Origin of the sequence: Pseudochryseolinea flava (assembly GCF_003286915.1) — a bacterium.
Lineage (GTDB): Bacteria > Bacteroidota > Bacteroidia > Cytophagales > Cyclobacteriaceae > Ohtaekwangia > Ohtaekwangia flava.
The window spans coordinates 346,028-576,713 of the sequence record NZ_QMFY01000002.1; the positions used below are offsets into that span (position 1 = coordinate 346,028).

Sequence of the window (230,686 nt, forward strand, 5' to 3'; positions counted from 1 at the left end):
CTACGCGATTCGACAAATCTATAGTCCTGTAAAAATATCGATGAAGTCTATACCCGATAATTTCAATGGACAAATTCAACTCGAAAATAGATTCCATTTTACATCGCTAGACCAATGCTCGTTTAAATGGTCACTACTCAAATTCAGCAAGCCGTTTCAAACAACGAAAGTCGACACGATCAATACAGGTGCATTACGTGGGCCGTCCATTCTCCCGCTTCATTCTGGTCAATTAAATATTTCGCTGCCCTTAACATGGAAAGACGCTGACGCATTGCGCTTGGTTGCTTATGATGACACAGGAACAAGTATCTGCGAATGGACTTGGACTGTTTCGAGGGAGCAAAAGATTGTCGATAAAATTATCAACAAAGATTCCGTCTCATCTATTGCGATTACCGAAAGTGATTCAACACTTGCACTTAAAGCAAATGGTATCACGATCGTGTTAAGTAAACGCAATGGACAACTTATACAACTTGAGAATGACTTTAGCGCTAAGCTATCATTCGCGAATGGCCCAATTTTAACGACCGGGATCAATACACTTAAACATTTCAAACACTATTCAACACATGGCGCTCACGTTGCGGAAGCTTCATTCGATGGTAATCTTAAATATTGTCGCTGGAAGATGACTACCTCGGGTTGGGTAGAATTGGAATATGAATATCATCTCCAAGGAACGTACCCTTTTGCAGGCATTTCTTTTAATTATCCAGAAAACTTCATCCTTGGTGTGAAGTGGTTGGGCAAAGGACCTTATCGTGTTTGGAAAAATAGAATGCACGGCACATTAGGTATATGGGAAAAGCGTAACAACGGAACACATACAGGAAGCGCGCCGTGGTTATATCCGGAATTCAAAGGATATCATGCGGATGTGCAATGGATGGAATTCAATACCGTTGAAGGGAAATTCCTTGTCGTCGCGAAAGAGAAAAATCTAACGGTACGGCTATTCGATTTCTATGCGCTGTCCGGTAAACGAATGCACCCGGCGCTTCCTCCAGGCGACATTTCATTTTTAGACTACATTCCTCCAACAGGAACGAAGCTCGCCTTAAACATTAATACCAACACCAAAAACCTTGGACCAAACAGTGAACAAAATGTAATCGACGCACCGATAAAAAGAAGCTTATATTTCTTTTTTGGACTACCAAAATCGAATGACAGCGAAAAGCAGTTTACGATGCCAAGTGTAAATGTGCTTACTGACTAGCGCGAACGTAACCCAACGCTGTGCTAAACTTTCTCTGCAATGCCAATGACATAACCGTTGATATCACGGAGATAAAACTCTCTCATACCATACCAGGCATTCTTAATTTCAGTGATGGTCACTTGATGTTTCTTAATCCGATTGTAAAAATCATCGACACCAGAAACTTCCATGTAGAACGAAACCGTCGCGCCGATAGACTTCTGGTCGACGAGTGTTACATCGTGATGAAAAGTATCACTGCGTTGAAACATTAGTTCGATTCCATCTTTGGCGACAAGTGCGTATACATATTGCTTATTGGCGGCGATGGTGTCCTCAATTCCATCCTGACTCTCGGGTACAGCCATAATGAGACTGAAGCCCAACACATCCTGATAAAATTTGACCGTTTCATTAATGCTCGATACTGAAAAATTAGGCGTAAGCTTTTCGACTTTCATGCTAGATCGTTTATTTGATGATGCAGCAATATTAATCGGGCTTGATTGTACTTAATTGTAAAAATCGGTCGTTTTTAAATTTGTGTAATTCGTGAGGCGTTACACCTGTATACTTTTTAATTTCTTTCACGAAATGAGATTGATCAAAATATTTCGGCGTAGGGTGGAGATTTCCTTTGGCGATCTCACGGTACGTTCCATGCGCGCGAATGATGCTGAGAAATGTTTTTAACGGAAATCCAAAACGATCTTGAAAATAACGATTGATTTGTCGACTATTCCAATGTACCTCGTCTGCAACAGCGCCCACACTTTGCACCTCTCCACTGTAACTTGCTTCGAACAGTTTCAGCTTTCTTGTATCTATATTCTGAAATTGTTTCAGCGCAAGGTTTAGTCTGCTGGACATCGTACTCACAGCAAAATCGAAATCATCGAACTGCATTTGATCAATTCCCCAAAAGTCGAATGGAAGTGAAACCGATGTATTAAGAATTGGTTTGATGTTATAGCGTAATAGGTAATCGGCGGCCAATAACTTGAATCGTAGTGCGAACATTTTGGTTTGCGGCAAGATGGTAATGTCTACCGGTTGCGTCCACACACCTGTCAGTTTAACCTTCGTCAATTGGTCTTGCTGAAATTCAATGATCAGATCGAAGCAACCATCAGGTATGATTGTATATGGAATAGGTTGCCCGCCGTTGTAAGCATATTTCCAGAAGCATTTTACAAAATGCGATAAAAATCCCTGTGTTTTAACCTGGTGATACATGCGTTGCAATTACAACTAACAAGTCCATCAGCGCAAGTCGTCGATACTTTTTATAACCATTTCAAGGCAAAAGGCACATCATCCAAGCACCTAGGTCATGCTGGGCGATACAGGCATAGGCCGACAAATTCGTATTGTGATTCAAATCGAAACACCGAAACAAACGTTAGCATCGCGCAAAAAGCGGATTTCAAAATGATTTTCTGGCATAAGTCAACATTGTAGACAAAATCACGTTTGACGATTCTATAATATGTTCGTAGCTTTGTTCACCAAATGACGACTAACCCGCTGTAGTAACAGCGACCTCTCATGAAAGCAACACTTAGTCATAGACTAGTTTTAATTCTTTGCTTTTTCTTCGTTTTCGTCACTGCCGATTCAAAAACAAATGAGTCTGCAGCAGTAAAAACCACGTCATTTCAAGGACAAGAAAAGTCGGTCCAACAACCGACGCATCGATTCCAACTACCAGTCAAATCACTTCCTGCCCTACCCGGCGCCGAGTTACCTGATACTAACGAAGCCGAAGAAGAGCCTAGCTTTGATGACGAGACTAGTGAATATTGGAGTCACGCTATTGCGCACCATCGCGATGGCAGTTTATCTGGGCGTTCCCGCCTTCCCTTTACAAGAATATTAGAAAATCGCCCTACTGTTTCGCTCTTCATTCTCCACCATTCCTGGAAGAGTTATCTACGCTAGTTTTTATCGATTGCTGATTATGCTGAACCTCTTCGCGTAATCACAGACGTGTTGTTAACAGGCTTACCATTCGCCACGACACATTTTTTCAATCCGATTTTTAAAAACTAGAATTTTTATGACTAGAAATTATATCCTCATCTTGGCGGCTTCACTATTATTTTTAGCCAGCTGCGGCCACGATGAACATGGGAAACACGAAGAAGCAAAGTACACGGTTACCACGCCGATAAAAAAAGATACGCTCGTTTTCCATGAGTACGTGTGTCAGATCCACGCGATCCAGCACATTGAACTTCGCGCCCTCGAAAAGGGCTACCTCCAAAATATTTATGTTGACGAAGGGCAACTTGTCAAAAAAGGCAAACTGATGTTTCAGATTATGCCGATGATTTATCAAGCCGAAACAGAAAGAGCTGAAGCCGAGGTAAAGTTCGCAGAAATAGAATATTTGAACACCAAAAGTCTTGCTGACAGCAACATCGTTTCAGCAAACGAACTTGCCCTAAACAAAGCGAGACTTGACAAAGCGAAAGCAGAAGTATCACTCGCCAAAGCGCATCTTGGGTTCACAAAAATTTCAGCACCATTCGACGGCATCATGGATCGTTTCCATGTACGCTTAGGAAGTCTAGTCGATGAAGGAGAACTGTTGACTACACTATCAGACAACAGTAAGATGTGGGTTTATTTCAACGTGCCAGAAGCAGAGTATCTTGACTATGTGATGCGCTCGAAGTCTGACACACCGCTGAAAGTAAAATTGCAAATGGCCAACAACCGCTTATTCCCTGAATCTGGAAAAGTGGAGACTATTGAAGCCGACTTCAACAATGAAACAGGTAACATCGCCTTCAGAGCAATCTTTAATAACCCTGACGGCATTTTGCGCCATGGAGAAACGGGAAACATCTTAATGCCTGTTACACTACATGATGCGTTGTTGATCCCACAAAAAGCTACATTCGAAATTCTCGACAAAAAATATGTATTTGTAGTAGATGATGCGGGCATTGTGAAGTCGCGCGAAATTAAGGTGGGCACAGAAATGCCACACTTATATGCCGTGACGCATGGGCTTCAAGAAAACGACAAGATACTCGTTGATGGACTGCGAAAAGTGAAAAACAATCAGCAGATCAAATATGGTTTTGTGAAACAGCAACAGATACTGGCTCAGCTTAATGACCTCCACGCTGAATAACGAACACACTAAAACCATTTTGACATGTTTAGTAAATTCATTCAACGGCCGGTTTTGGCGATCGCCATTTCTATTGCCATAATTTTCTTGGGCATACTAGCCATCAACACGAGGCCCGTATCACAGTTCCCGCAAATTGCACCACCACGCGTAAACATTTTTATTGCTTATCCTGGATCAAGTGCAAAAGTACTGGTAGAATCTACCTTGATTCCGCTCGAAAGAGCAATCAACGGTGTTCAAGGTATGCAGTACATCATCTCTGACGCCACCAGCGCTGGCGAAGCGACGATACAAATTGTCTTTGAACCAGGAACAGATCCGAACGCTGCAGTTGTAAACGTAAAGACCAGGGTTGACCAAGTGATGAACAACCTTCCTCCGTTAGTACAACGCGAAGGCGTAATTATCTCCCCGATTCAGCCGAGTATGTTGATGTATGTAAACTTATTCAGCACCGATAAAAATGCTGACGAAAAGTTTCTCTACAACTATGCCAACGTTCACATCTTGCCAGAGCTGCAACGCATCAGCGGTATGGGACGTGCTCAAATTCTCGGAAGTCGACAGTATGCGATGCGCATTTGGTTGAAACCGGATCGGATGCGCGCTTACAATGTGTCTACTGAAGAAGTGATGGAAGCCATGAACGAACAAAGCGTGATTGGTCGACCTGGACGACTCGGACAAGCCTCAGGAAAAACGGCGCAATCGCTCGAATATGTATTGACCTACAAAGGGCGCTTTAACAAACCAGAAGAATATGAGAATATCATTGTGCGTTCCAATGCCGATGGAGAAATACTCAAGCTGAAAGATATTGCTGAAGTTGAATTGGGTAGCGAATTTTTTGACATCTATTCCAACAAGGATGGCTACCCAGCAGCGTCCATCGTCTTGAAGCAAAATTTTGGAAGCAATGCTAGTAAAGTCATTGAGGGTGTAAAAGAAAAGTTGAAGGAACTCGAGTCAGACTTCCCACCTGGCATGAGCTACGAAATCAATTATGATGTTTCCAAATTCGTAAACGCATCAATCGATAAGGTACTTCATACATTGGTAGAAGCATTCATTCTTGTGGCGCTTGTCGTGTTCCTTTTCCTCGGCGATTGGCGATCGACGTTGATCCCCACGATTGCTGTGCCGGTCTCACTTATCGGCGCGTTTGTATTCATGCAGATGTTCGGCCTCACAATAAACCTGATTACACTATTTGCACTGGTACTCGCGATCGGCATTGTTGTTGACGATGCGATCGTTGTGGTGGAAGCCGTTCACGCAAAAATGGAAGAAGAACACTTGTCTCCATATCACGCCGTGAAAAAAGTACTGGGAGAAATCAGCGGCGCTATCATTGCCATCACGTTAATCATGACAGCGGTGTTCGTTCCGGTTGCGTTCATGACTGGCCCTGTGGGAATTTTTTATCGCCAATTCTCCATTACCATGGCGAGCGCTATTGTCCTATCCGGTGTAGTTGCCCTTACACTAACACCCGTGTTATGTGCAATGATCCTTAAAAATCCACATGGCAAGCCCCGCAGGAAAACACCCGTCGACAAATTCATCGATTGGTTCAACCGAAAATTTGAAAAGCTTACAGGGCGCTATACGGGTCTCTTGAATTTAATTGTGAATCGTAAAGTCGTGACGTATGGCATCCTGATTCTATTCGGCTTTGGAATTTTCGCAATCGACAAAACGCTACCTGCAGGATTCATCCCCAATGAAGATCAAGGAATGATCTATGCCATTATTCAAACACCTCCGGGAAGTACCTTGGAAAGAACGAACGATGTATCGAGACATCTTCAACAAATTGCAGAAGAAGTAGACGGTATTCAATCAGTTTCTTCTCTTGCAGGTTATGAAATTCTTACGGAGGGGCGCGGATCGAATGCCGGGACGTGCATCATCAACTTGAAGGATTGGTCTGAGCGACATCAATCTGTCACGGAGATTATCGAAGAGCTCGAAGAAAAAACAAAAGACCTTGGTGCTGTCGTCGAATTCTTTGAACCACCTGCGGTACCAGGTTATGGATCCTCCGATGGTTTCTCATTACGATTGCTCGATAAAAATAGTACGATCGACTATCAAGAGTTCGACAAGATCAATACGGATTTTATGCATGCGCTTGAACAACGTAAAGAATTAAGTGGTCTTTTCACATTCTTCGCTGCAAACTATCCACAATACGAACTTACCATCGACAATGAACTTGCCATGCAAAAAGGCGTGTCCATTGGTAAAGCCATGGAAAACTTAGACATCTTAATTGGTAGCACGTACGAACAAGGTTTCATCCGCTTTGGAAACTTCTTCAAGGTGTATACGCAATCGGCACCCGAGTACAGAAAGATGCCTTCGGACGTACTGGATTTATTCATTAAAAACAATCGTGATGAAATGGTTCCGTATTCATCATTCATGAAGATGACCAAAACACAAGGACCGAATGAGATCACGCGATTTAATTTGTACACATCATCGTCTATTCGGGGTGTTCCTGCGCCTGGATACACAAGTGGTGATGCCATCAAAGCCATTCAAGAAGTTGCCGCGCAGACGTTACCACAAGGTTATGGTATTGCGTGGGAAGGTCTCTCCTACGATGAAGCGAATAGAGGTAATGAAGCACTTTACATATTTGTGGTTGTACTCATCTTCGTGTACCTTGTGTTAGCAGGACAATATGAAAGTTTTATTATCCCCTTGGCTGTAATTCTATCATTACCTGCTGGCGTTTTTGGATCGTTCTTACTGCTAAAAGTAATGGGCCTTGCCAACAACATTTATGCGCAGATCGGCTTGATCATGCTTGTTGGATTACTTGGCAAGAACGCCGTATTGATTGTTGAGTTCGCCGTGCAAAAACATCAGCAAGGAGCAACCATACTTGAATCTGCAATCGAAGGTGCTAAGGTTAGATTCCGACCGATCTTAATGACATCGTTCGCATTTATTGCTGGTCTTATTCCGCTGGTCGTTGCAACCGGACCTGGCGCTACCGGTAATAGAACAATTGGTTCATCCGCGCTTGGTGGGATGCTTTTCGGAACAATCTTCGGTGTGATCATTGTGCCTGGACTGTACTACATCTTCGGAAAGCTTGCTGATGGCAGAAAGCTTATCCAAGACGAAGATCAAACACCACTTAGTGAAGAATATGTCGTGAGCAATTCAGAAGCATCGCTGCTCAAAAAATTACTAAAAAAAATCAGCCGCAAAAATGAAAAAGGTAACGCATAAACTCATGGCCGCAATATGTTTTGCAGCGCTATTGTGTGGCTGTATCACACCACGCGTTTCGGTGAAACAAGAAAATAGTACCGTTCCTACTCAGTTCGCGAGTGGATCGGACACTTCAAACATTGCCAAACTGAATTGGAAAGAATACTTCTCAGACGAAAACCTGATCGCGCTAATTGATACAGCACTTAAAAAGAATCAAGAGCTGAACATCACATTGCAGGAGATCGAAATTAGCCGCAACGAAGTGCGCGCAAGGAAAGGTGAGTATCTTCCTTTTGTCGGACTTCAAGCCGGTGCCGGTATCGAGAAGGCTGGACGATTTACGCGCAATGGTGCGGTTGATGAAAATCTTGAAATCAAACCAGGCACCAGATTTCCAGAACCACTCAACGATTACATGTTCGGCCTCACGGCTTCATGGGAAATTGACATCTGGAAAAAACTACGCAACGCGAAGAAGGCTGCTGTGGTAAGGTACCTTGCGAGCGTAGAAGGTAAAAATTTCATGGTCACCAATCTTATTGCCGAGATTGCCAACAGCTATTATGAGTTAGAAGCCCTTGACAACATGCTGGCGATTATCGAACAGAATATTGAAGTTCAAAGCAACGGTCTAGACGTTGTCAAACAACAAAAGCAGGCTGCGAAAGTGACACAACTTGCAGTCAACAGATTTCAAGCTCAGTTGTTGAACACCAAAAATCTGCAATTTGAAATTCGACAACGCATCGTTGAAACTGAAAATCGACTTCACTTCCTCACGGGTGTATTCAAGGGAAATATTCCACGAAGCTCGGCATCATTCAATGACATTGCTTTAGATTCAGCTTATGCGGGTATCCCCTCTCAACTTCTCAAGTACAGACCTGACATCCGGCAAGCGGAACTAAACCTCGCCGCAGCGAAGATCGATGTCAAAGTTGCACGAGCTAATTTCTATCCATCCTTTCGGATTGAAGGCGGGGCGGGATTTCAGGCATTCAATGCGGCCTATTTGATCAAACCAGAGTCGATGTTGTACAATATCGCGGGAGAACTCGTTGCGCCGTTAGTCAATAGAAATGCAATCGCCGCGGCATACAAAAGCGCAAATGCAAAACAGATCCAAGAGGTTTACAACTATGAGCGTACAATTTTAAATGCTTATCTGGAAGTCGTTAACCAACTATCAAGCGTCGATAATTTTGCTAAGAGTCATCAGACAAAAGCTGAAGAAGTGAATATCCTGATGCAATCCGTAACGATTTCAAACAGTCTTTTCAACTCTGCGCGCGCCGATTATTTGGAGGTGTTGTTGACACAACAAGAAGCACTTGAATCCAAAATGGAGCTCATTGAGATCAAAACTAAACAGCTGAATGCTAAAGTGAATATCTATAAGTCACTGGGTGGCGGTTGGAATTTCTGACCTAATACCCATCAGTTCTCTTACACAGTATTCCATCGTTTCAGCAGGAACGATGGAATTTCTGTTTTTAAATCCACCGTACAAGCCAATATCTAGTATGCATTTCGGACCCTTTTACGTGAATTTTATCATACACGATAAACACGGCGTTACCAGAATGGATCAGATTTATCATAAACCTTACGTTGTGTCCATTGGCTTTATAACAATTGCTATTTTTAGTTATGCAAAAGTTATTGGCTACTATTTTCATTTTTGCTTCGACGGTATTCTACAGTGAAGCACAACAACAGTTCTTCGGCACGACGAGCTCCGGCGGAGATCATTTTAATGGGTTCATCTTTAAGACCGATTCCATTGGAAACAATCTTGAAATCATCCATCATTTTAAATCAAATGTCGACGGCGAGAACATTAGCGCACTACTGCTCGCAAGCAATAACAAATTGTATGGACTTGCGAGCGCTGGCGGCCAAGGTGGGGGAACAAACGTATTCAACAGTGGAACATTTTTCGAATACGATTTAGACACAGATCGCTTTCGCGTGATCGAACATCTCGGCCCCCTTAGTACAAACCTGCCCAACATCTACACGCCCAGGGCAGAAGGTATGCCTGCGTTGACGGAAGTTTCACCGGGTTTGATTTATGGACTCGCTGCACAAGGTCGCTACGTGTTTTCATATAATTTTAACACCGGCGTGTTTGGGAAACCATTTACGGTACCTAATTATCAAGGCGGCCCTACGAATGGCACACTTCAAAACGTAATCTCTCAAGCATTTTATAAAGCGTCAAATGGCAACTTGTACGCAGCCACCACAACAAATTCCACATGCCCCATCGGAAACCCATACATGGGATCGATCTTCCGTGTAGTCCCCGCTACGAACACGCTTACCGTTACACACAAAAGCGCATGCTTAATAGAGTTTGGATTCACCTATAATGGACATTTTGCAGAGATCAATGGAAAGCTTTACGGAACAACGAATTTTGGAGGGACGTCAAACCAAGGTGTGATTTTTGAATACACGCTGGCAACGAATGCTTATGTAAAACGTCACGACTTTCACGGCGGTGTTCTCTCAAATAGCTTTTACCCAACGTCGTTGATCGCCGCTAACAATGGCAAGCTATATGGAACGACACATGGCGGCGGTGTTGTTGAACAAAATTTCCCAAGCGGTTGTGGTACGCTTTACGAATATGATTTGCAGACCAATACCTACACCACGAAGTATAATTTCTTGGGTGGTGTTGGATGGCTTGGCGATGTTGGCCCATTTCCTTCAGCGCTCGTAAAAGGTGCAAATGGAAAATTGTATGGCGTTACAGAGTTCGGCGTCTTTGAATTTAATACACAAAACGGAGAGCTTCGCATGGGCGGACGATTTTGGACGCGCGGTTTTGCGCCGTCGATTGTTCAAGTATGCAGAAAGCCGTCGTATCAATTTCAATCAATCACGACCTACGATATTTGTAAGGATGCTCCTTTTACGATTGATCTCGCAAGTCCAAACGCAACAACGGTTTCTTGGAAACACAATAATGAAACCGTTCTCACGCAAACTACACCGGCGTTGCATTTTGACTCCTTCTCTGCTAGCGACGAAGGGACATGGGTATGCACGATGACGAATGAATGCGGCACAACAACATCACAGAGTTTTACGCTGAACGTTGTTGCGCCTTCACAACCAACAATCACGGCATTGGGCTCCACTGAATTCTGCGCCGGGCAATCCATTAAACTTGTGGCCTCTGAGGGTTTCGACGACTACGCATGGTCAAACGGCGAAACAACACAAGAGATTACAACGACAGACGCGGGTACATACACGGTGCAAGTGAGCGAAGGCGAATGTGAAAGTCTACCTTCAGATCCACTTACCATTACTGTATTTGCGTTGCCATTACCACCAACATCGATAGAAGCCACCGGGAATAACAAGTTGAAAGCTATAGGAGACGCAGCGCGTTACGAATGGACATTGAACGATGTTCTTCTGGACATGCAGTCGGCAGAAATTACCGTAACAGAATCCGGTGTGTACAAAGCCCGCAGTATAAGTAACGATGGATGTCGCTCTGCAAATTTTGCATCAATAGACTTTATTGTTCTTGATGCTGAATCGGCTTCGGCGAATTTATTGCAAGTTTATCCCAATCCTACCAGGGGAGAATTATACTTGAACGCCTCAGAAAAATTATTAGGACCAATAGCCATATCGTTGCTGGATGCGAAAGGTCAATTGATAAACACACGCCGTGAAGAAATCTCAGCGAATAATCCTCCGATTTTGTTGCATGAGCAACTTGCACCTGGTGTATATCAACTCCTTTTACAAAAACAGGCTACGGTGTATTCCATTAAAATCGTCGTGCTTTGAGCGCCATCAAGTGTTGTGGATGCAAGCTTATTAAGACTATTCGTAAACCTTCATCGATTTAACTACGGCATCCATGGTCTCCTTAGGGCCAATCCATTTTTCAATATTTTGTCGAATCAATTCGATCATTTCACGAACAACCTCCTTACGGTAGCCAAACCGAATCGCAAATATTTCGCAAAGTCGTAGTTCTTCGATATGTACATTCTTGTCAACAGACATCATGTGCACAAGATCATACAGTTGATTGAATTTTTCTCTATCACCACGAGGCACCTCAAATTTTACCTTTGCTGTATTTGCTTGTATTGTTTTCAACTCATCTCTCGAAATGTTGTTGCGTAGTGCCGCATACTCAAGCAGGCGTTGTTCCTCCGTGCCAAGGTTTCCATCTGCCGCAGCAATCTCGATGAGGTTTCGCATATGGCTCTTCGCGGAAGCCTTGCCAAGTTTTACAAGGTCAATGATATCGGTAACATTCATAAGAGAGAATTTTATGCCCAGTAAGATAACGAGGCTGCGTGAATTCTGCTACCACGTTCCGACCAAAAGTAAAATTCATCCACAGAGCCAACCAACAATTGCTGGATTATCTACTTTGCTCCTGCTCCAAGATGATAAATGCCCAAATTTTGCCTAAAAAAGCGATAAACAAATCTATCAACTTTTATTTTCAAAGTACTTTCATAATTAATAATCAATACACTACCTTGCCGTCATATTGATCAAGTCACCGCAGCCTAGTCGCAAATAGGACTTGAACAAATCGTCACAAAAAAAATAAACATGCCATGACACAAGCACATGACTCAGCACAGCCCCAACCATTCTCACTCAGTAAACGCATGCTAATTGGTGCGGGAATCGGTCTACTCGCTATCCTCTTCTTCCTTGTACCAGGCGAAGCAAACCCTGAATGGAGTAAATTCTGGATGATCCGACCGCTCATTATTGTCCCGCTTGCCGGCGCTATGGGCGGAATGTGTAACTACTACATCCTCCAATTTCAAAAACTCGTGGGACTCAATAAAATTGTCGCCGTCGTCCTTAGCATCCTCGTGTTTATCGTCGGATTATGGATGGGCATTGTACTTGGACTCGATGGCACCATGTGGGACTAATATGATTGCACCTTGTAACAACGCTGTAAGTAGTCCGTTAATAGAGTCACATCATCTTGCATACTGCTATGGACATTCTGAGATTGCTTGCATACAACCATTGGGCTAATGGTTCGTTAACGAAACAAATTGAAAAACTTCCACCGACATTTTTCCTTCAAAACTTCGGTGGAAGCTTCGGTTCTATTCAAGCAACGCTGACGCACGTGTTCGAATCCGATTGGATTTGGCTCACTCGTTTTCAAGGCAGCCCCACGGATAATATCCCTACGTGGAGCTTTGCTGATGCTCACACGTTAATTGATCGGTGGAATACCATTCAACACGATATGCAAATGGTCGTCCGTAAACTAATAGCAGAATCGAAAGAAAGCATATCATTCAAAACACGTGCAGGACACCCACTGGTGATGCCGCTTTCGGAAATCATTACGCACATCTCGCATCATGGCAGCTATCACCGCGGACAAGTAGCGAATATGATTCGAATGGCGGGCGAAAAACCCGTGGGCACGGACTATTTTCTTTTCAGTATTCAAAACAAATAATCTTTCCTCACCCATGACCATCAAAGCGGCCGCAGCGCGCATAACCTTCAATAGAAACTATTTTTACATTGCCGCTCTCATATTCGTTGTGGAGTTACTTATTGCCTGCTTTGTTCGTGACAGAATAATCCGCCCTTACGTTGGCGATGTGTTGGTGGTTATCCTGGTCTATTGTTTCGTGAAATCTTTATTCAACCTTCCTGTTGTGCCTGTAGCCATTGGGGTTTGCATCTTCGCGTTCACGGTAGAGTATCTTCAATACATAAACATCGTTGAAAAATTAGGACTCCAAAAAAATGAGTTAGCACGGATCGCCATCGGAACGCTATTCGAATGGATTGATCTACTTGCTTACACATTTGGCACCCTGATCATCTTGATCGTTGAAACGTGGAACAAAAAAAATAAATAGCAGTCAAGTAAGTGGGAACAAAGCAATCACATCACAATAAAAAAACCGCGGCAAAATTCACCGCGGTCTTAAGAAATTTATGCTGTTTGTAGCTTACGTTCAGATAGTTTTTTCAATTCCTCCAATGCCGTCGGCCACCCATCGTCAAACATCTTTTTCCATTCCGGGTTGGTCTCAATTGTAACGACCACTGTAGTTTTACCATTCTCTTCAATGAAGTCGTATGCTTCGGTAATTCCAATCCACCCTTTCGCCATTTCGCTTGTTCTATCTTCTTTGCCGCCGTCTAATAGTATGGCGATGTGACGCGCCAACACTCTCTTATGCGGCTTTACCTCTACAAGCTCAGCAAGCGTACCCCCTCCGCCTGGTCCTGTGAACCGTATTTGTGTTCCCTCCTGCCACTTACCTTCATAAGAAGAATTAGGCCAACTTTTTGAAACCCATTGCTTATAGGTATCGGCATTCAACATTGTATCCCACACTTTTTTGGCAGGCGCATCAATCGTAGACTTATAAGTGATCGTTTCCATAAATGATAATTTAAGTTTTGATTCAACATTCATTAACTAACCATACAAAGGTGCACTATCACATCAACTTCAGTAGTTGCCAAAGACGACATTATCAGGGGTACATTGCGACAAATTGCTAGTAGGTCACTCGGTTACGTCACGTTGTTCTAATACTGTTACACCATCCGCTATGTAAATATCGCCGACATGAGCGACGAATTTAACAATGCCAACACCCCACACGACGAACACAACAATCAACACTTGCTTCATTTGTACGCGCTTGAATAGCATGGGCAATATAAAAGCTGCAATCAGCGAATTCCACATCAATGAAAATATCAAGATTCCAATCATGGCATTCGTTACGCCTTTATAAACAACTGATTCTCCCGGCTTATCTGGATTGACAAAAACAGTAATTACCTTCGCGCGATTGAGTTTATCGAACAACTCGTAGTAATGCTCAACGTTATTCATACCAACATTAAACGAAACCCTTTCACCCACATAAGATTCACCATGAACACCGTACTTATATTCCATCTGAATTTTGTACGATGTCGATTCGCTATCTTCGCTAGAGACCATCTCAATCGACAAAACTTCCGCGCGCACGGATTGCCAATTGTTTGCCTGCATTACTTGAAAGAATTGGTAGCATACGAGCCCCAACGTTCCGAGTCCCACCGCGACAAATGGCGTAAAAAAAAGCACGCCACACCCAATCGCCCACTTGCTCACAGGTTTCTTTTCCTGGCTCTCCTCTTCCACCAATTCAATTGGCGCAACACCTAGCGCACCAACATGCTCGTCGATGGTAATTGGAACATGCTTACTTTCAAATGAATTATGCCAAAGAAATTTCTTTAAGGCATCCTTCCGTTCCGCATTCTCTAAGTAAAAATTAAATTCGTACTTCACTTGGTTGGCATGAAACACAATTTTGTTCTCTGATCCATTTAGTCGCTTGGTATCTTCACCATCTTGTTTAGTTTCTCCATCATACGCATCCACCAACAGTTGAACCACCTCAATGTCATTCCATAAAAAATCCATACGATTACCGCCACTCAGAATACCTACACCTTGCAACCGAAACTCCACGAACGAATCTTTTTGTACCCAATTCTTAGGAGTAAACTTTCCTTTCTTAAAAAGATTAAATACGAAGAGTAAAAATACCCCGATAGGAAGACTTGCCAGCAGCGCCATATTACCGGTGCTTACACCAATAGCAAATGGCACGAACATAATCACAACTAACAATATACCGATCACTTTTTCTGACGTTGTCGGCTTCGGTATTAACGCAATGTTCGCACGAAAATTTTCCATAGATTTCACATGACTATTTCGATACATTTCAATTACATCCATCCGAGTTCGTGTAGTCTATCCGTAGCTTCATGCTCGGCCTTATCTGCAGATTTCATAAAATATGTTCTTGCCTTCGCGGTATCTCCCTGCTCTAACAAAAATTCAGCATAGTGAAACTCCAGCAAGTCGACCGACGAATGTTGACCAAACGATTTTTGAAAGAATTCTTCCGCTAGATCAAAAGCCTTTTTTCGTTGGTAATATAGCGCCAAGTTTCTAAATGTATACGCAATATCGCTATTACCAGAAGCGATGGCCTTGTCGAGATATACCTTCCCTTCTTCGAGATCGCCAGTAACAATCAATGCATAACCGAGGTTGTCATTCGCATAGCCAAACTCCGGCCCTAGCGCCAGCGCCTTTCTGAAATTAGAAATCCCCATGGCATAATTTTTCTTCCGCATGTAATAGTAGCCCATGTTATTAAACACATCCGCACGCATTACATCGTCGTTCGTGATGAAGAGTATTTTCTGCAGCGCTGCGATCGCTGCTTCAAGTTCATTATTATCAAAATGATCATTGGCTTCGTTAAACAATTCATTTGATTTCACCTCCATCGGATCATAAAGGTTGTTAGGATGTTCACGTAGGTATGAAATTGCATCGGCGAACATCTTCTGAAAATCCGGCGCGAGATCATCCTTCCACGCGGGATCATCCTCACCGGTGAGATTAGCATAAGTAGCAAGGCTAAATGCCATTACCGAAGTCGGCATGACCGCACCGTGATTCCATTTAATCTCCCAGTGATTTGTATTGACTTGCGGATGCAAAAGATTTCCCGCCAGGAGGACACCAAAACCATAATAAATTCCTGCGAGGTAGATGAACAATCCGGTGTCATCACCGCCAACGTCAAATTCTAGATCGCTTTCGGTAAGACGAATACGAATGAATTCATAAATGAGATTATAGGTCAACAGATCTCGGCTATTCAGCAACCCACGTGACACAAAAATTCGGTAGGCTCCCGGGGTTAGGTCAGCCTCGCACACGAATGATTTTCCTTCTACCTGATGTGGGACATCTTGCACGCTACGCAGGTCCGCGGTTACTTCACAATTTACCGTATCGCGAGATATACCGAACAACACGCATAGATCATCGACTACATCATCAGCATCAACAATCGGGCTTCCAAACGTAGCGGGAAAAAACTTTTCATTGAGTAATACTTGTTGCTCTAGCTTATTGGGATACCCAAAGACATCCTTGAGCCATCTAAAATTTTCTTCGACCCAAAGTCTGTCACCGTCTGTAATCTTAAACTGGTTGTTGGCTTTACCGTTGATATCAAAGATTTTCATTCACAAAGAGAATAATCAAACAAAGATAATCTTGAATCGCAAGAACTCACCAATCCTAGAAATGTTAATCGCCCGGATTCCATTTCGTCGATGCCCATTGTTGCCGTTGTGGCGTGGTGTGGTATGTCCAGGCGACAATCCTACTGGATTTGTTTCCCTGACTCATCGGTATAACTTTCACATCGGCAGCTTTATTACTTCGAATGGCGCGAACAGCAGCATCCAAGTTTGATTGCTTTGATATCAGCGTTGTAAACCACAGACACGTCTTGGCAAATCGCCGGCTCTCGCGTATAATATTTCCAACAAAACGTTCCTCTCCCCCGGTGCACCACAATTCATTCCCTTTACCACCGAAATTGAGTACTGCTTTCGATATAGGCCTGCGTTTTAAATTGCTGAGCTTTTTTAAACTACCCGCCTGAGCTTCTTCGGCCGAGGTGTGGAAGGGTGGATTACAAAATGTTACATCGAAGCCTTCATCGTCCTTCACTACATTTTGAAAAATGTGATCCGTTGACGGTTGCAACCTTAAGGCTATACGCCGCTGAAGAAATGGATTTCTCTCGATGATCTCACTGGCCGACGTGATCGCCGTGGCATCAGCATCAGTGCCCACAAACGTCCAACCATATTCCACAGCGCCAATGATCGGATAGATGCAGTTTGCACCAACGCCAATATCAACGCAAGAAATAACATTACCACGCGGCACGATTCCAGCATTGTCCGCCGACAACAAATCGGCGACGTAATGCACATAATCCGCTCTCCCAGGAATCGGTGGACATAAATACCCGGCTGGAATATCCCAGAATTCGACCTTATAAAAACATTTTAAAAGCGCCCTATTTAAATGCTTTACAGCTTCCGGATCAAAAAAATCAATCGACTCGTCGCCATACGCATTCACCTTCACGAAAGATTGCAGCGCGGGAAAGCTTTCAATAAGTTGTTTAAAGTCATAACGGCCTCGGTGCTTGTTACGCGCATGAAGGACTGTTTTCTCTTGGGGATGTACTTTTTTCTGAGACATTTGATAATCTATCTTTTACAGTTTGCGCCGCGCGAAATGCCTCAGGTGTAAGCCCGCTTTGTTTCCGAAACCACCGAATAAAGTAAGATGTTTCGCTAAAGTTAAGCATTGCAGCTACCTCGTTTACGTTGAGGTCAGAATATGCAAACAAACGTTTTGCCTCAAGTAACACCCGTGATTGTATGAGCTCCGTAAGCGTTTTCCCCACGTTCTCCTTGCAAATACTATTGAGGTACGCGGGAGCCAGCGCCATCTGCGACGCATAGTCACTGGGTTGTTTTAAGGTTTTAAAATTTTCTTCTATTAGCTGCTCAAGTTTTCGCAGTTTAAACGTACTGGCGTGCGTCCTAACGGTGCCCGTTCTTTTATAGTGCTTCGCCGCCTCAAGAAGCATTACATCCAAATAAGCTCTGAGTAATCGATGATCGGGTTTGCTCGATTGACTATACTCTTGCAGCATTCGTCGAAATACAAAATCTACAGTGTCGGCCGTGTCAAGCTTGATCACTGGCGAAGCATCTAGTGAATGAAAAAAAGGGAACTCCATCAGGTTGCTCGCAACATTTTGCATTTGATAAAATGCCCGGGTGAAGAATATGATAATTCCCTCCGTTGCCTGATCTAAGTTCCATGAATGGACTTGCCCTGGCGTCATCAAAAAAACGGAATTCGGGCGAACGGTATACTTTGTAAAGTCGATTGTATGCGTACCCTTCCCTTGAGCCACATACAGCACGAGGTAAAAATCATGTTTATGCGGATGTTGGATAAACTTGTGCGTCTTGATGTGGCTTTTTAAATCCTCAATATAAAAATCGGTCCACGACGCTTTTGGGCTGAAAGCATCAAGCTCAAATATTGGTGTCTCCTTCCGTGCAACCTTTTTAACCTTTTCCTTCATCGATCAAATCATCAAACTACCAAACTAGTATCGATACCGTTGACATGACTATCGCGCGATTACCACTCAGCCATTCATCACGCCTTCCATCCCGCCAATTTCATACTTCTGAGCAGCAATCCCTAAATTTGTATGATTTTATCAAGAAAGTTTTCCATTTCTGGTAGGGTAAATTAAGAATGGCTTGTACTCTTGGTAATTCGGCGCGTGAAAACCCGACAAACTAAAATGCACCTGTCACAATGACTTTGAAAATAAAAAATACGAATACGATATCGGTTATGCTGCTTACGCTTGCCGTCGTGTTAGCATCTTGCAAAAATGACGATCCTGCTCCCAGTAAGCGCCCCTTTCTCGTCGGAAAAACTTGGATTGTCGTTCAATATGCATTAAACGGAGAAGACCAGACGGAAGACCGCGACGAATGCGAATTCGACAATACAACGGCCTTTTTCAACGACGGAACGTACCGCGAGGATATTGGTGATATTGCATGCGAAGAATCGGAAAACAACGTAGAAGGAACTTGGTCGTTCAAAGCTAACGAAACGATTATTAGCTTCCGCCCTGCAAACGAAAATGCCTCAGATTGGAAGATTGAAGAACTTTCCGATGATTTCCTAAAGATCTCGCAATATGTACCTACAGTTAAGGCCGAAGTGCTTATTGTAATGGCGCCTTTGTAATGCCTGATATAAATTATTTCAACGCATGACGCAAGCAGATTTCAAGCTAGCATTCGATGAATACTATCGTCCGATAAAAAATTTCTTGTACTATAAGTTAAGTGATATCCATCTCGCGGAAGACATCACTCAGGAGGTATTTATTAAAACCTGGGATAAGCGCGACTCCGTGATGACCGAAACCATTAAGAGTTACCTTTATAAGATCGCCAACAACCTTGCTATTAATCACTTTAACAGTGGCAAGACGCGATTTGAATTGAAACTAAAAGACCATGACCGAACAATATCGGAATCACCGGAGTATGTGATGGAAAAGGATGAATTTGCGGCGCGGTTAAATCGGGCCATGGATAATCTACCGGAACAGCAGCGTGTGGTATTTTTAATGAACAGAATCGACGATCTTACTTATCGAGAAATTGCGGACCGACTTGAAATCAGTGTTAAGGCAGTAGAAAAACGCATGCAAAATGCACTTGAGAGTTTACGACATGTGACACAATCCAAGTTTTAACGATGGATAGCAATAACGACTTTATCAAAGATTGGCTCGAGGGAAAAATTTCCCAAGAAGAAATTCAATCAAAAAAACGCAACGAAGATCCCGTCGTGAAAGATTTTCATGAACTGATCACAAAAAGTGCACGGTTAAAAACACCAGAAACGGTCAAACAAGACGACGCTTGGAAAAAATTATCAGCGCATATCGAGTCGGATAAATCTACCGACACAAAAACGATCCAACTGAAGCGATGGATTCCGCTTAGCATTGCAGCAGCTATTTCGTTGTTCATTGTTGCGTTCTTATTTCTCAATCGAACCACTACCATTTCCACGCCATTGGCAGAAATAAAAACACATATTCTACCCGACGGATCTGAAGTTATCTTAAACGCAGGATCAGAAATTGAATTTAAAGCAGCGTCATGGAGCAGCAACCGAAAGGTCACATTAAAGGGTGAAGCATTCTTCCATGTCAAAAAAGGCAGTAGCTTCACCGTTGCAACAGCTTCGGGTAATGTCACCGTACTTGGCACAACCTTTAATGTAAATGCACGTTCATCAACTTTCGCGGTATCTTGTTATACCGGAAAAGTAAAAGTGGACCACGGAACCAGTAGCGTGACTTTAACAAAAGGTTTGGCGACTTCCTTGCACAAGGATGCATTATCGCCCGCTCAAGCATTTGATGATACCAAATCCACTTGGCGTGAAGGTGACTTCTATTTCAATGGAACACCACTACACATGGTACTCTCCGAACTTGAGCGACAGTTTAATGTAAACATCACCTTCCACGGAGATAGCACACGCTTGTACCACGGATATTTCAGTAATAAAGATCTCGACCAAGCCATGATTATGGTTCTTAAGCCAATGTCATTGCATTACGAACGCGATACGAATCAGGGCATTATTGTGAAGTGATCAGAAGGCTTTCCATACTCATACTTGCTTGCGCATCTTTGACGCTGAACGCACAAAATAATGGTGCTGACGAGATTCGTATTGATCTTTCTTTCACTAAACGATCACTGGCACAAGTTCTGAAAACGCTGCAAGAACAGTATGGCGTCAACATTGCGTATGATCACGCACTTGTTCAAAATGTAGTGGTGGCGCTACAAGTAAAAAATCTAACCATCTCCCAATGCCTTGAGCAAATCCTTGCAAACACACCCCTCACCTATGAAAAAGTTGGAAAAAATTATATCATCATCCAAAGACCAGTAACAATCGCGAATGCTGCCGAGGTAAATACGCCCATTACAATATCCGGAAAAATCGTTGACGAAAGTACCGATGAAACTTTGCCGCAAGCAACACTGTCAATCGCCGGTACGCACATTTCAGTATCAACCAATAACGACGGACACTTTACGATCTTTGATGTACCAAGTGACACGTGCACCATTCATGTTCGCTACCTTGGATACCTTTCCAAAGCGATTCGCATAAAAGACCTCCGCGCAAGTGATCATCATCGTATCGGAATGAAAAGCGACGCGACGATATTAAATGAAGTAGTTGTGTTCGATGAATACAATCAAGCTGTTCGTGTAGAGAATCAACCTGGTTCATTGGTCTTCAACCCGAAATCATTGCGTTCACTAACAGCGTTAGGCGAACAAGATATCAGTCGAACATTGCAGTTGTTGCCCGGAATAACGGCTACGGATGAGTCTTCCTCCGGCATGACCATCAGAGGCTCACACCCGAGCTACAACCTCACCTTATTGGACGGCATGACGATCTATCAACAGGATCATTTTTTCGGCGCGTTCAGTATCATCAACGCTGATGTCATTAAAGATGTTCACCTTTACAAGGGAATGTTCGACGCCAAATTTGGTGGACGCGCTTCCGGTGTGATTGACATCACGACTAAAAATGGCAACGCAATGCGTCCATCCTTTAATGCGAAGGTGAATTTAATCAATGCAAAGTTCACGGCGGAGGTTCCACTTTCTAAAAAATGGTCATGGTTCATTGGTGGCAGGAGATCGTACACAGATATGATCAAAAGCAAACTCTTCAAGGATCTTTTCGACATTGCGTACGAAACGAATGATCAAATAGAACTAATTCCTTTTCGTATCAAGAATGATATCAAGCCGAACTTTTATTTTTTTGACATCAATTCAAAATTGACCTATCGTCCTTCTTCACGCGACGTCATTTCATTTACACTTTACAACAGCCGGGACAGAATGTATTTTTCGGACAGTACCGCGCGCACTGATTTGTTGGGGACATATCCCATCAGCAGATCAGAAACTGTGCGATGGGGGAATAACGGCATGAGCCTCCGATGGTCGCGACAATGGAATGAGCGCCACTACACCACGATCAGATTCTCAGGCTCAAACTTCTTCCGCAGACATAGATATCAGCAGTCAATCTCCTTCGAAAACACAGAGAGCACTTTTGCATCGAACATCAGCAATCGCGTCGAAGATCTATCATACGCTTTTGATAATGAACTTAGTTTAAGCGACAAACTTTCAGTCGACTGGGGAGTACAAGGCAGTCGTCAGCGCACAGGCGCGCCAGGTGGCTATGAGCTAGTCACAACAGGTGATTTTCCAGATTATGAAAAAGAGGACTACGAATTTGATTCCGACAAGAGCTGGTTGAACAGCCTTTATGGCGCTGTTACCTTACCGGTCCTGAAAAAAATAAAAACGTACCTGGGTGCACGGCTTGCGCTGTATCACAACAGCACAACAATCGCGTATATTGAGCCACGTGCGAACGTTCAATATGCGCTGACTAACGCATTAACCCTCAAAGCCGGTTACACTAACAGCCATCAATTTATCACGCAGAATTTTTACCCATCTGAAATGGGAACAATATCAGGCGCGAATGAAAACTTGTGGACGCTGTCGAAACTTAACGATCCCGGTAACCCAGTGATTTCATCAAACCACTTCACGACCGGAGCAACGTTACGAAAACAACATTTTACATACGATATCGAAGCATTTTACAAAGCATGTGATGGCGTGATAATCGACGAAGATCGTAACTCGGGAACAACAACTGCATATGGGGTCGACGTCACCATTCAAAAAGTAAGCGGCATGCATCGTGGGTGGTTAGCATACACACTGTCACAGTCTACACAGCAACACCCGTTCATTCTCAACGGGCAAACCAAACCGTCGTGGCAAGACCAACGTCATGAAGTGAAGATCGTGAATATGTTGACGTTGGGAAATTGGAATTTTTCGTCTGCATTGATTTACGGATCAGGGAAGCCATATCCGAAATACCTTGTGAATTACACACGCGATGTCAATAACGTAATCACAGACTACGCCCTTCAATGGGATCACAGTAACAAATCACGCTTGCCTTCCTATTTTCGAATTGATTTCGCAGCTACCTATACATTTCAATTTAATCATACACAAGCGCTCGAAATCGGATTATCTATTCATAACGTGACTGACCACAGTAACATTAAGACCAGAGCGATTGACCGAAACGCACTGGACGAAGCGCTGTACACATTTAACGAAGCACCAGCTTCTTATAACGACGTGGCACTGCTCGGATTTTCTCCCTCCATATCAATGAGCTATTCATTTTAGTCCACGCCCGGAATCGAACCAAAATAGCATTGATCGAAGATTACTTTCCATCACCCAAAAAAAATAAAAATTCTGGTAGGGTAAACTGAGGGATGCTTGTAATCATATTGAAACACAATAAACATCAATATGAAAATGAAAACAGTTCACACCTTTTTTACAGCACTTTTACTTTTAACTACAACATTCCTCCTTTCTTCTTGCCAAGATGACGAAAAATCGCCCGCAGAAAGCGAAGCTGCCAAAAAAGCAAAAGTAGAAAAGGTATTGGCATTCCGTGAAGACCTTGATTTCATCAATAGATTTGTCAACGACAATGTAACGGATATCCCTGAGCCAGAAGGCCGCAAGTCATACACAAAAACGTTAACCGCGCGTATACAAGAAATCGTGCCATGTGCGGAAACACTCGAAGAAGAATTCCCTGATGGTACTGTAAAAGTAACGATGGATTTTGGTGACGGATGTGAAACAGAAGAAGGCGTAGTCGTAACAGGTTCAGTGGTGATGACCTTTAAGTTTGCTGAAAACATCATTAAATACGACCTAAAATTCACAAACTATGCGGAGCTAAACTCCGACGAACATGATGGCGAAGTTATTAATGGAACTGTAAAAGGCTCATTTAAACTGGATCTTGAAGCTTCAATTTTCATCCAAGAAATGGAACAAGATCTCAACATAACATATGACAACAACACCGAAGCAAGATATCGCGTCGCTCAAAGCTCTGAAATGACAAATGAAGGCCTACGTGTTACATCACTCACAACAAGTGGAAATTTCGCAGATGAGGGCGTCTTCACCATGACACTTACAAAAGCACTCGTTTACGACTTTGCATGTGATGGTGACTTCCCAGTGCAAGGTGAAGAAATACTAAACTTTCAAGGGAACACGATCAAAGTAAATTATGGAAATGGTACGTGTGACAAAACATACACGGCTCAATAGATAGATTCGCCAAATGAAAACATTAAAGCCTCGAAGATCACACTTCGAGGCTTTTTTATTTCGTAATTCTACATGCCCTTTAGAAATCCAACGCCATAGAAAACCTCGTATATACCAACGCAGGAGACTGTTTATTTTTTTTAATGTCCTTTTAATGCAGGTGCAGTATTATTCGAAAACAAAACGACGCTATATCGGTTTACAATGTAAGTATCCCAATAAAAAAAAGGCAAGACCAAATTGAGATAATAAAGGATGCGTAAACGATAGAAATCAATGATTTCAAACTTGGTTGCGTTTTTGAACTAATAAAATCGTCCTGGCACAAGCAAAGGGCACCCTAGAGAGATATGAGAAGAAGTTTGAGAATTGGAGCGGTGGCGATCATCCTTGTTGGTGCATTGGCTTGTGTCGGGATAATTTTTTGGCAAGAAGAGCTTCGCTATCAATTACCAACGTCCGTTCCAGATAACTATCGTGAAGTATTGATTGGAGAACATGTTACACTTCCTGCATCGTTCGATAGCACGCACGCACAATTTCTACACTTTTATAATCCCGATTGTCCTTGCTCACGCTTTAACGCGAAACACCTTCGAAGCTTGATTGGTGCGCATCGAGACAGCATTCGTATTACAATTGTTGTAGCATCTCAAGACGAAGTTGAGGCAGCAACATCTGAATTCGGTGAAGAGATTGACATTGTGATTGACAAACAACGTCGCATCACGAGCGCATGTGGTGTTTACTCCACACCTCAGGCTGCCATTGTGGATAGTAATGGTAACCTTTATTACCGCGGTAACTACAATGCATCAAGATATTGTACAGCACGCGCAACAAACTTTGCAGAGCTTGCCCTGCTTGCCCTCATCAATAATCAACGTCCACCTGAATTTGGTTTGCTCGCGACGCAATCCTATGGATGCGAATTGAAGAAGCAAAACGTACTCATAGCATATTAACAAAATCACTACAAACCTCTGTGTAGATATGGCGAAGAAAATACGATTTACGAAACAAGAGCGACAAAAAGCGTTCTTGCCCATTACCCAAAAATCAGACCGCATCATGGTTTATGTGTTGCTCCTCTATTTCGTTTTTGGGTTGGTATTGGCAACGTTCTACGACACATGGACAATTGCCATCGGTGTCGGCGGACTTTCTCTCCTCGCCTACTTCATCACCAAAACAGTTTTACCGGAGCACAACCTATACCAATATGTAATGAGTGGCGTATTTGCTGTATTCTCCGCGCAGTTCATTTACCAAATGCATGGCATGTTTGAAATGCATTTCTTCTTTTTCGTTGGCTCAACCTTGCTCATTACCTATCGGAATTGGAAGTTGATCCTTCCATTACTCGTGATCACGGTAATACATCACGCGTGGTTTGCATGGCTTCAATATAGCGGACTTAAAGAAATTTATTTCACACAACTTGAATACATGGACCTTCAAGCGTTCATCTTCCACGCATTACTGGCTGCCGTGATCATGGGAATTTGTGCCTATTGGTCATACGATCTTGGTAATACGACGCTGAGCGACGCCGCTAAAAATATAATTCTCGAAAAACAGGTTGATCAAGTAAAAAACAACATTGCCTTCGCAGAGTCAATCACCACAGGTGATCTTCAGAAAGAATTGCAAGTAGCCGATGAAACAGATGAATTAAGTAAATCACTTGTCAAGATGCGCGACAGTCTTCGCATCGCGCACATGCGGGAAGAAGAAGAAAAATTTCTTTCTGTGGGTCTTACAAAAGTCGGCGATATCATCCGACAGCACAACAGTGACCCAACAGTACTCGCGGAAGAATTCATAAAAACACTTGTGAAATATACCGGCATGAATCAAGGCGGAATATTTATGCATGAAGGTGATGGCGACAACGAACGCCTAACGCTTTTGGCGTGCTATGCTTACGACCGTAAAAAATTTCTGAACAAACAATTAAATATTGGCGAGGGAATGGTCGGTCAGTGTTTCTACGAACGCGCGCCAATCTACATGACGCAAGTTCCAAAAGAATATGTTAAGATCACATCTGGATTGGGTGAAGCAACACCACAATGTATCTTCTTAGTCCCTGTGATGACGAGTGACGATATCGTTGGTGTGATCGAACTAGCATCCTTCAGCCAACTCAAAACGTATCAACAGCAGTTTATAATTCGTGCTGCCGAAAACATTGCTTCGGCGATAATATCATCGCGAACAACGCATCAGATCAAAATGTTACTCGCAGATGCGGAACAACGGGCTGAGGAAATGCGAAGCCAAGAGGAAGAGATGCGCCAAAACATGGAAGAACTTCAGGCAACACAAGAAGAAATGTCACGCAAAGGTTTTGATACAGAGAACAGAATGCGTGCCATCAGTGAAAGCGGCATCGCGTCAATCGAATTTAATTTACGCGGACAAATTATTGATGCTAACGAAGCCTTCCTCAAATTAATGGGTTACACGTTAGATGAAATCCGCGGGAAACATCACCGCATATTTGTCGACGAACAAACCGCTGCGAGCTTTGAATATGAAAAATTCTGGGCGGACCTCGCCAATGGAATCGCACATCCAGGTCAATATAAGCGCGTAAACAAACAAGGTAAACCAGTCTTCATTCAAGGCAGCTACTGTATCCTAAATGACCAGCAAGGCAAACCCGCAAAGGTTCTAAAGCTTGCCACCGATGTTACTTCATTGGTACGCGACGGTATCAAGTGGAAGAATTTTCAATCTGCAGAAACATTAAACTAAAAAAAACATCCGTGCGTGGCGTAACGTTTCAAGCACGGATGTTATTTTAAGAACTTTCGTCTTTCAATGCAACACTAGTTTTCGCATGTTAAACACGGCGATCAACACAAATATCGCTGTAACGATAACCAATGGTAACAACGTTGATACCCAAGGGACAGATTGTACATGCTCGGTGTATTCTGGTGTAAACGAATCCCACGCATCTTTCGGTAACGGCTTGTTATCAAAAATATATGGATAAAAGTAAAGCCTCAATTTTTCATGAAATGCATTCGTTTGATCCAAAAACGTCAAATGATTTTCCAGACTTGAGCGTGAAAGTTCGTTAAACGACAAATGAGCATGCATCGTGGGAACAAACGAAGCCCACCATCGACTGGTGTATTCACGCTGTCTAATTTTCGAACGCATCGCCCAACTATCGTAACGTGCCTCGTCATCGCCCATTTGCTGCATCGCATAATACCATGTGTAACTAAACTCGTCATCAGGCGCTACGTACTTTCTAAACTGCGGATAGTGATTGTAAAACTTCTCCATCGTAACTCCTTTATCGACGTCCCATTTCTGATGATAGCCATCACGTTGTTTGATGAATGTACTTAGTGATTCAGGAACTGGAAATTTGTTCGAGACATAACTATTCACCGCGGCAGGCAATACAATGGCAAGAACCAGCCACAACGACAAGAGTGCCAAGGCGCTATAGTTCGAGCTTTTCTGAAGCGATGTGATCCAGAAACAAAGCGCGAACCAAAACGCCAAATACAAAACACTTACAATTACAAACGCCAACAATGCAGCATCCAGCGGAAGATTCAATACAACAATGGCAATGCCGAACAGGATGAACAGCATCGTATAAACTACTACCGCACGTGCAGAAAGCTTCACGAACAAATAGCGACGAAAAGATTGCGATTGAATTGAAACAAGTTTTGCTGTAGCATTTTCTTTTTCATCTGACAAAAGATTAAATATCAGTGCAATAATCACTAGTGGAAATAGGTAGACGACCACAAAACCGAAATCAAGATTACCGTACATCAGGCTCGCAGGGTTTTGTAAATCGGTATCATACTTTTGCGCTTCGAGATTTCGGATCGTCACACGCTGTACACTTGGATTTATATCACGTTGTCCGATCGAAAGACCAGCCAGCTCCGTGGGCTTGTTGATTAATGCAAAGCGCAGATAGTACAACAGCAATCCTACATTTTCGCCGTGATACTTTACATTCCGTTCAATATGATCATGCTGATGTTGCGTAACCTGTTCGATACTCCGTTGCTCGTGTTCGATAAATTGTCTACCGATAAAAATACTCACCACACCCATGATGAAAAGCAAACTCAACGTAACCACTACTGCGCGCGAGCGGATAAATTGCTTTATAATAAGCCTATACATTCTGAATCACTTTTACAGTTTTTGATACTTTAACAACTACAAAAAACACCACCACGCACCACAGCACCAGTGACGCAATAGACCATACTTGCGTGCCCGCGATATGAATGAACGGCTGGAACTTATATTTAAAATCCGGGAACGCCATCCAGTGCTCCTTACCGATCGCATGTGGCTTCTCCCCTTTTTTCTCTTTCTCATTTCCGATATATTTCATCTGGAGTTCGTTCATCGTTTGTGCGAGCTCGTACCTGTATGATTCTGCCTGTTGCTGGAAATGCTGATACGCAAAAAGATCGCTTCCAGAAAACGCCATCGACAAATTCCTGATCGCCATATACGGATTCAGTACCGCGATTATCTTTCCTACGTCATTCTGCCTTTCATAAATGCCAAGCAATTCCTTAAGATGACGCTGATAGGTTACTGCGCTTAAACGCTCGCCTTCGCGCATGATAAACCCACTGTAGTTAAACGGAAGATGTTGCACGGAATCAACGCCATGAGCATGAAGCAATGAATCCTTTATCGCCTTAAAGTGTGGATCATTCGGATCGTGACTATCACCCTGACGAATTACGTCTTCTTCAATGGCTGACTCAAAGGTTACTTTTGCGGGCGCAGGATAAAAATAACTTCCAACGGCCTGCGCCGTCCTTGGCAGTAACACAACAAATACAAGCCAAATGCCTAGTGATGTAATGAGCGCATCCTTCGACGACCGACTCAACGTTGAAATAACAATCGTTACTACGCTAACGATCACATAAAAGATAAAATAGAACAAAAAAATCGCACCATACCGTAGCATGATATCTGATTCCATTGAACCCTCAAACAGGAGTAAAAAGAAAATGACCACCACTGCCGGAATATAAAACAACGTCGTAATCATCATGAGTCCCGTTGATTTCCCAACAAGAAGTTCTTTCCAAGATGCCCCTTGAATAAGAATAACCTTTAATGTACCCATTTGTCGTTCCGCAGCAACAGATGAAAATCCCAAGAAGAACACAATCAACGGTATCACCACTTGTAATACCATCGCAACACTGATTTCTCCAAACCGAAGGAGTCCGGTAGAGAAGCTAGCCTCCGAAAAGTTGACAGAATTTTGTTTATGCGCTTCGAGAAACACTGCATTCCCCGTGTAACTCTCCATACCAAAATCAAACATACTTAATGCATGCTTGAGACGAAAAGCAAACGTCCCGTAGTGTGCCATGCGATGTGGATGTTTATCCGGATTGCTCTCCCAACTCTTTCGCGCCTCCTGTTGATAATGTGTTCGAATTTCATTTTGGACTGTATAACTATGCCAACCGCTGTAAGCCGCAAACATTAGCATCGCGATCACAATCAACAACAATGCATAAAACACGCTCGACTTAAACACTTGCATCATGAATTGACGAGCGATTAACACCACAATATTCTTTCTCATGCGCATTAGAAATTATAGGTTACAGATACCATGAAATTACGAGGCGCACCTGGGAAGAGTCGCAAATAGTTTTGTGCACCAATCCAGTATGTTTTATCGAAGACGTTATTCACCGTTAATGTTACTTGCATGTTTGCTTTTATAGGCGTGTAATAAAGTGCGACGTCGGCAATCGTATATTTTGGAACGTCGAAGCTTCGATTAAACCACGGCACTTTGTTTCCACTATGCTGAACCCCAATGCCAACACCAAAGTATCGCAACACCGAATTGTCAGAAAAATTATACCGTGTCCAAAGATTAAAACTGTTGGCAGGCGTGTTCTCTTTTCTTTTTCCCTTGATCGATGCATCGTCATCTTCCACAATGCGTGCATCGATATGACTGAAGGAAACATTGACTTGCCAAGTCGGTAAAATATATCCAACAACCTCGACTTCAACTCCGCGACTACGATCCTCACCACGTTGCACCAATGAATCAGGATAATCAGGTAAGTTGGCATTGATCAAAATATTCCGTTGCTGTATTTCATACAGGCCCACCGTTGCGTGAATACGTCCTTTAAAGAAGTCACCCTTCATGCCTACTTCCTTCAAATCACTGATGAGTGGTTTAAACCGCGCCGGTGATTTAGGATCCCAAAAGAATGCACCTGTACTCGGCATGAGTGTTACCGTGTTAGACTGTGGCTGATACCCCTCCAAATAGGTACTGTAGACATTCACATTCTTCGTCAACTCGAAGGTTAAGCCCACACGTGGAATCAGGGCAGTGTTTTCAAACGACGATTCACCGGGCGCTTGATAATTCGTAATATCTTCATACCACTCGTTACGCAAACTGAACAACGCAGAAAACTTGCCTATCTTCATTTGCTCTTGCCAGTAAATTGCATGCGTTGTCGTCAGCGCTGAAGGGATAGCTGTTCTTACGTTCATCACATAGTCATCAATGTTGCGTATTGTGTATGATGGATTATTCAACGCAAAATGCGGAACGTTCGGCTTGGGCAATGTGCGCCCATCCACGACGATTGTTTGATAGTTTGCAGCATTCGCCAGCACAAATGAATTTGCTACAGTACCATCATTTAATAAGAAGCCACGAGCAGAATTCTGACCGCCTCCTTTCTGTTTATTCCATCGGCTCATATCATAGCCGATCAACATCTTATTGCCGATACGCCCGATCGCAAAATCAAAATTAAAGTATGCATTGAGATTATCTGTATTCCAATATTGTTGTCGCTGAACGAATTGCATCCCAGCAAGACCATTTACGGGGCTGTTCTCGATGTCAACGGCAAACGCGTTAGTCGTTCGATGTTCTTGCAAGTTCTCCGTCCAAGTTTGTTTCATGTACGAAGCATTGAAGCTGAGGCTTTCTGTAAACTTGTGCGTCAGATTAATCATCATTAAAAATTCCTTCGACTTAAAAAAATCGTTCGCAGCACCTAAGTTCAAAGCTATCGGTGTACTGTTCAAATTCGTTTCCCCCGCAACGGCGCCAAAGATTGGCTGGCCACGATCAAGCGTACCGATGCTGTTACTGTAAATCATTTCGGCATTGATTGCTGTTTTATTGTCGGGGATATAACTGATCGAAGGTGAAATCAACAACGCATTATTTTTCACGAGGTCTCGATACGACTTGGCTTCCTGAAAACCACCGTTCACCCTGTACAAGAGCGTCTTCGATTCATTAATAGGTCCCGTAAAGTCAAGCGTTGCGCGCATGGTGCTGAAACTTCCCATACTCATGCTAACTTGCTTGCGTGCCGTTGATAATGGCTTTTTGGTGACCATGTTGATGCTTCCTCCTGGATCTACGCTTGAAAAGGTAATCGACGCAGGGCCTTTCAATACTTCTACGCGTTCGATATTAGATGTGATCGGTTGTAGAAAATAATATTGGCGTGTACGCATACCGTTGATAATCTGTCCCTCTTCATTCTGACTGATCCCTCTGATATTAAACTGATTGTAGAAACTTGACGGCGTAACACCACTGACGATCTTTATAGCATCCGCCAATTGGAAAGCTTGCCGATCCGCGATGAGCTCTTTTGTTACGGTCGATAGTGATTGTGGGAGTTCTTTGTTCTTGATGGCTGTCTTCGTTGCTGAAAACGAATACTCACTATTGTAGTCACGGTCCAATCGTCCTGTCACTTCCACGGTTTGTAACTCTTGCGTATACTCCGTAAGTACGATCACGCCAAGATCATAGCGTCTGTTTTCTGAAAGCGTAACACTGTGAATATACGGGTCTAACCCTACAAATCGAACTTCTATATTGTAAACACCAGGCTCAGGAATTGAAAGCGTAAAACTTCCGTCAGCAGAAGTGGTGGCGCCCACATTTTTATTACCCGCCGATAGCACAACCGTTGCGCCGGGAATTGGTTCTTTCGGCTGATTGATTACGCGACCGGAAACTTCAATCTGACCATAACCAACTTGATAAATCAATACAAATAATATGACAGCAAGAATATTTTTCATAGTCGGGAGTTAGATTGATTCGAGATAAAGTTGTTGAAGTTGAACTGCACTGAGGTTGGCAGTAGAAACCTCATGCACTAATACACCGCCCTTCATAATGCCAATTCGCGAGCCTACATTCACCGCGTTAAAAATATCGTGCGTTGCCATAAAGATGGTTTTGCCATTCGCAGCAAGCCTCTTACATATCGATGTGAATTCCGCGGTTGCCTTTGGATCAAGGCCAGACGTCGGTTCATCCATAAATATTACGTCCGCATTCTTAGCGATAGCGATGGCTATACCAACCTTCTGTCGCATGCCTTTTGAATATGACGACAGCCGATTTGAATGCACTTCTTCTTGCAGACCTGCCTGCGTGAGAAAGGAAACCAATTCTTTAGAACTATATCGAAATCCTGCAAGCCTGCTAAAAAAATCTAAGTTTTCAATACCCGAGAGATTTCCATATAACTGTACCACTTCCGGAATGTAGGCGAGCATCTCATTCGTCCTATGATCATTTGTGTTAACCTGAACGTTATTGATCAGTGCCTCACCACTCGAGGGAGAAATGAATCCTAGAAATACATTGATCGTGGTTGTTTTCCCTGCACCGTTTTGTCCCAACAAACAAAATATCTCACCGGATTTTACTTCAAAGTTTACACCGTTGAGTGCAGTCGTCGTGTTGTACGTCTTTATAAGGTCAATTGCCTTTATCATTTTTATTACTATTAAAGAATTGAATTGCATACGGAACTGCTACCGAAAAAATTCGAGCATGAAAAACCGAACGCATGAAATGAAGAAACAGATAGTGCATCCGTTGCATTGCCGATACGAGCGATCGGAAAACGGACGACTTATGAAACGGGATACGGAATGCTAGCGCGACGGAGGACCTCTAAAGCGCGCGGTAAGGAAGAATGAATTCGTAAATCCAAAAGCATACCCCGCAGTCGCAGGCGGAGAGACGAAAGCAGTTGTCTTCAGTGCCTCGCTTCCTGTACACACTTGCGGGAATTGCACAACGATATGATGACACTTGCACTTCTCTGGAGCGACGATGTGAGCCTTGTGCGCACAACCTGACGCCCGATCATGATGAACCAAAGCGCGATGACACGGATCGTTTTCCAGGGCCTGGGCATGAAACGCATTCTCTGTGTGATCGTGATCTACATGATGCAATATCTCAAAAGCAATCGTCGAAACGTAGGCAAACAAGGCAACCATCGCGATGACGGATGTCATATGCCTCTGCATTTTAAAAATATGACGACGAAACATTTTCACTTCTGGCCGCAAGCTACCGCTCACAAAACTTAAATGCAACATTGTTGCAATATTAATTAATCGCGATCGTTTTCGAGTTCTCTTATCATCTGAGCCGCATTGTAGTTTTGGGGATCCAAAACCAGTGACCTTCGATAGCTGACAAGCGCAAGTTGCTTATTCCCACTCTTTAAATACGCTTCTCCCAGACTATCATGCACGTTCCCTGAAGTTGGATACTCAAGGACATTGAGTCGAAAGATGTCGATAGCATCCTGCATTCGATTAGCACGCAATAGATAATAACCAAGTCGGTTGAGTTCCGACTCATTAAAAAGATATTCGGAAACGTGTGGTGAGGCTTTGATTTTTTCGTATGCGTTAATAGCATCGCTGATGCCTCGTTGCTGAATTTGTTGATACATCCACGACGACACCGAAATTTTTGGCAACGTAAAAGATTTATCATCTAAGATATTAACAAGCGCTGTCCACATCTCAAGGGATAAGTTGTGTCGCAAATTGCTGATGTGAATGATCGTATTTTTAGACGCCGGAAATCTTTCCAAGTAAGCGCGAAATCCACCGAATGCGCCATCATGAAAAAAAGATCGTTCTCCATGAAACTCTCCAATCCACCAACCAAAACCGTACGATTTGTCCCCGTAAACATCATCATGCAACACATGAGACGATGGCTCAAATGCGTCTTTCAACGTCGATGGCTTTACAAGTTTATCGTTGTAAAGCGCTTGATCCCATTTAAACAAATCGTCGGCAGTCGAAATGATCGATGCACTTCCCCCGATAAAGGTGTCGTAATTATTTTCCGTGCCATACACATCGTAACCGACAGCGCGAAACGTGTTGCGCTTTTGAATTTCATTGAGACTGGTTCGATTCATTTGCAGAGGCCGAAAAATGTAGTCTTGAAAAAACTCGTGTAAAGTACTAACCGACAATTTTGCAATCAGCATCCCCAACAACGTATAGCCGGCATTGCAATATTCAAATTTTTCTCCCGGCGTAAAGCGAAGCGTTTGCTGCTGACATAAAATTTTGAACACATCCTGCTCCGTCATATCAGGAAAATCATCGAAAACAGCGAGGCCCGAAGTATGATGTAGCAGGTGTAGAATTGTTATCGATTGTGTACACGGTGGCAAGTCTGGAAAATATTTCCGAATAGGCATGTCATATTCAAGCTTACCTTTATCTTTCAATATCATAATCGCCATAGCCGTAAACGATTTCGACAACGAGCCAATGTAAGACGGCGTACTGGTGAGAAATGTTCTTTGATTTTCGCGATCCGCCATACAAAAGGCATTTTGATAAATCACCTTACCGTGTTCGGCGACGAGAATACTACCCGTAAATTGTTGTCGCTTGTATAGTTCCAGCATGTACTGATGGACAGCGCGGGCCTTGCGCGACGAGTCCGTAAGATTCAAATAAATGCTTTCACCTTTGCAAGCAACAGGCGCGACGATTACTGTCATCACAATAGACAGCACTTTTAATGGCTTCATCTTCCAAGTGTTATCATTCCATTCTACTGGGAAACTTCACGATAAGCGGAAGGTTACACACATAGCCGCACTTTCATGAAGAATATCACGTTTACTTCTCGCCGTCTGCCTTACCACTTGCAGACGTCTTCGTTAAGCCACCTGGTCCACAACATGTTACTAAACTTATAATTACACCAGCAGCAACCGTTTTGCATCAGAAAACAATACCTTTGCGCTCTGATGAGAGGTGTTTCACTTGTGCTCATGTTTTATGCCACGTCCATGCTTTTTTATGGATCCGTGGAGATGGTGCACGACTTCCTTCACCAACTTGCAGCGCTAAACATATCGGCGCTCCACAGCCACGATCACCATGAGCATCATTCCATGCGTGACCATGAACATGGCCATAACCACGATCACCATCATCATCACGGAACTGTGTCGCACCACCATCATGAAAAGGACGACGCTCCCAGCAACATTCCTTTCGCCATCAATTTCTTCCTATTTGCCCAAAGTAATCAAGAATTTAAATTCCACAATCCATTATTACTGCGCGTGGTCGATGCGCAACATCTCGAGCATTTGAGCGCTAGACTGCTACCGCCTACGCCACCACCAGAAGTCCTCAGCAACATCAATACAATTTCTTAATGCGTCATTAATGACCATTAAATTGTCACGTCCAAGCGTGACCAGTCATTTTATTTTATAACATATTAACGATCAAAGAATAAATGAAATTTCTTTTATTTCAGGCGATGCTCATTTGCGTCGGCCTGAATGTAGCATTGGGGCAAGGTGTTGTTAGTGGAACAATTGTAGACTCCAAAAACCAACCTTTACCAGATGTTAGCATTTCGATACAATCACTCAACAAAGGGACAACATCCGACGGTCTTGGTAGATTCTCTTTACATAATATTCCACCCGGAACATACGATGTATCGGTCACATCGTTAGGTTATGGCGCACAACAAAAATCGGTAATCGTTACCGAAACGCCGGTGATCATCAAGATCAGTCTCGAGCAAGGCGAACTCATGCTTGCAGATGTTGTCATTACTGACCAATTGAACAAGCAAATCAACACGATTTCTCAAGTTGATATTAAACTCCGTCCTGTGAACACATCACAAGACATTTTGAGAATGGTGCCCGGTTTATTTATCGCGCAACACGCAGGTGGCGGAAAATCAGAGCAAATTTTTCTCCGTGGATTTGACATCGATCACGGCACGGATATTAATCTCGAGGTTGATGGTCTGCCTGTAAACATGGTTTCGCATGCACATGGTCAAGGTTATTCTGATCTTCACTTTCTCATTCCTGAGCTGATTGGCAAAGTCGATTTTAACAAAGGTCCATACACTGCTGATAAAGGTAATTTTACAACCGCTGGATATGCATCGTTCTATACAAAAAACGTATTGGATCAAAACATGGTAAAAGTTGAAGGCGGTAGATTTGGAACATTGAGGAATGTTAACGCAATTAATATCTTCAATAGTAGCGAAGGCGTTTGGCAGAAAAATCTTTATGTTGCTTCAGAGTATTTCAGAACCGATGGCTACTTCGAGGCCAATCAGAACTTTAATCGCTTAAACTTAAATGCGAAGTACAATGCGTATCGTGACGATAAAGAAGCATTGAGCATTGGGATATCCACATTCAACAGCAGATGGGATGCATCGGGGCAAGTTCCTGTGCGTGCAATTAAAGACGGTTCGATTGCACGTTTCGGTTCAATTGATCCTACAGAAGGCGGAGAGACTTCCCGTACAAATGCATGGATCAAATACACGAATACACAAGACAATGGCGGCGTATTTGAAAATCAGCTAAGCTTTTCAAAATACGATTTCTATCTCGTTTCTAATTTTACATTTTTCCTAAATGATCCAATCAATGGAGACCAGATAACACAAAGTGAATCTCGAAATATTTATAGTTATAGAGGGAGTTACACGAGAAGCACCAATCTTGGAAGCAAAATTCTCCAAAGTGAACTCGGTGCTGGATTCAGATACGATGACGTCAATGACATTCATCTATATCACACGAAATCACGCAAACAATTTCTTGATGACGTTGCCCGTGGTGATGTGGATGAAACCAATCTTTTCGCATACGTGAACGAAACCTTGACATTGAGTGATAAGTTGTCCCTCAACGCGGCGGTTCGTCTTGATCATTTCACGTTCAACTATGTAGATGCGCTGACGCCATTGTACAACAGACAAAGCGTGAGCAAAGCCGTAGTCAGTCCAAAACTTAACGTAAGCTACGATTTGTCACAAAGCGTTAATCTGTTCGCAAAAACCGGCATCGGATTTCATTCAAATGATACGCGCGTAGTAGTTGCGCAAAACGGAAACGAAATTCTTCCGAGCGCATTCGGCGCAGACATCGGCGCAAACTTTAAAGTTGGAAACAAGTTAGTGGTTAGCACCGCACTGTGGATGCTCGACTTAGAACAAGAGTTTGTTTACGTTGGCGACGAGGGAATTGTTGAGCCCAGCGGAGAAACACAACGTCGTGGCCTAGATGTTTCCATGCGATACCAAGCACTGCCGTGGCTGTATGTCGATACCGATGTAAACGTTACGAATCCGAAAGCAAAAGGAGCACCAGAGGGCGAAGATCACATTCCATTGGCACCGACATTCACAAGTATCGGTGGATTGTCAGTGAAATTTCAAAATGGATTTAGTGGAAGTCTTCGATATCGTTACCTAGGAGACCGCGCAGCAAACGAAGACAATAGCGTTGTTGCCGAAGGTTACTTCCTCATGGACGCCGTGCTTAAATACACACGAAAATCTTTCGAAGTAAGCTTTGCTGCAGAAAACATTCTCGATGAAGAATGGAATGAAGCTCAATTTGATACAGAATCAAGGCTTGAAAATGAAGTCGATCCTGTTTCTGAAATACATTTCACTCCAGGCACGCCGTTCTTCTTTAAAGCAGGCATTACTTTCTTCTTCTAATTCATCAGGAACGGTTGTTTCAAAAACGACTTTGAAGCAGCCGTTTCTTTCTCTCCAAAACAAACCGCACTACCTGGCGATCACAGTTCGTTTTCGGAAATACCCACGTGAGGAGTTGATCATCATCGTATATACGCCTGGCGGTACCGTTGTGACATCAATTCGCCAACGCGCATTTAATTCACAATTAAATGGCAATGTCCAACGTCGCCCAGAAACATCAATCATAGTACAAGTTATAGGTTCCGCTCCGTCCAATTCGAAAAACAAATACTTGTCACCTGGTACAGGATATATTTCGATGCCCGATTGCGCTCCGTAACTTTCAACACCCGTTACTGTCTCATCGAGCGTTAAAGCAAATACTAGCCCATATCCGCCCGTAGCATATACTACATCATCAACAGCATCCATGTCGTTGATTACATTATCACAAATGGGAAACACTTCTTTTTTCCATGTAGCACCGTTGTCATTCGAACGCCATATGGCACCAAAGGAAGCGCTATTGAGAATTTCCCAACCGTAAGCAAAGATTATATCTTTTACCTTGATAAAATCTTTCACCGAAGTTACCGAAGAAAAATTACCTACAAGCGACCATGTCTTTCCGCCATCGACCGTACGTTTCACAACACCCGAGCTAAAATAACCAAGAATGGTATCATCATCGATCACCATCATCGACTCCAGTGCGTCTTGCGAAAAATCGGAAACCACGTTCCATGACACACCTTTTCCACGACGAATGCCACTTGACGTACTCACATAGATGTATTTCTCTGAACGTTCAATTTGGGTTGGCATACTTGAGAGGTTGGGAATATCTATGGTCTCCCAACTTTCGCCTAAATCGCCGGAACGCAAGAATACATTTTTCATGGGGCTTCTCGTCATGCCCACGACGAACATCGAATCACCTTTCTGCATGGCTGCGCTAAGCGACAAAAAATTAACCGGCAACGTCAACCTTTCAATCACCGCAGCTTTCTGCCTCACCCCATAATACGAATTACGCCATCCAAAAAACATTCCCTGATCCGCCGATGCGAATGCCATGTCTAAAAAAGTTAAAGAATCGGAAGCTGGCGCAAACGACCAACTCGCACCGCCATTGTTCGTCTCGAAGAATCCGACGCCACTTGATGCAAATCCAACCTTCGCATCGACGACATCAAATGAAAAAAATGCAGGATAACCGGCGTTACTCACTTGCCATGTTTGTCCTGCATCTGTAGTTGTCAATACGCTTCCCCCCGCCCCCACTGCAAAACCAACCTGTTGCGTTTCGAAAACAATGTCTGTTATTGCAAAATCATCTTGTTGTGAAAAAATTGGCAATGCAATCCGCGTCCACGTTTCACCCAAGTCATCAGAACGAAAAAGCGCAGATTGATATTGGTGATCTTCTCCCCAAGCCAACACAACTCCGCTCGACAAACATTCCAACGTGCGCACAAGTCGCATCTCGGTTGGTGTACGCTCATCCCAATGTTGCCCATCATCTTCGGTAAAAAAGATTTGTTCTGTTGCCTGCGTCCTTGCGAGATGAACAAAATATTTATGCTCTCCTACGACTTGAGGTGTCACTACGCGAAAATCAAAGCCCGTTGTAATGAAGGATCTTTCCCAACGTGATTCACCTGCCACTGGTGACATTACGAATTCCTCAAAACCAAAATTCATCAAGATGTCGCTCACTTCATATCCGCCCACGTAGACATGACCATTTTCGTCGAAGGCAACATCGGTGTATGCGATAAACGGTGATGTTACGCCACTCCACGAAATTTCCTCCCAATGTTCTCCCCCATCTTGGGTGTGAAATATTTTTTCAAAGTCGCCGACGGCATATCCCTCACTTTCATTGGCAAAAGCAATTGCATGGAAGTATGCACTGTAAAGATATTTATCGTTACTGGGTTGAAGCGTAAGAACGGTATTCCAAGAATGTCCACCATCTGTTGTTTTAAAAATTGAGGATTGAAAAACAATGAAGCCGACATCATCGCTCACAAAGGTGACGTCGGTGTATTTCATATCCGGCTTAAAGACAAAAGGAAGATCGTGGGTGCTAACGTTCCAATGGCCACCTTTGTCATCGGAAATTGCGACATCATTTCCGAATGCCATCCAACGATTTCCAGTGCGTTGAATTTGCGCATGGTGAATAAACCGATTTAAGTCTGACAGAGGGTGCACGCGCTCCCATTGCGCATGTGCAAATGTAACGGTGAAGAATAGAACGACAACGAGTTTAAATTTCATGCATCCTTTGACACACTGAAATAAAAAAAGGTTGTAGACAATGTTTAAATTTTAAAAGATCACCAACGCGTTGGTCGCTATTTGCCTTGCAACTTATTCGACAAATCGATGGCGCGTGACAATAATTTTGGTGATTCAAATTTCGAAGCGAACGACTCAAACGCGGGAGTCGGACCACGCCACTGAAGCTCGTCGACGTCATCAAACAACAATGCATCCGTTCTCAGCGTGGCAAGTCGTTTGAACAGTACTGCGTGCTCTCTTTTTTCGCCGAGTACCTTCGACGGGAATTTTTCAATAGCCCCATATTGATTTAGAAGTTTGGCAGCACCTGTTTTTCCAATACCATCAATACCCGGATAGCCATCGGCACTATCGCCCACCAACGCAAGAAAATCCGGTATCAAATGTGGCGGAACACCAAACTTAGCATGTATTGCTTTCGCATCACGAATGACTTTTGCGCGTCTATCGATTTGAACAACACGATCATCTTGCACACATTGAGCAAGATCTTTGTCGGGCGTCCAAATACAAACCTTAGCAACGCGAGAATCTTCGTTTGCTATTTTTGCCGCCGAAGCCAAGGCATCATCGGCTTCTAATTCAACCATAGGCCAAGCCGTCACACCCATCGCTATCAGCGCTTCTTCTAGTGGATGAAATTGCTTCCACAACGCACGCTCAATACCCGCACCTGTTTTATAGCCAGGCCACAATTCATTTCGAAAAGATTCTATAATATGATCAGTAGCCACACCGATATGTGTTGCGCCTTCATCAATCATTTGTAAAATTCCATTTAGCACACCGACTAAGGCCCCGAATGGTGTGTCCTTTCCTTTGTTAAAACTACGCAACCCGTAAAAATGACGATACAACTCGTAGGTCCCGTCAACGAGATGAACGATAACTGTCGGCTCACTTTTTTTCTTTCGTTTTCCCATAACACCACTACTACATTGCTACATTTACGCTAAACAAGACCATCCGTGTGGATACGTCCAAAGATAACGAAACAATATAAGGAGAAGTTTATGGGCAACGTAACATGATGGGAGTACTAGGGTAAAAATCACATATCGAAGAAAGCATTATTACATTATATTTACACGTTGTTTGAAGCCACATTAACCTCAATGCCTCGTCTTCTCGTTCACATTCTCCTTTGGTGTCTGGTTAGCGCGACGCCCGTTGTTCTACACGCTCAAAAGGTTGACAAAATTAACCGCCTGATGTTGGAATTGCCGACTGTTAAATCAGACACAGCAGAGATTCGGATCCTTCTCGAATTAGCAATGGCTTATGAGGGTTTTCAAATGGATTCCGCGATGACATATGCCGTTAAGTCTTTAAACAAATCGGAAGCAGTCAAAAACAAAAAAGGCCAAGCCGACGCAACATTGCACATTGGCCGATTGAAGCGTGATCAAGATAACGCAGTAGAAGCATTGCAACACATGTTCGATGCTTTAGCGCTATATCGAGAAATTCGAGACAGCGTTCAAATAGCGCATTCACTCAATGATATCAGTATTGTGTATGCCAACTCAAACGATCCACAACAGTCACTTACTTATTTCAAACAAGCCCTGGAAATCTTTCAACAGATGGGCGATGAAAAGGGTGAATCATATGCGCTCAATAATATCGGTATTATCTATCAAGATCTGAACGACGATGCTACTGCAAAAATATACTACTTAAAGTCGCTTAAGATCAAGATAAAGAACAATGACCTTTATGGAATTTCACGCGGCTATTCCAACTTAGGCTCTATTGCACAAACGGAAAAGCAATGGAATGAAGCGATGACCTACTACAAAAAGGCAGATAGTATTTTTTTGTTGACAAACGACATGCAAGGTCGCGGGCAGACGTATCTCGCCATGGCGCGTGTAAGACAAAATCAGGGACAATTAGGAGAAGCGCGTAAACTTGCTGTGCAAGGGTTTGAGATTGCGAAAACAGTGAATGAACTTTCAACGATGTTACGATGCAGTAAATTCATTGCAGAATTTGATGAGAAGGCAAAAGATTATAAATCATCCCTTGCTTACCAAAAAATATACAACGACCTCGCCGATAGCATCGACAATCAAAATCATGAAGCTGCGGTAGAAGAACTAAAGACCAAATTCAATGTAGAAGAAAAAGAAAGAGAAATTACGCTTCTTAAAAAAGACAAAGAGCTGCATGAAGCCAATGCAAGAAACAGCACGTTGGTCAGCTATGTACTTACGGGGGGAATCCTTGTACTCCTAATTCTCTTAAGTGTAATCTTTTATGCCTATCGAACGACCAGAACAGCACGTGACCGACTAGCCAACAAAAACGCAGAAATTGAGCAACAGAAAAATGATCTCGACAGGCTTAACAAAGAAAAAGATCGTTTCTTTTCTATCCTCTCGCACGACCTGCGTTCACCACTAGGCGCCTTGAAAGGTCTCTCCTATTTACTGGTTCATCATGCCGATATTTTAACAAAAGAAGAAACAAAAGATATCAAAGAAAAAATTGACGTATCACTCGACAACCTAACAGCACTCATCAACAATATCCTGGATTGGTCTGTCACCACGTCAAAGAAACGTCAATGGACATTTGATAAACTCGACGTCACCGCGCTGATTGAGAAAAACATTGGACTCTACCAAGCTATTGCTGAAAATAAAAGTGTTAGGCTAATACATCCGATCGACAATCAAGTTGTTGGATATGCCGATTATCAAGCCATTGATACAGTGCTAAGAAATCTACTATCGAATAGTATCAAGTTTAGTCATCCCGATAGCGATGTCACGATTACGGCTTCAATTGACGGAAACCAGGTACTGATCTCTGTGCACGATCAAGGAATCGGAATACCGGAAGACTTACAGGAAAAGTTATTTACCATGAGCGGTGACGTTACGCAAGCAGGAACCAATAATGAAAAAGGCACGGGCATCGGTTTGCTTTTATGTAAAGAACTGATGCGCGAGAACAACGGTGACATTTCTGTAAAGAGTAAACCAGGAAAAGGAAGCGAATTTTTTGTTTCACTTCCCATCTACGAACACGTCTAGCCATCGGACTGGCTACTCAACATTTGAGACTATTTGATCGTACTGCGCTTCAACGCTTTCGTAATCGCCGTCTTCGACACCCTTCGTATCTCCCCACCGCTGCTAAAGTAAAAGTACTCGTCCTTTGAAATATAGGGACAGAAATCTCGTAACGATGTATTAACCTCAACGCCAAGATGAACAGGATCAAGCCAGCTTCCTTTCCGCTGCGAACAATACAGGTCTGCCTTACCCAAGGAATTATCCCTCCCACTACTGGCAAACACCAATTGGTCGCCGTCAGGGTTAACAAAAGGATCGTACTCCGAATGACGAGTATTCACCTTTTCACCTAAGTTCACAGGAACATCAAACACCCCATTTTTAAAGGGGGCCATGTAAAGATCTTCTTCACCGAAGCCACCTTGTCGCGACGACGAAAAATACGCGTCGCCTTTGGCAGTGAATGAAATGTAATATTCATCAAAGGGTGAATTGAGTGACGCAACGTTCACAATGGGTTCCCAACTCCCGTTGCCAAAAGAAGTCTTCCAGATATCATAGTCCTTCGTTGTATCGCGCGCATTGATTGGTCTGTTCGATATAAAATACAATTCTCCCAGGGGAGAAACTGCTGGATCGGCATACGAAAATCCGTCACTACAAAATGTAAGCATGACGGGTTTCGACCAATTACCATGAGACCGAACCGTGACAAACAATAACGTTCTCTTACTAACGGTTCGGGAGAAATAAAATGATTGTCCGTCGTTAGAAAAACATGCATTAAATTCATTGCTATCGGTGGACACTATTCCTGGCAAAAATATTTCCGGCGCGTCCAACTTTTCTTGTGCTTGTATTAAGAAACAGCACAAGCAGCAAATCAAAATTGAAAAGATCAAGATCAATCGTTCCATGCGTAATAATTGTGATCGTTGTCCATTTCAAATCCGAGGCGTTGATAAAGTCTGTTTGCAACAAGATTGGTTTTCGCTGTTTCTAGAACCAATCCGCAAGACTCTGTTTCGCGCGAAAAGTATTTTGCTGCATCCATTAATGCTACTGAAGTACCGGTACCCCTATGCGCGGGAACAACGAAGAGATCATTGAGTAACCAAAGCCTCCGCATACGTGTAGACGAAAATATCGGATACAATTGAACAAATCCCGTAAGCTCGCCTGTATTTGATCGTGCTAAGAAGATAATCGACTCATGATTTCGCATACGCTCGTGCAGGAACCGCCTGGCGCCATGAAGGTCGCCAGGCTTTCCGTAAAATACACGGTAATCGTTAAACAAGACACATAGTTCTGCTATATCATTTAATGTTCCTTGTGTAATCACCATACCTATTTAATTCGATGTGAAACGTTGGTTAGATTCATTTCCCAAGTTTTGCCATTGTCTTGAGAAAATGCTTGACTCCATACTGGATTGTTGGCGTCGGTTTTATCCCACTTGAACATTACTAAAATCGGCTTGCCTTCAAAAATATCTTTGCAGTAGAAGGTACCGACATTACCATCGAACGATCCCACTACTGGCGGATCCATGATACCGAGGTTGCTATCGACCCAATACAAACTCCACAGTTTTGTCTGCGGATTGAACAGTCGCAACGTGACACCTTCGTAGGGTGTGTTATCCACCTGATTGTAAGATGTCCTGTAGAAATCAAGATTCCCAAGTCCATTTAAAATCGGTCCCAAATTCTCGTCCGAAGATTTATACTCGATCCATTCCGTACAATTATTCAATCGACATTTCAACCGGCGGTTATCCATCGTCCATTTGCCTGTAAGAAAATCGAAGTCCGTTTTGGAAGATCCAGCCGATGCCGTGATAACAAGTTCACCATGTTGATCCACGCGAGCATTCACCATTTTAAAATCTTTGGGAATCTGAGCAATTGCCTCGAATGATACGGAGAGGAAGCATATTAAGCACAGTAGTAATAGATTTTTCATAACGTTTATCATATTATTTTGTTTGACATGCGTAAAACTACAATAGCTTTGCACCTAGTATTGGATGCATTTTTGATCATTTTAATGGGTGCAGATTTATGATACCAGTAATTCATCACGGCAAAAAATCGCGTTATCAGCAGGTCTACGAATTCTACCGAGAAGCCATCCTCTCGCAAAAATTACACGCTAACGAAAAGCTTCCGTCATACCGATGGCTTGCAGCGGAGTTGGGTGTTGCAAATAATACGATTATACAAGCCTACGAGCAACTCGTGGCTGAGGGTTATGTTCGGAACGAACAGCGCCGTGGCCTCTTCGTCAATAAGATCGCTATTAGAGATTGGCAATTGCACAGCATGACAGAAGCAACTGCAATACCGGCCGAATCGAAACGAAAGAAAAAGATTCCGTTTAGCGCTTCTGTGCATTTGGTTGACCAGGGAAACTTCCCTGTCAAGCAATGGCGAAAATGCAGTAACTGGGCACTAGATAATATCAGCTTTCAATATGAGGAGTATGAGAATGACGAATCGTTAAAAGAACAGCTCGTCAAATATTTATACAAATACCGTGGCGTCAAGACCACATCCGCGCAACTCATTATTGGATCTGGCGCAAGTTCACTTATGTTTTGGCTTGCGTTCGTTCTTCGCAAACAATGTAGAAGAATGCTCATGGAAGATCCGGGTTACGCCCGTATAAAAAATCTATTTCTTGAGTTTGACTATCAAGTAAAACCGATCACCGTACAAGACAACGGCATCGATATCATGGCGCTTAAGAAAACAAAAGCAGACTTGCTATACTTGACCCCATCCCATCAATACCCTACCGGTGCAGCAATTCCCGTGAACCATCGCCTTCAAATTCTCGATTGGGCCAAACGGAATAATGCATTCATAATTGAAGACGATTTCGATTGTGAGTTCCGCTACAAAACTAAGTTGATGCCATCTTTACAAGCGCTTGATGGCGCGAACAACGTCATCTATGTTGGCACGTTCTCGAGTGCATTAATGCCATCCTTACGCGTCGCCTACATCGTAATTCCACCGCAGCTGCTAACGGAAATCCAATCTTTTAAGCACCTTACGAACACTGTTCCCTTCTTTACACGCAAGACACTTGCGCTCTTTATGGAACACGGCTATTGGGAAAGTCACCTTCGTAAAATGGGAAAAGTCTATCGACTAAAATATGAAGCTTGCATCGCCAAACTAAAAACATTGCCCAAGCAACGCATCCGCTTTAACGATACACCGTCGGGCTTAAACATATTCTTAAAAATTTTCACCACCATCAGTGAATCCGAAGTAGTTCGTCGTGCTGCTGACCAAGGTATTCTCGTGACACCAGGAAGTCAGTTCTATCATGTTAGGCAAAAACTTAAACACGTCGAAATCCTTTTTGAATTTGGAAGCATCCCAACAGATGAAATCGAGCACGTCATCCAAAAATTATACAAAGCGTGTTTTCCTTAATCACGCATCGTTTGCCCCTGTTAATGACCTTTGGTTCCTAACAAGAAGACCTTCTCCAACCAGCGCTTTCGGAATTTTTCGGTCGAATCCTTAATAGGCGCAATGTATGTCACCTTCACAGGACCAACGCCACAAAGTTCTAGTGTACCTTTCTTGAATTGATTGAGCGTTGGACTTTTCATGATAAGCCAATCGTACCATCTTGGTGTATCGGCCGTAACAATGATGTGACCCGATTTTCCCTTCCATAATTTTTTTGGAAATGGATTTCCTTCTCGCGGTTGAAAGGCGATGCCCGGCAAAAACACGCGGTCAATGAAACCTTTCATGATTGCGGGACTTCCATACCACCACATCGGGAAAACCCAAACGAGGTGCTCTGCAGCTTCAATCTTTTCGATAGCCGTAACCAGGTCTGGCTCAAGCTCCGTTCTCTTACGGTAACCAAAGCCGAGGTTGGGATTAAATTGTAAGTCAACAATATTAATTTCAGACACCTGCGCTTCCGTTTTGCTCAACCCGCTCTTATAAGCGTCGAGGAGCGCGGCATTGTAACTCTGCTTATCTGGGTGTCCATTGATGATCAATACCTTTTTCATGTTTACTTTTTTGGGCAAAGAAATCATGACATGCACCGATTGGAAAGGACAAATGTCTAAATCGAAATAGACTTTCTGATTCTGCTGAGGTGTCGCTGCGTAATGCCTAGATAGGAAGCTAGGTAGTTCAAAGGGATCATCTGAAGATACTCCGGGTTCCGCTTGAGTAAATCTTTGTATTTCATTTCAGCCGTCTCCGTCAGCAAAGAAAAAATGCGTTGCTCCATCCGTATAAACTCTTGTTCAGCAATCATCTTCGCAAGCCGAAGCCAATTCACGCTGGATTGTTCAAGCCTCATGAATACGTCGCGAGGAATACAAATCACGTCTGCGTCTGCAATTGCATGAATATTCTCTACCGTTTTATGTTGCGCTATAAAAGACGAATACGCCGTCATAAAATAGTTGGAAAACGTAAAGCAGTACGTAACTTCATCGCCGAGGGCATTGTGATAGTACGATCGAAAGCATCCGGACTGAACAAATCCAACGGTATCGCATACCTGTCCTTCTCTGATAAAGAATCCACCTTTCTTAAAACTTCTCTTCTCACCAGATTTCTGAATCGACGCTATCTCCTCGTCCGTCAGAACACCGAATGAATTTAAGAATTGTTCCATGATAAGATGATTTTGAAAACCATCGCTAAAATTACATGAAACTTCCCTCGAATTTCAAAACTCTATAGGCTATTTAAATTGACTGAGTCGATAGGTGACCGTGAGAAGGTAATATCGTTGCAGTACATTAACCTGGCTATCCTCGATGTAGGTTTCAGTGATCTCGCGACGAATGCTATTATTCCGATTAAGAATATCGAACGCATTAAATTTAACCTCTAGCGCTTCGTTCTTTAAAAACTTATACCCGAGCCCCGCATTCCAATACCAAATACTCTGATCAAGGCCGGCAGATAATCCGAGATACGCATTATTGCTTACGTTCGTCGTAAAGACAAAACCTTTCCAAAACAACCAATTGAGCCGAGCGCTGGACACAAAGTTCCAATAGTTATTGTTCGCTTGACGTTGTAAGGAGTTTTTTACAATGGTATAATTGGCATTCGTCGATACCGTAAAATCGATACGCTCATTGATGTTACTGCTCAACACAACAGACTGATTAAGCGCATAATTCTTTGCTACGTTTCGCTGTTGGTTGATCAACGCCGGTTGATTATTGAAATTGATGCCACTGCTGACATTCATATTCGACTTCAAAACTTTCAACGGAAAGCCATATGTTACCAATCCACGCAAGCTATAGTAACCATCGACATTTACCGGATAGGACAATTGCGTTCCTCTTGCAAGCGGTATATCATTCACCGTTGTATCGTTACCGGCGATGATCGATGTATTTGTAATGTAGTCATTAACGAAATTCGCGTTGACAAGCATTAGTAAACTTGTAGACTTCTCGATATTGGAGCTACCATAGCGAACAGAAATATTTTGATTAAAATCTTGCGCTAGATTCGGATTTCCTGTGCGAAGAAAAAGAGGATTTCGATTATCAACTACATTTTGCAGCTGCGATATCGATGGTGCGTTTGACGAGGACCGATACTGCACGCGTATGTTTCTGGTGTTTGTAAATTTGTAATTCATAGAAAATTGAGGAACAACATTTGTAAAGCTCCGATCAACGGATGCTTCATAAGGAAATAATTGATCGCTCTTCAATTGAGCATGCTGAAAATTAACCGTTGAATTGAAGTTAAACTTCTTGACATTATATCGGTACCCGATTCCACCACGTTGATTGATGTACGTATTATCGAAGGTATTCGTCAGTAAAGAGTCGAGCGTTTGCGTGTTCGACTCCGGATCGTTGTTATAGGTCAATTTATCAGAATCACTTTTACGAAAAGAGGGCGAATAACTAATCTGAATCTGTCCCCGCTTGCCTACCGGTTCTGTGTAATCAATCGACGAAGATATCACGTAAGACTCCGATGTGTTATCAGAATTTTGATTAACAATCATCGTTGTATCCACTGAAACATCCGTCGAAGACAGTATTCCATTTCCATCCGACTGATTCATTTCCGTGGTAACATTAACAGACAAAGATCTTCCACGCTTGGCAAAGCGATGCCGAAAAAGAATGCTGTTAGCAAAGTTATAACCTTCATTCTCCGAACGATTTGCATTATCTAATGCACGTTCAAATGCGTCAGATTGAGATTCATAATTTCCGAAAAGTCGTGACCGCGCGTTATTATTTTGAAAACTAAAACGCGGCGTAAGGATGAGTGTGTTAACAGAATCAATTTGATATTCAAGTCGAAAATTCGCGCGATGATTAAAGTTTCTATTATTCGCACGGCTATCTTCCTGGTATACCAAGCCGCTATCACGCGACGTTATGTATTGCCTGTCTATAACAGAAAGTCTTTCATTAATTGTATTGTTAAAGAAATAGCTACCACTGACTTTGATTTTTTTACTCCATTCGTCGATGTAGTTCAAGCCCACCGCGTGTGTCGTCGAGATTCCACTTTGTTGCCCTATCGAAAAATTATTTCCACCACCGCCTCTACCGCCACGACCGCCACCGCGATTTCCTCCGCCAGATGAACCCATCACGCCAAGAAGGTCTTCGTTGCTAAAGTTCTGCTGATTCACATTATTGCTTTGACCGATCACTGAAAGTTTACGTGCGCCTTTAAAGGAATTTACATTTCCTCCCGTCGCGTATAACCCATCGTTACTTACACCCGCGTACAATCTCCCAAACACACCTTGATTACGTCCCTTTCTTGTAACAATGTTAATCGTCTTTTGCGTTTGTCCATCGTCAAAACCCGTTAACTGCGATTGCTCACTCATCCGATCGAACACTTCGACCTTCTCTATAATTTCCGCTGGAAGATTTTTCATGGCGAGTGTAGCGTCGTCGCCAAAGAACTCTTTGCCATCAACGAGTACCTTTTGTACTGCTTCACCTTGTGCTTTGATTCCAGTGTTATCAGACGTAATTCCCGGCATCTTGCCAATGAGATCTTCCGCAGTTGCATCACGTGTTACTTTAAAAGCATTCGCATTATATTGAATGGTATCACCCTTTTGTTCTACCTGAATGGAAGCACCTTGCACTACTACACCGTTCAACATTGTCGACGATTCACCTAACGAAATCGTTCCGAGATCAACAGAACCGTCATTCACTTCGAATTTGATTTCGCGTGATGTATAACCCACATAAGAGATCACAAGCGTATAATGCGTGGATCGCACGGGGCTGAAATTAAATTTCCCATCAGTATCTGTTACTGTACCACGTTGATTTAGACTATCTCTTGCTTGTAACAACCGAATAGAAACCCCAATGAGCGGTGACTTATTGGCACTATCGAGAACGATCCCGGAAATGCTGCGTTGTTGCGCCGTGGCTGATATAGAAATCAAGCAAAAGAAAAACACGGCGGTGGCGATACGTTTAAACACCTTCAAAGGAAGCAAAAAAAGAAAAAACGATCGATCCCGTTGGTAGAATAATAGGCGGAAGATGTCGAATGTTTAAAGGCTCGTTGTCACAACAGCGTTCAAGTGCGCTAGTCAAAAAAAGGGAATCGACACATATTCCTTACGTCTCAGGTCATTTGTGAAGTGAAAAATTTTGATAGTCATGCTGAAGGCTTATTTTAGTATGAACAAGAACCGTTTAAACAATGAAAACAAACTATCTACGTTACGCGCTCCTACTAACGTGTAGCGTCGCATTTATGCAATGCTCAGACGATGAACCGGAGAAAACGCCGATCTGTTATGTAACCAAGCTGCCTTTAGACGACGGTACACTACTTTTCACGTACAATGACGATCATCAAATTACAACTGCCAAATATGAGGATGATGACAACCCAGACGGAAAATACAGCCGTACCTACGAGTATGCTAGCGGTAAACTATCCAAGGTGAATTACCTCTACAACGACGTTGTTACCAATTATAGAACGTTCGGTCATGAAAGTGACAAAATAATCGAGAACGTTTTTTACAAAAATGGCGAGGGTGAATTCGTACTGGACACACGGTACTTTCACTACATCAAGAATAACCGCATCGTTAGTAGAACAACAGCTCAAAGCTCTCAAGATTTTGTTACGAGTGACTCTGCTGTATACACGTATGATAGCCAAGGGCAAGTGATTACAAAAATTGAATATTACGACAATAAAGGAGAGGTTCAGACAAAGACCGAAATCATGTATGATGGAAAAGTCAGTCCATACTACATTAGCGCTACGACCGACGGCGACAACTCTTACTTCGACAACACGAATCTGAGCACGCAAAATGCTACGAAGTTCACGTATTCAGGTCCGGGGTGGACAGAAAGTGAAACCTTCACCTATACTTATGATGCCGATGGCAAGACACTCTCACGTAAGGCTGAGTGGGAAGATACAGCCCGTGAAATAACCTGGGCCTGCGAATAGTATCCCCCAACCTCTATAACAAAAAAGAGACTCACCCAAAATATAGATGAGTCTCTTTTTTTTATAGTTACATTTCACACATATTACTTCAACTGAGCACCTACCAGCTCGGGCCGCATACCCAACTGACGAAGCAATCGCGCGTGACCTGCCAGTGCTGAAAGAAATGTTTTTGAAGTTTTATATGGCAATCCGAATTCGTGTGCCGTGGATTTTACAATAGATGCAATTTTCGAATAGTGCACATGGCAAATATTTGGAAACAAATGATGTTCAATTTGAAAATTCAAGCCACCCACATACCACGAAAACCATTTGCTGTTGTTGCCAAAATTTGTGGTCGTGAGGAGTTGATGTATCGCCCAATTGTTTTCAAGCGTTCTGTTATCGTCCGGGAGCGGAAACTCTGTTCCTTCGATAACATGGGCTGGTTGAAAGACAATGGCAAGGATGAATCCCGCGATATAATGCATGATCAAAATACCGATTACAATCTGCCACCAGACCAGCGATGTGAGCACAAGAGGAATCACAAATATATACCCTATGTAAATAATCTTAGTAGAAAAAAGAACGGCCCACTCTTTCACAATGTTTGCCTTTTGCGCTTTTATCATCCCATTTTTTTGATAACGGACAAGGCGCGTGAAATCGTTTATACACAACCAAACAATGGTAAGAAGTCCATATAAAAACCAGGCATAAATAAATTGATACTTGTGAACACGTTTCCAATTGGCATGCGGTGTTAGACGAAGCGCACCACGCGGCCGAATATCTTCGTCTTCTTCATGAACATTGGTATACGAATGATGCAAGACGTTGTGCTGTAACTTCCAGTTAAACGATGTTGTTCCAAGGAGATTAATGGAATACCCAATCAACGTGTTAATCCATTTCTTTTTCGAATACGCACCATGGTTCGCATCATGCATTACAGACAACCCAATACCAGCTTGTCCAAGTCCCATCAAGATGGCCATGGCCAACAGACCAACAACGCCCATGGAAGGATTGGACAATATCAGAACATAAGGAACAAAATAAAGCAAAAACATCACGATAGTTTTCACTACCATTTGATGATTACCATGCCTTGCAATATTGTTGTCTTTAAAATATTCATTCACACGCTTATTCAACGTGGCAACGAAATCACGATTCGTGGAGGCAAATTTCAGGGTCGGTTTTTCCATGGCGGTCTTTGGGTGTTTATAACTACAATCAATCTCACCTTCAATCATTCAACAGCATTTACAGCCAGCGCTACCCGAACAGGGCAGAAAACTTATCAAGGGAGTGGATCACGTACTAACGTGCGGCTCGTACATTTGGTATTGGCAAACGATGTTATTGTACGACACCGTCAAATTGCGGAACTAACAAATACTTTGTTACAAAACGAATTATTGATCTCTCCACAATTCAACGGATCGAAGGTACTACTTAATCTTCACAAATCCGAAGAACTCATTAGCGATCGACCGCAACGACAGATGTACTGAAGCGGCGCAGCACACATCATTATTGCTGCAGCATCTTCATTTCACGGATTAAATTACTATGAAAAAAGGCATGCAAACCTATTTTTACGCCACGTACGGGCCATTAGCATTTTAATTCTGCTTTATCAGAAAAATCATACGTTTAACAGAATCTTAATAGATCAACGGGTGCGTTCCATCGCTTCCACGCAACAAAAGCTGCGATAAAGCCAACGACAATATTGATACCGATTTCAGACCCTTCGCCACGTTGAATATGAAAAATACTTGCGCTGATCATCAATGCAACGATGCCGGCACCTGAGATCGCCATCGCATTAAACCGTCCAGCAAGTTGTAGCGGCAATACTATTCCGACTGCACCGAGCAGATCGACGCCTCCTATAAATCGTACAAACGCCGGAGGTACTTCGCCTGCCCATGCCCACATCTTAGATAGGTCTTCAATCGGCATCAATAACTTCATGGCTGCGCCACTTAATAGCAGTAGCGCCAATACAATTTGCAGTGACCAAAGTATGATCTGCGGTACGCGTCTTTTGTCAATTTTCGTTGTCATAATTCAGTTGTGTTTTATACAAACGTATCTATATTACTATCCATTGGAAAGCATTTAACCATCTGATAGTGCTATCCAACAGGATAGTATTGACCGATTAAACCGATAATTGATGTTAACACGCGAAGGATGCCCGAAAAATGTACTGGCGATAAAAGATGCGCTCGAGGCGCTTGAAGGAAAATGGAAGCTGCTTATCCTATTTTCATTGGCTTCTGAACCAAAGCGTTTTAAGCAGCTGACCAAAGAAGTGTACGGCATTACCGATAAAACATTGTCGAAAGAGCTGAAGAGCTTAGAGGCAAATAAACTTATTACGCGTGCCGTATTCGACAGCTTTCCCCCGACTGTCGAATATAGCATTACTGCGCATGGAAAATCCCTCGAGCGACTAATGGATGAACTTCATCGATGGGGACTCCTTCATCGAAAGAAAATATTTGGCAAATGATTGCGAGCGTCTTAAATCAATTGGAGGATGTGCGTATAGTCGGTGAACAAGTAGAAAAAATATGCATTGAGTACGATTGCATATAACCAAAACAAAAGCGTTTGCCTTGCTGTCAACAATTTAATCCTGATGAGCCAAGGAAAGAAAAAGTATGCAACAGCAAGCGCAAACAGCAATGACAACACCGGCCAGCGATATCTATCTTGTAGATAATTTTCGAGGTAGATTATCACCGCCACCACAGCCGCGGTGAACAACGCTAACGCAACCCAGTATCGAAGCGAGGCAAGTGTCTCTCCTTCTGCAAGATCGATCGCAATCAAGAGCAGTGTAACAACCAGTCCTGGCACAATCACTGCGAGACGCCATGCGTTATCAATGGAGAAGTTATTGATGCCCACATAAATGATGAGCAATGAGACAATGCCTTCGAGGACTGCTTTGCCCACAATTCGTGTACGTGAATGCGATAAGAAAAAAACATCCATTCCTAGTGACGCAATACCATAAATAGATACGAGTACAAAGAGTACCACGCCGACTTGTAGTGCCGAAAAAACAGCAGCAAGGCAATATAACCCTGCTGCTATAAACCAAACACCCAATGTTGACTTTTCAATTTGATTACGTCGTAAATTGAATACTGCTTCGAATCCGGTAACGGCTCCATAAAGTAATATGTACACGATAACAAGTATCCAAACAGATCGCGCTGGATTTAGATTCGGAGAAATGGCAAGCACAATCCAAAGCAAAGGGAGTTGACGGGCAACCAATATCGCAAACCGATTGCCCCACGATGCAACATTCATATTCGCTATGCCTCCACTTGTCTAAGTACCGGAACAAGCTTCTTAGATTTTGCTTTACCTACTAACGGTAACAGGTGCAAATACAAAGGCGTGCTGCTCTTTTCAGATTTCGGTTTGAACTTCCCCACCACCATCGGCACATACATTACACGTCTTCTGCTTTTTGCACCAAAGAACGGCGATGGTGCTACCCGATGCCATATGCGACCGTCGTGAATAACAAGGTCACCCGCTTTCGCTTCAACCAGAACTTCGTTTTCATCGGCATCTCTGTTCATATAATATTTCTTTTTGAAGAGTAAGCTGAAAAGATTTTGTTTATGCGTTTTCGGCAGTATTCTCAAACCACCCTGATCCGCACCGGAGTCGTCAAGGTATAAACCAATGTTAAGCATTGGTGACACTTTTTTGCCGTAGAAAATATCACGCGCACTGTCTGTGTGCCAGCCCATGTGAGAAAAATTAGATCCTTCCGTATTCACATAGTGGTTGAATACAACGCCATCATTTTCATTCAATCCAACGCGCGCACCTTCTGGCATTAAGACTTTCAGAGAATTGATGGAAGCACTATTGGCAAATTCATTGACTTCATGGCTATGTTGATTCGTAAACGCAAAACGTTGTACGATGGTATTTCCATTTTCATCCACACCATACTTGATGGGAATGCCGTTGATTTTATCAACACCATTTTGAATCCATTGACGCTGCACCGTTTCTGTTGATCTTATGATATTGTCAACGGTGTCTCGGTTTACAAAACCTTCAAAGTGTATAAACCCATTCTCTTGAAAGAATGCTATCTGTGTTTCATCTAGCGATCCTGTGAAAGTAAATTTTTTATAAGTAGACATGTTATTGCTGTTTAAGGGTAGACAATTTTTTCCCTGCACCATGCCTTTTTGACGCGGTGAAGAGCCGTTAAATAAATTTTATTAAGCCGTTATGCTTATGAGGTGGGCACTAACAACAACAGCAACACATTCGTGTGAGGAAGGCGGTAAAAGCGTGGGGTGTTTTTTCGCAGGCGTGATCGATTTTTGTTTTCATGTGACTTTAATTTATAGTTCCTGGTGCTCAGGTCAGGTCGTAGCACTTATTAATTCTTTAATGTTGCTAGAGGTTCTTCGAGCCTGTTCTCTCCCCTCTTCTTTATAAACATGATGCAAACATAAACAAAATTCCAATTAACACAACAATATCTATAGATTTTATAGAGATTAAGCAAAAAATTTTCATTCCTTGAAAAGAGCTTGTTGTTATTCACACTAAAAGGCGCTTCTTCTTCCTATGAGGCGATTTGATTCGCATTACATCGATCTGCTATTGCTTAATTCGATAGAGCCCCGCACCGTGCTGATTGATGATGGGAGCAAATTCGTGCGTGATTACGCCGAGTTCCTTGCCGGACCACAGGTCTTTGATTGTTGCAGGCTTCGAGATCCCCAACGATTTTAACGGTATGGCTATTGGTCGCGACACTGGGGGCATCGGTCCGGATGGATTTTCTGTGTAGACGGCAAACTTCATTGAAGCACCCGTATTTTGATCAGCCGCCGCCTTATCCACGCCAACGAAAGCTTTCAAGCGCGTGTATCCCGCGGGCACATCAAACTCGATAATTGAATTGGAGTGCGTCCCAATTCCATTCTCATAATGTGTTCCGTTTACAATCAACGGAACGTCCGATACACCACGATTGACTTTGGGTTTCGCCCAACCTGCTGTTGCTTTCACCCAAGAAAGCGTCGTCAACGCCAAGGAATCTTTCCCGTTATACAACGTCGGCGCTATCCAATCGGCATGATCCCAATCGATATTGTCACCCGCGTCTGTCACAACTAAATATAATTTTCTGGCACCCATCAAGTCGACATCAATCCTCAGTCCCTGACCTTTCGTGTTCCGATCGATTTTCGGTGTAACGAAAAGAGCCTTCCCCTCGATAACCTCGACTTGATCCATCGTATTAAACACCGCGAGATATTTGTCTCCTGTTTTCGGATCGTCAGCTACCCAGATCGCGTAGTCTTGGTTTCGAATGAGTTCCCGATTGTTCACACTGTATTTAAGAACATCTAACACATCTTTATTGGTAAGTAACGCGTTGGTGAAAGCGTCGTTGCTCGGAAGGTCACCCCCGAACATCAACGGCGATTTGAAAATCGACCAGAGCGTCATCATTGTATACTGTTCATCTTGAGAAAACGCTGTCATCCGATCATCACCACGTTCCCCACGAATGGAAAGTCTTCCCATTGGAAGCATGTCGCCATCGGGGTAAGCACCAGATACTCGGAATTTATTCCAGCGACTGAACACCTCGAAATGCTCTTTCAATTGTCGCCAACTATCCCAAAAATCTCCTACTGTGCGCCACATGTTTGCATGCTGCTGTACATGAGAAGCATGCGCAATCGGCGTTTCTCCTGGCGAAGTACTGAGTACTATTTTACGACCAGTCCTATCAATCGCACGTCGTATCATTTCTACTTCCTCGGCGAAATAAATGGGCGATGAAAGATCATCTACTTTTACGAAATCCAACCCCCATGATGCATACAACTCAAAGATCGAATTGTAATATTCTTGCGATCCGATTTTTCCAGGAACAATTGTATACATGTCGCGAAGCCACGTGCATTGATCTGCTTTAGAATAAATATCATTCGCAGTAACGGACGTGCCCTTAATCGGAAGCTTTCTATCAACAGCAATTGTCGGTATACCGCGCATGATGTGAATACCAAATTTCAAACCTAGACTATGAATGTAGTCCGCCAACGGTTTAAATCCTTTACCATTCGCAGAAGATGGGAAACGATTGACAGCCGGGATGAATCTTCCATACTCATCGATTGAATATTGTGGATCCGTTTGATTGTAACCGTGCGCTTTATCGTTCGCGACGTACCAACGAATATCAACGACAACATATTCCCAACCCGACGATTTCAGATGCTTTGCCATGTAGTCAGCATTCGCCTTTACTTCTGATTCAACAACTGTCGGACCGTAACAATCCCAACTATTCCAGCCCATCGGAGGTGTCGCTGCCCATTGATGAAAATCTGTAGATTTCTTTTGCCCAATCGTATCCACATGATGCAATACAATCACCCCCACCAATACTGCCTTCCAAATATATTTTGTCATATCACAATTTCTTTAAACGTATGCACGTGTGCTTTTTCATTTGTTTACCACAGATGTTCGGTATCGGATAACCGAAAGAGAGTACGGAGGAAAAGCGTAAACGCGATCACGTGACAGCCTGATATCTTTTTCCTGTGGCCTCAGATTCTTTTCCCCAGGTTCTCCTGTTAGCGTAATTAGTTTCGCCGGCACTTCTCCCATGAGAAGCTCGTTTAAATTGATTTTTAAATCGCATTGAACAGGAAGAAGGTTCACCACTTTAATAATTACGTCTCCCGTCTTTCGATCATACACCACCGATGTACCAATTCTCTTCATCACAGCATTATCGCGATGATCAATAACCGTATTGGAAGATATGTATTCATTACCGCCATGCACGCTGAACATTCTCTGCACTTCATATCCAGGCGTTGTGGTCACACTTTGATTATTAAAATAAATCATGTCCGGATTCCATTGCGTATGTCCTTCCTTTGCGAGCAGTGGTGCATAGGATGCCATGGTAACAACATCACCATTGCGCTCCAGTGCCGTAAGATAAATTGCCTCCGACAACGCTGTTTCCAAATTGTTAGGTCGTCCAGGCAGATGTGATGCATATTCGCCTAGATATACTTTTGATTTCGATCGGTCATAACGATCATAAAAATCTTGATTATAGATAAACCACCCTGGGCTTTCGTAGTAGTGCTCATCTACCATCTCTAAACGCAACTGGTCCGCGAGCTTCCATCCTTCCACGTAATCGGTTCCTTGATAAAAGGGCCCGACTGTTCCAATGACGGTGATGTCCGGATATTTTCTTTTAACCGCTTCGTGAATTTTTACGAACCGCGCCTCGAACACGTCCGTAATCAAATCCTCATTGCCAATACCAATGTATTTTAGATTGAAAGGCTTCGGATGTCCTAATGCTATACGTTTCTTTCCCCAGGTTGTCTTACCATCACCATTGGCAAATTCGATCAAGTCAAGTATGTCTTGAACGTATGAGTCCATCTCGCTTTCGGGTATTCCACCTTGTTGACCGCCGACAGAATTTTGACAGGGAACTCCAGCAGCGACAACAGGAACAGGCTCCGCGCCTACATCTTCACAGAATTGAAAATATTCCAAATAACCAAGTCCCGCTGTTTGATGATATCCCCAAAGATTACGTTGAGGCTTTCTAGCTTCTAACGGTCCAATGGTATTTTTCCAATGATAAATATTATGAACACCATCACCGTGCGCCACACAACCACCCGGAAACCTGATAAAGCGTGGATGCAGGTCTGCGATGACATTTGCAAGATCTGCACGAAGTCCATTTTTCCTACCCTTAAATGTATTTTGTGGAAAAACAGAAATCATGTCAAGTGCGACTACCCCTGGCGTTGTGAATTCAATTTCAAACGATGCCTTGTCTTCATCAGCAGTAGCTTTCAAAACCAACGACTGCTGTTTCCATTTTACAGTTGATACCGAAAGTTTCTGCGTAGCCAATACTTCGCCATTTGGTCGCACTAATTTTACATTTGCTTGAACAACTTTTCCGTTCATTAATTTTGAAAAACATGAAAACTCGTAGGTCTGTCCTTTTCTAAGAACAATGCCGTCGAAACCAGTATTTCGCAACGCACCTGCCGAACCAACGTTAACCAACGCATGATGTTTATTATTGATGTGTATATAATGGGTTGTATCAATGATTACATTTACACCACCTGTCGATGACCATGAGTGCATTGCATTCCAACTCTTGTCACGCCCTTCCCTATCCGACAATGAATATTCAAAGTCACGATTCTGAATAAGTTCAGCATAAAGACCACCGTCGGCTGCGTAGTTAATATCTTCGAAAAACACGCCAACTAGCAAGTCACTGATTTCCTTTCGTCGATTCGGCTCAAGTGATATTGAACCCGTCACGGTTTTAAGATCTGGAAAAAGCGTTCCATACATCGATGAATTTTCACGGTATAATTTATGTCTGGCCTGTACGATTTCAACATGCTGTAATAATGCATTGACTTCAGACCATGCAACGCGATGAATTTGTCCACGAAGCACAGCGCCGTTAATGCTGACTTCCTTGCGTGAATCGGCCACGATTGGAGATTTCTTAAAATTATAAGTTTTAAAATCTGAAGTTGACGCAACGAAATATTCCCCTGCGCTATCCTTATAATCAATCGCATACTGATTATTCGTCTCTCTACGAACAGCAAGAACCGTGACCGTTTTACCGAGTGTAGTTTCCGGATAGTACTGTCTTCCCCATTGAATAAGATCATTCGACGACGCTTGAGCAAATACATTATCATGATCATTTAGCGTCCAAAAACAACGCCATACCGCCTGACGATCGCGGTATAAAAATGGATCATACATTTTCTTTTCTGAACCCCACCGCCCATAGTCAGATCTAACAAAACCAAAGTCATTGCCGATAAGATGCCAATCTTCACCGTTTTGGCTCCATGCAAACTGCAATCCAACGGAGTGGTTATGCGCTCCTGACGTATATGAAAACAGGAAAACGGAGTCTGGTGCACTAGGCGCTGCATTGACTAATTCTGTAAGAAAAACGGCGCAAAAAAGTATTACGATTTTATTCATGAACGATGATAGTAGATGTGATGAATGTGTCTATTGCTTGCTCCATTTTGCAACAAGCCGATCATACTCTTTCTGGGTAAGTGGCATGACCGTTCCATGTCGCGGATGGAAGTCCATTGAGACTTCGTTGTCGACAACAGAAAAATTCAAGAGATCATTACTTTTTGTAAACTGGTACTTACCTTTTCTGTACACATCGTACATCAGTATCCACGTGCTTGAATTATTCAATTTGAACAGCCCCGCGCCTTCAACAGATTCAGTGGTTTGATCGAGATATTGATCAAGCATCACAAATCCTTCGTTCACTTTTTTAGAGGTGGCTTTTTTTATTCCCGCTTCGCCACCTTCTGTTTTAAAGAACAGGTGATATTGATTGTCAAGAAACACAATGTCACCATCGATACAAGCCATTTCATTAGGGTGAAAGAAAAGCTGTTTTGGTGTCGTTGTTAACGCTGTAAAATCATCGTTAACATAAGCATAGTAAATTTTATCAGGTCCCTCTCCAAATCGCATCGACCAATACATCATATACTTTTTTGTCTCGCGATCATAAATAGTCTGCGGCGCCCAAACCCGGTTCACCTCAGCAAACTCAGGAAAGGTTTTAGGAATGTTGACGACAGCCGACGACCAATGAATAAGATCCGATGACTTCATCAACACCATGGCATGATTTGGCCCCCAGCCATTCTTCGCAACATACATGTCCGTTGCAACCATGTAAAACAACTTACCATCGTTGCTCCGTAGGATGTGAGGATCACGTACGCCGCCTGTACTGCTGATGTCCTTTGACAAAAAAATAGGGTCATTCTGATTGAGTGCTTTGTAATTCAAACCGTCTTTACTAAGGGCAAAACGTATTTGTTCTCCACCTTCGCCGTTACTTGTAAAGTAAGTAAACAAATACGCTGCGAACTTTTCAGAGCGATGTTGCGCTTCAGCCCTACTTAGGCATGATGTCAATACCAATAGAACGATTATACAAGTCTTCATTTTTCCTCTCTCTAAAATCATCATTAAAAATTAGGGAAGCCCGCCAAGGCAGGCCCCCCTTCCCAAACATTTATTGCGGAAGCATGCCAGACACTTTTATTTCTGCTATACTGAAAAAACCTTGACTTGCATTATTCCAATGTGCTTCATAGTTCTTCAAACAGCGAATACGAATGTATTTAACTTTCGGAGCATCTGGATCGACATTTACGACAAATCCGGCTTTCGCTAAATCTTTATCAGCGTCACTCTCTTGGTCTTTCGCTTGACCTGATGGCTTTGCAAATGTTCCAGAAGCCAACAGCGTCCAACTTTCATCTAAGGCTCCATTGCTGCTTGGATTGCTTGCTCCGTAGATTTCGTAATCTCTAATGGTAGAGAAAACATAATAAGATCCCCACCACTCCAAGAATGGATAAATCTTGATTTGCGTGACGTCTACATTCATACCAAGGTCGAACGTTATCATTTGTGGTGACGAGCCGCCTGTGCCAATATCGGTAAAGTTAGCACCGCCATAAGAGTTCTGAGCTTGACCATCCCACATGGCATCAATACCACCAGCCCCACCGTTGCCGAATGTATCGCCCGTGTAAAATGCTTCTTTAAAGTTAGACCGATCAAGTTCCTTTTCTACAAAAACAGGAACATCACGTGTTGTAAAAGGTGTGCTGAAAGTATCGATCGGAACCAACCCGTTGTTTCCCGCCAACGGACGATAAATTGTCTTCCATAAAAATCCATCATTAGCATAATCAAGCTTCGGTAAAACCGTTGTAGCCGCATTAGCGGGTGTTCTTACGATGGTGTCACCATTGGGTGTTTCGTAGTGAACTTCCATTGCTTCTGGACCAAGCTTCACATCAATGATATCCCAAATGATGGTCGTCGCAGCGTCATCGTACGCAATTGATTTGATTCGTCTGTTTGAAAGCGTATTGCGATACCGATCGCCGTATGACACACCAATGGCTGATGCTCCTACAGACTTATTTCCATTAGCATCGTATGTATGCAACACAAAGCTCTTAACGCCTTCACCGATATCGACAATTTCGTCGAAGATGTATCCAGTTCCGCCGCCATCAATTTCAAACTCCGCAGAGTCCTTATTGTTATCCCAAAATATCTTTGCTGTTTTAATTTTTGGATCAGCCGTCAACGTACCCCATACACGCACACGCTCTTTGCCTGGAAAGATAGCAACCGAGTCGAACTTACCGGGATAGACAATCTCACCATCCTTTGTATATTTTTTGAACTCGTCCCAATCGGAGCAAGATACCAGTAGCGCGACGCAGCCGATAAAAGCAAGTACACCGGCTCCTTTCATTTTACGCTTCAATAATATTTTATTCATAATGATTTTCTTTTGGGTGTTATCTAGGATCTCCAAACACTCTCAGTTCATCCACACTCTGAGAACCGAAGCCTGACCAGTTTTTCAAACACTTAATTCGAAGGAATCGAATCTTGGGAGCATCGAGGTTAGCTTCAAAGAAGAATCCATTCTTAGCTGCTTCAACATCAGAAGGTGTTTCTGTGAGGCCTGGGCTACCGGAAGGTTTCTTCATCTCGTAGCTGCCTAACTTTGTCCAGGTAGCGTCAAGTTCTCCGTTAGGATTCGGTGATGTCGATCCCCACAATTCAAAAAACCTCAAAGTAGTGTAGTCGAAGAACAATCCGGATATTTCTTGAAACGGTCTTATCCAAACTTTACTCACCTTCGCTTCTTTACCCATGTCTACCGTAACAACTGAAGGATTTTTGGAAATGTTTGCATCGAGCGTTGTGAACATCACTGGCCAACCATATCTGTTATCCCACATACCATGAACGACACCACCGTTCGATACCATTGGCGCGTCGCCGGGAAGCGGATAGCTACTGAAGCGAGAGCGTTCAATTTCCGTTTCATAAATCGGTGTGACATCGCGGTAGATCGTGTCCGTTAAATTGCCCCATCGATCTCTCACCGTAATCGCATATTCACGTTTGATCGTGTCCATCCCCGCTACTTGTGAGAAAATAGAATCTGTAGAGGTGAACACGCTGAGGTCATTGTTAACCTCCCATTCTTTTTGAACATTTTTCTCAAGAATCAAAACACCAACAGATGATTTTGTTTTGTTCACTGCAGAAAGCTTGTAGCCGCCGAATGCATTACGGATCTCAATACTTTCCAACACTTGCCAAATCGGCGCTTCGAGTGGTTTAACAATTACCGTGACCGGTTCAGACGCTACTTCTTGTCTGTTCACCGTAAACAACTTCACTTCATGTTCATTTTCATCGGCGAAACCCTCCACTACAAGCGAGTCAACATAATACGACGCTTTAACATCTACTTCACGTCCAGCAACCATGTATACTGCTTTTACATACAGTAAGGTTGGGTCAGCGGGCACCTCGTAGTGGATGGTTGCTTTTCCATTATAATTTTTCACAGTAGCCTCTTTTATCGGTAGTGGTGCACCTTGCGACGCACCCGAAGGTTCACGATAGCCAAGTTCTTCCGAACAAGAATAGAGCAGAAAGATCAATGCGATCGCCCCTGCATATATCAAATTGAATTTCTTCATTGTCATCATTAATTAGTTGTTGTTACCATCCTGGATTTTCTACTAGCCTTGGATTTTGGCGCGTATTGGCAATTCCTATTGGCCACAAGTAATCACGCGGTGTTACAAACGTTTGACTAAAGATGTGTGTCTCTCGATGATACGTAGCGCTCGTCGTACCTCTGTAATTCCAGCCTGTGATATCTTTGTTTAGTTCTTCGGCAGCCTTTCTCCATCGGCGAAGATCCCAAAAGCGATGGCCTTCGAACGCGAGTTCAATCGTGCGTTCGCGATGAATAATTTCGCGCAACCCTTCTTGCGTGGTGTACTTATCTGCATCCGTTGAGAAGTTTGTCCATGACTCAACAACACCCGCCAAACCTGCACGCTCTCTGATTTTATCAAGATATTCAATAGCTTCTGTAGACGCCGGTGATGTTTCATTCAGCGTTTCTGCATATAGCAAATACAAATCTGCAAGACGAATTTCCGGCCAAGGATAAGCTTTAAAGGTCACGCCAGTGTCATCAATGAATTGCATCTCCCAATTCACAAGCTTTTTCGGATAGTAGCCTGTCTCGTTCCATGCCGAGTTCGAAGGTATTCCACCTGGATCAGTGAACTTTGTTTGCGCATAATATTTAGTCTCGTCATTCGCCGCATCGCGCTTGTACCATATTCCGCCGTCGAAACCAAGGTCGGCATAGAAACGATTCTCACGATCGAAGTTTAATCTCGCTGTGACGTAGCCTTCTTTAATGTTTAGACGCTCAGCTGTAGTTGCTGTTCGAAGATCCTCGTAGCTAGCAAAGTCGAGTGTTTTATCTTCTTCAATCGGAACGCCATTAGCCGTGTAAAAAAGTTTGGCGATTTTTATGGGAACCTCCCAAGCGCCCGGCACGTTAAGTCTGTTCTTGCCTTTATCGCCTGTCAACACAGCTTGACATAAGTTCTGGTTATACCATTCGAACTGACTGTTTGTATTCCCCCAAATAATTTCGTCATTCCAAGGTTGAGAAACGGCCTGTCTAATACTGAGCTGCGTCTTCGCCGTATTTGAAATGGTAAATTGATCATCCTCATAGCGATGTAATTCGTGACCAAGTTGCTCTGCCAGATCTATCGCAGCTTTACAAGCATCACGTGCGCGCTGCCATTTCGTTGCGTCGTAACTCGAATTAAAAAGATTGACGCCACCCTTATCAACAAAATCGGCGAAGTCAGGATTGCCATTGAAAAGTGGGCTCGCCGCTGTCACCAATAGTTTTGCTTTCATCGCCAGCGCAATGGGCTTTGTAACGCGTCCCATTTCTTGCGATGCGATTTGAACTTGATTTGGCAATTTTGAAATCGCATCATCAAACAATCTCGACATGTAGTTCACGCATGAATCTACAGGTTGGCGTACAACATAATTTGAGGTGACATCAGCATCGATAGGCACATTTTTATCAATGATGGGAATGGGTCCATACATTCTAAAAAGGTGAAAGTGATAATACGCTTTCAAGAACGCTACTTCACCAAGCCATCGTACACGTGTATCAAGGTCTAAGTCAGGTACCTTATTTAAGTCGCTTACGTTCTCTATAAAAATATTGCATGCTCGAATACCTGCGAAAAGTCTCTTCGCGTATCCTCCTAACGCGCCATTGTTCCAACCTGTCCAAGCGTCTAACAACGGGGCATTGCTGCTTTGACCACCTTGTGCAAGCGCGAAAGCAAAATTATTGTTTAAGAACGTAGCACTGTTTGGTAGCCATATTTCGTCGCCAGCCATCATGCCAACGTTGTACCAGCCATCGCCATTCTTAGGAAGGTATGAATAGCATGTAAAAAGATATTTCTCCGTTTCGTTTGCCAGCGAGAAAGCGTGGTCGATCGTTGTGATATCGTCGGGCACAACATCGAGATAATTATCACATGACATCACGCTGAACGTTAATCCTATCGTCAACAGCCAAATGCCGAGCCGAAACGGCCGCGTTGCATTGGTCTGCTGCGTCTTAATATTTACGTCTATTTTTTTCATATCAATTATTTTTTTGTTTGATGACACATCATCAATGGGTACATCATTCATTAAAGATCTATTTGAACACCAAGCATGTACACGCGTTGCAGCGGATAGCCTAAACCATTTCCGCCCATTTCAACATCCCACATGTCGAACTTGCTGATCGCAAAAAGATTGTTCGCTGAGAAGTACACGCGTGGCTTAAGATTTGCCAACTTCTCGATTGATGGAAATGAATAACCGATCGTTACTGTCTTCAAACGAATAAAGCTTCCATTTCTCAACCACCATGTTGATGGCTGAACATTATTCCACTCGATCTGATCACTAAGTCTTGGCCAGAACGCATATGGGTCGCGATTATCTTCAGACCAGTGGTCGTCATGAATAACTTGGAGCTCTCCACTTTGCAGACCACGTCCGGCAATCATATCGCCTCGGTCGTTGAATCCGGCGAACTCTATAAAGGGCGCTGTTTTGATTGGATCGATAAAGAAAGATCTTCGCGCTGATCCTTGAAACATGAAACCGAAATCAAAACGTTTGTAAGTAATGGAAGGGCCAATACCATAAATAATTTCCGGAATCGTTGGATGTCCGATAGGCACCATATCGTCAGGTGTGATCCGTCCGTCACCGGTTATATCGCGATACTTGATGTCTCCTGCGCGAACGGTTTGATTCGGATCAAAAATTTGTACTGGCGAGTTTTCAACTTCTTCATCGTCAATAAAAAGTCTTTCTGCAATGTATCCCCACTGTTGACTGAAATTATGTCCACGGCGTGTCAAGTGTGCAAGCTCAGGGCCATACTGCAGTTCAGCTGTCTTGAGAATTTTGTTCGTTGAATAGGTGAACGTTCCCGATAGTGTGATATTAAAATCTGAAATCTGTTTGTTGTACATCATGCTGATGTCTACACCGCGTGTTTCGCCGGAACCATAATTGGCAGCAGGTGAAGTGGTCAACCCCTGTGCCGATTCGACATTAGGGTTTGGCAGATACATATTCGATCGTTCTGTTTTAAACGCGTTGACGATGAACGATAACTCGTTGTTGAACAAAGAGAAGTCTAGACCTATGTTGGTCTGCTTTGAAACTTCCCACGCAACATTATTATTCCCATAGCGAATAAAATCATAACCTGGTCTAAAATACAGTGGCGTTCCCATCTGATCACCAAAACGCGCACCAAACCCATCGGCGTTTGCGTTCACGTTGGAGAGATAAAAGAAGCGATCGTTAATATTACCAATCTGATCATTCCCCACTAAGCCGTAACTAAACCGAAGTTTTAAATCACTAACAACTGACGTAATTGGTTGGAAGAATTGTTCTTTCGAAATATTATAGGCTACACCTACCGAAGGAAAAAATCCATAGCGGTTGTTTTTCGCAAAACGCTCTGAACCATTATATCCAAAATTGAATTCGACCAAGTATCTGCTGTCGTATCCATACGTAGCGCGACCTGCAAGCACCGTGTTGCGTTGTGGTAATGATGCTGTTACCGTTCCTGAGTTACCTGACTCGAAGCTTGAAACGAAACCTGTCAAAAGTCCACCAAACTCGTGCTTGTTAAATGCGCGTGTATAGTTCAACGAGCCCTGCACATACATTTTCGACGTTACCTCTTTCGGAAATTCGTAGTAACTTAGGTATTCCGTTCCTGGCGCGTATAAGTCGTCGGCATCTCCATTTAATACAGATACAGCATACTCTGAAGGAATGATCGGATTAACAACGGCCTCATAATAAAACGGGTCGTATGCTCTCGCCACCGAGTAATACATGTAACGCTGGAGATATCCCATGGCACTTGCGGACAAACCTTGTGTAATGAATCCGAGATCTTGTTTGATCTCTATTTGAGGATTAACATTCGATTTCTTGTAGGTTTGATAGCCGCGAACCATTTCTGCGTATGGATTAATATACAGCGTACCGCCTTGTCCAGGTGTTGCTAGTTCTGTTGGCGCAGAACCGAAGAGCGGATGGTTTACAAACGGAAGTTTTGACTTTGGATAAACAGCCGGAAACATTACTGGGTTCGCGGAAAGTGCATTGATGAACGTACGCGCGCCGCCACCAACAGGTCCGATATAGTCATCAAACTGCGCATACAATCTCAAGATAAACTCAGTTGTCTTTGTAAAGTCTACCGTGATATTACTTCTGATCGCGTAATTCTTCAGTTTAATATTGCTATTGAAGTCGTTGAGTGGATCTACTTTCAAGATGCCGTTATCAACGTTGTAAGTTCCCGCGATATAGTAAGAAGATTTTTCGTCACCACCTGAAATATTCAAGTTGTAGCGCTGGTTTATCGTATAGTCTCTGATCAACTGATCAAGCCAGTTATTATTCGGATATAGATAAGGGTCATCACCAGCCGCCGTGTGTGCAATTTTATTTTCACTGTATGGAACACCATTATCATAGTTACGCGTGAGCGCAGCTTCGTTTGCGTCGCGCATATAAGATATATTGTCGGTGAGTTTATAATTTCTTGTATTGCTCGACATGGTGGTTTCCGCGCGGAAGTTGAAACGCGTTTTACCGGGTACACCTAATTTGGTGATGACGATAATCACACCGTTAGCACCACGTGATCCATACACGGCCGCAGCTGACGCATCTTTTAGCACAGAAAAACTGGCGATGTCATCCGTTTGAAGACGCGCTAAATCTGTTGGCGTCGACTCAACGTTATCGATAAGGATGAGGGGATCAGATTTACCGCTTCCGAAAGTTGATAAGCCTCTGATGTAGAAGGCTGCGTTGTCTGTACCTAGTCCGGGTTCGCCACTGGTTTGATACGCGATCATCCCAGAAACTCGGCCCGCAAGAGAGTTTGTTAAATTTCCTGTCGCACTTTTAAGCTTCTGAGGATCGACGGAGCTCACCGCACTTACGACAGATTCTTTACGCTGTACGCCATACCCGACAACAACAACTTCTTGTAGTGATGTAACGTCAGGCGCCATCGTGATATCGATCGAGGTTCGCTCACCCACCGTTATATCTTGTGTTACATATCCGATAAACGATACGTGGAGTACCGTTTCGGTTCCAGGCACGACAAGCTGATATGATCCATCAGCATCAGATTGCGTTCCTGTGCTCGTGCCGGCGATCGAGATACTTACGCCTGGCATTCCTGAGCCATTCTCATCAACCACTTTTCCGGAAATTGTTCTTCCAGAATTCTGCTGCGCATAACCAACAACGGTTATCAACATTAAAAAGAAAATGATCATCGCCCGCGCATCGATGCGAGAGAGCGAAAACCACCTTCGTGGCCAACAGTATTTAATTTTCATAGAGAGATTTGGGTTAGGTAGTTAAAATCTTTTCATTAATAAACTTTAGGTTTTGTGATATCTGTGCTTGCGTATGAACACAGCAATTCCAGGCGTCTTTTCAGACACAACACCTCAAACGTTTGCAGGTTTTTCTAATTTTTTTTAGCCTGCGGGGCTAACTGGAAAGTTTTTCGGCTGTGATCGGATGGCAATGCACGAATGGCAATCTGCCTCGAGGTTGGGTAAGCGTTGTCATGATTTGGATTTGGGTTTAATTGTAATAACAGTACAATATACACTTATTTTAATTCAAATGTACCTTTCACACTTATTTTTCAAACGATTGTATAATTAAATTTGGGCGAAATGGTCAATGACAGCCGCTGTGACCGCCAACGATTTTCATGTTTTTTATACTAAAGAGAATGGCTCTAACCACTTCAGGAGGGTATCGACAAACAAAAGAAGCTGCCTCACAATTGAGACAGCTTCCCCCTTATCTGCGTATAGCGATTCCGTTGCTTGCGTTGAATCAACAAGCCGAATAAGCGAGCAACATCGTATGGGTCAACCGTTTTAATTCACGATCAATGTCTGTGCCGTGTTTGTCCTTGAGTTTTTGATTTTGATAATGTACTGTCCTTTCTTCAACCCCGCTGTTGGGTAAGTCAAATTGGGCGTGGTTGTAATGGTTTCGTGTACAACGGTTCCTGACAACGTTACGATCGTAATCTTTGTTTGCTCCGCATCAACACTTGGAAATTCTAATGTGAGGCTTTTGCCCAAGTGCACTGGATTCGGATACATCAAAAATTCATTCGGGTTTATACTCTTCTTGATCTCGGCAATTTCTTCCGTGTGCTTGAAAGAGTGTCCGCAATACTTTGACCAATCAATGCCCACAACCGAGGCGACATCGGTTGCTGTGCGGGCGCCTAAAGTGGCTGAATTGTACCATTTCGTATTAACACTTGCCGTTCCCGTTACACCGGTTACCAAGCGAAGGCGATAGTCGTAGTGCGCTGTGCGTGTAGACTCACCGTTGTATATGTAATCGGTGTTGGTAATCACTGCAATGACAACACCGTTCGCTGGCGGCGAATCCAACCGTAAACTACAAGCACCGCTGCTCACATATTGGCTGTACACGGGAGTTCCTGTCGTGGTACGATAAACAAGTTGGCATGTCATGTTTGCTCCGATCGGTTCAAAGTTCACCGTCACCATGTTCCCTGTTACAGTAAGTGGTATTTGATTGGCTCCCGACCATCCAGGAAGTGTTCGTGCTTCGGGTGTTAAGAGCCCCGCGTTATTGGTCGTGACAACGTATGGCGTAGCATTCCACACAGCAGGGTTTAGCCAAGATGGTTGCCACTCGGCTTGAATGGCTTGTCCGAAGTGCGCATCCATCAACGCAAGTATCGCGCCCTTCCACACACCGAAGTCAACAAGCGCTTGCTTTGCACGATACTCCGTAATGAGCCTGCGCATTTGTGTTGCGCCTATGCCAGATGCTACACCCTCGAGCACACGATTCGGGGAGTTTCTCCAAATCCAAGGCACTGCACCATCGCCTAACGATAAACCTAAGAATGTTGGAAACGAACTGCTGTATTGATGACCACCGAGGTATGTGCGCCATGTACAAATTTGTTGATTGCCATTAAACATATTTACACCTTCTGCCGATGGCCCTCCGAAACTTCCATCTTGCAACCAACCGGAGTAACATTCGATTGGCATGAATGGCGCAATGAAATCCGTTCCATTTAGATCGCCCATCGACGAGAAGTTGTTCGTTCTTCTAGCATCCGCAGTTTGTTGCAGCCACACATTTCCCCCCTCGTGAAACCATGCTGATTGTTTTACCCCAGGTAAGTCTGCAAGCAATGAGTGAATACCTTCGTGAACCATTGCGCCGCGTTGTCCTTCACGATCGCTGTAGGGACAGGCTGGATCAAAACTATATACGGGATAATAAGATGCTAGCACCATCGGCCAATTTGTTCCGTTGTAGTAAATGGCACTCTGCCAACCGCCGAGATCTGTGTTGGATGCATCGTCGGTACAGAGTCCCGACCCAAAGAGATACACCGCGCTACGATAACCATTCTTCGCGCGCAAATCTGGTGGCCATCCCATGTTGTCGCGGAAATACGCAAAATCAGTATTCAGTCGTGCTAACATTGGTGTGACTGCCGCACTCGTTACTAACGAATTTGCCGTCGGACCTTTTCTAAAACACCACCATTGTGAGGATTGTGTCGATACAACTTCAGGACAGTCATTGAGAACTTGTGTTGGTGTTTGGAGTGCGGGAAACTCATCTCTGAAATTGTAGCTGATCGATGGCGAGTAGCTCGGCCAGGTGTATGGGTTGCCGTTCCCACCACCGCCGATGGCGATCGTATGGTTCAATGTAGTTTGCGTTCCACACGAATTGGTGTAGCGCGCAACGTAGGTGCCTGTAGATGCAGCTTGCACATTGCTGATCGTAATTTCTCGTGTCGATGCTGTGAAGTTATTGGGGCCCGTCCATGACCATGAACCTCCGGAGCCTGGCTGTGGCCCAAATTTGACGCTTGCACCTGCCACAACGGTAGCGCTACTGGTTTGCGACCATGTGTCTGCATTCACTTGCGTGTATGGCGTGATCGTCGTTCCATTACAGGTGGACGCCGATCCCATCGCCCGCCATTCAAGAACACCCGTGGACTGAGTTGAATTACGCATCGACAACCGAATTCTCCTCGTAGTCACAGCCGTGAACGATCGGGTGTTGAATGCATTCTTAACCAAAGGAACGGTTCCAACATTTACCCAAGCGCTGCCATTCCAATTTTCAACATACGCTGTGGTGGGTGTTAACACACCGCCGCCATCGTCAAACCAATATACTTGTACCGAACTGATTACATAATCCGACGTCCAATCATATTGAACCCACTGCAAACTATTGGGGTTATTCCAATTGCCATAGGCACCATGCGATTTGTCGTTGGAATTTGCTGGCGTGAAGCCGTCATTTAACGCCGCAATGGTTTCCCAAGCGGAAACATATGAGGTAGTGCTCGTTGCGGAAGGTGCAACATTACTCTGTCCGAAAATGCCAGTCGTGAGAAACATCAAAAAACATGTAGCATAAAAATTTAAACAATACAGTCTTTTCATAGGTCTGGTTTTAGAGATAATAGTTTTCCAGTCGACTTGATTTCAAATCGCTGTAGATATCAATTGTGTGTTAGAATGAACTCAGTTTTGAAACTGATGCCTACCGTGTAAGCGTTGGATCACATGGGGTATTGGTCTAGCCGGTCCGTTGTGTACTGAAACGAATTGAGACAATCTTTGGGACGTAGATTTTGAAATTGAAGTCTTTACCCTTTGAGCTTGATTAACTACCGATGGATAGTAAGTCAATAGTGTGAATAACATCGTGCGCCCACTCGCCCATCCCTGTTACCCGTGCTGCGAAATTATCCCGATCAAAAATAGTTTTGATACCAGTGCAGATACATGTATACCAATCCTGCGATTGATGATTGAAGCTACACTGCATCACGAGAAATGTTTTTGTAGATATTCGCTTTTCATCATACGATCTTAGCACGAATCACAAATTACCTTATTTCTCCGATATGAACTTCGCTGTATTATAAAAACAAACTGTCCAGATTGATTGCTCAACCTGGACAGTACCGCTATTCGCCAGTTTACTAATTTCTAATAGCCATCGTTCTGTTCAAGTTTCAAATTCGTTTCACGTTGCTGCTGAGGAATAGGAAAGATCACGCGATGATTCCCGTTCGGCACGTGTGTTAACCAACTTTTTGTAGTGTACACCCCGAAGCGTATTAGATCTTGCTTACGATGATGTTCGCCTACAAATTCCCAAGCGAGTTCATCCAATAACCTCCCAAATTCGATATCGGCGCCGCCTTCAAAATCTGTAACAACACCTTCTTCATACTTCCCATATGCATATGAGCTTCCTTCTGCAAGATCTTCAGCTGACACTATTGCCTTAGCGGGGGTAGCCGGAAATGCACGTTGACGAACTGCGGTAACAATTTCGGCTGCCTCAGTAGCCCCCGACGCTCCTCCTGTGCGGAGAAGACATTCTGCTTTCATCATCAGTGCATCTGTATACCTGAATAAAGGCACATCATTATCGGGACCCGACGTAAATCCAATCGGAATTTCATATTTCACAAATCGAAACCCCTCATTGTATTCTGCTTCATCTACGCTGGTCATGTAATTGATGTATTCAAATTGTTCGCCACCGACCATGATTGGACTTCCAGACGCAGAAAACTGAGGACCGCCAAGCCAGCAATCTTTAAGTCGCACGTCATCTTCATCATAGGTATCAATGAACTGCGGGATACCACAGCTTCCCCCCCATGGCTCAGGCATATTGAACGTAGAGGCACTCAAAGGGTGAAGTGTTTTAAACTGGTAATAGGTATTCGCATTTCCGGTGAAGTCTTTGCTAAACGGAATCGAAAATATTTCCTCAGGTGTGTTTGTATTGTTCACCGCAAAATTGGCTTTGTATGACGCCAACAATGAAAACTTGTTACTTGAAATAATATCGTTCACTTGTAACAACGCGTCATCATAGCGATCGGTGTTGATATACACTTCCGAGTTCAAATAGAGTTTTGCTAGTACCATTTTCGCCGCCCACTGTGTAAAGCGCCCGTATGTTTTCTGAGTGTTCTCCACACTAAGTTGGGGCATCACTTCGGTGAGCTCTCCTTCGATAAAGTCATAGACTTCCTGGCCTGTATTTTGTTCCGGGAGAAATCCAGGTTCTACATCGAAACGCGTAACGATTGGTACATTTCTAAAATTATCAAGCAACAAGTAATAATAAAATGCGCGCAGTGCCCGAAGTTCGGCAAGAACTGCTTCCTTGTTATCGACTGCACCAAGTTGTTCGATTTGAAATGCCGCTTTATTGCAAAGGTTAATTCCGGCATACGTACGCACCCAAAGGTTGTTACCGTGCTCTATCGCAGGTCCCCAGGTATGTTTGTGCATGTCAAGATAAAGATCTCCCCATCCGATGCCGACCCGAAATGGTGTAACAATTAGATCTGATGATTCCTCATATACATCGAATAGTCCGTTCCAGTGCCAATACACCTCTCGCAAGTTAGCATATGCGGGCGCAATGATGGTATTCAAATCGCTTGCCGTCAATGCGGTTTCATCTGCAGATATCGAATCATATAGCTTCTCATCCAAATCTGTACAAGCAAACAACGCTGATGAAAACAAAATGCTCGTTACTATATTTTTTAAACGTAATCTTTTCATAAAAGGCAATTTTAAAAATTGATATCAACACCTACCGTAAATGTTCTCACAATTGGATACTTATCGCGGTTATCAATACCCTGTAGTCGGATATCGCCAACTGGAATTTCTGGATCGATTCCTTTGTAGCCAGTGATCGTTGCGAGGTTCGATCCTGACAAATAAAACCTTACGGAACGCACATACTTCAGGGCAGACATGTCTAGATTATAGCCTAACGTCGCATTTTCAATTTTCACGTAATCACCATCTTCAAGATAGTAACTAACGAAAGCTTGATTCAAATATGAAAGTCGTCTTTTGCCATATACATTGTCCATGGACGAGCGAAGTACGTTGTAGTTAATGTTCGGATTCTCATAGAACATGCGTTGCTGATTCATGATCTGGTATTTAAACGCTCCACTCATCACGATGCTAAGATCAAAATTCTTATATCGAAATGTATTCGTCCACCCGACCCGCATTTTTGGAATTCCATTACCTAAAATTTGACTATTCACATCGCTGGCCATGGAATTATTTGTCATGTTTTGTCGAGTTCCATCAGGAAGTTCAATTACCCACAGGCCGTCTTCACTAATGTCAACTGATTTCAATCCCCAGAAATTACCCATTGGTTGTCCTGGCTGTAACCGGTGCGAAACCATGGAAATAGGTTCGCTAATTCCCCAAAGATTAATGTAATCACCTTTGATCTCATAGAGATCGTTTGATAAGCTGATGAGCTTGTTCTTATTGTACGAGTAAGTCAACGTTGAGCTCCACTCAAAATCACCGGTTCGGACAGGGATTGTTTTCACTAAAACTTCAACACCGCGGTTCTCCAATTCTCCTACGTTAGCCAGTGTCTCATCATGCAGGTTCGGCGGTTGTGGAACAGAATATAACCACAAAAGATTTTCCGTTTTTTTAACGTATGTGTCAATGCTTCCTGCTACCCTGTTTTCTAGAAAACCAAAATCTACTCCAACGTTAAATTCCGACGACTCCTCCCATTTCAAATTAGGATTTTCATTTGCTTGAGCAACTAGACCATTTACCCATTTTCCATCATCATAAAAGTAAACACCTTCATACGTGAGCAACGGTTTCGATTGATATGAATTACGTGGTATAACACCGGTGATTCCCCACCCTGCCCGAAGTTTCAACAGATTGATAGCACCTGCACTTTCAAGAAAAGACTCATTGCTAATCGTCCAACCCGTAGAGATCGCTGGGAATGTTCCCCATTTATAGTTTGCTCCGAATTTGGATGATCCTTCTCGTCTCACACTTGCCATGATATTGAAGCGATCGTCAAACCCATAGTTCACACGACCAAAGAAGCCAACGAGTCGGTTGTCATTTTTATAACTTGACATCCGCGCTGTTCCCAGACGCATGGCATTACCGGAGCCTAAATTATTGTAGGAATATTCACTTGTTGGAAAATCGAAATTATTTGCCCAATCGCCTTGATTTACATTGTACTGGTAGCTATATCCCCCGAGGATCGTAAGCGAATGATTTGAAAAATCTTTGGTGTACTTCGATGTCAACTCAAGATAATCCGTTCTCAAATCGTCGTTAGCACGTGATGCAAATCCATTGCGACGTGGTCCTTTCAGAGAATTGTAATGTTTTTTTGTTTCCGAATAACCTCGGAAATTATTTCTTATTTCCGTCGCTACCATCAAATTGGTTTCCCATGCATTGAGTGGTATCAACGCTATATTTCCAGTTAGCCGTGTCCAGTTATTGGTCAGAACACCATCCGTTTCATTTACCATTCCAACCGGGTTGATATATTGAAGACGATCGGTTTCAATGTATGAGCCATCATCTTTTTTAATACCGAGCATGGGATTACGCATCAGCGCATTGCGATAAATGAGGTTGTTAAACGATACACCATCTCCCAAAGCACCGATATCTTGCATGCCGCGCAACACATTAGCGCTAATTCTAACCTTGTCATCAAATAAAGATTGATTTATGTCCAATGACAGCCTTAACTCTTCATTGTACGAACCTTTGAACACCCCATCTTGATTGACGAAGTTAACGTTAGCAGCATAGCCCGATGATTGTCCACCACCACGAAGCGAGATGTTATGACTTTGCATGTATGCCTTTTGTGTAATCTCGTCTAGCCAATTTGTATCTGTAATGCCTCCGTTATCAGTGGCCTCCGTTATAAAATTGTTTTTGAACGTAAATTCCGACGCATATCTTTCATAATCCTTCGCGGTAAAAAAATCTGGTTTACGATATTGTCGAGACCATGCAGAATAGTGATTGTATGTCAATCGTGCCGTCTTCCCTTTGTCGCCCTGTTTAGTTGTGATTAAGACTACTCCATTCGCCCCACGAGTACCATAAATCGCAGCCGCAGAAGCATCCTTTAATACATCAATCGAAGCAATGTCCGATGGAGAAATTGTATTAAAATCACCTGGAACACCATCGACTAAGATCAGCGGTGCTGCTGAACCCTCCAGCGTTGCAATACCGCGCAATGAAATTGTTGGCCCGGCAGCTGGATCTCCTGAACCATTCGTGATGGTAAGCCCTGCTACTTTTCCCTTGATCAATTCAGAAGCGTCGCGCATTGCACCAGCCGTAAAGTCTTTCTCTTTTACACTCGCAATCGCCGTGGTCACTTCACTCGCCTTTTGCGTGCCATACCCTACTACAACAACTTCATTGAGTGATATGAGATCCGGCATCATTACTACGTCAATTGTAGTATTTGCGCCAACAGTGATCTCTTCACTGAGATAACCGATAAAGCTGAACACTAAAACCGCATCAGCGTTCGGAACACTCACACTAAACTCGCCATTTGAATCCGAGGTCGTACCTGATGCAGTGCCCTTTACAAGAATGTTCACCCCAGGCAAAGCTTCTTTCTGATCTGAGGTTACTCTTCCCTTTATAATGGTCTGTGCACAAAGCTCGGATGTCCCCCATAACATCAGCATGAATCCCATCGATGTTATAATAAAATGTTTAGTTAAAATTTTTCTCATGCATTTTCTTTCATTTAGGTGAAATTGATGCATGAAAGTAGCGTGCTTAACCTAGGCGTTTTTTCCAAAAATTATCTTTCTGTAATACGAATTTAGCATCACAAATTTGAAGGGCGATTTGGCTTAACGCAAAATGGAGGATACTCCCAACGCTTGTGCTGTCGGCGAGATAAAATGTATTCGTCCTATTTACATCCAAAATTATTTCTTCATCCGAAGTATAGTGATTGACCAGGGTTTAAAATCGTATTGACTTTTTTGTCCCTTAACATCAAAAGATTCACTTACAGGAATGAATTGCGTCGGTCGTTCAAAAGTATTCTCATCGTCAGCGCTGGGTGATGACAACGTAATCGCTTTGGCTTTGTGGTTCACTGTTCCACCCGATAACACAAGGTCAACTTTCCGCGATTGTGCCGAAGCATTTACAACCTTTACCACAACTTCATTACTCTGTTCGTCAACGCCGGCAATAGCGAAAAAATCGCGAGGCTTTTCATAACGCATGAGTAGTTTTCCATCCAGGAAACATTCCACGGACGTGTTGGCTACCCGTAATTCAACATCATACCAACGGTTTATTTCAATCGGATTTTCAAGTCGAACAGGTTGCGACACAATCGCGTCACCGCCTTTGCTTACCGACTCGAACGCAGCAATTTTATTTACCCAAGCGCCGATATGAACGCGCAAGTAGTTATCGTTATCTTTAATCGCGAAAGGAATCATGAACGCATTATAGCCACTAATTTTTCGCGCCTTCAATTTCAGTGTATAGTTTGAAAAGGTTTTTCGCTGAAGCATCGCCATCGGCCACGCCCCTTCTGTTCGCTGCGCAATTACACCATTTTCTTCGGACCATTTTCCGCCAACAAAATGCCAATCATTATTCCCCGCATTACCCGATTGAAATACTACCTTTCCATTCTCAATAATCTCGACATCGCGGAATTCGGCTTGCGTATCCCATGTACTCAACGCAATCCCCCCGGTAAAAAATGGGATGTCTTTTGTAACAGGCGCATCAACGGTGGTGCTAAGATTGTACGACGCTTTGTTTTCATTCAACATTTTGATCGCATAATAAGAAATCCGCCCAAAGCTTCTTGCGTTATCAAACCTGATCAAATTCACTGGCCAGTCGGTATCATTTACATTTTCAAGCAACGGCGCATAACTACTCATCTTAATCATATCCGAATTACGCTCCATTCCTAAAATAAACGTTGCATCGTTCAGCGCGGCAGTCATGTTGCCATTCCCAACCCCAGCGTTACACGCATATTCTCCGACGTATAACTTCCAATCATTTCGTTCGTACTTATCGTACCAGTCGTGGTAGTTCATTGCCCAACCTGCCGCTTTGTACGCGTGTTCATCTGCGAAATCCATTTTATCAATCGCTTTGATTGTCGGTTGATTTAAATGTGCAATGCCCATTGCCGCAAGAATCTCCAATTGCGGATAACGTTCTTTGATGGCTTTGTAAAAAACATTAAACCGTTTTGCATATTCAACACCAACTTGTTCATTGCCAACTTCAATATATTTCAACGGAAAAGGATCTGGATGTCCGTTAGCAGCACGAACCGATCCCCACTTCGAGTCCTTTGGACCAATCGCATATTCAATCGCATCCAATACATCGGCAATGATTGCAGGAACACCGTCATCTTTCACATGAACACCGCTACGCATTTCACAAGCAATTCCACAATTAAAAACATACATCGCTTTTGCATTGATGTCTTCGCAGAACTGTAAAAATTCATGATAGCCAATTCCATCGGTAGACCAATATCCCCATGGACTATAGGTACCCGATCGTTTTTCCACCGGGCCAAGTGATCGTTTCCAATTCGGTGCGCTTTCAACACTGATACCTTCTACAAAACATCCACCAGGCCAACGCAGAAACGCCGGCTTCAACTCAGCAAGGTAATTGGCGAGATCAAGTCGCATTCCATTCGCACGATCTTTAAATGTTTTCGTTGGGAACAGGGAAACGAAATCAATCCATACTTTTCCAACAGACGAGAACACCAACTCGAACTTCGCTTTCTGATGCGACGTTTTTGCTTTCAGAATGCCGTTAAAGTTTTGCCATTCATTAACATCGCGAATGTGAAATTTCTGTTCGGCTAATACCTGGCCGTCGATACTCACCAGTCGCGCTGTTACGTCACCACGATATCCTTGAGGCCGCGCATAAAATGTTAGCCTATACGTTGCATGCTGATCAACCTTGATCCCCCAATATCCATCATTCACTATTTTAACTACGTTAGACGCATCGGCATTGACAATATCAATCTTTAGAGACCGAGGTGTTTCAACATGAAGAGGGTTTTGAAGGTCGAGCGATATATTTGCTTTTGCATTTCCGACAGAAGTCATAGACCATGCTGGGTAATCACTTTTCGCTTCAAAGGGCATCTTCCAATCAACGACACGATGAGCACCAAAATGTTCCGTTCGTGGTGGAATTATCCATCCCGAATCCAACACACATCCTTCCGGTATTCTGCTCTCTTCGAAACTTCTATTCTGTATCAACTCCGCATACAAACCACCTTCTCCTCCGTGACTAATCTCTTCAAAGAAAATTCCATGTAAATCTTCAGAGATCTGCGCGCCTTTCGATTTCAAATCAATCGTAATCTTTGGATTGACCTGAGCAAAACCGATAGGCGAGAGCAATGAAAATAGCGCCAACAGCAATGGCATTTTGGAGGTCCGATGCAGAAGTGAATGATGCATGAGAGAAGATTATAAAGAATAAAATTAAACACGGTGTTACGTGTAAATCGCACATATATTCACAGCATACAATACTATTTTACCAACCTTTGCGGTGTTTTTTTGGTGAAAATGACATTCGCATATCAGAAAGTTTACTACTAATATTATCAAAAGGTGATATAATATTAACTGTACGTTTGACATTTATTAAGAAATTTTGAATATTTAGTACAGTAACCCACCCATCCCATGAAAATTTTACCCTTCAAAATTCCAAAGACTTCACAGGAGTCTTTTCGATTACAGGAAGATCAGGAGATTCATTTCTATGATCACTTGCATCAACACCCCGAGGTGCAACTCACACTGATTTTAGAGAGTGAAGGCAAAGTGATCGTTGGCGATTTCGTCGGCACATTTAAACCCGGCGACATCTTTTTGATTGGACCAAATTTGCCACACGTATTCCGAAATGATTCGAAGTATTATCAGGAAGACGCAGGTCAATTCGCACATTCAATCACGGTGTTTTTTGAGTGGCAGTCATTCGGTGAAAAATTTCTCTCGATGCCTGAACTCGCGCACTTACAAGAATTTTCCAAGTTGTCGGCGCGAGGACTCTTTTTGCAAGAGCCGGTGAGAAATCGGGTTGCTCAATTGATGAAACAGATGTTCCGAAAGAACGGCATGGACAGGCTGATCGTACTTCTGAAAATCTTGAATATACTTTCTGAAAATAAAGGCATCGAAGCATTGGCATCCTCAGGCGTGTACAACGACTTTGATGAAGTAGATGGAAAAAAACTTGCAGACATCTACCGCTTCACCATGAATGAGTTTCATCGAAAAATATCGTTAGACGAAGTTGCTTCGATCGCTCATATGACAACCAATTCCTTCTGCCGATATTTCAAGAAGCGCACGCGTAAATCGTATGTTGATTTCTTGACGGAGATCCGTATTGGTCAAGCACGGAAATTATTGCAGCAAGACGACCTCAGCATTTCACAAATTTCGTTAGAGGTTGGATTCAACAACCTTTCTAACTTCAATAGAAAATTCAGAGAACTCTGTTCAATCACCCCTACAGAGTTTAGAAGAATTCAAGAAAATAAAAGCATCGCGGCATAAAAGGACGTCTCCAATAAATCGACTTATTGGAGACGCTTTCTTATCGTCTTAAATAATTCACGGATGCTTACACCCTATTTTACTTCAGCGAAACGCCATTTCGTTTTGTAATCAGCGTTACATTTTTCATCGGTAAGGATCAGTCGAAGAACTTCTATCGGAATACAGTTCTCCTTCAACACGCGATCGTGAAATTGCTTCTCCGTCATTTTACCGGTGCTTACCAATTCCTTTTTCAGCGACGCAATTTGCAATCCACCAATCATATATGCAATCTGATAAAGGGGCCCGTATCCGCCGGTGAACGAGCGCCTCACTTCAGCTTCTGCATTTGCATATTCATGTCCAACCCTTGTTACCAAAAAGTCAATGCATTGCTGCGGCGACATTTTTTCAAGGTGATAGCTTAAGGAAAATATAATTCGCGCGCAACGATGCATTCTCCAAAACAACATTCCGATTCTATCCTCTGGACTTTGTGCAAAACCTTTATCCCACAAGTTCATTTCCCAGTATAGAGCCCAACCTTCGATCCAAAATGGAGTTTCGAATACATAGCGATAAGGCTTGTACCGCTTTTGCATGAAGTCTTGCAAATGATGTCCGGGAATAAGTTCATGATGCACGGTGGCCTTTGAAAAATGAGGATTATTGCCGCGCATACTCATCATCTTTTCACGGTGCGTCATCGTATTGGTCGGATAAGAAATAATGATCTCTTCCCCGCCGAGAAAAAATGGATTTATTTTTTGCGCTTCCGGTGACATCATACGCATGCGCCACGTTTCTTTCGCCAGGATGGGAATTGTGATTAAGTCTCGATCTTCTAAAAATTTGATTGCATCTTCCGCTAAGCCAGCAACCATTGCAGGTTGATCTCCGGGAGACACGTAACTCTTTTTAACTTTTTCAAGTGCCAACTTCCAATCTTTCCCGAATCCAAGCGCTTCAGAAGCCTTTAGCATTTCTTGATCGCACCATTCGAATTGCTTTTGTGCGATGGCTATCAACTCTTCAGGTGAATAGGGAATAAACTCTGTTTGAAGACTTTTTATGATAGCCTCTCTACCAATGGGCTTTCCTACGATGCCACTACCATCATCCGCGATTGAATTCTTTGCGTAATGCTGTTTAAGAAAAGCGCTATACTTCGCCAGCGTTGTATCCAACGCGGATTGTGGCATCTCCATCCACCATGAAAACTGCGGATCATAACCACTGTAAAATTTATATGCTTCCTGAATACCATCACGAAGGCTATTCACTGCCGCACTTGCTTTCGCCGCTTGTTGCCATGTCTTGAATGGTTGTTCGAGCAAGGTTGTTCGTTTAACAGAACATGCTCGGTTAACGTCATCAAAAGTTTTCGCCAATACATCACTGTTAAATTTCTTTCCCGTCTTACGCTGATCAATAAAATCGTACAGCGGTCCCGCGAAGTCTAATACTGCCGAGATTTCATTGAACGCAGCCTGATCAAGTCTCAAAAAATATAAATCCTTCTCGACCTGATTTTTCAACAGAATAAAATCAATCTGTTCGGTCCGTTGCAGCGCGTCGAAATTCACCGACTTTAGTTCTTTCGCAAAAGATTCTTGGTAACGTATAAAGCGATCATAGTATCCAGCACTCTCCGTTACAGGATATTTTCGATAGAGCGCTTCCCTATCTTTCGTGTAACGGGTAATCATTACTTCAACTTCCTGTGCGTGCGCCGAAAATGTGAAACAACACAACACATAAAAAATAACGTAAGAATGAAAACGCATGCTCTTAAGATTTAAAACACAGACCATTCCATCACGCCCGAAGAATGTTCTTTCGGTAAATTAATTTCCAATCGAACTGCGTTTGTTGTAACAGGTTCGAATGTCACTTCACAGAACTTGTCTTTTAGAATTTCGTAGTTCTTCTTCGTCTTCACAGGTAGCCATTGATCTCCTGACTTATAAAGTATTCGCCAACCTGCAGGAATTCTGCATCCACCAAAAGGTCCATCATCAAACCAATAAACTTTCGAAGAAGAAACAGTTTCATTCTTTTTGAAATCGTATTGTACCCACTGCGTTGTGTCTTGCATCGGCCACCAGTGATAGAAGATGATGGATTGATCATTGGAATTCTTTGGCTCCATTTGATCATTCAAGGCCATGAGCGTTCTGCTTTTATGTGATGCCGTTATCTCACTTGTCGAAGCAATGGTAGGTGACGGAAGTGGTTGTGCTGCGGCAGCTTTAGCAGGAATCCAAACTGTCATTTCACCAGTACCACGGTGTGCCCAAGTAAAGTAGGGAATCAATTTAACTTCCACGTCCGAGGTTTTTATTCCATTCTCAAGCGTGCGCGAAGCCGCGTGTCCGGACGCTTTTAACAGGTACATACCGTTAAAAAAACTGGGGTCAAAGTATGGCGTCACTTTTGCATCTTGACTCACGACAAGATTCAAGACCTTCTTTTCATGATTATCTGGCCACTCTGCGCAATACACCAGTGGCCCTCTTTGATACGCAATCTTATCTACGTCTGCGGCCACGCGTTGATCGGCAGAAACTTTCCGAACAGGCATCGGCAATGTCAATGTAACATGATCGCCCTTTTGCCATTTTCTATTGAGCACGATGTACCCTTTGTCAACTTTAAAATCAGTAGCCTTACCGTTGATTTTCACAGTCACCTTCTCGCCTACTTTGTCGATAAACGCATACAAATTTCCAGGCGATGCCTCTTGTGATGCCCATCCTGGAAGGCGTAATCTGAGTTCAGCACTTGCTGACTTCTTTGGATCGACAGCGATATCGATACTGCCATCCCACGGATAGTTAGTCTTCTGAGCTAATGATATTTGATTTTTATCAACTGTGAAATCTACGCTGCTTTGCCCATATAGATTAACATACAGTACGTTTTCCTTTTGCGCATAGAAGTATCCACCAACAGAAGGAACGAAACGCGTCACGTTGCTCGGACAACATGCACAACTAAACCACGGACTCCGCGCGTGTTGACCATGCGACTCCAACGGATTGGGATAAAAGAAACGATCACCCGTTAATGCAACACCCGATAGAAAAGCATTGTATAAAGTTCGTTCGAGCACATCGAAATATTTCGCTTCACCATGGAGAAGAAACAACCTGTAATTCCAATACACATTGGCGATCGATGCACACGTTTCGTTATAAGCCGACATATTCGGAAGCTCATATGCTGCGCCAAATGCTTCACCATGTCCTGTAGCGCCAATGCCTCCTGTCACATATATCTTTTTGTAGACAGCATCTTCCCATATGTGATCGATGGCATTGATGTAGCCAGCATCGTTTGTAAGCGCGGCAACATCTGCCATACCCGCATACATGTATGCAGCCCGCACAGCGTGGCCTACTGCTTCGTGTTGGTCAACCACTTTTTTATGAGCCTGATTATACGGATCGCCTCCAGGGCCGCGAACATCTAATAAGAATTTCGCAGCGTCAAGATACTTCTTCTCTCCTGTGACCTTGTAAAGTTTTGCCAATGCAAGCTCGATAATTTGATGACCTGAAAAAATATGAAGTTTATCAGGACCGAAGTCTGCACAAACACGATCTGCTGCTTTGATCGATATGTTTAACAATGTCTTTTTACCCGTTGCGTGATAATGTGCGATTCCCGCTTCGATGAGATGCCCAATATTGTACAACTCATGACTCAGCTCCGCTTCTTTCTCCCAACGTTTACTACCTGCCCACTCATGTGCATGATCACCCATGATCGTTCTGTTTGTATAGATGTATCCATCGGGCTCTTGTGCTTTGCCAATCAAATCGATCAACGAGTCCATTTTCAATTCTAACACCGGATCTTTAAAGATCTGGAGTGAATAACTACCACCTTCGATAATTTTATACACGTCCGTATCATCGAACGTAAATTCAGTTCCAAACTTTCCCGTTTTTAATCCCGCTGCAATTTCGAAATTCTTTACACGACCAGTCGAATAACATTTCCCCAATGTGAATGGAATTGTAACATCATGATTTGTTTTGATACGAGGCGCCCAAAACGAATCGTTTAATTTTACGGCGTTGAACAATACTGGTTGAATCGGGTAATCACCGGACTTAAGTTCCCCGGCTTGCCCATAACACGCAACATGCACAATACAGGCAAAAAAAAGTAAAATCACGCGACTGAATTTAACCATTGTTTTATCTTTTAAACTGTGATATTTCAATTGTAAACGTATTCATATTCTATCCCGACAGCTGTCACGATATTATCATCCTTTCATAGGATATTAACGCATTACTTGATGACTTTCTCCGGCTCACCTTTCCGATAAGCTTCATCCCAACTTGGTGGATCAACATTCAACAGATGCTTGACAAAAAAGTCACGACGTTTTCGTTCTCCAAATTCACCACCGCCGGAGTGTCCTAACCCTGGTATGACAACCAATTCAAAATCTTTATTGGCTTTAATCAGTCCATTCGCAACCTGGAGGGTAGACGCAGGATCAACATTATCGTCGAGCTCTCCGACAATGAGCATTAGCTTTCCCCCGAGCTTGTCAGCATGAACAGCGTTAGAAGATTCTGCATAATGCGGACCGATGGGATATCCCATCCATTGCTCGTTCCACCAGATCTTATCAACGCGGTTATCATGACTTCCACAGGAAGCAACAGCCGCCTTGTAAAAATCGTGATGAAAGAGCACTGCGGCCGCTGCGTTTTGTCCACCGGCAGAACCACCAAATATTCCCACACGCGTTGCGTCTACGAAACTATATTTTTGAGCAAGCGCTTTGATCCAGGCAATTCGATCAGGAAAGCCAGCATCTTTTAAATTTTTCCAACACACATCGTGAAATGCTTTCGACCGCCACGAAGTCCCCATACCATCAACTTGCACAACGATAAAGCCGAGTTCAGCAATTGAATGCAGGTAACTATTGGAAGACCAGGATTTCGGTACATAGAAACTTTGTGGCCCCGCATACACCATCTCCACCACGGGATATTTTTTCAGCGCATCAAAATTCGACGGTCGAATTACGATTCCCCATATGTCAGTTTCCCCATCCCTGCCCTTCGCGGAAAAAACTTCCGCTGATTTCCAACCTGTTTTTTGTAAATCCGTTAAGTCTGCCGTTTGTAGAATCATCTTTTCAGATACCGGATCTGCTTCGTAAAGCTTACACACTGGCGGTAGATCAATACGAGATTCGTAGTCGATAAAAAATTTATAGTCGTCAGAGAACGTCGTCGTATGATCCGCATTTGATGTTGTCAATCGCGTAAAACCACTACCATCGAAGTTAACAACACAGGTATGCTCAAGGTATGGATCGTGGTCCGGGTCCAATCCAGACGCTGTAAAAAGAATACGACGTTTCGTTTCATCGACATGAATTACACTGCGTACAACCCATTCACCCTTCGTTATTTGATTTTTCACTGTACCCGTGTGAGTATCATACAGGTACAAGTGATTCCAACCATCGCGCTCTGAAGCCCAAACAATTTCACTTGCTGCCAACACATCATGTCGAAACTTTTTTCCGCTATAATCAATAAAAGTTTTACTGGCTTCATCGACAACTGTTTTAACCTCACCGTTGTTGGCTGATACTTTTAAGATGCGATAACGCTGGTGACCGCGTTCATTAAATTCGAATGTGAAGAATTTACTATCCGGGTTCCACACGATATTTTCAAGAAAATATTGATTCTTGAAGTGTTGGTCATCAATCGCAACATGTTTCTTTTCATCTATTAAAAATAGCTGCGGCTGTTTCTGCGGGAGACCATCACCCGGCTTTAAGTATTGGCGCGTGTGGAGCTTCGGCTGCAGTTGATCAGCAGGAGAAGATTCGACAAAATGAATAAGACGACGATCACCGGCTGTAACTTTGTATGCCACGAGTTTCTTACTATCGGGAGACCAAGTGATGTAAGACGAATAGTAATTAACACCATCGCCGTCAAAACTCAGTTGGTGCACTTTAGAAACATCCTTCTTATTTCTGATAAAAACGTTATTGTCTCTCACAAACGCAAGCCACACACTATCGGGAGAGCCAACAGGTTTATTTCCGCGTTCATCAAATGCATCACCCCAATAAACTTCTGGGGATTTTGCAGGCTTTACGATCTCAACTACATCACACTGGCCGTTAGTACGATTACATTTTAGCTTGGCGCTATCAACTTGGAAGAAGATGTTTTTTAGATCAGCAGAAAATTCTATGTCGGTGAATGGTAGCGCGCTACCTTTCATTTTTTTTCCAAGCTTAACGGAGAGGCTATTCGCGATCTTGTTATGATCAAATGCTTGTTGCTGCTTGTTGTTATCGGCATCTAACAAAATAAACTCTTTTCCAGTGCGAGCATTGTTAAGATACCAGCACAGGTGTTTTCCTTTTATCCAATGAAAAACTCCTGGAATATTATACGCCTTGTTTCTAAATGTTGCGCGCGCCGCATCAGCACGTCTGAAGTCTTCTACTGTACCCTGAGCGAGCGTTGCCAGCGACAATGTTATAAAAAAGGAAATGATAAAACATTGTCGTTTCATAAGGTAGAATTTTTTATTAAATGTACTTTTTACATCGTCAAGAATTCACAAAATATTATCCTAACCTCATACTATCTTGATGTACAGCTCGTGAATTACACGCGTTTGAACGAAAAAAAATTATTTCATAAAACGTTCTGGATCGAACGGATTTAAATTCATACTTGTCGGCTTCTCATCAATCAACTCTGCCACAAGTTTACCAGTAGCAGGCCCTAAACTCAGTCCCATCATGGAATGACCTGTGGCGATAACTAAGTTTTCAAATCTAGTTCCTCTACCGATATACGGCAATCCATCTGGAGAGCATGGTCGCAGTCCGTTCCATACTTCGTTTACATTCGGTACAGCAACATTCATCTCCGGAAAGTATTTTGGAATGCTTTCTACAATTCCCTTCACGCGATTCATATTAATGGACCGGTCTGTCCCATTGATTTCCATGGTACCACCAAAACGTAACGATGAACCCATGGGCGTCACCGCCACTCTTCCTTCAAGCAATAAGGACGGTATTCTCAAATTCTGTTTCACGTTGTTCAAGGTAAAACTGTATCCTTTCCCCGATTGCATAGGCAAATCGATTCCGAGCTTTGCGCAAAATACACCTGACCAAGCACCGGTTGCAATCACATATTCATCATACACCTCTTCGACACCGCCAACACGGATGCCTGCAATACGCCCGCCCTTCACATTAAAATCTTCAACCTTCGTATTTGCGCGGATAGCTACACCGTTGTTTTTAAGGTGGGTAATGAGATTCTGAATGAACAGCTGAGGAATCAAATGTGCGTCACCGGGAAAGTATACTGCGCCACGCGCCTGAACTTTAACATCTGGTTCTTTTGCCTGTGCTTCTGCCAATGTGAGTACATGCGCCTCAATCCCGTTGGCATTGGATACATGAGCTGCCTCGATTTCTTCACGTTCTGTTTCGGCAGTCCGGTAGTACATCATGAGTCCACGCTCTTCATAGCCGAACGGAAACACATTTCGCGCAGCGATGTCTTGAAAAAGCTTTTTACTAAGAAGACTTATTTCCTTTAACGCGGGAATCGATTTTGTAACATGTTCTTTGTTTGCGTGGTTATAGAATTTAAGGCCCCACTTCAGGAGGTCACCACTCAATCGCGGTTTGACGTAGAAAGGACTTTTGGAATTGAACATCCATCGAATTCCTTTGGCGATCATACCAGGCGCTGCTAAAGGAATGATGTGACTCGGAACAATCATACCTGCATTCCCTATCGAGCAGGTGTCGGTGAGTGTACCTTCGTCGAGAATGGTCACTTGATGACCTTGTTGTTGAAGGTAATATGCAGAGCTCAATCCAATAACGCCGCCGCCAACTATCGCGATTTTCTTCATGTTCTAAAATTTTTAAAAAGGAATGCTGACGGCGTAGCCTTGAGGAGCGATGTCTCAGCATCACCGAAAGCATCCATACGTTAAATTACTTGAAAGCCGTGTGCATATGGATCTTCGTCGTCGATGATGATCGTATTATATCCTGTGACCATCGCCCATCCTTCGATACTGGGTATTATTGCTCGCTTTCCGGCGAGTTCAGTTTCTTCTTCAACGCGACCAATAAATTTTGATCCAATAATGCTTTCATGAATAAAGGGCTCACCTTTCTTCAGCTTACCTTTTGCATGCCACTGCGCGAGCCGTGCCGACGTTCCCGTACCGCAAGGTGAACGATCTATCGCTTTATCGCCATAGAAAACGGCGTTGCGCGCTGTCGATGTTGGATCAATCACCTTACCGGTCCATAGGATATGACTGCATCCATTGATGGTCGGATTTTCTGGATGCAAAAACGTATATCGCTTATTAATATCCTTCCTCAGTTCGCGACTCCATGAAATCAATTGATCTGCTTTGTAATGCTCAAGGCCAGGAAATTTTTCTTGCACATCAACAATGGCGTAGAAATTTCCACCGTATGAAACATCCACAGTAATATCACCTAGCTCGGGACACGTCGCTATCAGATTTTCGGCAGCGAGAAACGATTTAATATTGGTGATCTTCACCGACTTCACTTTGCTTCCTTCTTGCACGTACCCAATACGAATGAGTCCAGCGGGAACTTCAACATTCAGAATACCAGGTGTCTTTGGAACAACAAGTCCTTCCTCTATGGCGATCGTTACCGTGCCGATAGTTCCGTGACCACACATCGGCAAGCAACCACTCGTTTCGATAAAGAGCACAGCAACATCATTTTTCGGATCGCACGGTGGATATAAAATACTACCGCTCATCATATCGTGACCACGTGGTTCAAACATAAGTCCCTTCCTGATCCAATCATACTCGCTAAGAAAATGCTGGCGTTTTTCGCTCATGTTGTTACCCACGAGGTTAGGCCCACCTCCAGCAACGAGTCTTACTGGATTTCCACACGTATGTGCATCGATGCAAAAAAATGTTTTCTTCATGCCTATCCTTTCGTTATTACGATTTTCTCAGTAGTCCATTGGTTATTGACACATCGTAAGATATTCAATGGGTTTTCATCTTTTAATTCAGCAGGTAATATTGCTGCGGGCGCATTTTGAAAACTAATGGGACGAACAAACCGATAGATTGCATCATTCCCCACAGATGTAAAGCGTGCGTCGGTTGTCGCGGGAAACGGCCCTCCGTGATGCATAGCTTTGCATACCTCAACGCCAGTAGGCACGCCGTTGAAAATGAGTCGACCACATCGTTGATGTAACGCATCGACCAACGCATGATGACTTTCAACATCCAACGAAGATCCAAACAAGGATGCCGTTAACTGTCCTGGCAGGCTTTGTATCACTTGCAGAACTTCCGTTGCGTTTGCGCATTTTACGACCAAAGAAAATGGCCCGAACACTTCTTCAGACAACGTCGGGTTTTGAATGAAATGATCTGCACTAACAACAGCCAACGCGGGAGCTCCTGTTGTTTCAATATCTACTTCCTCGACTGTTGCCAATGTTGTTACACCGGCTTGCGCAAGCAAATGCGACTTACCTTTGTGATAATGTGACGCTATTCCGCTGTGAAGCATTTTTGCAGGCGTGCTTTTTGCTATCGTTGATGCGAGGGTCGCTACAAAATCATCGATCCCTTCACACGCAACTGTAATCAGCAATCCGGGGTTAGTACAAAACTGTCCCACACCTTGTAGTACCGAGGCCGCAAGTGTTTCAGGTAAAAGTTTATTTTCTTTCACGGCACTCGGCAAGACCACCACGGGATTGATACTTCCCATCTCCGCAAAAACAGGAATAGGTTCTTTTCTTTTCGCTGCCAAATCGAACAAAGATTTTCCACCTTGAAAAGATCCGGTAAACGCTACACCTTTTGTCAACGGATGGGCTACCAGTTGCTGACCAACTTCTATACTCGAGTCTTCAATGTGCTGAAAAACATTGGTTGGCATGTTGGTAGTGGCAATACTCTTTGCAATCGCGTTTGCCACTAGGATCGATGTACGCGGGTGCGCTGGATGACTCTTCACGATAACGGTACACCCTGCAGCCAACGCCGATGCTGTATCGCCCCCCGCTGTAGAAAATGCGAGCGGAAAATTACTTGCACCGAACACCACAATAGGGCCAATCGGAAAATTCATTTTGCGCAGATCGGGCTTCGGCAATGGTTTACGATTTTCATCGCCGACATCGATTGTCGCCTGTACCCATTGCCCATCATCGAGTAAATTCGCGAACGATCGCAATTGCCCCGTCGTACGACCGATCTCACCTTTAATGCGCGCTTCCTGCAAGTTACTTTCTTGTGTTGCTGTGACGACCAAAGCATCCGCGGTGGCGTCAATCTCATCGGCAATCGTACGGAGAATTTTAGATCGCACTTTCGCGTCGACCCGCTTATAAATTTCAAATGCTTGCGCTGCATTTTGCAGCACCTGATCTATACTATTCAATTTCATTATCTTACTTCCACTACACCTTGCTGCTTACGCTTCAAGTATTGAGATACCGATGGACGATTGGCCACAGCATCACGAATCACCTTCAACACTTGCTCACGCTCTTCTCCTGTCAATACTAATCGCGGCGGACGCACCGTTTCTGTTCCCAATCCTACTTCAGCCTCAGCAAGTTTAATATATTGAACGAGTTTACTGAAAGTATCTAGTTCAAGCAATGGCATGAACCATCTATTAATTTCAACGGCCTCTTTAATTTTTCCTTCTTGCACTAAATTATAAATCGCCACGGTCTCATGTGGAAACGCGCATACTAATCCTGCAACCCAACCTTTAGCGCCCACGAGAAGGCTTTCCATTGCCAACGTATCTACACCACTCATAATGCTGAAGCGATCCCCGAAGCGGTTAATCATTCTTGTCACATTCACGACATCACGCGTAGATTCTTTAACGGCATCAATATTTTTACAAGACACGAGTTCTTCGAACATATCAAGCGTGACATCTACTTTATAGTCAACCGGATTATTGTAAATCATAATCTGCAAATCCGTTGCGTTTGCAATAGACTTGAAATACGTAACGGTCTCGCGATGATCAGACTTGTAGCGCATCGGTGGAAGCAACATCAGTCCGTTGATACCATTCTTCTGCGCAGATTCTGCAATCTTCACGGCATCACGCGTAGCGCCTTCTGCGATATTCAACACCACGGGAACCCTGCCATTAACTTTTTCGAGCGTAAAATTCAGTAGCTCCTCCTTTTCCTTTGCCGACAATACGCTAGACTCGCCCAGAGTTCCTCCTATGATTATTCCATTAACGCCAGCTTCGAGCTGTACCTCCAAGTTTTTCTCAAATGCTTTTAAATCAAGTTTATCGTCTGGAGTAAACTTTGTCGTTACTGCAGGAAACACGCCCTTCCAAGTTATCATGTTCAAAAATTTAAGTTTCGTGATACAAATTTATGAAGTCCCCTTTAGTCGGGGTTATACTTTAATTATCAGTTACTGATACTAAATATTCCTTATTCGAGCTTTTAAGGTGAATAGAATGAATATTAAGTATCGATACAAGTTGCGGTTAGGTCATTCTCGCGCCACATTCAACACCGCGTTATTACGTCGCAACAGAATGTAATACAAGGGAATACCCAGCAGGATTATGGCTAAGCCCGGCAAAGTGAAACTTGTTTCGAAGAGCAACAGCAACAGTGCCAATCCACTCGCGACAACAATGTAAATGGCCGGTAAGATGGGATAACCAAATGCTTTGTATGGACGAGGAATATCGGGGCGTGTGCGACGAAGAATAAAAACACCTAGAATAGTGAGCGTGTAAAATATCAGCACCCCAAAAATTACCAATGCCAACAGCTCATTATATTTTCCGGTAAGGCACAGTACGGAGGCCCACGCACATTGAAGCCAAAGACTATAACCGGGTACGGCATGTCTGTTCAATTCACCCGCACTGCGAAAGAATAGTTTATCCTTGGCCATCGTATAGTACACGCGCGCACCGGCCATGATCAATCCATTGTTACAGCCAAACGTTGAGATCATGATCATCAACGCAATCACGATTGTTCCCCAACCTCCGAAAATCATTTCAGCAGCCACAACGCCTACCCGATCACTTTTTGCAAATGCGATGTCGGACATTGGAACAACAGCCAAATACATCAAATTGGCCAGTAGGTATACCGTTGTCACGAGAATAGTTCCCAACAGTAAACTGAGGCCAATGTTCCGTTTGGGATTTTTAACTTCACCGGCGATGAAAGAAATATTATGCCAAGAGTCACAAGAAAACAAAGAGCCCTTCATGGCAATGGCAATGGAGCCAAACGCCGTAAGGCCTGCAAGCGTCACGCTTTCGACACCACTGTCGGACTTCACTAAGTTTGATAATTTCCAAGCGTTGATCCAATTCGCATCCCATACAGCAGCGTCTGCACCCCACAAGAAACCAAAAGCAATTAACCCAAGGATGGAAACAAGTTTTATTACCGTCAGCGTCGTTTGCACAATGACACCATTCTTTACGCCTCTTGAATTCACATATGTCAACAAGATGATGATGGCGATGGCTAGCAACTGCGATGCCGCGATAGAGAAAAAACCGAGATCAAAGATGATTTTATCTTCGCCCACTGCGGGAATTAAATACGAAGTAAACTTTGCAAAGGCAACGCCCACGGCAGCAATCGTTCCAGTTTGAATGATGGTGAAGAAAGTCCAGCCATATAGAAATCCCACCAATGGACCGAAGGCCTCTCGAAGGTAAACATACATTCCACCTGCTTTGGGAAACATGGCGGAGAGTTCGCCATAGCTCATCGCTGCGATAATGGTTATCACACCGGCGAGAATCCACATCAGCAGTAGAAGCCCAGCACCACCAACGCTTCTCGATATTTCGGAGCTGACAATAAAAATTCCTGATCCGATCATCGAGCCTGCAACAACCATCGTGGCATCTAACAGCCCAATGTTTTGCTTAAATTCAGAAGTGGTGTTTTCCATCACGTAGCGGTAAAGGTTGAGTATTTTTTAAATTTAAAATCATAGGCAATTTATGCCCTTGTAAAAGTTACCCAGCTCTAATACAATTTTCCCCATTGTATGAAATGGAAAAACGATGCGATGTATTTTGATTGAAATTATTAACAGCTAAAGCCGCTGGGCGATTTCCTTAAAAAAATTACGAACAACGAACACGATTGCACCCGTGAAAGAATGAGGATCCCCATTGTCACGAATATTACCACCCTCTTGCGCGTGGCTCAAATAAATTTCAGTTCGCCAGATTGCAAACGATTATATTTCACATGATCAAAAACATAAAGAAATGCGCCCTTCTTCGAAGACTCCTTTTCCTTCTCATCCAAGCGATGCAGAATCCCCAGCGAAAGTATTTTCTTTTGGAAGTTCCGTTTGTCTAGTGTTGTCGCGTAAATACTTTCATAGAGAATGCGCAGCTGCGGAATTGTAAATTTCTCCGGCAGCAACTCAAACCCAAGTGGATGACTCGCCACTTTCATGCGAAGCAAGTCGCGCGCTTTGGCAATCATCAAATTGTGATCGAAAATTAATCCAGGAACATCATCGATCGGAAACCATTTTGCTTCATGGTCGCGTTGCATTTGCTCACTATATTCATTGATATCGATCAAAGCGAAGTATGCGATCGAGATCACCCGTGCTGCGCAATCGCGGTTAAGTGCACTGAACGTATGAAGCTGCTCCATGTACACATCTTTCAGTCCAGTTAAAAAGTGAAGAACACGATTGGCAGCATCTTCCGCCGTCTCATTCTTCATTAAGAATCCTCCCATCAACGACCACTTACCGAACTCCGGTTCGAAACCACGTTTAATTAGCAACACTTTTAACGCTGCGCCATCAAATCCAAAGATGATACAGTCTACCGCTATTTGAATTTTAGAAGTCTGATGATAAGAATCTGCCGCCATAAATTTCCTTTTGAATTCACAAACAACCTGTTTTTACAAACGTACAAGCTTCTTCACGCCGGTATTTGATAAAAATTACTCCTAACTAATGCTATCTTAACCCATTTACAAAATACATAATCACGATTGCGATAAGCACCTGATAAAATAGTATTACAAAATGACTATCGCCGTTTAAATCGCCAATGCAGAATTTACTCTCTTTACAATTGTTATTGGTTTGGATAGCGCTCACGATCATCAATTTTATTTGGGTTTAAAATTGCGTGACCTGAGCTTGAGAATGGAGCGGGCTTGTGATTGGTCGAGTCCGCTCTTTCTATAAATACTTCCATCGAAAGAGGATTTGAAATAAAAAAGGGATGCTTTTGCACCCCTTTTTTGTTTACGAATTACGCAGTCTCAAATATCAATGGTGAGACATTTCACTGTAAATACATATGCCCCTTCTCGCTTAATCTTAAAACTGTCGGTATATATTTTCACGTCGAATGCATTCACGCCATTCTTATCCAAGAACTCGGTAGCCGCACTACCTGATGGAATGTAGGCAAATCTGAAAGCCTTTCCGCCAGAAATCCAATTATAGGGAAAAGGACCCAACGGAAAGGTATAGGTAACACCTTCGCTTGTCACTGATTTCGGTTTGCCACCTAGCCATGGCGTTGCGTCACTGAATTTGTAATCATTTGCTTGCTCACGGATAAGCTCCCGGAATCCAAACTTTATTGGATCAATCGCTTCATCGTCTTTATCAACAAATTTAAACATGATGGTATTCTCAGATGATTCGGCACGCGTACTACTCACGCTAAATCCGGGATAGTCGATCACCGTCTTCGTATTTCCCTCTTCATCTTTCTTCGTCGCATACGTAACCACCTGCGCCGCGATGTTCGGCACTGGATTGCCTGTAAGAATTCTTATCGTACAAATATCTTTGAACACTTTCGAACCCGAGTCGTTAGAAACCTCTACATCAAACGTATACTCACCAACCGGCACGTTCACCGTTTCAGGCGAAAATTGCAGTTGACCTCCTTCTTCATTAATCTTAAACACTGGCCAGCTTCTCTTTTCAATCTTTGATTGTACCAATTCAAACGTTGTATCGCGCTGTGTAATCTGACTGGTATATACTGTTGTGTTAAACTCTTTCATCAGTTCCGTAGCAACTTCACCCGTTTGCTTATTGCGAATTTCTAAAAGCTTTACACGCAACGGCAACGTAGAGCCATCGGACACAATTGCATTTGAGAGCGCTACGCTTCCTTGGGTGACATTGAAGGGGTTTTGAGAATACGTGATCAGATCGCTGATAAACCCTTGCTCATCAGGCTCGCAAGCATTGAGAAACAACAACGCACTGAACAGAAATGTTAATGAAATGTATTTTATCCTTTTCATGATGTTGCTCTTAAAATCCATAATTAAAAATGTGGGTATTGGCCATAGCATGCACGACGCCTGTATTCGTCTGAATATTCGACGACTGAACATAGTTTTTTACTTCTATCTCATTTATCATTCTGTTAATTGAAAGTCGGTACACGGGCTCATTTGTCCATTCCGTGTAAGCGTTATCCACTTGTTCGATTAATTCAAAATTATATTCCAATCCAGACTCACTAGTAATTTCATTGTCTCCGATTTTGCTTAAATCTTCCATTAATATCGGATCATCAAAAAGATAATTACGCAGGGTATCGGCGGTAACGTATTTCTTTAACGAATCGAGTGTCCAATTAAACCGCATGTACTTTCTAAAACTATAATCCGTTACTACCAAAAATGTTCCAGCGGCGTTCACTTCCTCCTTCATATTATGATGATCGATCAGCATAACCAAAGTATCAAAGTATTGCCAAGAATGACTCGCCAGAAAATCGTAGGTTGTCATATCCACGCGCGGATCGTGCTTACCACCGTCGGTAAGATATTCATAGTCACAGCTCATGCAAAGAGCTACAACTAAACATGAGACTATATACGCTATATACTTTTTCATATCTTAATATTTAATCAATTAAAGCTCGCTACTCCAGAAAGTTGTTTGCTTAAGAGCAGTATTGTTAATGAATAACGTAGGATCTACAGGCCAGAAATATTTACCTGCATTAAAATCTTCAGGCGACATGTTATTGAACTTAAACACGTTCTTATGTTTCGCCATTCGAACCATATCATAAAAGCGGTGACCTTCTAAAAACAATTCGCGGGCGCGCTCTTCCATCACCGCCTCATAAAGCGAGCCAACACCATCCCATGAATCAAGGTCGTTAGCACTGCGCACTTCATTTAAAATCGTTTCAGCGCTACCATCGCCAATCGCAGCAAGTGCTTCCGCTTTGAGCAATCTTAGTTCGGTGTAACGAAAAATATTGATGACGTAAGAGTAACGCGACACCCATGGTTCATTCCCTACCGTGAAGTTCAGATACTTCATCACGACCGGAAAATTAAAAGTCTCTTCCGTAAATTTAAATCCGTATTTATAGCGAGCATCTTCTTCCGTGTAAAGCGACGCTAATCGTGTTTTGTTCACTTGCCATGACGGTGCCTCTTTAGGATCCACATGATAACGATCATCACCTACCCACACACCTGTATTATTTCCGATCTCTGAATCAATACCACCACCCCATCGGCTTCCCCATTCGTTGTCTTCTTTTAATTTCGGAATAAAGAATACATTGTCAACAGTATTACCAAGCCAGTATCGGTCGAGGAAACGTTGCTCGTCGCGCGGGCCGTATCCGTAGTTTGATCCTTCCTGTTCAAAGCTGTTAAGCGCGGTGATCACGTTCTCATAGTTACCCTTCCACGCTTCGAAGTGTGCCTTCAACGCATACGCTACTGCTCTATTGGCACGAGAACCAGCACGCCCTCGCCTTTCTTCCGTCAGCAACTCAATAGCTTTGTCTATGTCGGCACCAATTTGTGTATGCACTTCTTGTTCCGTCGAACGCGCAACGTAGAACGATGCCGTGAGCGGATCATTATACGCTTCGACGATCAGCGGCACTTCGCCCCAAATGCGCGTCATATAGAAATATGTGAACGCTCTAAGAAAGTATGCCTCACCAATCAAATGATTCTTATCACTGCGGGTAAACTTGTTGTCCGGAATCTGGGCAATGCGTTCTATCGCTCTATTTGATTGATCGATCACACGATAGAAGAATGTCCAATCGCGATAGCGTTTCATCGGGCGCCACACTTCTGCGGCAGGGATCGACAGCGCCAAATTATATTGCCGAACAGGTTCATAGTCATAGCCAGCGACATCTGAAAACTCATCGGTCGGAATATCGCCATAGGCCCAATATGCCATCACGTTACCCAATGCTTCTCTGAGCAATGAATATCCGCCTTGTAGACCCGCTTCTGCTTCTGTCTCCGTTGCCCAGAATTTTTCATCGACAGCAACGCTTTGTGGCTGACGGTCGAGAAAATCGTCGCAGCTAACAACCATCACCATGATGATCGCAGCAACAAATGATTTAAATATTTTTTTCATACGAATTGCAATTGTAATGGTGACTTACAGACTGATGTCCAATCCAAGTGTAAACTTATGCGGCAATGGATAACGATCGCCGCGCGTATAGCCTGATGGATCGCCGACTTCCGGATCTGGAAGTCGCGCCTCGTGCCAAAGCCAGATGTTTTCGACGATACCGTAGATCTTCAAATTCTGTAAATGCAACTTGCGCAAAATGCCCGGTGAGAAGTTGTATCCCAATTGAATATTCTTCAAGCGAAAGAATGATCCATTATCGATGAAGTACGAATTCGAGATGTGATACTTGTCGACATTGTTCGGACCAAGGATCGCCGGAAACTCAGGATCTCCTTCTGGACCTGTCCAATAATTTAGATTCTTAAAATTCGAGGCTGGACCTGAACGCGGTCCCCAATCAGAATAATAGTTTGGCGACCCATTAAATTTATCGGAGAAGAATCCATTCCACAACTTCCGACCGTAAACAAAATAAGCATATACGCCGAGCGTGAAATTTTTATACTGGAATGTGTTGTTAAATCCACCAGCATATTTCGGATGAGGATTTCCAACAGTCATCTTATCCAAGTCATTAATGATGTAGTCACCATTCAAGTCTCTTCGCGCGGGATCACCAGCACCAAAGAACGGACCACCTTCCCATCCCCAACGCATTCTTTGACCTGTCAGCGGATTTACTGGCACCTCTTCATTCGAATCATAGATCTTATCAACTTGCCAAACACTGTATTCATAGATTGGACGTCCTTTCGTTAACACGTATTGAAGCCATGGATCACCTGCTTTAAATGTTCGTCCACCATTCGGAAGATCAAGGATCGAATTGTTGTTGATTGCCAATGTAAAATTCGTCTGCCAACTAACAGGGAAACGCGCGGGTAGATTGTTTGTATTCAATGTAATCTCAACACCTTGATTTAATACGGAAGCAACATTGCGTAAGCCAGTCGTATATCCTGTCGTAGCCGGAAGCATTACACCCATCGGAAGATCACGAGACTCGCGGTGATACCAGTCGATGGTAACGCCAAATCTGCCATCAAGAATTTGAGCATCAAATCCGATATTCCATTGTGGATCCGTTTGCCAACTCAAACTAGGACCGGATGCAGGACTGTTGTAATCAGAAAACATCATCGGACTACCACCATAGGTTGTGATACCATACCCTTCAAGATGTTGCCACCACCCTGTTGAGTATGAAGTAAGTTTTCGATACGCCGAGTATGGATCACCGGGGTCATAGCCTGTCTTTCCATAACTACCGCGCACTTTGAAGAAAGAAACTTTAAATGCTTCCGGCCAAAACGCTTCTTTCGATGCAATCCATCCCACCGAAACCGAAGGGAAACTTATCCATTGATTATTATTCGAATACCTTGATGTACCATCTCGTCTGTAGTTCGCGGAGAAAAGATATTTCCCTTCATAATCATAAGACACACGACCAAAAATAGAAGCGCGAGAATAATCAGATTTATACGTGCTCGAATTCGGATCGATGAATTGATTGTTCAAGTTCTGCAATGTCTTATAGTAGTCTGATGCAAGGTGCGTTGCCCTGAAGTAAGTTCGATTAGATTGAAAAAGCTTTGCACTTGATCCAAGGATTGCGCTGAAGTTGTGTTTCCCCAATCTTTTATCAGCACTGAAATATTGTTCAATCTCCCAGTTTGATGAGCCATCTTGATTCAGATATGCTTCTGGCGTTCCAGACGCACTGATCTTTGCCGACTGTGCAAAATCCCTTCTACTTTGTGTACCAAAACCGCTGGCATTTACATTCCAATGTAGAAAATCAAATAAGCGAAGATCCGACCTCACGTTTGCCGACAAAAACACGTCGTTATTCTTATCCGTCACTTCCTTGTAACTTCCAGTATACACGCCGACATCAGCAGCCGATAATCCCCAAAAAGATGAAGGAAAATTCCATGGTGCGAATGGATACTTATCTTCGAGTCCATTTCCTCTTTTACGATCAGAGAAAGAACCAATCAAGGTGAGATCAAGGTGTAGACGTTCCGTTGGATCAGCACCAAGATTTATCGTCGCCTGATAGCGCTTGAATCCCGTATTGATCAATGTACCTTCTTCGCTGTAATGATTCAATGCAATTCTATAGGAGCTTTTCTGTAAATATTGCGCAATTGAAAAATCGATATTAAAAAGTTTAGCATCTTGTAAGAACAATCCCTGCCAATCGGTGTTGTTATTGAATGCCGCATTAAGACTATCCGTTAGTGTCGGTGTCATTCCTTCATAAAAATTCACATCACGGACAGCGAAGTCTTTAATCAAATCCATCTTGTAGCGACGCTCTGCGGCCCCTGTGTAGACCGGCATCATTTGTGGCTTCGTACTCACACCGCCATACATATTCAATCTGATTTGTGGTGCACCGAGCTTAGGGCGTTTGGTCTTAATGATAATAACACCATTGGCGGCACGCGAGCCATAGATCGCCGACGCAGAGGCATCTTTCAAAACATCGATTGACTCAATATCATTTGGGTTGATCATTGAAATCGGATCGGTACCTGTTGCCGACGAACCGATTTCGTTCATATCAAAGATCACATTGTCCACTACGTATAGCGGAAAGGTTCTTGCGTTAGCACCGGGTTGTGCAAGGTTACTGCTACCGCGTATCGTCACCGAGTTCACCGCGCCAGGCTCTCCTGAAGACGCCAATATGGTTAGCCCTGCTACTTTACCTTGCAACGCGAGGTTCGCGCTTGGCACAGGAATATTCTCAATATCCTTTGCCCGCACCGTTGCAATCGACGCCGTTGATAATTCACGCTCAATGTTTTGATATCCAATCGCCACCACCTCTTTCAACAACGCAACATCGGGTTTCATATCTATATTGAAACTCGTCGTGTTACCAACAACGATCTCTTGTGGAGAAAAACCGATAAAGCTGAAAACAATCGTAGCATCACTTGATGGAACCGTAAGCGTAAATTTCCCATCAGCATCGGAGGTGGTACCAACTGTTGTTCCTTTAATAAAGACACTTACACCTGGCAGCGCATTTCCAGCGTCGTCTTTTACGCTTCCCGAAATTGCTGTCTGCGCCACCGCGAATTGAGAAATTAGCATCAACAATAGCGCGGGCATCAATCGTCGATGAAAAAGAGTAGCGTTCTTACGCATAGGCATTTTAATTTGAGGTTAGTGTTTGGTAAACAATAACTAAATGTAGCCATCTCACCTACGCGCTATTCGCAAGATCTTATCACAACGTTGTACTATTTTGTCCTGTTCTATGTTCGCGGTATGCAGCAGTTAAAATAATACTAGTTACTGATAATCGATATGAAACTACAGCACACACACACTCCCTACTTTTATACATACTTATAATAGTAGAGATATGATATCCACAAAAACAATCAATGATCAGAGGCGATCACTTCAATCGCTTACACTTTTTCTGCTTTCAATTTGTCTGTTATCGTTTGCTCTCGTGGCTTGCGGGAGTAATGAACCCACGCCGGTAATACAAAACGACGATGACGACACGGTTGACGTGGTTAACCCATCAGAGATTGATGTCTCCAAAATCTACATTCCTGAAGAATTAAAGTCTAACGACTTCTATAAGAGCTCTAGCAAATGGTACTACGGCCGCAGTAAGCAATCAGCTCACTTCATCGTTTTCTGGGACGCCAAATATGCAAACCATGCCGATTCACCAAGCTCGGATAAAGTACCTGAGAAGTATCGTGTCGATATCGATGACCTGCTTGCGAAAGCAGAAGCCTTCTACACACTTAACGTAACGGAACTAAAATTTGCCGAGACAGGAAGTGGAAAATCAAAACTTGACAAATATAAAATGATGATCTTCCTCTTCTATCAAGATGAGTGGCTCGCTGTAGGCGCTGGATACGATAACATGATTGGTGCATTGTGGGTAAATCCTGGCACGTGCAAACCCGTCGGTTCTGTAATCGGTCACGAGATAGGTCACTCTTTTCAATACCAGGTATTCTGCGATCTCGGCACTTCTGGATTTCGTTATGGTTTCGGCGGAAATGGTGGAAATACTTTTTGGGAACAAACTGCACAGTGGCAAGCTTTCCAAAGTTATCCCGCCGAAATGTTTTCTGATTTCGGTTTCAATGAATACGCCAATAATTACTTTCGTCATATCTGCCATGAAAATCATCGCTACGGAAGCTACTTCATCCATGAATATTGGGCGAAGAAGCATGGCCGCGACATTATCAGCAAGATATGGCGCCAAGCGAAAGAACCGGAAGATCCGATGCAAGCTTACATGCGCATCACCGGCATAAACGTTGAACAGTTTAACGATGAGATCTACGATGCTGCGGCAAAATTCGCAACGTGGGACCTAGACGCACTTCGCCAAAATGGTGCGGAACGAATTGGCGCGCTAACGACCAAGTTCACGTCGCTTCAAGATGGAAGTTACATCATTGCCTATGATCGCTGTCCAGGAACGACAGGTTACAACGTTGTTCGATTAAATGTTCCTTCGGCGGGAACTGTCGTTTCAACACAGCTCACAGGAAAAGTGAACACCGAAGGTTTTAATACTGTAGACACTCCATCGCGCGCAGGATGGCGTTTTGGATATGTAGCACTTCTTCAAAATGGCACACGCGTTTATAGCAATATGCAAAAGGGCACACAAGGCACAGCAACCTTTACGGTACCTGAAGGTTGCGACAAACTCTGGCTAATCGTTACCGGTGCACCAACTACCTACGCGGCACATCCTTGGGACGACAAAATTGACAACGACGATCAATGGCCTTATGCCGTGAAGTTTTCTAACACAAATTTATTTGGCAATGTCAGCTTCGACGGAACGGAGATTCCAAAAGATGAGTCGTTTGTGTTCGACGTGAAATTTCCATTTAGCAGCAGCGTGTATTTCGGCAAGTCGGTCTCGTTAGGCGACCAACTCACCACGTTAGCGAAAGCTTTCGTATTACAGCCTTCTGAGATCACGAGTAACATCGGCGGAACAATAAAATTTTATGGCGTTGAAAGCAACGGAACACTCAACCCCAACAATACTGCCACTGGCGATGGACATTGGTTTGGTGCGGACGGAAATATCGTCGCGTGGGGAAATACAGCAAAGGTCTATTCAGAATTCAATCGACAAAACACCTCGTTTTCAATTGGACAGTTTCCAAAGCAATGCGCTTCAGGAGATAAATTCACTATCAAACAAGCTTTGGTTTACGAACACGCTCCAGGAAAAACAGTACAAGCAACATTCACCTTCAACATCACGATCGAATAAGCTATCATCCACAAACATAAAGAGCGCGTAGTGGTTGCGTGCTCTTGCTTTACCACAGGAGGCCTTACTTACTCGGCCCCATCTAACTACAGCGCAAGTGACGCAGCGTCAAATACACTTGGTACGATTCCCAAGAATTTACGAAAATCACGAACAAGATGCATTTGATCGAAATAGTGAAGGTCGTAGGCAATCGTACTCCATTTCTCATTTGGAACTTTAACCTTTGCACGCAGTACATTTTCAAACCGCAGAAGATTGAAATAAGTTTTCGGTGATACCCCAACCTCATTCTTGAATGTTCTTTCAATCTGTCGTGTCGATTGTGGAATTGCCGCATAAAAGTCAGTCATCTTGTTCAAGCGCAGATGATTGATCTCCGCGGCCAACACCGCAGCGTAAGGCGATACTGACACATCGGCATCGCGAAGGAGTTCAATGAGGAAAGGCTCAACAATAGCAACGCACGACGCTAGATCACGCGCATCCGAAAGCTTGTCATTGATAACGCGAAAATCGACAGGTAAAACTTCTTCCGCATTAATTGCATCGTCAACAAAATTAACCATCGGTATACCAAACAATCTAAATATTCCCGTGGGCTTAAATCGAATACTAAAACAAACGAAATGTTGATCGATGGTAATCGTGTATTTCCTTTGCAATCGCGGGCCGCGAATAGTACTCCTTACAAAAGGTAAAACTTCCTGTGTTGCAATATCTGTTGTCTCGTATTGCTTGCCGATGAAAAAATCGATGGAGTTGACGTGGCGACAAGGCATATCCTTCTTGATTACACCGGCATCGTGAAACGTGATCTCACGATAGGTATATTCATCGACAACGTCCTTCAACATGACCGACGGTAAATGACGCTGAAAGGAAACATTGAAAGTATTCATTACGACAACGCTTGGAACGTTAAGATACTGCACCAGCGCTCGTTGATCAATGAATTCCGGTCAGACTGCATTACCAGAGGCTAAGTGATTGCTCTCCGCTTCGTTCAAAGCAACTCATCACGGACAATCATACTGAAAGGTCTGTTCATAATGAATTTCCCCTTGTGTATTCTTATTTGTGATGAGTCGCTTTGTAGGAAAACCATGCTCGTTGTATTCGTACGCCATCTTTCTTTCGAAAGTAGACTCGCCAACGCCGAATTTATAATCTAGCGGATTATTACGACTCAAGGCTGTTAAGATGGGCTCGGGATCATAATTGTCCCATGAAAAATAAGCCGTCAAAAATTTCCAGCTATTGACTCCTGCATAAGGCGTTGGGTGATCGTCATACGCTGCAACAGTGGTTGGTGCAATGGGATCACGCGGGCCAGTAGTCCATTCATATTTTAACATGGTCACGTTATCGTCGTCATTGTACGTGATGTCGAGATCCCACTCGTAATCGTCAGGAAGATGATCAGTCTGTTCTCCGATTTTAATCACACGACCTTTGCTATCGTAAAAAAAGAAAAATGTTTTCCAGTTCACCTGCTCGTGACTGCCAATGGTAATGGAGAGATTTGCTTTTGACGGACGCGCGCGGAAGATATCGGCATCGTAAGACGTCTTCAAGATAGTCTTCGGATTTACGACGTCTGCATCTGTTCGAATCACGCCATCGTAATACACATCAACGGCGTATACCACAAAATTAAAACGTTCGTTAAACATCCTGATACGTGACGGATTGCCTTTGTCATCATACTCATATTCCCACCGCACAGGATCGTACATCATATTACTGCGTTCAACCGTTATTCGACAAGCCGGGGGTTCAGCTTTCTTATCATCGTCATCTTTACAAGCAGGTATCCACACGGCAATCAAGCAAGCCTGCAGAATTATTTTTCGCATCCGGGTATTCATGGTTATCGTTCTTTCTCACCAAAAGTCGATGGTTAGGCCATCGACTGATAGTAAAAAAACGACTTCCTCGCCGCGTTGATACTTAAGACCTAGAAAGACTCCAGGATAAAATCCTTATTGGCCATCATACCGGCGATAGCGCCCGTCGACACAGCATTTGCAACGGTGCGCATACGCGTCGTGTTGTCACCCGCCGCAAATACACCGGCCACGCTCGTCTTCTGAATTGGATCAATTTTAATATAGCCGTCCTCTGTCATTTCACATCCCAATTGTTGTGGAATTGCGCTGTGTTGTTCGAAAGTAGTACGGGCATACATTGCCTTTAAGCTGAAGGTCGAACCATCTTTAAACACAATGTGCTTCAGTTGCCCCTTGTCGTGTTCGAGTCGCGCAAACTCTGTTTCGACAACGGCTATATTCCGTGATAATAGCTTTGCAGTTTGCTCAGCTGTTAGCGTCGACTTACCGTTGGTAAAAACCGTGAGGTCTTTTGTCCAATTGGAAATAAACGAACCGAATTCAAAAGCTGCATCGCCATTAGCAAAAATCCCTGTACGTTCATCGCGTACTTCATAACCATGGCAATACGGGCAGTGTATCACGGTAATGCCCCAACATTCCGCAAAGCCATCGATCGCAGGTAAAATATCTTTTATCCCCGTGGTAAATATCAATTTCGTCGCGCTAAATACATCACCGGAGTCGGTTGTTACTTGAAATCCGTTATCTTTTTTTTGCGCATCAACCGCGAATCCATCAAAGAATTTAACGCGTTCATATTTTTCAACCTGCTGCTTCGCGAGTATCGCAATCTCCTTCGGAGGACGCCCATCGTGGGTTATGAAATTATGCGAATGTGGTGTTTGACGATTACAGGGCTTACCCGCATCGATAATTAACGTATTACGGAGGGATCTTCCCAGCGCCATACCAGCAGCAAGCCCAGCATAGCTTCCGCCAACAACAATTACATCAAAGTTTTTCTGGTGGTTCATTTTTTCTATCTTCATGAAATTCGATCGAAAGATTCGGTTACACATCGGCGTGCAAGCGTTCGGTCACCTAACAGAAAACAATGACTTGAAGTTCAAATAATATTATTTTATCTTGATATCGTTGAAAAGTGGCGTTCGACTATCGTTATCTAACTCTTAACATCATGACTCCATTTGACAAAACAACCATCACCGCCAAATTCACTGAGTATTTTGAGCATCTCATGAATAATGAGTATGAAAAAGCACTCGGTTTTGTATACGCGCCCTTGTTCAACTTCATCGGCAAAAAAGAAATGGTCGACGGTATGAAGAAAGCGAATACCGGAGACACGACAACGATGTTATCGGAACTTATCGTGAAAAGTGTAAAACCAATTCTCCAATCAGACAAAGAGACTTACGGGCTCTTGGATTATTCCTTTCAGATATCAATCCATTGCCCACCTGACACGCGCCCTGCTGAATCTGGCGATGATGAAGATGAGGCGCAAAATATGTCAGCCCTTGATTTCACGGACAAGATTCTCATGGCCAAGTATGGCGAAGACAATGTTTCTACTGATCGCCTGAATAATACGATTACCGCACATGTCACGAACCAATCGTATTGCATTTTCGATCCTGAATCAAACGATTGGAAATTTCTAGAAAAGAAATCGGCAATGCTTCCGTTATTAAAAAACCTTATTCCCAAGGCGATCGACGCCGAAAAGAAATTGCAGGAGCTCAGCTAAACTTCGCTCCCTCCAAGATTTATTTTGTTTCAGGCTTGCCAACTCCTGTCGTCAACAGGGCATTAAGGCTTCCTCCCAGATAGTGGTTCCACCCAGCACTGCAATCTTCAAAACATGCTACGCTCGAATTTAACCCCTCGTGTGTAATCTTTACTTTCGTTTTATCGCGAACACGTTCAATTTCAAAAACAACTTTTGTATTGTTCCACTCGTTCTCTTTATCAACAAAATTGAGTTTACTATGGGTTACAAGCCAAACTACTTTCTTGTTTGGCACAAGTTCCACAATGCGCTGTGTCGACACATGAACATCGTCAAAAAAACGAACCGTGAACTCGTCGTTCAAGGCATGCGAATTCCCCTCGAGGCGTTTTGTCCACCATTTGGTCACGTTACGAATTCCATCGTACGCTTCTGCTGGCGTGACGTCAACAGTTAAAACAGTCTGATAATCTTTTTTCATGACACTAGTTTGATGGTGTTAAATGCTTTTCAACAAGTTCTTGATTAAATCCACCTTCCTTAGCGTTGGGCATTCCCTCACCCGTAGTGATAAGACCGTATAAACTTTCTTGAATGTATTTGGTCCACGCCTCCTCGCAGATTGTATAACATTCATATGCCGGCGACAACCCAACATGCGTGAATCTTAACTCCGTTTGTTTGCCTACCTTCTTAATCTCAAAATTGATCGTCGTGCCTTTCCACTCCTTTTTATCTTTTGTAAAACTAAAATGATTGTCGAGCACGAGCCATACCACCTTTGTATTTGCCACCAACGCGACTACTTTAAGTTTACAGATATGCACATCTTTATAGTGATACAGAAATTCTCCATTTTGTTTATTGGTAACACCTTCAATCTCTTCCGACCACCACCCGCTCACGTTGTTAATCGCATTAAACACAGTCTCTGGTGTTTCATTGACGAGAATCGTTGATGTGAAGTCCGATGTTTTTGTTTCCATAACATTTGTTTTAGTAAGTTGATTTTTTTGCGCTGCACATGGCCCGTAAATGACAGCGAATGCGAACGCGAATAGTAATATCGTTTCTCTTTTCATTTTCATTGCAACAACGCTTTTGATGATACACAAACTTACTCGTCAAACAGTTCCTGCACCAGGGCGATAATGGACATTCTTCAGGGTAGATTTAGACAAATGGTTCGGTAAGCCCACGCAATTGGTGGTAAAGAAAATGCGATCCCTCATAGAGATCGCATTGAATGAGTAGTCGGCGTAGTGTCTACTCCAGCACCGCGTTCTTCACAACGACAAGGTCTTTTGATTTTATTTGAAGTAGATATATTCCAGGAGCGCGTTGCCCGACGTTTACGACAAGTCCCGAATGAGATCGTTTAACATCCCCTGCGCCCTTCATATCAGTCATTGTTACACCTTCCACAATAAACGAAGCTGGAATATCAATGTTAAATGCCGCAAGCGTAGGATTAGGATAAAGCCGAATTTGATTCACGAGAACGTCTTCGTTGCGTGTAGTGCTCAAGTTGTATACCGCTAATTCCGACAAAGAAAATCCGTCGGTTGTGGCTCTTTTTTTACAAATCAATTGAATATACTCGCTTCGCTGAGGTTTACGTCTATCACATCTTCGCCCCATTACCACTATTTCCTGTGTGCAGTGTGGTCCACTCGATACGATCGTTAGATGTCGTATGATTTTCCGTAGGCTTCCTCCCAAGCTAATTTAATCCGCGTAAATGTTTTCAACGCTCCCAAATCAACTTCTACAACCTGATTATCTGCATACGCGCTACGCCACCGTGTGGTCAGATCTCCATCATTCAACATACTTGCGTTATAATCTACACTCTCCTCCGTAGAGGCCGCGGTGGATTCAAACAATGTTGCGTCTACCCGCATGGCCGAATTTTTCGGTATGCTTACGTTTTTCTCAAGCGTGGCATATAAATTTGAATGGTTATGTTTATAAGGATACAACTTCAAATATTATGAGCAGTGCATTTGTAAGAGAAGGTGAGCATCAAGATCTGTCGGATATTGCGCCGACGATGAATGCTCTGATTACATTTTTAACACGCGAGAATGGCGGCGTCAGGGTGTACGAAAAGCAGCGACGCGAACAAACTGATGGAACCACACACCATGAAATGAGTAATGGCCTTCAATATCGGGTGAGTACGAGCAGCAAATGGGAAGTGGTGACCTAATCTCCGTGCCGCAGCATCACTTTCACATCAGTCCGGCGCGCCCAAAAAATCATTCCAACTGTTACGAATAACAGAAGATGGTTCAATGAAGAAACAGCACATTCGCCGTTGTAAAGAGACCCCGAGTAGGTATGCCAATGCCAAGGAAAAATATTACCTGGAAGCTGTAAACCAAGGTTTAATTGCTTGTCGATTATTTTTGGACCTAAGTCTACTACATCAGGCAGAATCGCCCCGAGACACGTGAGCCCCACAATTGGGCGGTAATATGAATGAACAATCCAGGTTGAGAACAAGATCATCGCGAGGCCAGTGATCACATCTACCTTTGAATTGACCGGATAACAGTGCGGGATAAAATCAAGAGCACCATGCGAAACGACGCCTATCGTAAATGCAAATAGTGCTGTGGGAGTAACATTTGTTAAAGTCGGTTTATTTCCGAGTCGTTGGGTATCCGTAATCAAAACTACAATACCCATGGCTGCCGTTGCGTGAAAAACTACATTCATCTAAATCAAAAATCTTGATTTCAGTTTACTCGTAAAGAGATATTTATCAGGTTGCAGCCGGTGCTCAATCAATTTCAGTGAAAACGACTTTCCCATCATACTCGAGCTTGGCAATATGGCGCAACGAGTTCGTCGGGTCAAGTGGCGTCCAGTACTTCGGATATTTTATTAACACTGTCTTGTTCAGCAATGCATCTTTTAATGTTTTCAACTCGAGCCCGCGTTCCAATCCACGGTTGATGTAAAAAGTTTTATCGAGCCCATCAAGTTTAAACGCGATATCGTGCGTACCCTCCTCGTATACATCGCTAACAATCCCACTGGCTTGTAAACAACTTACCTCGCTATCGCTCGGAACAGGGCAAACAATTAACACCAACATCACCATCATTAAAATTACCGTCCCTGAAATAATCAAATGTTTAGTTTTCATAAGTGCACTATTTATTGTGACAACTCAAATTCACGATTTCAATGCGCCATAAAGCACTATCTAAAATACAAAAAAATCGTATCCAATATCTGAGAATGATAACCGAGGTAACAGCGCTGTTAAAAGACGCCCAAACAACCTTATCCAACTTCACGAAGAGACACGCAATTTAAATTAACATCATCGAACGTTGGCAATTTCACACAGATGTATTTGCACAATTTCCGATTCTAACGACCGATGTTCCGCCACGAAAACACCTCCTCGACTTACAAAACAACAACTTAACCGCGGAGTCATTGGATCTTGTTATTTTTGGATTAGTCCTAACCACATATTCACGAAAGCTATGACCACATACGAAACTCACGAGCCTCGACACGCAACGGATACATTCATCTTTTGCCTTTTGTATATCATTATTATTTTCATTGCATTACAATTAACGTCAGTTGGCCAAACAAAAGTTATGTTAATGGTCTTATCACTCGGAGTTGCAGTGGTCACGGCTATTTATGCTTTAGGAATTCTACTTATGCTAAAAGGAACGATATTTTCGCACTATGCATTAACCCAAGCAGTTATATTTTTTGTTGCCAGTGAACTAGCGGTATTAACCCTGACAGGAACTCTACCTTTATTCGGGCTTCTTACCAAAATGCCTGTGGCCGAAAAGAGTCTGGATATGACAGAAAACCTGATGAAACGACTTTTCATTCATCGTCAGAAAGTGGCACTGACCCATTCTATTGCTGGCGCAGGATCAGCATTTTGCTTTATCCTGATTTCCATGTTTAGCAGCCGCCGGAAATAACTTCATCCTCGAATGCATGTCGAAATTAAAACATCGGTAAATACATTCTTCATCCACCTTGAGCAGTTTCAGTTAAATGAACCTGCACAATTCCCTCCGCTAACAAGGTATGTGAGGCAACACGATAATGTGTCACCAAATTCTCCGCAGTTCCAAGAACACCACCATCACCGACAATCACGGGCACAAAGTTAAAGTATATATCTGTAATCGTACCGCTATTCAAGAACGCATTGTAAATCTGGACGCCACCGCCGACAACAACTTCTTCAAATCCTTTCTCTCGAAGGTAGTGGCTCGACGTCAGTCCATCCATTTTCATCGAGTGTAATGTCGATTGTTTCGGGACTATGTCTTAGGACTAGACTTAACAACTTGCTTATTCGCCTACTCTCTTTTTCCGTTATCATATAATATTTCGCTGAATATTAAAACCTCCATTTGAATAGCGTCCTTATCACAACAGCTGCTGCGGACACAAACAAACCAAAGATGAACGCGATAAGCAACGCGCCGTCGACCAATCCATCTCGAAAAATCATAACGATATAAAAGCAAAGAAGTACCTCAATGGGCACCAAAATAAATAAAAGCAACGTGCGGACTATGCGCGTTGGCTTACGTTGGAAGATCAAGAGCAAAAATGCCAGTACAAGCGCGAACGACACGACACAGAAAAATGTGACCGCGCTCCAAACATTATGCCCTGCCGCCCCAACAGTTATCACAGCGATCAAATAAACCACGATCAATAACAGGCTCGCGATCTGTAGTAGTATAAAGGAAAATTTAGTCAGCTTGTTCATGTACTTCCTCTCGTGGTGTTCATTTTGCAAGACAGCTTACATCGTCACTTTTGAGCAAAACCATTACCGTTTCACATTGTTTTCGATGGACGAATGCATATCCACCACACATTCTCCATCGTCATCACACCAGGATAAACGGCTTGCCGAATAGCGGTTGAAAATCTAAGCTCACAAACGCCTTATACCTAAAATAATGAATATCCGACTACCACTGAAAACGTCGTAAACTCGGAACTCCATTTCAGATAGTCATTCAATATCTCACGCGGTGCTTGATATCTCACCTCCACCCCCAACCTGTTTGCATACTTATAGCCAACACCGAAAGCAAGATTATTTCTACTTTGGATTTTCAAGTCGCTTCGAGCATTCGACCCATCTGCTCTATCAAACGTAATGAGCGATTTCGAAGCAAAATCAAAGATAACAGCCGCATTAAAAAATACTTTCGATTTATCACCCAGAAAAGAATAATATCTTACGCCGACAGGTATCTCTAACGAACTATAATCAACCTTACTGACCAACACTCCCCCGTAGACATTATTAACCTTCTTATTGTTTACAGATTCAAATCTTTGAGCGGTGGGCTCAAGGATGAATGACCACTTATTTTTATTGTATGGCAAAACAAATTCCAATTCCACTCCAAAACCAAATCCAACACGACTGCCAAAATCGACTTGATCGTTATATCCGTCTGCGTTTTGGATTTGCAACGTTGAAACATTGAAGCGAGGTCTTAATGACAGATTAAAAAAATCACGCTTTTGTTTTGGCTTAAAGTCAACTGGCATAACGTTATGACAAGCGCTATACTCACCAAAAAAGCGCGCCAGATCCTTCCGATTGTATCCCAAGGTTTCAAACTTTTTTGTACTAAAAGCAGGACACTTGAAATCGTTGAGTAATTGTTGTCGAAAGGTATTGTTCTGCCCAATTTTTCCATCGACAGATCGATACGTTTTAAAAATCAATTGTTGAACAACAGAATCTTTCGAATAAAAAAAGCGAATCAGGTTACCATCTACATATTCATACAAATTACGCTCACCCTCCACCAGAACTTTTAAGAACACCTGCTCTTCGGTGAAAGTTGGATTTCTGTCATTACTTAAATCGGCTAGAAAAGCGCTAGACCTGTCTATTTGTACTTTCCGCGTGATATACTTTGAAGCACCATCGATACCAAACTCCAGAATTGAATCCATTGTTAATTTTCTGGACGCTGCGTTTTCTGAATCTTTAGATTCAATTTCAGTCGGGTTATTTTTTCCAATCAGCATTTTTAATCAGGCAATTAATTTTATTACCCGAATGATCAATGTAATATCCTTTATCAAACAGGATTTGGGAGTAGCTATTAACGGTTAAAATGGTCGTCAACAGGAATAGAAAACACGTTCTCATGATGATTGTTAAGCGCTATACTAATTTTCTTTAAAGGAAGTAACTACTTAGAATGCACCAGTTACAGAAGTGAGATTCTGCACAGAATAAGTTATCAGGGATACTGACCATTTATGGGGTTCTTTCCGATCCCTTAAAGGTAGGACTTTAACTTAATTCGAACAACAATTCAAATGTTACCCACTTTCTTCAATTTTTCCATTATCAACGCTCCTCCTCCACCGGCAAACAACACGATACCTGGCGCCATTGGAATGTAAAATCTATTATCCCAATCGACTGTTCCAATGGCGATGAGCATACAATTAAAAACTACGATACCCATCACAGCATACACAAGAGAGAATGACACGCCACGCTTGATGCCCATGAACGCCAACGTGTATAACAACAGCATCCAACACAACGCGTAGACATTGTGCATCGACGAATAGTAAGGTCGCGTTGCCGACAACAAATACCAAAGTTTTAACATACCAGCTTTGGCAAAGTGAATGGGATTCTGAAAAATAAAATCAGCCATTTTTATAAGCGGGTGTGCGGTCGATTCTTGAAACTGTACACCAACGGTATCCACTCGCATGCCTTTATTGCTAAGCTCCGTACCTTCGACAACATCGGCATAAGTAATAACATTACCCCGCCGGTATTGATCCGTAAAATCCCATAACGAAAACATCATATACGCACCGACTAAAATTATCGCCAACAAAAATACCCCGACGAAAACTTTCACGATCGGCTTCGACGATAACAATGACGAGTACTGCCGCAAGAAAAACACGATCAAACCTAACATAACCACAATGCTTGTTGGGCGTGTGAAAAACAACAGAACCATCAAAACAAAAATTACGATCCAATCGCCGCGTCTACCTTCGAACATCACCAACCGATACAAAACAAAACATACCAAGCTGCAAAAGATCGATTCTGTCATGGCTACCGTATTCCAATGAATAACGTCCAACCAAACGATAAAGAGCGTTGCTGTGATCACGCCTGACAACGTTGACCTGAATAGTAACGCAGACGCCCTATACAAATACATCGTCGCCAATGCCGACAGGGCAGTTTGAAAACAGAGAAACGGAATAATTTCACCTGGGAAGAGTGCTCGAAATATCGTGATCAGCCCTATTGGTACGATATAAAACACATGACTGCTGTCGATTAATGCGCCGTTGGCAAAAAGAAAATCCGCGCTGCTGATATAGCCATTTGCGTCGAATAGATTTCGTATACCGAGTAAAGCGAAGATGAAGACATGGACCGCCACGAAGCCAAGCGCCAAAAGAAAAAAAGCCTTTTGTTTCGTAACCATCATAATACAACAATATAAATGCTATGATCCGCGCAAACAAAAAAAAATCGAATAGCATTTTAACGATCCAACGAATCAGTTACCGCATTTACGAAACGCTTCTTAATATCAATTCCGAATTCAAAGTAGAGATCAGGCTCAATGAGTTCGAGTTCCATTAAATGAAATACACCGCGAATCACCACACCGTCAACGCGCGCATATAAAAGCGGTTCACCAACACATGCAATAATTTTCTCTGCCATATCAATGAGAGACACTCCCGGATCAACTAATTTATAGTGCCCGCCATATTGACGTTGCACACGAAAATCGCCTGCCTTCGGAACTTTTACCACTGCGTGCGAAAATGTGTCGTTAAAAAAGATCATCGATAATTCGCCTTGCACTTCTATCTCAGGAATAAAAGGCTGGATGAGCCAATCACCATCCTTAACAATATCAGACAACGTATTTTCTGACATATCCGAAACCTGAAAAGTTTTGGTGAGATAAGAACCTGCCGAGATCGCTGGCTTGATCACGATGTTTTCCCATCCGCGCGCGACAATTTCTTTCAACATTACTGGCGCTATTGCCGACGAAAACAGTGTATCAATAATGGCAACGCCCTGCTGTTGAAACGTCTTCAAATAAAATTTATGTAAATTCCACAATACGACGTCCGGGGGATTAAGGAGTTTAATGTGATTGTCGCGCATTTTATGGAGCCACGCAACAAACTGATCATGCTGTGTGTAATAGTCCCAGGTATTTCGAATGACAAGCGCTTCGAATGTACGCCAATCGATCGTTGGATCATTCCAAATTGCAGGTTGCGCTTGGAATCCTTTATCGGCAAATAATGGAATAAGCGTTTGATCCGTTTCAAACAAGTTTGAAAGTCTTTGACAGGTTAGCAGGGCAATCTTACGCATACGAGAATTTGAGGGCCAAATAAAAGAAGATTACGGGCGATTCCAAAAAGCGGATCTTTACATCCGTTTCCAGGTAAAAAAAAATTGAACTTCGTGTGATATTTTACCAATCGCGGCGAATAATGATACAAATGAACCACAAAATCGCTTGAACCATACCAATGAAAAAGATCGCTTTATAGCGATCCTACGCGAGAACAAGGGGATCCTTCTGAAGGTCATTCGCTCCTATTGCAAAAATGCAGAGGATTGGCGGGACCTCGAGCAAGAGATCGTTATTCAACTTTGGAAATCGTTGAGAAGTTACAATCAGCAATGCAAACTATCTACATGGATCTACCGTGTAGCGCTTAACGTGGCGATCAGTCATTACCGAAAGACAAAGAAACAATCGAACCACGCCAGCTTAGATGAAGCCATTTTTATTGTCGCAGAAGATGACGTATCCGAATACCACAGTCGGCGAGATTTCCTTTACAACTTCATCAACACGTTGGATGAAATGAACAAGGCATTGATTATCCTTCATTTGGAAGATCATAGCCATAAAGAGATATCCGACATCCTCGGCATCAGCGAAGGAAATGTTGCCACAAAAATAAATCGTATCAAAAACAAGTGCAGAAACGCAATTCAACATAACTATGACTACACACGATCCAACTGATTTAAAGATGCTCTGGGCGGAAGAGAATAAAGCGTTGGAAGCACGTTTGAAACTCAATGAATCGCTTCTCAGAAAGATGTCATTCGACAAAGCTGTAGACACGCTCACCCCCTTGTTAACATTTTCTATTTTCGGACGCTACCTGGCGTTGGTGTATTGCGGCATATCGATTGTGTTCGCCATCAAAGTCTGGCCAGCATTTTTGTATTGCATCCCAACACTCGTGGGAGGTGCAGCCATGCTTTGGTCTTTCTTTTCACACCGATCACTGAAGATGCTTGACTACAGCGCACTCTCCATACTCGACCTTCAAAAAGAGATTTGCCAATTCAGAATACATACTAGCAAGATGGAACGATATGACATGGGTATTGTGATATTATGGCTTATTACCACGACACCAAGCTTTCTTTTGACCGCAAAGAAAATAGCGATTTACGAGAACAGACCAATGTTGTTATCGCTATGTATGGCCGGCGCCGCGATTGCTGCATTTGTCTTTCTGTTTACGCGGTTGATCTATGGAGCATACAATACCAAGCTTCTGAACGCCGAGGCAGACCTGAAACGGATCAGTGATTTTGAACAGAAGGATAGCGATTAATCATCTTATAACGGCAGGTATATATTGAATACCGCACCTTCACCGGGTATTCCTTCTGCGGAGATAATGCCATGATGATTATCAACAACCTTTTTCACAATGGAAAGCCCAATGCCAGTTCCGGCGATGGGCGCCTTTGCGTGTAGGCGATGAAAAGCATGGAAAATCTTATCCGCATCTTCTTGCTTGAAGCCGATACCGTTATCGCGAAAGGAAATATGATGATACTTGTTCGCCGCAGCTGTTATGTCGGCGAAAGGAACATCAGGCCCTTTGATCACTTTGGATTTTACGATGATCTTTGAGCGACGATCATCTTTAGAAAACTTCAATGCATTTGATATTAAGTTCATGAATACTTGCTGCATTTGATATCCAATACCATGAATAACAGGAAGCCTACCCGCCTGAACTTGTGCGCGCTTCTCATGAATAAGAACTTCCAAATCTGCCTTCGCCGATTGAAAAACCTCGTTAAGGTCTACACTTTCAAATCGTGATTGATCATTACTAACCTGCGAGTACGAAAGTAAATTATCAATGAGATTCTGCATCTTCACGGCGCTCAGCGCAATCTTGTTCAGAAACTCGTCGCTACGTTCACGCGAAAAGTCAACATCCTTGATACGCGACGCAAATGTAAGAATCTTCCGCAAAGGCTCTTTTAAATCATGGCTCGCGACATATGTAAAGGAGGAAAGCTCTGCGTTCAACCTTTCTAAAGATTGATTCTTTAAGTCGAGTTGCGCCGCACTGCGTTGAAGCGCCTCCTCCGCGAGCTTTCTTTCCGTGAGGTCTCGTGTCACTTTAGAAAAACCAATTACCTCCTTCTTTTCATTATGCAATGCGGTGATCACTACATTTCCCCAGAACTGACTTCCATCTTTACGTACCCGCCAGCCTTCATGTGTAATCTTACCACGTTGACGCGCTTCCTTTAAAAGTTGTTCAGGCAAACCCCGTCGTTGATCTACGGCCGGATAAAAGATTCTAAAATTCTTCCCAAACACCTCGTCGCGCGTATATCCTTTGATGACTTGAGCACCGGCATTCCAATTTTCAATATTTCCTTTCTCGTTTAAGAGAATGATCGCGTAATCTTGTATCTCTGCAATCATTCGATGATAACGCTCTTCACTTCGCTTAAGGTCTTCATTCGAATGCCGTAGCTCCTCGATGAGATTGCTGAGCAGGTCTTCGGCGTTTTTCTTTTCAGTCAGATCACGGGTAACCTTAGAAAAACCAATGAGCTTACCTTCATCATCGTGCAAAGCGGTAATCACAATATTTCCCCAAAAGCGCTTTCCATCTTTACGAATGCGCCAACCTTCATGGGTAACACTACCTTCTTTTTCGGCTGTCGACAACAACATTTCCGGAACGCCGGCATCCTTCTCTTCTCTAGGATAAAAAAGTCGAAAGCTCTTTCCGACGATTTCTCCTGGCGTGTAACCCTTTAATTTTTCCGCACCCTGATTCCAATCCAACACCTTTCCATGACTGTCTAACAAAATAATGGCATAGTCTCGTACCTCCGCGATCATTTTGTGATAACGTTCTTCGCTTTCACGCAACGCCTGATTCTTCATCTTCAGCTCTTCGACAAAATTGCTAAAGTTATCCTCTGCAATTTTCCTTTCCGTTAAATCGCGTGTAACCTTCAAAAATCCTGAGACGCCGCCATCCGCATCATGAAGCGCCGTCAACGTCATACTTCCCCAGAAACGTGTTCCGTTTTTTCTAATGCGCCACCCCTCGTACGATGTCTTCCCTTGCTGTTTCGCCTCTTCTAAAAGCTTTTCAGAAAGCCTATCCATTTTATCTTCACTGGTATAGAACATCCGGTAGTTCTTGCCAACAATTTCCTTTGCTTTGTATCCTTTTATCGATTCAGCACCTTTATTCCACGACTTGATTGTACCCTTTAAATCGAGCTGAATGATTGCGTACTCTTCAACTTCATTCAAGACACCTTGGAGTGTCTGAAAATCTTCAACCATCGCACTTTCAGATCGCAGATTCTCCTCAGATGCTGCCGTCGTTTTCTTCGACACAATTTCAATTCCCTTTTTGGATTTTGACGACGACGGTTTTGTACGTTTACGTTGCACCATACGCGATACCTACATTTTTAAATGTTTATCAACTTGCGATCTGAAACGTTTCAGGATGATCAATCAAGTAGCGGAGAAATTCTTTCAGCTGCTGAAAACTATCGGGCTTTGTGTAGAAGAAGTTTGCACCAAGACGTGCAGCAGCAGCTCTATCGCGCACATGTGATGATGTAGAATACATGATGACCGGGATCTTGCTAAACGTAGCGTGTTTTTTAAGCTCACCGAGACAAGTCCATCCATTCATCTCCGGCATGTTTACATCGAGAAAAATGATATCGGGCCATTCGCACCGACCTGTGCTGATTTTATCAAGTAATACCTTTCCATTTTCAGCCAGACACAATTGTATCTTCGGATCAACTTCCGCGAGTGCCTCGGCAAATAGACCAGCGTCATCCGTGTCGTCATCGGCTAAAGCAAATTGTCTGAAAAGTGGTTTATCTTTCTGCATGAACTTCTCTAGCTGATGCCCGATTGATGATCACACTACCTGCTCCAACATTCAACTCATACTGCAAAATACGCTGTATTATCAAAGCTCCCTCCGTTTTGTTGAAGTATCTACTGCCTTTTTTCAAGAATGTACGTGCAAAAGTTGAACATCACTAAGGTAAAATCTTGTGCCAAAGAAGAACTGGCAATAGCATTTAGAAGTGTTGTGCTTCGGTGGTTAAGAGAATCCGCGTTGGATAAGCGAAGTTGATAACATAACCGTATTTGTTGTCGCTTCGTGTTCACCGTTCTCCATTTTTACCAATAACGTTTCAATCACCGACTGCGCAATATCTTCTATGGGTTGAGCAAATTACGGTGATACTTGGTTTATGGACGGAACAGATCATGATCGTCGAAAGAGACCACGGCCAGATCTTAGGGTATACGAAGGTTCAACGTGTTGATCGCTTCGAGTCCGATAATTCCCAAGTAATTTGTACCGAACACAACCGCATCAAGATCCCTATTCCCGCTAAGGATTCTCGTAACCTCGTGAACATAATGCTGGTGCTCAACTTTGAATGGAAGTGGATACAAGAATAAAGGCAAGTTGTGATCGCGCACCCGCTTGATGATACCTGAGAATACGATCTTCTCTTTCAGGATTGTCTAAGGCAAGTGCGATTAATCCAATATTTTTATAACCACGATCGATGAGATGCTTCACTGGTGCATACATGCCTTCCTGATTGTTCACCATCACAACATCGGCTCCCGTGTTTTTAAACTTACGGTCGACCAGTACGATGTTCATCCTCTTATCGATCAACGCGGCAATATCTTTTTCCATCCCCATGGTCAGTGCCATGAGGCACCCATCGACGCCAAGGGTGGCAAACATGGTCAGGAATTCTTTACCGCGGTCTTTATCATTTTCCGTGCTGCAGTAAACTATCTTATATCCGTTCTTATGTGCCTTCACTTCGATTTTTTTCGCGATGCTGGCATAGAAAAGGATTGGAAATATCCTCGACCATTAGTCCGATAACGTGCGTTTTGCCGGTGTGTAAGCTTTGTGCGAACTAATTCGGTCATAACCGATCTTTCTTTACGTGCTTGAACACTTTGTCGATTAACTCGTCGCTGATTCTCTTCTCTTTAGCTTTACCATTGAGGATAAACGAGACTGTTGTTTTAGAAATTTTTAATTTCTTGGCGATGTCGGCAATATGGCTTTGTTTTAGGCGCCTTCATGAAATGTCAACGTTGGATTAAACGAATCAAGCGTGACAAGTTACCCATATTATCTTGACCCGGTTTAGGAGAGGTTGAATAACGGTTGGGCGGACATCGAGAGCTTTGAACCGGGGGATCTGGGGAAAAAGTGACGACAAAAAAAAGAACCCTCTTAGCAAGGGTTCTTTCTTATAGCATAAGTGCTGATTACCATTTCTTATTGAAACCACCACCACCGCCGCCACGGTTACCGTATCCGCCGCTTCCGCCACGGTTACCGAAACCACCGCCACGAGGAGCGTCAGTTTTAGGTCTAGCTTCGTTTACCAAAAGCTCTTTGCCAAGGAAACTATATCCATTGAGTGCATTGATTGCTTGCTTTGCAGACTCGTCGTCAGACATTTCTACAAAACCGAAACCGCGGCTGCGGTTAGTTTCTCTATCAAGGATGATCTTCACTGAAGATACTTCGCCATGCTGTTCGAATAACTCTCTTAATTCATCTTCTGACGCTTTAAAGGGAATGTTTGCTACGTAAATGTTCATTATAAATAATTGTTAAATGAGTCGAAAATATAAATTTAATATGGTTCTAGGATCTCGTCACTATGCGATAACTGATAACTGATTTTGAAGCTGCTGAGATCTGTTTATTAACTTTTCTATGTGTTTAACTTGTTTGTAAGGACACCGATTACTTGAGGAGATTTATAAATAGGCTACGGCTCGCGAAACAAGGTGCAGTTAATAATATTTCCACAATCGATTTACAAAGGTAGTAATTATTGCATATAAGTCAAATGAACCCTGTAGAAGGTCTAAATTTGGTTTTATTCGGGCATTTTACGCGCCGATCGCTCTTTCTTAGGCAATTATGCTTAGCTTTGTTCCCACTATCGAAGCTGCCCATAGCATCGCCTCTCACGATCTAAAGAAAATAGTCAAACGGCAGCCGCGGTAGTTCAGGACAGACAGTTAGGCCGCAAAATTCAGAGCGCTAACACCAACGCTTTCAATAAATTCAAAATTTTATACGACCAAAACGATCATGTTAACAAGAACCTACACGCCAGTATGGCATAAATATCGTCCGGCTATCCTGAAGATGATGATTGAATCGACTACCGAGCCTCAATCTTATCAGCTCTCGAATCACGAATTCAAGGCGCTGAACCCAAAACAAAAAGGCGGCTACGCTTTTTCTCTTCAAGTATCTGGCGGAAAGGCTGTTAGCGGTCTAAAAAATTCTGTCGTAGCACAAGATCTCTGGGAAATTCTTCAGTTGTCGCCGAAAGCAATCGAAATGATTGCCACCTCGACCTATGAGTTTTCAATGGATAAGCAGTTCAAGTTCCATGTCAATAAGGTAACAGCAGCACCAGCAGAAAATAGCTAAGCTGACTTTACTTCCCCATTTTGAGAGAATCCGGTGCGCTATCGTGCCGGATTTTTTATTTGAACCGATTCAACTCATCTCAAAAAAAATGGGTGAGGTCTCTTCAACCCCACCCTGCTCATTTACCACCTAAGCATTTGAAAACCGTTAGTCTACATATCCGTCGTTTTGTTTTACAATTCCATTCGCCTGTATCACCACCGACGCAGGGATTGGAAATAACACCTCACCCGGATCAGCATCCTTCCCACGCGTAACGGCATTGGCGATGAATTTGCCATGGCGTACTAAATCTTGACGGCGCGTTCCTTCGGCATACAATTCACGAGCACGCTCATCCAGGATCGCCTCGCGAAACTGCTCCTTCGTCATTCCTTCAAAGTCGTCCACTCCTGCACGCGCGCGAATTTCATTTACGAATTCATACGCATCACTCGGACCGCGTTGTTCATTGATTGCCTCCGCTACAGATAAATAAACTTCCCCCAGTCGAAATATTACAACATCGTCGGGATAGCTGGGACCAGGGCCGGTGATCCCCGTATATTTCAACGGTATGGCACCGCGCAATCCGTTGGTGCGATCTGTGATCGTTCCAGATGTGTTCGTATAAGATGAAATGATTGTTGTCGTTCTTCTAAGGTCATCCGATTCAAATTTGTCGAAGAAATTCCAAGGCATTGAATAACCGTACCAACCACCACCGCGGGCAATGATCGGCGACGATGCGTAGTTGTCGGGGAACACGTGTTGAGGATACCAATTCGGCGCGGCAGTACTCGACGATACCGCGAAAATCACTTCCTTGTTTCTTTCATTCTTAAAGATATCGGCATAGTTATCCTGAAGTTCATAGGGCATTGCCAGAATCTCTTTGCCTACAGCTTCGGCTTTTTCCCATTGCTTAGTATGCATGTAGAGCCTTAACAAAATCATGCGCGCTGTCCCCTGCGAAACACGTCCCCAATTTGGCGCATCATCGTTATACATCGATGCAAGATCGGGCATTGCCTCTACCAGATCTTTTTCGATTTGCGATAGATACGTTGCATCATCCATACGCGGCTCAATCACCGTGCTTGTCAATGTAGCCGGATCAACTTTCGCATTTACTGGACCGAAGAAATCGTACATGATATACATCAACCAAGCACGAAGTGTTTTTGCTTGCGCGATGTATTTATTCTTGACAGCATCCGACACGAAGGTAGACTTGCTCATGTTATCGATCGCCGACGTTGCTCTTGCGATGTAGCGAATTTTGAAGTACACCGTTTCATTTGTGCCTTGCCAGGTTGCAGGTCCCCAATTAAACGATTCCAAATTTGCATCCCAACCGTTCTCTATCTCATCGGTCGTCAGCATGGAACGCAGTAAGTACGTGCGATTGTTTGCATTAAACAGCGACGGATAATACACGCCGTCCCCAGTATCTTCTGTACCCCAGTCAGAAGTGAATGGATTGTAAAGGGCAACGACGGCCGAATTAAAATCATCTTCACTCTGATAAAAATTCGATGGCGTTAGCTCTGAATAGACTTTGGTATCCAATTCGTTTTCGCATGCCGTGAGCGCGAAAAGACCGAACATCATCACGACGCCACGTTGAAATGATTGTTTACTATATTTTAAGAAATTCATATTGATCTCGTTTTATTAAAAGCCAAGGTTAACACCGATTGTAGTCGACAATGCTTGTGGATATGGATTCGTTTCCAAAATTTCAGGATCAAAGCCATCGAAGTTGGTGATCTTCGCCACATTTTGCACGTCGAAGAAAATTCTCGCGGAACGTATGAACGTCTTGGCAAGTGCGGCATCTGAAAAATTATAGCCAAGCGTGATGTTTCTCAAGCGTATGAAGTTTGCTTTCTGCAAGTAGAAATCATTTGCACCCGATGGATTATTTCCGCTATATGCGTCCGGCGCAACACCTGGTAACGTTCCAATAGGACGATCGTATGTCCACACATCTCTAATTTGAACAGGTACATTCTGAATATTGCTTAGCGCAAGACGACGCCCTGGTGTAGCCGGGTCAAACCCTTGGCCAATGGAATTTGTTGACGCAACGTTACCCGTATACGCATACACGAATAGATTCAAATCAAAATTCTTATAGCGGAATGTATTCGCCAGACCGAAATTCCATTTTGGCGCGCTTTGTCCAAGCAATACAATGTCTTTGCTATCCAAAACGCCATCGCCGTTGTCATCGAGGTATTTGATGTTTCCAGGTTTTGCATTTGGCATGTACGAAGGAATTTCTTCTGTACTTTGAATGATACCATCGGTTTTCCATCCATAAATCGCCGTGTACGGATCGCCATCGTTGATCCATGGATTTACGGACGCCCATGGATTTCCTTCTACCCATTCACTTCGCGATGTCGACGCATTAAACGTTGTATTCCAACTCAGTGCACCTTCGAGATTGTTTGAATTGATGAGCAACTCTACGCCTTCGCTCCTGGTTGTACCACTGTTAATCAACAAGCGACTCACATCATTATTCAACGGCAAGTTCGTGTACGCGAGGAGATCTTTTGCCGACCTTCTGTAAACGTCCAATGATCCAGAAATGCGATTGCTGAGTATTCCAAAGTCTAAACCGACATTGATCGTCTCATTCGTTTCCCAAGTCAGATTAGGATTCGCCAACTGCGTGAGTGCGACACCGCCGTATAAAATATTCCCAATGGGATAAGGATAATTTCCGCCATATAATGAAAGTGCACTTCCCGACACCGTTGCATTTCCCGTTTGACCGAAACCAGCACGCAACTTAAGATCAGACACCACGGCGGCGCCAGCCATAAATCCTTCATTGCTGATCTTCCATGCAACTGAAGCTCCTGGAAAAAATCCATACTTCTTGTTTTCGGCGAAGTAGCTGTCGCCGTCATTTCTGCCGGTAAGTGTCAGTATGTAACGATCATTAAAGCTATAGTTGATTCTGAAAAATTGAGACAAGCGCTTGCGTTCCGTTCGCCACGATCCTAACGATGTTTGTGTGAGATCTCTCGCTGCACCAAGATTGTCGCCACCGAACGCATCGGTAGGAAAATCAACTGCTTCAACTTCCATTAGATTAGTTGCTGTTCTATAAATTCCAAATCCAGCCACGATATCAAACGCGCTTTTGTTAATCGTTTTTGAAAACGTCAGGTAAGACTCCGCAATGTAGTTCGAGATATTCGAATTGCTTTTCTGGGCCATACCATTTGGCAGCTGGAAATTTTGCGCTGCACGTGGCAAATAAAAGTCGCGTTGCGCATTTTGACGATCCGCTCCTACCAGCGCAGTGAGTTTCAAATGCTCGAGTATCTTCACTTCCACAGTTGGTGTGATGATCACGCGTGTAGTGGTCGCGTTGTCGTCCATGATCAAGAACGCTGCTGGATTTGTGATTTGCGTATCAAAGGTTTTAGTAAATCGACCATTGTCGTCGTATACCGATCGCGTTGGCGAAAATGCAAACGCAGACTGCAACATATTGTACTTCTCAACACCACCCGAGTTTGCACCTGATGTAACGTTGCTATTGTCAATTTGACTGCCTGTTACATTCAGCTTGAAGTTAACGCGGCTACCAATGCGCTGATCGAAATTGACACGCGCCGTGTACCGCGTAAAGTCAGAGTTTTCTAGAATTCCTTTGTTATTGAAATAATTCAGAGCGACGTAAAGCTGGCTGTTGTCGTTTCCACTGGAGATTGACAAATTATGTTCATTGATTTTCCCGTTACGCATGAGCATATCGAGCCAATCTGTTCCGTTTCCCGATGCTTGAATTTCTGACTCTGAAAAAGTTGGCGCGAACGCTGCTACCGAGTTAGGATCTGTGTTTCCATAAGGCGCAAGGTTGTTGTTCAATAGATAGAGATCGTGGGCGAGACGGTTATGCTCTTGCATAAACTCCTTTGCTTGAAAAACCTCGATATATTTCTTGGGTGTTTGAACCGTATAACTTCCGCGATACTCAATTTTCGGAGCACCTTTTTTACCGCGCTTAGTTGTAATGAGAATAACACCGTTGGCAGCATTCGCGCCGTAAATAGCTGTAGCACTAGCATCTTTTAAAATATCAATCGATTCAATGTCGGAAGGATTGATTGCGTTCAGTGGATTGCGATCTACACCACCGCTAAAGCCGATCTTGCCATCCGACAGAGAACGCTCCGCAGAAGCATTGTTAAATATAGGAACACCATCAATTACATAGAGTGGCGAATTGTTTCCAAGCGGTGAAATGGCGTTGCGCACATTTATTTGAAGTCCACCTCCAGGTTGCGCACTTCGCTGCGACACATTTAATCCGGGAACGCGTCCGGTGAGAAGCTGATCAACTGAAGTGTTGGCAACTTGAGGAAGTTCTTTCGTGGAGATGGATGTGACAGAACCGGAAATGTCTTCACGGCGCATCGTACCGTAACCAACGACAACAATTTCGCCAAGCGTTTGAATATCCGGAACAAGTGATACCGAAATAGAAGTGCGATCACCAACGACCTCTTCATGTTGACTAAATCCGATCGAACTGAATACGAGCACGGCATCTTTGACATTGTCGGGAATAGAAATCGTAAAGTTTCCATCAGCATCCGAAACCGTCCCGGTACTGCCTCCTTTCAAAAGCACGGCAGCCCCCGGCAATCCTGCTCCTGTTTCGTCCTGGACCTTTCCATTGACGACCTTTTGTGCTTGCGCGGTGACGCAAGTCAAAAGCAGGAAACATCCTAAGCGTAGTAAATTTTTAAGCATAGTAAAATTGGTTTGAGTTGTTTTACACACGATTGCAAATTCGACTCAAACGATTGCAAAGACCGAAACGAATCCTACATGAAGTGTTGCAATTCGTACATCCCCACTTAAAAATCATGCTTTTAGTAAGAAAATTTGAGCATCAGAAAAAACGTCTCCGACATCGGACACTTGGCTTATAAAAACAAAAAAGCCTACCAGGAAGGGCTCTCTCCTGGTAGGCAAAACTGGTTGAACTACTACTAACCGGCTAACTATTTCTCAAATCGTATACTTTCAATACCAAACTTATATGAAGATTCTAACGTCTTCGCATCTAAACCTGGTCCCACAGATATCTGTAGGGTTTCTGCATTTTTAACATCGAAGGAACCGGTTACATCTGGCTGAAAGAAATACTGTTGAAAGGTCGGATAAGGTCTTGGCAGCGTAACATGTTTTACAGGCTGGAGATTTTCAAAAGCAATTTCGTATTCATGCACATCTTGCTTTAGCGCAATCAACGCACCGTAAGTGTTACCCTGGTTGTCGACAAGTGCAACTTGCAGCGGAAAATCAGCATCGACGCTATGCGCTTTGATGACCATCTTTTTAAACGACGACAGCTCATCCTTTCGGCCGGCTACATTGGGTTTGAAATTATAGCGCAGTGAATAATCGTGCAGCGGTTGCCCCTCAAGGTTCTCTTCGTCGAGAACGAATAGTTTAGGGATTTCTTGGTACATCACCACCGATTGATCTGCCGTGGGGATGAGTTTCGATCCCTTCCTCCACTCTTTCGATACTTCTTTGGCATCCGTTGCCGCATTGAATACATAAAGGGAGTTTGATGTTGCTACCACAGCGGTGGAATACGTGTCGCCATCAAAGCTCCAACTCAATGGTGACCCAGTACCCGACGGATAAACTTTCAAAGCCCCGTGATAGAAACTCCCGAAACAGTAGTTCAAATAACCCGGTGAAACATCTTTAGCAGCAACGTGTGCTTCATAGGTATAACCTGAAACACGGCTCATCTTCAATGCGCGTCTAGGCCCACCGTTGTCAACATAAAGTAAAACACTATCCGGATTTTCATTTGTGACGATCTGCGCCTTGATTGTCACGTCTTTCCCAGCAATCACTTGCCTCAAGGGATCATGGACAAGATACGATTTCTTTAAAGTAGATTTTACCGCGCCATATTCCCCGACCGTGATATTTTTGAATCTCGCATTTGCATCAAGAACAAAACCACTTCCTTTCTTGGCAAGAATATAAACACCTGGAGTTACAGCAAAGGCTTTGCCGTCAACTGACTTTTGCAGATTGTTCTGAATGCCCTGAAGAGAAAAACTACTACCAAGATCTGGAAGATTAACTTCCATCGTCCATTCATTCCAATGAAGAACTGCTACCTCTTTGTTCAGGTTATTCTTTCCAAAGATATTGTCGACCCAAACGGCATCGGGATAAACTTCGAGTCGCCACACGCCAGCCTCGAGTTGATCTAAAAAATATGCGCCTTCTCCTTCATACTTCACCACATTGGAATTTCCATAACCTGCGATATGTTTGAGTTTACTTGTGTTGACAGGCACGCTTGGTGTTGTATTTGTATAAAAGAATTTCGACTCTGAATTATATTCCGCCAGATCCTCTTCATAGCTCACGCGAAAGCCATCAAATTTTGTATTGGTAGGATAAGCACCGTACTTTTTATACCGTGGAACTTGATGAAAAACTTCGCCGGCAATTTTTAGACTCAGTGCCTTTTGCGGAGCATACAACAAGTTCATGTAATGCGTGTTGTACTCCGTATTGGCATACGCGAGAAAAGTCGGATCGTAGGCAAAATGTGTTGCCCATTGAATTCCCGCCTCGCGAAAACTTCGCGCCATGGCAGGATAAATGTATGAACGTCCTACATCTGCAGCATCAAACTCATAAACGACTTTCACCTTTGATTTAAATGCGGATACGTTATCGAAGGGCATCACGTAGCGATCCACGTTCGGAAGAAAGTTGCCGCGAAGTTCATGTTGTGCGCCAAGTCCCGTCGGATACCATTGAAATGTTCCGCCATCGATATTCGACTTAAAGTACGTTTCACCTAGATGAATACTATGACTCACATTGTAAAGAATAGGCTTCTTGCAACCAGTCTTGCGCATGGCACTCACCATTCGATTAATGTATTTCTCTACCTCCGCAGGTGTACCACGATGATGTGGCTCGTTTGAAATCTCGAAGCCGACGATATCCGGATCGTTCTTATAAGCAACTCCCGTTTCAGGATTCACGTGATTCAAAAACTGATACAAATAATTTTCCTGTGCTCTTATTGCAGCTTCATTCACAAGGCACGCATCTTTTCCATACTTGTGTGAGAAGCCTGGTGTTTTCTCATCCATATCGGGATAACCATTTCCCCAGAAAGCGATGGGCGTAAGGAATATTTTGATTCCGCGTTGCTTCATCTTGTTCAACATGAAATCAAATAATCGAAAATGTTCGTTATCCAGTAAATTCCCTAGCGAATCGCTAATCTCAGTATCCCACACATGAATTCTAAACGCGTCAAAACCCAATCGCGCAAAATGATAGACATCTTGTTCGATAGCCTTTTCAATATCAACGTTTAATTTTTTTGCACTTCTATACGCATGCGCGAAGGGCGCTGTATAATTCACACCGAATCCATACACTTCTTGTTTGGTGCTTCCCCAACGCATCACACCGGCTTTATCAACATAAACATCTTGTGTCTTCTGCGCGATGCTATTACCTGCTATGAGCAGACAAAAAACTACCATTTGAAATCCGCGTAGGACTTCTTTCATACCCATCAAATTCATTTTATTACTCCTTGTGCTAGTATTTGTATGTGGCATAGTCAAATGCCTTCATTGCATTTCCATTATAGTTGAAGAATGCTGCATTCTCCCACGCAGAACCTGTTCCCCATAGATCTTTCATTTTCGAACTGATCCATGCAGGTTCCCAATAGATCACGCCAATACCTTTTCCGTCCTTAACTTCTTTGGTAAGCGCAACCATAAAATCATATTGACCTTGCTCCGAAAATGGATATCCACTCAATGGCGTGCCACCCAATAAATTATTATATCCATCATTGCCATTCACGGTCCATGGATACGCTGTCTCTAAAATGATCACATCCTTGTTGAACTTTGATTTGAACGCGGCCACGTTGTCTGATATCTTATTGAACGTTACGGTTGTATGCCACAGCGGATAATAAGAAAATCCAATAATATCAAAGTTTGTAACGGATGCGCTACTGGTAATATTGGTAAACCACCAGTCTACGTTTTTAGGATCGGCAACGTGCAATATAATCTTTGTTTTTACCGTCGACGTTGCCGCAACGTCACGAACAGCTTTAATCCCAGCATTGATAATCTGTCCGAGATTGCTCCATTGGCCATCGCAGCCATTCCCATTAGGAAAGCCTTCAGGTGCTTCGGAGTAAAGCATGCCGCAGTTCGATTCATTTCCAAGTTGAACAAACTCTGGCATGAGGCCTTTTGCATTTAGCATTTTAAGCGTCTTAAAGGTGTAATTGTAAACAGAATCTTTCAACACCTCGATAGAAGTAATTTCTGTCCATGCTTCTGGAATAAATTGTTTAGATGGATCTGCCCACGTATCAGAATAATGAAAATCAAGCAAGATCTTCATTCCTTCTGCACGCGCGCGCGTAATCGATTTTTCTACATCTTGATAATCGTTGTATAGTTGTGTTCCATCATCGCCATATACTTCTTTCGTCCAAGACGGATTATGCCAAAGTCGGAACCGGGTAAGTTTGGTACCTTTTTCAGCAAAGATCTTGTAAGGGTCTTTCGTTGTACCACCAACTTTAAAAACTCCGTCTTTGTCGAGAACCTGGTTCACATAAGAAAGGTCCGCGCCGTACAAGAAATCATCCGTCGTGGTTACCGGAGGCTTAACCTCTTCTTGATCGGGATCCGAACTGCAACAAAACAGCAGCAATACGGAGCAAAATGTAATTTGTCTAATCATAGTCATCATAAAAGCTGCATGCAATTTCATTTCAAACGGTTGCTGTTGTGTGAAAAAAACGTACATGAAGTAACAAAATTCATACATCCGATGTGGAAGATTCGCTCAATTATTGCCAAGAAAACGGCGTATCTATCAGCATTTCAGGGAATTCAATGCAACGTTCGCAAATAGCCGCGTATCGCACGCGACGTTGGAGTTTTGACTCCGCGACGATATTCGCCACGAAGATTGTATTTTCATGGTCTCGATCCGTATGCTCCTAACTGTCGCCAGAATATTTGTTTTTGCCGGTCTTGTTTTGATCATGGCGTTCACCTCCGCAAGCGGACAACAACTTTTCTTTTCTAACTTATCGACACGCGATGGGCTACCATCCAACGTCATTAATTCGATCGCCCAAGATTCAAATCAGTTCATATGGATCGGCACGGGTAACGGATTAGCGCGCTTTGATGGCTATTCCTTTAAGACATTCAAACGAAATGAAAACGCGAACTCTCTCCCCGCAAATGAAATCAGTTGCTTGTTGGTGGATGGCGATTTTCTTTGGATCGGTACCTGGCGTGGACTCTGTAAAATCAATACAAAGAATTTTCAAATCACGCGAATAGATTTAACGTTTGAGGCTGCGATACGAACACTGTACAAAGATAAAGACAACAACATTTGGATCGGAACTGCGAATGGCCTTGTCAAACACAACGATGGAAAATTTATCACGTTCACAGTTGAGAATAGTAAACTGAGTCATAATACGATTCGAAGCATCTACGAAGATAACGCAGGCGTTCTGTGGGTGGGTACTTATGATGGCCTCAATACATTATTGCCCAGCGATCTTGAGTTTAAGCACTACGATTTAAAACGCGACTATAAACCAGCGCTGAAGAACAATCTTATCTGTGACATTAAACCCGTAAAAGGAAATGATTCACTTCTCTGGATTGGCACAGAGACGGGATTGTGTTTATTCAACAAAGTTCAAAAAAGCTACAAGCATTTTACACGCGAGAACGCCGGGTTTAGCAATGAGGTAATTAAAAATATTTATGTCGGTCCGAATGGAGAATTGTGGCTGGGTACGGATTTTGGGTTGAATGTTTTTACTACGGGATCAAAAACAAATAAAGCGTACTTCAATAATCCACAGCTGCGATATTCTATTCCCAATAACATGATTTGGGAGATCTTCGAAGATGCAGGTGGCATCATTTGGATTGTAACCTCCAACGGTCTTAGTCGCATTAATAAAGATAATCGACTATTTTCCTATCACGAAATCACTCACCGCATCGGCGACCAAATGGTTGGTAATCAATCGAAGGCGATACTCGTATCGAAGCGCGGCATTGTTTGGATAGCCACCATACATGGCGTGGTGAGAATTGATCCGCGCACCAATACGCAAAAAGTATTTAACATCGAGTCACCCCCACAAGAACGCCTAATTTTGAACAACGTATTTGCTTTAGAGGAAGACGACAACGAGCGTATCTGGATTGGAACGGCTGGGGGCATTAATGTATGGGATGAGGTGCATAAAAAAATGCATACGATCAACGCAGGGAATAGTACAGGGTTAACATCCAACTACATTGCGAAGTTTATCAAGGGCGTCGACGGCTCATTTTGGGTAAGCGCTTGGGAGGGCGGTTTATTTAAACTCGTGAGTGACATCAACACATTAAGTGCCGCAAAGTTTGAATTCGTTGGAGACTTTGCTTCGGAAAAAATAACCTATGCACTAAACGCCTTATGGGCGATTCATAACAACCAGCTCCACCGCATAGACCTCAATACCTTCGGCGCGAAAAAAGTGCATCGTTACAACGCTGTGGCTACCGGAAAAGATATTTACACCTTGCACTACGCTCCGCAAGGCAGTATCTGGACCGGGGCCGCGAACGAACTTATCGAGTACAAACCAAGTTTAGACTCGGCTACCGTTCATCCAATCACGACAGGTACGGATATCAATTTTAACAACATCATCTCCGATAACTTCGGAAATATCTGGGCTGCATCAGACAAGTTCGTTATCAAGTATAGCCCAACAACAAAGGATTTCGAATTATTTCCTTTAGAAAAGGACCTTCCACTAAAAACCTTTTACAGCAATTGCGCTGCGCGGACATTCGACAATCAAATTCTCTTTGGTGGCGACAATGGCTACATTTCATTCTTCGCCGGAATAAAAACAACACCATACAAACCCAACGTATTTATCACGAACATCGACGTCAATAACAAAAGCATACAACCACTTCAAGTCTTGAATGGCAACACAACATTGACAACTGATGTTGCATTTATTCGCGAGCTTGAACTGGACTATGCCCAGCGATCCGTTACCTTCAGCTTTGCATCGCTACACTATTGGCAACCTGAGATCAACGTTTTTGCTTACAAACTCGAAGGACAAGAAAAAGAATGGCACTATGTGTCAGGTGTGAAAAACTTTGCCGTATATTCTAATCTACTCCCTGGGAAGTATACGCTTAAGATTCGTGGCACCAATAATTATGGTATCTGGAGCGATCGCGAGACGAGCATTCAAGTTATTGTAAATCCTCCATTGTTCTTGAGTCCAATATTCATTGCGATATACATCGTGTTGGCCATTGTCACGATTCTGGTTGGGCTTCGCGTGTATGTAATCCGCTTGAAACTTAAGAATGAAATCAAGCTCACGCGCGTCGAAAAAGAGCATGCTGAAGAATTAATTCGCGCCAAGCAACAATTCTTCACGAGCATCTCACACGAACTTCGAACACCAATCAGTTTGATCATTCCACCGATTCAGCAGATTATCAAACGCAATAACTTAGACGAAGAAAATAAACGGCTCATTACGCTGGCTGAAAAAAATTCGCAACGTTTGCTTCGCCTCATCAATCAAATTCTTGATTTCAGAAAACTAGAACATGAAAATCAGGCCTTAAAACTCAGCTGGTTTGATCTTATAGGATTTTGCCGAGAATTACACACGCTATTTACCGATAAAGCCGCACGAAGTGAAATCACTTTTACGTTCGATCCAGAAATCGAAACATGTGAAGTGTGGGCAGATAAAGAGAAAGTCGAAATCATTATCTTCAATTTACTCTCGAACGCATTCAAGTTTACACCGAAAGAAGGAAAAATAAACTTCAAAATTTCTGTTGCGAAATCTGACAGTCCTCGCGAGGGGTACGTGAGTATCGCCATTTCAGATTCCGGTATTGGAATTGCGCAAGAAGAGCAGTCTAAAATCTTTGAACAATTTTATCAAGTTCAGGAAGCACGTAAATTCGAGAATGGCTCCGGAATTGGTCTGACCTTAGTTGCCGAATACACCAAACTGCATCGTGGTGAAATCAAATTGGTAAGCTCAAAGGATCACGGTAGTACTTTTGTTGTTCTCCTACCACTCGGGCACGAGCATTTTCCAGTGCAACGCGATGATCAAGGCACGGAAGTCGATGTACTCGCAAAGCGCACCGTTGAAAGTTCTACGACAGAATATGAATTCAACCTTCGCTCATCCAAGCCCATCATTCTTTTAGCGGAGGATAATGCAGACATGATCGACTTCATTCAGGTAACACTGAAAGAAAAATACAACTTCGTGATTGCTGAAAACGGATCAGAAGCATTAAACAAGGTAAGTCAGTTTGCACCGGAGATTATCATCAGCGATATCATGATGCCTGTGATGGACGGCTTAGAATTATGCCGACGCATTAAAGAAGACAACAAAACACGACATATACCTTTCATTCTGCTTACTGCAAAAAGCCTTACGACACAGAAAGTAGAAGGAATTAAGATGGGCGCCGACATTTACATGACAAAGCCATTTGAAATTGAACTTCTCGAAGCTCACATTGATCACTTGTTGGAACGCAAGGCTGAGCTTGCACAATATTTCAAAAACGAACTTATCACGCAACCTCAGGAGAAGAACAATAAAGAAAACGAAGACGATCGCTTTCTTAAAAAAGTAATGAATACGATTGAGGCAAATATCTCAAATCCAGATTTTAGTGTTGAACTTCTCAGCGATGAGATGGGTATGAGTTCTACGCACTTGTACCGAAAGTTAAAATCGCTCACGCATTTAAGCGCCAATGAGATCATCAAAAAGTATCGAATCAAAAAGGCGTCGATATTGCTAAAAAACAAAGAAGGCAACATTTCTGAAATTATGTATGAGGTCGGCTTCTCAAACCTCTCCTACTTCTCGAAATGCTTTAAAACGGAGATTGGTACAACACCTAAAGAATATCAGCAACGGGAAAGCAAACATTCATATGATGTGAGTGAAGACCTGGAGTCGAACGATGGCAACGCAAAATGAAATTTTTAAGAACGCGCTAGTAGCATGACAAAAGGCCTGGGATAAAAATCCCAGGCTTAATATGATATCCTACTGCTGGATGATCTGCCACTGTTGATTATTACCAGCGTTCCATTGCCATTGAATAACGCTCGCGCCATTTGCAGTAGATCCGCTGTTCACGTCCATAGCTCGTCCACTATTGCGATTTAGAATTCGGTAGTAACCGTTGCCATTGTCAACCAATTGCCATTGCTGATTGTTGCCGCCATTCCATGGCCACTGAATCACAGTCGCACCATTTGCAATAGACCCACCGTTGACATCAGCAGGCTTTCCACTGTTCCGGTTTTGAATTCGATAATAACCGCCACCTTGATCCACAAGTTGCCATTGCTGATTATTGCCGCCATTCCAAGGCCACTGAATGATTGCAGCGCCATCAGTAGTAGCCCCTCCGTTAACATCAAGTGCTTGTCCACTATTTCTATTAATGATACGATAGTAAGCGGTTGGATTGAATGGCCCCCCATTCACATTTTCACCCCATCCGTAACGAATGCGTGTTACGCCTGACGCATTGGTTGTGGTTAGTGTTATATTAGTTCCAGTACCACCGCGATTCTGAATCGAATAGCTATCGTTATCGCGCAGGCCTGGCCAATACATACTTGAAATTCCCGCGCTTCTAAAAAGATTAGTTGAACCTTGGATGTAGGCAATTTCATTGTCGCCGTTCACTGCACCCGTATAATTTTTTCCCGTCGTCATCGCTGCACCAAATTCAGTTACCACGGTTCGTGCACCATAAGAACCAATTCTATTTTTCCAATCTTGCTCCCAGTCTAACGTTGTTGGTCTCGTCGCCCAAAAAGCATAATTATGAAGTGCAAGAAGACAACTTGTAAAACGACTATCAGCTCCAACGCCTGTTACATTCTCCGAATAACCTGTTCCACCTAGGATAATCCTTCCCCTTGGAACATTAGGATAACGCGACAAAAATTCAGCATAGATTGTTGTCAACTGCGCAAGTGTGTAGCCATGTGGTTCGTTGAAAACTTCAAAATACACATTACTACTTCCTCCATACTTGTTGACAACAGCCGTCCACATATTCCAGAATTGAGCGACATCATCGATGAGTCCATTGCGGGAGGAAGCACCTTCCCAACAAGCAAGTACAACTTTCATGTTTTTGCTCAGTGCGCGATCGATCGTACCCGAATAAGCGGTCCACCATGACTCGAGTACCGACGGTGGATTAATTGGCAGTCTCACCGCATTACATCCTGGCATGTTGGTTTGAAAACCAGTGAGTATTGCATTCGCCTTTGCCGACACTGTGGTGTAATCATCCGATGCCGTTAATCCTGAAGGAATCACCCAACCGTCGACAAAATTATCACGACCATCGGCCCAGTTTACGCCGGCGATACCAACGCCAACAGCGGCAATCTCTTGAACATCGCGATACAGCGGTTTCTTATCGATACCTTTTGTTGTCTCCACCGGAAAGTCAACGATTTCATCTTTTGTACAACGCATCATGAGAAAAGCTCCCACGATCATCAAACACCATACGGATAAACTAATCTTTCTTTTCATAGGCTTAAGTATTTGGTTTGTGAAACCTAAAAGTAGCAGCACGATGATGATCAGACCGGGGGCAGATTGACAAATGCAGCAGGACATTTGGAGAAAAGAACAAACGATTGAAATAATCAACTATCAATCACCGCTAAAATATTTCTTGGCGATAAACAACGTACTGGCTAGCGGTCTTTACGGATTAACGTGAAAACAAAACGACGCTATGACACAACATATTCGTTATGCCAGCGCGTCGTCAGAATAAAGATAGTTTATGTTATATGTTATTTTCCAAGTTGTCCTAAGATCGGTTTATCAAGCGTAGGCACAACATGTTGATCACTCTGAGTAAGATCAAAGATGACCACTTCGTTACTACCAACTTTCAACCATTCCGCTGGAACATAAACTGTTTGCTGCGGACCGATACTCCAGTACCTTCCAAGATGATGACCGTTAATCCACACCGAACCCTTGCCCCACTTGCGTAAATCAAGATAAGTATCTACAGCTTTCTTCAATTGAAACTGACCGCGTCGAAATATCGACACATCGCTACTCCCTGAAGTACTACTCATCTTCATCGATGAAATAGTTTGCAACGACAATGGATACATTTCCCACCCCACCAGTACTTCATTATTAAATGTCACCTTTTTCGTGATACCTTTTTTATTCTTGAGTAAATAAGGACCGAAGTTGATACGCCCCATATTCTCTACCAGAATTTCAATAGTAACTTTTCCTTTCGGCAAGGAGACGTGTAAACTATCTTGATAAAGTCTACGATCAAGCGTTCCGATCTTCTTTCCGTTTACATAAATCACGCCGTAATCGCGCAGTTCATCGATCTTTAAATACCCAGATCTACCACCTGTAATATTTGTTCTGTACAACATATAGCCGTAAGGATGTTTGAGATCTTCAAACGTGAGCGGTGTTTTGTGTTTAACAGCTTTACCCAGCACACCGGCATATGTAACATGCTCTGTCAGCGTAATATCGCCAATCGTCGCGGAAGGCTTTGCTTCAGGGATTGCGGGAAGTTTCGTTTGTTTTGGAAGATGTTTCGAAATCACCTCTCTGAACGCCATAAATTTTGCAGTTGCGTTACCTGCTTCATCGAGTGGTGCGTCGTAGTCATAGCTACTGATTTGTGGCTCATAAGGATTCTGATCATTGTAGTTTGCACCATTCATAAAATCACGTGTTGTTCCGCCATGAAACATGTACATGTTCACAGAAATACCTGCCGCAAGAAGCGAATCTAATTTCGGCGTATAGTCAGCAGCAGGAACGGTGTGATGTTTAGTTCCCCACCAATCGAACCAAGCCGGATACCATTCTGCAACATAGAATGGTCCTTTACCACCGTGATAGGTTCGTACAAGTTTTTTTACTTCTGCTGGCTTCAATACACCATTTACCGCAGGCAACAAACCCGGAATGTGACCATCTTTAACTTTCGCCGCAGGATCACATGTATAGAGTAATCCATCGAACCCTGCGTCAATAAACAAGCGTCGATTAGCTTCTAAGTATTCTTTGTCGTTGCTGTAAAAACCATACTCATTTTCAACTTGTACCATCAACACATTACCGCCATGATTAATTTGCAAGGGAGCAAGTTGCTTCGCCACTTCACGGATGTAATTTTTATAGGCATTTAAAAACTTCGGTTCTAAACTTCGAACAACTAAGCCCTCTTCATTTTGCAACCAATAGGGATACCCACCGAATTCCCACTCAGCGCACACGTATGGACTCGGCCGAAGCACAACCCAAAGACCTTCTTCTTGTGCAATGCGTACAAACTGAGCAATATCATTGTTTCCGGTGAAATCGTACTTGCCTTTTTCCGGTTCATGTAAATTCCAAAACACATACGTTCCAATTGTATTAAGGCCCATAGCCTTCGCCATTCTCATTCGATCGCGCCACGCTTCTTTGGGAATTCTCGGATAATGAAGTTCCCCGGAGATCATTACAAATGGTTTTCCGTCCAAAAGAAATGAAGAATCCCCCAATACAAATGTGTGTGCTGCTTTCTGCGCATACCCTGTCGCACTTGACATTATTACAATCAGTGCAATCCATAACATTCTAACCATATCAATATTTACTTTCTGAATTAATTATTCTGCCTTCAATACAAGTGATGCCGTGGTAAGCCCCGGTGATCTCACTTCAATCCTTATCTGTCCTTTTGCCGAAGCTTGAATGTATGCTAACAATCGTCCATGATAGAGCCTACGTTTAGTCGATTTATAATCTTCATGACTGGATAAATCGCCACTTTCAAGTCCTATCAATTTCCCTGGTCCTGTTACGACAATCTCCATCTCTTGATCACCACGGAATACAGCAACACCATTATCATCCGTTACGCTGACATCGATATGCGCAACGCTATCCCTATGCGCTGCTACAACTGCCCTGTCGCTGACGGCGACGATCTTCGATGCTGTTGCCGCGCTCTGCAATTTCTTCGATGAAAATTCCTTCCCGTCACGTAGTCCCTTCACGACTATCTCCCCATGTGAAAACACACTTCTCCACGACAACCGGGTACTTCCTGATTCACGCCGCTTAACACCAAGCGATTTACCATTCACGAATAATTCTGCTTCTTCCAAATTTGTAAAGACTGTTATCGCAATAGAATCTCCGGCTGCATGATCCCAACATTCACATTGTTCATGAAAACCTCTACCCTTTTCAATCTTGGAAGTCAGCATTGAAATACTGGGTTCGTCACGCCATACAGATTTGCGAAAATGAAATTGGGATTTAGTGTATCCTGCTAAGTCTAACATTCCCGCGCCACTACTTCGAATGGGCCACGCGCGTGCTTCGCCAAGAAAATCAAAACCCGCCCAAAGAAATTGCGCCGAGATAAAATCGTTGTCTGCAACTGCTCTCCACGCTTCGTTCGATTGACCATTCTCACTACCATAGATAATCCGGTTGGGATATTTATTGTGATCATCCGCGTAGCGATACTCTTGATAATTATAACCGACAACATCCAGTTCATCAGGATATGTTGTCTCGTTAGACATCACAACGCCAGCCAACGCCGCTGTGATTGGTCGCGTATTATCAACACGCTTTGCTGCTGCGACTAACCGCTTGGCGATAACACCAAGTTGCTTTGCTGGAGGATTACCTACCTGATAGCCTTTGCCATAGATCTGTGGGTTACGCCCGGTGTTTAATACTTCGTGCGTATACGGATCATTCGGATAATCAATCTCATTGCCTATGCTCCACATTATAACACAAGCCCTGTTTCTGTTTCGCAAAATCATATCCGTGAGATCGCGCTCCGCCCATTGCGAAAAGTCTTTATTGTAACCGTCTTTTCCTGGCGTGCCCACATTCCAGCCTTTGATCCATTTGTTTTTCCCGAGTTCCCATTCATCAAACGCTTCATCTTGCACGAGAAAACCAAGACGATCGCAGAGGTCATACAAATAATCTTGGTGTGGATTGTGGCTCATGCGTATCGCATTCACACCGGCTGTTTTCAAAATCTTTAACCTTCTCTCCCATACGGCGGCAGGCACTGCCGATCCCAAAGCACCAGCATCATCATGAATGCATACACCTTTCAATTTTATAGATTTCCCATTCAATGAAAATCCAGTGTCTTTCTCAAACGTGAAGCTCCTGAAGCCTACTTGTTCCGTTACAACATCAACAACTTTTTTGTTGATCACAATAGAAACACGAAGCTTATACAGATGAGGTGTTTCTATCGACCACAATTGAGGATTCGAGACTTCAAAAGCTAGCGTTTCTTTTGTCGTATTTCCATTCCATGAAATTTCCTTTTCCTTACTAGCGACCACGACATCATTCCAAAGCAACTCCGTCTTAACTATTGCAGGACTTTTCGTGGTGCTCTGATTGTTAATTTCCAACGATACTTCGGCGTGAGCCCTATCCTTGCTTACGATCGGTGTGACGAATGCAATACCCCATACATTGACGTGAATGGGATTTGTGTTGATCAAATAAACTTTCCGATTTATACCGGACCCCGAATACCAACGTGAATCGGCAAAGTCGGTATGATCTACTCTCACTGCGACTACATTCTTTCCTTTCTTATCGAGGTATTTTGTAATATCATGATAAAAGGATGCATAACCATTTGGTCTTTTTCCGAGGTAATGTTCATTGATCCAAACCTCGCTGTTTTTATAAACTCCATCAAAGTACAGATATACGACTTTATCAATGAGATCTTTTGTTGTGGTGAATGATTTACGATACCACCCAATACCACCTGGCAGATAGCCGGTGCCACTGGCCCATGCATCGCTGAAAGGACCTTCTATACTCCAATCATGCGGCAGGTCTTGCATTCTCCATGCGGCATCATTAAAAGATCTTTTTTCAAATCCAACACCGTCGCCTTTGTAAAATTTCCATCCTGAATTGAAGTCGATTCCGCGCGAGTCTTGGCTTCGTGAAGGACTAACCACCATCAACAACAACATGGCCGATAAAATGATGATACGGCTTATCATTTGCATTTTGCTAATCATTGAACACTCATTTAATACTGCCAACAAAAGTCACAATCGATTTCTTCGGGATGAATACCTTCTCGTTGCTATCCACCAACGCTAAAGGCTTGAGTTTTGCATCTGCGTCCGGACCTGTCAGATATCCTTTAAATTGATCAACCGCTGCACCTTCGACGTTTATAAAGCTTGAAAGATCAACATCGCCATAGTTAACAGCTACCACCACAAGTTCTTTATTACCAGGGTTTACATAGGCTGACATCATCAAACCCTTCGGATTGTTTACGTTAATATTGTCCCCACTAACCGTCACGCGTGTAGCCCCCGCGTTGATGAACCGGCTATAGTTTCCCAATGCCCATAGTAGCTTGGTATCCTCGTAATTACCATTCGCTTTATTTTTATCGACATAGATGAGGCCATCTTTGTAATCGTAAGCAGTGACCGCGAGCCACCAGTGCCATGCCGATGCATTGGCCATTGTTAAGTCGTGATGAATAAGTCGCGCCACATACAACGCCGTAACGATGCCCGTATCTTTGCCGCCACCTTTCACTTCTTCCTGATCACCAAGTATACAATATTCACTCTGCCAAAATTCAAGAGGCACACTAGCCTTCCTTACGGCATCGGTAACTTTCGTTCTAACATCACGCATCGTTTCAACCGGTGCTGAGGTGAAGTAGCTGTGTCCAGAAATAACCCGATCAACCTTTTCGAGCGCTCCAAGATAAAGCGGCGATTGAATATGAAAGAATTGATTTATTTGGTCGCCACGTGTAACCTTATCGGCTTTCTCATACAAGTAATTAAGTTTCCCTGCTTCACCTATTTGAATTAATGAGTTTAAATTCTCCTTAACCAAGAGTGAATCAAATATTTTTGTTATCGCATAAATTTCAGTGTTTTTGTAAGGGCTGCCCTCTTGACCATTGCCTGTCCAATCCCACTGTGGTTCATTAAAAGGACTGATATAATCGAGTGATGTACCACGCGCTTTAAACGCTTTCACAACATCGATGAGGAACGTCGCAAAATTGAGATAGTTCTCCGGGGCGACATTCGCCTCTTCGCCGTTGCTTGAGTAAGCCTTACCATTTTTTGTAAACTGAATCGGAGGACTATTCGTAAACCCTAATAATTTAGAAACACCGCGCTGCTTTGCAGCATCTACAAACCAGAGTTGCCCAGGTTGATTATTCCAATCGTACTTCCCTTTACTCAACAAAAATGAAGGTGTACGCCGCCACTCATCGCTAATATTATCTTGTGCGGCGCTTCCTGCGCCTATATTAAATCGCCACAGCGACAACCCAATGCCTTTGGGCTTCCCCTGTGCGTCAACCTCCGTGCTAAATAGCCAATCTGCAATTTGAGATCTTTTCTCCTCTGGCCATTGTCCTACAAACTGACAAGTCCACGCATCTGAGGCTCCGAAATTTTGGATCTTCTGGTGTTGCTCATTCAAGTTAACAACAATTTTATTGGCCGTACTATCTTCCGAATCAACCAACGATGTGTCGCTTTTACAACCAGAAATATAAATCGCTATAAAAAAAATTAAGCAGACGTTTAGTCTTAAAAGAATTCCCATCCTAACATTCATCTCATTTGACATTAAAAAATCACGGTATCTATTCTATCATCTTTGAAACACAAAAAGAAAATGGGAAGGCTCATGAGAGAACCTTCACCATTTATCACCCCAAAAAAACCGTACGTTTCTTTTCACGTACGGATTTTCAAAAATCTATTCGTAAAACGGATTCTGCGCAATTTTTCGGTTAGACGCATTAATCTCTTCAATCGGGATTGGGAACCAATAATGCTGCGGACTAAATGTTCGATCTCCCAACGCCTCCTTAACAGCGAAAGTTAAATTACCCCCGCCATCACGTGTTATTGAAATACCTTGAGCTTGTTCATTTTCCACGACGGCTGCAATTTTCCATCGACGCACATCGAAGTAGCGATGTTCTTCGTATGCAAGCTCAACACGTCTTTCGTTACGAATTCGTGCGCGCATTGCGTCTTGCGTTAGCCCAGCAGGAAGGTCAGGCATACCGGCACGGTTACGAACTTCATTCACAGCATCGTAAACAGATTCATCAACGCCATTCGCTTCATTCTGCGCTTCAGCATAGTTGAGCAACACTTCGGCGTAGCGGAAATATCGCCAAGAAGCAGTACCCATGTTTGGCCAGTCATCTAACGCAACAGACTCCTTCAAAAACTTGCGCAAATAATATCCCGTTGGAGAAGTATTCCATGGCTCATTTCCATCTGGACTGTCCTTACCGGAAGGCAAAAATGTTTCTACATTACGACCGCGGAAACTTGCGCCGTTGTGAAGTATCGTCGCATAAAATCTTGGATCTCTATTAGCATATGGATTTTGAGCATTGTAACCCGAGGATAAATCCGTAATGGGCAAACCATTATCCATCTCGTAATCGTCAACCAAATTTTGCATTGGACAGTTACCACCCCATCCGCCAAAACCATTCGGTGCATTCATGCGCTCCATGGCCATCGATGCACTTGCATTCGTATACTCTCTGCAGAAAATATCTTCTGTCGTAGTAGGCGCCGTTAAAAAATACAAACGATAATTCTCAGCATGATCAGCTGAAAGGTTCGTCACAAGACTGAACTTATTCAAATCCATAATTGCCTTGGCCGCATCGGCAGCTGCTTGCCATTTGGAAGCGATGTTGGCGTCATTCGTGTACAACGGACTTGCTGCATACAACAACACGCGAGCTTTTAATGCCATGGCAGCCGGCGTCGTTGCTCTGCCTCTTTCCCAATCGTTGTTTGGATCATCCGGAAGAACACCAATCACAGCATCAAGTTCATCCACAATATAATCTGCAGTTTCTTCAATTGACTTACGAACATATAGTTCAGAAAAATCATCTGTCATTTGTGTTACGCGATCGCCAATGATCGGAACACCACCGAAACCCTTTAGCAAATCGAAGTAGCGAAAGGCACGAACAAATCTAATCTCCGCGTTAAGCAATGTTCTTCGATCGTCGGTGATTGGGACTTCACTTAGTTTCGACAAGGCTAAATTTGCCTCACGAATGCTTCGGTAACTCCTTCCCCATGTCGTACTCATCCAACCGTAATTACTCGGACTAAGTTGTCCGCGTTGCACCAGGTAAGTTTGATCGTCGTTGCTGTATACAGCTTCGTCAGTCACCGATGCATATAACGCCCAATGAAAGCCTCTACCAAAACCAATAAACCGTTCACCTTGATTCGCCTCCTTCTCCGTCATCCGGATACCAGTGTACAAGTTCACAATGTAAGCTTCCGTCAGGAACGGATCTTTCCAAATCGCCTCGTCCGTAAGCGACGTCGGATTGGGATGTAGGAAATCACTATCACAAGACGTACTCGCGAAAGCCAAGATCGTCAGTATATATAATGCGTACTTTCTCATACAATTAGAATTTAAGGTTTACACCTGCGTTGAAGATCTGTTGTTGCGGATAGAACTGTGCACTTTCGTTCTGACCTTCCGGATCAAAATCTTTCACCTTACTAAAGGTCGCCAGGTTAAATGCGCTTAAATAGATTCGTGCACTCTTCAATTTTATTTTGCTTGCAAAAGCGGCAGGTACATTGTAACCAAGTTCAATATTTTTGATGCGCAAGAATGCTGTGTTGTACAACCAGAAATCATTTTTATTCAACCCACCATTAATACTTGATGATGTTCTTACATCAACACGTGGATACGTTCCATTTTCATTTGATGGACTCCAACGATTGTCTGCCCAGGAGCTAAAGTAGTTTCCAACTTCACCAGACTCTGCAAGCACATACTGAACTGACTTCGCTTGTCCTTGCAACAAGATGGCGATATCAAAGTTCTTATACGCAGCACCGATATTAAATCCATAGATGATCTGCGGAACGTTGCTAAGGCTCTGGCGAACGCGATCATTCGCATTGATCACACCGTCATCGTTTACATCTCTAAAAATTAAATCGCCAGGTCTTGTACCAGGAAGTCGCGGGTAGTCATCAAGTTCGTCTGGTGTATTGAAAATACCGATCGCTTCATACAGCAACTCTGAACCCAATGGCTTACCTTCTACGCGTTGATGATCTGGAATGCCTTCGGCTTCATCCAGATAAATCACTTCACTCTTGTTATACATGAAATTTCCGCCAACATTGAAATCAATGTTACCAACCGTTTTATTGTAGGTTACCTGTGCTTCAAATCCATTATTCTTTGTCTTTCCAATATTTTCATCAGGAATAATCGCTGATACATTGTACTCGTTTACAATTCCAGACACCCAAGGAATAGATGCATTTCTTGGAACTAACAGACCAATACGTTTTTCATTGAAGTAATCCACCTCGATAGTCAATCCACCAAACAATGTTGTTTCAAGACCTAGATCGAATTTGCGCGCTGTTTCCCATGTAATCTGTTCGTTGGCAAGTTGCTGGATACCGAATGTAGATACCGGTACGCCGTCAAGGACATAATTTGCGTTACGAAGATTGAAAGTGTTTAAGTACTGAAAAGGATCTACGCGATCGTTTCCGAGCTCACCATACGACACACGAAGCTTCAAATTATTAACCGCTGGCACTTGGAAGAATGATTCTTCAGATATTCTCCAACCCGCGGAGATACTCGGATAAAAACCAAATTCATTCCCCTCGGTAAATCTAGAAGAGCCATCGTAACGAAACTGAACTTCAGCAATGTATCTTGATTTGTATTCCGCCGACAAACGGCCAAAATAGTTTCGTCTTGTAAACCGCTCACTATTTCCAGAATTGCTTCGCTCTTCAGGTGCAGAACCTCCCAAGTCAATCTCTGGAATTGCCGGTGATAGAAATCCTCTTCTAAAAGTTTCAAACCAGTTCGCCTCCTGAACACTTTGTTCATAGGCAAGAAATCCTTTCAGAAAAGTGGAACCAAATTGTCTTTCATAGTTTACACTTAGGTTTGCTGTTGTAAGGATGTCGTTGCGCTGACGTTGTGTAAGTTCTGGTGTAACCGGACCGCGCTTCACAGCATCAAAGCTTACAGGATTGGTACTCGTATTAAGGCTATAGACTGTCCATGGCGTTTTAAAAAGTTTTCTCGATTCGAATGAACGATCATGCGCATAGAATCCTTTTAACGACAAGCCTTCGATAGCAGCTATTTTATAAGTAAAGTTCGCCATCGTATTGATTACCGTTCTAGGTTGTTTGTCAGACCCCGCGAGACTTGTGCCGATCACAACAGGATTAAGACCTGACTCGATTCCGGGCGAAGGCAAGTTGCCAGGATAGTAAGCCGGTAATGTTGGGTACGTACGAAATGCAGAACGGAAAATACTTCCTGCAGACTCCGTCGGATAAACACGGTCTTCAGATCTTCCAGAGAGATCCAATCCTAAACGAAGATTCTTGGTTAAGTTAATATCAATGTTACTTCTGATGTTCCATTGCTCATACTGAAGATTTGTATTCTTATAAATACCTTCCTGATGTCTTCTTCCTAACGAAATGAAATACTGAACATCAGTACCGCCGCCAGCGATCGACAAGTTTTGTTGATCCTGCAATGAGTAAGACTTCATCGTCTCATCAATCCAATCCGTGTTTGCATATTGAATTGGATCGGAGCCATCGCTAAACTTTTGTATTTCCTCATCAGAATAAATTTGGTTTAATCCTCCCGCAGGACTTCTATAATATTGAATTTCATTGAGGATAGTGGCATACGTTGCTGCATTGGCCATACTCGGAAGTCGTGTTGGCTTGGCGATACCTTGGTTATAACTAAAGTTAAAAGAAGGTCCACTTGGTGAAGACGTACCACGTTTTGTTGTGACGAGGATTACGCCATTGGCAGCTTGTGAACCGTAGATTGCAGCGGAAGCATCTTTCAACACAGAAACGCTTTCGATATCATTTGGATCGAGACGTTCCAAGCCACCGGTTCTGTTTGCAATACCATCGATAACAATGAGTGGAGCATTTTCCTTATTACTACTCTGACCACGTATTAAGAGTCTTGCGCCGTCAGCGCCAGGTTCACCCGTTGATGCGTTTGCCACGACACCGGATACACGTCCTGCAAAAGAACTGGAAAGATTAGGTTGAGGGCTTTTAACGAATTCTTTTCCTTTCACCGAGGTAATCGCACTGGTGAGTGAAGCTTTTTTCGTTTCACCGTAACCGACTACGACAACTTCTGTTAACGTTTCAATGTCCGACTCAAGGGCGATGTCAAATGTTGTTTGCGCCCCGACCGGAACTTCGACCGACTTATAGCCAATAAAAGAAAAGACAAGGACGTCTTCCGGGGATTGCGCTTTCAGCACAAAGTTACCGTTTTGATCAGTAGTGGTACCGTTGGTAGTGCCTTTGACAATGACACTAACACCAGGAAGTCCTGAGCCGTCTTCATTAGATGTCACTTTTCCACGGACATCTAAGTTTTGGGCTTGTGTGGGCGAAACTTTAAGTTGAAAAACTGTGATCAGGGTTAAAATGACCAGCAGTTTAAAGGGGTTTGTTTGTAGTTTTTTCATCATAGCGTAGAATTTTGGTTTGGGTCCTATGCGCGCCGGAAACGTTTGAAAAACCAAATTTTGCCGAAAACGATTGTTTTGAGCGGGGGCTATCTGTTATTAAAGGAGGGCTAAATGAGGAATTGAAGGGTTAATGACGATGAAAAATCATTGTCCCCCTGCAGCCGAATCAATATTGGCTTGCATCTGCGCGTTCTTCATAAAATCTGATGGCGACACGCCGAACTCTTTCGCGAAACATGTGCGGAAGTATTTTGAATCTGAAAAACCAACCATATACATCACCTCAAAAACCTTGTATTGTTGGCTTCGCAACAACTTTGCAGCTTCCTGCATACGCAATGAGCGCACGTATTCAACTGGAGAAAGTCCGGTAAGGCTTTTGATCTTTTTATAAACCAAAGACCTACTCATATTGAGCACGTCACTCAACTCATTGATATTAAAATCTGGCTTGTCAAGATTTTCTTTCAGCAGATCAAACACCTGGTGCAAAAACTTTCCGTCTGGCGATTCTACTTCCTTAATCTCTGGCGCAGACTCAGTCATGAATAGATTGCGGTAAAATCGTTTCAAATTTTCCCGCGACTGTAAAAGATTATTCACCGTAAGCGATAACATTTCGGGACTGAACGGCTTCGTCATATAAGCATCGGCACCAATCTCAATGCCTTCCTTATGATCGGTTAACGAAGTTTTCGCCGTTAATAGAATAATCGGAATATGACTAGTTCTAATATTACGTTTCAACTGCTTGCATAGCTCGATACCATCCATGCCTGGCATCATGATATCGCTGATGATTAAATCCGGATGGTGTGCTTGCGCTGACGCTAATCCCTCATCGCCATTCGACGCTTCATATACTTTATAGTCTTCACCAAAATATTCTTTAATGAACGTTCTGATCTCGTCATCATCCTCCACAATCAGAATTGAACTAAAACCTTTACGTGTACCATGCTCGTCGTCGTGTATTTCGCTAACGGTTGTCGTTAGCGCGGGATGTAGGATTGGCTCTTCCGCAGAAACAAAATCTTCAGGCTTAAAATGTTCTTTTCCAAGAGGAATCTTGATGCTGAACACGGAACCGTTTCCTTCTTCACTTTCTACATAAATATCCCCTTTGTGAAGATGAACGAGTTTTCTTGCCAATGACAAGCCGATACCCGAATTCATGGAGCCAGCAGGATTACCTTTATAAAACCACTCGAAAATACTGCTCATGTGTTTCTTCGGAATACCGATCCCGTTGTCTCGCACTTTTACAATGACTCGACCGTGCGGATATTTTTCTGATACATGGGTAGCACAAGACACAACAATCTCATCACCCGCGCCGATGTATTTAAAGGCGTTGGAAATAATATTATTCAATACCATCTCCATCTTTTCTTTATCGAACCAAACCAAAATAGAAGGATGCTCCGTTACAAACTCAAAACGAATGTTGCGCTTAGCCGCAAGATCTTTGAATGTGACATAAATATCATTGACAAACGGCACGATATCTTCTTCTTTGATCTTTAAGAACACGTTGCCGCTTTCAATCTTTCGATAGTCGATCAGTTTGTTGATGAGCATCAGCAACTTATTGGCGTTCCGATGAACCATGCGTAACTTTTTGCCATTCGGTGTTTCAGAATCTTCCTCCGACATCATATCCTCAAGCGGTCCCATGATTAGCGTAAGCGGTGTTCTAAACTCATGCGACACTTCCGTAAAAAAGGTAAGCTTCTCCATCGCCAACCGTTTTTCACTCTTACGATGGGCTTTTTCTATTTTTAAACGCTTACGCAATGAATATTGCTTTCTCGTGAATCTGAAAATTAAAAGTCCAGCGGTAAGTGCAATTAAAGAATAAGCAACATATGCCAACGGCGTTTGCGACCATGGTGCTTTAATGGTGATGGCAAGGCTCACATAGTCGTCGCTCCAAACATTTTCTTGATTAGATGCTTTAACTTTGAATGTGTAGTCGCCAGGTTTAAGGTAACGGTAAGTCGCTGTTCGTTGATGACCGACAAAGTTCCAATCATCATCAAGCCCATCTAATTTATAAGCGTAATTATTTTTCTCCGGATAGCTATAACTCAATCCGAGAAATTCAAATGTTACTACCGACTGATCGTGATTGAGAACAATTTTCTTTGTACGGTTAATAACCTGTCGAAGCATGGGCTCACCATCGACACTATCCTGAATAGAGACAGGCTTATTAAAAATTTGTAGGCCCGATATCATCACCGTTGGCTTGACGACTTTTTCCTCGTTTTGGTCGGGATAAAAAATATTTGCGCCTTGCGTACCGCCGAAGCACATGTATCCAGAGAGATAATTATAAATTCCCGACCCTGGATTAAACTGTCCTTCTTGCAAACCATCTAGTGTTTCGTAACGCGTGAATTTTTGTGACTGTACATTAAACCGAGAAACACCTGCGTTTGTACTTGCCCAACAGTTTCCTTTATTGTCGATGAGAACAGCATACACCGTATTGTTAGAAAGGCCATCTTTTTCGGTAAAGCCTCTGAGAATATCTTTCTGCAAATCGTAGCAATAAAGTCCGCCGCCGCCCGTACCGATCCACAACTTTCCTTGACGATCTGCATTTAGCGTAAATACAATTTCACTTTGAAGCTGCCCTCGTGCATCTCCCTGACTAAAAAAACGAGAAGTTTGTTGTGTTGCATCATTGTACCGATGTAAGCCATCACCATAAAAACCCAACCAGAGATTACCTTGCTTATCCTCAGTAATACTTCTGATGTCACCGTCACGCAGCATGCCGCGAAAGTTTTCACGATGGCCATACACCTGTGTATGTTGATCAATCAGACAAAGTCCTCCACGATTTGTCCCAACCCAAATATTTTTCTTTGAGTCTTCAAAAATTACACGCACATCATTGACGCCTTGCCGGTCTTCATCGCCTTTGAATTTAAAATGCGTAAATGAATCCGAATCACGATTGTAACAAAATACACCTTGCGCATAGGTTCCAAACCACAGTCGACCACGGGAATCGCAAAGCGCAGAAAGCACAGCATTATCACCAATACTCCCCTTCTTCCCATCCGCCGTATAATGCTTGACATCAGAACCTGAAATTCCTTTTTTATAAAGTCCGTTGCCATCGGTACCAAGCCAGAGGTTGCCATCATGATCGTAGCACATACCGTAATACGACACAAAACTCATCGTCGATTCTTTGTATAACGCCTGCTGGATTTTCACAAATTTCTCCTTATCGCTACTAATCATGTAAACACCGTCACCGAAAGTGCCTACCCAAAGATTTTTATTTCGATCCTCGTAAATAGATTGTATTGTTTTTTTAGAGATATCAAAGTCATCGAGGTTTCCGATGGACGAAAAGATAAAATCATCAACGGGGCGTGTTATCATTTGCCGCAGATCAAGTTTGAATAAACCACTACCCTGCGTTCCTATCCATAAATTTTCATTTCGGTCGACAGCGAGAGAAAAAATACTTTTTTTAGCGATCGAAAATTTTGCATCGTTAAAAACAAAAAACTTATTGAGGCGACGAAGGTAAACTACCAATCCCTTTGACGTTCCGATCCAAATATTACTAGCATAGTCTTCCACAATAGCGTGAACATTTTGCGATGGAAGTTTCATCGCATTCGACAACGCATCAACTTTATCGACAACCTTTCCGTCATTAACCTTAAACACGTTGAGTCCACCATCTTGCGTGCCGACCCATAAAATCCCTTGCTTATCTTCGAGGAGCGTAACGGTACGGGTACTGGTCAACCCAATGGGTGACGACGTGTCATATGTAACATACTTCTTCGACTTTTTATTAAAGGAAGCAAAACCACTTCCGTACCAGGCAATCCATAAATTTTTAGCTACACCTTCCGTAATAAAACTAACATCGTTGCTGGAAGCGTGATCCGATTTTGCAGGACGGTGCTGGTATAAAGTGAATGATTCGATATTCGGATCGAACTGGAGCAAGCCTTTACGAGACGACACCCATAACGTTCCTTCGGAGTCTCTGAAAAGTGACTGTATAAAATTATCAGGAAGGCCGTTGGTTTTGAGCGGGTCGTGCTTAAAAACTTTGAAGTTGTAGCCATCAAAACGGTTAAGACCATCTTCCGTCGCGATCCAGATAAGTGACTCGTCGTCTTGGAATACGCTGTTAACAACTGCTTGCGAAAGGCCATCTTTCAGGTTGTAATGCTTGACCAGATTTTCTTGCAGAAATTGAGCGTTCGTACTTCCGATGCAAAACAGCATCAACACGATCATGATTTGCAAAATTCGCCTTACCTGTAAAAAGTATCCCGTCATATTATTCTCGCCTGCACCGTTACTAAAACTGGCGTTAAACTTAAGTTTTGAAGCCGTTGCCGCATAATTTACGAAAAAGAATCACAGGGGGCATGCGGGTATTTCAGGCGGGGCATTTGTGTTTTTGAAGCCGTCCCATTACAAATTCCCCATTCTTTAGAGGAATTATTTAAAAATAAGCCTTTGCAGATCACCCAATCGACAGCGCACGTTTTGAGAATCCAGCCGAGGATCGAAATCTGACCTTCAAATATTTTACTAACTTGAAATTCCAAACCGATGTATCATGGAAGAAATCAGAAAAGAAGATATCAAACAGGAAGTATTCGATCTTTATGACGATTATGCGCACAACCGGATTGAGCGACGTGAATTTGTCAAACAACTTTCGACCTATGCCGTGGGCGGCCTAACGCTAGCATCGTTGATGAGTTTTTTAATGCCAGACTATAAAGGTCAAATTCAGATTCAAAACGACGATCCAAGATTGAAGTCAGAAACGATTTCATACTCATCGCCAAAAGGCGGTGGCACAATCAAGGCATTGTTGTCAAAACCTGCCGACGCGAAAGGTAAACTGGGTGGAATTGTTGTTGTGCACGAGAATCGCGGACTGAATCCGCATATCGCAGACGTTGCGCGGCGCGCTGCTTTAGCAGGATTTATCTCTATAGCACCCGATGCCTTAACGCCATTGGGCGGCTATCCCGGTAACGACGATCAGGGTCGTGAACTTCAAAGCAAGCGCGATCGAAATGAAATGCTCGAAGACTTCATTGCCGCATACGACTATTTAAAAACACATAAAGATTGTAATGGAAAAGTTGGTGTCGTTGGCTTTTGTTTCGGTGGATGGATATCCAACATGATGGCTACACGCATTCCAACATTGGCCGCGGCTGTGCCATTCTACGGTGGGCAACCTGCTACAGAAGATGTGCCGAAGATAAATGCGCCGCTGCTACTTCACTACGCTGCATTAGACACCCGCGTCAATGAAGGCTGGCCAGCATACGAAGCCGCTTTGAAAGAAAACAAAAAAGATTACGTTGCGCACATGTATGCGAATGCCAATCACGGCTTCCATAACGATACAACACCGCGGTATGATAAGACTGCTGCGGAACTTGCTTGGCAACGCACCGTCGACTTCTTTAAAGACAAACTAAAATAATCGTCGGTCATAGACACGCCTTAAAGCAAACACCATTATTCGACTTCGTAAATTCCATCTCAACAATATTAAAAGCATGCTCCTCTAAACACTCAGCGATTGCATCAACCATTGTTGATTTGATTTTACCTGGCGCATCATAAAACACAAAAAGTTCAGCGCGTCTACGCATCATCTTTTTTAGCACCTGAAATTCAGCCTCATTCGGTTTCTTCCAAAAGAAGTTCACATTGAATGCAACAATCTTATTGAATGAAGATCCAGAATTGAAGTGAGCGAAATCTGACTTATAAACCTCAGCATGGGATGATGCTATAAAATCACGAAGTCGTTTCTGGGCTTTGCCTACCATAGCAGACGACTTATCAATGGCAACAACTTTTCCACTAGTCAGTGTCGACGCAATCATCGCGGCAAGCACGCCCGAGCCACACCCAATATCTAATAACTTCTCTGACTTTTTTACGTCAAGTATTCCCAACGCCCAGTTAAATCTTGATGCTGTTAACATCTTTAAAAAATAGTGACGTCACTTGATAAATACAATACAGCTCGAGCAAATTATCGCGAACTTTGTCACATCCTAATAAATATCTAGCGACTAGAATAAACCGAATCACAATACAATGTTATCAAGAGTCAAATCGAAACTACGCTTGTCACCTTACCGGCACGTTTCCCGATTACAGCGTTTGCTAGATCGCTACAGCCGCCGCTATCATAACCAATTATAATGTGATTATATCTAAATTAAGTCAGCCATTATTTCCCTTTTAAAGGTTATATTTATAGTCGTTCGCACCCTCATAACACAATACCAATGTCGGAAACCGCTATCTGGATCAGCTTCAATCTCTTCGTCGCGTTCTTTCTCGTTCTTGACCTTGGTGTCTTTCACAAAAAATCAGAAGAAGTCTCTGTTAAGGAAGCTTTGATTTGGACCGCTGTGTGGGTTTTCATGGCCTTCTTGTTCAATATTTTTATCTACTACCAACTTGGCGAGGCAAAAGCCTATGAGTTCTTCACCGGATATCTCATCGAAAAATCGCTAAGCGTTGACAACATCTTTGTCATCATCCTGATCTTCTCATACTTCAACGTTCCCGCGGCATATCAACACAAGGTATTATTTTGGGGAATCTTGGGTGCGCTATTGATGCGTGTTGGTTTTATCTTGGCAGGTGTCGAATTGATTCACAAATTCCATTGGTTGATCTACATCTTCGGAGGATTCCTGGTGATCACGGGAATCCGGATCCTCACACAAGGTGACGCGAAACTTGAACCTGAGAAAAATCCGTTGATCAGAATCATTCGGAAGGCAATTCCGGTAACACCAAACTTCGTAGGCGATAAATTTTTTGTTTCCATCAACAAAAAAGTTTGGGCAACACCACTCTTTCTCGTTGTGGTCACCATCGAGGCTACTGATCTGATTTTCGCTGTCGATAGCATCCCAGCAATTCTATCCATATCAGATGACGCCCTCATCGTGTATACTTCGAACGTATTCGCCATCATGGGACTTCGATCACTATACTTCGCCATCGCTGGGATGGAAAAATATTTTACATACCTGAAATACGGACTTTCAGCCATACTCATCTTCGTCGGTGTGAAAATGTGCATTGGTGATCTCTACAAAATTCCGATCGAGATCTCTTTGATGTTTATTGTGTTAACACTTTCCGTGGCAGTCATTGCATCGCTTGCACACAATGCAAAGCACGACGCAAAAAAATAGGCAGTCAGAATTTCGGCGTCACCAATAACCACCTCATGCTGTTGTGACGACGTTTTAAACATCGGCCAAAAGTTATTCAACCTCGCTCACAACAAAGCATCCCTCCCATCAATGATAAGTTATTGAATGCGTGCTCACGCTTCAACAACTTCTGATTTTTAACTGTACATGATTTATCCTAATTTGACGACATGAAGCAAGACATCAAAGTTTCTGTTGACGCAGTAGTATTTGGCTATGATCCAGACCACGGAATGCAACTCTTGCTGATCAAACGTAGAGACGAACCATTCCAAAAAATGTGGGCACTCCCGGGTGGACTTGTGCTTGATGGAGAATCACTTGACGATGCTGTCAACCGCGAATTAAAGGAGGAAGCAGGTATCCGCGTAAACTACCTCGAACAATTGTATACATTCGGAAAACCAACCAGAGATCCGAGAAATCATGCGATATCCGTTTCGTATTTTGCGCTCGTAAGACCAAAGGATTTCCAAATTAGTGCGCAATCAGATGCTGAAGATGTAGCGTGGTTTGACATCCAGAAACTACCAAAACTCGCTTTTGATCATAAAGAAATTATCAACGTTGCGATTAAACGATTGCGCGGAAAAATCACCTACGAGCCTGTGGGATTCGAACTCCTTGATAAAGCATTTCCATTTTCTGACTTGGAAAACCTTTACCAAGCATTGCTAGGGCGTGAGATCGATCGCAGAAACTTTAAGAAGAAAATTGCAAAACTCAGCATACTTGAGGCTTTGAATGAAACCATACAACGAAAATCGGGAAGACCCGCACAGCTCTTTAAATTCAACCGAAAAAAATACTTCGAATTGAAAGAAAAAGGCTACAACTTCGACTTTTTCGCCTAAAATCGCCACCTCAACACATTTAGCGTACTTTTTACGCAAATACATTTCAAGGAAACAACTTTCATCCTATATTTGCGTATAATTTACACAAATTAACAGCAACATGATCGGCGTTATCATAGCTCGACTTCAAACACCCTACCTCCACCCGGGACATATTGGCCTCATCGAATCCGTGAAAGCCAAGCATAGAAAAGTTGTTATCATTTTAGGTGTGTCGCCCGTATTAGGAAGCAAGAGAAATCCACTCGATTTTCCCACCCGTGAAAAAATGATCAAAAAATCATTCCCTGAGATCATCGTCCTTCCACTCCCCGATCATCCATTGGACACCACTTGGTCTACCACATTAGATACACTATTGACGAACACTTTTCCCGGAGCCTCTTTCGCCCTCTACGGCAGTCGCGACAGCTTTATTGACTACTATTCAGGAAAAAACGTGGTCGTCGAAATTCCCGCACAAGGCCAACACAACGCAACACAACTGCGTGAATTCGCCCAAGATGAAACAATGGATTCAATGGAATTCAGATCAGGAATTATTTACGCTTACGCCAATACTTACAACAAAGTGTATCCCACCGTCGACATCGCAGTTTTTAGAAACAACCGTGCAGAGATTCTGTTAGGAAAAAAAGACATTGACCAAAAATGGAGACTCATTGGGGGCTTCAGCGACCCGACCGACGAAAGTTTTGAATGCGCTGCACTTCGTGAACTTCGAGAAGAATGTGGCGATATTACCGTAGCACCGATGCAATACGAAACGTCACTCAACATAAATGATTGGCGATATCAACGTGAGACCGATAAAATCATTACGACACTTTTCTCTACAAACTATATTAGCGGCACTCCCGTCGCTAATGATGATCTCGCAGAATTGAATTGGTTCAAGCTTAACGAACTAAGTGATCTCATCAAAAATAATCTTACTACCCCCACACACACGCCGCTCCTCAATACTCTTATCACGAAATACACCAAATAATTCATGTCTATGGAAAAGCAGAATTTACTCCTTTTAGCAGACGCATATAAGTATGCGCACCACAAGCTTTACATGCCAGGCACAACCAAGATCTACTCTTACCTGGAAAGTAGAGGCGGAATATTTGACGAAACGGTGTTTTTTGGCTTACAATATTTTTTAGAACATTATCTGGCGGGACAAGCATTTACAAAAGTCGATCTTGACCAAGCAGAAGAAATTTTACACGGCGTCTTCGGCCGAGGAGATATCTTTAACCGTAGCATATTTGAACACATCCTTCAAACACATGGAGGTCATCTTCCCATTCGCATAAAAGCAGTTCCAGAAGGTATGGCCATCCCCGTAAGTAACGTTTTGATGACCATTGAAAACACTGACCCAAAATGTTACTGGCTCACAAATTTTCTCGAAACTCTTCTGATGCAAGTCTGGTATCCTTCTACGGTAGCAACGCTATCTCGCGCCGTGAGAAAAATTGTAGCGCAAAATTTTGAAGAAACTGCCGATGATACATCCTACGAAAATATCGACTTTGTACTGAATGACTTTGGTTTTCGAGGAGTTAGTTCGGTTGAAAGTGCCGGCATCGGCGGTGCAGCACATTTGCTCAACTTTCGCGGCAGCGACACGGTGTATGCATCTCAGTTTGCAAAGCGATACTACAACACTCAGCAAGTATATGGATTGTCTGTGCCCGCAACAGAACATTCTATTATGACTTTGTTGGGTGAAGAAGGAGAAGCTGCTATTTTACAACATGTATTTAACGCATACCCAACAGGAATTCTTTCTTGCGTGTCTGACTCTTATAACATCTTTAACACTGTCGAGAATTACTGGGGTAGTCAATTTAAACAACAAATCCTCGAACGAGATGGTCGTCTCGTCATTCGTCCAGACTCCGGTGATCCCGTCAAAACACTGCTCAAAGTTTTCGATATCCTTTTCGAAAAATTTGAATTTCATGTCAATTCAAAAGGCTACAAAGTTTTACCGCCGCAATTGCGAGTCATTCAGGGCGATGGCATTGACATTGATTCCATTCCTATTATTTACGACGCGCTCAAGAAAAATAAGATCTCTGGAGAAAACCTGGTTCTCGGTATGGGAGGAGCTCTCCTACAAAAAGTAAATCGCGACACACAAAAATTCGCTTTGAAATGTTCATTTGCTGAGATCAACAATCAGGGTGTCAATGTGATGAAGAAGCCGCTTGAAATGAATGAACATGGCGATATCATCAAGTCGTTTAAAGCGTCAAAAACTGGAAAACTCAAACTTATTAAACAGGATAACCAATTTAAGACAGTTGGCATGGATCAAGACGGTGAAGACGTCCTACAAACTGTTTTCGAAAATGGCGTCCTTAAAAAAAGTCACACATTTGAAAGTATCCGCGACCGCGCAAGACTTCTTTCGCCCGTGTACGCATAAAATATAGAAACGATAACCAAATCCAGCGTTCGAAAGACGCTGGATTTTTTTGTGCACGCCACTCACATTTTTGCTAATTTGACCACAGAACGTACGCACTCATTAACCGCGTTTACCACATGATGAACCGTAAAGAATTCATTAGAAACGGTGCTCTTGCAACGGCATCGCTATTGGCACTTCCTGCACTTGACACCTTCGCAGACGAACCTTCTAAGATAAAAATTGCACTGATCGGCGTGGGGCTGCGCGGACAGGAACACCTTGACCTGTTACTTCGACGCGACGACGTTGAGTTGATCGCCATTTGTGACATCGACAATCGGATGCTCGACATGGCTAAGAAGATTATCGCAAAGCATAAAAAGAAAATGCCCGAAGTATTTACCGGCAGCGTTAATGCATGGAAATCGATGCTCGATAAAAAACGTTGTGACGGCGTAATCATTGCAACGCCTTGGGAGTGGCATAAGCCAATGATCCTTGGTGCGCTGGAGTCTGGCGTTAAATATGTTGGCACCGAAGTTTGCCTTGGTATTACACTGCAAGATCATTGGGATGTCGTAAAAGCCACAGAAAGTAATAACGCAAACGTGATGATGCTTGAAAATGTGTGTTACCGCCGCGACGTCATGGCCGTGTTAAACATGGTCCGCCAAGGGCTGTTTGGTGAGCTTATCCATTTACAGGGAGGCTATCAACATGACCTGCGTGATGTAAAATTCAATGACGGTACTCATCCTTATGGGCATGGTGTGGAATTCGGGGCGAAAGGATTCTCGGAGGCGCGCTGGAGAACTGAACATTCTGTAACACGAAATGGCGACCTCTACCCTACACATGGTGTTGGACCACTTGCTCATTTTTTAAACATCAATCGTGGAAATCGCTTTACATCATTAAACTCATTTTCATCCAAGTCGCGAGGGTTACATCAACACATTATAAAAGGCGGAGGAAACGACCATCCAAATGCAAAGGTCAATTTTAAACTTGGTGATGTCGTCACAACGCAAATCAACTGCAGTAACGGAGAAACCGTACTCCTTCAACACGACACGAACTTGCCAAGACCTTATTCTCTTGGGTTCCGTGTACAGGGCACCGAAGGCCTCTGGATGGACGTAAACAATGGGGTGTATATAGAAGGAAAATCTACCAAACCACACCGATGGGATGATGCAAAAACTTGGCTCGACCAATACGATCATCCGCTTTGGGCACGTTGGAGCAAAGACACTGAAGGTGCTGGACATGGTGGGATGGACTTCTTTGTTATTCACGCCTTTATAGAATCCATCAAGCGAAAAACTTCTACGCCGATGGACGTTTACGATGCCGCTACCTGGAGTGCCATAACACCCCTTAGTGAAGAGTCGATCAAGCTCAATAATCAGACAGTCGCGTTCCCCGATTTCACGTCTGGAAAATGGTCAAGTCGAAAAGCTGTATTTGCCTTGAATGACGAATTCTAAATTCAGTATTATTGACAACAATACACGTTCTTTCGCATTACAGCGTCGATCTTTCGTCGACTGCCGTAAAACCGTTTGGTAATGGATTGATTAATCACACCTGGTTAATCGATACGCCAACTGAACAATTTATTCTGCAACGACTGAATGAGCGGATCTTTAAATCGCCCGATGACATTGCTTCGAATATTGAGGCCATTCGAGATTTTCTTGAGCGGAAACATCCGTCATACCATTTTGTAGCACCGATAAAAAACAAGCGCGGCGCCACGTTGACTCACGTCGAAGAAGGTTACTTTCGACTCTTTCCTTTCGTGAAGCATTCTATTTCACGCAACGTTGTCGATTCACCGAAACAAGCTTTCGAAGCAGCTTCTCAGTTCGGAAAATTCACGACGATCCTCCATGACTTTCCTGTCGAACAACTCAAGATCACTTTACCTGACTTTCACAACCTCACGCTGCGACACCAACAATTTGTTACATCGCAGCATCAGGGTAATCCCGAGCGCATTCAGCAAGCACAACATCTTATTGAGGCGCTTAATAATCGTGAAGACATCCTAAAAACATTCGAGGCTATTCAACGCGATACGCAATTCAAATTACGCGTAACGCATCATGACACTAAAATTAGCAACGTCCTATTTAACGCCAATGATGATGGGCTTTGTGTGATCGACCTCGACACGGTAATGCCCGGTTATTTTATTAGCGATGTGGGCGACATGATGCGAACTTATTTGTCGCCGGTGAGTGAAGAAGAAAAAGACTTCAACCTAATTGAAATTAGAGAGCCATTCCTCGAAGCCGTGGTTAAAGGCTATTATCGCGAAACACAATCGACTTTATCTACGATTGAAAAAGAACATTTCTTTTTCGCAGGAAGATTCATGATCTACATGCAGGCACTCAGGTTTTTAACAGACTACATAAACGACGATCAGTACTACCCGATTACTTACTCTACTCAGAATTTTGTGCGTGCTGGCAACCAACTGTCCTTGTTAATCAAGCTTGAAAGCAAGTCGGCCATGATCCATCGGATGCTCGACAATATCAGCCAATAAAAGCTACCAACGTCGCGGCCGTCCCTAAATATTTACCCCTAGCAAGACAAAATGATATGATTTTTCGTTTTTTGAGCGTTAGAAACAGGTGAGTTACGTTGCGCGCAATGATCTTTTTTCACGATATTGGTAAGCATTGTTTCTGCGTTCATCGCTGGTATATCCACGTGAATTGTTCATCCATTTTAACCGCTACGAATTAACTGCTATGATCAAGAGCACACAATATGTAAAAGGCGTTCGTGAAATTGTTGAACGCGTCGCTACACAACGACCTGATGTTGGAAAATATATTCATCATGAAGCCATCGACAATGCTGAGTTTATCATTAAAGTAAAGAACGGTACACTTCGCATGCCCAAGGATGCCGCATGTAATCAAGAAATGTATCCGATCAATGTACCCGAAGATTGGATCAAAGAAATTGCCGATACATTTGAGCAAGTCAATCGTCATGAGATCAACAACAAAAAATTTTCGATCGGCAACCTGATCTCAACTATTTTTCCCGGAAGCAAATGATTTATTCCTTCGCGTGGAAATATAAATAGCAAGGTTTCTTTTTCTTCTTCTCACTTAGCGTATAAAAGCCGGCGCCGTCAATGGCCCACGCGATTGACTCCCCCTGAGGTTCTTCGTCATAAGGCACGCGTGCAGGTTTTGATTTCAACAGTGCCGCGATGCTTTCACGCTTTTCATTCTTCCAGTAGTAGACTGCCTGATAATTCTTTATCAATACATCGCCATTAACCGAAGTATAATCCGCAGCAACAATCTCTTTGAACGGAAGGCTGTATAATTTTTTCGCTACCAGCGTATCATTTGACATTGGCGCAGTAAGCTCATATAAATAAACTGGCTGCTCGCGCTTCGAAATGACATACACATTTTTTGTTTGATGATCGATCATCAACGACTCTGTATCTTTAACCTGGTCTTCAAGTTTGAATACTATTTTTTCGATATCGCTCACGCCAATTTCAGCAACACCGTCAAGCAGAGGCTCTTCAAAGCGATAGATGTATTTATAAGGATATACCGCGTCGTTATCGCCAATATCACCAACATAAACGTATTGTTTACCCGCAACCGGACCTGGGCCAACGGCAATATCCTCCCAGTCACGATTTTCCACGCCTTCAAGCTTAACGGTTAGTCGAATGTTCAATTGATCATCGATCAGATAAATTTCTGGTTCATTGCCACTATCGTTATGCACCCAAAATAGTCCAGCATTGCCTCTACTCGCAGCCATTCCAGATACCTCTTTTAACTTTTTATCCATGAGTTCTGCCAATTGCTTTCGTGCAGCAAAATCTTTTGCCTCAGTCGACTGCGTGGAGCCTAGATTGCACGCGCCCAGCACAAAAACCAGCAAAACGAAACAAATACCCTGTGTTTTCATATCTAACCCTTAATTTAATCAAACGCAAAGCAAAAGCAGAAAACCGGAAACATTCTGGAAGGATTTCGAATTACTTTTATTTGGATGCTATTCCCAAATCTTTCCGAAATCACACTCTTATTTTGTATGGTTGGTTAATTTATCCATTTTCAGTCTATGAAAATACTGTTGATAGAAGACGAAGATGATCTACGCGACGTGATGAAAATATCATTGGAGAAAGAATTGTTTCTCATTGAAACTGCTTCTGACTTTCATACAGCCGCTGAAAAACTAGAGACGTATGACTACGATTGCATTTTACTTGACATTATGCTTCCCGGTGGTAGCGGACTCACGCTGTTAGAGCTTTTAAAAGAAAAGGGAAAACACAACAGCGTCATCATTATTTCTGCGAAGAATTCAATAGACGATAAAGTGAGAGGACTCAATCTCGGCGCGGATGATTATCTCACAAAACCATTCCACCTCGCAGAGTTGACTGCGCGCGTGAAATCGGTAATCCGTCGCAAGCAGCATGATGGACAAAAGATCATCAATATCGGAAACGTAAAGATCAATCTGAATGAACGGACCGTGAACGTACAAAGCAGCGCACTTATCTTGAACCGTAAAGAGTTTGACATTCTGGTATATTTCGCATCAAACAAAAATAGATTGATTAACAAAACTGCCCTCGCCGAACATATTTGGGGAGATCACGCAGATCAATCCGATGATTTTGAATTCATCTATTCGCAAATCAAAAACTTGAGAAAGAAACTCAAAGAGACTGACGCAAGCATCGAAATTCAAGCAGTGTATGGTATCGGTTATAAACTTGTGGTCGAATGAAGTTAGTCAATCACACACTCTCCTATCTGTCTATCGCATTCTTTATCGTGCTTGGTGTTTGGGCAACCATATTCTACGCAAATTTTCTAGACGAGATCTACGACAGTATTGACGATGGACTTGAAAATACAAAACTCTTGATCCTTGAGCGTGTAGCGACTGACACAACCTTGATACACAAGACGGCACTTCTGGAAAGCAATTATGCCATCCGTGAGATTAACGCGACGGATGCGCTTCAATACCGGGATGTATACATGGACTCTACCATTTACACGATCAATGAACAGGACTATGAACCCGTTCGAGTATTGAAGTCTGCCTTTCAAGTCCACGGAAAATATTATGAGCTATTAATTGTTTCATCCATGGTAGAGGAAGACGATCTCATCGAAGACCTCTTATACTCCATCATTTGGTTATATGTTATTTTACTGATCAGCATCATGATTATCAACAACATTTTACTTCGCCGTATTTGGCGACCTTTTTACGCTATCCTGGACCGCCTTCGAAATTTCAGGGTGGAGTCTCCGGAATTGCCTGCATTTTCCGTGACGCGTGTTACCGAATTTAACATGCTTCAAGAGTCCATTACCACACTTTTACATCGAACAGTAGCTACCTTTCAAAGTCAAAAACAATTTATTGAAAACGCATCTCATGAATTGCAAACACCCCTGGCCATCAGTATTAATAAGCTTGAGCTGTTAGCGGAAAAGCAACAACATGCAGAAGCAAATCTTGCAGAAATCAGCAGCGTCATTGAATCACTGCAGAGGCTAACACGTCTCAACAAAACATTGTTACTGCTATCAAAAATCGAGAACCGCCAATTCCCTGAACAAACGTCGGTTGATTTCAATCAACTACTAGATCATCTGGCGATAGCACTATCAGACCTTGCTGACTACAAATCGGTAATCTTGTCGGTGCATCACCGAGGAAGATTGACAAAAAGAATCAACGAGGACCTTGCCTCCATCATGCTATCAAATCTTATTAAAAACGGCATCCTTCACAATGTCGAAGGTGGTCGCATTGAAATCGAAGTTACTGATCAAGGTGTCACAATTGAGAACACCAGTACTTTAGGAACGTTAGATAAGTCAAAGATCTTCGAACGCTTCTACAAAGGAAGTAATCAAAAACATTCAACAGGACTTGGGCTTGCTATCGTGAAATCGATTTGCGATCTCTACGGCTACAAATTAGAATATCGCTACAATGGCAAACATGTTTTTTCTATAACGATGGCGGCAAGCTGATTCCCTATTATTTACCAATTTCTTACGGTGATTGCCGTATAAATTGGTAACACAAGAAAAACATACCACAGTATTATCGCCTTCTCACGTGGTGGATCTACGAAATAAAAAACGAAGCAGTTGATATATTCCAGTTTCTTTCCCAGATCATGTATGACATTTACATCATCAAACAGCACAAATATGAAAAAGCTACTATCACTTATCATTGCTATTTCGGCAATCACTGTCGTGAATGGCCAAGACATCGCTCAAAGCGAAGTGCCATCTGTTATCCTCAATAATTTCAAGCTCAACTTTGAAAAGGCTACAGACGTCGACTGGGAGATCAAAGGAGAAGAGTATAAGGTTGAATTTGAAATCAATCACGAAGACCACGACGTTTGGTTTGATAAAAAAGGAAATGTGCTCAAGCACAAGCAAGATCTTTCATTGAGCAATCTCCCCACAAACATCAAACAAAAAATCGAAACAGACTTTAAGTCTTACAAGATTGATGACATTGACAAAATTGAAATTGCAGGAAAAACGACTTTTGAAGTTGAGCTAGAATCCAACGCTGGAGACAAGGTTGTTGTTTTCAGCAGCGACGGAAAAGTAGAAAATCAGAAGTAGAGAAGTGAAGGAAGTCAAGACTGAAAACACGCTTGACTTCCAATTCATTTATTCTGTACGTAAGCTCTTTACCGGGTTCATCAAGCTCGCTTTAATGGCTTGATAACTTACGGTAAACAACGTGATGGCTATTGCTCCCGTTACCGCAGCCGTAAAAATCCACCAGGAAAGATCCGTTTTATACTCATAGCTGCTAAGCCATCCTACCGCCAAATAATATGCGATGGGTACGGCAATCAGGCAAGAAATGATCACCAACACGACAAAATCTTGGGAGAGCATACGCCATAGGTTAGGCACAGAAGCGCCCAACACTTTTCGAATACCAATTTCTTTTGTGCGCTGTTCTGCAACAAACGATGCTAGCGCAAAAAGTCCAAGACAAGAGATAAAAATTGCCAACACTGCAAAAAATGATGAGAGTGTTCCGAGACGTTTCTCATCACCAAACTTTTGCGCGTAATCTTCATCGACAAACGACGGCGAGAATGGTCGACCCGGGCTTTCACGTTTAAATACAGACTCAATCTTGGATAATGCCGATTTCACATTTGTTTGCGGATTAAGTTTCATCAGAAACACATTCTGAGCGTCTGTATTTAAATGCCACATCGCTGGTCGAACAGGTGCATAGGGTGATTGCACTAAAATATCTTCGATCACACCGATTACCGTATACGGTTGATTCTCCCAACGGATAATTTTTCCAACAGGATCTTTCAACCCGATAAATTTTACAGCCGATTCGTTCAAGATGAACGTCGCTGTATCCGAAGCAAAATCTCTGGAAAAATCACGGCCTTCTTTAAGTTTCCAGCCAATCACATTTCCATAATCGTGCGAGACAGCGTTGTTCGGAAAATCTACCGCTTGATTCGGATCTTTACCTTCCCAATCGAAACCACCGTTCGTATTCCAAACTTGTGTCGTTGGACTTCCAGATTCAGCCATCGCCACAATGGCCCCTGCTGACATTAGCTCTTCGCGAATGGCATCAAAGTGCTTGTGAAGATCATCCGTTACACTCGCGCGAATCAATCCATCTTTATTGTATCCAATAGGCCTATTCTGCGCGAAGGTAATTTGTTTGTAGACAACGATCGTGCCTATGATCAACGTAGTAGAAATAGAAAATTGCAATACAACAAGTGCTTTACGTGGGATCGCGGCGTAACGACCAACACGAAAGGTCCCCTTCAGGGTTTTCACAGGATTAAATGAAGACAAATAAAGTGCGGGATAAATTCCTGCTAACACGCCAGTAAAAATCGCAAAGCCCACGCCTGTTGCCCAGAATGTAAAGTCTACAAACGGAATATCGATACGTTTATCTGCAACCACATTAAATGAAGGAAGCACGAGGTACACCAACAATATTGAAAGCACAAAAGCCAACACCGCGATCAAGATTGATTCACTAAAGAATTGCGCTACCAGTTGTTTACGCAATGATCCAATCGCTTTTCGTATACCAACTTCTTTAGCACGTTTTTCAGAGCGCGCGGTGCTCAAATTCATAAAATTTATACATGCCAAAATCAGTACAAAAACGCCGATCGTACCAAACAGCCAAATATTGGTAATACGTCCTCCGATGTTAACACCATTCTTAAACTCAGAATAAAGTCTCCACTTCGACATGGGATGTAAAAACACTTGCGGGTTATAACGATGTTCTTCTTGTGAAACTTTATTCAGTTTAACGTCCTTGATTTTTTTAGATAACGATTCCATTTCTGCATGATCGCCAATCATGGCAAATGTACGGGTAAAATTACTACCCCATGGATTTTCCATCTGCTCAACCCACTTGTTTTGACTCAGATACAAAGACCACGGCATGATGATCTTCATATCACGAAAAGAAGAATTGAAAGGCAGATCTTCGTAAACACCCGTCACCTTCACATCTACGGCATCGTCAATACGAAGCATCTTTCCCATTGGGTCATCGTCACCGAAGTAGGTCTTAGCAACCGCTGCAGAAATTAAAATGCTATTCATTTCCTGCAGGCCGTTACGCGAGCCATGGATCATTTTCAATGTTAACATTTCAGCAACCTGTGGTTCAAAGAACGAACCTTCTTGCAAAAACATCTTATCACCAAAAGTAACGGTGTGCTCGTGGTTCCAAGACGCTTGTAGCACATACCGAAAATCTGCGCCATAAACGTTTCTAATCTCCTCACCCATCGCTGCAGGATTTGATTCTTGCGTCCCAACATTACCATTGTATGTTTGGTGCTGCATCACCTGCGCGATGCGATCATAATTTTGATGATAACGGTCGTAACCCAGTTCATCAATAACCCAGAGGGCAATCAAGATTGTTACGCCCATTCCGACGGCCAGTCCACCGATGTTAATCATGGAGTAAACACGGTTCTTCTGAAGATTCCGCCATGCAATTTTAAAATAGTTGGTAAGCATAGATATGGGTTGGTTTGTGAAAGACAACAGCGCCTTCGAAAGGTTGCACCTGCCCTCTTTGATACTCCGAATATTGCCAGAGGTTACTAAATTTCCTCATTTTTTGATCACCTATTGGGTGACATGATCCGTGGGCGCTTCACGCACAGAAAAAAAACAAAAAATACATGGATAAAGAACCTTCTACAGCCGAATCTTACCGAAAATTGCAAGGTGATCGGAACTTCCCCCTTGGACAACATTGATATTGATTGTCGATACACGACCGCGGCCAAAAATATAATCAAGGGTAATGATGGGTCCGAGCTTACTCGTATTAGGGAAATTTGCGCGTGTAGGCGTTAGCGGCACACCACTCAAATCGACCCAATCACGTTTAAGATCTCTGTAGATTGGCTCGAAGTACGTTGTATTCAAATCACCAATTAAAAGTTGCGCATAACATGTCATTTCCGTCGTTAAGACACGGTCATTGATTTGTTTCAATTGTTCCAGTCGGGCCGTGTAGTTCTCACTTAGGAGGCTAAAGAATCGCGCAGGTTTTTCTACAGCAATGGCAGGCGAAGCCAGATGAGTATGCACTACCTGTAACTCTTTGCCATGAACATTCAGGGTAACGATTTGCGCAAAAGGTCTTGTAGCGTTCCCCAAGAGTTCAGATTTAACGATAGGAAATTTTGCATATACGCCGATGCCATGCGTGCCACGAAGCACCGTTTCCCGCGTATACAGATACCGTTGTCCAAGGGAACGCTTTATTTGACTAGCCCATTCGGGTGTCAGCTCTTGGACGAATAAAATGTCGGGATCCTTTTCCTTTATCACCTTCAATGACAGTGCCTTACTGCTGTTCTTAAAGAAGATGTTGTACGTCATCAAAGAAACTGTTACTGATGCTGTATGGTCGAGCAAACGTTCTTCTTGAATCGTATTCCAACGGTATTCAACAAGCACTACAATCATCACGGCTACCAATCCCGGCCGTATCCAACGCGCTGCGATCCGATTGCGTGATGTGTAAAGAAAAATCGCGCTTGTCAGAAAAAGGAACCAGCGTGACACAATTAGCATTGTGCCGAGTAGATAGTGACTTCTAAAAAGTACCATCCCTGTCGCACTAATAATAATTATCGCCGCGATGATTTTCCAGAACAGATTGAGTTTTGGCGGAAGCATTTACATGATCATTATTTTTTCCGAAACGTCGGAAACAACAATACAATGGCAATCAAAATAAAAATGACACTCGTTGCCTTCTTAAGAGAATCAAATGTTTTCATTTTACTTGTCGCATCGCTCCGATCTTGGATGGCGTCATAATACAATATCAGTTTTCGATTAACATCTTCTTTGCGCTCACCATCGACTGCAGACAAAGAATCCAAAAGGTTATCACGAAATGTCGCATCCATAAGAAGCGAATCTTGAAATGTCTCAGAGAGATTAAGTTCAGAACGATATTGTTGGCATTTGAGTGACAACAGGTCAACATCTTCAGAAACATTCTTGATCAATACCGAAAACAGAATTTTCAACACTAAAAAAACTACTATTGACAAAAGAATGATTTTCTTATTCATCGCACCGAAAAATAAGTTATTCTAAATTTCAGTTTTTGCATGTGACTTGCACCTTATTCGAAGCCCGGCAAAAATATTTATTACGAAAAGTAGCTGCAAAAGTATAAATAATATGGTTAACGGGCTTCCGAAGGAAATCAAACGCGGCGAATTATTTAAAATAGTCGGATAGAGATATTTTTCAACTTCTTTTATCGCATTTGCTTTCAGATATATATTGGTGGTTCCCAAAAAATATGTCACCATGAGCACCGTACCTAAAACATGAATCCACGAAAGGTACTGCGTAAATAAAAACCTTTGTGTCAAGTGGTAGGCTATCCACAACATCATGATCAAGACAGACAGGCTAACCATCGCAATATTACCCGTCATCGTTACCACCATACCCACCTGTAACGCTTGCATCCAAAAAAATAATGGAGATACGAGTATAACTATTGCGATCACCAAAAAAAGATGATGAGGATGATTCAAAAATCTCATATCACTACTCGGCAGCGTCAATTACAAATCCTACCTCCATGATTCCTGGTATTTCGCCATACTGCGTGTGAGAAACTGTTACGATATACTCACCCTGAGTGAACTTCATTTGTTCTTCAATTACAATTTCCAAGTCACACAAATCACCAGCACAATTTGATTTGTATTCGCCATTACCATCCATAATATCCACGCGATAATGCTTCGTAAACTCCTCTCCTTTCGGTGAAGTTATTGCTACTTGGATATTGATTCCATCGAGACGTAGACCATATAAATGACGAAGTGCAAAACTGACTTTGTACTTTTTACTTCCATCGTCAATAGTCGGTTTAAACATGACAACCTCATCCCGTTCCCAAACACGATCTGCGAAAGTGTTTTTTTCGTATTTCTTGTACGTATGACATCCAAACATGATTAACATCAGGAAGCCCAACCACATTTGTTTTATGCGCGTCATGATCAACAATTTAGAAAGGTAATCTTTCATTTAGGGTTCGGTATACCATATACAGCATTCCTAAAATTATTATGGAGTTGTCCATCGAACGGAAAAATCTGAACAAAGAGCACCGCTGTCAATTCGTTTGTTGGATCTACCCAGAAAAGTGTACTCGCGGCTCCATCCCAAAAAAACTCACCCACTACGCCGGCATTTTCTTGTGCGTCCACTGGCGATTTGAGTCTCACGGCAAAATCAACACCAAAGCCAACTTGGCCTTTACTTGGAAGCCACATACGTTCTGTAACGCTGTAGGAAAGGTGATTCGTCGCCATTAGCTTGATGGTCTCTGGTTTTAGAATCGTAGCACCATCGAACGTACCTCCATTGACCAACATTCTTGCAAAACGTTGATAGTCGTCGATGCAAGCCGTAAAACCAAATCCACCCGGCTTTAACGGCCATGATTTCCCATTGAATTCATTTGCCTTTTCATTTGGAATACGCTGAAGAACGCCGTCATCGCCCTTCATATATACCGCGGCTAAGCGCGTTGAATCAACCGGAACATAACGCGTTGAATTCATCTTTAATGGATCCAGAATATTCTCTTTTACATATTCATCAAAAGGCTTTCCTGAAATACGTTCTACCAAGTATGCTTGTACATCAACAGAAATTCCGTAAGACCATTGCTCGCCAGGATGAAAAGCCAAAGGCAATTTGGAAAGTTTTGCAGCCATTTGTGCGAGTGTATTTTGTTTGTTCATGCAATCCGCTTCCTTGACCAAAGCGCCAAGTTCGGGATGCTCCTCTCGTGCCCAACCAGCAGTATGGCGTGTAAGATCACGAATGGTAATCGGCCTTTTTGTTGGTTCTAGGATTAGCTTGCCGGCGTTGTCTTTCCCAACAAAAACCTTCATGTTGGCAAACTCCGGTGCATACTTGGAAATGGGATCATCCAATTGAAACTTCCCTTGCTCAAAAAGCTGCATCAACGCTGTGCCAGTGATGGGCTTTGTCATCGAGAAAATTCGCACGAGTGTGTTGCGATCAAATGTTTTCTTTGCTTCACGATCAGCAAATCCAAAAGCATTAAAGTATACTTCTTTGTTCTTTTCAATGATCAACGCCGACACGCCAGCTATTCGGCCTGCATCAACTTGGCTTTTCAACGTAGAGTCTATACGCGCTTTAACGCGTTCGGTGACAACATTATTACTGGACGACTCTTGCTCAGATTTGGGTGATTGACAAGCTGCAAGAAAGGCAAGACCAATCAGTAGCGACAGGGTTCTAGACATGGCTATTATAAGTTGGACTTTAAGATAACAAGGAAATAGCAAAAGCCAATTTCCCTTGTTATCCAAGCCTTGGAGGTAAGCAGTGCCTTACGAACTGCTACTCAATGATGGCCGCCCATCCACCATTTCGCACCATGGTTATGGTTAGCTTATCGCCATTTTTTACGGATAACGTTCGCTTCCGATAATCCATCGCCTGGCGCCCTGCATTGATTCCGTCTTCAAACAAGGTTAGCGTATATGATTTTCCAGGCGTTAAAAAATCGAAGTTTAGATCTAACATTCGTTTATCTTCCTTGCCATTGCAGATGCCGCCAACAAACCAACGCTCTCCTTTTCGTTTTGCAACCACTGCGTACTCGCCAACATTCGCATGAATAGCTTTTGTCTCATCCCATGTTGTTGGAACTTTGGTCATAAACGCTGTACATTCTTCATTCCGATAATAAAGCGTGGGATTGTCGGCTAACATTTGTATACCACTTTCAAAAACCACAAACAATGCAAGTTGATAGGCGCGTGTACCGATGCTCGCAGAATTCGGTCGCTCCGACGCATACACCTCGGGTTGCATGCTCAACATCGCGCCGGGTGTGTAGTCCATCGGTCCTACCGCATTACGCATAAAAGGTAAATACAAACTGTTATCGGGTGTACATCCTCCCATTTGTTCCATACCCCGCACACCTTCGTACGAAAGTAAGTTCGGATATTTGTATTCCAAGCCTGCAGGTTTAAACGCGCCGTGAAAGTCGACAAACAAGTGATGCTTCGCTGCTTCTTTCACCACGTTCTCATAGTAGTTCACCATCCATTGATCACTGCGATCCATAAAGTCGATCTTCACACCTTTAACGCCCCATGTTTCAAAAGTCTTGAATAGATCCATGTTCTTATGTACCGTAAGCCACGTAAGCCAAAGTACAATGCCTACATTTTTCTCCTTTCCATAGCGAATCAATTCCTTCACATCCACTTTTGGATTCGGCGTGTAGGGATCCGTTGTTTCTTTCGCCCAACCTTCATCCATGATAATGTACGGTACACCGAACTTCGCTGCGAAATCAATATAATACTTGTACGTCTCTAAGTTGTAACCACTCACAAAATCTACGTCCGGTCCATACGGAGATGCATCATTCCACCACTCCCAACTCGCTTGGCCAGGTTTGATCCAGGCAACATCCGTGATCGCTGGTTTCGCCGACAACTTCAGGGTCATTGTATTTTCTATCAAAAAACGATCATCCTTGGTGACGACAAAATATCGCCATGGAAAAGATCTTGAACCTTTTGTTTTCGCGATGTAAGATGCTTCCTTCAAGATCTTAACGCTACGATCACCATCGGGACCAAACTCCAGTGGCACTTTTGGAAACACACCATTCATAACATTGGATCCTGAAGACTTAATAAACATTGCTGGATAATCGGTGAGATCTGATTCACTAATCAACACTTTATATGTATTCTTCGTGTCGACTAACAATGGTAGCGTCGACATCCTATCTGAAGGCTTCCATTCATTTGACTGTTTGTGCGAATACGTTTCTTCGTACGAAGTCTTGAATCCTCCTGCCAATTGCAAATGTAGTAGACAGTCTTTCGGGAAATTCACCACAAAATCTTCTTCACTTATTTCCACGTCACCATCTTTTGCTGTGATAAAGCGATACGCAACACCATCATTGAAAGCGCGAAACTCGACTGTAAATTTCCCTTTGAATTCCATCGCTAGGAAATTATAACTACTCTTCACGGTCGCGAACTTTAACGATACATACGGCTTGATGTCCTCAGACACCTTTCCTGTTTTTGACCGCAACAATTTTGGATTGGCACCTAACACCTCACTTCCTAGTGTGAGGCTCAAATGGTTTTTTTGAAAAATAGTTTGTCCACCAGCATTGATGGTATAGTAAATGCGGTCTGCCAATGTGATACTCACACTTAATTGACCATCCGGTGAGGTTAACTTCAGTTCTTTGCTTTGCGCGCTGGCGTGGATGCACAATCCAAACGCAAAAATTAGTAAGGGTACTCGTAAAATTAAGAAACGCAGCATGCTGATGAGGTTGGTTTAGTGAAACACAAATAGATTCACAAACATGACGAGGAAATAGCATTTTTAACTCAACTCACCGCGCTTTTATTTTCATTTCACCGGCTCATTAAAATCAAGCCAATAATTTTCATTCCTTCTCCCTCATCGGAAAGAATATAAAAATTCGTTTCATTGGCGACCACCTTGCCTTCGCTATCTGAATTGGTCCAAATCACTTTACTCACCCATATATTTTTACTGAGTTGTTCTTCCGTTAAAGTGATGGGAACGGCCTTCACAATATTTTGTGCGGCATAAGGCTTTACGGCCTCTTTCCAAAAAGCAATTGTATCGGCCTTGTCGGTAACGGTCCGACTGCCTTGGTCTGAAAAAATTGTGACAGGGACAGCGTAGAAACTTGCGATATCTTCTGGCGAGTAAGACATCAATGCTTTCGCATAGTTTTCGAAGAATGTTAGAGCCGTTGTCATGGCGGTAATTTAGCCACAACTATCAAAAGTTCATGCCAGCGTCATTGGACAACTAAGCAACAAATCAGTCTAAAAAATTAGGCAAGTCCCTTTTGAAACGCATACTTTACCAAACCTGCAACATTCTTAACGCCTAATTTGGAGATAAGATTTTTTCGATGGGTATTCACAGTATATTGACTGATGAATAATTTCTCAGCGATTTCCGGAGTGGTAAATTCTTCCGCAATGTATTTTAGGATCTCTTTTTCGCGTTTGCTTAACACAGGATCACCAGCAGACGTCTGTTCTGTTGAAAAAACGCTGGCAGTGTATTTCTCTTGAACTTCCTTTGAGAAATAATTATCTCCAGACGTTATCGTAAAGATCGCTTTTAGTAGTTCGTCTTTCTCCGCATTTTTCAGCAGATATCCATTCGCTTTACTTCCAACAAGCTTCAATATTTTATCAGGATCACTGTACGTGGTGAGCACCAACGTCTTCACGTGCGGATATTGTTTTTTGATAACAGTGTTCAAGGCAATCCCGTCCATTCCAGGCATACTGATATCGGTCACCACTAGATCGACATCATTTACCTTTAGGAGATTCACAACTTCATTTCCATTGAGCGCCATCCCCACGATGTGTATGTCTTCTACAACTGAAAGCATCGCATGCAAACCTTCGAGAAACATTTGATGGTCATCAGCCAATATAACTTTTATCCTTTTCTTCATACCTGGTTATTTATTCGAGGGGAATATCAATATTTACGATCGTTCCTCTTCCGGGAACAGACTCGATATGCAAAGTTCCTTGAATATCGGTAACACGCCTGCGAATGCTATTCAAGCCAACACCATAATTCACTTTTTCAACATCAAAGCCTTTACCAGAATCTTCAACAATTAAGTTAATAGATTCATCGTTCATGGTGAATTGAACCTCAACAGATTTTGCGCGCGCATGACGAACAATGTTAACCATAAGTTCTTGAATGATCCTGAACACTTCAATCTTAATCTGATCGGGAAGTTTATTGAGCTTTTCTTCAGGATGTGTGATAAAATCCATTTCAAGATTAGCGTCTTCCGACACCTGTTTTAAATGGCTTTTGATGAGATCGATAAATGCCGTGTTCAGCACTTTGTAAGGGCTTAGATTATGCGAAATCATTCTCACTTCATCATACACGCTGTCCACATTACGGATGATTTTTTCCAGATCTGGCGTTTGAAGTGTATCACTCACTTTTCGAATCTGCAATTTGATTCCTGCCAATGATCCGGCAACACCGTCATGAAGTTCTTGAGAAATCCGGAGACGTTCTTTATCACGCCCCTCGATGTTCGCAATGATGGTTTTCATTTCGTGTTCGCGAATCAACTCCAACGTCCGTTGACGATTCAGCGCCTCCGTTCTTTCGCCAGCCTGAATTCGATTGCGCATCCGCTGTCGATACAAAATAAGCAACACCACGAACAATACAATGATCAATAAAGCTGCAAGCAATATCAAGTCGCGTGTGAGTCGAGATTTCTCGAGCGCCGACTCTTGTTTATGTAACTTGAGGTCTTGCAATTCTTTTTCCCGTTGCAGTAATACGATTTTTTGTGCTTGTTTATCCGCCTCGTATTTAGCAAGCAATTCTTCCATAGCCTCGGCCTTACCAATTGCCTCCAAGCTATCCTCCCGTGTTTTAAACGCAACGAAGTGGTTGTAAGCCCGTCGGTAATCATTGAGTTGCTCGAAGGCGAATGCCAAGTTCGCATTGATCAAATGTTGATTCGCATATTGATTTTTTTGTGCAAGTCGAAGCGCGTGTTGAAAATTGTCGATTGCATGTGATGCTTGACTCAAATTCAAATAGCAAAGACCTATGCGATTTAAGGTTTCGATTTGGCCGGTCATCCAACTCGACGCCTTGTGAATTTTTAGCGCGGCAAAAGAATTCTCTAGCGATTCTGCGTACTTGCCTTGACTAAAATAAACCAACGCCATCCCATCATATCCAGCAGAAACACCCTGACTATCTTTCAACTCAGTGCTCACCGCAATACTCTCCCTATAGCGCGCTATCGCAGCGTCATATTGCTTTAAATCTACTTTAGCCTTCGCTATATTTTGAAGAAAGGGAACTTTGTACCGTTTTTCTGGATTCAACCGCAAGGCTTCTTCATAATATGAAATCGCTTTTTCTGAATGCCCTTGTTCATCATAGAGATTTCCTATGTTATTATTCAACGCGCTTTTCTCAATCTGAAGGTTAAATTTATTGGCGAGCACCAATGCATCAGAATAAAACTTCATCGCGTGTGTATGATCGCCGCTGAGATAGTGTACAACCCCCAGTTCTTTTAAACCAAGACAAAGACCACGTTGGTCATTCAGAGATTCAAATAACGTGACACATTTTTCAAGGTATGGTAGTGCTTTTTTCGGTACGTCATAGAATCGGATAGATTTTCCATACCAATAATTTCCATACGCCTGAAATTTGACATCACGCTCTTGATCACCAAACGCGATCATCTGCGTACAAAGCTTGGACACTAACTGAGGATCTGCAGCGACCGTTTGTTCGTAAACCGAGATCAAGCTATCGAAGTCCGCGGACTTAATGGATTGTCGTTGGCAATAGCCGTGACCAGCAACACAAACCAAAAAAAACAAGAAAACAAGACGTCGATTCACTTGGATACAGTGGATTCTTAACAGATTAACAAATATACATCTAACAGCAGACTTCTCCTTAGCAAAGTTTATTTTCCCACTATTCGAGTAACGTCATTTCCACGACTTCGCGACTGTTAAAAATCGATACATCCAGTGACCTGTTCTGACGGTGCGCTGCGCAAGAAAACATCAAGAGGGATTCCGCACCGTTTTCTTGGAAAAACAAAATATTACCCCGAAGAATTTCACCACCCCTTAACGTGAGTTGCAAACGCGGTAAAGCAACACATTCATCCGTACTACGAGCAAGGTCAGCGAATTCCGCAAACCCAGCATGAAGCTCTCTTCGTTTATTTTTCAACCGCCAAAATTCTTAATGTGAATCTTTAAAATGAACTAGCGCTTCAAGACAATAAAACCTTTGATTGGCGTTGAACTATCATTGAGTGTAATCGAATAAAAGTAAGTGCCATCCGGAAGATTGTCCGCACCAAGTGCCGAAAGGCGATTAGCGTTACCGTTGAAAACAAGCGTTTGATTGTTGTACCCCTTCACACTATAGACACAATTACCCCATCGATTGAAGATATTAACTTCATTCGTTTTATACTTTTCTATTCCAGTCAATATCCAATTTTCATTGAGTCCATCTCCGTCAGGTGAAAACCCTTCTGGAATATGAAGATCTTTTACTTCCACCTTTACCTCATCCGTTGCCGTGCAACCATTGGGTGTGGTAAACAACACTTTATATGTTGTGGTCGCCAACGGAGTGGCTACTGGATTCGGGATATCATCTCGGTCCAATGATTCACCAGGTGTCCATAAAAATGTTCCATTATCTATAGAGGCCACAGCGCTGAGTTGAACGTTTCCACCCACGGTCATAATAACGTCCCTTCCTGCATTCACGCGCACGTTAGACTTCACATTGATTGTAAAGGAGCAAGTTGTTTCGTTTCCAGCAATATCTGCGGCGGTAAGCGTTATTGTCATTCCGTTTGTCAACGTTGTTCCTGGTGCCGGCGATTGTGTTACTGTTGGCGACGCATCTTTGTTGTCGCTAGCAACAACTTGAGAAGTATAGTCTGCAACCGTGGTCACATCACAATCTACGAGCTGATCTCCTGGACATGTTAACGTCGGACTTTGAGAGTCTGGTGCCTCAGCAATTGAGAACGAGCAAACTTCCGTATTACCACTAGCATCCTTCGCCGTGAGTGTAACCGTTAATGCGCCTGTAAATGATGTACCGGCAATGGGCGATTGTGTGACCGTCGGTGTCGCATCACAATTATCTGCAACGATGGCTTGTGAAGTATAATCAGCGATTGCATCACCCATGTTCAATGTGGTATTGGCCGGACAAGTAATTATTGGCTTCTGTGTATCCGCAGGTTTCGCCACCATAAAGGAACATGTACTGCTATTTCCTGCATCATCGGTTGCCGTGAGTGTTACGGTCATTCCATTTGTGATGGGAGTTCCAGTTGCGGGCGATTGCGTTATCGTCGGTGTCGCGTCCTGGTTATCGGAAACTGTAGCCAAAGAGATGTAATTGGGAAGCGACGTCGTCATACAAGTCACGCTCTGGTTTCCGGCGCACGATATTGCTGGCGCCTCTGTATCTGGAGCAGGTGTTACGGTAAATGAACACGTTTCTGAATTTCCACTTGCATCCGTCACCGTCAGCGTAACAACCGTTGCTGCCATAAATACACCTCCACTTGCTGGCGATTGGGTGATCACTGGAGCTAAATCGCAATTATCGACAGCGGTAGCCAGTGATCTGTAATCCGGAAGTGTCTCACCAATTGTTAACACTTTGTTTCCTGGGCAAGTAATCGTCGGCTTCTGTGCGTCGACCGTTTTCGAAACGACAAAGCTACATGTGGCGGTGTTGCCAGCGTCATCGGTCGCGGTGAGCGTCACTGTCATGCCTGTAACGACAGGGCTACCCGCCGCTGGAGATTGCGTCACTGTTGGCGTTGCGTCCTGATTATCAGAAACTGTCGCCAGAGAAATATAACTCGGGAGCGTTATCGCCGTACATGAAACACTTTGGTTGCCTGGACATGAAATCGTAGGATCTTCGACATCTGGCGCTGGTGTAACATTAAAGCTACATGACTCTGAATTTCCACTCGCATCCGTTACGGTCAATGTTACAACCTGAGATGTTATGAACATTGTTCCGCTAGCTGGCGATTGCGTTACAACGGGCGCCATATCACAATTGTCAGAAGTCGTCGCTGTTGGTACATAGTTTGGCAACACGAAGCCAGGCGTTAACACCTGATCACCTGGACAATTGATTATCGGTTTTTGCGTGTCGGTTGTCTTGGCCACGATGAAGTTACAACTTGCGACATTGCCTTCATCATCGATTGCCGTCAATGTAACAGTCATCCCATCAACGAAGGGGCTACCCGCAGCTGGTGATTGCGTTACTGTGGGCGTTGCGTCTTCATTGTCCGATACAGTCGCCAACGACACATAGCTAGGAATCGTCGTCGACGCACAACTTAACGACTGATTTCCCGAACAAGTAATCGTGGGCGGTGCTGTATCAGGAGCTTTACCTACAAAAAACGAACATGTCTGTACGTTGCTACTTGCGTCGGTAGCGGTCAACGTAACAGTGAGAGGGCCCGTAAATATTGTTCCTGCTACCGGTGATTGTGTTACCGTCGGTGATGCGTCACAATTATCTGTGACAGTTGCCAAGCTTCTATAGTCAGGGATGGTAGCATTGAGACTTAATGTTCTATCTGTTGGACAGGTAATTGTAGGCTTCTGCGCATCTACTGTTTTGGTAACGGTGAATGTACATGTCTGTGTATTACCAGCATCATCGGTAGCCGTCATTGTAATCGTCATGCCATTAACAAAAGTACTTCCTGACACAGGCGATTGCGTAACGGTCGGTGTCGGGTCTGTGTTGTCAGTCGCAGTAACAAGCGCGGTATAATCAGGAATTGTTGTCGCGGTACACACTACTGTTTGATTACCTGGACAAGTAATCGATGGCGGCGTGATATCACCCAATGGAAGCGTTTTTACATTGTCCCAATGATGATAGTTAATGTCTTTGTTTCCGGCATCGTCAAGAAAGTGAACGTAGACATCGTACTCTGTATCAGGTGCGAGCCCATCAAGAAGGTGAATGATATCGACATTACTGCTACCGATCGGAAAACTTCCAGACACAATTGCGCCAGTGCCATTGTCAATCACATCTAGGTTGTTCATTAGTGGTGTTGACGATGGGTAAACCGCATAACGAATGATACCGGTCTCCTTCGCGTTGAAACGAATACGGAAACCATCTGAGCGAAGTTGAATGATAGAAGGATTATTGTTGAGCGGTAACGCAATGTGATCGCCACCGAATACAACAGCGACGGTTCCATCTCCACTGATGTTATCGTAAGCAAAGTCGGAGAACCCATCACCATTAAAATCCTTGCCGCCATCAATAGGGCGTCCTATGTTCGTGTTGCTGGTGGGAATCGTAAATCCATTTGTACCGTCAATATCTTCGGGATCTACCAGTGCTGGGAATCCCGATGCAGTTCCGAACACGACGTAATTGCCTGTTTGTCCAACAACCAATAGATCATCAATACCATCACCACTCAAGTCGCCTGCGGAGCAAGCATGATGTACGTAGCCGTCGAGTAACGCTCCGTTGTTGCCATTGAGCGAACTCATGGACAAGGTTGAAGGGAATGGAGATGTTGATCCGAAAATGAGGTTATTCTCCGAAAAACAATCATCCATTCCATCGCCGTTAATATCACCAACCCGTCCAACACAAGTGATGAAGTTATTCCCAGCGTTTTCAATTCTAAAACCATCGGTTCCATTCAATGTTGTCAATTCTACCTGTGATGTAAAACTGGCCCTCCCAAAGAGCAAAAAACTAAATGCCTCAGCACTCGCCGAAGCCCAATTCCCAACTAGCAAATCATCGTATCCATCATTGTTGATATCGCCGGCAGCACCTACGCGATATGCCGGGCGAGATCCTGGAAATGGATTTGTCATAAATCCTTTGACACCATCAAGCCAAGTGTTATTAATCGATGCAGGAAAATTGCCACTACGGCCGAAAATAACCCAAGCTCTTTCAGACCAATGTGGATTGGAAATTGCAAAATCATTTATCCCATCACCATTCATATCGCCAAGCGCATCGACCTGCGTAGTGCCATCAATTTGAATCACGAAACCATTTGTACCATTGATATCACCTACTTTCATCACCGCCGGGAAGGCGCCACTCCTACCGTAAATCACCATGGTCAATTCACCGCTTGTGGCCGACACAATTATATCATCAATTCCGTCGCCATTAATATCTCCAGGTCCTGCAATGGATTGACCACGTCGCTCATCGGCAGTCGTTGGATCTACCATGAAACCATTTGAACCATTCAAAGTCTTTGGATCAAACTCTTTTGGAAAAGGTGTAGATGATCCGAAGACGATATAAGCACGTCCACCCAGAGCAAGACCTCCCACTTCTTCAAGTTCATCACTGAACGCTAGGTCTTCCAATCCATCGTTATTAATATCCCCCACAAATTGAAGCTCAGCGCCCAAGACTTGATTCGCGGCATTTCCTTTCATTACAAATCCATTTGACCCGTCTAGTGATGACGAATTGAATACAAGTGGATATCGTTGCCCAAAACAAGGCTGCGCACAAAATGCACAGACAAACAATGCTGCTACGGCGAAAGAATAAATTAAATTGAAACGCATGTTAAATTGGTCGTGTAGATGATAGGTATCGCTTACTGTCGTTTAATGAAACGATAGTTGATCGTTAACTCATGGCTATTAAAGTTTATCTCGCGGTTTGCATTACCAATCGGAGTATCATAGATATAGCCAATTTGCAAATCCTTTAACATCATAAAGCCGAGTATAAAATTCAGACGCGACACTGTGCGGTATCCGACGCCGAGCAAAAGTTTATCTTTGAATTCTAATTGTGTATTAAAGTCCGCTTGAATCGGTGCACCCTCCGCATATTTCACCAACGCATTTAAGTTGACCTTCGAAGACACGCCAGTCAAGAGCTGATAACTCGTATTGAGAAAAATATTACGACTTAGATTATAGTTATTTGCTTCCGTAGTTGTAATCAATTCAGGAATTGATAGCCCGACAAAATAGTGGTTTTTGCTATAATAAATTCCGAAGCCGACGTTAGGAAAAGCAAAGCTCACGTTCTCTTCAAAGTTATGATCGCCATCCACATTGAGGCTGGTTAGATCTTCTTTATAATAAGTAACGCCTGCGCGTAGCCCTAGCGATAGAACATGAGGATTGAACCCCCAGTTGGTGTAGACATTTCTATTTCTTGAAATTAACTTATACGCATAACTCCCGTAGACGCCTGTGGTGGAAGTCACACCAATTTTATCCGACATAAAATTTGCACCCAACGAAACCTTTGGATTATAGATTTGTCCATGTCCAGAAAAGAAAATTGTACGTGGCGCACCTTCAATTCCTTGAAAGGAACTTTTGCTCGCAAAGTTTACTTCTGGATCGATGTTGTAACCGGCATACGCGGGATTGATCGCGAACGGATTAAAAACATAGTTGTAGTTCGCAGGAAATTGTTGTGCCTTGCATAAAAACGTTAGCGACAACATTGCTATTCCGAGTAAATATTTCTTCATCAGTAGTGCGTTCAGTATTTTGCAAACACACCACAATACTACGGTCAAGCGATCTGCTAGGAATCACTTCTTTGGCGTAAAACAGAAAATCACTAGAAATAGTGAGCGTCAAAAGGTAAATGCAATTCAACTTTCCAAAATGCGACTGGACGTAAAAATCAACCCGCTCATCATCAGCTTGAATCAAGAAACAACTATTATCTTTGACATTCATTTACATTATGCAAACGACACTTGACATTACCTTAACGCGTGATGAAATTTTAATCAATAAAAACGCAGTAAAACTACCTACATCAATCAACATCCTTACCGACATACTTGGTCCGGCACGGTTATCGAAAAAGAAGTACAATCAAATCTACACATGGGATGCCCTCGGCCTATTGGCTTACTCAAAAAACGGAAAAATTGTAGAAGGGATAAATATTCCTATCGTCAGCAACACGTATGACTTCTCTCCTACACAAAATTTCTCCGGCACATTAACTATTGATGGGCACGACTATCGCAAGTTGCCTATTGTGAAAGAGAAAAAACGAGACCGTCATTTTAAAATTGAGCTAGGGGCACACAGCGTATTCATTTCGCTTACGGACGAAGATTCATCCAGAGATATCGATATTACAGCGTTTACGCCACCGCCGCCAGTCGAAGATCCGGATCGCTATAAATTCAAAAAGGCCGAAGGCGAAAAAATGGCGTTCGTAGACTTTAACTTCAAACTATGCGTGGTACAGGAACTCATGTACATGCGCGACATTTTGAAGCCACGATTCGATGTTTATGAATTTGTGGAGCGCTACAAAGAAAGGCAAATCGACATTGAGGAGGAAGGCTACGACATCATCCCTGAAGTTCGAGCGTACTTCGACAAATTAGAAATTGACAATAAGTATGCTGACATCATTACCACCATCGAACAAGACGGTGGTAACGATATCTACATGCACATTTTTCCTTTCTGGACGGGAGAAACGGATGACTTCAACATCCAGGTTTTTACAGATGTTGACCAATTCAAGAATCTAAAATCAATGACCTTATTCTACGATAAGAACGAGAAAGCGATACAGCAGGAATTAAAAGCAAAAGATATCGAGGTTTCTTAAACACTATTTCGGTATTTCAAGTTTTACACCTTTTGCAACAGGGGTTCCAAAACTTGGTAGACCATCTTTTGTCCACGAGAACTTTTGCATGCGTGGCGAACGATGATGTCCGCATCCTTGTCCAGGTTCGTCGTTTGCGTGATACAAAATCCAATCCTCTTTCCCATTCGGTGACTTGAAAAAAGAATTATGTCCAGGCGAAAACACCTTCGCTTCCGGCGAGGGCTGAAACACGGGAGTCTTTGACTTCGTCCACGATTTAGGATCTAACAAATCTGCTTTCACCGTCGTTGACAACATTCCGAGGGTATAGAAATCAGTCCAACATCCACTTGCAGAGTAGACAACAAACAACTTCTCGTTGTGCAATAAAAATTGCGGGCCTTCATTCACGTTTACATGCGGCGGATTATTGGGATCATTCGGAATATCACCATGACGCTCCCATTCAAATTCTGGACTTGATATTTTTACACGTGAACTTTCAACGGTCCAAGGATTTTTCAACTGCGCGATGTAAATATCTTGTTGTCCATTAACGTCTCCCTCCCATCCTGACCACACCATATACAGCTTTTTATTGATCTCCATTACGGACCCGTCAATTGCCCATTTGTCTGTTTCATCAGATATTTTCCCTTTGAAAACCCATTCACCCGCCATTGGATCCGTGGATGCATTTTCAAGAACGTAGAGGCGATGTGTTTCATTCTTTCCGTCGTCGGCAGCAAAGTATACATACCATTTACCTTGCAAGAAATGAATTTCTGGCGCCCATATATCTTTCGAATACAACGTACCGGCTGGGGGCGTCCAGATGGTTTTACGTTCAGCGTTCGCCAAGTCCGCAAGGTTTTTCGTTCTCCAAATATCCAATCTATTCCCGAGCGTGTGCGTATAGTAATAGTATCCGTCTTTGTAAATGCTCCAAGGGTCAGCCCCAGACGACATCAATGGATTTGTAAAAGTGCCTTGCGCTAGTACACTGTGTACAGCAAACAAAGCAAACAAAATAATGATAATGTTTCTACTGAATTTCATGTTCTTTCTATCGATCTGGTTATACTATCACATGTAGCGGCGATCAACGCAGCAAGCGAACAATATACCAGTCGCGGCCTTGGAATTCAATAGCCATTTCGCTTAAACATCTATAAATATACTTTGAGCTAAAAAAAACGTTCTCGATAATCTTCGAACAGAACGCCACCGACCGATAGGTTAACGCTAAACCTTACCGCGAAATGACAGTGGCCCATTACCAAATGTTTTTGTAAAAGCGATGGTGAAATTCGCAGGATGTGCATAACCCACCTCATGTGCAATTTCTTTGATCGTCTTGTCGGTATCGCTCAACAAGGAACGGCTGAATGTCAACCTGCGATATTGCAGATAGCGCATCGGTGATGTATCGAATAGCACCTTAAAGCCATGCTTCAATTTAAACTCATTGATACCAAAACGCTTGGAAAGCATTTCTATCGAAGAAGGCACTAAAAAGTTTTGATCTATATAATCTTTAATATCGTGAAGCGTGTCATGATCTCGTTTCGTAATGCGCGTATCAAATGAAATTGATCGATCTCCTACTACCTGATTGAAGTGAAAAAATTGCAACGCCAACAACGCGCGAATATGCTCTCGCATAAATACCGATTTCATTTCCCCTTGAAAGGGACAGCTCAGGATGTTATTCAAGATTCCTTCTATGGCAGCATCTATGGCAATGTGTTCGTTGATCGTATTAAACTCCTGCTCCTGCATAATCAACGACGACAAACGATCGTACACGCCCAAATAATTGGCAACAAAATTGGCATAAAAGCTTTTCGACAGGCCAAACGTGATGTCTTGCTGCCGTGTACCCTTTTGCAATAAATTCTTGCACTCAAACCGATTAAAAAAACTTAGCGAATGACTTTTCGGAGAAAGAATGAACGGCGAAGAACTCCGGTTGAAAGAAGACTGCCCGTTGATCGAAAAGATCATTTGAAGTGATGGCTGTTGCCGCGAAAAAGGAATGGCCATTTCTCCATCATATGTTTCAAAGTCACGCTTGAGAATAATATATTGATCATGATCTTCCACCGAACAAGAAAATTTCCCGAGCGCATTCTCTTGTGTTATTTCGCCGCCTTCAAGGTTCGTAAGCATTTTTCCAATGGAAACTTCTAGATGTTCTCTAACGTGTCGCGCATTCATCGTAACGGTATTTTGCTTGGTAGGAGCTCGAACGATGTTAAGGTGTGTTTCGTTTCCTTTATGAATCGAAAACTTACCCGTTGCTTGTAACAAAAAAAGAGACTGACGAATCAGTCCCTTTAGCCTATCAACATACATCACAACCCTTTGTTCTGCTTCGGCTTCAATTTCGTATCCAATACCCAATGACCAATCTTATCACCAAGTGCTAGTCCACTATCGCATGAGAATCGAAAATGAATACCAGCCAATACCCGTGACGTTGCATTTTCCTGTGCTGCATGGCTAAAGCTCGCGAACGTGCGCAAACTACCAGCGGGTTCGGCGCTCGATGAAGTCATTGAGAAACCAACCTTCTCTCCGATCAACTCATTTAGGACAACAGCCGCTGCGTTTCCGAGGGTACTATGTGTTGATGGATAATCATGAACAGGAGGCGTAACCATAAGCGGCTCCCAAGCTGCATCTTCATTTGTGTTCGCATTTCCATCGGTCGACGCTTTTCTAATCGCGGTATAGGGGCGCCAAAAGTTATGGTGAAATTTCGAATCCCACCCTGCAATGTAGGCATCAGCCATGGCCACGTTCACAAGTGCAAACACGCGTGCTGTCGATAAAAGATCCAACTTCCCATCTACCACAGCCGTAGCGGCTACGCGGTTCCAACCGATCTCTGAAAACTCATACCAAAATTTGGCAATCGCAGTTTGATCTTCTGTTCGCACAACACTCTCTTTTGAACCATACTGACGCACCTCGTCGAATGCTTCTACATACGCGTTGCTGTTTAAGCTCGGCATCGCGGCAACACGAAACTGATGTGGCGATGACAGTCCGAATGTTCTCAAATCTTTCCAAAATGGTGCAGCTAGATAAAGTACCGGTGGAACAAGTTGATATAATCCTGGATCGTCGGGGTTGTTCAATTCTGCAACCGGATTTTGAAATGCGCCATCACCCTCACGAAGTGCGAGTATGGCTTCGCCGGCAAGCTTGCCAAGTTGCAAACCGCGAGCCCGTGCATCATTGGCTTTCACATCCGCCAACGAAACCGCGAGTGCGCTATCAAGGTAATTTTTACGATCCGGAAATGAATTAACAAGTACTGTATAAGCGGCATTCGAAAGGGCCGCGATCGGGTCCGCTTTTTTATCTTTCACTTGCAAAGCGTACGTATCAAATGAAGGCTCTATACTATTCAAAGCATCGTGAATGGCTACGTGAACCATCGCATAAATCCTCGAAGCAAGCATTGGATTGTAGGCTGGGCCATGCATTGTCCCAAGCGTCACGTTATTCCACTGCAATATCGATTCGTTTGAATAATTTGAAAATGGTCTTCTCACATCGGCCTCCGCTCCACTACCGGCCGAATCTGTGCACGACAAACACAAGGCAGTCGTTAACGCTACTAATAATGACATCAGTTTTTTCATGATTGTTAAGTGTTTTTTGACTTAGAACGGCGAACATCAATCCTCGTCGTTATGCAAAAAGGAGCACGATATATGAAATCAGTATTATTCTGAATGGTCTTCCTTGTGTAAGATCCGCGTTAAATCGTCAAAAAAAATAAAGTCGCGACTTAATAACTTGCCGCTAAAACTAAACTGTTATATGAAATTGAAATTGACTGTTCTAACCGCCGCAATGTCCTTGTTGGCACTTTCATCTTGCAAAGACGATGACAAAAAAATTGCCGTCGACAATAAACTCACCGCCAACACCGAAACTATCAAACTCACTGACGCCGCATTTATCTGGGATACCAAAGCAGGAACGGATGACGACGGAAATGAATACTATCGGAATGAGCTCGCTTTTCTTAGTGCAGGAATGCAAATATCTGCAAACGAAGACGGCTCTCCGAAATTAACCGGAAATGCAACGATTATGACACTACTCATAAACAACGACATACAGGAATTACAACCCGGAACGTATACATGGCAGGGCGAGGAGCATGAGCAGCCGTTTGATTTGTGGGATGCGTACTACTACAAAAATTACGATCTCGAAAGTGAGCAACGATACGGATTCTCTACAGCGCAACTTGTCGTGACCAAATCCGGTGATTCATTCACACTCGTGTTATCAGGAACGGCCTACCCGTCAATTCGATCAGAATTCGGCTGGGATGGTCTCGATCTTGAGGAAGATCCAATCGCCGTAACCTTGCAATATCAAGGTACTCTTAAAAATTTTAAGCAAGATTTTTAACCCCAAAAAAGCTCCTCATCATGGAGCTTTTTTTTATCAATGATTTCACAATATTTTAGCATCACCTCTAAAGCAAGACTAAGCCACTAACCTTCGTGATTTTGTGCAACATGAATTTATTCTTGTAATAACAAAAAAGGGTGCACCTCTCGGTTACACCCTTACTAACTAACAACTTACTTTATTAAACTCCTTTTTTCAAAAGGGAGAATTGAATTTGTGGGCGACCGCGCTCACCATTCTGCGTGAGTGCTGTAAACTTCAGCTTGTAGATATTACCACCGGAGTCCTTCACAATGTAAAAACGATCTTCCTTCAACGCAGGCGGCGTGCCCGGACCACCACCGGAGCGCCACTTCGAACCAATGTTGATCTGGCTGCTAGAGAAAGTCACGCTTGCCAAATCGGCTTCTTCAAAGTCCTCATATGATCCCGCTGCCGACGTTAGCAACTCTGCAGTTTCAGTCGCATAAAGATTTTGCAAAACGATGTCTTGGAAAACATACGGCACGATGAGTCCCGGCCCTGCCGGTGTCGTATTGGTGAATACTGTAAATGCGATATCCCATTTATCTTTCTTCGGTTCAACATTCACAACACCCTCACCGATTTTCACGTAGTTAAAATGATAATCGGCATCACGTGAAATTTCAACCGTTACGAAATTCGTTGCATTGATATCGGCATGCTGCAATGTGTAATTATTCCCGTTTCTAACAACGCGTATTTTTTTCCAACCACGCTGAGTACCATCTGCATTTTTTCCAAGGTTGACGATGTAAACTTTATTCTCATCTGCAGTGCTAGACACTTCGGCAATTGCCGCCTTCGAAAGGTCACCGGTTGGTGAATCAATCCATTGATTTGATTGAGGAAGCCACTCCGGTTGCGGGTTTGACGTGAGTGCCGCAAACACAGCTTCCGTTGACAATTGTGAAATCCAGCCAACTGTATCTTCTGCTGTTACCGCATCCAAACTATTCTTATCGAGTGCGCGCGCCATCATTCCAGCGGAAGAATTCAGAATAACACGAAACTGTCCTTCCACGGTGTAGAACCCAAAGTCCCATGCACCACGACCGACCGAAGTCTGTCTATTCGCGCTCAAATCGATAAAGACTTTATTAGGCTGCAAGCTTCCACCTACCGTGGGATCCAATGTGCTCTCTGTAGCAACTATTTCAGAAAAGCTTACAACAATTTTCTTACGCTCACCAACAGCAAAACCTTCTCCCACCGTTGCAAGACTAAATTCAATTTTATCGTCATCCTCAAGAACTACACTTTCTTTTCTCTTCAACACAAACGATGCGAATGTTGATCCTTTTGTTACAGGCAACGACAACTTAGTGCCAGTGATCGCAGGAACGGTTACAAACTCCACGTCATACGTAACGCCAGTCGATAGGACATCGAGCGTGATATTTTCGTCGCCCGAAACTTCACGCGACAAGTCAACACGGATCGTGATCTCATCATCCGTTTCGTCGAACCCAAGTTCCGTGGCCTCAAACTCAACCACGTTATCGGCCACTGGCGGATCATCATCTTCACAACTTGTTAAAAATCCAACTAACGTCACGGCGCATGCCGCAGACATGTACTTCCAAAATGATATTTGAGACTTCATGATACTTATTATTATAATGTTTTTTGAAACTTAAAATTGATAGACAAGAAAAATGACCGACCATAGGCAATCGGCGACACGCCCGAATCGCCGCTGTGAGTTGACACACTAGACGGTGAAGAATTCGAGATCGATGTGATATCGAATAAATTTCTAACACCACCAGAAAGTGTTAAGGAAGACCCGAACTCCTTTTGCATCGTGATGTCTGCCCAATGAAAACTCCCCGTTTTTGCCAACACAATGTTGCTGTCCGAGGGATCGATCACATATGCCTTCGTTACGCCTGTGTATTTGTAAAACATTGAAACCGTCAACGTCTTGACTATTGGATAGCTCACCGACGCGTTGATTTCGGGAGACCACGTGTATGTTGGAAGCGCTTCATCACTTTCAACCAGCCTGTTGTATCTTCCGGTGTAACCAATTCCGAAACGCATCTCTATCGCGTTGCGTCTGAACGTTGATTGAAGCGTAGCACCCTTGGACTTGAAATTATTGACATTGATGTAAGTCGTATTCCGGCTGCCCGCGAGTCTACCGTAATCAATGAGATTTTTCACATCATTATAAAAAGTCGATAGCGATGTTTTCAAGATACCCTTCGCTATTTGGATATTGTTATTCCATGAAACATTGAAACTGTGGGACAACTCCGCTTCTAAATTCGGATTGCCCGCGATGGAATGACTTGCATCAAAAAAATTGAAATATAATTCCCGTATCGAAGGAGCACGAAAGCCACGACCATACCCAATACGAACATCGTTCTTACCACCAAGCGAAACTTTCGCATTGAACGACGGTATGAGCGGCGGTGCATCATACACAGAATTTCTAACGATTCGTACGCCAGGGCGAAAACTCCAACGCGCTACGTTGATATCCGCCAAGAGAAAACCGGCATAGTCTGTTATTGCGTTATCACCTGTTAGAAGACGTGAACCTTTTCCAATTTCAGAATTAAAATCAAAGCCTGGTTGAAGACTCACTGATTCCCAAATCTTGATATGTAGTGACCCGCGTAGCGTTGCGCCACGGAATTCATCTTTGCTATGAAGTGTGTCCTCCGCCAATGTTTCCCGACCAGTCTTTCTGTCGACGACAATACTTTGCGTGCGTCTCTCAAAATCAGTAAATGACGCCGCTCCGTTGAATTGAATTTTTTCAGACAAATGCCCGTTAACCTGCGCCTGATGCATCAATCGATCTGTTAGGTAGTTTTGATCAATTGCTTCAAGTCCACTGAATTCGGACGGGTTGTGAATTTTCTCATCCAAAAAATCGAAACGATAATAAGCGTTAACTTTTTGCTTTTGTAATCCCATAACACCTCCTGCAAGCCATTGAAGTTTGGGATGCCACGCGAGTTCGCGCCCGGTAGCATCTCCCTTCCACCCATTAAAATCGTTTCGCGTTACGTTAGCATTCGCATAGATCGATTTCAATTTATATCCGACGCTTACATTTTGATTATGTATTCCTTTCGCCAGACTATATTCAGATCCGATGCTCTCCTCATGGATGGTCGCACTTACGTCCAGTTTGTTTTCAGGATTTTTCTTTGTGATAATGTTGATTACGCCCGCCAACGCGTCTGCGCCATAGATCACAGACATAGGGCCCTCTACAATTTCAATCCGCTCGATGGTGTTAATATTGATTTGATTGATATTGATTTCATTACCAGTTCCTTGCCTACCGATAATCGGAACGCCATCAAGCAGCACTTTTACATTTTGTCCAGGTAATCCAACCATACTTAAGTTAGAACCACCCAATGCAAGATCTTGAGAGAATCGAATGTTCAACTCAGCATTCAATACGTCTTGAAGACGAGTCGCACCTTGCGCTTTCAATCTCTCCATTGAGATTGTGCGAACGTTATAAACAGACTTCTGGACCGACTGCGGTTCCACCACGCCTGTCACCACGACCTCATCCAACGCATGGATCTTCAAGGTATCTTGTGCGTTCGTGACGATAGAAAAAATGAGAAGCAATATGCTCAACAGCTTACTCATGCTTATGCAATTGGGAGTTCATCAACCAGCTTGCGCCAGCCTTCTAGTTCCGCGATCCCAGGCTTACGAAGTCCAAAGAATTGAACAATCATGTTTTTCTTTTCGTCGAAAACTTCAATACCTGTAACAACACCATCCGTTGTCGGTTTTCGCACTACCCACACCGACGCAATCTGATCTTCGCGCAAGTGCATGTTAAAATCAGGATCAAGCACATTCAGCCATTGATCCATCACGCGAATGGTTTGAACTTTTCCTTGATGGATTTGAAGATTCCCCCTATTGCCTGCAAAAATCATGATTGGCAATTTTGTAGCGGCGGCCTTCTCTAACAACAATCGTAACGATTCAACTTTTATCTGATGACTAAATCTGTTTTTCGCAAGAACCACGGCGTCAAGTCTATTTACCTGATGCTTTCTTAGCATCCCGAAAAACTCGTGGGTATCTTTCATCGAAGACCAGTCATTCAAGAGTTCCTGGTGATCAACTTCATCGATTGACTTTGAAAACGGTTCGTTCACCGTCGCTGTGACGATTTCCTTCGACTGATCATCGCTGGTAAAATCTGCTACCAGCCTATCAAACGCATCTTGATTACTTCCTGCTTTGTTACCGATAGGTTGCTGCAAGAATATTTTCGTGATTGCATTTCCTGCTGCGTCGAAAAACTGCAAACTTTGCATCAAGCCATGATGCGATTGTTGACGAACAGCAAAACCAAATTTCCACGCTTTAAAAAACACACGCGATTCGATCGGACCGATTACAGTGGCCATCGCCATCGGGAGTTCTCCCATAATATCAATCTTCTGGAACGAACCCTTATGCTCCAACACACAACTTTCATTGCGCGTCAGTGACATTACACGCCCAAGTTCCGGAAGTCTAGTGAGAAGTTTTGTCCAATCACCCGAGAGTCGTGTTGTATAGTCTCCCACCGTCGTCACTAACAATTCCGCTTCACTACATCCCAGCGCATCCGCTGCATCTCTGATTCTAATACCAGGCTTTGCTTTCTGGATACCAAGCCACGCTTGCTTTAAGGTTGCCGTCGTATCGACTGATAAATTCATATTCATTATTTTGTGATTGACATGTTATACAATACATTTTCATTTGTGGGCACGACAAACGGACAATTCGTGCAGGGGTCGCGATAAATATTGACCTTACAGCAAAATGTTTCTTCAATATTTTCCTTGGTAAACACTTCTTCGACCGAACCCACATTTTGTATTCGGCCATTATTGATCATGCAGATTTCGTCTGAAAACTGCGCCGCCAAATTGAGGTCATGAACAATGGCGAGCACACCGATATTGCGCGAACAAATCCCACGGATAATGCCGAACATTTGCTGCTGCTGCGCGATATCCATGCTGGAAGTAGGTTCATCTAGCAAGATGTAGCGCGGATAAAGCGTTTCTTCCCAAACCTGAGCGAGCGTTCGCGCCAGTTGTACACGTTGCTTTTCTCCCCCTGATAGCGTCAAATAATTTCGATCGACAAAGGCGTGCAAATTTGTTGCATCGACAACTTCTTCAATGACTGATGCATTGTGACCACTAGTGGTGTCGTGAGCATGTCTGCCAAAAGAAATAATCTCTCGCACGTTAAAAGCAAATTGTACCTGCGGATGTTGCGTCATAACGGACCTTATTCGCGACAATTCCTTCGGACGGTATGACGAAATGTTTTTTCCATTCACACGCACATCGCCTGCATAATGCGCAATCTCGTTGCTCATAATTTTCACAAAGGAGCTTTTACCAGCACCGTTAGGACCAACTACTGCAGTAAACTTTCCTGGCGTAATGCATAGACTGATCTCTTTCAGAATAGACCTTCCGCTTACGCTGAGCGATATGTTGTTGGCCTCGTAAGTCACAGTTGTAGTTTTCGTTTTGACTTTAGCAAAAGCATAATGAAGAAAGGTGAGCCGATTAAGGCAGTAACAACACCAATGGGTAATTCAGCTGGCGCTACTACCACACGTGCGATGATATCAGCAATGATTAAGAGGAACGCGCCACCAAGGGCAGACGCCGGTAACACAAGTGTATTATCGACATAAAAAATTGTTCTAATCAAATGCGGAACGATCAGTCCAACAAATCCGATAATTCCCGCCAGCGAAACAGAGACTGCAACCGCTGCTGCTGCCATAAAAATCATCAACCGTTTGGTCTGCTCAACGTGAACGCCCATATGGTATGCCTCTGCTTCGCCCAATGCAAGTACGTTGAGCGGCTTTGCGAAAAAGCATAGCCCGACCGTGGACAAAATCAACGCGGGTGCAGCTATTCGAAGTTTATCCCAAGTGGCACCACCAAGGTCTCCTAAAGTCCAAAAGAGGAACATGCTCATTTGTTGCTCATTGGCATAAAATATAGCCACGCCGATAATGGCCCCTGTCAACGCATTGACAGCAACGCCGATCAAAATCAAGGCGGCCATATTTGTGCGTCCTGAATCCATACTCAACTTGAGCACGAAAAATGTTATCGCGGACCCACCGGCGAACGCTGCTAAGGAAAGCATTACACTGTAACTCCATAACGCCACCGAGGGCAATACAGCACTTCCGAAAACGATCAACACCACGACCGCAGCAGCAGAGCCTCCCGAAACGCCAATTAGACTTGGCTCTACCAAAGGATTTCTAAACAAACCTTGTAGAGCTGCACCACTGATACCGAGCGCAGCGCCAATGAGCAACGTCATCACTACACGCGGGAGCCGAATCGATGTCATGACGACGGTAAATGTGTCGTCGATAGTAATGTCGTTGAATAACCCGAACGACTTACATAAAATGACAACAGCATCTGAAAATGGAATACTCACTGCACCGACCGTTAAAGAAAACAGTGTTACAAACAGCAAGCTGAGTCCGAGTACGACAAGTATTGTGATAGTCTTGTATTGCCGCAAAACGATTGACGTGACCATACTATTTCGCGGCAAGCTCAGGATGAAGAAGTATGATTACTTCCTTCACGGCCTCTCCAAAACGAGGCCCAAAGTTGGTTAGCTTAAGACCATCGACAGATACAATTTGCTTTTGTTTCCCTGCCTTGGTCAACGCTACTCCTTGCACTTTTAAAACGCCGTCTACGCCGCCGAGGCTTTCTAGTCCTGACGTGAGCATGAGTATATAATCTGGATTTGCTTGAATCAACGATTCCGTATTCAGAGGCTTATAACCATCAATATTCTGAATCGCATTTTTTGCACCCGTATATTTTAGTATTTCGGCAAAAGTTTCTGCACCTGCAGCGCTGATCGTAGCGGTCCCACGATTATAAACACAGAGTACTTTTGGTTCTGTGGACTTGTTCGCCAACATCTGTTGCGCTTCTTTCAAGTTAGTTTCAATCGATGCAACAAGTTTTGCTGCTTGATCATTACGATTCAACGACTTCCCGATCTGAAGAATCATTTTTTTTGTATCCTCAACATTGAGTTTTCTGTCGATCACGACGAGCGCAATGCCCGCCGTCGTGAGTTGTTGTAACACAACTTCTTCAACGTAATTTTTCTCTGCAATAACGATGGTCGGCTTAAGGCTAAGAATTCCTTCGGCATTGATTCCTGACCGATAACCTATAGACGGAAGTTTCTGAATATAATCAGGATATAAACTCGTTTTGTCGGAAGCAACGATTTTACTGCCTTCGCCGAGCGCGCAAACAATTTCTGTAATTGCGCTTCCTGCAGTAATAATTCGGAGGGATTCCTGCGCATGGCAGAACATAGAAATCCCAAGGATAAAAATGGTAATGAGTTTTTTCATTTCAGTATGAATTCTGAAACAAAAGTATTTCAACAGGGGCACCTGCGTCAATCGCCTATGGTGGCCAATTTTTTCATACCCTGCAACAGGTATTATGAATTTAAAACGAGGATATATCGCCAGTCGAAGGTATCCAGCGTATCACCCTTGGAGGGTATCGTGCACTAAATCTCTCAATAAGCAAACTCTTCTAAGAGCTGCAAACATTCCTGTGCAAGCCGACGACATGTCTTCGCACAACTGCGGCAATGCTCCAGGTGGCCATGTTGATCGCAATGCGCTGCGCAGGCCTCACAAATATCCAAGCATATGCTACTTAAAATTCTTGTATGGGCAACGGTGATTGTCATGAGTTTCACAGTCGTTCTACAAATGAGTGAACACTCGCGTGCTGATGAAATACACTCCGCCAATGACTTCACGTCGTCGTCTTTCAAACAACTAACAGCACAATGCTCGCATTCAATTGCGCACTCGTTACACGCATCAATAAAATTTATAATTGCTTCACTGTCCATAAGTAATTTCCACCAGTGATGACATCAAACAAAATGTGACGATAAAAGTAGAGGCTGTCCTATGTTTAACGATAGAACAGCCTCTGAAGTTAGCCGTGTGTTTCCTTTCGCTAGTATTACCTAGTTCAAGTAGTCAGGATGTGTTCTCAGGTAAAATATCGAAAATTAATTCAATCTTAAACCACTCCTATTCATGACTAACTACACTAACAACAAAAAACGCTATGCCTATGCCGTATCAATATTCTGGCTACCCTTTCGTTGCAATTCAGCCACATAAAAACGGGGAACAAGCGTCATCAATGTTCGGCTAAATAAAAAAAGAAGGTTGAGTTCACCCAGCCATTCTTTAATGGAATGGCGCATCAACCAATACGACAATCCTTCCAGGAAAGCCGGTCGTCGTAATCGCGTTGTCGAGGGCAGTGAACTTGTGGCCTCTTCCGCGTGCTATGACGATCCTTACGATCGGATGCATCAACGCCAGGGCACTAGCAACAAAAATAAATTGTGAACTAAAAATATTATCAGATACATCATCAATTCATCAACACAAAACTCCGGATGTAGTATTTTGCTACGTTAGGCCAAACGAATCCTTGTTTAGAATTTTTGAATGCTTCCAACTCATGTCGTATTGCATCCGTAATTTAGCATGCATGTTGATTAACGAAAAGTAAACCACTACATTTCACTCACAGTTATGAAAAAGATAATCATTGCCGTTACACTTTTATTTTCAGTACACCTCTTACTTGCTCAAAATGTTGCATGGAAGAAGCTCGGCGAAAATTCGACGACAGGAAAATATCTTGACGCTCGTGGCTTCAAGATGTACTATGAAGTTTATGGTACAGGCATGCCGCTTTTGTTTATCCATGGTAATGGTGGATCAATGCGAGATTTTAGTGAACAAGTCCCCTACTTTGCTAAGGATTACAAACTGATTCTGGCTGATAGTAGAGCACAAGGTAAGTCTGTTGACGAGCGCGATTCTTTAAGTTATGAGATGATGGCCGATGACTATAGTGCGCTATTAACACATCTTAAAATCGATTCTGCTTATGTAATTGGTTGGAGTGACGAAGGGATTAATGCCCTACTCCTTGCGCTTCGTCATCCGGAGAAGGTGAAAAAAATGGCGATCACGGGGACGAACTTATGGCCCGATTCTACAGCCCTCACACCATGGATGTACAATTTACTTTTGCAGTGGAACGACACACTATCGAAAGCACCAGCTACGCCAAAATTAAAAAATGATCTGAAACTTCTTCAGCTGATGATCCGCCAACCTCATATTGCAACGAGCGACCTAAAAAAAATTCACTGTCCTGCTTTGGTAATCGGCGGTGACCACGATGTAATTTTACCCCGACACACACTACTGATTGCAGAATCTATTTCGAAATCATATTTGTGGATCCTTCCAAACTCCGGACATTCCACGCTTCAGGTTTATTCAGATATTTTCAATAAGACTGTCCATGACTTTTTTAGAAAACCGTACAGAAAAATTGAAGGACATGCTACACTTCGCTAGATTGTAATACTACAATCATTCGCGAAAAGATCGAGAACGTAAGGAAGTTGTTCTATGGTGAGCTTAACCTTATCGAAGGTACCATTAATTGAGATACAATAGTGTCGCGCAATAAAAAAGATCAATGGATCGTTCGGAGTTGAAAAAAGTCCAGAGATGTCGTCACACCTCAGACATTTGATGGGTTGTCGACTTACCGCGTCACGAGTATACGATCCTCTTCTCCTGATTGCGCGTTCGTGTCGTTTACGATATTGTCAAATGTAAAGTGTTCTTCAATTGACCCACATGTGATTTTGATGAAGTATTTACCAGCCTTCTTAAAATAGAAATCAACGATCACCTTTTTATGCTTGATGGTTTCAACAACGAGCACGTTGCCGTTCTCATCCGTGATTTCCAATACGGCGTTGTGAATTTCTTTGTCCAATTTGAAGTAAATAATGCTACTATTTGTGGATAAGATCGACACCGGTCTTTTCGCAAATCCAACATTCAATACCATTCCAAAAACCAAGAGTAAAATTGCCTTTTTCATAATTTGTTATCCTCGACGCCACTGTGGCGATAACAATGCCAACAGGCAAATCCTAGTTTAACGCTCAAAAACAAAGTCTATTCCTATACAATTATCCCATTATGAGATTAAAATCCATAAAACGAATATTTTCCAATAAATAGATAGCGATTGCATAAACGATAAAATGTCGTCTGTTTGTTTAACTATTAGGCTGGAATAAGAATGGAGATTTATATTGTTTGAAAAATCATGAACGATGCGTTTTAACAGAGGGCGATTTGGCGCCACAATATTGTGTTTTGTACTCATTAGCCTTTTTACGAGTTGTTCCATGTCGCGATACACGAAGAAATCTTTGGAGCAAGCCGAGAAACAAAAACCTTTTGACGTCATCGTTGTGCCTGGCGTTCCTTATGATGGAGACAAAACAACTACGGTGATGAAGATGCGGCTACATTGGGCAAAGTATCTTTATGACAACGGATTTTGCAGGAATATTATTTTTTCCGGTAGCGCTGTATACACGCCCTACACGGAAGGCGTTATCATGAAAATTATGGCGGATTCGTTGGGCATTCCAACTGATCGAACCTTCTCAGAAACAAAAGCAGAGCACAGTACTGAAAATATTTACTACAGTTGGAAGATGGCCAAGTCCATGGGCTTCGAAAAGATTGCGCTGGCAAGTGATCCCTATCAATCGCGCCTCTTGCGACGCTTTCAGAAAAAGTATTGTCCAGGAACGAAATCAATTCCGATCGTTCTTGGCACAATGAATATCGAGGAGAAGAAGCTTCCCGTTATTGACCCCTCTACTGCGCGCGTGTCGAATTTCAAATCTATAAAAGAACGCGAAAGCTTTTTCCAACGGCTGCGCTATACGCTTGGCCGCCGCGTGAAACAAGAAGTCCGTGAAGCAAGAAAGAGTCGCAAAGACAAAAACGCCTAGTCGGCAATAAACGACACTGGCTGCGGTTGCACATATTCCGATTGTTCAAACGTTAATGTCTTGAAAGCTCTCAATAAAGACTGCTCTGTATCAGGTGAAACATTCAATCCTACGATCAGCAATTTAAAATCGGTCGTATTACCATTCTTAATATTCTCAAAATATATGCCCGTGAACCCATCACCCGATATTTTAGGACGAACGATTTTTGCTCCCTTATCATCGACTAAAGCGAAATTTATATCGTGCGTCGATGGATCGGTATGAAGGTTATTGCAATAGGGCCCGTAATTGATTGATACTTTCTCGCCTTCTTGCACTTCAAGAAAACCAGCGCTAATACCAAGTACTGGCGTATATCTCCAAGCACGCGGCACTTCTATACTAATGTCCCCTAAATCTAAACGTTGGAGTTTTAGCGATTCTTTTTCCTGGGAGATATTACATGCCACGCAAGCGAGGCAAAAAATGAAAACGAGTTTTGTCATCGCGGTTAGGTTATTGATCGAATTTCGAGAAACCAATTCCCAAGGCAAAAGAATATACATTAACAAACTATGAATTACCCAACGCCTGAGTTAACAAAAACACAAAAGGCTCTCCTTGCGAAGAGCCTTTGAAAAAAATTGCACAACAATTATACGCCAAGTTTTAACGTAGCAAGGTCAACTTCTTGCTTGTATACATTCTTAAATCGATCCGTCACCTGAATGGTAATCTGTGCATTGGAAGACGATGGCTTTCCAAAAAACATATGATCCGTCAACACCGGATCTACCCATCCACGCTTCGAAGGTTTTTCCAATCCTTCATGAAGCAATACTGACCACGGATCAAAAGACACTTCGGGTTTCAACTCGCCCATAGCCTTACCGTTGTCAAACCACTCCACCTTCCACTGTGGATCCCAGTTCCAAACATTAACCGAAAAAGATTCGGGCTTGTCCTTCACAGCACCGATCGGATAAATTCTGAATTGATGATTTCGCGGCAAGCCAACTGACTTATGATACCAAGTAATCTCGCTACCATTCACCTCATAAACACCGTATCCATTGGGTGTACCATCATAGCAGATCGGACCTGTCCACCATGCGCCACATACGGTGCCATGCACGTGTTCAATGATATTGTCGTCTTGAAAAACTTTCTCATTAAAATGCGTATGGCCGGACATGATGTGAGCTTTGAAAGGTTTGAGTAACCGATAGAGCTCTTTTCGATTAGCAACTACACCGCCAATAGGTTCTTCATTCAGTTTATCGCGTCGCTTCGTTCCGGTATTTACCGGAATATGCACAGACACCACCACGGTAGATCCCTTCTTGACATGAGCTAGATCTTGCTCAAGCCATGCAAATTGTTTTTCATCAATGTAGCCGATGTACTTTTTCGAAGTTCCAAGGAAAAACACATCATCCAATACCACATAATGAATTTGCCCGCGGTTAAAGGAATAGTACGACGGCCCGAAGTGTCCCTTGAATGTTTTCGAAGAATAATCATCTGTTCGCGCATCAAGATCCATGTCGTGATTTCCGATCACTTGAAAAAATGGTATCGATGTTTTATCAACAGCTTGCTTGTAGTCTGTGAATAGCTCAAAGCGATCCCAAACTAAATCTCCACACCCAATCCCATGGAACAATGCATCTTTTCCGTAGCCGTCGACAAGTTGTTTTGTATCCGGTGCAGACTGCGTGTTCAGTAACAATGCGTCGTCGGCATTCTGAATTTGAGGATCCGCCCATACGACAAAATTGTGTTTGGAATCATCTTGAGCAAGCCGCGAGAGCGTAAAATCGCCCTTAAATGAATTTGCATTCGGCTCGATCCGATGAAAGAAATTGGTAATCCCTTTTTGATGATTAAAAGCATAGCCCGCCGGGATAGAGATGTAAACAAACTCCGCCGCAGAAGTACTGGCCAAAGAATAATTCCCTTTCGCGTCGGTGAGCGTAACATTCAGGCCATCGGTAACCGCCACACCGGCTATGCCCTTGCCTCCATCGCGAACTGTGCCTGTCAGTTTAAGGACTGCGTTTGTTTTTGCTTTCCTTTCAACATTAGGAGTAGCTTGGAGTCCGTGAAATCCAATGAGACCAAGGCTTGTAAGCCCGAGTTTTTGTAAGAATGATCGTCTGTTAAATTTCATGTTTGATTTTTATTTTTCCCACCACCCTTTTGTATTGATATCGTCGGTACCAAAGGTAGCAACAGCTTTCGCGTAATTATCAGGGTTGTTTGTTCTCACTACGAGCGGGTACTTAAATCTAACAGGAACACGCTTATCATTCAACATAGCATCCGTGGTTGGAAGTACTGGGAGCCCAGTTCTACGGTATTCGAACCATTGCTGAAAGTCATTGAAATACAATGCGTAATATTTTTGAAGCATGATTCGTTCAATGGTGCCATCATATGCGGCGGCCTCGTTGGCAAAGTAGTCTACAGGCATTACGGCTCCCCATTGTTCAATCGAAGCCTTCACACCGTTTTCATAGTGCGTTTTTGGATCAGATGCAATTACTCCGTTGAGGGCAAGTTCAGCTTTAATAAATTCCACTTCCGCATACGTCATGATTACGCAAACCATCGGCGCTGTTACTAAGGCTACATTCAAATTTGAAGGCAAGAAATCAAACTGCGAATCGCTTCCGGTATACGCACTTGGAATACCTTTATATCCAATTTGCGTTTTTCCATCCTTTGTTCTTGCTTGGGTGTTGAATACAGCACGACGGGGATCATTGAAGTTGTTGAGGTTGTCGATAAAAAATTGAGAACCCGCTCTAAATGTTGTGAAGTCGATTGCGCGTCCCCATGGAGAGAGATTTGCGCCTACGCCAGATACTTTCAAGATAGCAGCCTCACTGTTATTTGTGAATACAGGATATTTCGCAGGATCTCCAATCATTACCGACAGTTTTGTGAACGCATCCATTTCGGCACGCTTTGACACACGCAACAATAAGCGCAACCTGAGTGAATTACAAAACATTCTCCACTTCGCGATATTTTTACCTTTATCGGTTTCGGCTGCTGTGCTGCTGTACAAAATATCAGCGCCATAGATCATTGGCTTCGACACATCGAACAACGTATTTGCACGCTCGAGGTCCGCGATGATTTTCGTGTACACTTCTTGCTGTGTGTTGAACACAGGTTTTAAGATACCTTCTTCTCCTCTTACCGCTTCATCCATCGGAACATCGCCAAAGCAATCTGACAATTGTGAATACACCCACGCATTCAACGTCAGGGCTACTGCTTCGTAGTTTGGATCTTGAGCCGCGATTGACACTTCTCTCATCTCCTTGATATTCGCGAGCCAGCGATAGTAGTTATTCCACGTCGAATTACCCGCTGTTTCAGTAATATCATATCGATGTACACCGCCTGAGACGCTAGGATAAGGCAATGCTACTTGCATAACATTGAAAGTAAAGTCGTCACTCTTTGACGTATTGAAACTTGCCATACCGTAAAGAATCGGATTTAACAAAGTTCCGGGGCTAATCTTTTGAAGGCGATTTGGATCTGTATTAATTTCTTCAAAATTATCCATGCAGGCACTGTTACCGAAAGCTATCAGCACAATACACAATAGTGATATTCTCCAGATTGATTTTTTATTCATGACCATTTGATGCTTGTCGTTTGAGTGTGTGCATTAAAGTTTAAGATTGATATTCAATCCATAAGTACGTGGTGTTGGCAACTGCCCCATCTCGATACCAGGAAGTAATGTAGAGCCATTGAGTGCCGCCGTTTCAGGATCAAACATTGGGAAGTCAGTAATCATCAACAGGTCGCGACCATACAATGCGATGCTTGCTTGTTGAATCGGTGTACGCGCTAACCATTTCTTGGGCATTGAAAACTCAAGACGTACTTCACGCAATTTCACATACGATGCGTCAAAAGAATTTGATTCCACATTTGCACGGCGATAATAGTCCGCATAATAATCCGGAAGCAAAACTTGTTTCGTATTCGGCGAAAAAGTACCGTCAGCATTTTCCACAACGCCCTCGCCTACGATATATCCTTCCTCTCTACCACGGAGTGTATGCTTCAACTTTCCTTGCTCTGACATCTTATGATGTGTTTGCGAGTAGACAATACCACCATATTGACCATCAATCAAGAAGCTCATACGCCATTGCTTATAGCTGAATTCATTTAAGAATCCACCCTTCCAATCAGCGTATGCGTTGCCGATGTATTGGATGTTGTCGGGACGCGCAGGCAGACCATCTTTCGTATAAATGATTTGTCCATCAGGTGCGCGCTTAAATCCAAAACCATAAATATCTCCTGTTGTACCGCCTACCGTTGCCGACACTGTCGCATTACCACCGTAGCCAAGATCCATTCTACCACCAAGTTCTTCCGGCAATGTGAGTACCTTATTAAAGTTCTTCGCCCAAGTGACCGTCGTATTCCATTTGAAGTTACGTGCAACGACAGGGCTACCGGTAAACACGAGCTCCACACCTTGATTACGCACTTTTCCAGCATTGAGCCATTTTCTTGTATATCCGGTTGTTGGATCTACCGGTACATCTACGATGTTATTACTGGTCACATTTCGGTACCACGTCGCGTTCACTCCGATTCTCTTTTCAAGTAAGAATAACTCTAACCCGCCTTCGTAATTGGTATTGAATTCCGGAATAAAGTCAGCGTTGTATAGTGTCTGATCTAATACCGCCGATCCCGCAAACTCAACTGGCACATAGTACTTTTTGTTTTTATAAGGCTGTGCATCACCACCGACACCAGACACGGAAAATCTAACTTTTGCATAAGAGATCGTCTTTGGTAGCGTCAGCATTTCACTTAGGATAAAACTAGTGCTCGCTGAAGGATAGAAGAAAGATGCTTCAGATCGTTTGATGGTGCTCGCCCAATCGTTTCGCGCAGTAACGTCGAAAAATATCTTGTCGTCGTAAGACACGGTCATCAAACCGTACACACTGTTAAGCATGCGATCTTGATCGTTTGATGTGACCATTGGCGTGGACACACCATTTCCGAGTTTGTACTCTGCAGGAATGACCAATCCGTTTACATAAGCATCCATTTGATCGAGATCTTGCTTCATATGATTCCCACCGACGGACATGCGAAAATCAAATTTATCAAAGAACTTATCTTTATAAGTGAAGAGGAAATCTGTATTGATTTCGGAGTAGCTTATGTTTTGAACTTTGAAATATCCTTTTTGAAAATTCGCTGTACTGTATGGACGTTTCTGAGCACGTTCCTCCTGATTTAGCGTCATACCGCCACGAACCATCAATTCAAACTTTTTGGAGATTTCATACGTAGCTGACAACGACCCAACATACGAATTGCTCAGCACACTGTTTGTCATTTCATAAGCAATCAAATATGGATTATCAATGAAGCCACTGAATGGGTGTACCTGATCGATCTGATCTTTTCCTTTTTTCCAACGAGGCTCATACCACTTCAGGTCGACGTTGGGATTTTGAAAGATCATGAAGTAAGAAATAGATTGATTGTTATATCCCGTAGCAGGCAAGTTATCACTCTGCTTACGCGTATAATTCAACTTTCCATTGACCCCAATTTTAGAAGACACTTTTTGATTAAAACTGAAAGCAGCATTAATCCTTTCGAATCCCGTGTTGGGCATGATCCATTCGTTCTTGGTGTGCGTGATAGATGCGCGTGCGGAACCATTTTCACCGCCGCCATCTAGCGATATGCTATTCGCAATGGTTGATCCCGTGCGCCAAAAACCTTTGATGTTATCTTTATATGGTCTCCACAATTGACGTTCTGTTGTTCCTGTCTCCGTTGTGGGATCGTATTGATAATACGACTGACCTTCGAACCTTGGACCAAATGCGCTACTCGTTCCACCGGTGCTCGCACCATCCGCCGTTGCACCGTATGAGTAGTACAATTGACCATCGGCGTTCAATGCTTTTCCTGTGCCTTGTCCATATTCATATTGGTAATCTGGCCACTTCAAGATATCGTTGACACTGATATTCGAATTGATTGTGACGCCTAGCCCCTTGTTCTTTCGCGAACCCGATTTCGTTGTAATCAAGATTGCACCACTACCACCACGACTACCATATAACGCTGCCGCACTTGCACCCTTCAACACCGTAATACTTTCAATGTCATCAGGATTGATATCGGCGATACCGTTACCGAAGTCAATTGGAACATCGTTGCCAGATCCTGCACCGTACGCATTTGTAACGCCTGAGGTCACCGTGCCGGTATTCATCGGGACGCCGTCCAATACAATAAGCGCCGTATTACCATTTGTGGTGAACGAATTATCGCCACGCAACTTGATTCGCGTGGAATTCAAAGGACCAGAACCCGCGGATATCAAATTCAATCCGGCGACTTTCCCTGACAATGCTGAAGACCAATTGTTCGATCTTGCATCCGTCATCGCATTTTGATTTAACACCTGCGTTGAATACCCCAATGCTTTTTCTTCTCTTTTGATACCGAGTGCTGTAACAACAACTTCATTGAGCATGGCACGATCTTCAGACAACACAATGTTTAATTTTGTATTTCCGTTAAGCGCAACTTCTTGCGAGCGATACCCGATAAAACTGAAAAGCAGAATACTATTTTCATTCACGCCCGCCGCACCTAGCGTAAACTGACCACTTGCGTTTGTAACTGTTCCGGTTGTGGTACCCTTGATCAGCACGTTCACACCAGGAAGTGGTGTATTGACGCTGTCTGTTACAATGCCTTCAATGGTATTTTGCGCGTTCACCGAGTAAGCAGTGATCAAGAGCAAACATCCCATTAGCAGAAATTGAATTGTTTTTTTTAGCGTAGAGATTTCATCCATCGTAATTTGGTTTATGCGCAAACGTAGGATTGAATTATGACCTGGAAAGAAACGTGTGATTATGAAATCTTTAAGGCATTGTACCGCGCTATACTTTTTACGTAACATTAAAAAAACAGACAAAGTGGTAAAAAACAGACCTGACACAACGCTTTGGCTATACGCTGAAAGACATGAACCTTAAAATCCCACCTATACCGACGAAATCTTTTGGCTTTTTTCTCGTCGACGTTTTCCCTAAATTCAGCGGGCTATGAACGTACAATTGCCCAATACAAAACCACATTACATTATTCTCGATGGACTTCGCGGTGTCGCCGCTATCACGGTAGTGGCATTTCACATCTTGGAAGCGCATGCTACCAGCCATTTGGATATGATGATCAACCACGGCTATCTCGCCGTAGATTTCTTCTTTTTACTTTCCGGATTTGTGATCGGCTATGCGTACGACGATCGCTGGCAAAAACTTTCCCTCGGCGAGTTCTTCAAAAGAAGACTCATCAGGCTTCACCCATTGATTATCTTCGGGATGCTCGTTGGCGCAGTCTGTTTCTATTTTCAAGATTCGGCACCATGGCCAAAAATCGATGAAGTTCCTTTATCGACATTACTCGTGGTGATGATCATTGGTTTTACACTTATACCACTCCCTATTTCCATGGATATCCGCGGGTGGCAAGAAATGCATCCGTTAAACGGTCCCGCGTGGACTCTTTTCTTCGAGTATGTCGCGAACATTCTCTATGCGGTTGGCCTTCGGCGACTGCCCAACATTGCACTTGCGGTACTTGCAGTGTTGGCCGCCGGCGCATTGATTCACCTTGGATTGACAAACCCGTACGGCGACGTAATCGGTGGCTGGTCATTGGATCCCACACAACTTTACATTGGCAGCGTAAGATTGCTGTTTCCTTTTCTGGCGGGCTTACTCCTTTCGCGCATCATTAAACTCGGAACCATCAGCAACGCTTTCACGTGGTGCAGCTTGTTACTTCTAATTGTTCTGGCCATGCCACGGATCGGCGGAAGCGAAAACCTCTGGATGAATGGTTTATATGATTCACTGACGATCATCCTGATTTTTCCGATTGTTATTTACCTCGGCGCCAGTGGACGCGTTGAAGGTCCAATCCAAAACAACATCTGCAAATTCTTAGGCGACATATCTTACCCAATTTACATCACACACTATCCCTTGATTTACATCTACACCGGTTGGGTACAGGAGCACCGCTACAGCATTGAAGATACAGCGCTCGTAGCAGTACTTGTGTTTGTCGGTTCCATCGCATTGTCGTATGCCGCGCTAAAATTGTACGATGAGCCACTCCGAAATTGGCTTACCCGGAAATTTGTAGCAAAGTAAAGTATCGCGTGGCACTTGAACGAATTTGGATCATTGTTTTCGTGCCTGTATCGCGCGCCGAAAAAACAAAATACTCCGGTCGCTTTTTCTTATTTTTGAAGTCTTAAACATTTTAACCCCTGATGAAATACACCATTGGCCTCTTCCTTTTGATTGTCGTATCGCCTCTTCTCGCACAAGAGAACTATTGGCAACAAAAACTACACTACACCATCAACGCTGAACTCAACGACAAAGACAAAACCATCACCGGAACAGAAACAATCATTTATAAAAACAACTCGCCACAGTCGCTAGACTTCATCTGGTTTCACATTTGGCCAAATGCTTATAGCAACGATTCTACCGCGCTCATGAAGCAGATTAAGAAAGATCCGGAACTTTCAGCAAAAGGCACCAAGCTTAGCTATGGCCATATCGAGGGACTTTCTTTTAAAGTGAATGACAAGGCTGCAGAAACGAAACCCCATGAAAATCCACAATATGTGGATGTCATTAAACTAATCCTGAACAACCCGCTTGCGCCTGGTGACTCTATTTCTATTAGCACACCGTTCAAGGTTTTTCTTCCCGAATACTTTTCGCGGTCGGGTTATTCAGCAAACGAATTTATGGCGTGTCAGTGGTATCCGAAACCAGCGGTGTTTGACGCTTCTGGATGGCACGCATTTCCTTACCTCGACATGGGCGAGTTTTATAGTGAGTACGCCGATTTCAATGTATCGCTCACCGTTCCTGCGAACTATGTTGTCGGCGCAACAGGCACGCTTTTAACAGTCGACGAACTAAAGGCTTACAAAACTATCGGCGCAAAAAACGCAGCAAACCGTAAGAAATCGCCCACCCCTTACACGCCGATTACGAAGAAGGCAACCAAAACACTTCAGTATACAGCGAAGCAAGTGCCTGACTTTGCCTGGTTTGCCGACAAAGATTTTGTGATTCAATATGACACCGTGCGTTTGAAGAGCGGTAAAGTAGTAGACGCTTTCTCATTCTACCATGACGCCAAGAAAACATTATGGAACAACAGCATTGACTTCATCAAAGACGCTATTCACAAATACAGTGGATGGATTGGTGAATATGAGTACCCGGTTGTTCAAGTCGTAGAAGGACCTCAGAATAATTCCAGCGGTGGTATGGAGTACCCGATGATAACATTGATTACAGCACCAAATGCAGAAGAAGAGTCATTGGATGCCGTGATCACCCATGAAGTAGGCCATAATTGGTTTATGAGTATGCTGGGAAGTAATGAGCGTGACCATACTTGGATGGACGAAGGCTTAAACACGTACTACCAATTTCGTTACGAAGGTGAAAAATATCGCAGCAACAGCATCTTCGGAAATTCACTTCCAAAAGAACTAAAAAAACTTCCTGCTGATCAGTTCCTGCAAGTGATTTACACAACGATTGAAAAACATTTACCCATGCAATCGGCTATGGATATTCCTGCAGACAAGTTTCCATCATCTGCCGAATACGGAATTGTATCGTATGTAAAAACTGCCCTTTGGATGTATATTCTAGAAAGCGCTATTGGTCAGGATCAAGTTGACCTCGCCGTTAAGAACTACTTTCAAAAATGGAAGCACAAACATCCACAACCTGTTGACATGGAAAATGCTTTTGAATCGGCCACCGGCAAGGACCTTACTGACTTCTTTCTCTTAACAAAAAAAGAAGGCAAATTCGAATAGCCAAAAAAGAACTTTACTAAAGACTGTTGCTCAAGACCTGGGCAACAGTTTTTTTTGCACTACTTCCAGTAGTAATACCAGTTTCCTTGAAAATCGCGGTCGAAGGATTCTTTACTATCAAACCGAAATGAAAGCGAGTGGGTACCGAAATATCCAAACTCATCATATTTTTTCATGATGCTTAAGATTTCCTGAAGTAGCTTTTTGGCTTCGCCGTTGATTTGATTCTCCATGACTTGCTGATCGGTGTAAAAGAAAATAACATTGTCTGACATCGTCCATACCTCACCATATTTACGAATGACAGCATGACATTCTGATTTTATCTTCTCATCAACAATCTTTTTTTCAATCTCTTCCAGTGGGCGATACGCAATAATAACCTCTGGATATGGATCGGTATTCAACGCGAACACGTTGCTTTTCAACGGGTCAATGGTTCGAGCTTCCGCATCAAGCGATGAAAAGTAGCTAACAAATTCGTGTGCGATCCGTATGTCGTTTCCGCGATCCGATTCCAATCTGGCAGCATCTGAAACGCGCTCAACAATAACGTAAAGCAACTGCTGTTTTAATCCTTTCGAGGTTTCTTTGGTCTCGCAAGCAAAGTCCAACACCGATACATTAAACTGACGACTCAGCCAATCGACAAAATCCTGATAGACCAAGGGAAGTCTATAGGTTCCTGCCTTAATGGCCCGGGCCTGGCGATATGATTTGTCGGTGGTATTATACATCGTCATTTTAATATAATGAGATTTCTAAATGAGATCAACCGGGCATTTTCCCTTTTTTGCTCGTATTGCCCGAAATGTCGGACCCATGTCGTTGAGATTTCTCTTCACCCGGCGTCCAAAGGGAGACACGATTTTTGGGGATCATTATGTTCAGTACTAAAGTCAATGACATTGAATGCCGGCCCCTGAAAGGTATCGAAATATCCGTCCGACTATATCGAAGAATCCACCTGACAGAAAACTAATTTCCATATACAAACAACTTTCAATGCAAGAAATTAACCCTTACCTTCGTCATTGATTTTTCACGATGACGCGCACGCACAACCTTTTTATACTATTCCTGCTTACAGCTACTACCCTTTCATTCGGCCAGGAAAAGAAAATACGCGTTGCCGCTGCCTCCGATTTAAAGTTTGCCATGGACTCGCTTATAACAGCATTCCAAAAAAAGAATTCAGGAGAAGTTGAAGCAACATATGGTTCGTCTGGAAAATTTCACGAACAGATACGTCACGGCGCACCACTCGATGTATTCTTTTCCGCAGACATTGCCTACCCAACAAAACTGATGGAAAGTAACTTGGCATCGTCTGAAGTTTACGCGTATGCAAAGGGAAGAATTGTCCTGTGGAGCAAAACATTAGACCCGACCGTGTCCGGCATGAGAACGCTTGAAGACGCATCGATAAAAAAAATTGCAATCGCTAACCCGAAACATGCGCCTTATGGACAACGCGCTATGGAAAGTATCGAGCATGCTAAACTAAAATCATCCATCAACACGAAACTTGTGTACGGAGAAAACATATCGCAGACAGCGCAGTTCGTTGCCACAGGTGCGGCCGACATTGGCGTCATTGCGCTTTCATTGGCCGTTGCTCCAACGATGCGTACACAGGGCCGCTATTACATCATTCCGGAACACACACATAAGCCGCTTATACAAGGCGCTATCATAACAGCTTACGGAAAGGGGAAACAGCTCGCAGCATCATTTTTGGATTTTGTAAAAAGCAGTGAAGGCATGTCGATTTTAGCACATTTTGGATTTACAAAACCGTAGCGGCAATGTGGGATTTTGCGCCTTTCATCCTTACGCTTAAATTATCGCTTGTCACGACGGCGATTCTTTTCATCGTTGGTGTTCCCCTCGCGTATTGGCTTGCATACAGTCGATTTAAGATCAAAGTAGTGGTCGAGGCTCTCGTTGCACTCCCCATTGTGTTGCCCCCTTCCGTGCTGGGATTTTATCTCCTCTTAGCTTTTAGTCCGCAAAATACTTTCGGAAGACTTCTTCATGAATATCTCGATATCCAATTCGTGTTCTCATTTCCGGGACTTGTCATTGCATCGCTCATTTACAGTATGCCATTCATGGTACAGCCGATTCAATCCGGATTTCAACAACTTCCGAGAACATTGCTTGATGCGGCTTACACACTTGGCAAAGGTCGAATGACAACGTTGATAAAAGTTCTGCTGCCAAACATCAAAGCCTCGCTCCTCACGGGTTGCATTCTTGCTTTCGCGCATACGATTGGAGAGTTTGGCGTGGTGTTAATGGTCGGTGGAAATATACCTGATGAAACGCGCGTCATCTCCATTGCAATTTACGATGAAGTGGAATCGATGAACTACGACAAGGCAAATATGTATTCAATCGCCCTCCTTGCCTTTTCATTTATGATCCTGACTATCGTATACATCATCAACTACAATCATCGGCGCAAAATTGAAATCTTATGATGAAGATAAATCTTACGCATACGTTGATTGGTGCCGATGGACCTCTTCACCTTAACATTGATGTAGACATTCATGACGGCGAGCTTGTTAGTTTATATGGACCTACGGGCTCCGGGAAATCAAGCATATTAAGGATGATTGCCGGACTGATGAAACCTGATGACGGTACCATTGAAGTTGATCGCGCCATGTGGTATAGTAAATCGAATCGACTCTTCACCAAACCTCAATATCGTCATGTAGGAATCGTCTTTCAAGATTACTCGCTCTTTCCGAATATGACCGTGCGCGAAAACCTTACCTTCGCACTACCTCAAGGTGAACCCACGCGTATCGTAGATGAACTTCTTGACATTACTGAATTAAAAAACTTACAGCACAAAAAACCACATCTACTTTCAGGCGGACAAAAACAACGGATCGCTTTAACAAGAGCGCTCGTTCGAAAGCCGAGGGTGCTACTACTCGATGAACCGCTATCTGCGTTGGATTCGGAGATGCGCGCCAAATTGCAAGATTACATCCTGAAGTTTCATGCTGAATTTAAGCTAAAGACAATTTTAGTTAGCCATGACTTACCTGAGATCATGAAGTTATCCAATCGTGTATTGGTATTAGAAGGTGGCCGTATTATAAAAGATTGCCCGCCACGCGCATTGATTGCATAATCGCTACATCTGATTTTCTTACCCAGTCTTGCGCATAAACGCATCCTGCAACCTCCAACACTACTGATCACGATTGTGACCACAATCAAAACCGTCGCTGACGAAAATCAGGTCGCTCCCATTTTCGGGGAATTACTTTTGTAACAAAAACTTATGCTAGGCCAACTTACCGAAAATCAATGTCGTCATATCCTGACAAGTAACCACATTGGTCGACTGGGATTTCACGACGCTCAGCGCATTACCATTATTCCGATCGCTTACGCGACTGATGCGAAACACATCTACAGCCATGCCATTGAAGGAAACAAGACTGCTGCCATGCGAAAAAATGCCTCTGTCTGTTTTCAAGTCGACAACATCGACAGCCTTACCAACTGGCGAAGTGTTATCGTGTGGGGACGATTCGAGGAGATCACATCGCCAGCAGAACAAGAAAAAATACGGAGCTTATTCGATGATCAGCTGGCGCCGCTAACACTAGGAGAAACCGTCTCGCCCGATCGCGTAGTTGATACACGGCCACAGCATGTCATCAAGAAAAAGCAGCCCGTGATTTATAAGATCGTCATTGAAGATATTTCCGGCAAATTCGAAAAATCCTGACAAAAATCAGGATCGCCGGTGACCATCATCAACGCGTACTGAGTTAAGCCGCCATACCTTTGACTTAAATCAAAGCCCAGTCACCATGAAAAAGATCCTCGTACCCTGCGATTTTTCGAAACCTGCGATTAACGCCTTCCGCCATGCTCTTGACTTCGCCAGCAAGACAAAAGCTACTGTAGAATTACTTCACGTGATCGAACTACCAATTTTAAGTGATAGTGTACTCATGCCTGTACTCAATTTCGAGAAGCAGCTTCTGAAAGAACTTCGCGAGAAAACCGAAGAACGCTTCGAAAAACTGATCACTAAATACGCAGTAAAAAATGTTCGCATCAATAGACACGTTTTGTTTGGAACGCCAGCGCTTATGATCTCCGATACGGCAATCAAAAGCAAAGCAGATTTGATTCTTATCGGCTCTCATGGCGCCTCTGGAATCCGCGAGTTATTCATCGGATCAAACGCAGAAAAAGTTGTTCGTAAATCAACTATACCAGTGATCGTCATCAAAGACTATAAGAAGCTGTCGGTAAAGAATATCGTTTTCGCCAATGGCCTCGACGAAAGCAATCAACATGACTTGATCGAAAAAGTAAAAGCACTTCAAGCGCACTTCAAAGCAAAACTTCATATTGTTAGAATCAATACGATTGTGAATTTCAAATCTGATCTCGATTCATTGGCAGAGCTGAACACTTTTGTCAAAACGTACGGCTTCAAAAATTTTAGCATTAACATCTTCAATGCACTAAACGAAGAACGTGGTGTGATTGAATTCAGTAAGCACATCGGTGCCGATCTTATCGCCATGGGCACGCATGGTAGAAAGGGGCTCGCCCACATCTTCAACGAAAGCAAAACTGAAGACGTCGTCAACCACGCAGACCTTCCGATCTGGACTTACGCCATCAAGAATATTCCGGTTGAAGCATAACACCGATGGCAACTGAGGTTACATATGATCTTGTCTGTTTTCATTGCGGACAGCAGTGCGAAGACGAAACACAATGGTTTCATGATAAGCCGTTTTGTTGCCAGGGATGCATGACGGTCTATGAAATTCTCGACACCAACAACTTGTGTACGTATTATACGCTCGATCAGAAACCTGGCACAACGCGCAAGCAAAAAACAGACGAGACTTATGGGTACCTTGACGACGCTGACGCGCAAAAGAAACTACTCACGTTTCAGTCGCCGACGTTTGCAAAAGTTACCTTCTTTGTCCCTGCTATCCACTGCACTTCGTGTATTTGGTTACTTGAGAATTTACACAAGCTCAGCGATGGCGTCATCCATTCAGAGGTTGTATTCGGAAAGAAATCTGTTACGATCGACTATAACCCCGAAAAAATTTCGTTAGCGCACGTAGCCGACCTAATCGCATCCGTTGGCTATGCACCGAAGATTACGCTTGCAGCCCAGCATGACAAAAAAAGTGACAACACACTCGCAACAAAAGTTGCTATCGCAGGATTTTGTTTCGGCAATGTGATGCTCTTCAGCTTTCCGGAATACCTCGGCATCGATCACAATGACGCATACTTGATGCGATTATTCTCGAAACTGAACTTAGCGCTCGCAATCCCCGTGTTATTCTATAGTGGGATTGACTATCTCACATCCGCATTTAAAAGTTTCAAACAAAAACAGATTAATATCGATGTCCCGATTGCGGCAGGACTCATTGCCCTTTTTGCACGAAGCAGCTACGATATCATCACCGCTACTGGCCCAGGATATCTAGACTCATTTACTGGGCTTGTTTTCTTTCTGCTCATCGGGAGATGGTTCCAAAGTAAAACGTATGAAAGCCTTTCCTTCGATCGAGATTTCACTTCATACTTTCCGCTTGCCGTTTCTAAACTTGAAAAAGACGGATGGAAACCCACTGTTGTTCACAAACTCAAGCAGCACGATCAAATACGCATCAGAAATATGGAACTGGTTCCTGCGGACAGTATTCTTTTGGACAGTCACGCTTACATCGATTACAGTTTCGTAACAGGAGAATCTAAACCCGTAAAAGTAAAGCAAGCCGAGCTAGTGTATGCCGGCGGGAGACTCATCGGAACGCCTGTCACGTTGGTGGTTGAGAAGAGTACATCACAAAGTCACCTTACCAGCTTGTGGAATAATGACGCCTTCAAGAAAACAGAAGAGAGTCAATATCAAAAGGTAATCGACAGAGCTGCGAGAAAGTTCACCTGGATTGTGTTGGGTATTGCGATCATTACAGCTACATACTGGTACATAACGTATCCCTCCCAAATGTGGCTCGTACTCACGTCGGTACTAATGGTGGCTTGCCCATGCGCGTTAGCATTGGCGGCTCCTTTCACTTTAGGAAGTATGCTCCGCGTAGCCGGACGTAATAAATTGTATTTAAAGAATGCCGATATCATCGAACGCATGGCCAGTATCGACACTGTTGTATTTGACAAGACGGGGACGGTTACACATGGCAGCGAGCCCACAATATTGATCGACGGTAAGCCAAATGAATATACGCTGGCTTGCATCAAGACGCTGACAAGTTTTTCAACACATCCATTATCATCGCACGTCACTAACTTTTTGCATCAACGAGCAGATATCACGGTCGACAAATTCAAGGAGCTACCAGGGAAAGGTATTGAAGCTTTTATCGATGGAAGGCTATTCAAAATAGGCTCGGCTACCTTTACCGGCATAACCGAAAAAGTATCACCAACCGCATCACATGTTTTTGTTTCGATTGATGGACAATTCAGTTGTCGCTTTTCAATCACGACTGCTATCCGGAAAGATATCGGGGCGATGATTAAACGACTCGGGTCACGCGCGTTCGCATTGCTATCCGGCGATCATGATCACGACAAAGAAGCAATGCGCGCCTTGTTTGGTGCTGACGTTGAACTTCATTTCAACCAATCACCGCAAGAAAAACTTGAACACATCAAAAACCTTCAGGCGCAAGGACGAAAAGTGATGATGATCGGTGACGGCCTGAATGACTCCGGAGCATTAAAACAAAGCGACGTTGGCATAGCGATATCCGACAACCAAGGTGTATTCACGCCGGCTTGTGATGGCATTTTGCTGGGAGAACAAATCACATCGATAGACAAAATGCTACGCTTTTCACGCAAGTCGTCATCGATTCTGCGCATTGGATTTGGAATCTCCTTCTTCTACAATGCGATTGCGTTGAGTTTCGCCGTCACCGGAAATCTCACTCCGCTTGTCGCTGCGATCATTATGCCGATTAGTAGCATCAGCGTCGTTGGATTCAGCACACTCGCCGTTCGTTATGCGGCGACAAAAACTAAAATGAATTAACCATGGGTATTATCATCATCCTTATCTGTATAAGTCTTCTTATCGCCGTGTTATTCTTGGGTGTATTTTATTGGAATATGAAAAACGGTCAATACGACGACACTTACACGCCTTCGGTTAGAATGCTATTTGAAGACAAACCCGAGGGAGAACCAAAAGACAACCACTAGCTTGACAAAATTATGACAGCAAATGCATTACTTCGTAAATACGATGTTCCAACTCCACGATACACAAGTTATCCGACGGTGCCAGCTTGGAACACAAGCGACTTTACAAAAGCGCAGTGGACTCAGGCCGTAGCGAAAACCTTTGAAGAAACAAACGACGAGAAAGGAATCAGTTTATATATCCATCTGCCATTTTGTGAGAGCCTATGCACCTACTGCGCTTGTACAACACGCATTACCAAAAATCACAGCGTCGAGGCGCCTTACATTCAGGCGATATTAAAAGAATGGCAAGGCTATAAAAAGATTTTTGGACGAAAGCCAACACTCCGTGAACTGCACCTCGGTGGCGGTACACCAACGTTCTTCAGCGTAAAAAATCTTCACTTGCTTATTACATCTATTCTCGAAGATGTTGACATTCACCCAGACTATGAGTTCAGCTTTGAAGGACATCCGAACAACACATCGCGTGAGCATTTACAAATGTTCTATGATCTTGGATTCACACGCGTAAGCTTTGGTGTACAAGATCTTGATGAAAAAGTACAACATACCATTCATCGGATACAACCATTTGAAAATCTTCTGCGGGCGACGCAGGATGCACGGGATATTGGCTACACATCGGTGAGTTATGACTTAATCTATGGTCTGCCGTTTCAAACACCCTTCACCGTTTCTGAAACAATTGAAAAGATCTTAACGCTTCGCCCTGATAGGCTTTCGTTTTATAGCTATGCACATGTACCGTGGATAAAACCAGGGCAACGTGGTTACGAGGACAGTGATCTTCCAACGCAAGCATTAAAACGACACCTCTATGAGATCGGTCGTCACCTATTGAAGAAAAATGAATATGTCGATATTGGCATGGACCACTTTTCTCTCCGACACGATACTTTATTTAAAGCGCACATTACCGGAAAACTTCACCGGAACTTTATGGGCTACACCACTACCAACACAGAACTTCTCATTGGTCTTGGTGCTTCGGCAATCAGCGACGCCAAATATGCGTACGCACAAAATGTAAAGCACGTTGAAGATTACTTTGCCAATATCAATGAACAAGCAGAGGCTATTTTTAGAGGCCATATCATGCAATCGGAAGATATGATTATCCGCCAATGCATACTGCAGATTAGCTGTAACAGTAAACTCGACCAGGCGTTGTTGGATCGCGTTCAAAACGATCACATCACAACACTACTTCAGACGATGGAGAACGAAGGATTGTTGTACTTGAGCCACGACGGTTTAAAAATCACTACAACGGGCGAACCCTTTATTCGCAACATCTGCAGTGTGTTCGACGCAAACTACAGCCCAGGTGACGAAAAAATCAGATTCAGCAAAGCAATCTAAAGCTTATGATTCAACAGCAGCATGATATTTTTACGCGGGAAGATGTCGAGCTTCTCATTTCATCTTTTTACAATAAAGTTCGTCATGATGAGCGCCTAGCACCGCATTTTGCTAACGTCGATTGGGCTCACCATACGCCGGTGATCACCGACTTTTGGTGCCTGATTTTACTTGGCGAACAGTCATACAAGGGTAATCCATTGTCCAAGCATCTTCATTTAGAACTCAAGAATGACGACTTCGAGCGGTGGCTATCTTTATTCAAAATGACAATAGACGAGCATTTTCACGGCGGTAAAGCAACGGAAGCCAAAGAACGCGCAGACGCCATTGCATCCGTATTTCGTTTTAAGATGAGCATCTTTCGCTAGGCATTAAAAGATCGTTTTTACAAGATAAAAAAAGGGTTCGCACTACGTTTTGCGAGCCCTTTTTCACTTTTTCAGACTTCCTGACAAAAATCATATTTATCGCCAACAACAGTCATCTTCCGCCGCGATGCGCAGCGATAGTTTTACAGCAGTAAAAACTTAGGACCGCGCACGCTATGGAAATCGAAAAATTCAGCTACGACAACAAAATTGTAAAGGCGTTCATGATCGCCACGGTAGTCTTTGGGCTTGTTGGAATGCTCGTCGGACTCACCGCCGCGATACAGCTCGTCTACCCTATCTTCAACTTTGACACCCAGTATACGACGTTCGGTAGGATTCGCCCACTGCATACGAACGCCATCATTTTCGCCTTCGTGGGCAACGCGATGTTCGCTGGTGTGTATTACTCTATGCAACGCTTGCTAAAGACACGCATGCTCAGTGATACACTAAGCTGGATTCACTTCTGGGGATGGCAACTCATTATCCTTGCGGCGGCCATTACACTACCCCTGGGCTACACGTCGTCAAAAGAATATGCAGAACTCGAATGGCCAATTGATATTGCCATCACTGTGATCTGGGTAATATTTGGATGGAACATGATCGGCACCATCATCAAACGTCGCGAACGCCACATGTATGTTGCCATTTGGTTTTACATTGCTACGTTCGTAACGGTTGCAGTATTGCACGTCGTAAACTCCTTTTCCATCCCGGTAGGTTTCATGAAAAGTTATTCATGGTATGCTGGTGTTCAGGATGCACTTGTACAATGGTGGTATGGCCACAACGCCGTAGCATTCTTTTTGACAACACCTTTCTTGGGAATGATGTACTACTTCTTGCCCAAGGCAGCAAATAGACCCGTTTATTCTTATCGTCTCTCGATCATCCACTTCTGGTCACTCATATTCATCTACATCTGGGCCGGTCCTCACCATCTACTCTATACATCACTTCCTGATTGGGCACAATCACTCGGCGTAGTGTTCTCCATCATGTTGATCGCTCCATCTTGGGGTGGTATGCTCAATGGGCTCATGACGTTGCGTGGTGCCTGGGATCGTGTTCGTGAAGACGCCGTACTAAAATTCATGGTCGTTGCCATCACAGCGTATGGTATGGCTACCCTTGAGGGTCCATTGTTGTCGCTGAAGAACGTGAATGCCATCGCACACTTTACAGACTGGATTGTCGCTCACGTTCACGTCGGCGGACTTGGCTGGAATGGTTTCATGATCTTCGCCGTCCTTTATTGGCTTGTGCCGCGCATGTGGAATACATCGCTACACTCAACACGCCTGGCGAATCTACATTTCTGGCTCGGTACACTCGGTATAATCTTCTATGCGCTTCCGATGTACGTATCGGGTGTTGTGCAAAGCTTGATGTGGAAAGAGTTTAATGCCGAGGGATTTCTAGTTTACAAAAACTTCTTAGAGACAACCGTACAAATTCTTCCGCTTCACGCCCTTCGTGCAGTAGGCGGTGGGTTGTACTTCATCGGCGCTGTGATCATGACGTACAACCTCGTAAAGACGGCATATGCAGGATCCTTTATTGCGAATGAAGAAGCAGAAGCGGCACCTCTTACAAAAACATTTACCGCTACCTCAGGAGGCTGGCATCACAGATTGTTAGAACACAAGCCCGTGTTGTTTACAGTGCTCACACTGATCGCGATTCTCGTCGGTGGATTCATCGAAATGATCCCAACATTTCTAATAAAATCAAATGTACCAACGATCACCAACGTGATGCCTTATACGCCACTTGAGCTTCATGGCCGCGACATCTATATCCGTGAGGGTTGCGTGAATTGTCACACACAAATGGTACGACCATTCCGCTCGGAAACTGAACGATATGGCGAATACTCAAAGGCCGGTGAATTTGTCTACGATCACCCGTTCTTATGGGGATCAAAACGAACCGGACCAGACTTGCATCGTATCGGACAGAAATATTCGCATAGCTGGCACTACAATCACATGCTTGCGCCTGATGCAGTATCAACCGGCTCTATCATGCCAGCCTATCCTTGGCTGTTTGAGCAAGTGATCGACAAAGATGAAACTGCTGGAAAGATTGCAGCACTGCGAACCGTGGGAGTTCCTTACCGCGAAGGGTACGAGGAGATTGCCAACGCCGAACTTGAAAAACAAGCCAAGCTCATTACCACTGCGCTACGCAACGACGGTATTGAAATAATGGAAGATGCAGAAATCATCGCACTCATTGCCTACTTGCAGCGACTCGGAACAGACATTAAAGCAGAAAGCTTAACGCAAAAAGCCGAAATATCAAAAGCAGAGTAACTATTAACGGATAACTGATAACTAATTCACCATGTACAAGAACGTGCTTCAAAGTATAGAGAACATCGAGATCTGGCCAGTCATCTCGTTTGTCATATTCTTCATTTTCTTCTTGTGTTTACTCTTATGGGTTTTCACAACCGATCGTAAACTCATCGACAAGTTAAAACAACTTCCGATCGAAGATCGAAATGATTCAACCAGTGCGAATCCAAACAATAGTTCATTATGAAAAAAATATGTTTTGGTATTTTGATGATGATGATGACTGCGACAACTTCTTTCGCAGGAGATGCTGTAAAATCATTTAAGCAAGATCCGTTCAGCCACCCGCATTTCGCACTCTACGTTGTGTTGATCATGTTCATCATCACCATCGTTTTGGTTTCGATCGCTATCCTGTATGTTGTAAAAACGCTAAACATGTTCACAGCCGATGCCGAACGTGAGAAGGCGCTCAAGCTTGGAAACACGTACGTTCCTCGTCCCAGCTTCTGGGCACGACTCTCCCAAAAGATGAACGCCTCTGTGCCAGTCGCCGACGAACGCTCTATTGAAATGCACCACAGCTACGATGGCATCAAGGAACTTGACAACCACTTGCCGCCATGGTGGACGTACCTTTTTTATGGAACGATTGCTTGGAGCGTAATATACATTGTAGTCTTCCACCTTTCCGATTCCCTTCCGCTACAAACTGAAGAGTATGAATCAGAACTCGTCGTTGCAGAACAGCAAGCACAGCGCTTGAGAGCATCGCAGCCGCAAGAACAAATCGATGTCGAGAAATTGGTTTACAATGCCGACGCGAAACTCATCGAAAATGGAAAAGCCGTTTTTGTTGATAATAATTGCGGGGCATGTCACCGAGGTGATGGCGGTGGTAATACCATCGGTCCTAACCTTACCGATGAGTATTGGCTCCACGGCGGGCAGGCTAAAGAAATATTCACAACGATTAAAGCCGGTGTTATCGATAAAGGAATGCCCGCTTGGGGAAAATCCCTGAGCCCGCAAAAGGTAAGAGATGTTACTTTCTTTATCATGAGTCTGCAGGGAAGCAAACCAGAAAATGGCAAAGCGCCACAGGGAGAAAAAGTAATACAAGCAGCACCCTCGGACACATTACGAAGTGCAGCGCTTTAATACAATTGCCAAACGTGTTAGATAAGAGAATGAGATCATGAGCAACGGCAACACACCAGCACAACCCATAGAAACTTTTCGTGACAGTATCGCAACGGTAGACGAAAAAGGTAAGCGCGTTTGGATTTATCCGAAGAAACCTTCCGGGTTCTATCACCGCTGGAGAATCGTGGTTTCGGTCGTGCTACTTGCGCTGTTGTTCGGTGGCCCTTTCATGAAGATGAACGGTCACCCCCTCTTTCTCTTCAACATCATCGAAAGAAAATTCATCCTCTTTGGTCAGGCATTCTGGCCACAAGACTTTTTCATACTCGCTGTCGTTTTGATCACGTTCTTTGTTTTCATCATCCTCTTCACCGTGGTGTTCGGTCGCGTATGGTGTGGGTGGATGTGTCCTCAAACACTGTTTATGGAAATGGTGTTCAGAAAAATCGAATATTGGATTGAAGGTGACGCACCTGCACAAAGACGACTCGCACAAGCGCCATGGACCTTCGAGAAAATTTGGAAGAAAACAACAAAGCACTTCATCTTTGCGATAATCTCTATCATCATTGCACATACCGTGATGGCCTACATCATCGGCATTGATGAAACATTTCAGATTGTTACCCAGACACCAGCAGAGAACATCACTGGCTTCATCACACTGCTCGTTTTTACGGCTCTTTTCTACGGCATCTACGCTAAGTTTCGAGAACAAGCCTGCATCGCGGTGTGTCCTTACGGTAGACTGCAGGGCGTGTTGCTTACAAAAGAGTCGATCGTTGTTGCGTATGACTGGCTCCGCGGTGAACCTCGTGGTCATCTCAAAAAAAGCAACATCACTTTAAATACCGGCGACTGCATTGACTGCAAACTCTGCGTTCATGTATGTCCAACAGGAATAGACATTCGTAATGGCACACAGATGGAATGCGTTAACTGTACGGCCTGCATCGATGCATGCGACGACGTGATGATTAAAATCGGCAAACCGACTGGCCTCATTCGCTTTGCATCGTTTCAAAGTATCACAGACGGCATCACAAAAATCATTTCCAATCGTGTTATTGGATATTCGGTCGTACTCGCCGCACTCATCGGTATCTTAAGCTTCGTTCTCATTACGCGCTCTGATGTAGAAGCGACCATTCTGAAAGTGCCCGGCACATTATATCAGCGTGAAGAAAACTTCATCACGAATTTGTATAACGTCGAGCTGATCAATAAAACGTTCGACGCCATGACAATCGAACTACGCCTGGTATCTCCCGAAGATGGTGTACTTCAAAAAGCCGACGGCAAAAAGATTAACCTTAATCCAGAGGGCTTTTCCAAAAGTATATACTTCGTCAAAATTCCGGCAGATCAAATCACCAGTGCAAAAACGGTTATTACACTGGACGTCTATGCCAACGATAAACACATCGAGACAATTAAAGCAAAATTCATCGGACCTCTATCAAACCAGAAATAGTATGACAATCGGAAAATGGATCATCGTTGCCTTCATTCTTTTCGCAAGCTTCATCGCCACACTGGTGACTGTATGCATGCGCCAAGATATAAGTCTAGTATCTAAAAACTACTACAAAGAAGAACTACAATACCAAGAACGGATTGCACAAGAAAACAACACCGCATCCTTAACGCAGAAGCCATCTATCGTAATTCGCAAAAACCAACTGGAAGTTTCCTTTCACGACAACAAACCCGACAGTGGAACCTTGATATTATTCTGTCCCGCGAATGAAAAAATGGACCGCCGATATGATCTCTCAAAAGCAACCGAAGCTGTTTCTCAGTTCGATCTGGAAGGGCTACAAAAAGGAATGTATCGGGCTAAACTGCAGTGGACAACACGTGGCAAACAACACTATCAAGAAGAAATAATATACCTGTAAAATGTTCGTCACTGCACTCATCATGGGATTTACAGGAAGTCTGCACTGCATCAGCATGTGTAGTCCATTGTCCATGGCTGTTACAAACGGTAGTCGCCGCATTTTGATCACCAAGCTAACGTATAATCTTGGTCGCATTCTAACGTATGGGCTATTGGGTGGCGTGATCGGCACATTTGGGTGGCTTCTGCCCTTCTCCACATTCCAACATACTTTTTCTATCGTACTCGGAATATTATTATTGACAACAGCCATCGTCGGAATGAACAACGTCCAAGTTCCGTTGATATCCAAAACGTTGGGCAAACTTAGCCTGATGTTAAAGACTACTTTTTCTGCGGTCTTGAAAAGAAAAAACACTTTCACAACGCTCTTGCTAGGCGCACTCAATGGTTTGCTTCCCTGCGGACTCACATTTATCGCCCTCACCTTTTCTTCGACATTAGGAAACCCGATAAGCAGTGCAACATTCATGATCATCTTCGGATTGGGCACCCTGCCTGCCATGATAGGTGCCGCAGGAATGTTACAATTTCTTGTACGTCGTTTCCATCTCAACCTCCGAAAAGTTACAACAGCAATGCTTGTAATCTCCGGATGCCTCTTAATTGCCCGTGTATTAATGGTACATGAACACCATACAAAACAACATCTTGGCGAAGACATCGTAGTGTGCGGGAGGTAGGTATTGGGTATTGGGTATTGGGTATTGGGTATTGGGAATTGGGCATTGGGGCTTGGGTATTGGGTATTGGGTATTGGTATTGGGTATTGGGTAATTGGGAATTGGGCACTGGGGCTTCGGTATTGGGCATTGGATAATTGGGATTCTTAAATACCTAATACCTAATACCTAACACAACTTTTTCAAGTTTTTGTGGATGAAGGATCTTTATCTTACCGGATTCGATTTCGATGAGGCCATCATCTTTGAAGTCTGATAGGACACGAATCACAGATTCGGATGCAGTGCCTACGATTTTCGCTAAGTCTTCGCGTGAAATGGCGATCACTGATTTAGCATCCTTCAGCGCAACAGATTTTAACAATGCTTCTGCTGTTCTTTGTCGAACGGAATTATAAGCGAGGTGAAGCAACTGTGTTTCGCGTTCACTTACTTTTTTGCACAGCATCTTGATAAAGGTAGAAGAAACGTCATGATGGCTTTGAATCATCAGCAAGAAATCGTGTCGTGGGATAACGACAATCTCGCAATCCTGCATGGCTACGGCCGATTCTTTATAGGCATCATTTTCTAATATCGGTTCATAACCAAAAAAATCATTTGTCTGGTAAAGATGCATGATCAACTCTTTTCCATCGGGATGTGACTTAAATGTTTTGACATTACCAGACTGGATGAAAAATACATTCATGGGTGTATCACCCTCGGCAAAAATTTCTGATTTCTTTTTGAACGACTTCACCTTCCGATCTTTCGCTAAATCTTTCAAGTTCAATACGCGTCGTGCGTCTTGAATGAAGTTATTCAATCCTTCCGATGTAGACTCATATACCTTTTGCTGCATCTCATGTTTGCGCAGTCTCGCTTCGATCGCATTCAACAGATCGGTATCGTCGTAAGGCTTTGTTAGATAATCGTCGGCACCGAGGTTCATCCCCTTTCGAATATCAGTCTTCTCGGTCTTCGCCGTGAGGAAGATGAATGGTATGCTCGCCGTTTCTGGCTTCTTACTCAAAATATGTAACACGCCATAACCGTCAAGTTCCGGCATCATGATATCGCAGATGATTAAATCCGGATTCTCGCGCTGTGCTAACTCGACGCCCACTTTTCCGTTTTCAGCGGTCACTACATTGTAACTGGCAAGCGATAATATTTCACTTGTGTTTTCACGTACTTCGTGATTATCCTCAATCAATAAAATCTTCTTCATATTCTATCACATGGGTATAACAACTTTAAAAACACTGCCTTTTCCATAGGTACTTGAAAAGGAAATTTTACCATTTAAGAGTTCCACATATCGCCGAACGATATTAAGTCCTAAGCCTGTGCCTTGAATGTTACCAGCATTGCTCGCACGGAAAAATCTATCGAACATGTGTTTCTGATCTTCCTCCGGAATACCGATACCTTCGTCGCGTATGAGAAAATTAATATGCATATTCTCAATGGAGCAGGTCACCGAAATAGACTTTTCTTCTTCAGAATATTTACTCGCATTGGAAATAAGATTGAACAAAATATTTCGCAAAATGCGCTGATCGCTGTTGACTACAACGGATGGAATCTCGTTTACCATGAGCGATTGTCCATGTTTGAGCGTCGGCGTTAGTTCTTCTTTTACTTCATGAAGAAAATCATTCAACACAAAGTTTTCCTTTACCATTTCGACTTTCCCTTCTTCGAGTTTGCCCAACGACAGAAAATCATTTAGAATACCTGTCAGGTGATTTACCGAAGATTTTATACGCAGCACGTGTTTGTCAACTTTTTCTCCTTCTTGTCGCTCATTGTACTGCTTAATGAGTGACGCCGAACTCATGATGGTGCTCAGTGGCGTTCTAAACTCATGCGAGGCTATCGAGACGAATTTTGATTTCAGCTCATTAAGCTCGCGCTCACGATCAAGCGCCTTATGCGCATCTTCTTCTGCACGTTTCCGTTCGATCACCTCTTTCTCCAAGGCGTGAATCGTTGCATTAAGGTCTTCCGTGCGCGACTGAACTTTCTTTTCCAACTCCGACGCATAGACCAAGAGTTGTTCTTCACTTCGCCGCAATGCTTCTTCCTGTTTCTTTCGCTCGCTCACATCGCTGATGAATGCCATCACAAGCAATTCGCCTTCGATATTGGTGTGACTCAAACTTACCGCCACAGGAAATGTCGAACCGTCGTTTCGTCGTGCTACAAGATCCCGCCCCATACCCATAGGCCGTGGCTCCGGATGCGCCGTAAATCCTTCCCGGTATTTTACATGCCGTGACCGAACACTTTCTGGCAATAAATCTTCGACCAAGAGACCGCGAAGCATGTCCTTCTCATACCCGAACATCCGCTCGGACACCGGATTGGCAAGCAAAATGCGACCATCGCGATCGACCATGATAATAGCCTCCACTGAGCTCTGAAAGATTTGACGGAAGGTTTCGTTAGCGAGAAATGGCATAATAATCAAACATAACGCCTTCAATATAAAAAACGCCTGACAAAAATCAGTCCTCCCGCTGACCACCATCGTCATTTTAGGGTTAAGGGACCTTTAAATTTGTAGAATACTTAATGTTATGAGGACCATTCTCTGTGTAATCGACCTAACAGAACCGACGCTTCAGGTATTGCGTTTCGCGGCAGACCTCGCAAAGGCGCAGAAGGCTTACCTGTCCATTCTGTTTCCCTATCGACTGATCACGCAAGGCAACCATGCCGATGCCAGTAAACTTCGGGCAAATCTAGAGCAACAAGCCTTCACCAATTTCGGTGCGTTCAAAAACAATATTCCAGCACTAGACTCCATTCCTTTCGAATTCAAACCCGAGATTGGTTTTGCCGGATACATCATCGGTTCTTTTGTACGTCGCCATGACGTCGCTATGGTAATCATCGGCCAAGATCAAGCACGAACAATCAATGACAGCAACGGCATGTCGCTTGAACATCTCATTGAAAATTTAAAGGTGCCCGTCACCATTATTCCTGAAGAAAGCGCTGTGAAAGCATCGATCGAATCATTATGACAACAGCATCACGTAAACAATTGAGCACAAGTTGGATCGCCAATTTGACTTTCCTATGGATTGGATTTGTTTGTGCGATCAGTTTCATGGAAGCCTGGCTAAAATTTCAGGCACCAGGCATGACATTAACGTTAGGGCTATCGGTTGGCAAAATTGTATTTGCTGCGCTTAATCGTGTAGAAATTACGTTGAGTGTTTTCATTTGGATCTTCTTCATCGTCGGAAATTTATTTCGAAGCAAATCATTGTTGATTTATATTGTGATCACTGTCATTCTGTTGATCCAAACATTTTGGTTATTGCCCGCGTTGAGTGCGCGCATTGACCTGTACACAGCAGGACAAACACCACCTGCTTCCAACTTACACTTCTATTTTATTGCGTTTGAAGCGATGAAGGTCGTTGCCCTGATCGTCTTGGGCGTAATGAATCGCGTCGCGCAGAAATAAAATAAGACTTTACCATTTCCGTGATGCCGCGTGCTCAGTGCGCGTATTACACATTTCATAACCATCTTCGGTTGTCCGTGTGTGTTCCATTGCCTTGTCTTGCCTGTTTCGTTAAATTTAATTTTGTTTCGATGTCCTATTCCGGCAATCTCGATTGTCATAGCGATGTAAATAATTACTTCACTAAAATCTAAAACGATGAAAGAGTTTATGTTGATTTTTCGGCACGAGGATGGAAAAAAGGTGGCTTCCCCGGAACAAATCCAACAATGGATGAAAGAAACCATGGATTGGATTGCGGGCATTTCGGCGCAGCACAAATTTGTCGGTGGTAATGGACTACTATTCGATGACGCTAAAATTGTGGGTCACAAAGGCGTGGTAACGAACGGGCCATACGGCGACATCAAAGAAACCTTGGGAGGTTACATCATTGTGAAAGCAGACGATGTTAATGAAGCCGTTGCATTTGCAAAAGGTTGTCCCGTGCTTGTTGGTGATGGCAATACCGTGGAAGTTCGCATGCTTGCTAAAGGCGACGGACTTCATTGAGCAATGAAACAAGATCAGCTCATACCGAATTTGTTCAGAACAGAGTACAGCAAAATTGTTGCTGTACTCTGTAAACATTTCGGCGTTACATTTATCGATCACGCTGAAGATATCGCAAGCGATAGTTTTTTAAAAGCTATGCAAACTTGGCCGTTCGAAGGCATCCCTGAAAAACCAACGGCATGGCTATACACTGTTGCGAAAAATAAAGCATTTAACCTGTTGCTTCGCCGGCAAACGTATGAAGCCAACGTACTCACGGCGTGGACGGACATGAACGATTGTTCCATCACGCTTGACTTATCAGAGGATAATATTCAAGACAGTCAGTTAAGAATGATCTTTGCGATATGTCATCCCACGCTTCCAAAAGAATCTCAAATCGCATTGGCACTTCGTATACTCTGCGGGTTTGGTATTGATGAAATTGCAACGGCATTTTTGACCAGCCGCGACACGATCAATAAAAGACTTTCGCGCGCCAAAGACAAATTTCGAAACGCCAACGTGACACTTGAATTTCCTGAGGGAAATACACTCATCACACGGCTAGACGCCGTATTGATCACGCTATACCTACTCTTCAGCGAAGGGTATTACTCCGAGAATAACGAACGCCTCGTGAATGAAGAATTTTGTTTTGAAGCAATGCGACTTGCACATTTACTAACCTTATCTAACGAAACGTGCCGTCCAGAAACAAATGCACTCCTCGCGTTAATGTGTTTTCAAGCATCACGTTTGAAAGCGAGAACCGATCATTCAGGAGCGTTAATTTTCTACGAAGAACAAGATACTACCCTTTGGGATATGGCGTTGATCGCTGAAGGCACGCGTTACCTTCATGAGGCAAGCACCGGAAATACGGTATCGCGATATCATCTCGAGGCAGCGATTGCGTATTGGTACACGCGAAAGGAAAATGCCGAGGAGAAATGGCAGAATATTTTAACACTCTACGATCAGCTTTTAACAGTTGAATACTCTCCTATCGCGGCGATGAATCGTACCTTTGCGCTAGCACAAGTAAAAGGAAATGCAACCGCGATTGTTGAAGCCGAAAAATTAAAGCTTGAAGAGAATCTATTCTATTTTGTATTACTGGGTGAGCTTTACAGACCACTTGATGGCGAGAAAGCGAAGTTGCACTTTGAACGCGCCCTCACGTTAGCAAAGACACAGCGCGATCGTCAATCGATTCAACGAAAGCTAAACGGTGTAGTAGCTTCGTAAGTGTTATTGCAACGGCGTAAGCATAATCTTTTTAAACTCAACTTCAGAACCTTCCGCCTGCAGCGCGATCTGTCCTTGCGTTGTCGTGCATGCTGTTCCTTCATTGACAAGAATATCGTTTACCCAAACTTTGATGGATGAGGCTCTACACTCTATGACCATGGAATTCCATTCACCCAAAGGACTTTCAGCATTATCGGTCAGATTGATGATACGACGTGATTTACCA

General features: G+C 43.3%; 179 protein-coding genes and 1 riboswitch (2 of these 180 cut by a window edge). Of the genes, 68 read left to right on the forward strand and 111 right to left on the reverse strand.

The window, feature by feature from the left end; translation table 11 throughout:
* Window positions 1–1,225, forward strand: the end of a protein-coding gene (locus tag DQQ10_RS06705; protein ID WP_112746053.1) for a glycoside hydrolase family 2 TIM barrel-domain containing protein. The gene continues 1,643 nt to the left of window position 1, outside the view; only the last 1,225 of its 2,868 coding nucleotides appear in the window; the start codon falls outside the window, past its left edge; it ends in the stop codon at window positions 1,223–1,225.
* A gap of 23 nt (window positions 1,226–1,248) precedes the next feature.
* Here DQQ10_RS06705 and DQQ10_RS06710 read toward each other — a convergent pair whose 3' ends face one another.
* Both DQQ10_RS06710 and DQQ10_RS06715 read right to left on the reverse strand, forming a co-directional pair.
* On the reverse strand, window positions 1,249–1,668 hold the full coding sequence (locus tag DQQ10_RS06710; RefSeq protein WP_112746054.1) for a VOC family protein: 420 nt from the start codon (window positions 1,666–1,668) through the stop codon (window positions 1,249–1,251).
* Between the two features lie 31 nt (window positions 1,669–1,699).
* The gene (locus DQQ10_RS06715) at window positions 1,700–2,443 is read right to left on the reverse strand and encodes a helix-turn-helix domain-containing protein (RefSeq protein ID WP_112746055.1); all 744 of its coding nucleotides are present in this window, start codon (window positions 2,441–2,443) and stop codon (window positions 1,700–1,702) included.
* 312 nt (window positions 2,444–2,755) lie between these two features.
* Here DQQ10_RS06715 and DQQ10_RS27745 point away from each other — a divergent pair, with 312 nt between their 5' ends.
* The 5 genes from DQQ10_RS27745 to DQQ10_RS06735 all read left to right on the forward strand — a co-directional run bounded on the left by DQQ10_RS27745 (window position 2,756) and on the right by DQQ10_RS06735 (window position 11,408).
* On the forward strand, window positions 2,756–3,148 hold the full coding sequence (locus DQQ10_RS27745; RefSeq protein WP_133259565.1) for a hypothetical protein: 393 nt from the start codon (window positions 2,756–2,758) through the stop codon (window positions 3,146–3,148).
* 118 nt (window positions 3,149–3,266) lie between these two features.
* On the forward strand, window positions 3,267–4,352 hold the full coding sequence (locus tag DQQ10_RS06720) for an efflux RND transporter periplasmic adaptor subunit (protein WP_112746056.1): 1,086 nt from the start codon (window positions 3,267–3,269) through the stop codon (window positions 4,350–4,352).
* 24 nt (window positions 4,353–4,376) lie between these two features.
* Window positions 4,377–7,604: an efflux RND transporter permease subunit gene (locus DQQ10_RS06725; RefSeq protein ID WP_112746057.1), complete on the forward strand. Its 3,228-nt coding sequence runs from the start codon at window positions 4,377–4,379 to the stop codon at window positions 7,602–7,604.
* Window positions 7,585–9,015, forward strand: a complete 1,431-nt coding sequence (locus tag DQQ10_RS06730; RefSeq protein ID WP_221409685.1) for a TolC family protein — start codon at window positions 7,585–7,587, stop codon at window positions 9,013–9,015. The genes DQQ10_RS06725 and DQQ10_RS06730 overlap by 20 nt, the downstream gene beginning before the upstream one ends.
* A 224-nt stretch (window positions 9,016–9,239) precedes the next feature.
* Entirely contained in the window at window positions 9,240–11,408 is a 2,169-nt protein-coding gene (locus DQQ10_RS06735; protein WP_112746058.1) for a choice-of-anchor tandem repeat GloVer-containing protein, read from the forward strand.
* Window positions 11,409–11,444: 36 nt separating this feature from the next.
* Here the strand turns inward: DQQ10_RS06735 and DQQ10_RS06740 are convergent, their stop codons facing one another.
* Window positions 11,445–11,891, reverse strand: a complete 447-nt coding sequence (locus DQQ10_RS06740) for a hypothetical protein (protein ID WP_112746059.1) — start codon at window positions 11,889–11,891, stop codon at window positions 11,445–11,447.
* 308 nt (window positions 11,892–12,199) lie between these two features.
* Between DQQ10_RS06740 and DQQ10_RS06745 the strand changes: the two genes are divergently transcribed.
* From DQQ10_RS06745 to DQQ10_RS06755, 3 genes are all read left to right on the forward strand, one after another.
* Window positions 12,200–12,529, forward strand: a complete 330-nt coding sequence (locus tag DQQ10_RS06745; protein WP_112746060.1) for a potassium transporter KefB — start codon at window positions 12,200–12,202, stop codon at window positions 12,527–12,529.
* 68 nt (window positions 12,530–12,597) lie between these two features.
* Window positions 12,598–13,077, forward strand: coding sequence for a DinB family protein (locus DQQ10_RS06750; RefSeq protein WP_112746061.1), 480 nt, complete (start codon window positions 12,598–12,600; stop codon window positions 13,075–13,077).
* 13 nt (window positions 13,078–13,090) lie between these two features.
* The gene (locus tag DQQ10_RS06755; RefSeq protein WP_112746062.1) at window positions 13,091–13,489 is read left to right on the forward strand and encodes a ribosomal maturation YjgA family protein; all 399 of its coding nucleotides are present in this window, start codon (window positions 13,091–13,093) and stop codon (window positions 13,487–13,489) included.
* 77 nt (window positions 13,490–13,566) lie between these two features.
* Here DQQ10_RS06755 and DQQ10_RS06760 read toward each other — a convergent pair whose 3' ends face one another.
* From DQQ10_RS06760 to DQQ10_RS06780, 5 genes are all read right to left on the reverse strand, one after another.
* Window positions 13,567–14,022 (reverse strand): SRPBCC family protein, encoded by a 456-nt coding sequence (locus DQQ10_RS06760; RefSeq protein ID WP_165823820.1) that lies wholly within the window; start codon window positions 14,020–14,022, stop codon window positions 13,567–13,569.
* Window positions 14,023–14,148: 126 nt separating this feature from the next.
* Window positions 14,149–15,342, reverse strand: a complete 1,194-nt coding sequence (locus DQQ10_RS06765; protein ID WP_165823821.1) for a DUF3592 domain-containing protein — start codon at window positions 15,340–15,342, stop codon at window positions 14,149–14,151.
* A gap of 32 nt (window positions 15,343–15,374) precedes the next feature.
* Window positions 15,375–16,694, reverse strand: coding sequence for a tetratricopeptide repeat protein (locus tag DQQ10_RS06770; RefSeq protein WP_112746065.1), 1,320 nt, complete (start codon window positions 16,692–16,694; stop codon window positions 15,375–15,377).
* A 64-nt stretch (window positions 16,695–16,758) separates the two neighbouring features.
* A complete protein-coding gene (gene rlmF, locus DQQ10_RS06775; RefSeq protein WP_112746066.1) occupies window positions 16,759–17,730 on the reverse strand; it encodes a 23S rRNA (adenine(1618)-N(6))-methyltransferase RlmF in 972 nt (323 codons plus the stop codon).
* The gene (locus tag DQQ10_RS06780; RefSeq protein ID WP_112746067.1) at window positions 17,678–18,631 is read right to left on the reverse strand and encodes a helix-turn-helix domain-containing protein; all 954 of its coding nucleotides are present in this window, start codon (window positions 18,629–18,631) and stop codon (window positions 17,678–17,680) included. The genes rlmF and DQQ10_RS06780 overlap by 53 nt, the downstream gene beginning before the upstream one ends.
* A 242-nt stretch (window positions 18,632–18,873) precedes the next feature.
* Here DQQ10_RS06780 and DQQ10_RS06785 point away from each other — a divergent pair, with 242 nt between their 5' ends.
* From DQQ10_RS06785 to DQQ10_RS06815, 7 genes are all read left to right on the forward strand, one after another.
* On the forward strand, window positions 18,874–19,317 hold the full coding sequence (locus DQQ10_RS06785; RefSeq protein WP_112746068.1) for a lipocalin-like domain-containing protein: 444 nt from the start codon (window positions 18,874–18,876) through the stop codon (window positions 19,315–19,317).
* A 25-nt stretch (window positions 19,318–19,342) separates the two neighbouring features.
* A complete protein-coding gene (locus DQQ10_RS06790; RefSeq protein WP_112746069.1) occupies window positions 19,343–19,834 on the forward strand; it encodes an RNA polymerase sigma factor in 492 nt (163 codons plus the stop codon).
* Between the two features lie 2 nt (window positions 19,835–19,836).
* Window positions 19,837–20,748 carry a FecR family protein gene (locus DQQ10_RS06795; protein ID WP_112746070.1) on the forward strand — a complete coding sequence of 304 codons (912 nt, stop codon included), beginning with the start codon at window positions 19,837–19,839 and terminating at the stop codon, window positions 20,746–20,748.
* 38 nt (window positions 20,749–20,786) lie between these two features.
* Window positions 20,787–23,420, forward strand: coding sequence for a TonB-dependent receptor (locus DQQ10_RS06800; protein ID WP_133259566.1), 2,634 nt, complete (start codon window positions 20,787–20,789; stop codon window positions 23,418–23,420).
* A 129-nt stretch (window positions 23,421–23,549) separates the two neighbouring features.
* Window positions 23,550–24,374, forward strand: coding sequence for a hypothetical protein (locus DQQ10_RS06805; RefSeq protein WP_112746072.1), 825 nt, complete (start codon window positions 23,550–23,552; stop codon window positions 24,372–24,374).
* 350 nt (window positions 24,375–24,724) lie between these two features.
* Window positions 24,725–25,339, forward strand: coding sequence for a DUF6436 domain-containing protein (locus DQQ10_RS06810; protein WP_112746073.1), 615 nt, complete (start codon window positions 24,725–24,727; stop codon window positions 25,337–25,339).
* Between the two features lie 28 nt (window positions 25,340–25,367).
* Window positions 25,368–27,137 carry a PAS domain S-box protein gene (locus DQQ10_RS06815; protein WP_112746074.1) on the forward strand — a complete coding sequence of 590 codons (1,770 nt, stop codon included), beginning with the start codon at window positions 25,368–25,370 and terminating at the stop codon, window positions 27,135–27,137.
* Between the two features lie 63 nt (window positions 27,138–27,200).
* Here DQQ10_RS06815 and DQQ10_RS06820 read toward each other — a convergent pair whose 3' ends face one another.
* The 6 genes from DQQ10_RS06820 to DQQ10_RS06845 form a co-directional block, all read right to left on the reverse strand.
* Window positions 27,201–28,550, reverse strand: coding sequence for a DUF3526 domain-containing protein (locus tag DQQ10_RS06820; RefSeq protein WP_112746075.1), 1,350 nt, complete (start codon window positions 28,548–28,550; stop codon window positions 27,201–27,203).
* Window positions 28,543–29,994, reverse strand: coding sequence for an ABC transporter permease (locus DQQ10_RS06825; protein WP_112746245.1), 1,452 nt, complete (start codon window positions 29,992–29,994; stop codon window positions 28,543–28,545). The genes DQQ10_RS06820 and DQQ10_RS06825 overlap by 8 nt, the downstream gene beginning before the upstream one ends.
* A gap of 5 nt (window positions 29,995–29,999) precedes the next feature.
* Complete coding sequence (locus DQQ10_RS06830; RefSeq protein ID WP_112746076.1) at window positions 30,000–32,501, reverse strand: TonB-dependent receptor; 2,502 nt, start codon at window positions 32,499–32,501, stop codon at window positions 30,000–30,002.
* A gap of 9 nt (window positions 32,502–32,510) precedes the next feature.
* The gene (locus tag DQQ10_RS06835) at window positions 32,511–33,206 is read right to left on the reverse strand and encodes an ABC transporter ATP-binding protein (RefSeq protein WP_112746246.1); all 696 of its coding nucleotides are present in this window, start codon (window positions 33,204–33,206) and stop codon (window positions 32,511–32,513) included.
* A 162-nt stretch (window positions 33,207–33,368) separates the two neighbouring features.
* A complete protein-coding gene (locus DQQ10_RS06840) occupies window positions 33,369–33,737 on the reverse strand; it encodes a hypothetical protein (RefSeq protein ID WP_112746077.1) in 369 nt (122 codons plus the stop codon).
* A gap of 98 nt (window positions 33,738–33,835) precedes the next feature.
* Window positions 33,836–35,290, reverse strand: a complete 1,455-nt coding sequence (locus DQQ10_RS06845) for a serine hydrolase (protein WP_112746078.1) — start codon at window positions 35,288–35,290, stop codon at window positions 33,836–33,838.
* 222 nt (window positions 35,291–35,512) lie between these two features.
* Between DQQ10_RS06845 and DQQ10_RS28090 the strand changes: the two genes are divergently transcribed.
* Both DQQ10_RS28090 and DQQ10_RS06855 read left to right on the forward strand, forming a co-directional pair.
* Window positions 35,513–35,929 carry a hypothetical protein gene (locus DQQ10_RS28090; protein WP_221409686.1) on the forward strand — a complete coding sequence of 139 codons (417 nt, stop codon included), beginning with the start codon at window positions 35,513–35,515 and terminating at the stop codon, window positions 35,927–35,929.
* Window positions 35,930–36,012: 83 nt separating this feature from the next.
* Entirely contained in the window at window positions 36,013–38,265 is a 2,253-nt protein-coding gene (locus DQQ10_RS06855) for a TonB-dependent receptor (RefSeq protein WP_112746079.1), read from the forward strand.
* A 69-nt stretch (window positions 38,266–38,334) separates the two neighbouring features.
* On the opposite strand, the gene DQQ10_RS06860 is transcribed toward DQQ10_RS06855, so the two are convergent.
* Together DQQ10_RS06860 and DQQ10_RS06865 are read right to left on the reverse strand one after the other, a co-directional pair.
* The gene (locus DQQ10_RS06860; RefSeq protein ID WP_112746080.1) at window positions 38,335–40,533 is read right to left on the reverse strand and encodes a YCF48-related protein; all 2,199 of its coding nucleotides are present in this window, start codon (window positions 40,531–40,533) and stop codon (window positions 38,335–38,337) included.
* A 77-nt stretch (window positions 40,534–40,610) separates the two neighbouring features.
* Window positions 40,611–41,480, reverse strand: coding sequence for a 5'-3' exonuclease (locus DQQ10_RS06865; protein ID WP_112746081.1), 870 nt, complete (start codon window positions 41,478–41,480; stop codon window positions 40,611–40,613).
* 192 nt (window positions 41,481–41,672) lie between these two features.
* On the opposite strand from DQQ10_RS06865, the gene DQQ10_RS06870 reads away from it, so the two are divergent.
* Window positions 41,673–43,601 (forward strand): tetratricopeptide repeat-containing sensor histidine kinase, encoded by a 1,929-nt coding sequence (locus tag DQQ10_RS06870; RefSeq protein WP_112746082.1) that lies wholly within the window; start codon window positions 41,673–41,675, stop codon window positions 43,599–43,601.
* A gap of 29 nt (window positions 43,602–43,630) precedes the next feature.
* Here DQQ10_RS06870 and DQQ10_RS06875 read toward each other — a convergent pair whose 3' ends face one another.
* The 3 genes from DQQ10_RS06875 to DQQ10_RS06885 all read right to left on the reverse strand — a co-directional run bounded on the left by DQQ10_RS06875 (window position 43,631) and on the right by DQQ10_RS06885 (window position 45,551).
* On the reverse strand, window positions 43,631–44,257 hold the full coding sequence (locus DQQ10_RS06875; RefSeq protein ID WP_221409687.1) for a TolB family protein: 627 nt from the start codon (window positions 44,255–44,257) through the stop codon (window positions 43,631–43,633).
* Between the two features lie 230 nt (window positions 44,258–44,487).
* A complete protein-coding gene (locus tag DQQ10_RS06880) occupies window positions 44,488–44,931 on the reverse strand; it encodes a GNAT family N-acetyltransferase (protein WP_112746084.1) in 444 nt (147 codons plus the stop codon).
* Window positions 44,932–44,933: 2 nt separating this feature from the next.
* Window positions 44,934–45,551 carry a hypothetical protein gene (locus tag DQQ10_RS06885; RefSeq protein ID WP_221409688.1) on the reverse strand — a complete coding sequence of 206 codons (618 nt, stop codon included), beginning with the start codon at window positions 45,549–45,551 and terminating at the stop codon, window positions 44,934–44,936.
* 98 nt (window positions 45,552–45,649) lie between these two features.
* Here DQQ10_RS06885 and pdxR point away from each other — a divergent pair, with 98 nt between their 5' ends.
* On the forward strand, window positions 45,650–47,035 hold the full coding sequence (gene pdxR / locus DQQ10_RS06890; RefSeq protein ID WP_112746086.1) for a MocR-like pyridoxine biosynthesis transcription factor PdxR: 1,386 nt from the start codon (window positions 45,650–45,652) through the stop codon (window positions 47,033–47,035).
* Between the two features lie 20 nt (window positions 47,036–47,055).
* Here pdxR and DQQ10_RS06895 read toward each other — a convergent pair whose 3' ends face one another.
* From DQQ10_RS06895 to DQQ10_RS06905, 3 genes are all read right to left on the reverse strand, one after another.
* Window positions 47,056–47,634, reverse strand: a complete 579-nt coding sequence (locus DQQ10_RS06895) for an NAD(P)H-dependent oxidoreductase (RefSeq protein WP_112746247.1) — start codon at window positions 47,632–47,634, stop codon at window positions 47,056–47,058.
* 56 nt (window positions 47,635–47,690) lie between these two features.
* Window positions 47,691–48,254, reverse strand: coding sequence for a Crp/Fnr family transcriptional regulator (locus tag DQQ10_RS06900; RefSeq protein WP_112746087.1), 564 nt, complete (start codon window positions 48,252–48,254; stop codon window positions 47,691–47,693).
* 69 nt (window positions 48,255–48,323) lie between these two features.
* A complete protein-coding gene (locus tag DQQ10_RS06905; protein ID WP_245970310.1) occupies window positions 48,324–51,047 on the reverse strand; it encodes a TonB-dependent receptor in 2,724 nt (907 codons plus the stop codon).
* A 263-nt stretch (window positions 51,048–51,310) separates the two neighbouring features.
* On the opposite strand from DQQ10_RS06905, the gene DQQ10_RS06910 reads away from it, so the two are divergent.
* Complete coding sequence (locus DQQ10_RS06910) at window positions 51,311–52,081, forward strand: hypothetical protein (protein WP_112746088.1); 771 nt, start codon at window positions 51,311–51,313, stop codon at window positions 52,079–52,081.
* Window positions 52,082–52,164: 83 nt separating this feature from the next.
* Here DQQ10_RS06910 and DQQ10_RS06915 read toward each other — a convergent pair whose 3' ends face one another.
* Together DQQ10_RS06915 and DQQ10_RS06925 are read right to left on the reverse strand one after the other, a co-directional pair.
* Window positions 52,165–53,277 carry a fatty acid desaturase family protein gene (locus DQQ10_RS06915; RefSeq protein ID WP_112746089.1) on the reverse strand — a complete coding sequence of 371 codons (1,113 nt, stop codon included), beginning with the start codon at window positions 53,275–53,277 and terminating at the stop codon, window positions 52,165–52,167.
* A 451-nt stretch (window positions 53,278–53,728) separates the two neighbouring features.
* Window positions 53,729–54,145 (reverse strand): DoxX family protein, encoded by a 417-nt coding sequence (locus DQQ10_RS06925; protein ID WP_112746091.1) that lies wholly within the window; start codon window positions 54,143–54,145, stop codon window positions 53,729–53,731.
* A 112-nt stretch (window positions 54,146–54,257) separates the two neighbouring features.
* On the opposite strand from DQQ10_RS06925, the gene DQQ10_RS06930 reads away from it, so the two are divergent.
* Window positions 54,258–54,596: a winged helix-turn-helix transcriptional regulator gene (locus DQQ10_RS06930; protein WP_112746092.1), complete on the forward strand. Its 339-nt coding sequence runs from the start codon at window positions 54,258–54,260 to the stop codon at window positions 54,594–54,596.
* Between the two features lie 11 nt (window positions 54,597–54,607).
* Here the strand turns inward: DQQ10_RS06930 and DQQ10_RS06935 are convergent, their stop codons facing one another.
* The 13 genes from DQQ10_RS06935 to DQQ10_RS06995 all read right to left on the reverse strand — a co-directional run bounded on the left by DQQ10_RS06935 (window position 54,608) and on the right by DQQ10_RS06995 (window position 81,161).
* Entirely contained in the window at window positions 54,608–55,408 is an 801-nt protein-coding gene (locus DQQ10_RS06935; protein ID WP_112746093.1) for a hypothetical protein, read from the reverse strand.
* A 5-nt stretch (window positions 55,409–55,413) separates the two neighbouring features.
* Window positions 55,414–56,265 (reverse strand): phytanoyl-CoA dioxygenase family protein, encoded by an 852-nt coding sequence (locus tag DQQ10_RS06940; protein WP_112746094.1) that lies wholly within the window; start codon window positions 56,263–56,265, stop codon window positions 55,414–55,416.
* Window positions 56,266–56,469: 204 nt separating this feature from the next.
* Window positions 56,470–56,572, reverse strand: a riboswitch (SAM riboswitch).
* A gap of 162 nt (window positions 56,573–56,734) precedes the next feature.
* The gene (locus DQQ10_RS06945; RefSeq protein WP_112746095.1) at window positions 56,735–58,567 is read right to left on the reverse strand and encodes an NPCBM/NEW2 domain-containing protein; all 1,833 of its coding nucleotides are present in this window, start codon (window positions 58,565–58,567) and stop codon (window positions 56,735–56,737) included.
* Window positions 58,568–58,603: 36 nt separating this feature from the next.
* Entirely contained in the window at window positions 58,604–61,171 is a 2,568-nt protein-coding gene (locus DQQ10_RS06950) for an alpha-L-arabinofuranosidase C-terminal domain-containing protein (RefSeq protein ID WP_245970312.1), read from the reverse strand.
* A 30-nt stretch (window positions 61,172–61,201) separates the two neighbouring features.
* Window positions 61,202–62,173 (reverse strand): glycoside hydrolase family 43 protein, encoded by a 972-nt coding sequence (locus DQQ10_RS06955; RefSeq protein WP_112746250.1) that lies wholly within the window; start codon window positions 62,171–62,173, stop codon window positions 61,202–61,204.
* Between the two features lie 70 nt (window positions 62,174–62,243).
* Window positions 62,244–63,533 (reverse strand): DUF4998 domain-containing protein, encoded by a 1,290-nt coding sequence (locus DQQ10_RS06960; RefSeq protein ID WP_112746096.1) that lies wholly within the window; start codon window positions 63,531–63,533, stop codon window positions 62,244–62,246.
* Window positions 63,534–63,552: 19 nt separating this feature from the next.
* Window positions 63,553–64,755: a DUF4959 domain-containing protein gene (locus DQQ10_RS06965; RefSeq protein ID WP_165823822.1), complete on the reverse strand. Its 1,203-nt coding sequence runs from the start codon at window positions 64,753–64,755 to the stop codon at window positions 63,553–63,555.
* A gap of 22 nt (window positions 64,756–64,777) precedes the next feature.
* Window positions 64,778–66,766 carry a RagB/SusD family nutrient uptake outer membrane protein gene (locus DQQ10_RS06970; RefSeq protein WP_112746251.1) on the reverse strand — a complete coding sequence of 663 codons (1,989 nt, stop codon included), beginning with the start codon at window positions 66,764–66,766 and terminating at the stop codon, window positions 64,778–64,780.
* A 50-nt stretch (window positions 66,767–66,816) separates the two neighbouring features.
* A complete protein-coding gene (locus DQQ10_RS06975; protein ID WP_221409689.1) occupies window positions 66,817–70,074 on the reverse strand; it encodes a SusC/RagA family TonB-linked outer membrane protein in 3,258 nt (1,085 codons plus the stop codon).
* A gap of 558 nt (window positions 70,075–70,632) precedes the next feature.
* Window positions 70,633–73,227 (reverse strand): T9SS type A sorting domain-containing protein, encoded by a 2,595-nt coding sequence (locus DQQ10_RS06980; protein ID WP_112746098.1) that lies wholly within the window; start codon window positions 73,225–73,227, stop codon window positions 70,633–70,635.
* Window positions 73,228–73,779: 552 nt separating this feature from the next.
* Window positions 73,780–75,384: a RagB/SusD family nutrient uptake outer membrane protein gene (locus tag DQQ10_RS06985; RefSeq protein WP_112746099.1), complete on the reverse strand. Its 1,605-nt coding sequence runs from the start codon at window positions 75,382–75,384 to the stop codon at window positions 73,780–73,782.
* Between the two features lie 11 nt (window positions 75,385–75,395).
* The gene (locus DQQ10_RS06990) at window positions 75,396–78,401 is read right to left on the reverse strand and encodes a SusC/RagA family TonB-linked outer membrane protein (protein ID WP_165823823.1); all 3,006 of its coding nucleotides are present in this window, start codon (window positions 78,399–78,401) and stop codon (window positions 75,396–75,398) included.
* 201 nt (window positions 78,402–78,602) lie between these two features.
* Window positions 78,603–81,161, reverse strand: a complete 2,559-nt coding sequence (locus tag DQQ10_RS06995; protein WP_112746101.1) for an alpha-L-arabinofuranosidase C-terminal domain-containing protein — start codon at window positions 81,159–81,161, stop codon at window positions 78,603–78,605.
* 231 nt (window positions 81,162–81,392) lie between these two features.
* Between DQQ10_RS06995 and DQQ10_RS07000 the strand changes: the two genes are divergently transcribed.
* Window positions 81,393–82,274 (forward strand): AraC family transcriptional regulator, encoded by an 882-nt coding sequence (locus DQQ10_RS07000; RefSeq protein WP_112746102.1) that lies wholly within the window; start codon window positions 81,393–81,395, stop codon window positions 82,272–82,274.
* Window positions 82,275–82,348: 74 nt separating this feature from the next.
* Here the strand turns inward: DQQ10_RS07000 and DQQ10_RS07005 are convergent, their stop codons facing one another.
* The 13 genes from DQQ10_RS07005 to DQQ10_RS07065 form a co-directional block, all read right to left on the reverse strand.
* On the reverse strand, window positions 82,349–84,043 hold the full coding sequence (locus tag DQQ10_RS07005) for a DUF885 family protein (RefSeq protein ID WP_112746103.1): 1,695 nt from the start codon (window positions 84,041–84,043) through the stop codon (window positions 82,349–82,351).
* Window positions 84,044–84,054: 11 nt separating this feature from the next.
* Window positions 84,055–86,460, reverse strand: coding sequence for a glycoside hydrolase family 127 protein (locus tag DQQ10_RS07010; protein WP_112746104.1), 2,406 nt, complete (start codon window positions 86,458–86,460; stop codon window positions 84,055–84,057).
* A gap of 101 nt (window positions 86,461–86,561) precedes the next feature.
* Window positions 86,562–88,835 (reverse strand): S9 family peptidase, encoded by a 2,274-nt coding sequence (locus DQQ10_RS07015; protein ID WP_112746105.1) that lies wholly within the window; start codon window positions 88,833–88,835, stop codon window positions 86,562–86,564.
* Window positions 88,836–88,955: 120 nt separating this feature from the next.
* Complete coding sequence (locus tag DQQ10_RS07020) at window positions 88,956–90,206, reverse strand: NAD(P)/FAD-dependent oxidoreductase (RefSeq protein WP_112746106.1); 1,251 nt, start codon at window positions 90,204–90,206, stop codon at window positions 88,956–88,958.
* A gap of 80 nt (window positions 90,207–90,286) precedes the next feature.
* Complete coding sequence (locus DQQ10_RS07025; RefSeq protein ID WP_112746107.1) at window positions 90,287–91,285, reverse strand: 4-hydroxyproline epimerase; 999 nt, start codon at window positions 91,283–91,285, stop codon at window positions 90,287–90,289.
* 2 nt (window positions 91,286–91,287) lie between these two features.
* Entirely contained in the window at window positions 91,288–92,772 is a 1,485-nt protein-coding gene (locus tag DQQ10_RS07030; RefSeq protein WP_112746108.1) for an aldehyde dehydrogenase (NADP(+)), read from the reverse strand.
* Window positions 92,772–93,707, reverse strand: coding sequence for a dihydrodipicolinate synthase family protein (locus tag DQQ10_RS07035; RefSeq protein ID WP_112746253.1), 936 nt, complete (start codon window positions 93,705–93,707; stop codon window positions 92,772–92,774). Before DQQ10_RS07035 ends, DQQ10_RS07030 begins: the two co-directional genes overlap by 1 nt.
* Window positions 93,708–93,863: 156 nt before the next feature.
* Window positions 93,864–95,303, reverse strand: coding sequence for an APC family permease (locus DQQ10_RS07040; protein WP_112746109.1), 1,440 nt, complete (start codon window positions 95,301–95,303; stop codon window positions 93,864–93,866).
* Window positions 95,304–95,563: 260 nt separating this feature from the next.
* Complete coding sequence (locus tag DQQ10_RS07045; RefSeq protein ID WP_112746110.1) at window positions 95,564–96,253, reverse strand: NUDIX hydrolase; 690 nt, start codon at window positions 96,251–96,253, stop codon at window positions 95,564–95,566.
* A 402-nt stretch (window positions 96,254–96,655) separates the two neighbouring features.
* The gene (locus tag DQQ10_RS07050; RefSeq protein WP_165823824.1) at window positions 96,656–97,660 is read right to left on the reverse strand and encodes a DUF5007 domain-containing protein; all 1,005 of its coding nucleotides are present in this window, start codon (window positions 97,658–97,660) and stop codon (window positions 96,656–96,658) included.
* A 10-nt stretch (window positions 97,661–97,670) separates the two neighbouring features.
* Window positions 97,671–98,261, reverse strand: coding sequence for a hypothetical protein (locus DQQ10_RS07055; protein WP_133259568.1), 591 nt, complete (start codon window positions 98,259–98,261; stop codon window positions 97,671–97,673).
* An 18-nt stretch (window positions 98,262–98,279) separates the two neighbouring features.
* Window positions 98,280–99,773 (reverse strand): RagB/SusD family nutrient uptake outer membrane protein, encoded by a 1,494-nt coding sequence (locus DQQ10_RS07060; protein WP_112746113.1) that lies wholly within the window; start codon window positions 99,771–99,773, stop codon window positions 98,280–98,282.
* Window positions 99,774–99,797: 24 nt separating this feature from the next.
* Entirely contained in the window at window positions 99,798–102,941 is a 3,144-nt protein-coding gene (locus DQQ10_RS07065) for a SusC/RagA family TonB-linked outer membrane protein (RefSeq protein WP_165823825.1), read from the reverse strand.
* A 220-nt stretch (window positions 102,942–103,161) separates the two neighbouring features.
* Between DQQ10_RS07065 and DQQ10_RS07070 the strand changes: the two genes are divergently transcribed.
* Entirely contained in the window at window positions 103,162–105,072 is a 1,911-nt protein-coding gene (locus tag DQQ10_RS07070) for a DUF4859 domain-containing protein (protein ID WP_112746115.1), read from the forward strand.
* An 86-nt stretch (window positions 105,073–105,158) separates the two neighbouring features.
* On the opposite strand, the gene DQQ10_RS07075 is transcribed toward DQQ10_RS07070, so the two are convergent.
* The 3 genes from DQQ10_RS07075 to DQQ10_RS07085 form a co-directional block, all read right to left on the reverse strand.
* Window positions 105,159–105,974: a helix-turn-helix domain-containing protein gene (locus DQQ10_RS07075; protein WP_112746116.1), complete on the reverse strand. Its 816-nt coding sequence runs from the start codon at window positions 105,972–105,974 to the stop codon at window positions 105,159–105,161.
* A 117-nt stretch (window positions 105,975–106,091) separates the two neighbouring features.
* Window positions 106,092–106,931, reverse strand: a complete 840-nt coding sequence (locus tag DQQ10_RS07080; protein WP_112746117.1) for a hypothetical protein — start codon at window positions 106,929–106,931, stop codon at window positions 106,092–106,094.
* 101 nt (window positions 106,932–107,032) lie between these two features.
* Window positions 107,033–107,956 carry an NAD(P)/FAD-dependent oxidoreductase gene (locus DQQ10_RS07085; RefSeq protein WP_245970313.1) on the reverse strand — a complete coding sequence of 308 codons (924 nt, stop codon included), beginning with the start codon at window positions 107,954–107,956 and terminating at the stop codon, window positions 107,033–107,035.
* 149 nt (window positions 107,957–108,105) lie between these two features.
* On the opposite strand from DQQ10_RS07085, the gene DQQ10_RS07090 reads away from it, so the two are divergent.
* The gene (locus DQQ10_RS07090) at window positions 108,106–108,678 is read left to right on the forward strand and encodes a hypothetical protein (protein WP_133259569.1); all 573 of its coding nucleotides are present in this window, start codon (window positions 108,106–108,108) and stop codon (window positions 108,676–108,678) included.
* Between the two features lie 19 nt (window positions 108,679–108,697).
* Here the strand turns inward: DQQ10_RS07090 and DQQ10_RS07095 are convergent, their stop codons facing one another.
* The 4 genes from DQQ10_RS07095 to DQQ10_RS07110 all read right to left on the reverse strand — a co-directional run bounded on the left by DQQ10_RS07095 (window position 108,698) and on the right by DQQ10_RS07110 (window position 110,564).
* Window positions 108,698–109,141, reverse strand: a complete 444-nt coding sequence (locus tag DQQ10_RS07095) for an SRPBCC family protein (protein ID WP_112746119.1) — start codon at window positions 109,139–109,141, stop codon at window positions 108,698–108,700.
* Window positions 109,142–109,145: 4 nt separating this feature from the next.
* The gene (locus tag DQQ10_RS07100) at window positions 109,146–109,646 is read right to left on the reverse strand and encodes an SRPBCC family protein (protein WP_112746255.1); all 501 of its coding nucleotides are present in this window, start codon (window positions 109,644–109,646) and stop codon (window positions 109,146–109,148) included.
* 280 nt (window positions 109,647–109,926) lie between these two features.
* On the reverse strand, window positions 109,927–110,301 hold the full coding sequence (locus DQQ10_RS07105; protein ID WP_112746120.1) for a T9SS type A sorting domain-containing protein: 375 nt from the start codon (window positions 110,299–110,301) through the stop codon (window positions 109,927–109,929).
* A gap of 44 nt (window positions 110,302–110,345) precedes the next feature.
* Entirely contained in the window at window positions 110,346–110,564 is a 219-nt protein-coding gene (locus DQQ10_RS07110; protein WP_133259570.1) for a discoidin domain-containing protein, read from the reverse strand.
* A gap of 89 nt (window positions 110,565–110,653) precedes the next feature.
* On the opposite strand from DQQ10_RS07110, the gene DQQ10_RS07115 reads away from it, so the two are divergent.
* Window positions 110,654–110,872: a hypothetical protein gene (locus DQQ10_RS07115; protein WP_112746122.1), complete on the forward strand. Its 219-nt coding sequence runs from the start codon at window positions 110,654–110,656 to the stop codon at window positions 110,870–110,872.
* On the opposite strand, the gene DQQ10_RS07120 is transcribed toward DQQ10_RS07115, so the two are convergent.
* Entirely contained in the window at window positions 110,869–111,384 is a 516-nt protein-coding gene (locus DQQ10_RS07120) for a hypothetical protein (RefSeq protein WP_112746123.1), read from the reverse strand. The genes DQQ10_RS07115 and DQQ10_RS07120 overlap by 4 nt on opposite strands.
* Window positions 111,385–111,448: 64 nt before the next feature.
* Entirely contained in the window at window positions 111,449–111,817 is a 369-nt protein-coding gene (locus tag DQQ10_RS07125; RefSeq protein WP_112746124.1) for a hypothetical protein, read from the reverse strand.
* A 349-nt stretch (window positions 111,818–112,166) separates the two neighbouring features.
* Here DQQ10_RS07125 and DQQ10_RS07130 point away from each other — a divergent pair, with 349 nt between their 5' ends.
* Window positions 112,167–112,631 carry a hypothetical protein gene (locus DQQ10_RS07130; protein ID WP_112746125.1) on the forward strand — a complete coding sequence of 155 codons (465 nt, stop codon included), beginning with the start codon at window positions 112,167–112,169 and terminating at the stop codon, window positions 112,629–112,631.
* Window positions 112,632–112,680: 49 nt separating this feature from the next.
* Here DQQ10_RS07130 and DQQ10_RS07135 read toward each other — a convergent pair whose 3' ends face one another.
* The 5 genes from DQQ10_RS07135 to DQQ10_RS07160 form a co-directional block, all read right to left on the reverse strand.
* Window positions 112,681–112,947, reverse strand: a complete 267-nt coding sequence (locus DQQ10_RS07135; protein WP_165823826.1) for a dihydrofolate reductase family protein — start codon at window positions 112,945–112,947, stop codon at window positions 112,681–112,683.
* Complete coding sequence (locus DQQ10_RS07140; protein WP_112746127.1) at window positions 112,901–113,041, reverse strand: RNA 2'-phosphotransferase; 141 nt, start codon at window positions 113,039–113,041, stop codon at window positions 112,901–112,903. The genes DQQ10_RS07135 and DQQ10_RS07140 overlap by 47 nt, the downstream gene beginning before the upstream one ends.
* Before the next feature lie 584 nt (window positions 113,042–113,625).
* Window positions 113,626–114,651, reverse strand: a complete 1,026-nt coding sequence (locus tag DQQ10_RS07150; protein ID WP_165823827.1) for a porin family protein — start codon at window positions 114,649–114,651, stop codon at window positions 113,626–113,628.
* 368 nt (window positions 114,652–115,019) lie between these two features.
* Window positions 115,020–116,177 (reverse strand): hypothetical protein, encoded by a 1,158-nt coding sequence (locus DQQ10_RS07155; protein ID WP_112746130.1) that lies wholly within the window; start codon window positions 116,175–116,177, stop codon window positions 115,020–115,022.
* A gap of 56 nt (window positions 116,178–116,233) precedes the next feature.
* Window positions 116,234–117,091 carry an ATP-grasp domain-containing protein gene (locus DQQ10_RS07160; protein WP_112746131.1) on the reverse strand — a complete coding sequence of 286 codons (858 nt, stop codon included), beginning with the start codon at window positions 117,089–117,091 and terminating at the stop codon, window positions 116,234–116,236.
* 148 nt (window positions 117,092–117,239) lie between these two features.
* Here DQQ10_RS07160 and DQQ10_RS07165 point away from each other — a divergent pair, with 148 nt between their 5' ends.
* A complete protein-coding gene (locus tag DQQ10_RS07165) occupies window positions 117,240–117,758 on the forward strand; it encodes an RNA polymerase sigma factor (protein WP_112746132.1) in 519 nt (172 codons plus the stop codon).
* Window positions 117,736–118,362, forward strand: a complete 627-nt coding sequence (locus DQQ10_RS07170) for a hypothetical protein (RefSeq protein ID WP_133259571.1) — start codon at window positions 117,736–117,738, stop codon at window positions 118,360–118,362. The genes DQQ10_RS07165 and DQQ10_RS07170 overlap by 23 nt, the downstream gene beginning before the upstream one ends.
* A gap of 5 nt (window positions 118,363–118,367) precedes the next feature.
* Here the strand turns inward: DQQ10_RS07170 and DQQ10_RS07175 are convergent, their stop codons facing one another.
* The 5 genes from DQQ10_RS07175 to DQQ10_RS07195 form a co-directional block, all read right to left on the reverse strand.
* Entirely contained in the window at window positions 118,368–120,476 is a 2,109-nt protein-coding gene (locus tag DQQ10_RS07175) for a PAS domain-containing sensor histidine kinase (RefSeq protein ID WP_112746134.1), read from the reverse strand.
* 28 nt (window positions 120,477–120,504) lie between these two features.
* Window positions 120,505–120,930, reverse strand: a complete 426-nt coding sequence (locus tag DQQ10_RS07180; protein WP_112746135.1) for a response regulator — start codon at window positions 120,928–120,930, stop codon at window positions 120,505–120,507.
* Window positions 120,931–121,485: 555 nt separating this feature from the next.
* Entirely contained in the window at window positions 121,486–121,941 is a 456-nt protein-coding gene (locus DQQ10_RS07185; RefSeq protein ID WP_112746136.1) for a type 1 periplasmic-binding domain-containing protein, read from the reverse strand.
* A gap of 64 nt (window positions 121,942–122,005) precedes the next feature.
* On the reverse strand, window positions 122,006–122,143 hold the full coding sequence (locus DQQ10_RS28380; protein WP_112746256.1) for a LacI family DNA-binding transcriptional regulator: 138 nt from the start codon (window positions 122,141–122,143) through the stop codon (window positions 122,006–122,008).
* Window positions 122,144–122,357: 214 nt separating this feature from the next.
* Window positions 122,358–122,696, reverse strand: a complete 339-nt coding sequence (locus DQQ10_RS07195) for an RNA recognition motif domain-containing protein (protein WP_112746137.1) — start codon at window positions 122,694–122,696, stop codon at window positions 122,358–122,360.
* Between the two features lie 502 nt (window positions 122,697–123,198).
* Between DQQ10_RS07195 and DQQ10_RS07200 the strand changes: the two genes are divergently transcribed.
* Window positions 123,199–123,546, forward strand: coding sequence for a hypothetical protein (locus DQQ10_RS07200; protein WP_112746138.1), 348 nt, complete (start codon window positions 123,199–123,201; stop codon window positions 123,544–123,546).
* Between the two features lie 147 nt (window positions 123,547–123,693).
* Here DQQ10_RS07200 and DQQ10_RS07205 read toward each other — a convergent pair whose 3' ends face one another.
* The 4 genes from DQQ10_RS07205 to DQQ10_RS07220 form a co-directional block, all read right to left on the reverse strand.
* A complete protein-coding gene (locus DQQ10_RS07205; protein ID WP_112746139.1) occupies window positions 123,694–125,187 on the reverse strand; it encodes a RagB/SusD family nutrient uptake outer membrane protein in 1,494 nt (497 codons plus the stop codon).
* 15 nt (window positions 125,188–125,202) lie between these two features.
* Window positions 125,203–128,310 (reverse strand): SusC/RagA family TonB-linked outer membrane protein, encoded by a 3,108-nt coding sequence (locus DQQ10_RS07210; RefSeq protein WP_112746140.1) that lies wholly within the window; start codon window positions 128,308–128,310, stop codon window positions 125,203–125,205.
* 254 nt (window positions 128,311–128,564) lie between these two features.
* Window positions 128,565–131,132, reverse strand: coding sequence for a cellulase family glycosylhydrolase (locus DQQ10_RS07215; protein WP_165823829.1), 2,568 nt, complete (start codon window positions 131,130–131,132; stop codon window positions 128,565–128,567).
* A 31-nt stretch (window positions 131,133–131,163) separates the two neighbouring features.
* Window positions 131,164–132,339, reverse strand: coding sequence for a glycoside hydrolase family 53 protein (locus DQQ10_RS07220; RefSeq protein ID WP_165823830.1), 1,176 nt, complete (start codon window positions 132,337–132,339; stop codon window positions 131,164–131,166).
* A 256-nt stretch (window positions 132,340–132,595) separates the two neighbouring features.
* Between DQQ10_RS07220 and DQQ10_RS07225 the strand changes: the two genes are divergently transcribed.
* Window positions 132,596–136,681, forward strand: coding sequence for a hybrid sensor histidine kinase/response regulator transcription factor (locus DQQ10_RS07225; protein WP_165823831.1), 4,086 nt, complete (start codon window positions 132,596–132,598; stop codon window positions 136,679–136,681).
* A gap of 69 nt (window positions 136,682–136,750) precedes the next feature.
* Here DQQ10_RS07225 and DQQ10_RS07230 read toward each other — a convergent pair whose 3' ends face one another.
* From DQQ10_RS07230 to DQQ10_RS07260, 7 genes are all read right to left on the reverse strand, one after another.
* Window positions 136,751–138,268 carry an RICIN domain-containing protein gene (locus tag DQQ10_RS07230; protein WP_221409691.1) on the reverse strand — a complete coding sequence of 506 codons (1,518 nt, stop codon included), beginning with the start codon at window positions 138,266–138,268 and terminating at the stop codon, window positions 136,751–136,753.
* Between the two features lie 269 nt (window positions 138,269–138,537).
* Window positions 138,538–140,364, reverse strand: coding sequence for a glycoside hydrolase family 35 protein (locus DQQ10_RS07235; protein WP_112746144.1), 1,827 nt, complete (start codon window positions 140,362–140,364; stop codon window positions 138,538–138,540).
* 24 nt (window positions 140,365–140,388) lie between these two features.
* Entirely contained in the window at window positions 140,389–142,809 is a 2,421-nt protein-coding gene (locus tag DQQ10_RS07240) for a glycoside hydrolase family 2 TIM barrel-domain containing protein (protein ID WP_112746145.1), read from the reverse strand.
* A 7-nt stretch (window positions 142,810–142,816) separates the two neighbouring features.
* A complete protein-coding gene (locus DQQ10_RS07245; RefSeq protein ID WP_165823832.1) occupies window positions 142,817–144,304 on the reverse strand; it encodes a glycoside hydrolase family 30 protein in 1,488 nt (495 codons plus the stop codon).
* 237 nt (window positions 144,305–144,541) lie between these two features.
* Window positions 144,542–146,242, reverse strand: coding sequence for a RagB/SusD family nutrient uptake outer membrane protein (locus tag DQQ10_RS07250; protein ID WP_112746147.1), 1,701 nt, complete (start codon window positions 146,240–146,242; stop codon window positions 144,542–144,544).
* Window positions 146,243–146,246: 4 nt separating this feature from the next.
* Entirely contained in the window at window positions 146,247–149,357 is a 3,111-nt protein-coding gene (locus tag DQQ10_RS07255) for a SusC/RagA family TonB-linked outer membrane protein (RefSeq protein WP_133259572.1), read from the reverse strand.
* Between the two features lie 144 nt (window positions 149,358–149,501).
* A complete protein-coding gene (locus tag DQQ10_RS07260) occupies window positions 149,502–153,683 on the reverse strand; it encodes a hybrid sensor histidine kinase/response regulator transcription factor (RefSeq protein ID WP_112746149.1) in 4,182 nt (1,393 codons plus the stop codon).
* A gap of 286 nt (window positions 153,684–153,969) precedes the next feature.
* Between DQQ10_RS07260 and DQQ10_RS07265 the strand changes: the two genes are divergently transcribed.
* Window positions 153,970–154,857: a dienelactone hydrolase family protein gene (locus DQQ10_RS07265; protein ID WP_112746150.1), complete on the forward strand. Its 888-nt coding sequence runs from the start codon at window positions 153,970–153,972 to the stop codon at window positions 154,855–154,857.
* A 7-nt stretch (window positions 154,858–154,864) separates the two neighbouring features.
* Here DQQ10_RS07265 and DQQ10_RS07270 read toward each other — a convergent pair whose 3' ends face one another.
* Window positions 154,865–155,368 (reverse strand): class I SAM-dependent methyltransferase, encoded by a 504-nt coding sequence (locus DQQ10_RS07270; RefSeq protein ID WP_112746151.1) that lies wholly within the window; start codon window positions 155,366–155,368, stop codon window positions 154,865–154,867.
* A 309-nt stretch (window positions 155,369–155,677) separates the two neighbouring features.
* On the opposite strand from DQQ10_RS07270, the gene DQQ10_RS07275 reads away from it, so the two are divergent.
* The 7 genes from DQQ10_RS07275 (at window position 155,678) to DQQ10_RS07305 (ending at window position 162,975) form a co-directional block, all read left to right on the forward strand.
* Window positions 155,678–156,601: a TerC family protein gene (locus tag DQQ10_RS07275; protein WP_112746152.1), complete on the forward strand. Its 924-nt coding sequence runs from the start codon at window positions 155,678–155,680 to the stop codon at window positions 156,599–156,601.
* Window positions 156,602–156,792: 191 nt separating this feature from the next.
* Window positions 156,793–157,476: an NUDIX hydrolase gene (locus DQQ10_RS07280; protein WP_112746153.1), complete on the forward strand. Its 684-nt coding sequence runs from the start codon at window positions 156,793–156,795 to the stop codon at window positions 157,474–157,476.
* A gap of 103 nt (window positions 157,477–157,579) precedes the next feature.
* Complete coding sequence (locus DQQ10_RS07285; RefSeq protein ID WP_112746154.1) at window positions 157,580–158,470, forward strand: NUDIX domain-containing protein; 891 nt, start codon at window positions 157,580–157,582, stop codon at window positions 158,468–158,470.
* A 9-nt stretch (window positions 158,471–158,479) separates the two neighbouring features.
* A complete protein-coding gene (locus tag DQQ10_RS07290) occupies window positions 158,480–159,907 on the forward strand; it encodes a nicotinate phosphoribosyltransferase (protein ID WP_112746155.1) in 1,428 nt (475 codons plus the stop codon).
* A 119-nt stretch (window positions 159,908–160,026) separates the two neighbouring features.
* The gene (locus tag DQQ10_RS07295) at window positions 160,027–161,382 is read left to right on the forward strand and encodes a Gfo/Idh/MocA family protein (RefSeq protein ID WP_245970314.1); all 1,356 of its coding nucleotides are present in this window, start codon (window positions 160,027–160,029) and stop codon (window positions 161,380–161,382) included.
* An 11-nt stretch (window positions 161,383–161,393) separates the two neighbouring features.
* A complete protein-coding gene (locus DQQ10_RS07300) occupies window positions 161,394–162,452 on the forward strand; it encodes a phosphotransferase enzyme family protein (protein ID WP_221409692.1) in 1,059 nt (352 codons plus the stop codon).
* A 208-nt stretch (window positions 162,453–162,660) separates the two neighbouring features.
* Window positions 162,661–162,975, forward strand: a complete 315-nt coding sequence (locus tag DQQ10_RS07305) for a hypothetical protein (protein WP_112746156.1) — start codon at window positions 162,661–162,663, stop codon at window positions 162,973–162,975.
* Between the two features lies 1 nt (window position 162,976).
* Here the strand turns inward: DQQ10_RS07305 and DQQ10_RS07310 are convergent, their stop codons facing one another.
* The gene (locus DQQ10_RS07310; RefSeq protein ID WP_112746157.1) at window positions 162,977–163,858 is read right to left on the reverse strand and encodes a hypothetical protein; all 882 of its coding nucleotides are present in this window, start codon (window positions 163,856–163,858) and stop codon (window positions 162,977–162,979) included.
* A gap of 156 nt (window positions 163,859–164,014) precedes the next feature.
* On the opposite strand from DQQ10_RS07310, the gene DQQ10_RS07315 reads away from it, so the two are divergent.
* The 3 genes from DQQ10_RS07315 to DQQ10_RS07325 all read left to right on the forward strand — a co-directional run bounded on the left by DQQ10_RS07315 (window position 164,015) and on the right by DQQ10_RS07325 (window position 166,575).
* The gene (locus tag DQQ10_RS07315; RefSeq protein ID WP_112746158.1) at window positions 164,015–164,692 is read left to right on the forward strand and encodes a response regulator transcription factor; all 678 of its coding nucleotides are present in this window, start codon (window positions 164,015–164,017) and stop codon (window positions 164,690–164,692) included.
* On the forward strand, window positions 164,689–165,960 hold the full coding sequence (locus DQQ10_RS07320; protein WP_112746159.1) for a sensor histidine kinase: 1,272 nt from the start codon (window positions 164,689–164,691) through the stop codon (window positions 165,958–165,960). Before DQQ10_RS07315 ends, DQQ10_RS07320 begins: the two co-directional genes overlap by 4 nt.
* 183 nt (window positions 165,961–166,143) lie before the next feature.
* Window positions 166,144–166,575 carry a PepSY-like domain-containing protein gene (locus tag DQQ10_RS07325; RefSeq protein ID WP_165823833.1) on the forward strand — a complete coding sequence of 144 codons (432 nt, stop codon included), beginning with the start codon at window positions 166,144–166,146 and terminating at the stop codon, window positions 166,573–166,575.
* 48 nt (window positions 166,576–166,623) lie between these two features.
* On the opposite strand, the gene DQQ10_RS07330 is transcribed toward DQQ10_RS07325, so the two are convergent.
* From DQQ10_RS07330 to DQQ10_RS07390, 11 genes are all read right to left on the reverse strand, one after another.
* The gene (locus DQQ10_RS07330; protein WP_112746161.1) at window positions 166,624–169,005 is read right to left on the reverse strand and encodes an ABC transporter permease; all 2,382 of its coding nucleotides are present in this window, start codon (window positions 169,003–169,005) and stop codon (window positions 166,624–166,626) included.
* Between the two features lie 183 nt (window positions 169,006–169,188).
* A complete protein-coding gene (locus tag DQQ10_RS07335; RefSeq protein WP_112746162.1) occupies window positions 169,189–170,181 on the reverse strand; it encodes an endonuclease/exonuclease/phosphatase family protein in 993 nt (330 codons plus the stop codon).
* An 11-nt stretch (window positions 170,182–170,192) separates the two neighbouring features.
* Window positions 170,193–170,585, reverse strand: a complete 393-nt coding sequence (locus tag DQQ10_RS07340) for a hypothetical protein (RefSeq protein WP_112746163.1) — start codon at window positions 170,583–170,585, stop codon at window positions 170,193–170,195.
* Window positions 170,586–171,075: 490 nt separating this feature from the next.
* Window positions 171,076–171,564 carry a gliding motility lipoprotein GldH family protein gene (locus DQQ10_RS07350; RefSeq protein ID WP_112746165.1) on the reverse strand — a complete coding sequence of 163 codons (489 nt, stop codon included), beginning with the start codon at window positions 171,562–171,564 and terminating at the stop codon, window positions 171,076–171,078.
* The gene (locus DQQ10_RS07355) at window positions 171,561–172,820 is read right to left on the reverse strand and encodes a serine hydrolase domain-containing protein (protein ID WP_112746166.1); all 1,260 of its coding nucleotides are present in this window, start codon (window positions 172,818–172,820) and stop codon (window positions 171,561–171,563) included. Before DQQ10_RS07355 ends, DQQ10_RS07350 begins: the two co-directional genes overlap by 4 nt.
* A 97-nt stretch (window positions 172,821–172,917) precedes the next feature.
* The gene (locus tag DQQ10_RS07360; RefSeq protein ID WP_112746167.1) at window positions 172,918–174,885 is read right to left on the reverse strand and encodes a glycoside hydrolase family 97 protein; all 1,968 of its coding nucleotides are present in this window, start codon (window positions 174,883–174,885) and stop codon (window positions 172,918–172,920) included.
* 95 nt (window positions 174,886–174,980) lie between these two features.
* Window positions 174,981–175,355, reverse strand: a complete 375-nt coding sequence (locus tag DQQ10_RS07365) for a DUF6841 family protein (RefSeq protein ID WP_112746168.1) — start codon at window positions 175,353–175,355, stop codon at window positions 174,981–174,983.
* Between the two features lie 77 nt (window positions 175,356–175,432).
* A complete protein-coding gene (locus DQQ10_RS07370; RefSeq protein ID WP_112746169.1) occupies window positions 175,433–176,074 on the reverse strand; it encodes a response regulator in 642 nt (213 codons plus the stop codon).
* A gap of 10 nt (window positions 176,075–176,084) precedes the next feature.
* Complete coding sequence (locus DQQ10_RS07375) at window positions 176,085–178,031, reverse strand: tetratricopeptide repeat-containing sensor histidine kinase (RefSeq protein WP_112746170.1); 1,947 nt, start codon at window positions 178,029–178,031, stop codon at window positions 176,085–176,087.
* A 378-nt stretch (window positions 178,032–178,409) separates the two neighbouring features.
* Window positions 178,410–182,648 carry an HYR domain-containing protein gene (locus DQQ10_RS07385; RefSeq protein ID WP_165823834.1) on the reverse strand — a complete coding sequence of 1,413 codons (4,239 nt, stop codon included), beginning with the start codon at window positions 182,646–182,648 and terminating at the stop codon, window positions 178,410–178,412.
* 167 nt (window positions 182,649–182,815) lie between these two features.
* Entirely contained in the window at window positions 182,816–183,712 is an 897-nt protein-coding gene (locus DQQ10_RS07390; RefSeq protein WP_112746173.1) for a PorP/SprF family type IX secretion system membrane protein, read from the reverse strand.
* 221 nt (window positions 183,713–183,933) lie between these two features.
* Here DQQ10_RS07390 and DQQ10_RS07395 point away from each other — a divergent pair, with 221 nt between their 5' ends.
* Window positions 183,934–184,824, forward strand: coding sequence for a DUF6892 domain-containing protein (locus DQQ10_RS07395; RefSeq protein WP_112746174.1), 891 nt, complete (start codon window positions 183,934–183,936; stop codon window positions 184,822–184,824).
* A 3-nt stretch (window positions 184,825–184,827) separates the two neighbouring features.
* Here DQQ10_RS07395 and DQQ10_RS07400 read toward each other — a convergent pair whose 3' ends face one another.
* The 3 genes from DQQ10_RS07400 to DQQ10_RS07410 form a co-directional block, all read right to left on the reverse strand.
* Window positions 184,828–185,865: a glycoside hydrolase family 43 protein gene (locus DQQ10_RS07400; RefSeq protein ID WP_112746175.1), complete on the reverse strand. Its 1,038-nt coding sequence runs from the start codon at window positions 185,863–185,865 to the stop codon at window positions 184,828–184,830.
* Window positions 185,866–186,051: 186 nt separating this feature from the next.
* Window positions 186,052–187,164 carry a helix-turn-helix transcriptional regulator gene (locus DQQ10_RS07405; protein WP_112746176.1) on the reverse strand — a complete coding sequence of 371 codons (1,113 nt, stop codon included), beginning with the start codon at window positions 187,162–187,164 and terminating at the stop codon, window positions 186,052–186,054.
* Entirely contained in the window at window positions 187,164–188,462 is a 1,299-nt protein-coding gene (locus DQQ10_RS07410; RefSeq protein WP_112746177.1) for a vanadium-dependent haloperoxidase, read from the reverse strand. The genes DQQ10_RS07405 and DQQ10_RS07410 overlap by 1 nt, the downstream gene beginning before the upstream one ends.
* A gap of 181 nt (window positions 188,463–188,643) precedes the next feature.
* Here DQQ10_RS07410 and DQQ10_RS07415 point away from each other — a divergent pair, with 181 nt between their 5' ends.
* Window positions 188,644–189,246: a hypothetical protein gene (locus DQQ10_RS07415; protein WP_112746178.1), complete on the forward strand. Its 603-nt coding sequence runs from the start codon at window positions 188,644–188,646 to the stop codon at window positions 189,244–189,246.
* Window positions 189,247–189,430: 184 nt separating this feature from the next.
* Here the strand turns inward: DQQ10_RS07415 and DQQ10_RS07420 are convergent, their stop codons facing one another.
* The 6 genes from DQQ10_RS07420 to DQQ10_RS07445 are packed head-to-tail and all read right to left on the reverse strand — an operon-like array spanning window position 189,431 to window position 196,699.
* A complete protein-coding gene (locus DQQ10_RS07420; RefSeq protein WP_112746179.1) occupies window positions 189,431–190,876 on the reverse strand; it encodes an HmuY family protein in 1,446 nt (481 codons plus the stop codon).
* 11 nt (window positions 190,877–190,887) lie between these two features.
* On the reverse strand, window positions 190,888–192,900 hold the full coding sequence (locus tag DQQ10_RS07425; RefSeq protein WP_112746180.1) for a TonB-dependent receptor plug domain-containing protein: 2,013 nt from the start codon (window positions 192,898–192,900) through the stop codon (window positions 190,888–190,890).
* Window positions 192,901–192,902: 2 nt separating this feature from the next.
* On the reverse strand, window positions 192,903–193,976 hold the full coding sequence (locus DQQ10_RS07430; RefSeq protein WP_245970315.1) for a hemin-degrading factor: 1,074 nt from the start codon (window positions 193,974–193,976) through the stop codon (window positions 192,903–192,905).
* A gap of 5 nt (window positions 193,977–193,981) precedes the next feature.
* On the reverse strand, window positions 193,982–194,791 hold the full coding sequence (locus DQQ10_RS07435; protein WP_165823835.1) for a heme ABC transporter ATP-binding protein: 810 nt from the start codon (window positions 194,789–194,791) through the stop codon (window positions 193,982–193,984).
* Complete coding sequence (locus DQQ10_RS07440) at window positions 194,788–195,855, reverse strand: FecCD family ABC transporter permease (protein ID WP_112746183.1); 1,068 nt, start codon at window positions 195,853–195,855, stop codon at window positions 194,788–194,790. Before DQQ10_RS07440 ends, DQQ10_RS07435 begins: the two co-directional genes overlap by 4 nt.
* Before the next feature lies 1 nt (window position 195,856).
* Window positions 195,857–196,699, reverse strand: a complete 843-nt coding sequence (locus tag DQQ10_RS07445) for a heme/hemin ABC transporter substrate-binding protein (RefSeq protein WP_112746184.1) — start codon at window positions 196,697–196,699, stop codon at window positions 195,857–195,859.
* A 1,221-nt stretch (window positions 196,700–197,920) separates the two neighbouring features.
* Here DQQ10_RS07445 and DQQ10_RS07450 point away from each other — a divergent pair.
* Window positions 197,921–198,760 carry an alpha/beta fold hydrolase gene (locus tag DQQ10_RS07450; RefSeq protein ID WP_112746185.1) on the forward strand — a complete coding sequence of 280 codons (840 nt, stop codon included), beginning with the start codon at window positions 197,921–197,923 and terminating at the stop codon, window positions 198,758–198,760.
* A 193-nt stretch (window positions 198,761–198,953) separates the two neighbouring features.
* Here the strand turns inward: DQQ10_RS07450 and DQQ10_RS07455 are convergent, their stop codons facing one another.
* Window positions 198,954–199,298, reverse strand: a complete 345-nt coding sequence (locus DQQ10_RS07455) for a hypothetical protein (protein WP_112746186.1) — start codon at window positions 199,296–199,298, stop codon at window positions 198,954–198,956.
* Between the two features lie 313 nt (window positions 199,299–199,611).
* Here DQQ10_RS07455 and DQQ10_RS07460 point away from each other — a divergent pair, with 313 nt between their 5' ends.
* On the forward strand, window positions 199,612–200,229 hold the full coding sequence (locus tag DQQ10_RS07460) for a YdcF family protein (RefSeq protein WP_165823836.1): 618 nt from the start codon (window positions 199,612–199,614) through the stop codon (window positions 200,227–200,229).
* Here the strand turns inward: DQQ10_RS07460 and DQQ10_RS07465 are convergent.
* The 4 genes from DQQ10_RS07465 to DQQ10_RS07480 form a co-directional block, all read right to left on the reverse strand.
* Window positions 200,226–200,717 (reverse strand): hypothetical protein, encoded by a 492-nt coding sequence (locus tag DQQ10_RS07465; RefSeq protein WP_133259574.1) that lies wholly within the window; start codon window positions 200,715–200,717, stop codon window positions 200,226–200,228. The genes DQQ10_RS07460 and DQQ10_RS07465 overlap by 4 nt on opposite strands.
* Before the next feature lie 149 nt (window positions 200,718–200,866).
* Complete coding sequence (locus DQQ10_RS07470; RefSeq protein ID WP_112746189.1) at window positions 200,867–202,384, reverse strand: calcineurin-like phosphoesterase C-terminal domain-containing protein; 1,518 nt, start codon at window positions 202,382–202,384, stop codon at window positions 200,867–200,869.
* Window positions 202,385–202,393: 9 nt separating this feature from the next.
* The gene (locus DQQ10_RS07475; RefSeq protein WP_112746260.1) at window positions 202,394–203,869 is read right to left on the reverse strand and encodes a SusD/RagB family nutrient-binding outer membrane lipoprotein; all 1,476 of its coding nucleotides are present in this window, start codon (window positions 203,867–203,869) and stop codon (window positions 202,394–202,396) included.
* A gap of 33 nt (window positions 203,870–203,902) precedes the next feature.
* Window positions 203,903–207,097, reverse strand: coding sequence for a SusC/RagA family TonB-linked outer membrane protein (locus DQQ10_RS07480; protein ID WP_112746261.1), 3,195 nt, complete (start codon window positions 207,095–207,097; stop codon window positions 203,903–203,905).
* Window positions 207,098–207,350: 253 nt separating this feature from the next.
* On the opposite strand from DQQ10_RS07480, the gene DQQ10_RS07485 reads away from it, so the two are divergent.
* Window positions 207,351–208,466 (forward strand): acyltransferase family protein, encoded by a 1,116-nt coding sequence (locus tag DQQ10_RS07485; RefSeq protein WP_112746190.1) that lies wholly within the window; start codon window positions 207,351–207,353, stop codon window positions 208,464–208,466.
* Between the two features lie 122 nt (window positions 208,467–208,588).
* The gene (locus tag DQQ10_RS07490; protein ID WP_112746191.1) at window positions 208,589–210,172 is read left to right on the forward strand and encodes a M1 family metallopeptidase; all 1,584 of its coding nucleotides are present in this window, start codon (window positions 208,589–208,591) and stop codon (window positions 210,170–210,172) included.
* Window positions 210,173–210,231: 59 nt separating this feature from the next.
* Here the strand turns inward: DQQ10_RS07490 and DQQ10_RS07495 are convergent, their stop codons facing one another.
* On the reverse strand, window positions 210,232–210,909 hold the full coding sequence (locus DQQ10_RS07495; protein ID WP_133259575.1) for a hypothetical protein: 678 nt from the start codon (window positions 210,907–210,909) through the stop codon (window positions 210,232–210,234).
* A gap of 310 nt (window positions 210,910–211,219) precedes the next feature.
* On the opposite strand from DQQ10_RS07495, the gene modA reads away from it, so the two are divergent.
* The 16 genes from modA to DQQ10_RS27870 all read left to right on the forward strand — a co-directional run bounded on the left by modA (window position 211,220) and on the right by DQQ10_RS27870 (window position 225,343).
* Complete coding sequence (modA, locus tag DQQ10_RS07500) at window positions 211,220–211,975, forward strand: molybdate ABC transporter substrate-binding protein (protein ID WP_112746193.1); 756 nt, start codon at window positions 211,220–211,222, stop codon at window positions 211,973–211,975.
* Between the two features lie 5 nt (window positions 211,976–211,980).
* Window positions 211,981–212,658, forward strand: coding sequence for a molybdate ABC transporter permease subunit (gene modB, locus DQQ10_RS07505; RefSeq protein WP_112746194.1), 678 nt, complete (start codon window positions 211,981–211,983; stop codon window positions 212,656–212,658).
* The gene (locus tag DQQ10_RS07510) at window positions 212,655–213,326 is read left to right on the forward strand and encodes an ABC transporter ATP-binding protein (protein ID WP_112746195.1); all 672 of its coding nucleotides are present in this window, start codon (window positions 212,655–212,657) and stop codon (window positions 213,324–213,326) included. The genes modB and DQQ10_RS07510 overlap by 4 nt, the downstream gene beginning before the upstream one ends.
* Window positions 213,327–213,479: 153 nt before the next feature.
* Window positions 213,480–213,932: a pyridoxamine 5'-phosphate oxidase family protein gene (locus DQQ10_RS07515; protein ID WP_112746196.1), complete on the forward strand. Its 453-nt coding sequence runs from the start codon at window positions 213,480–213,482 to the stop codon at window positions 213,930–213,932.
* 85 nt (window positions 213,933–214,017) lie between these two features.
* Window positions 214,018–214,869 carry a universal stress protein gene (locus DQQ10_RS07520; RefSeq protein ID WP_112746197.1) on the forward strand — a complete coding sequence of 284 codons (852 nt, stop codon included), beginning with the start codon at window positions 214,018–214,020 and terminating at the stop codon, window positions 214,867–214,869.
* A 5-nt stretch (window positions 214,870–214,874) separates the two neighbouring features.
* Window positions 214,875–217,256: a heavy metal translocating P-type ATPase gene (locus DQQ10_RS07525; protein WP_112746198.1), complete on the forward strand. Its 2,382-nt coding sequence runs from the start codon at window positions 214,875–214,877 to the stop codon at window positions 217,254–217,256.
* A 2-nt stretch (window positions 217,257–217,258) separates the two neighbouring features.
* On the forward strand, window positions 217,259–217,426 hold the full coding sequence (ccoS, locus tag DQQ10_RS07530; RefSeq protein ID WP_112746199.1) for a cbb3-type cytochrome oxidase assembly protein CcoS: 168 nt from the start codon (window positions 217,259–217,261) through the stop codon (window positions 217,424–217,426).
* Between the two features lie 12 nt (window positions 217,427–217,438).
* Window positions 217,439–218,794 (forward strand): oxygen-independent coproporphyrinogen III oxidase, encoded by a 1,356-nt coding sequence (gene hemN / locus DQQ10_RS07535; RefSeq protein ID WP_112746200.1) that lies wholly within the window; start codon window positions 217,439–217,441, stop codon window positions 218,792–218,794.
* A 5-nt stretch (window positions 218,795–218,799) separates the two neighbouring features.
* On the forward strand, window positions 218,800–219,165 hold the full coding sequence (locus DQQ10_RS07540; RefSeq protein ID WP_112746201.1) for a group III truncated hemoglobin: 366 nt from the start codon (window positions 218,800–218,802) through the stop codon (window positions 219,163–219,165).
* A 176-nt stretch (window positions 219,166–219,341) separates the two neighbouring features.
* On the forward strand, window positions 219,342–221,489 hold the full coding sequence (ccoN, locus tag DQQ10_RS07545; protein WP_112746202.1) for a cytochrome-c oxidase, cbb3-type subunit I: 2,148 nt from the start codon (window positions 219,342–219,344) through the stop codon (window positions 221,487–221,489).
* Between the two features lie 31 nt (window positions 221,490–221,520).
* Window positions 221,521–221,721 carry a hypothetical protein gene (locus tag DQQ10_RS07550; RefSeq protein WP_112746203.1) on the forward strand — a complete coding sequence of 67 codons (201 nt, stop codon included), beginning with the start codon at window positions 221,521–221,523 and terminating at the stop codon, window positions 221,719–221,721.
* Window positions 221,718–222,635 carry a cbb3-type cytochrome c oxidase N-terminal domain-containing protein gene (locus tag DQQ10_RS07555; protein WP_112746204.1) on the forward strand — a complete coding sequence of 306 codons (918 nt, stop codon included), beginning with the start codon at window positions 221,718–221,720 and terminating at the stop codon, window positions 222,633–222,635. The genes DQQ10_RS07550 and DQQ10_RS07555 overlap by 4 nt, the downstream gene beginning before the upstream one ends.
* Window positions 222,636–222,672: 37 nt before the next feature.
* Window positions 222,673–224,094 (forward strand): cytochrome c oxidase accessory protein CcoG, encoded by a 1,422-nt coding sequence (ccoG, locus tag DQQ10_RS07560; protein WP_112746205.1) that lies wholly within the window; start codon window positions 222,673–222,675, stop codon window positions 224,092–224,094.
* A gap of 1 nt (window position 224,095) precedes the next feature.
* Complete coding sequence (locus tag DQQ10_RS07565; RefSeq protein WP_165823838.1) at window positions 224,096–224,521, forward strand: FixH family protein; 426 nt, start codon at window positions 224,096–224,098, stop codon at window positions 224,519–224,521.
* A gap of 1 nt (window position 224,522) precedes the next feature.
* On the forward strand, window positions 224,523–225,206 hold the full coding sequence (locus DQQ10_RS07570; protein ID WP_112746207.1) for a sulfite exporter TauE/SafE family protein: 684 nt from the start codon (window positions 224,523–224,525) through the stop codon (window positions 225,204–225,206).
* Complete coding sequence (locus DQQ10_RS27870) at window positions 225,194–225,343, forward strand: hypothetical protein (RefSeq protein ID WP_165823839.1); 150 nt, start codon at window positions 225,194–225,196, stop codon at window positions 225,341–225,343. The genes DQQ10_RS07570 and DQQ10_RS27870 overlap by 13 nt, the downstream gene beginning before the upstream one ends.
* Before the next feature lie 17 nt (window positions 225,344–225,360).
* Here DQQ10_RS27870 and DQQ10_RS07575 read toward each other — a convergent pair whose 3' ends face one another.
* Both DQQ10_RS07575 and DQQ10_RS07580 read right to left on the reverse strand, forming a co-directional pair.
* The gene (locus DQQ10_RS07575) at window positions 225,361–226,419 is read right to left on the reverse strand and encodes a response regulator (RefSeq protein WP_112746208.1); all 1,059 of its coding nucleotides are present in this window, start codon (window positions 226,417–226,419) and stop codon (window positions 225,361–225,363) included.
* Window positions 226,420–226,425: 6 nt separating this feature from the next.
* Entirely contained in the window at window positions 226,426–227,655 is a 1,230-nt protein-coding gene (locus DQQ10_RS07580; RefSeq protein ID WP_165823840.1) for a PAS domain-containing sensor histidine kinase, read from the reverse strand.
* Between the two features lie 118 nt (window positions 227,656–227,773).
* Between DQQ10_RS07580 and DQQ10_RS07585 the strand changes: the two genes are divergently transcribed.
* From DQQ10_RS07585 to DQQ10_RS07600, 4 genes are all read left to right on the forward strand, one after another.
* On the forward strand, window positions 227,774–228,223 hold the full coding sequence (locus DQQ10_RS07585) for a universal stress protein (RefSeq protein ID WP_112746210.1): 450 nt from the start codon (window positions 227,774–227,776) through the stop codon (window positions 228,221–228,223).
* Window positions 228,220–228,672, forward strand: coding sequence for a hypothetical protein (locus tag DQQ10_RS07590; RefSeq protein WP_112746211.1), 453 nt, complete (start codon window positions 228,220–228,222; stop codon window positions 228,670–228,672). The genes DQQ10_RS07585 and DQQ10_RS07590 overlap by 4 nt, the downstream gene beginning before the upstream one ends.
* Window positions 228,673–228,870: 198 nt before the next feature.
* Window positions 228,871–229,224 (forward strand): YciI family protein, encoded by a 354-nt coding sequence (locus tag DQQ10_RS07595; RefSeq protein WP_112746212.1) that lies wholly within the window; start codon window positions 228,871–228,873, stop codon window positions 229,222–229,224.
* A 3-nt stretch (window positions 229,225–229,227) separates the two neighbouring features.
* Window positions 229,228–230,457: an RNA polymerase sigma factor gene (locus tag DQQ10_RS07600; protein ID WP_112746213.1), complete on the forward strand. Its 1,230-nt coding sequence runs from the start codon at window positions 229,228–229,230 to the stop codon at window positions 230,455–230,457.
* A 3-nt stretch (window positions 230,458–230,460) separates the two neighbouring features.
* Here the strand turns inward: DQQ10_RS07600 and DQQ10_RS07605 are convergent, their stop codons facing one another.
* Window positions 230,461–230,686, reverse strand: the end of a protein-coding gene (locus DQQ10_RS07605; RefSeq protein ID WP_112746214.1) for a 3-keto-disaccharide hydrolase. It continues 452 nt past the right edge of the window; only the last 226 of its 678 coding nucleotides appear in the window; its start codon lies off the right edge, out of view; its stop codon occupies window positions 230,461–230,463.

What these genes read in the sequence shown, in the direction of transcription:
- DQQ10_RS06710 (WP_112746054.1), bottom strand. Translation starts at nt 1,668, where the DNA reads ATGAAAGTCGAAAAGCTTACGCCTAATTTTTCAGTATCGAGCATTAAT.
- DQQ10_RS06715 (WP_112746055.1), bottom strand. Translation starts at nt 2,443, where the DNA reads ATGTATCACCAGGTTAAAACACAGGGATTTTTATCGCATTTTGTAAAA.
- DQQ10_RS27745 (WP_133259565.1), top strand. Translation starts at nt 2,756, where the DNA reads ATGAAAGCAACACTTAGTCATAGACTAGTTTTAATTCTTTGCTTTTTC.
- DQQ10_RS06720 (WP_112746056.1), top strand. Translation starts at nt 3,267, where the DNA reads ATGACTAGAAATTATATCCTCATCTTGGCGGCTTCACTATTATTTTTA.
- DQQ10_RS06725 (WP_112746057.1), top strand. Translation starts at nt 4,377, where the DNA reads ATGTTTAGTAAATTCATTCAACGGCCGGTTTTGGCGATCGCCATTTCT.
- DQQ10_RS06730 (WP_221409685.1), top strand. Translation starts at nt 7,585, where the DNA reads ATGAAAAAGGTAACGCATAAACTCATGGCCGCAATATGTTTTGCAGCG.
- DQQ10_RS06735 (WP_112746058.1), top strand. Translation starts at nt 9,240, where the DNA reads ATGCAAAAGTTATTGGCTACTATTTTCATTTTTGCTTCGACGGTATTC.
- DQQ10_RS06740 (WP_112746059.1), bottom strand. Translation starts at nt 11,891, where the DNA reads ATGAATGTTACCGATATCATTGACCTTGTAAAACTTGGCAAGGCTTCC.
- DQQ10_RS06745 (WP_112746060.1), top strand. Translation starts at nt 12,200, where the DNA reads ATGACACAAGCACATGACTCAGCACAGCCCCAACCATTCTCACTCAGT.
- DQQ10_RS06750 (WP_112746061.1), top strand. Translation starts at nt 12,598, where the DNA reads ATGGACATTCTGAGATTGCTTGCATACAACCATTGGGCTAATGGTTCG.
- DQQ10_RS06755 (WP_112746062.1), top strand. Translation starts at nt 13,091, where the DNA reads ATGACCATCAAAGCGGCCGCAGCGCGCATAACCTTCAATAGAAACTAT.
- DQQ10_RS06760 (WP_165823820.1), bottom strand. Translation starts at nt 14,022, where the DNA reads ATGGAAACGATCACTTATAAGTCTACGATTGATGCGCCTGCCAAAAAA.
- DQQ10_RS06765 (WP_165823821.1), bottom strand. Translation starts at nt 15,342, where the DNA reads ATGGAAAATTTTCGTGCGAACATTGCGTTAATACCGAAGCCGACAACG.
- DQQ10_RS06770 (WP_112746065.1), bottom strand. Translation starts at nt 16,694, where the DNA reads ATGAAAATCTTTGATATCAACGGTAAAGCCAACAACCAGTTTAAGATT.
- rlmF (WP_112746066.1), bottom strand. Translation starts at nt 17,730, where the DNA reads ATGTCTCAGAAAAAAGTACATCCCCAAGAGAAAACAGTCCTTCATGCG.
- DQQ10_RS06780 (WP_112746067.1), bottom strand. Translation starts at nt 18,631, where the DNA reads ATGAAGGAAAAGGTTAAAAAGGTTGCACGGAAGGAGACACCAATATTT.
- DQQ10_RS06785 (WP_112746068.1), top strand. Translation starts at nt 18,874, where the DNA reads ATGACTTTGAAAATAAAAAATACGAATACGATATCGGTTATGCTGCTT.
- DQQ10_RS06790 (WP_112746069.1), top strand. Translation starts at nt 19,343, where the DNA reads ATGACGCAAGCAGATTTCAAGCTAGCATTCGATGAATACTATCGTCCG.
- DQQ10_RS06795 (WP_112746070.1), top strand. Translation starts at nt 19,837, where the DNA reads ATGGATAGCAATAACGACTTTATCAAAGATTGGCTCGAGGGAAAAATT.
- DQQ10_RS06805 (WP_112746072.1), top strand. Translation starts at nt 23,550, where the DNA reads ATGAAAATGAAAACAGTTCACACCTTTTTTACAGCACTTTTACTTTTA.
- DQQ10_RS06810 (WP_112746073.1), top strand. Translation starts at nt 24,725, where the DNA reads ATGAGAAGAAGTTTGAGAATTGGAGCGGTGGCGATCATCCTTGTTGGT.
- DQQ10_RS06815 (WP_112746074.1), top strand. Translation starts at nt 25,368, where the DNA reads ATGGCGAAGAAAATACGATTTACGAAACAAGAGCGACAAAAAGCGTTC.
- DQQ10_RS06820 (WP_112746075.1), bottom strand. Translation starts at nt 28,550, where the DNA reads ATGTATAGGCTTATTATAAAGCAATTTATCCGCTCGCGCGCAGTAGTG.
- DQQ10_RS06825 (WP_112746245.1), bottom strand. Translation starts at nt 29,994, where the DNA reads ATGAGAAAGAATATTGTGGTGTTAATCGCTCGTCAATTCATGATGCAA.
- DQQ10_RS06830 (WP_112746076.1), bottom strand. Translation starts at nt 32,501, where the DNA reads ATGAAAAATATTCTTGCTGTCATATTATTTGTATTGATTTATCAAGTT.
- DQQ10_RS06835 (WP_112746246.1), bottom strand. Translation starts at nt 33,206, where the DNA reads ATGATAAAGGCAATTGACCTTATAAAGACGTACAACACGACGACTGCA.
- DQQ10_RS06840 (WP_112746077.1), bottom strand. Translation starts at nt 33,737, where the DNA reads ATGACATCCGTCATCGCGATGGTTGCCTTGTTTGCCTACGTTTCGACG.
- DQQ10_RS06845 (WP_112746078.1), bottom strand. Translation starts at nt 35,290, where the DNA reads ATGAAGCCATTAAAAGTGCTGTCTATTGTGATGACAGTAATCGTCGCG.
- DQQ10_RS28090 (WP_221409686.1), top strand. Translation starts at nt 35,513, where the DNA reads ATGAGAGGTGTTTCACTTGTGCTCATGTTTTATGCCACGTCCATGCTT.
- DQQ10_RS06855 (WP_112746079.1), top strand. Translation starts at nt 36,013, where the DNA reads ATGAAATTTCTTTTATTTCAGGCGATGCTCATTTGCGTCGGCCTGAAT.
- DQQ10_RS06860 (WP_112746080.1), bottom strand. Translation starts at nt 40,533, where the DNA reads ATGAAATTTAAACTCGTTGTCGTTCTATTCTTCACCGTTACATTTGCA.
- DQQ10_RS06865 (WP_112746081.1), bottom strand. Translation starts at nt 41,480, where the DNA reads ATGGGAAAACGAAAGAAAAAAAGTGAGCCGACAGTTATCGTTCATCTC.
- DQQ10_RS06870 (WP_112746082.1), top strand. Translation starts at nt 41,673, where the DNA reads ATGCCTCGTCTTCTCGTTCACATTCTCCTTTGGTGTCTGGTTAGCGCG.
- DQQ10_RS06875 (WP_221409687.1), bottom strand. Translation starts at nt 44,257, where the DNA reads ATGCTTACATTTTGTAGTGACGGATTTTCGTATGCCGATCCAGCAGTT.
- DQQ10_RS06880 (WP_112746084.1), bottom strand. Translation starts at nt 44,931, where the DNA reads ATGGTGATTACACAAGGAACATTAAATGATATAGCAGAACTATGTGTC.
- DQQ10_RS06885 (WP_221409688.1), bottom strand. Translation starts at nt 45,551, where the DNA reads ATGAAAAATCTATTACTACTGTGCTTAATATGCTTCCTCTCCGTATCA.
- pdxR (WP_112746086.1), top strand. Translation starts at nt 45,650, where the DNA reads ATGATACCAGTAATTCATCACGGCAAAAAATCGCGTTATCAGCAGGTC.
- DQQ10_RS06895 (WP_112746247.1), bottom strand. Translation starts at nt 47,634, where the DNA reads ATGAAAAAGGTATTGATCATCAATGGACACCCAGATAAGCAGAGTTAC.
- DQQ10_RS06900 (WP_112746087.1), bottom strand. Translation starts at nt 48,254, where the DNA reads ATGGAACAATTCTTAAATTCATTCGGTGTTCTGACGGACGAGGAGATA.
- DQQ10_RS06910 (WP_112746088.1), top strand. Translation starts at nt 51,311, where the DNA reads ATGAAAACAAACTATCTACGTTACGCGCTCCTACTAACGTGTAGCGTC.
- DQQ10_RS06915 (WP_112746089.1), bottom strand. Translation starts at nt 53,277, where the DNA reads ATGGAAAAACCGACCCTGAAATTTGCCTCCACGAATCGTGATTTCGTT.
- DQQ10_RS06925 (WP_112746091.1), bottom strand. Translation starts at nt 54,145, where the DNA reads ATGACAACGAAAATTGACAAAAGACGCGTACCGCAGATCATACTTTGG.
- DQQ10_RS06930 (WP_112746092.1), top strand. Translation starts at nt 54,258, where the DNA reads ATGTTAACACGCGAAGGATGCCCGAAAAATGTACTGGCGATAAAAGAT.
- DQQ10_RS06935 (WP_112746093.1), bottom strand. Translation starts at nt 55,408, where the DNA reads ATGAATGTTGCATCGTGGGGCAATCGGTTTGCGATATTGGTTGCCCGT.
- DQQ10_RS06940 (WP_112746094.1), bottom strand. Translation starts at nt 56,265, where the DNA reads ATGTCTACTTATAAAAAATTTACTTTCACAGGATCGCTAGATGAAACA.
- DQQ10_RS06945 (WP_112746095.1), bottom strand. Translation starts at nt 58,567, where the DNA reads ATGACAAAATATATTTGGAAGGCAGTATTGGTGGGGGTGATTGTATTG.
- DQQ10_RS06950 (WP_245970312.1), bottom strand. Translation starts at nt 61,171, where the DNA reads ATGAATAAAATCGTAATACTTTTTTGCGCCGTTTTTCTTACAGAATTA.
- DQQ10_RS06955 (WP_112746250.1), bottom strand. Translation starts at nt 62,173, where the DNA reads ATGAAGACTTGTATAATCGTTCTATTGGTATTGACATCATGCCTAAGT.
- DQQ10_RS06960 (WP_112746096.1), bottom strand. Translation starts at nt 63,533, where the DNA reads ATGAATAAAATATTATTGAAGCGTAAAATGAAAGGAGCCGGTGTACTT.
- DQQ10_RS06965 (WP_165823822.1), bottom strand. Translation starts at nt 64,755, where the DNA reads ATGAAGAAATTCAATTTGATATATGCAGGGGCGATCGCATTGATCTTT.
- DQQ10_RS06970 (WP_112746251.1), bottom strand. Translation starts at nt 66,766, where the DNA reads ATGAAAAAAATAGACGTAAATATTAAGACGCAGCAGACCAATGCAACG.
- DQQ10_RS06975 (WP_221409689.1), bottom strand. Translation starts at nt 70,074, where the DNA reads ATGAAAATTAAATACTGTTGGCCACGAAGGTGGTTTTCGCTCTCTCGC.
- DQQ10_RS06980 (WP_112746098.1), bottom strand. Translation starts at nt 73,227, where the DNA reads ATGAAAAGACTGTATTGTTTAAATTTTTATGCTACATGTTTTTTGATG.
- DQQ10_RS06985 (WP_112746099.1), bottom strand. Translation starts at nt 75,384, where the DNA reads ATGAAAAGATTACGTTTAAAAAATATAGTAACGAGCATTTTGTTTTCA.
- DQQ10_RS06990 (WP_165823823.1), bottom strand. Translation starts at nt 78,401, where the DNA reads ATGAGAAAAATTTTAACTAAACATTTTATTATAACATCGATGGGATTC.
- DQQ10_RS06995 (WP_112746101.1), bottom strand. Translation starts at nt 81,161, where the DNA reads ATGCATCATTCACTTCTGCATCGGACCTCCAAAATGCCATTGCTGTTG.
- DQQ10_RS07000 (WP_112746102.1), top strand. Translation starts at nt 81,393, where the DNA reads ATGAAAATTTTACCCTTCAAAATTCCAAAGACTTCACAGGAGTCTTTT.
- DQQ10_RS07005 (WP_112746103.1), bottom strand. Translation starts at nt 84,043, where the DNA reads ATGCGTTTTCATTCTTACGTTATTTTTTATGTGTTGTGTTGTTTCACA.
- DQQ10_RS07010 (WP_112746104.1), bottom strand. Translation starts at nt 86,460, where the DNA reads ATGGTTAAATTCAGTCGCGTGATTTTACTTTTTTTTGCCTGTATTGTG.
- DQQ10_RS07015 (WP_112746105.1), bottom strand. Translation starts at nt 88,835, where the DNA reads ATGAAACGACAATGTTTTATCATTTCCTTTTTTATAACATTGTCGCTG.
- DQQ10_RS07020 (WP_112746106.1), bottom strand. Translation starts at nt 90,206, where the DNA reads ATGAAGAAAATCGCGATAGTTGGCGGCGGCGTTATTGGATTGAGCTCT.
- DQQ10_RS07025 (WP_112746107.1), bottom strand. Translation starts at nt 91,285, where the DNA reads ATGAAGAAAACATTTTTTTGCATCGATGCACATACGTGTGGAAATCCA.
- DQQ10_RS07030 (WP_112746108.1), bottom strand. Translation starts at nt 92,772, where the DNA reads ATGAAATTGAATAGTATAGATCAGGTGCTGCAAAATGCAGCGCAAGCA.
- DQQ10_RS07040 (WP_112746109.1), bottom strand. Translation starts at nt 95,303, where the DNA reads ATGGAAAACACCACTTCTGAATTTAAGCAAAACATTGGGCTGTTAGAT.
- DQQ10_RS07045 (WP_112746110.1), bottom strand. Translation starts at nt 96,253, where the DNA reads ATGGCGGCAGATTCTTATCATCAGACTTCTAAAATTCAAATAGCGGTA.
- DQQ10_RS07050 (WP_165823824.1), bottom strand. Translation starts at nt 97,660, where the DNA reads ATGAAAAGGATAAAATACATTTCATTAACATTTCTGTTCAGTGCGTTG.
- DQQ10_RS07055 (WP_133259568.1), bottom strand. Translation starts at nt 98,261, where the DNA reads ATGAAAAAGTATATAGCGTATATAGTCTCATGTTTAGTTGTAGCTCTT.
- DQQ10_RS07060 (WP_112746113.1), bottom strand. Translation starts at nt 99,773, where the DNA reads ATGAAAAAAATATTTAAATCATTTGTTGCTGCGATCATCATGGTGATG.
- DQQ10_RS07065 (WP_165823825.1), bottom strand. Translation starts at nt 102,941, where the DNA reads ATGCGTAAGAACGCTACTCTTTTTCATCGACGATTGATGCCCGCGCTA.
- DQQ10_RS07070 (WP_112746115.1), top strand. Translation starts at nt 103,162, where the DNA reads ATGATATCCACAAAAACAATCAATGATCAGAGGCGATCACTTCAATCG.
- DQQ10_RS07075 (WP_112746116.1), bottom strand. Translation starts at nt 105,974, where the DNA reads ATGAATACTTTCAATGTTTCCTTTCAGCGTCATTTACCGTCGGTCATG.
- DQQ10_RS07080 (WP_112746117.1), bottom strand. Translation starts at nt 106,931, where the DNA reads ATGCGAAAAATAATTCTGCAGGCTTGCTTGATTGCCGTGTGGATACCT.
- DQQ10_RS07085 (WP_245970313.1), bottom strand. Translation starts at nt 107,956, where the DNA reads ATGAAGATAGAAAAAATGAACCACCAGAAAAACTTTGATGTAATTGTT.
- DQQ10_RS07090 (WP_133259569.1), top strand. Translation starts at nt 108,106, where the DNA reads ATGACTCCATTTGACAAAACAACCATCACCGCCAAATTCACTGAGTAT.
- DQQ10_RS07095 (WP_112746119.1), bottom strand. Translation starts at nt 109,141, where the DNA reads ATGAAAAAAGATTATCAGACTGTTTTAACTGTTGACGTCACGCCAGCA.
- DQQ10_RS07100 (WP_112746255.1), bottom strand. Translation starts at nt 109,646, where the DNA reads ATGGAAACAAAAACATCGGACTTCACATCAACGATTCTCGTCAATGAA.
- DQQ10_RS07105 (WP_112746120.1), bottom strand. Translation starts at nt 110,301, where the DNA reads ATGGGGCGAAGATGTGATAGACGTAAACCTCAGCGAAGCGAGTATATT.
- DQQ10_RS07110 (WP_133259570.1), bottom strand. Translation starts at nt 110,564, where the DNA reads ATGCGGGTAGACGCAACATTGTTTGAATCCACCGCGGCCTCTACGGAG.
- DQQ10_RS07115 (WP_112746122.1), top strand. Translation starts at nt 110,654, where the DNA reads ATGAGCAGTGCATTTGTAAGAGAAGGTGAGCATCAAGATCTGTCGGAT.
- DQQ10_RS07120 (WP_112746123.1), bottom strand. Translation starts at nt 111,384, where the DNA reads ATGAATGTAGTTTTTCACGCAACGGCAGCCATGGGTATTGTAGTTTTG.
- DQQ10_RS07125 (WP_112746124.1), bottom strand. Translation starts at nt 111,817, where the DNA reads ATGAAAACTAAACATTTGATTATTTCAGGGACGGTAATTTTAATGATG.
- DQQ10_RS07130 (WP_112746125.1), top strand. Translation starts at nt 112,167, where the DNA reads ATGACCACATACGAAACTCACGAGCCTCGACACGCAACGGATACATTC.
- DQQ10_RS07135 (WP_165823826.1), bottom strand. Translation starts at nt 112,947, where the DNA reads ATGGATGGACTGACGTCGAGCCACTACCTTCGAGAGAAAGGATTTGAA.
- DQQ10_RS07140 (WP_112746127.1), bottom strand. Translation starts at nt 113,041, where the DNA reads ATGATAACGGAAAAAGAGAGTAGGCGAATAAGCAAGTTGTTAAGTCTA.
- DQQ10_RS07150 (WP_165823827.1), bottom strand. Translation starts at nt 114,651, where the DNA reads ATGGATTCAATTCTGGAGTTTGGTATCGATGGTGCTTCAAAGTATATC.
- DQQ10_RS07155 (WP_112746130.1), bottom strand. Translation starts at nt 116,177, where the DNA reads ATGATGGTTACGAAACAAAAGGCTTTTTTTCTTTTGGCGCTTGGCTTC.
- DQQ10_RS07160 (WP_112746131.1), bottom strand. Translation starts at nt 117,091, where the DNA reads ATGCGTAAGATTGCCCTGCTAACCTGTCAAAGACTTTCAAACTTGTTT.
- DQQ10_RS07170 (WP_133259571.1), top strand. Translation starts at nt 117,736, where the DNA reads ATGACTACACACGATCCAACTGATTTAAAGATGCTCTGGGCGGAAGAG.
- DQQ10_RS07175 (WP_112746134.1), bottom strand. Translation starts at nt 120,476, where the DNA reads ATGGTGCAACGTAAACGTACAAAACCGTCGTCGTCAAAATCCAAAAAG.
- DQQ10_RS07180 (WP_112746135.1), bottom strand. Translation starts at nt 120,930, where the DNA reads ATGCAGAAAGATAAACCACTTTTCAGACAATTTGCTTTAGCCGATGAC.
- DQQ10_RS07195 (WP_112746137.1), bottom strand. Translation starts at nt 122,696, where the DNA reads ATGAACATTTACGTAGCAAACATTCCCTTTAAAGCGTCAGAAGATGAA.
- DQQ10_RS07200 (WP_112746138.1), top strand. Translation starts at nt 123,199, where the DNA reads ATGTTAACAAGAACCTACACGCCAGTATGGCATAAATATCGTCCGGCT.
- DQQ10_RS07205 (WP_112746139.1), bottom strand. Translation starts at nt 125,187, where the DNA reads ATGAATTTCTTAAAATATAGTAAACAATCATTTCAACGTGGCGTCGTG.
- DQQ10_RS07210 (WP_112746140.1), bottom strand. Translation starts at nt 128,310, where the DNA reads ATGCTTAAAAATTTACTACGCTTAGGATGTTTCCTGCTTTTGACTTGC.
- DQQ10_RS07215 (WP_165823829.1), bottom strand. Translation starts at nt 131,132, where the DNA reads ATGAAAGAAGTCCTACGCGGATTTCAAATGGTAGTTTTTTGTCTGCTC.
- DQQ10_RS07220 (WP_165823830.1), bottom strand. Translation starts at nt 132,339, where the DNA reads ATGATTAGACAAATTACATTTTGCTCCGTATTGCTGCTGTTTTGTTGC.
- DQQ10_RS07225 (WP_165823831.1), top strand. Translation starts at nt 132,596, where the DNA reads ATGCTCCTAACTGTCGCCAGAATATTTGTTTTTGCCGGTCTTGTTTTG.
- DQQ10_RS07230 (WP_221409691.1), bottom strand. Translation starts at nt 138,268, where the DNA reads ATGAAAAGAAAGATTAGTTTATCCGTATGGTGTTTGATGATCGTGGGA.
- DQQ10_RS07235 (WP_112746144.1), bottom strand. Translation starts at nt 140,364, where the DNA reads ATGGTTAGAATGTTATGGATTGCACTGATTGTAATAATGTCAAGTGCG.
- DQQ10_RS07240 (WP_112746145.1), bottom strand. Translation starts at nt 142,809, where the DNA reads ATGATTAGCAAAATGCAAATGATAAGCCGTATCATCATTTTATCGGCC.
- DQQ10_RS07250 (WP_112746147.1), bottom strand. Translation starts at nt 146,242, where the DNA reads ATGAGAAAGTACGCATTATATATACTGACGATCTTGGCTTTCGCGAGT.
- DQQ10_RS07255 (WP_133259572.1), bottom strand. Translation starts at nt 149,357, where the DNA reads ATGATGAAAAAACTACAAACAAACCCCTTTAAACTGCTGGTCATTTTA.
- DQQ10_RS07260 (WP_112746149.1), bottom strand. Translation starts at nt 153,683, where the DNA reads ATGACGGGATACTTTTTACAGGTAAGGCGAATTTTGCAAATCATGATC.
- DQQ10_RS07265 (WP_112746150.1), top strand. Translation starts at nt 153,970, where the DNA reads ATGGAAGAAATCAGAAAAGAAGATATCAAACAGGAAGTATTCGATCTT.
- DQQ10_RS07270 (WP_112746151.1), bottom strand. Translation starts at nt 155,368, where the DNA reads ATGTTAACAGCATCAAGATTTAACTGGGCGTTGGGAATACTTGACGTA.
- DQQ10_RS07275 (WP_112746152.1), top strand. Translation starts at nt 155,678, where the DNA reads ATGTCGGAAACCGCTATCTGGATCAGCTTCAATCTCTTCGTCGCGTTC.
- DQQ10_RS07280 (WP_112746153.1), top strand. Translation starts at nt 156,793, where the DNA reads ATGAAGCAAGACATCAAAGTTTCTGTTGACGCAGTAGTATTTGGCTAT.
- DQQ10_RS07285 (WP_112746154.1), top strand. Translation starts at nt 157,580, where the DNA reads ATGATCGGCGTTATCATAGCTCGACTTCAAACACCCTACCTCCACCCG.
- DQQ10_RS07290 (WP_112746155.1), top strand. Translation starts at nt 158,480, where the DNA reads ATGGAAAAGCAGAATTTACTCCTTTTAGCAGACGCATATAAGTATGCG.
- DQQ10_RS07295 (WP_245970314.1), top strand. Translation starts at nt 160,027, where the DNA reads ATGATGAACCGTAAAGAATTCATTAGAAACGGTGCTCTTGCAACGGCA.
- DQQ10_RS07305 (WP_112746156.1), top strand. Translation starts at nt 162,661, where the DNA reads ATGATCAAGAGCACACAATATGTAAAAGGCGTTCGTGAAATTGTTGAA.
- DQQ10_RS07310 (WP_112746157.1), bottom strand. Translation starts at nt 163,858, where the DNA reads ATGAAAACACAGGGTATTTGTTTCGTTTTGCTGGTTTTTGTGCTGGGC.
- DQQ10_RS07315 (WP_112746158.1), top strand. Translation starts at nt 164,015, where the DNA reads ATGAAAATACTGTTGATAGAAGACGAAGATGATCTACGCGACGTGATG.
- DQQ10_RS07320 (WP_112746159.1), top strand. Translation starts at nt 164,689, where the DNA reads ATGAAGTTAGTCAATCACACACTCTCCTATCTGTCTATCGCATTCTTT.
- DQQ10_RS07325 (WP_165823833.1), top strand. Translation starts at nt 166,144, where the DNA reads ATGAAAAAGCTACTATCACTTATCATTGCTATTTCGGCAATCACTGTC.
- DQQ10_RS07330 (WP_112746161.1), bottom strand. Translation starts at nt 169,005, where the DNA reads ATGCTTACCAACTATTTTAAAATTGCATGGCGGAATCTTCAGAAGAAC.
- DQQ10_RS07335 (WP_112746162.1), bottom strand. Translation starts at nt 170,181, where the DNA reads ATGCTTCCGCCAAAACTCAATCTGTTCTGGAAAATCATCGCGGCGATA.
- DQQ10_RS07340 (WP_112746163.1), bottom strand. Translation starts at nt 170,585, where the DNA reads ATGAATAAGAAAATCATTCTTTTGTCAATAGTAGTTTTTTTAGTGTTG.
- DQQ10_RS07350 (WP_112746165.1), bottom strand. Translation starts at nt 171,564, where the DNA reads ATGAAAGATTACCTTTCTAAATTGTTGATCATGACGCGCATAAAACAA.
- DQQ10_RS07355 (WP_112746166.1), bottom strand. Translation starts at nt 172,820, where the DNA reads ATGTCTAGAACCCTGTCGCTACTGATTGGTCTTGCCTTTCTTGCAGCT.
- DQQ10_RS07360 (WP_112746167.1), bottom strand. Translation starts at nt 174,885, where the DNA reads ATGCTGCGTTTCTTAATTTTACGAGTACCCTTACTAATTTTTGCGTTT.
- DQQ10_RS07365 (WP_112746168.1), bottom strand. Translation starts at nt 175,355, where the DNA reads ATGACAACGGCTCTAACATTCTTCGAAAACTATGCGAAAGCATTGATG.
- DQQ10_RS07370 (WP_112746169.1), bottom strand. Translation starts at nt 176,074, where the DNA reads ATGAAGAAAAGGATAAAAGTTATATTGGCTGATGACCATCAAATGTTT.
- DQQ10_RS07385 (WP_165823834.1), bottom strand. Translation starts at nt 182,648, where the DNA reads ATGAAAGGAAATGCCGCGAATCAAGTCTTGGGCGCTGAGCTTCAATTT.
- DQQ10_RS07390 (WP_112746173.1), bottom strand. Translation starts at nt 183,712, where the DNA reads ATGAAGAAATATTTACTCGGAATAGCAATGTTGTCGCTAACGTTTTTA.
- DQQ10_RS07395 (WP_112746174.1), top strand. Translation starts at nt 183,934, where the DNA reads ATGCAAACGACACTTGACATTACCTTAACGCGTGATGAAATTTTAATC.
- DQQ10_RS07400 (WP_112746175.1), bottom strand. Translation starts at nt 185,865, where the DNA reads ATGAAATTCAGTAGAAACATTATCATTATTTTGTTTGCTTTGTTTGCT.
- DQQ10_RS07405 (WP_112746176.1), bottom strand. Translation starts at nt 187,164, where the DNA reads ATGTATGTTGATAGGCTAAAGGGACTGATTCGTCAGTCTCTTTTTTTG.
- DQQ10_RS07410 (WP_112746177.1), bottom strand. Translation starts at nt 188,462, where the DNA reads ATGAAAAAACTGATGTCATTATTAGTAGCGTTAACGACTGCCTTGTGT.
- DQQ10_RS07415 (WP_112746178.1), top strand. Translation starts at nt 188,644, where the DNA reads ATGAAATTGAAATTGACTGTTCTAACCGCCGCAATGTCCTTGTTGGCA.
- DQQ10_RS07420 (WP_112746179.1), bottom strand. Translation starts at nt 190,876, where the DNA reads ATGAAGTCTCAAATATCATTTTGGAAGTACATGTCTGCGGCATGCGCC.
- DQQ10_RS07425 (WP_112746180.1), bottom strand. Translation starts at nt 192,900, where the DNA reads ATGAGTAAGCTGTTGAGCATATTGCTTCTCATTTTTTCTATCGTCACG.
- DQQ10_RS07430 (WP_245970315.1), bottom strand. Translation starts at nt 193,976, where the DNA reads ATGAATTTATCAGTCGATACGACGGCAACCTTAAAGCAAGCGTGGCTT.
- DQQ10_RS07440 (WP_112746183.1), bottom strand. Translation starts at nt 195,855, where the DNA reads ATGGTCACGTCAATCGTTTTGCGGCAATACAAGACTATCACAATACTT.
- DQQ10_RS07445 (WP_112746184.1), bottom strand. Translation starts at nt 196,699, where the DNA reads ATGAAAAAACTCATTACCATTTTTATCCTTGGGATTTCTATGTTCTGC.
- DQQ10_RS07450 (WP_112746185.1), top strand. Translation starts at nt 197,921, where the DNA reads ATGAAAAAGATAATCATTGCCGTTACACTTTTATTTTCAGTACACCTC.
- DQQ10_RS07455 (WP_112746186.1), bottom strand. Translation starts at nt 199,298, where the DNA reads ATGAAAAAGGCAATTTTACTCTTGGTTTTTGGAATGGTATTGAATGTT.
- DQQ10_RS07460 (WP_165823836.1), top strand. Translation starts at nt 199,612, where the DNA reads ATGTCGCGATACACGAAGAAATCTTTGGAGCAAGCCGAGAAACAAAAA.
- DQQ10_RS07465 (WP_133259574.1), bottom strand. Translation starts at nt 200,717, where the DNA reads ATGACAAAACTCGTTTTCATTTTTTGCCTCGCTTGCGTGGCATGTAAT.
- DQQ10_RS07470 (WP_112746189.1), bottom strand. Translation starts at nt 202,384, where the DNA reads ATGAAATTTAACAGACGATCATTCTTACAAAAACTCGGGCTTACAAGC.
- DQQ10_RS07475 (WP_112746260.1), bottom strand. Translation starts at nt 203,869, where the DNA reads ATGAATAAAAAATCAATCTGGAGAATATCACTATTGTGTATTGTGCTG.
- DQQ10_RS07480 (WP_112746261.1), bottom strand. Translation starts at nt 207,097, where the DNA reads ATGGATGAAATCTCTACGCTAAAAAAAACAATTCAATTTCTGCTAATG.
- DQQ10_RS07485 (WP_112746190.1), top strand. Translation starts at nt 207,351, where the DNA reads ATGAACGTACAATTGCCCAATACAAAACCACATTACATTATTCTCGAT.
- DQQ10_RS07490 (WP_112746191.1), top strand. Translation starts at nt 208,589, where the DNA reads ATGAAATACACCATTGGCCTCTTCCTTTTGATTGTCGTATCGCCTCTT.
- DQQ10_RS07495 (WP_133259575.1), bottom strand. Translation starts at nt 210,909, where the DNA reads ATGTATAATACCACCGACAAATCATATCGCCAGGCCCGGGCCATTAAG.
- modA (WP_112746193.1), top strand. Translation starts at nt 211,220, where the DNA reads ATGACGCGCACGCACAACCTTTTTATACTATTCCTGCTTACAGCTACT.
- modB (WP_112746194.1), top strand. Translation starts at nt 211,981, where the DNA reads ATGTGGGATTTTGCGCCTTTCATCCTTACGCTTAAATTATCGCTTGTC.
- DQQ10_RS07510 (WP_112746195.1), top strand. Translation starts at nt 212,655, where the DNA reads ATGATGAAGATAAATCTTACGCATACGTTGATTGGTGCCGATGGACCT.
- DQQ10_RS07515 (WP_112746196.1), top strand. Translation starts at nt 213,480, where the DNA reads ATGCTAGGCCAACTTACCGAAAATCAATGTCGTCATATCCTGACAAGT.
- DQQ10_RS07520 (WP_112746197.1), top strand. Translation starts at nt 214,018, where the DNA reads ATGAAAAAGATCCTCGTACCCTGCGATTTTTCGAAACCTGCGATTAAC.
- DQQ10_RS07525 (WP_112746198.1), top strand. Translation starts at nt 214,875, where the DNA reads ATGGCAACTGAGGTTACATATGATCTTGTCTGTTTTCATTGCGGACAG.
- ccoS (WP_112746199.1), top strand. Translation starts at nt 217,259, where the DNA reads ATGGGTATTATCATCATCCTTATCTGTATAAGTCTTCTTATCGCCGTG.
- hemN (WP_112746200.1), top strand. Translation starts at nt 217,439, where the DNA reads ATGACAGCAAATGCATTACTTCGTAAATACGATGTTCCAACTCCACGA.
- DQQ10_RS07540 (WP_112746201.1), top strand. Translation starts at nt 218,800, where the DNA reads ATGATTCAACAGCAGCATGATATTTTTACGCGGGAAGATGTCGAGCTT.
- ccoN (WP_112746202.1), top strand. Translation starts at nt 219,342, where the DNA reads ATGGAAATCGAAAAATTCAGCTACGACAACAAAATTGTAAAGGCGTTC.
- DQQ10_RS07550 (WP_112746203.1), top strand. Translation starts at nt 221,521, where the DNA reads ATGTACAAGAACGTGCTTCAAAGTATAGAGAACATCGAGATCTGGCCA.
- DQQ10_RS07555 (WP_112746204.1), top strand. Translation starts at nt 221,718, where the DNA reads ATGAAAAAAATATGTTTTGGTATTTTGATGATGATGATGACTGCGACA.
- ccoG (WP_112746205.1), top strand. Translation starts at nt 222,673, where the DNA reads ATGAGCAACGGCAACACACCAGCACAACCCATAGAAACTTTTCGTGAC.
- DQQ10_RS07565 (WP_165823838.1), top strand. Translation starts at nt 224,096, where the DNA reads ATGACAATCGGAAAATGGATCATCGTTGCCTTCATTCTTTTCGCAAGC.
- DQQ10_RS07570 (WP_112746207.1), top strand. Translation starts at nt 224,523, where the DNA reads ATGTTCGTCACTGCACTCATCATGGGATTTACAGGAAGTCTGCACTGC.
- DQQ10_RS07575 (WP_112746208.1), bottom strand. Translation starts at nt 226,419, where the DNA reads ATGAAGAAGATTTTATTGATTGAGGATAATCACGAAGTACGTGAAAAC.
- DQQ10_RS07580 (WP_165823840.1), bottom strand. Translation starts at nt 227,655, where the DNA reads ATGCCATTTCTCGCTAACGAAACCTTCCGTCAAATCTTTCAGAGCTCA.
- DQQ10_RS07585 (WP_112746210.1), top strand. Translation starts at nt 227,774, where the DNA reads ATGAGGACCATTCTCTGTGTAATCGACCTAACAGAACCGACGCTTCAG.
- DQQ10_RS07590 (WP_112746211.1), top strand. Translation starts at nt 228,220, where the DNA reads ATGACAACAGCATCACGTAAACAATTGAGCACAAGTTGGATCGCCAAT.
- DQQ10_RS07595 (WP_112746212.1), top strand. Translation starts at nt 228,871, where the DNA reads ATGAAAGAGTTTATGTTGATTTTTCGGCACGAGGATGGAAAAAAGGTG.
- DQQ10_RS07600 (WP_112746213.1), top strand. Translation starts at nt 229,228, where the DNA reads ATGAAACAAGATCAGCTCATACCGAATTTGTTCAGAACAGAGTACAGC.